This window comes from Micromonospora sp. WMMD1082, from assembly GCF_029626175.1.
Lineage (GTDB): Bacteria > Actinomycetota > Actinomycetes > Mycobacteriales > Micromonosporaceae > Micromonospora.
In genome coordinates this window covers 2,435,001-2,665,686 of sequence record NZ_JARUBM010000002.1, presented here as the reverse complement: position 1 = coordinate 2,665,686, position 230,686 = coordinate 2,435,001, and the positions used below count along the sequence as shown (strand labels likewise).

The following is a 230,686-nucleotide window of genomic DNA, read 5'->3' as shown; positions in this document are numbered from 1 at the left end:
ACCGCCCGGGGATCGGAGGGCATCGGGCGACGGTAGCGCGGTTCACCGCGGCCCGGGGATGCGGACACCCCGCCCGAGGGTGGGACCAGCGGGCCGGCGGGCGGCGGTGGCGGCCACTGGGTAAAGATGGATGGCATGACCGAACCGCACTCCGCTGGACAGAACGACGAGCCCGCCCGGGACGGCACCGGGCACTCCGGAACCGTGGTGGTGGTCGGGCCGGACGGCCGGCCCGTCGGCACGGTGCAGACCGACGACGGGCCCGACGACGATCCGTCGCGCCTGGTCGAGCAGCCGGCCAAGGTGATGCGGATCGGCAGCATGATCAAGCAGCTGTTGGAGGAGGTCAAGGCCGCCCCGCTGGACGACGCCAGCCGGCACCGGATGCGGGAGATCCACCAGCGGTCGATCGTCGAGCTGAAGGAGGGGCTCGCCCCCGAGCTGCGCGAGGAGTTGGAGCGGCTCTCGCTGCCGTTCAACGAGGATCAGGCGCCCAGCGAGGGCGAGCTGCGCATCGCCCACGCCCAGCTGGTCGGCTGGCTGGAGGGGCTCTTCCACGGCATCCAGGCGGCCCTGGTCGCCCAGCAGATGGCCGCGCGGGTGCAGTTGGAGCAGATGCGTTCCGGCCGGCAGGCGCTGCCCAGCGGGCCCGGCGGGGCGGTGCTGCCGGGCATGCCCGGGCTGGGCCAGCCCGGCGGCGGCGAGGGGCACAGCACCGGCCAGTACCTCTGACCCGCCGCAGGGCCGTCCCCCGGCGGCCGCGTCGCGGCTGAGCGTGCGGTGCCCGAGCTGGCACCGCACGCCGGCGGGCGCCGGCTCAGTCCGCCCCGAAAACCTTCTCCAGGTACGCGGCCACGCCGTCCGAGGAGTTCGCCGAGGCGACCTCGTCAGCGATCGCCAGGACGGCCGGGTGCGCGTTGGCCACCGCCACGGCCCGGCCCGCCCAGGTGAGCATCGGCACGTCGTTGGGCATGTCGCCGAAGGCCAGCACGTCCGGCGCGGTGACCCCGATCCGGCGGCAGTACCATGCCAGCCCGGCGGCCTTCGTCACGCCGGCCGCCGAGATCTCCACCAGGCCGGAGTGTGAGGAGTGGGTGGCCTCCGCCAGCCCGGCGAGGGCCGCGGCCACCAACTGGGTGAACCGGTCCGGGTCCTGCTCGCCGGCCCGCGCCAGCACCTTCACCGCCGGCGCCGACAGCAGCTCCTCGGCGGTCTCCACGGCCCGGATCGCCTTGTCGTCGGCGTCCCAGCGCAGCGGGTAGTGCGCCTCGTGCCGCATCTGCCGGCCGTCGACCACCTCGACCGCCAGGCTCACCCCGGGCACCTCGGCCCGCAGCCGGCGGACCACCTCGGCGAGCAGTTCCGGGGCCAGCGGGTCGGCCCGCAGCACCTCGTCGGTGACCGGGTCGTAGACCACCGCGCCGTTGGCGCAGACCGCGGGCAGCGGCTCGGCCAACTGGTCGTACACCAGCCGGAGCCAGCGGATCGGCCGGCCGGTGACCAGCACGACCGGCGTGCCCTGGGCGGAGATCCGGGCCAGCACCGCGGAGGTGCGGGCGCTGAGCGTACGGTCGTCGCGCAGCAGCGTGCCGTCGATGTCGCTGGCGATCAGGCGTGGCGTTCCATCCATCACCGGGAGAGTAGCCGGTCGAGATAGACCGCCACCCCGTCGTCGTCGTTGCGCAGGGTCACGTCGTCGGCGACCGCGCGCAGGCTCGGGTGGGCGTTGGCCACGGCCACCCGGCCCCAGCCGGCCCACTCGAACATCGGCAGGTCGTTGGGCATGTCGCCGAAGACCAGCACGTCGGCCGGGTCCACGCCGAGGCTCTGTGCGATCACGCTGAGCCCGGACGCCTTGTCCACCCCGGGCGGGCAGATCTCGATGAAGCCCAGCCCGGCCTGGGTGAGCGTGGCCAGGTGCGGCGGGACGATCTGTCGGGCGACGGCCAGCAGCTCGTCCACGTGGTGATCGGCGGTACGCGCGAACGCCTTGATCACGTCACCGGCGAGGCACTCGTCGCGGGTGCGTACCTCGAACGCGTCCTGGTAGGGCCAGGCGGGGTGATAGTCGCCCCAGAGCGGGGCGTCGTGCTCGTCCGACGCCTCGACCATGATCGTCAGCGGGCCGACCGCGGCCTCCAGATCGGCCAGCAGGACGGCTAGCACCTCGCTGGAGAGACGTTCGTCACGCAGCACCACCGGCCCGGTGGGGTCGCTCTGGTCGACCACCCGGCCACCGCCGGCCAGCACGAGGAAGTCCGCGGCGCGGATGTCGTTGCGGGTCAGCTCGGTCAGCCGGGGACCGCGACCGGTGGCGCCGACCACCGGGATGCCGGCGGCGCGCACCCGGTCGAGGACCTCGTGGGTGTAGGCCGAGACGGTGTCGTCGCTGCGGACGAGCGTCCCGTCGAGGTCGGTGGCGATCAGCTTGGGCAGGCCCGGGCGGTTCATCGTTCCTCCTTCGCCCGCCGCCGTCGCGACCAGCCGTTCGCCTCGTCGATCGGCGACCGGCGTGACGGCGGGCAGCAACCGTACCCCGCAGAACAGGTCGCAACCATGGCTTCCAGGCGAATCGGGTGCCAACGGGCGACGCCCCCGAGATGGCCTGCCCGATCACCCGGCCGTCGACGCGGGTCAGTCGGGTGGCGCCTCGCGGGCGAAGGGAACCGTCGGCGTGACGGTGATGTCGGCCGGCGGCCGTGCCCCGTCCGGCGGCTCGCCGTCGGGGCGCTTCCGGGACCGACGACGCCATCCGTCCGGGGCTGCCGGATCGTCGTCCGGCGCGCCGGCGAGGTCGGTGGCGGCGGGCGGACCGGCGGACCCGCGCGGGGCGCGGGCGAGCGCCGCGGCGAACAGCCCGACGGCGACAAAGGCGACGATCAGGCCGCGCCCGTACTCGATGTCGAAGGTCAGCTCCGTGTTGTAGATCATGTTCCGCCGCAGCGTGTCGTCGAGCGACGAGACGGTCGCCGCGAGCAGCGCGAGCACGCCGGCGGCGAGTGCCAGCCCGGCGACCCGGGCGTTGGCCCGAACGGCGGCCGTGCCGCGCAGCGCGAGGGCAACCGTGGCACCCAGCGCGAGGAGCCCGATCAGGTAGGCGGAGCCCAGCCCGATGTCGGACACGCCGTTGGTCACTTCGAGCGGGGTGGCGGGATCGGGACCGCCGTTGGGGATGATGAACGTCGACCATTCGCCCAGCAGTGAGGCCAGCGCCGCCACCACGCCGAGCCCGGCCAGCAGCATCGGCACCCGGTGGTCGCGGCCGAGACCGCCGAACGTCCGGCGGAGCCGACCGGTCGCGGGCGACTCGTCCTCCGTGCCCCACTCGACCACGCTGGTGCCGTCGGAGCGGTCGTCCTGACGGGGGATGGGGAGGTCGTGGGTCACATCGGTCACCCTCTCCTGCTGGCGCGCCCGTGGATCGTGTCGAATCATGGCACAGCAGGCCCGCCGTGCCGAGGACGCTGAGGGTGCGGCCGGGGCGGGTCGGTCGCCTCGCGACGCCCGGTGGACTAGCGTCAGGTGCATGCCTATCCGTACCGCTTCCGCACGCTGGCAGGGCAACCTCCCCGAGGGTTCCGGCACCATCCGCACCGGCAAGGGCGGGCTGCAGGGGAACTACTCCTTCAAGTCCCGGTTCGAGGAGGGTGAGGGCACCAACCCCGAGGAGCTGATCGGCGCCGCGCACGCCGGCTGCTTCTCGATGGCCTTCTCCAAGGCGCTCGCCGACGCCGGCGCGACGCCCACCTCGGTGGAGACCACCGCGAAGGTGCACCTCGACAAGACCGATGCCGGCTTCACCGTCACCCGGATCGAGCTGGACACGGTCGGCGACGTGCCCGGCATCGACGAGGCGCAGTTCGCCAAGCTGGCCGAGACCGCCAAGCAGAACTGCCCCATCTCCCGCCTGCTCTCGCCCGGCGCCGACATCACCCTCACCGCCCGCCTGACCTCCTAACCCACCCCGCGACCCCCGCGCCCCACCTCAACCCGCGTCGATCTTGCACTTTTGGTCGCCGTTATGTGGCGTTTACGCCGTTCTGGGCAGACCGGAAGTGCAAGATCGCGGGTGGGGTGGGGAAGAATGGCGGCGTGGCGGTGGAGATGGGGCGCGAGCGGTTCGAGGAGTTGGTGGGGGAGGCGCTGGACGAGGTTCCGGAGGAACTGCTGGCGCTGATGAGCAACGTGGTGATCCTGGTGGAGGATGATCCGCCGCCGGGAGAGGACCTGCTCGGTCTCTACGAGGGGCACGCGTTGACCGACCGGGGCTGGGACTACGCGGGCGTCCTTCCGGACCGGATCCTGATCTACCGCAATCCGATCCTGCGCATCTGCCACACCGACGACGATGTCGTCGACGAGGTGGCCGTGACCGTGGTGCACGAGATCGCCCACCACTTCGGCATCGACGACGCGCGGCTGCACGAACTGGGCTGGGGCTGACGGCACCGGGCGGCCAACCGCCGCTCAGCCCAACTCGCCGGCCCGCAGCCGGGCGAGCCAGGCGGCCGCGTCGGTGTAGTCGGCGTCGGAGAGACCGGCCGGGGTGGGCAGCGGGCGTTCCCCGGTCATCCCGCCCCAGCGGTGCCGGGGGTACGAGCCGAGGAAGCGCACCTCGGCGCAGACCCGCCGTAGCCCCCGCAACGCCTCGCCGAGCCGGACGTCGGCCACGTGGCCGGTGCAATCGAGGAAGAAGACGTACCGACCGAGGGCCTCGCCCGTGGGCCGGGACTCGATCCGGGTCAGGTTGACGCCCCGGACCGCGAGTTCCATCAGCACGGACAGCAGCGCGCCCACCCGGTCGTGCGCGATGTAGACGGCGAGCGACGTCACGTCGTCGCCGGTGGGCGGCGGAGGCGGGCCGGGCCGGGACAGCAGCGCGAAGCGGGTCACCGCGTCGGGATGATCGGCGATCTTGTCCGCCAGCACGGTGAGCCGGTGCCGGGTCGCGCCGATGGGTGCGCAGATCGCCGCGTCGTACTCGCCACTGGCCGCGCCGGCCGCCGCTGCGCCGTTGGAGAGCACGTCCACCACGACCGCGTCGGGCAGATGCGTCCGCAGCCATCCCCGGCACTGGGTGGACGCCTGGGGGTGGGCCGCGACGGTGCGTACGGCCGGCAGCGAGGTTGCCGGACGCGCCCCGAGCACGAACTCCACCGGCAGGATCACCTCCCGGGTGATCACCAGCGGCTCCCCCTCGGCCAACTCGTCGAGGGTCACCCCGACCGCGCCGCCGATCGAGTTCTCCAGGGGGACCAGGGCGGCATCCGCCTCGCCGGTGCGTACGGCCTCCAGCGCCTCTCCGACGCTGCGGGCCGGCGTGCGGCTGCCCCGCTCGGCGGCGGGCACCGTACGCAGCGCCTGCTCGGCGAAGGTGCCCTCGGGCCCGAGGTAGACGAAGCGCGTCGGTGGCGTTCCCGGCATGTGCCCAGCCTACGCACCCGGGCCGGGCGAGGAGCCCGACGGCGTGGGCGTCAACGGCGACGGCGTCGACGGCGTGGGTACCGACGGTGTCGGCGGGGGAACCGGCACCGGGAGGGCGCCCTCCTCACTGCCGCAGGCCAGCGTTTGAAGGCCGGGTGGCCCGGCCACCCGCACCTCGACCGTGCACACGTCGGTGCCGGCGGTGACCAGGCGCAGCGTGCCACCCTGGTCGCGGGTGACCACCTGTAGCGGCTCGTATCCGCGCACGTCGAGGATGGTGAACTGCCAACCGGCGGCGCACAACGGGCCGCTGCGGACGCTGACCTTCGCGTCGCGCGCGAGCAGGCCGCTGCGGCCGCGTACCAGATCGATGATCCGCTGTGCTGTCGGATCACCCGGACAGGCGGTCGCGACCAGCCCCGGATCGGCGGAGGGGCGGTGCGGCTCGCCGCCGGGCAGCCCGTCGACGGGCGGCGGCGTCGGGGTGGCCGACCCGCTCGGTGTCGCCGTGGGCGCCAGCGTGGGCAGACCGCGCGGCTCCTCCGGCGGCTCCCCGCACCCGGCCAGCAGGAGCCCGGCCAGCACGAGCCCGGCCAGCGTCACGACAGCGGCCGAGCGTCGAGGGTCGGCAGCGCCGGCCAGCCGGCCGGCGTCGGCGCGACGGGGCGGGACGGGCGAGCCGGGGGTGGTCCTCGGGGGCGGCGGAGCGGACAGCATCGGCCGCAGCTCAGACCTCGGAGAAGAAGGTGAGCGAGCCCGCCACGGCGCCGTCGGCGACCACGGGCGTGGAGATCGCGTCCACGGTCGCGTCCGGCGTGCCCTCGGCAGCCGTCTCGATCCGCAGCAGGCCACGGGCCAGGCGGCCGGAGGAGAGCGCCAGCAGCGGCGGAATCTTGTCGATCTCGGGCTCGGCCAACTCGCCCCGGTAGGCGGTGAAGTCCAGCAGGCGCAGCCCACCTTCGAGCAGCGGCAGCCCGATCACGTCCTCCGGTGCGCCCAGGCGGAGCAGCTCGCAACCGGCGGTGGAGACGGCCATCACCCGGGTCTCGGCGTCGATCAGCAGGCAGGGCTCGTCGGCGCTGGACACCGTGGCCGACCAGCGGCCGATGTTGTCGTACCCCGGCTCTGTCGATGTCCCCGCAGAGGGCGCGAACACTTCCGAGAGCGAGAGTTCGACGTGGGCCACCGAGCCTCCTATGCACACCGACGGTACGTCCACGCTAGCCGGTCGCGGCAGCGACCGCCGACCGCGCGGGGCGCCCGGGCCGTCGGTGCTGATCAGTGCCCGGTCGGCGACGCGCGGGCCGGCGGGAGCTGAGCCGTGCCCGGCCGCGTGGCGTCGCCGCTGACGTTACCGGCGGCCGGCCGGCTTGTCAGCGGCCGTTCGGCCGTCCTCGTACCACCGGTAGTCGGCAGCCGGTGCGTATCCGCCGGCCGACCAGGTGCCCGGGTGCTGTGCCACTCGGGACAGCTTCTCGGCGGTGGCCGGGCTGATCCGGTTGCCGCCGGCCACGAGCAGCCGGTCGAGCTCCCGGTGGGTCGCCATGAGGCAGTCCTTGGGGAGGCCGTAGACGCTGATCACCCCCGAGCCCACGAAGGTGAGCACCGGCGTCACCGGGATCGGGTGGCCGACCGCCGAGGTCAGCGCCTTGCTGGCCCGCCTGGCGTCCCGGCGCGCCTCGGCGACGTACGGCGGGCGCTTGCCGTTGATCTGCACCACGTCACCGGCGACCAGGACGCGGGCCCGGCCATGGTCGGCGATGGTGACGGCGAAGAGCCCGCTCGGACCGATGGCGAGGAACCCGGCGCGATTGTCGTCGCTCTCGTCGAGCAGGGCTTCGGCGTCGTTGCGGGGCCAGTCGATGACGTGCCACGCCGGCCCGAGATGGTCGAGCTGGCCGAGCGCACGGGCGCCGGCCGCCTCCAGCCGTCGGGCGCCCCGCTCGGCCCGGCGACGGCGGGCCCACTCCAACGGGGAAGGGCGAGGTGCCACCACCCCTGTCGCCTCGACCCGTGGGTGCGGCACCGCCACGGGCGGCAGCGCCCTGGCGGACGGTACGGCTCGACGAGCGGGGAAGACAGTCATCGCGACCTCCGGCAAAAGGTCCCTCGAAGTTACGTTCTCACTACCCTACGTTGCCACTCCCGGTGGTCGGCAAGCCGGAGCGCCGGAATGACTGTGGATGAATGCCATATTCACCCACGGTTGTTTTACCGGATGCCGCCAAACCCTGCCCTACGCTTCGGGAGTGACCCACTACGTGGACAGTGAGGTGGGCCGGCTCGGCACCGTGCTGTTGCACCGGCCGGGGCCGGAACTCGCCCGGCTCACCCCACGCAACAACGACTCCCTGCTGTTCGACGCCATCCCATGGGTGGGCCGGGCGCAGGAGGAGCACGACGCCTTCGCCAGTGCGCTGCGCGCGCGGGGCGTCGAGGTGCTCTATCTCACCGACCTGCTCACCGAGACGCTGGCCGTGGCGGAGGCCCGGGCCGAGCTGACCGAGCAGGTGCTCACCTCGCCCCGGCTCGGCGACACCCTGCGCGCCCGGGTCGCCGCGCACCTGACGTACCTCGATCCGGCCGCGCTCGCCGGCGTCCTCGTCGCCGGGCTGGCCCACGAGGAGCTGCGGCTCGGCCGGGACCGCCGCGGGGGCCTGGTCTACACCCTGATGGACCGCCACGACTTCATCATCGACCCGCTGCCGAACCTGTTGTTCACCCGCGACTCGTCACTGTGGATCGGGAACCGGGTCGGGGTGACGAGCCTGGCGATGCCCGCCCGGCGGCGGGAGACCACGCTGACCGACGCGATCTACCGGCACCACCCGCGCTTCGCCGGCACCGAGTTCGTCTACCGTCCCGGCCTGGAGCATCTGGAGGGCGGCGACGTGCTGCTCCTGGCGCCGGGGGTGCTCGCCGTCGGGGTGGGCGAGCGGACCACGCCCGCCGGTGCCGAACGGCTCGCCCGCCGGGTCTTCGCGGCCCGGCTCGCACACACCATCCTCGTCGTCCCGATCGCCCAGGAGCGGGCGACCATGCATCTGGACACCATCTGCACGATGGTCGACGTCGACACCGTGCTGATGTACCCGAACGTCGCCAGCACGCTGTCGGCGTACACCGTCATCGCCGGCACGGACGGCGAGGATCCACGGGTGGACGGCCCGGCACCGTTCCTGCGGGCGGCCGCCGACGCGATGGACCTGGACCGGCTAAAGGTGATCGACACCGGGCTCGACCCGGTGACCGCCGAGCGGGAGCAGTGGGACGACGGCAACAACACGCTGGCGCTGGCGCCCCGGCTCTGCGTCGGCTACGAGCGCAACGTCGAGACCAACGCGCAGTTGGAGCGGTCCGGGATCGAGCTCATCCCGATCGCCGGCTCCGAGCTGGGTTCGGGTCGGGGCGGCCCGCGCTGCATGTCCTGCCCGCTGCTGCGGGAGCAGGGCGGGACCTGGGTCAGCGGAGGGTGAGCTGGCGGCCGAGCAGGCCCTGCCGGGACCGCCGGGCGGCGGCGTCCAGCGGGCCGGTCTCCGCCAGGGCGTCGGCGTACCGCTTGGCGAAGTCGGCGACCGGCTGCTCCCAGTCTCCGGCCGGGGCCTCCTCGGGTAGGTCCCAGACCGGCGCGAGGCGCCCGTGGGCACGGAACATCCCGGCGAACTTCGTCCCCTCGCCAAGGGTCAGCGAGCCGGCCGCGCCGAGTCGGGCCAGCGCGTCCAGGGCGGCGTCCTCGCCCTCGGGCAGCACCCAGCGGACGTGGGCCTTTTCCGGCACCCGGCACCAGTACGCGGCCCGCGCCGCGGCCAGTCCCACCGTCGGATAGATCGCCGCGTTGGCCCGTTCCAGGGACGCCTGCACGGTCGGATCGTCGGCGGCCTCCGGGACCAGCCAGAACTCGAAGCCCTCGTGCAGGGTGACCTCCAGCGGGCCGTCGATCAGGATGTCCTGGAGCCGGGGACCGGGGCCGGGCAGCGGCGGCACCACGACCGGGGCGCCCGGCGCGGTCCGCAGCGCGCAGAGCAGCGACTCGGCCAGATCGCGGGAGACGTCACCGGACTGGAGGTGGCGCTGGAGGCCGATGAGGACGTGCCCGTCGGCCCGGCTCATCGCGGGAGCGGCCATCGGCAGCACGGTGGCCAGGGTGACCGGCCGGTCACCGTACTCGTCGGCCAGTGCCGGCGTGAGCCGCAGCGGCGCAGTGGCGGCGGGCACCAGCTCCCGCAGGGCGATCCACTCGGGCTCGTCGGTCAGCCCCTCGAAGGGCCGGGGGACGAAGACGTCGCGCACCCTCTCCCGCTTGCCGGACGGTGTGGCGGCCCGCTGGTTCTTTCGACGCTTGCTCACGGCGACACAGCCTAGAGCCCACCGCCGGGCGGCGCGGGCCGGACCCGCCCCTGCCGCGACGACCGGGTGTACGGCACTCAGCCGGCGGTCACCAGGGCCGGCCGATCGGGGACCGGGTCGAAGTCGGCCCAGACGCTCTGGCCGAGACCGTCACGTTCCACGCCCCAGCGGCTGGCCAGGCCGGCGACGATGTGCAGGCCACGACCGTCGGCCGCGTCCGTGTCCGCCGGGCGGATCCGCGGGGCGCAGGCGGCGCCGCCGTCGGTGACCCGCAGCCGGAGCTGCGACCCCTCGGGTGTGGCCCGCAGCTGCCAGGCCACCCGCACCACGCCGCCCGGCAGCGGGTCGGCGTGCCGGACGGCGTTGCCCACCAGCTCGGCCAGGACCGCGACCAGATCCGCCAGCACCGCCGGGGAGACGGCCTCGGCCAGCTCGGCGGCGAGCCGGTGCCGGGCGGTGCGTGCCCCGCTGGCGTGGTGCGGCACCACCACACACCACGCCCGTTCGACCGCTCCCGTCGCCACGTCCGCCCCTCTTCCGCCCCCGTGATTCCCACCGTCACCTGCGGGGCAGCCGCACCTCCGCGACCGTACCCCCACCGCTCCTCGGCCGAAGGAATACCCAGCCATCCTGCTGTTCAACGATCCGGCGGACGAGATAGAGGCCGAGACCGGTGCCGGGATAGCGGCGCCGGTCGCCGGAGTCGCCCTGCCAGAACCGGTCGAAGGCCCGTTCGACGTGCTCCGGGCGGACCCCGATGCCCCGGTCGCTGACCCGGAAACAGACCGTCTGGCCGTCGGCTCCGGTGGTGACGTCGATCAGGGAGCCGGGTGGGGAGTACTTGCCGGCGTTGGTGACCAGCTCGGTCAGCACGGTGGCCAGGCTCTGCCGGTGACCGACCGCCCTGGGCAGGTCGGCCGGCACCTGGAGGGTGACCCGGCGGAACAGGTCCGTGGGCAGGTCGGCGATTGCCACCCGCAGCGTCTCGCCGAGGTCGAAGGGGGCCGGCGGCCCGTCACCCGGCCAGGCCTCGGCCGAGGAGGAGAGCAGCCGGTCGAGCAGCCGGGCCAGCTCGTTGGCCCGCTGACCGATGACCCGGGCCGCCTGCCGCCGGTCGGGTTCGCTCAGCGACTCCCAGTGGTCGGTGAGGGTGTCGGCGTACCCCTTGATCACGGTCACCGGGGTACGCAGCTCATGGCTGGTGACCGCGACGAAGAGATCCCGTTCGTGGTCGTGCGCCTGCTGGTCGGTGATGTCCCGGAAGGTGACCACCCGCAGGGTGCCCGGGCCGGGCAGTTCACCGGAGGTGATCCGCAGCCAGCGACCGTCCGGCATCCGGTGGTCGAGAACCTGGCCGGAGGGCGGGAGCGGGAAGGGCAGCGGCTGGTTGATCGCCTCGGCGGCGGACCGGCCGGTCACCTGGGCGGCGGCCGGGTTCCAGAGCCGGACGTGGGCGTCCCGGTCGACGACGGCCAGCCCGTCGGCGAGCGCCGCCACCACCGGGCCGTCGCCGTGCACCGGCAGGCCGCTCTGGTCGCCGTACATGTGGGCGATGCAGGAACCGAGGTAGCCGACCACCCCGCGCTGTTCGGTGCTGGGCTCCTCGTCATCGGCCAGGTAGAGGGCGTGCAGGCTGCCGACGGTGTGGCCACCGATCTCCGCCCGCGAGGCGACCATCCGCCGCAGGCCGCGCTGGGCCAGTTCGGTGGCGAGCGCGGTGGTGAGCTGATCGATCCGGACGCTCTGCACGCGAGGGCCCCCGAGCAGGCAGATGGTGACCGGGTCGTTGGCCGGCAGCGGCCGACCCAACGTCCATTCGGCGGCACCGGTGGCGGCGATCACCCGGCCGCCGCTGGGCGCGAACTCCACGAACGCCATCCCGGCGGCGCCCAGCGCGGGCTGGGCCACCCGGAGGAGTTGGGTCAGGACCGGCAGACCCGCGTCACCAGAGTTGATCATCTCGATGACGGCGGTGTGCCCGGCGATGAGAGCCGAGTAGTCGGTGCGGTCCGGCATGACCCGAGTGTGCCCTGCCGGTCGCGTTTCCGCGCACCCCCGAGCGGCCCGCCTCGCCTCCACCGCCGGTGTTGCCGGTCGCGCTTACCGGCGCAGCCGGGCGAGAGTGTGCGCCGGACGATCGGTGATCACGCCGTCCACCCCGATGCCCGTCACGAGGTCGAGGTCGGCCGGCTCGTTCACCGTCCAGACGTAGACCTGGTTGCCAGCGGCCCGCAGCGCCGGCACCAGCGCGGGGCGGGCCCGGACCAGCGCGATCCCCGGGCCGGCGATGCCGGCACCGAACGGCAGCCGACCCAGGCTCATCCAGCGGGGCAGCACCTCCAGCAGCAGCACGGTCGGCAGCGCGGGAGCCAGCATCCGCATCCGGCGTACGGCCAGCGGGGAGAAGGACATCACGGTGACCGTCACCGGGGCGCCGGGACGCGGTTCGGCCAGCCCGTACCGGCGCAGCAGGGCGACCAGCCGGCGCTCCACGTTCCCGCCGTAGCGGGACGGGTGTTTCGTCTCCACCAGCAGCCGGACGGGGCGGCCGGCGCCGAGGACGGCCTCCAGCAGCCGTTCGAGGGTGAGCAGCCGGGTGTGCGAGTCGTCGAGCACCTCGTCGCCGTCGGCCGGTACGCCGCCCGGATGCCAGGAGCCGAAGTCGAGCTGCTCCAACTCGCCGAGGGTGCGGGCGCTGACCAGCCCGCGGCCGTTGCTGGTCCGGTCCAGCCGGCGATCGTGTACGCAGACGAGGTGCCCGTCGCGGGTCAGCCGGACGTCACACTCCAGCCCGTCGGCGCCCTCGTCGAGGGCGCGCAGGTAGGCGGCGAGGGTGTGCTCCGGCAGGTCGTACGACGCGCCACGGTGTGCGAAGACGAGTGGGCCGTCCATCGGCGGGAGCCCTACAGGACCCGGCCCGGCTGCCCGTCCGAGCCGGTCACCGGCCGCCCGGCGGCCGCCCAGTCGCCCATCCCGCCGGCAACGTTGCGCACCTGGTCCCAACCGTTGCGCATGAGGTACGCGACGACCTGGGCGGAGCGCCCGCCGGAGCGGCAGATGACGGCCACGTCCCGATCGGTGGGGACCTCGGCCAGGCGGGCCGGCAGCTCCATCATCGGCAGGTGGTGGGCGCCGGGTGCGTGGCCGGCGGCCCACTCGTCGTCCTCCCGGACGTCGAGCAGGTACGTCTCGTCGGTGATCTCGGGAACGGTCACGGTGGGTATCTGAGGTCCGAACACGGGTACCAAGCCTAGAACCCGTCCCGGTGACCGGTGCGGTCGGCGGGCCGGGCCGCCGGTTCCGGGCTCGGCCGGCGGTCCCCCGCCGGGCGGGCCGACGGCTCAGATCCGGGTCACCCAGCGCGGATGGGCCCCGGCCCATTCCGGCATCCGGGTGCCGCGTACCGCCTCGAACAACCCCTCGGCCCCGCTGTCCAGTCGGACGTAGGAGACCTGGTCGATCATCTGGGGGTAGGACGGTACCTGTACGCCGCGCAGCCCGTCGGTGGCGAGGCCGTGCAGCGCGAGCAGCAGATCCTCCACGGGTACGCCGTTCGTGTCCACGGTCAGCGAGTCGCCGACGGCCCGGATGAGCCGGTGCAACTGGACCGGGTCGGTGCGCAGCCGGGTCTCGCCGGCCCGGGCGAGCATGGCCCCCAGCAACTGCTGCTGGTGGGTCTGCCGGTCGTAGTCCCCGCCCGGCAGGCCGTAGCGTTGCCGCACGTAGTCCAGCGCCTGCGCACCGTCCATCCGCTGGCAGCCGGGGTGGAAGACGCGGTCGGTGTGGATCGAGCGCACCTCGTCCCGTACGCACAGGTCGATCCCGCCGAGCAGGTCGATCACGTTGCGGAGACCGGCGAAGTCGACCAGGGCGGCGCCGTCGAAGCGGATCCCGGTGAGCCGGGCCAGGGTGGCCGAGAGCAGCTGGGCACCGTCCCGGCCGCCCCCGCCGTACTCGTAGGCGGTGTTGATCTTGTCTTCGCCGCCCGGGTAGCCGCCGCCGGGCGGGATGGTGACCAGCAGGTCGCGTGGCACGGAGACCAGATAGCCCTCGCGCAGCCCGGCCGGCACGTGCACGATCAGGATGGTGTCGGTGCGCTGCTCCGGGCCGGTGTCACCGGGTCGGCGGTCCGATCCGACGAGCAGGTAGTTGAGCGGGCCGTCCAGGTCGGTGCGGCCGATGCGGGCGCTCGGGTCGAGCAGTTCCTCCCGGGTCATGGTGCGCTCGTACCGGTCGGCGAGCACCCGGATGCCGACCACGGCGAGCGTGGCCAGCAGCACCACCGCCAGCCCGGTCCCGAGCAGTACGCGGGCCCAGCGCGGGCTCCGGGAACGACCTCCCGATGCCCGCTTTCCGGCTGCCCGTCCCGTCCTGGCCGTGACGTCCCTCCCGGAGCGACATGAATCCACCTCATGTCAGGCTACGAAAGGTTCACGGAGGGTGACGGCGGTTTCCCGGTATCGCCACCGCCGGTCACTTCCGGGAAGAGATCACCTCGGGGTTGTAGAAGACGAACTCGGCGAGCTTGTCCTGCCGTACCGCGCGGAACATGTCCAGGGTCTGCTCGCTCAGCGCCTCGTTGCCGTTGCCCCTGGCGTTGTACGTGCCGCCGTTGGTCTTCAGCATGATCAGTTCGTTGCCGGTGATCCCGCGCATGGTGAAGACGAAGTCCTCCACCGAGACGCCCCCGGTGTCCAGGATGAACGCCTGGCCGGCCGCCTTGATCAGCTCGTTCAGCTTGACCGGGTTGGTCAGGCTGCCGTTCTGCGTCGCCTTCTTGGCCATCGCCTTGATCAACTGCTGCTGGTTCTGCTGGCGGTCGTAGTCGCTGTTCTTCAGGCCGTAACGCTGGCGGGAGAAGTCCAGGGCGGCCCAGCCCTCCATCTCCCGGCAGCCCTTCTCGTGCACCACCGGGGTTCGCGGCTTGCCGGTCTTTTTGGCGTCGGCGTTCCACATCGGCTTGCCGTCGACGTACGACATGTGGTGCGACTTGACCTCCTGCTTGACGCAGATGCGCACCGAACCGAGGGCGTCGATGACGTTCTTGAACCCGCCGAAGTTGATGATCGCGGCGCCGTCGAAGCTGACCCCGGTCATCCGCTTGATCGTCTGGGCCATCAGCTGCGCCCCGCCCTCCCAGCCGCCGTCGTTGCGCGCGCCGGCCTGGAAGGCCCCGTTGATCTTGCCGGCGCCGCCCGGGTACCCGGTCTTGGGGAACGGCGGGATCTGCACCTCGGTGTCCCGGGGGATCGAGATCAGGTAGGCCTGGTCGTGGGTGGCCGGGATGTGCAGCACGATGATGCTGTCCGCCCGGACGTCGTCGGCCGCCCACCGCTCCCGGGCGTCCACACCCAGCAGCAACAGGTCGATCGGGCCCTTGAGGTCGGCCCCGCCCTCCGCGCTCGTCTTGCCCGCGTCGCCGAGCAGGTTGCGCTGGGAGATGCTGCCGGTGGCCTGACTGATCACCGCCTTGCTGCCGACGATGGCCAGACCACTGGTCATCATCAGCACGGCGCCGAACACCACGGTGAGCCGGGCCCAGAGCGGGTCCCTGCGCCGGGGGCGCCCCTTCTTTCCGGACTTGCCCGGCACCGCGGTCTCGGCGGGGGTCGGCGGGGTGGTGGACGCACGCGGCGGATCGAGCAGGGAGGGGCTGTGAACCGGCATTCGTGCTCCAGCTCGTGTTCGCGTTTGGGGGGCGGGAACACTGTACGTACGCGTACGCGTGGTGGCGAGTTCGCCTGACGTTCAGCTGGCGTTCCTCGCCACGCCATCCTGCTGGTTTGGCCGAAAGTCCAGATCAAAGTGGACGTTCGGCCGATCGGTCACACCGGGCCCGGCCGGCCCGTCACCACGATCCGTGATCAGCCGTTGTCGGCGGCCGACTGCTTGTTGGCCCGCATCCAGTCGGCCATCGTGTCCGCCGACATCGCCCGGTACATGGCCAGGGCGTTCTCCCGGTCGGAGACGACCACCGACTCACCGTTGATGGTCTGGCTGCCCAGGTGCGGGCTGGTGACGAAGGTCAGGTTGTGGCCGCGCAGGTTGCGGAACTGCACGGCCATGTCGGTCAGCGAGAAGCCCTGGTCGACCGTGACCGCGTCGGTCACCGACCGGAGGAAGTCGTTGAGCTTCTTCGGGTTGGTCAGCGTGCCCGTGCTCGCCGCCTTGTCCATCAGGGCCCGCAGGAACTCCTGCTGGTGGCGCATCCGGGCGAAGTCGCCGTCCGGGAACTGCTTGCGCTGGCGGATCCAGTCCAGCGCCTCGGTGCCGTTCATGTGGTTGGTGCCCTTGGTGAACTTCCGGTACGGCTTGTGGATCGAGGTGATGGTCCGCTCCACCTCGAGATCCACCCCGCCGAGCGCGTCGGTGACCTGCTTGAAACCGCCGAAGTCGATCGCCATGACGTGGTCGATGTGCACGTCGGTGAAGCACTCGACGGTGCGTACCGCCAGCGGTAGCCCGCCGAACGCGAACGCTGCGTTGATCTTGCGTCGCTGGCCGGTCTCGCACCCGGCGCCGGCGCTCTCGGGGATCGGCACGTACAGATCCCGCGGGATGGAGACGAGGTACGCCTCTTTGTGGTCGGCGGGGATGTGCATGACGATGATCGTGTCGGCCCGCCACTCGCCGGGCCGGTCCATCGGCGCGTCCGGATCCCGCGAGTCGGTGCCCACCATCAGGATGTTCAGCGCGCCGTCTACGGCCTTGGCCGGTCGACCGCCGGTGATCTCCGAGAACGGGTCCGTCCGGGCCAGGTTGTTGTCGAGGTTGCGGGCGTAGAACCAGGCGCCGGTGCCGAAGATCAGGGCCAGCGCCAGCACGGCGACGCCGGCCACCAGCGCCATGCGGCGCCAGCGCGGCCGCCGACCCCGCGGCGGTGGGCCGCCACCGGGGCCACCCGGCCCCACCGGCCCGCGCGGCCCGCCCGGTCCGCCGGGAGCGACCGGCTCCTCGTCGTACGCGGGGTACCACCGGGTCTCGGCCGCCTGGCCGGCCCGTCCACCGCCCCGGCCCGGGCTCGGCACCGACGCGCGTCCGGCGCTGCCGCGGTGCAGGTGAGGGGCCGGCAGTGCGGCGGGGATGGTTGCTGACATGTAACTCAGGGTACGCAGCCCGGGCCAGTGCCGCCCTCAGCGCGGGCTCCGCGCCGTGTCATGGGCGGTTACCCTGCCCGGCCCCGGAAGTGCTCGATCGTGCGTCGCAGGCCCTCCTCCGCCGGGACGGCGGGCTCGTACCCGAGCAGTTCCCGGGCGAGGGTGAGGTCCGGCCGGCGCATCTCCGGGTCGTCCGAGCCGCGCGTGATGTACGTCACCGCCGACTTGCTGTCGCAGAGCGCCACGATCGTCTCGGCCAGCTCCCGCATGCTCACCTCGTGCTCGGTACCGCAGTTCACCGGCCCACTCTCGGTCGAGTCCAGCAGCAGGAGGATGCCCCGGACGAGATCGGAGACGTAGCAGATCGACCGGGTCTGGTCGCCGGTGCCGTGCACGGTGAGCGACTCGCCCCGCAGCGCCTGGGAGATGAAGGTCGGGATGGCACGACCGTCGTCCGGCCGCATCCGCGGCCCGAAGGTGTTGAAGATCCGCACGATGGCGGTGTCCACACCGCGACTGCGGCGGTACGCCATCGTCGCGGCCTCGGCGAAGCGCTTGGCCTCGTCGTAGACGCTCCGGACGCCGATCGGGTTGACGTTGCCCCAGTACGTCTCCCGCTGCGGGTGCTCCTTCGGGTCGCCGTACGCCTCGGAGGTGGAGGCCAGCAGGAACCGGGCGCCGTCGGTGGCGGCCCGCTCCAGCAGGTGCAGGGTGGCCACGGAGCCGACCCGGAGGATCTCCACCGGCAGCTTCTCGAAGTCGGTCGGGCTGGCCGGGGAGGCCATGTGCAGGATCGCGTCGAACCGCTCCGCCAGGGCCGGGTGGGCCGGCAGCCCGTTGGAGACGTCGGCCTCCACGAGGGCGAAGGTCGGCGTGTCGAGCAGGTGGGCGACGTTCTCCTTCGACCCGGTGACGAAGTTGTCCAGCGCGACCACGGTGCAGCCACGCTCGACCAGGGAGTCCACCAGATGCGACGGGACGAAGCCGGCCCCGCCGGTGACCAGGATGCGGTGACCGGGGCCGAAACGCTGCTCAACCTTCATACCGGCCAGCCTATAAGGAGGGGCCCCCGGTTACGCCTGGCGTATACCGGGGGCCCCTATCAACACTGTTACTCCGGGGCGGTCAGTGCGCGCCGGCTCCGGTGAGCGCGCGCACCTCCAACTCGGCGTACTTCTCCTCGTCGCTCTCCTTCGAGATGACGGTCCCGATCCAGCCGCAGAGGAAGCCGAACGGGATGGACAGGATGCCCGGGTTGGACAGCGGGAACCACTGCCAGTCGTGGTCCGGGAACATCGCCGTCGGCGCGCCGGAGACCACCGGCGAGAAGAACACCAGCAGCACCGCGGCCAGCAGGCCGCCGTAGATCGCCCACACCGCGCCGGAGGTGTTGAACCGCTTCCAGAACAGGCTGTAGAGGATCGCCGGCAGGTTGCCGGAGGCGGCCACCGCGAAGGCCAGTGCCACCAGGAACGCCACGTTCAGGTTCTGCGCGAAGATCGACAGCGTGATGGCGACCGCGCCGATCACCAGCGCGGAGATCCGGGCGACGGTCACCTCCTGCCGCTCCGACGCGTTGCCCCGCTTGACCACGTTGGCGTAGAAGTCGTGCGCCAGGCTGGACGACGAGGCCAGGGTCAACCCGGCGACCACCGCCAGGATGGTGGCGAAGGCGACCGCTGCGATGATCGCCAGCATCGCCGCGCCGCCTAGCTCGCCGCCGAAGAAGTCGATACCGAGCGCCTCGGCCAACTGTGGAGCGGCGGTGTTCCCCGCCGCGTCCTGCTCCCGGATGGCGTCGCCGCCGACCAGCGCCGCCGCGCCGAAGCCGAGCGCCAGCGTGAGCAGGTAGAAGGAGCCGATGATGCCGATCGCCCAGAGCACGCTCTTACGGGCCGCCTTCGCCGTCGGCACGGTGTAGAAGCGGATCAGGATGTGCGGCAGACCGGCGGTGCCGAGCACCAGTGCGATGCCGAGGGAGAGCAGGTCGACCTTGTTGTAGAAGGTCTGTGTCGCGTTCCCGGCGACTTCGACGCCGTACCGTAGCCCGGGTTCCAGGAAGGCGGTTCCCTGGCCGGAACTCGCCGCCGCGTCACCGAGCAGCGACGACAGGTTGAACTTGTACTTGGCCAGCACCAGCAGGGTCATCAGCAGCGCGCCGCCCATCAGCAGGAACGCCTTGACGATCTGCACGTACGTGGTGCCCTTCATGCCACCCACGGTCACGTAGATGATCATCAGGGCGCCGACCAGGATGATCGTCGCCACCTTGGCGGTGTCCGCGCCCATGCCCAGGAAGGTGGTGCCGGGACGGATGCCGAGCAGCAGTGCCACCAGGGCGCCCGCGCCGACCATCTGGGCCAGCAGGTAGAAGATCGACACCGTGATGGTGGAGACCGCCGCCGCCGTACGCACCGGACGCTGGCGCATCCGGAACGCCAGCACGTCGGCCATCGTGTACCGGCCCGAGTTCCGCAGCAGCTCCGCGACCAGCAGCAGCGCCACCAGCCAGGCGACCAGGAAGCCGATCGAGTACAGGAAGCCGTCGTAGCCGTAGAGCGCGATGATGCCGGCGATGCCGAGGAAGGACGCGGCCGACATGTAGTCGCCGCCGATCGCCATGCCGTTCTGGAAACCGGAGAACGACCGACCACCGGCGTAGAAGTCGGTGGCCGTCTTGGTCTGCCGGCTGGCCCAGATCGTGATGCCCAGGGTGGCGGCCACGAAGGCCAGGAAGAGCACGATGGTCAGGTTGCGGGCGGTGGTGTTGCCCGCCTCTGCCGCGAGGATCGTCGAGATCACGAGTCACCTCCGGTCAACTCGTCGCGGATCTTGTCGGCCACCGGGTCGATCTTCCGGTCGGCGTACCGGGAGTAGAACCAGGCGATGAGGAAGGTCGAGACGAACTGGAGCAGGCCGAAGACCAGCGCCACGTTGATGTTGCTGCCGAAGAGTTGCGTGCCCATGAAGCCTCGCGCGTACGCGGAGAGGATCACGTAGAGCGCGTACCACAGGAAGAACGCGATGGTCATCGGGAAGACGAAACCGCGCAGCGCGCGGCGTAGCCCGGCGAACTCGTCCGACCGTTGGACCGCGAGGTACCGCTCCGGCACCGAATCGGTCGGCGTGGGAGCGGGTGTGTCCGTGGACATCTTGTGGATCACCACCTTCACAGGCGTCAGGAGTTTCGCGCACGGTAGGAAGCGCGCTCCCCGCCGGAAAAGGTCGAGATCCGCCCCCGGTAGTCGGGGGCGCCGAACGGCGTCGTCGTTGCGCCCAGTGACCCAGTTCACTCCGTTGACCGGTGGGCGGGACGACGGTTGGCCGTGATCGGCGTGGGCCGAGATCGGGGTGGGTCGCCGCCGGGTCCGGCCGGCGCCGGCGGGGATCAGCTCAGCTCGTGGTAGCGGCCCCGGTGGTGCAGCAGTGGCTCGGTCTCCGCCGTCAGCTCCACCTGCTCGATGGTCGCCTCGACCAGCAGGCCCCAGCCGTACTCCCGGGCGGCGTCCAGCCGGCAGCCGGCCCAGCCGCCGGCATCGGCGGGCACCGGCCCGTAGGTGGTGTCGGTCCAGGTGCCGGTGGCAAAGAGGCCGCCGGGCGACGGGAAGAGCCCGGCGAACCGGTCGGCGAGCTGCCGGTGCGGCGGGCCGAGCGGCGTCACCGCGAAGACGCCGGCCTCCTCGACCGCCGCCCACAGCTCCGACTCCGCGTCGACCAGGCCGAGCAGCCGGCCCGGCTCGCCGTCGGCCACCAGCGTCGACGACACGGTCAGCCCGGCCGGCCCGGGCGCCGTCCAGAGCGTCACCGGGGCGGCCAACCGACCCCGGAACCGGCGTACGGGCGAGCGCTGGCCCGCCGGCACGGCGAACGGGTCGGTGTGGTGGATCTGGGCGCCCGGCTCATGATTCACGTGAAACATTGTGACCGGGGTCAGCGGCGTGGGGTGACCAGTGCCAGGAGTTCGGGCTGGCGGCGGTCCAGCACGTCGCCGGCCAGGTACGCGCCGAGCAGCGCCGCGCCGGTGCCGTAGGCGATGCCGAGCGGCAGCCCCAGCCAGAGCCAGGCGTCGCCGAGCAGCGCGGCGGCCACCACCATCGGCACGCCGATCGCGGCGGTGGCGACCATGGCCAGCAGGGTCAGCAGGCTCTTGACCACGCCGGCGCCGCTGTTCATCGCGAAGGGGTTGCTCGTCTCCGGCAGCGAGTACGCGCCGAGGACCGACACGAACGAGTTGACCGCCAGCCCCGCGCCGTAGGTCGCGAGCAGAGTGCCGATCATGAACGCCGTCCAGGCCGGCTCGCCGAGCAGCAGCGCGACCACCACGGCCACGAACGCCAGCATGGGCAGCACGTACAGCGAGAAGGCGGCCATCCGGGCGTGCAGCTCCAGCCGGCCGGGCACACCGGCCACCACGTTCGCGGCGTACGCGCTGCCGTCGAAGCCGAACTGGTTGGCCAGCGTCACCGCGGCGAGCAGCCCGACGAAGAGCATGGAGAGGCTGACCACCACCGGCGACGACTCGCCGAGAGCGGTGAAGCCCTGCTCGCTGTCGAACGCGAAGCCCTGCCCACCCAGGTTGACCATCACCGGCACGAAGAGTCCCACCACCGCGATGGTGATCAGGTTGGCCCGACGCCGGGCGTCGCGCCACCAGTAGCGGGCCTCCCGCGCGACCAGCGCGCCGAACCGGTCCCGGCGCAGCCAGCCGGTCGCCCGGGGGAACAGCTGGGCCACCACACCGCCGGTCAGCCCGGGTCTCGCCCGAGCCGGTCCGGCGCTCGCCGCGCCGACCATCGCCGACTCCAGCGAGCGCGACCACCAGGCCAGCAACGCGACGATGGTCACCGCGGTGATCAGGAGCTTCAGGGGAGCCGCCCAGACCCGACCCTGGGCCAGGTCGATGCCGGCCGTCCAGGGCGCGCCGAACGGCGTCCAGCCGACCACCGTCGCCACCCCGGCGAGCCGGTCCCAGTCGGCGTCCTGGATCGCGGCCAGGCCGGCGATCTGCAACGGCCCGAGCAGGGCGGCGAGGACCGCGAGCAGGACGGCGGCCAGGTCACGCACCCGGCGGGAGCGGAGCATGGAGGCGAAGGCGCTGGTCACCGCGCGGGCCGCGGCGACGCAGAGGAGCACCCCCAAGACCACCCCGACGGCGGCCACCACGGCGGCGGACCAGCCGCCGAAGACGCCCGCGGTGACCACCAGGCCGGTGACCGCCACCAGCACGGCAACCGTGGGTACGCTCACCAGCGCCGCCGCGAACAACCCCGTGACCAGGGTGCGGCGGGTCAGCGGCAGCAACGCGAAGCGGGCCGGGTCGAGTGTCTCGTCGACGCCGAAGAAGACCAGGGGCAGCAGCAGCCAGCCGAGCACCAGCAGGGCGCCGGCGAACGCGGCGACCAGCAGCGCGTACCGGTCGTCGCCGGCCAGCCCGGGAGCGGCCAGGCCGAAGAAGGCGCCGACCGCGAACCAGAGCCCGAACAGGGAGCCGATCAGGAACAACGCGACGCGCCAGCCCTGGCCCCGGAAGTTGTTGCCCATCACCCGCAGCTTGAGCCGGACGAAGTGCCGCGCCGAGACGGGCCGCACCGGGCGCGCCGGTGCGCTCACCGGGACAGCCACGCCAGCTCCTCACCGGTGGCGGTACGGCCGCCGACCACCTCGACGAAGACCTCCTCCAGCGAGCGCTCGCCGCGCACCTGCGCCAGCGTGCCGACCCGCTTGATGGTGCCCTCGGCGAGGATCGCGACGTGCGTGCAGAGCCGCTGCACGACCTCCATCACGTGGCTGGAGAAGACCACCGTCCCGCCGCCGGCGACGTACCGCTGGAGGATGTCGCGGATCAGCGCCGCCGAGACCGGGTCGACCGCCTCGAACGGCTCGTCCAGCACCAGCAGTCGCGGCCCGTGCAACAGGGCACAGGCCAGGCCGATCTTCTTCTTCATGCCGGCCGAGTAGTCGACCACCAGGGTGCGGCCGGCGTCGGCGAGGGCCAGCACGTCGAGCAGCTCCGCCGCCCGCTGGTCGACCACCGCCGGGTCCATGCCGCGCAGCAGACCGTGGTACGCGAGCAGCTCGCCGCCGCTCAGCCGGTCGAACAGGCGTACGCCGTCGGGCATGACGCCGAGCAGCTGCTTCGCGGCGACCGGGTCGCTCCACACGTCGCGCCCGAGCACCCAGGCGCCCCCGGCGTCCGGCCGCAGCAGGCCGACCGCCATGGACAGGGTGGTGGTCTTGCCCGCGCCGTTCGGACCGAGCAGCCCGTAGAACGAGCCGGCCGGTACGTCCAGGTCCACGCCGGCCACCGCGATCTTGCCATCGAAGCTCTTGGCCAGGCCGCGCAGCGTCAGCGCCGGGTGCTCACCAGTCATGTGCCCGACCGTATCCGGTCCCGGCCAGCCTCCCGCCAGCCCTGGGGACGATCTCCGGTCATCCCCGAGTCGTATCGGTCGCCCGAGGCACTGGCGACCGGCTCGGCCGACCACGGCTCACAGGCGCAGCGCCTCGGGGGCGTGCAGGCGGAGCATGGTGCGGCCGACGTCGGTCGGGGCGCGACGGCGGGTGGCCAGGGAGACCGCGACCATCACCGTGAAGGCCAGCGGCACGGTCCAGGCGGCCGGCTGGGCGGTGAGGGTGGCCGGCCAGCCGGTCAGCGGCGGGCCGAGCACGGTGACCAGCACCGAGGTCACGGCGGCCCCACCGCCGACCAGGATGCCGGCCGCGGCGCCGGCGTCGGTGAGCCCTCGCCACCAGATGCCGAGCACCAGCAGCGGGCAGAAGCTGGACGCGGCGACGGCGAAGGCCAGCCCGACCACCTGCGAGACGTCCAGCCCGGAGATGTTCAACGCGAGGACGGTGGGCACCACCCCGGCGATCACCGTGGCCAGCCGGAAGCCGCGTACCGAGCCGCGGCCGAGCACATCCGTGGAGATCACCCCGGCGACGCTGGTGAGCAGCCCGGACGAGGTGGACAGGAAGGCCGCGAACGCTCCGGCGGCGACCAGCGCGGCCAGTAACCGGCCGGTGGTCCCGGCGCCGAGCGCCGCCTCGGGCAGCAGCACCACCACCGCGTCCGTCTGGCCGCTGAGCAGCAGCTGCGGGGTGTAGATCCGGCCCAGCACGCCGTAGATCGTGGGTAGCAGGTAGAAGACCCCGACCAGGGCCAACACCACCAGCGTGGTGCGTCGGGCGGCCGCGCCGTCGGGGTTGGTGTAGAAGCGGACCAGCACGTGCGGCAGGCCCATGGTGCCGAGGAAGGTGGCCAGGATCAGCGAGTACGTGGCGAACAGGCCCCGGTCGTCGGAGCCGGCGGTGCTGGGCAGCAGCCAGTCGGTGGCGCCGATGGCCATGCCGGAAACCTCCGGCACCGGCTCACCCGCGGCAAAGCTCAGCTCGTCGCCGGGGCGTACCTCCCGGGTCTGCCCGTCGGGCAGGGTGAGCACCGCGCGATGCTCGACCACGACGGTGGTCGCGGTGCGGAACGTCGGCCCGTCGGGCGGCGTCACCGCCGGTCGCCCGTCGGCCTGCCACTGCAGGGCGAGGAAGATCGCCGGTACGGCGAGCGCGGTGAGCTTCAGCCAGTACTGGAACGCCTGGACGAAGGTGACCGCCCGCATCCCGCCGAGCGCCACGTTGGCGGTCACCACCGCCGCCACCACCAGGGCGCCCACCGGGTACGGCGAGCCGGCCAGGGTGGCCAGCGTCAGCCCGGCGCCCTGCAACTGCGGCACCAGGTAGAGCCAGCCGATGAAGATCACGAAGGCGGTGGCCAGGGTCCGCAACCGGCCGGAGCCGAGCCGCAGCTCGCAGAAGTCGGGCAGGGTGAACGCGCCGGAACGGCGCAGCGGCGCGGCCACGAAGAGCAGCAGGGCCAGGTAGCCGGCGGCGAAGCCGACCGGGTACCAGAGCACGTCCACGCCGTACTTGAGGATCAGCCCGGCGACACCGAGGAAGCTCGCCGCCGACAGATACTCGCCACCGATCGCGGCGGCGTTCCAGGTCGGGCTGACCACCCGGGAGGCGACCAGGAAGTCGGAGGTGGTGCGGGCCAGCCGCAGCCCGTAGAAGCCGATCGCGACGGTGACCAGGGTGACCGCCACGATCGCCGGGACGACGAGGTCGTTGCCCATGGTCATCGCTCCGGTCGCTGGACCAGGTCGGTGAAGTCCTGCTCGTTGCGCTCGGCCAACCGCACGTACGTCCAGCCCACCGCGACCAGGAACGGGAAGGAGAGCACCGCGAGCAGCAGCCAGGGCAGGTTGACCCCGAGCACGGTCATCCGGCCCACCGAGGGGGCGATGGCGAACAGCCAGGGCAGCCCACCCAGCCCGACCAGTACCACCGCCGACAGTTGCAGCGCCAGCGCCAACTGGGCGCGGACCAGGCCACGCACCAGTGCCTCACCGACCCGGGTCTGCTGGGTCAGCTCGGTGCGGGCGCCCGCGACCCGGTGCTGCCGGCGGGACGCCTCGGCCAGCACCACCCGGGTGCGCGCGGGCGGTCCGGACATGGGCCGGGCCCCGTCCGCCCGGTCGGGCTGGGGTCGGGATGCCGGCACAGGATCCTCGGCGGCCATCCCGGCAGTCTCGTCCGCCCGCTGGGAATGTCAAGAGGGCTGTGGACAACCTGTGGACAAGAATCCTGACCTGTGGATGACCCGGTGCAAGTGGCGCCTGATCAGCGGCTCCACTCCTGCTTCACGGCGCGGACCAGCTTGTCCTTCAGCTCCCGGATGTGCCGCCGGCTGACCGGCAACTCGCTGCTGTCGACCACCACCACGTAGCCGGAGTTGACCAGCCGCAGTTCGGCGATCAGCCGTAGCTGCACCAGGTACGACCGGTGGATCCGGACGAATCCGGCATCGGCCCACCGTTCGGCGAGCGTCGCCAGCGACACCCGGACCAGGTGCGCTCCGTCGGCGGTGTGCAGCCGCGCGTAGTCGCCCTGTGCCTCCACCCAGCGCACCGCGGAGCGGGGCAGCATCCGGGTGCTGCCGGCCAGCTCGATCGGGATCGTCGGATCCTCCTCGGCCCGGGCCAGCGCGGCCGGATGGGCCGGCACCACCCGCGAGCCGACCACCCGGCGCAACGCCTCGGCCAGCCGCTCCGCGCGCACCGGCTTGCGGACGTAGTCGGTGGCGCCCAGGTCGAACGCGTCCGCCGCGCCGTCGTCGTACGCGGTGACGAAGACGATCGCCGGTGGCCGGGCGAAGCGACGCAGCACCCGGGCCAGCTCCATCCCGTCCAGGCCGGGCATCCGGATGTCCAGGAAGACCACGTCCACGTCGCCGTCCCGGAGCACCCGCAGCGCCTCGGTGGCGTCGCCGGCCGTGTGCAACCGGGCCACCCGGGGATCGGTACGCAGGTGGTACGCCAGCTCGTCCAGTGCCGGCGGCTCGTCGTCCACCGCGAGCACGCGCAGGAAGCCGGGGGTGGCGGCGCCGTTGCCGGTCACGAGCCTGCCCGTACGCCGGGATGGAACTTCGGCACCCGGATGCTGACCTTCGTCCCGGAGCCCGGACCGGTCTCGACGACCAGGCCGAACCCGTCCCCGAAGACCGACCGGAGCCGCTCGTCGACGTTCGACAGGCCGACGTGCTGGCCCAGGTCGTCCCGTGGATCGCCGGCCGGCCCGGCCAGCTCGACGATCCCGGCGGTCAGCGTGGCCGGATCCATGCCCACTCCGTCGTCCTCCACCGTTATGTGACATTCCGCGCCCGCGTCCCGGGCCTCGATGCTCACCATGCCCGTGCCGGGCTTGCGCGACAACCCGTGCCGGACCGCGTTTTCCACGAGCGGCTGCAAACACAGGAACGGCAGGGTCACCGGCAGCACCTCGGGGGCGATCTGGAGGCGTACCTGGAGCCGGTCGCCGAACCTGGCCCGCTCGATCGTCAGGTAGCGGTCGATCGACCGCAGCTCCTCGGCCAACGTGGTGAACTCACCGTGCGCCCGGAACGAGTACCGGGTGAACTCGGCGAACTCCAGGATCAGCTCCCGCGCCCGCTCCGGGTCGGTACGGACGAACGAGCCGATCGCGGTCAGCGCGTTGTAGATGAAGTGGGGGCTGATCTGGGCCCGCAGCGCGCGCACCTCGGCCCGGGCCAGTCGCTCCCGGGACGAGTCCAACTCCGCCAGGGCGAGCTGGCTGCCGGCCCAGTGCGCGGTCTCCAGAGTGGCCTGCACCAGGCCCGGGGCCGGTGCGCCGTCGGTGATGGCGACCAGCGCGCCGACGATCCGACCCTCCGCGCCGCCCAGCGGGGCCACCACCGCGCCCCGGACCGGGCAGTCGACCCGGTCGCAGGTCAGCTCCGACTCGCCGAGGACGGTGGAGCGCTCCGAGGCCACCACCCGCCGTGCCGCCGCGCGCAGCTGCTCCCCGTGGTGCGTGCCGCGCCCGTCGAGGGCGAGCAGGTCGTCGGTGTCGGTCAACGCCAGCCCCTCCGCACCCACCAGCGTGCGCAGGTGGCGGGCGGCCTTGGCGGCGCCGGCCGGGTTCAGCCCGGCCCGCAGCGGCTCGGCGGCGAGCCCGGCGGTGTGCAGCACCTCGTAGGTGGCCCGCTGGCCGGCGGTGGCGATGCCCCGCCGCCCGCGCAGCCGGCCGACCGCGAACAGCGCTGCGGCCAGCACGGTGACCAGCGAGAAGACTCCGACCACGGCGGAGAGGTTGCCACCCACGTCGACGATCCTGCTGGTTGCGGCGGCGGTGGAAAAGAGCGGGGTCTCAGTACGCGCCCTTGCGCGCGACCACCACACCCACCGTGCGCCACAGGATGCTCAGGTCGTACGCCAGCGACCAGTTGTCGACGTAGTAGAGATCCAGCCGGACCGCCTCGTCCCAGGAGAGATCGGATCGGCCGGACACCTGCCACAACCCGGTCATGCCGGGACGGACCAGCAGCCGGCGCCGCACATCGCCGAGGAAGTCGCCGTCGTCGGCGGGCAACGGACGCGGCCCGACCAGCGACATCTCGCCCTTCAGCACGTTGATCAGCTGCGGCAGCTCGTCCAGCGACGACGCGCGCAGGAAGCGGCCCACCGGGAAGACCCGGGGATCCTGCTTCATCTTGAACAGCATGCCGTCGGTCTCGTTCTGGTCGACCAGGCTGGCCAGCCGGTCCTCCGCGTCCACGTACATGGTCCGGAACTTCCACACCCGGAAGGTGCGCCCCTCGTGCCCGACCCGCGGCTGACGGAAGAAGATCGGCCCCGAGTCGGAGATCCGGATCGCGACGGCGACGGCGAGGAAGACGGGGAGCAGCATCAGCAGGCCGAGCCCGGCGGCGATCCGGTCCATCATGTTCTTGGCCAGCAGCGCCGGCCCGGACAGGGTCGGCTCCTCGACGTGCAGCAGCGGCAGGCCCTCGATCGGGCGGATGTGCACCCGGGGACCGGCGATGTCGGTCAACTGCGGTGCCACCACCAGATCGACGCCGGAGCCCTCCAGCTGCCACGCCAGGCGGCGCAGCTCGCCGGGCTCCGCGCTGGCCGAGCCGCAGACCGCGATGGTGTCGGCGCCGACCTCCCGCACCAGGGCCAGCACGTCGCGGCCCGCGTACACCGGGACCGGGGTCTGCACGCCCTTGGCCGCCGCGTAGCCGTCGGTGATGTGGATGGCGACCGGCACCAGCCCGGCCGCCGGGTTCCGGGTGACCGCCGTGTGGACCTCCAGGCACTCCGGCAGCGTGCCGACCAGCACCATCCGGTGCGCCGCCTGCTGGATGTTGCGGCGGACCACGTGCAGCACGAAGCGGGCCAGGATCCGGCCCAGCAGGATCAGCAGCAGGGCCAGCAGCAGCGCGGTGCCGACCGTGAACCGGGACAGGTCGGTCTTGGTGGCGAAGGCGACGAACGACACGGTCGCGCAGACCGCCACCCCGGCCCGGATCACCCGCTTGAACTCGTCCGGCCCGAGCCCGAGGTACCGCCGGTCGTAGGCGCCGTTGAACCAGAGGATCACCACCCAGCCCAGCGGCAACAGCAGGAACGCCACCGTGAAGAACCAGGTCGGGTCGTTCTGGGCGTCGTAGAAGCCGGCGGTGGCCTGGTCGAAGGTGCGGATCGCGGTGAAGCTGGCGAAGGCCACCGCCGCGAAGTCGAGCAGCAACAGGATCGCCGTGTAGGGGCGATGCCAGCGGGAGACGCGTCGCCGGGCCCGGGCCCACGCCGACCGGGGTACCCCGTTCGGGGTCGGCGGGGTCGGCGGCTGGATCTCGAAGCTGTCGACGTGCCGCACGAGTCTGCTCCGGCCTTCGTTGGTCACCGGGCGCTGGAGGCTAGTCGTCACCTCACCCATGTCCTCCCGCATGACCCGTGCTGATCACTCGCCGTGACCGCCCGGGTCGCCCACCGTTCCAGTTTCCCACGCGGGTTCCGTACCCGTCGCCGACCCGGGGGACGTAGCGCGACGGGCCACGTTCCGCCTGGGATCTGGCCGGCCCCATGCCATTCGGAAGCCGGGGACCGGGGCCACTATACCGATGGATGGCGGCCCGGGTAGAGCGCCGGACCGGTGGTTGCGTCCGTCGCGTCCGATTCCTCTCCGTAGTCGACAGTGGCGTTACTCACCGTACGATTCGGGACAACCGTCGGTCAGCTAGGGGTTTGCCCCCGGTCTGACAGGTCGGGCAGTACTGGAGGCTGGAGTCGGCGAACGAGACCGCTCGGACGGTGTCCCCACAGACCGGGCAGGGCAGCCCGGTGCGGGCGTGCACCCGCAGCCCGGACCGCTTCTCGCCCTTCAGCTCCGCGGCCCGCTGCCCCAGCGAGCGGGTCACCGCGTCGCCGAGCACCCGGCGGGTCGCCGCGTGCAGGCCCGCCATCTGGTCGTCGGTCAGCCGGTCGGTCAGTGCGAACGGTGACAGCTTCGCCTCGTGCAGGATCTCGTCCGAGTACGCGTTGCCCACCCCGCCGAGCACCCCCTGGTCGGTGAGCACCCCCTTGACCTGGCCTCGCCGGCCGCGCAGCGCTCCGGCGAAGGTGGCGAGGTCGGCCGAGAGGGCGTCGGGCCCGAGCTTGGCCACCCCGGGCACCGCCTGCGGGTCGGTCACCAGGTAGGCGGCGAGCTTCTTCTGCGTACCGGCCTCGGTCAGGTCGAAGCCGGAACCGTCGTCGAGCCGGACCCGGACCGCGATCGGCCCCTTTCCGGGGCGCAGCGGGACGTTCGAGGCGAACGCCTCCCGGTAGTGCAGCCAGCCGGCCCGGGCCAGGTGGACCACCAGGTGCAGGCCGCCGTCGAAGGCGATGTCGAGGAACTTGCCGTGCCGCCGGGCGTCGGTCACCGCCCGGCCGGCGACGGCGGTCGGGGCCGGGTCGTACGTCTTGAGGGCGCTGATCGCCGCGACCTCCAGGCGGTCGACACAGCGGCCCACCGCGCGCTGCCGCAGGTAACCCGCGAGCGCCTCCACCTCGGGTAGTTCGGGCACGTTGCTAACGGTAGCGTCTGTGCCCGTGAGCGCGAGGAATGAGCTTGCGAGTCCCGCAGTCGCGAACGAAAGGCAAGCTCGGTGAGAATCGTGGTGGCGCACAACCGGTATCGGGAAGCCCAGCCCTCCGGTGAGAACACCATCGTCGACGCGGAGATCGCCCAGCTCACCGCCGCCGGGGTCCAGGTGCTGCCGTTCCTGCGCAGCTCCGACGAGATCGCGACGATGCCGAAGACGGCGAAGGCACTGCTGCCGATCTCCCCGATCTACGCGCCGCGGGCCCAGCAGGAACTGGGTCGGCTGCTCACCGAGCACCGCCCGGACGTGCTGCACCTGCACAACCCGTACCCACTGCTCTCGCCCTGGGTGGTGCGGACCGCGCACCGGCACGGCGTGCCGGTGGTGCAGACGGTGCACAACTACCGCCAGGTCTGTTCCTCCGGGCTGTACTTCCGCGACGGCATCATCTGCCAGGACTGCCGGGGGCGGGCCCTGGGCGTACCGGCGGTGGTGCATCGCTGCTACCGCGGGTCGCGGGCGCAGAGCGCGCTGATGGCCACCACCCTGGCCGTGCACCGGGGCACCTGGAAGTCGGTGGACCGGTTCATCGCCCTGACCAGCGCGGTCGCCGACCACCTGCGCGACTACGGTATCCCCGCCGAGCGGATCGTGGTCAAGCCGAACGGCATCCCCGACCCCGGCACACCCGCGCCGCTCGGTCACGGCTTCCTCTTCCTCGGCCGGCTCTCCCCGGAGAAGGGCCTCGACCTGCTGCTGGACGCCTGGCGCCGGCATCCGGACGGCGCGCTCGGGCCGCTGCGGATCGCCGGGGACGGCGAGCTGCGCCCGCTGGTCGAGGCGGCGGCGACCGAGCGGTCCGACGTCACCTACCTCGGCCCGCTGGACCGGGCGGGAGTCCGCGACGCGCTGGCGTCGAGCGCCGTGGTGCTGGCCACCTCCACCTGGCACGACGTCCTGCCCACCGTGATCATCGAGGCGCTGGCCAGCGGGCGGCCGGTGCTCGGCACCGCGCTCGGCGGCATCCCGTACCTGGTCGGCGCGGACACTCCCCGGGAACCCGCCGGCACCGGCCCGGCCGCCGTCGCCTCCGCCCCGGCCGGTGGGGAGCCGACCGTCGGAGTGAGCGCCCTGCCCACCGCGATCCTGGCCGGACAGGCCGGCTGGGTGGTGCCCCCGGAGCCGGCCGCGTTGGCCGCGGCACTGCCGGTGGCCCGGGCTGGAGCCGCGACGCTCTCCGGTGCCGCCCGGTTGAGGTACGAGCGCACCTTCCACCCCGATGTGGTCACCAAGCGGCTCATCGACGTCTACGCCGGGCTGGTGCGCACCAGCCGCTGACCCCACCGCGCCCGCGTAGCGTATCGAGGATCCCGGACACCGGTCATGATCCGCGCAGTTTCCCTGATACTGCTGCCTCGTTCCGGTCTGAGACAGCAACATCCCTGATGTTGTCCGGATCTTGGGCGTCGAGGTGCGGGGGAGTCGATCTCCTTGGGGGGTCAGCGGAGGCTGGCGCGGGCGGAGAAGGCGATGCTGGCCAGCAGGAAGCCGCCGTTGATCACCGTGAACGCCACGATCACCCAGAAGGCGAGGGCCGGGGCGAGCGCCAGCACCAGGGCGGCCACGAAGATCACCGCGCCGTAGTCGCGGACCAGCTTCACCAGGCGTACGGGCAGCGAGGTCGAGCTGACCATGCTGGCCGCGTTCGGGCCGGACTGCATCACCGAGGTGACCAGGTTGACCATCCAGGTGCCGGCGAAGGTCGCCACCAGCCAGGTCGGCGTCTCCGGGCGCTGCGCCACGGCGGTGGCGGAGAGCGCGGCGACCAGGGCGATCTGGGCGGCCACGTCGCAGAGCACGTCGACCCGGGCGCCGGCCGTGCTGCCCTGCCCGGTAACCCGGGCCAGCTGACCGTCGGCGCAGTCCAGCGCGTACGCGATCTGCCAGCCGATCAGGGCGACCAGCCCGACCACCCCGGCCGGTACGTCCCCGGCGGCGACCGGACCGGCGAGCGCGACCACGGTGACCGAGGTGGCCAGCCCGAGCAGCAGGTTGGTGACGGTCAGCACGGTCGGGCGCAGCCCGAGACGCTGGGCGACCAGCGCGAAGACCGCGCCGATCCACTGGCTCACCGACTCGCTGAACAGGCCACCACCGCGGTTCACCCGGTGGAAGTCGGCGACCGTGGGGTGGGACGGCTCAGCCAAGGTGCTCACGGAGGGCGTCAACGTAGTCTCCCAGCCGGGTACGAAGGTCGTCGTCGGACAGCGCGAGGTGTTCGAGGATCGTGTAGCGGTCCGGCCGGGTACGCGGGGCGAAGGCCACCGCCTCGACGAACTGCTCGTCGGTGAGGCCCAGGTCACCCGGCCGGGTCGACAGGCCGTGCCGGTGCAGGCAGCGGGCGAGATGGCCGAACCGCTCCAGATCGCCACGGAGGAAGGTGCAGAACAGCGCGCCGAGCCCGACCTGCTCGCCGTGCGAGCCGGTGCCCGGGTAGAGGTGGTCGATGGCGTGCGAGATCTCGTGGTCGCCGCCGCTGGCCGGGCGGCTGGAACCGCAGATCGACATCGAGATGCCGCCCAGGATCAGCGCCTCGGCCAGCGTGGTGAGGAACCCGTCCTCGGTGATCTTGCCGGGGTGGTTGACCAGCGCCTCCGCCCCGGTGCGGGCCAGCGTCACGGCGAGCCCGTCGATCGGCTCGTCGCGTACCTCGTGGGCCAGCTCCCAGTCGGCGCAGGCGCTCAGGTTGCTCACCGCGTCGCCGATGCCGGCCTGGGTCTGCCGGTCCGGCCCGTTCTCCACGAAGTCGAGGTCGACCAGGACGGCGATCGGGATGTGCACCCCGTACGAGCCCTTGCCGCCCTCGTGGGTCAGGGACGCCACCGGTGAGGCGATCCCGTCGTTGGCGAGGCTGGTCGCCACGGTGACCATCGGGATGCCGTAGCGGGTGGCGGCGTACTTGGCGGTGTCGATGGTCTTCCCGCCGCCGATGCCGACGACCGCGTCGTAGTTGCGCCGGCGCAACCGGTCACCCAGCTCGTTCGCGGAGTCGACGCTGCCGCCGGCGACGGTGAAGACGTCGGCCGACCCGAGTGAGGGCCGGCACAGGTCGACGATCTTCTCGCCCTGGCCGGGCCCGACCACCACCGCGACGTCACCGCCGCTGGAGATCCGCCGATCGGCCAGCAGCGCGCCGAGGTCGGCCACCGCGCCCCGGCGGACCTCGATCGACAGTGGCGTCGTGACGGTACGGGCTAGTAGCGGCACGCGATCTCCCGTGCCCGGGCCAGGTCGGCGTGGTTGTCGACCTCCACCCATGCCACGTCCCCGATCGGGGCGGGTCGCACCTCGCCACCACGGTCGGCGAACTCCTGGTACCCGTCCTCGTAGTAAAGGTTCGGGTCGCGCCGCCAGGTCGTCTCCAGCGCGTCGGCGAGGGGACCGGCCACCTGCGGCTCGATCAGGGTGGCCCCGATGTACTCGCCGTACGCCTCGCCCGGGTCCATCAGCTTGGTGATCCGGGTGAGCTGGCCGGCGGCGTCGAAGGTGGTCTTCATCTCCTCCTCGGCCAGCGGTTTGATGGTGTCGATCGCCAGCAGGAGGCCGGGACCGCGCTCGGCCAGCAGGGTCTTCTCCACGCTCACCGGGTGCACGGTGTCGCCGTTGACCAGCAACACCCCCCGGGAGAACCAGTCGCGGGCGAGCCAGAGGGAGTACGCGTTGTTCCACTCCTCGGCCCGGTCGTTGTGCACGAGGGTGATCGTGACGCCGTACCTGCGCTCCAGCTCGGCCTGGCGGTCGCGGACGGCGTCCGCGGCGTAGCCGACCACCACCACGACGTCGGTGAGCCCCACCTCGGCCAGGTTGCGCAGCGCGATGTCGAGGATGGTGATCTCGCCGTCCACCGGCACCAGCGCCTTCGGCAGGGTGTCGGTGTACGGGCGCAACCGGCGGCCGGCTCCAGCTGCCAGCACCATTCCGACCATGCCGGCATCAGTTCCTGTTCTCGCGGCGTTCACCGAAGGAGGATAGCGCCGCCAGCGAGGTACCTGTCACCGGTCGCCCGGCCAGGACGGTCCGGCCGGCCAGCACCGGCCGGGACGGTCATCCGGTGTGGCTCACGAACCGGTGGACCGCAGGAGGGTGAAGGCCCGCTCGGCGATCCGCCGGATCAGCCCGTCGTTGACGTCGCGGTGCTCGTCGAGCAGGTCGATGTCGTCGGGGCCGAGCCAGCGGTACTCGGTGTGCTTGCCCGCCTCCAGCACGGGCGCGGCCAGATCGCCGTCGACCCGGACCAGCCAGTCGCTCTCGATCCGGGCCAGGCCGTCGTCGCCGACGTAGTGGTACTCGCCGACCTTGGCGACCACCTCGGAGACCCGCCAGCCGGTCTCCTCGGTCACCTCCCGGCGCAGTGCGGCCTCGACGGTCTCGCCCGGTTCGAGATGGCCGCCGACGATGTCCCAGCAGTTGGGGAAGAGACGCCGGTGCGGCGAGCGGCGTTGGAAGAAGAGGCGTCCGTCGGGAGCGACGACCAGCGCTCCCGCGCAGCGCAGCGGCTCGGCGGACACGTCAAGAACACTAGCCGCCGTCGTCCGCCCGCGCCGATGTCCGGTCTTGTCCTGGAAACGTACGGCGCTCACCATTACGGGTAACCGGCAGCCGTCCCAAAGGAGTGATGTCATGCAGGTTCGGGAAGCGATGTCCAGTGAGATCCTCGTGGTCGGTCCGGAGCACACGCTCCGCCAGGCGGCGCGGATGATGTCGGAGCGTGGCATCGGTTCGGCCGTGGTGATCGACCCGGATTCCGAGGGCATCGGGATCATGACCGAACGCGACGTGCTCAACGCGATCGGAGCCGGCCTGGACTGCGACGTCGAGCGGACCGGCGCCCACCTGACCTGGGACGTGGTCTACGCCGGGCCGGAATGGACGATCGAGGAGGCGGCCGCGGCGATGGCCCGGGGCGGCTTCCGGCACCTGGTCGTCCTGGACGGCCGCGAGGTCGCCGGGGTGATCTCCGTACGCGACATCATGCGGGTGTGGGCCGCCCGCTGGATGGTCAACACCGGCTGATCCGGCGGTCCTCCTTCGACGGCGGTTCACCCGACCCGGTGGCTCAGGATGCGGACATCGCCGTGCCGTCCGCGTACGTCCCGCCGGCGCCCGTACGCTGAACAGCCATGACCGCCGAGCAGCTGATCTCCTTCGCCCGTGGCGCCCCCTCGCTGGACATCGTCGATGTCGAGGGGCTCAAGGCCGCCGCCGTCCGCGCGTTCGACGCCGACCCCGCCGGGGTCACGGCGTACGGCACCTCCGTCGGCTACGTTCCACTGCGGAAGTGGATCGCCGAGAAGCACGGGGTCGAGGCGGAGCAGGTGCTGGTCACCAACGGCTCGCTGCAGGCCGACGCCTTCCTCTTCGATCACCTGGTGCGCGCCGGCGACGCGGTGGTGGTGGAGCGTCCCACCTACGACCGCACCCTGCTCAACCTGAAGAACCTGGGCAGTGAACTGCACGCTGTCACCGTCGAGCCGGACGGCCTGGACACTGCCGAGTTCCGCAAGCTGCTGGAGACCGGGGTGCGCCCCCGGCTGGCACACGTCATCCCGAACTACCAGAACCCGGCGGGCGTGACGCTGTCCCTGGAGAAGCGCCGCGAACTGCTGGACCTGGCCGCCGAGTTCGGTTTCACGATCTTCGAGGACGACCCGTACGCCGACATCCGGTTCCGGGGCGAGGCGCTGCCGTCGATGTTGTCGATGGACACCCGCGGCGTCGTCGTGCACGCGTCCAGCTTCACCAAGACCGTCTGCCCCGGGGTGCGGGTGGGCTACCTGGTGGGCCCGGCGGACCTGATCAGGGACATCGCGAAGAACGCCACCAGTCTTTACATCTCCCCGGGAATGGTCGCGCAGGCCATCGTGCACCAGTTCTGCGTGTCGGGGGACATCGAGCGTTCGATCGAGACGGTCCGGGCGGCCCTCGGCGAGCGCGCGGGCGTGCTCGCCGAGTCGCTGCGTCGGCACATTCCCGAGGCCCGGTTCGTGGAGCCGGACGGCGGCTACTTCCTCTGGGTCGAGCTGCCCGAGGATGTCGACGTCGATCGGCTGGCCCCGGCGGCGGCCGAGCGTGGCGTCGCGGTGGTCAAGGGCAGCGATTTCGTGGTCGACGGTGGGCGGCACGCCCTCCGGCTGGCCTACTCCGCCGTCACCGCGGACCGGATCGACGAGGGTGTACGGCGTCTGGCCGAGGCGATGGCGGCGGTACGCGGCTGAATTTCTGTCGGGTTTCCGACAGAACGGCGATAGTGGCTGCCCCAGGGCTCCCGTAAGGGCGGCTCGGGGCCCACAATGCTGCGAGCGTCACTCACCACGTGTACTGGAGATCGGGCCGGCTGCGGCCGCTGCGGTCTGCGTACCGGTGCGGCCCGGCCGCCCGCGCGTTGGTGTGACGCCGCCAGCAACACCCCCCGCCCCCAACGGCGTCGGGCGGGCCGGATCGCCCCCTCACCCCCCGAAGCGGTCCGGCCCGTCCGGCGCCACCCCTGCCGCGCAGCGGCCATGATCGGTGCGGCGGCGTAACCTGCAAGCCGCAGCCGGGCGCGGGAGGGGGCGTGATGACGGAACGGACGCAGCGAGCGGGGACGACCTCGCCGGACAGCCCGTCCCGGAATGACGACCGGGCGGAATCCCCCAACGGCGGCCGGACCCTGCGGCCCCGCAACTGGTCACCGGTACGCGCGATGACGCGGCGACTCAACGCCGACGGATCCCCGCCCACCCAGACGCCGGCCGAACACCGCAGCGCGGTGGTCGACTGCGCGCTCTACCTCGACGGCCGGCGGCAGGCCGGTGACTGGGACTACGCCGGTGCGCTGGCGGCGGCCCGCGACGCCGAGACCGGCTTCGTCTGGCTCGGGCTGCACGAGCCGGAACTCGCCGAGATGACCGAGATCGCCACGACCTACGGACTGCACGAGCTGGCCGTGGAGGACGCGGTCAAGGCCCAGCAGCGTCCGAAGCTGGAGCGCTTCGGCGAGGTCAGCTTCCTGGTGCTGCGCACCGCCCGGTACTGCGAACACACCGAACTGACCGAGAACTCCGACGTCGTGGAGACCGGGCAGGTGATGCTCTTCATCGGTCCGCACTTCGTGATCAGCGTCCGGCACGGGGACGCCTGCCGTCTCGCGCCCGTACGCGAGGAGCTGGAGGCCCGGCAGGAGCTGCTGCTGAACGGCCCCTGGGCCGTCGCGTACGCGATCACCGACCGGGTCGTCGACCTCTACCTGGAGGTCGCCGACCAGCTCGAGGACGACATGGATGTGCTGGAGACGGAGGTCTTCGACCGCCAGGCCAGCGGCCGGATCCAGCGGATCTACCAGCTGAAGCGGGAGCTGGTCGAGTTCAAGCGGGCGGTGATGCCGTTGCAGCGTCCGCTGCTGGCGCTGACCACCCAGATGAACCGGGACGTGCCCAAGGAGGTACGCCGCTACTTCCGCGACGTGCAGGACCATCTCAGCCGCACCGTCGAGTTGGTCAACTCGTACGACGACCTGCTGAACTCGATCCTTCAGGCGCGGCTGGCCCAGGTGACGGTCGACCAGAACAACGACATGCGCAAGATCGCTGCCTGGGCCGCCATCGCCGCCGTGTGGACCGCGATCGCCGGCATCTACGGCATGAACTTCGACTTCATGCCCGAGCTGAAGATGACCTACGGCTACCCCGTCGTCCTGGCCCTCATGCTCGGCATCTCCCTCACCCTCTACCGCTGGTTCCGCCGCAACGACTGGCTCTAACTCCCACCCATCCCACCCCCTCCCCCTGCCTCAGGGTTGATCATGAAGTTGTTGCCACTCTCACCGGCGTGTCGCGGCAACAACTTCATGATCAACCCTGAGGCAGGGGGAGGTGGGGGAGGGTGGGTGCTAGGCGCGGGTGTTGGATTTGGTGTTGGTGGCCTTGTTGAGGTTGTCGGCGGGGCGACCGGTGCTGGTGCGGGCACCCTCGGCGACGGAGGGGACCTTGTCGGTGGGGGTGGGCTTGGGTGGTGCGGGTGGGGTGGTGGTGGAGGCGCTGTCGCCGCCGGCCACCGCCGAACTGCCCGCTCCGGTCGAGGCCTTGCCGGCGGCGACCGGGCCGGCCGTGCGTACCTCGATGGTCTCCACCTCGTCGTGCATCGGGTCGAGCGCGGCCTGCGCGTCGTACTCGGCCCACTCCTGCTGCTCGCGATGACGCCGCATGGCCATCGCGCCGGCCAGCCCGGCCACCACACCGGCGGCGAGCAACCCGGCCATCATGGGCCCGCTCCGGCGGGACTTCCTCTTCGCCTTCATCTTCTTCTTCGCCTTCCTGCTGACCTCGGCCTGCTTGGCGGCGGCGGCCTTCTTTCCCGCTACGGCCCGGCCGGCCGCCTCGGACTGCGCCTGACGCACGGCCAGGGCGAGGGGCGCGAGCGCCGCGGCCGTCGTCGCGAGGCCGCTGGACGCGCGGTCCCGGACGACGACTGCGGTCGGCGCCACGGCGCCGCGGGCCGCCTGTACGCGCGGGCCGACCGTGTCGCCGGCCCCCCTCGCCGCGTGCGTGGCGGCCTGCCGCAGGTGACCGATGCCGCGGCTCAGCTCGGCCCGGGCCAGTTGCCCCTGGGTCTTGCGCCGCCGGATTCCAAACACGGTCCCACCTCCTGGGAGTTGCTCTGTCTCATCCTCCACCTTCGGATGCCTCCGCATGTCCAGATCGGGCACATGGGAGGATCCGCATGGAACTGACCAACGAGTGAGGAGTACCCGTGGCCGAGGCTGTCTACGCCACCTTGCACACCAACGCCGGCCCGATCCGGCTGGAGCTCTTCGGCAACCACGCACCGAAGACCGTCCGCAACTTCGTCGAGCTGGCCGAGGGCACGCGCGAGTACACCGACCCGCGTACCGGGCAGCCCGGCAGTGGGCCGTACTACGACGGCACCATCTCGCACCGGGTGATCGGCGGGTTCATGATCCAGATGGGCGACCCCACCGGGACCGGTCGCGGCGGGCCGGGCTACACCTTCGCCGACGAGTTCCACCCCGAGCTGCGTTTCGACCGGCCGTACCTGCTGGCGATGGCGAACGCCGGGCCCGGCACCAACGGCTCGCAGTTCTTCATCACCGTGTCGCCGACGCCGCACCTGAACAACCGGCACACCATCTTCGGTCAGGTCGCCGACGAGCAGTCGGCGAAGGTCGTCGACACGATCGCCAACACCCCGACCGGTCCCAGCGACCGGCCGCTCCAGGACGTGGTGATCGAGCGCATCGAGATCGAGCGCTCGGCCTGACCCGTGTCGAGGTCCCGCCCGCCCCGGGGCCGGGCGCGGCGGGCGGGACAAGCCGGGGTACGCCTCGATCGGCCTGAGCGGCGGGTCGGGGTACCTTTGCTCGCATGACTGAGCGCTCGGGCATCTGGGGCCAGCGGTGAGCGAGTCCCCGCCGACCACGCCGGCCTGTTACCGCCACCCCGGCCGGGAGACGTACGTCCGGTGCACCCGATGCGACCGATCGATCTGTCCGGACTGCATGAACGAGGCGTCGGTCGGGTTCCAGTGCCCGGAGTGCGTGGCACAGGGGCGCCGGAGCGTGCGGCCGACGCGGACCGTCTTCGGTGGCGGTGACGCCGGCCGGCACGGCTACGTCACGAAGACCCTGATCGGCGTCAACCTGCTGGTGATGCTGCTCTCCATCGCCTCCGACCGGGGCGGGGACGCGGCGGCCGGCGGTGCCGGCTTCGGTGGGCTGATGGGCGGCAGCACGCCGCTGACCGAGTGGGGCGCGGTGCTGGGCCGGGCGATGTTCCTCGACGGCACCATCGGCGGGGTCGCCGAGGGCCAGTGGTACCGCCTGATCACCGCGATGTTCCTGCACTACGGCGTGGTGCACCTGCTGCTCAACATGTGGGCGCTCTGGGTGCTCGGCCGGGCGTTGGAGGGGGTGCTCGGGCCGCTGCGCTTCGGCGTGCTCTACTTCATCGCCGGCTTCGGGGGAAACGTCGCCGTCTACGTGTTCAGCGCGCCCAACCAGATGTCGGCCGGCGCATCGACCGCCGTCTTCGGTCTCTTCGCGGCCACCTTTGTGATCATGCGGCGGCTGGGCCGGGACACCTCGGCCATCGTGCCCATCCTGGTGATCAACCTGATCTTCACCTTCACCGTGCCGCAGATCTCGATCGCCGGTCACCTGGGTGGCCTGGTGTTCGGCGCGCTGATGGCCCTGGTGCTGGCCTACGCTCCCCGGTCCCGCCGGACACTGGTGCAGTTCGGCGGTGCCGGGATCATCCTGGTGGCGCTGCTCGGGCTGGCCCTGGTCCGTACCGCCACCCTGCTCGGCTGAGGCGGCGCCGGGCAACACCCCAGCCGCCCGGCACCGCCTTCAGCTGCGCCCGGCGCGGCCTTGAGCTGCCCGGCACCGCCTCAGTCGGCCGGTGGGCGGGCGGCGTGTAGCGCGTCGGCGACCTCGGCGGGATCGGCGCCGAGGTCAAGCCGGCCGAACTGGTGCAGCGAATCTCCCGTGTCGATCTCCAATGCCGGCCCGGCGAAGCCCCGCCCGCGCTGCACACGGATGGTCTGAACCGCCGACCAGGGCAGGTGCTGCCGCCGAGCCCACCCCGCCGACACGGTGATCCCGGCCACATCCACGGCGAGCCGGACCGGTGCGACCAGGTCGCGTACGCCCCAGGCGACGAGCGCCGCCGCGCCCAGCCCGCCGAGGACCGGCCGGAGCAGGTCACCGTCGGCGAGCAGCAGCCCGAGGGCGAGCAGGGCGGCCGCCGAGGCCAGCTTGACCACCGGCAGGGCCGGTGGCACCCGCCACTGTCGCGCGATCGTCTCCGCATGCACGGCACCAGCATGCCAGCGGGTCGGGAGGCCGGCATGCCGAGGAGCCGGTCCCCGCCTGCTCGGCGAGGGCGGAGGGCGGCGACCGGCCGGGCGACGAGGGTGGCCGAGGGCGAGGGCGAGGGACGGGTGGTCGGCCCGGGTGGGCGTAGGATCGGGAGTGACCCAAGTTACCGGGGAGTAGTCATGAGTGATGCGGTAATAGTCGGCGCGGTACGCACCCCGGTCGGGCGGCGCAAGGGCAGCCTGGCCACGGTCCACCCGGTGGACCTGTCGGCACACGTGCTGCGGGCCCTCGCCGAGCGCACCGGGATCGACCCGGCCCAGGTGGACGACGTGGTCTGGGGCTGCGTCTCGCAGGTGGGCGAGCAGTCGTGGAACGTCGCCCGCAACGCCGTGCTGGCCGCCGGCTGGCCCGAGTCGGTGCCCGGCACCACGCTGGACCGGCAGTGCGGCTCCAGCCAGCAGGCGCTGCACTTCGCCGCGGCCACCGTGCTCTCTGGTCAGGCGGACCTGGTCGTCGCGGGCGGTGTGGAGTCGATGACCCGGGTGCCGATGGGCTCCAGTGTGGCCGGTGGCATGCCGTTCAGCGAGCAGCTCCTGGCCCGCTACCGGGGAGTCGAGGGCGTGGCCGAGGGCTCTCCGCTGCCGTTCAACCAGGGCGTCGGCGCGGAGCTGATCGCCCAGCGCTGGCGCCTGTCCCGCAGTCAGCTCGACGAGTACGCCCTGGCCAGCCACGAGAAGGCCGCCGCCGCGCAGGACGCCGGCGCGTTCGAGGCCGAGCTTGCCCCGGTGGCGCTGGCCGACGGCGGCAAGTTCGCCGTGGACGAGGGCATCCGGCGCGACACCTCGCTGGAGAAGTTGGGCGAGCTGCCCACCCCGTTCCGCCCGGACGGCGTGGTCACCGCCGGTTCGGCCTCGCAGATCTCCGACGGTGCCGCCGCGCTCGCGGTCACCACGAGCGAGTGGGCGGGCCGGCACGGGCTGCGCCCGCTGGCCCGCATCCACACCGCCGTGGTCGCCGCCGACGACCCGGTCGTCATGCTCACCGCGCCGATCCCGGCGACGGCGAAGGCGCTGCGCCGCGCGGGGCTGGGCATCGAGGAGATCGGGGTGTACGAGGTGAACGAGGCGTTCGCCCCCGTACCGCTGGCCTGGTTGGCGGAGACCGAGGCGGACCCGGAGCGGCTCAACCCGCGCGGCGGCGCGATCGCCCTCGGGCACCCGCTCGGCGGATCCGGCGCCCGGATCATGACCACCATGCTCGCCCACATGCGGGACAACGGGATCCGCTACGGCCTCCAGACCATGTGCGAGGGCGGCGGGATGGCCAACGCGACCATCGTCGAACTCCTCTGACCGCCCGGCCCCGGACCGGGCCACCACCATCCGCCGTGGCCCGGCGCGCGTAACGTGGAATTTGCAAAAAGCATGTCCGCGAGCCACGTCACCCCACGATCGGGGTCGTTGGGCAGGTCATGGACGTCTTCTCCCGAACGTTCCTTCCGGCCGCCTCCGAGGCCGGTCTGGCGCTACAGACCGCCAGCCGGCACATGCCGGTGTTCCGTCGCTGTGTGGGTTCCGGCGACGCCACCATCCTGGTCACCCGTTGCAGCCGCCCCGACCGGCCGATCAACGGGGAGTACCTCCTCCTGCTCACCCACCGGCGGCTCGTGATCACCCGGCAGACCCGGGTGCTGCACCGGCTGCGGCTGCACCTCAACACCGAGCTGCGCGAGCTGAGCCACGTGACGTGGAGCCCCGACCCTCGACTGCACTGTGTCGAGCTGGCCGCCACCGCGATCGACGGCATCCGCGAGCGCTTCCTGATCCGCACCCAGCACGCAAAGCAGGTCTGGCAGCTGGACGCGTTGCTCAACCACGCCTTCCGCACCCGCGTCCGCAGCGCACAGCCCCGGATCGTGGCCACCGTCGGCGAGGCGCCCGCCGCCGCCCGGCCCGCCACCTTCCGGCCCGTCGTGGCCCGCTGACCGCCGGCTCGTACGACCGGGGGTGGCCCGCCGCCGCGTGATCCTGCGCGGGCGACGACGGGCCCACTACCTCCTACTAGTAAACCCGGGAACCGATGAAGTCGTCCCGCCCGTAGCCCACGGGCTGAGCGAACGACCGCGACTCGAACGACCACTGCTGCCGGGAGTTGCTGGAGCAGGTGGCCAGCCGCAGCCGGGGCGTGCCCAACAGCGGGTTGTCGAAGGCCAGGCAGAGGTTGGTGTTGCCGGCGGCCCGGAGCTGGTTGCCGGAGAGCGTGAACTTCTGGTTGGTGCCGCCGTGGCAGTCGTGGATGTTGACGGCCGTGCCCGAGGTCAGCGAGCCTCCGGAGACGTCCAGGCAGCGGTCGTGGGAGAGCTCGGAGTGCAGCGACTGCCGGGTCGGGTCGTACCAGAAGCCCTGGTTACGCCCGCCGTGGCAGCGGTACGACTGCTGCACGGTGCCGTTGCGTGAGTCGTACCCCTTGCCGTCGACGCAGGTGCCGGTGGCGGCGTTGCGTAGCTGCTTGAACTCCATCAGCCCGTTGTAGAGCACGCCGTTGCCGGTGCTGGCCGGGTCGACGCAGGTGGCCCGCTGCTGGCTGGAGGCGTAGAACTGGGTGATGCACTGGGCGAACATGCCGTGCCCCCGGTAGTTCGGGTGGAACGACTGGCGGGCCGCGTTCTCGTCCCAGATGCCGAGTTCGATGTAGAGCCCGCGGACCGAGGTGTTGTCGGTACACACCTCGTGGCCGTGGAAGAGGCGACTGGCGTCGAGGTAGCGGGTGCCGGTGTTCGCCGCCGCCGCGCGCAGCGCCGACTCGAACAGCGGTACCGCCTTGTTCCGCGCGAAGGCGGCGTCGGCGAGGTAGAGCAGGCAGCCGCCCGCGTACCAACCGGGGAAGTTGGGGTTGTCCTCCACGTCGGGGCTGCCCGGGCTGGCGTACGACATGAAGACCAGCTCGTAGTCGGAGTTCAGGTAGCCGGCGTTGGTCATGGTCAGGCGGATGTCGGTGAGCGCCTCCTCGACGGCGCGGCGGCTGCCGTCGGTGCGTACCGTCCACTGGTCGGTGTAGGTGGGCCAGCAGGGGCCCTGGAAGAGCACGCGGCGCAGCGCGCAGTCGGTGGCCACCGGGCCGAACTGGATGGTGCCGTCGCCGTTGGCACCGGCCACCACCCAGATCAGCTTGATGTGGGTGTTGCGCGCCTTGATGGCGAGATGGTCGCCCTGGTTCAGCTCGTTGTGCTGGGTCGGGCCGCCGGCGATGAGGTTCCACGGGGTCGCGCCCGAACAGGCGATGTTGTACCGCTCGTCGGCGGCGATGCCGGTACGGAACACCGCCTGGTCGTACGAGCGGTCGCACCAGTTGCCCGGCTGGTGGGTGCCGGGCACGTAGTTGCCGACCCCCTCACCGGAGATCTGGCTGTCGCCCATGGTGATCAGTGCGGTGCGGCGCTGTTCGATCGGGCGGATGCCGGGCGCACCGTAGAGGGCGGTGGCCTCGGTGGCGCGGATGGTTTCGAGGTGGGCGGGAAGCGGCTGGACGGCGGGACGGTCGGCCGCGGCGGCGGGTGGAGCCGTGGCCAGCATCGGCAGGACGAGAGCGGTGGCGAGGACGGCGACCTGGGCGAGGCGCCGTCGATGCGTCCGTTCGCGCCTGGTGTGGGTACCAGACATCGACGCACTCCTTTCCGTTCGATCGCGGGACGTCGATCGAGTTACCGGACGGTAACGCGTGCGATGGAGGTATGTGAATACCCTTCGGAATACTTGCGCGCAGCGCCGAACCGGGCCAATGGGGCAGGCCATGGCCGGTCGGACGGCCGGGAACGGGCGGGGTGGCCGGGCCGGTCAGCGCTCCCCGGGCAGGGCGTAGCCGACCTGGCTGCGGAACTCCAGCCGCCAGCCGGGTGGCACCAGGTCGGCGCAGAGCGGGCGGCTGCCCACGCAGACGATCGCGTCCAGCGACGCGGGATCGGCCGCCGGCCGATCGTCCAGGACCGACTGGAGCGCCAGCAGTTCGGTGGCCCTGCCGTCGGCGTCGCGCAGCAGCAGCCACCAGGGGTACTCCCAGTCGTCGTTGCGCTGCGAGAGCCCGATCCGGCGCGCGTCGACGGCCCGGACCGCGTCGGCCGCCCAGCGGTACTCCTCCGCCCACTGTGGACGCCGCAGGAAGCGGGTCTCCCACTCGGCCGTGGTGACGACCGATCCGGTGCCGACCAGCCGGCGCGGAAAGCCGTACGACACGGACAGCACCCCGGCCAGCGCGCAGGTCGCCAGCACCGTCACCCCGAGTGCCGCGGCGACCGACCGCCGCCCACTCGGGGTGGGCAGGCGGCGGGAGCGGCGGAAGAACGCGTCCAGCCAGAGCCCGGCCAGCGGCACCGACACGGCCAGGGCGTAGAGCACCAGGCGGTTCCCCCACGGCTGCCACTTGATCATCGCGGTGTGCAGCAGCACCGCGGTCACCACGACCAGGGCGTACCCGCGCAGCACCGCCGCCGAGTCCGGGCTGATCCGCGCCGGTCGGCGCAGCGCCGCCACGGCACCGATCAGCGCCAGCGCGCCGGCCAGCGGAAAGGCCGCCCGATCCTCGTCGGGGTACCAGGACGGCACCGGAAAGGTCTCCTGCCCGAAGGTGATCGCCCGGTCCTGCGGGTCCACCCCGACCAGCCGGGCCACCCCGACGATCGCCTCGGCGCCAACCTGACGGAGCGGGGCCAGCGGGGTGTCCAGCGCGGTGTGTCCGATGCGGAGCGCGTTCACCAGCACCGACGGCGGATCGTGCCGCTCCATCGGCACCGACTCGCGCAGCCGGTCCGGCCCGAGCGGGTGGCCGAACTCGGCGTACACCCGGCCCAGGAACGGGCCGACCACCGTGACGGCCACCAGCAGGATCAGCACCGACGCGCCGACGGTACGGGCGACCCCGGCGAGCGGGATCCGGCGGCGGGCGGCGGGCCGGTCGGCGTACGCCAGGCGGAGCTGGCCCAGCCCCCAGAGCACCAGCAGCGGGCCCACCGCGAGCAGGCCGCTGGTCTTGGTCAGGGCGGTGAGCCCGGTCGCCGCGCCGAGAGCGAGCAGGTCACCGACGCCGGCGCGTCGACGCAGGCCGTCCAGGGCGAGGGTTGCCGTGCAGGTCACCCAGGCGGCGCAGACCAGATCCGTCTGGGTGCTGGTCGCCTGGAGAGTGACCATCGGCGTGGTGGCCAGCACGAACACGGTGAGCAGTTGGGCCCGCCGGCCACCGCCGAGCTGGGCGGTCACCCGGGAGACCGCCAGCAGGCAGCCGACCCCGGCGGCCCACTGGACCAGGTTGTACAGCGCGTCCCCGCCGGTGAACAACCGCAGGTGCAGGAGGAGATACTCCGCACCCGGCGGGATGGTCACCTGCCGGTGGATCGCGGTGGCCCAGAACACCAGGTCGCCCTGGGCCACCCAGCGTTCCACCTTCGGCAGGTGGTACGTCTGCGAGTCGAAGTTGTTCGGCGCGGCCAGCAGCGCGATCAGCAGCTCGGCCAGGAGCAGCCCGCCGACCGTGCCGGCGAGCAGCCGCTCGCCCCGGCTCGCCGTACGCCAGAAACCGCGCCAGCCGCGGCCGGTCGGCCCCTCCGCCGCGGCGTCCGCACTGGACGACGGCGCCGTCCCGTCCCGGCGCTGGCGTGCGGCCTCGCGACGGCGGCGCCACCCGGCGGCCAGCGCCGCGACCGCGAGGAAGAGCAGCCAGGCCACGGCGAACGCGGGCGCGGTCAGCAGCCGTAGCGCCCCCAGCACCTCGACGGTCAGCACCGCGAACGCACCCACGGCGAGCGCCGCCCGGATCACGGCGAGCCGCCGTGGGGCCGTAACGTCCACGGCACGCGGCCGTAACGCCACGGTGAGCAGGGCGAGCGCGGCGACGGGAGCCAGGACGAGCGGGAAGCCGGCGGCCGACATGGCCGGAAGTAAACACCATCGGCCTGGGCGCCCGGACCTCGATCTCCGTCGGTGGTCGCCGCCCCGGGGCTGACCTGCCGGGCTAGGCTATGGCCGACATACTGCCGCCCTCGTGGAGAATCCCGTGAAGCTGTCGATCCTCATGCCGGTCTACAACGAGGAAGAACGCATCGCGGATGCCCTGAAGCAGGCGTTGGCGGTGGAGTATCCGTGCGAGATCGAGCTGGTGGTGGTCGACGACGGCAGCCGCGACGGCACCGGGGAGATCCTCGGTCGGGTCGACGACGCGCGGCTGCGTGTGATCACCCACCAGCGCAACGCGGGCAAGGGCGCGGCCATCCGGACGGCGGTGGCCAACGCCGAGGGCGAATACATGGTCATCCTCGACGCCGACCTGGAGTACGACCCGCAGGACATCCCCAAGCTGCTCGCACCGGTGCTGGACGGCCGGGCGACGGTGGTCTACGGCAACCGGACCTTCGGCAGCCACAGCGCCTACAGCTTCTGGTACGTGATGGGCAACAAGGGCGTCACCATGGTGGCGAACGTGCTGTTCAACTCGTACATCGGTGACCTGGAGACCTGCTTCAAGCTGATGCCGGTCGCGCTCTACCGCTCGCTGGACGTCCGCTCCCGGGGCTTCGGCATGGAGGCGGAGGTGACCGGCAAGCTGCTGCGCCGCCGGATCCGGCCGTACGAGGTGCCGATCAGCTACCGGGCCCGGGGGCGCGAGGAGGGCAAGAAGATCACCTGGCGGGACGGCGTCGAGGCGCTCTGGATCCTCGGCCGCGAGCGCACCCGACGCCACCGCGTCGCGCCGACGCGCTGACCGCCGCGCGGCGATCAGACCAGCGCCGGTGACAGGAAGTTGGTGACCGAGCGGCGCAGCCCCGTCGCGTCCAGCCCGTGCCACCGGGTGTGGTCCTCGGCCGAGCCGTAGCGCCGCAGCTCATCTCGCCCCACCCCGAGCGCCATCAGCCGGTGCGGCCGGTCGGCCAGCGCCGCCGTGACCACCCGGGCCGAGGTGCCCGCCAGGTAGGGCTCGACCAGGATCACCTCGCTGTCGGCGAGCGCCCGCAGGCCGGCGGTGTCGAACGGGCGCGGCCGATGGGTGTACGCCACGGTCACCGGTAGGCCCGAGGTCGCGTCGAGGGCCGCGTCCAGCACCGGGCCGACGGCGACCAGCAGCGCCGCGCCCGGCCCCGCGTCCCGTACCACCGCGAGCGCGCCGTCGCCGCCGTGCGGTCCGGCGTTGCTCAGCGTCGACAGCCGCAGGTACGCCGAACCGTCGGCGGCCACCGCCCCGCGCAGCAACGCCGGCACCTCGGCGGCGTGTCCGGGAACGTGCACCGTCCAGCCGGGCAGGGTGTCGATCAGCGCGATGTCGGCCGGGCCGAGATGGGTGCGGCCCGCCGCCGCCCGGTCGTACGAGGCACCCACGCTGACCAGCACCGCGCTCACCCCCTGGTGGTCGAGGTCGAGCTTGATCTGCTCGTACGCCCGCTCGACGAGGAACGGCGCGTAGCTGTGCACGATCGGCCGCAGCCCGGTCAGCGCCAGCCCGCCGGCCACCCCCAGCATCAGCTGCTCCCGGATGCCGACGTTGAGCACCCGGTCCGGGTGCCGCCGGGCGGCCGGGGCGAACGCGGCGGCGGAGATGTCGGCAAGCACCAGGGCGGTACGCGGGTCCTCGGCCAGCAGCGCGGTGGTGGTGTCGACGAAGCTCTCCCGCATGATCATCTCCCCTGCTCGATGACCGCGACGACGAGGTGCGGCCGGTGACCGTGGTGCCCGGTCAGGGCGGTGTGCAGGGCGGCGTGGTCCCGCCCGTCGACCGTGGCGGCGGTCCACCCGTTGACGGTGAACCGGGTGGCCAGTCCGCCCGGCCAACCGTGCGTGGCGGAGGAGTTGTCCACCACGATCGCGGTCAGGTTGGCCAGGCCGGCGGCACCGGCGTACGCGATCGCCTCGTGGTTCGAGCCCTCGTCCAGTTCGGCGTCGCCGAGCAGGACGTACACCCGGGGGTCGAGCAGGCCCTGCGCGCGGAGCCCGTGCGCGGTGCCGACGGCCAGGCCGAGGCCGTGCCCGAGCGAGCCGGAGCCGATCTCCACTCCGGGCACCAGCGTCCGGTCCGGGTGGTCGCCGAGCCGGCTGCCCGGCCCGCCCTGGTCGTCCAGCCAGTCGGGTGGGACGAAGCCCTTCGCGGCGAGCACCGCGTAGTAGCCGGCGACCGCGTGTCCCTTGGAGAGCAGGAACCGGTCCCGGTCGGGGTCGTCGACGGTGGCGGGGCTGATCCGCAGGATCCGGTCGTAGAGCACCCAGAGCACGTCGAGGGTCGAGTGGACGTTGGGGCCGAACTCCCGGCCGGCGCGGACCCGCTCCAGCAGCGGGGCGAGCGGCGGAGCGGCCGGAGGCCGGCCGTCGAGCGGTGCGGCGGCCTCGGCGATGCGGGTCGTGGTGGTGGCGAGTCTGGTCATGCGGATAGCCTGCAAGTTGAAGCGAGGTTCAACTCAAGGCGACGTGATGCAGGAAGCGCTCACCATCGGTCAACTCGCCGCCCGCAGCGGGGTGGCGCAGTCCGCCCTGCGCTACTACGAGCGGCTGGGGCTGATCCGGGCCGAGCGGACCAGCGGCAACCAGCGCCGCTACCACCGGGGTGAGCTGCGCCGGGTGGCGTTCGTCCGGATCGCGCAGCAGGTCGGCATCTCGCTGGAGGAGATCCGGGCCGCGCTGGACTCGCTGCCCGCCTCCCGTACGCCCACCGCCGACGACTGGGCGCGGCTCTCCACCGCCTGGCGGGCCCGGCTGGACGAGAAGATCCGGCTGATGAGCCGGCTCCGCGACGACCTCGACGGCTGCATCGGCTGCGGCTGTCTCTCGCTGCGCCGCTGCACCCTCTACAACCCCGGGGACACCCTGGCCGGCGAGGGCCCCGGCGCCCGGCTCACCCTGCCGCGAGAGGACTGACCCCGCCGGTACGCCTCACCCGACGGTCAGCAGCACCTTGCCGACGTGTTCGTTCGACTCGACCAGCCGGTGCGCGTCGGCCGCCTCGGTGATCGGCAGCCGCCGGTCGACGACCGGGCGCACCCGGCCCGCCTCGACCAGCGGCCAGACCTGCTCCCGAACGCCCCGCACGATCGCGGCCTTCTGCTCCAGCGGGCGGGAGCGCAGCGCGGTGGCCGCGACCGTGCCACGCTTGGCCAGCAGCGCGCCGAGATCCAGCTCACCCCTGCGCCCGCCCTGCATGCCGATCACCACCAACCGCCCGTCGGCGGCCAGCGCGGCGACGTTCCGGCCCAGGTACGACGCGCCCATGATGTCGAGGACGACGTCCGCGCCCCGCCCGTCGGTGACCCTGCGGACCTCCTCGACGAAGTCCTGCTCCCGATAATCGACCAGGTGGTCGGCCCCCAACTCGCGCAACCGGTGATGCTTGCCCGCCCGCGCGGTCGCCACCACGGTCGCGTCGAGCGCGGCACCGAGCTGGATCGCGAACGTGCCGATCCCGCTGCCGCCGCCGTGCACCAACAGCGTCTCGCCCGCCGCCAGCCGGGCCACCTGCACTACGTTCGACCAGACCGTGCACGCCACCTCCGGCAGGGCGGCGGCGTCGACCAGGTCGACCCCGGCCGGCACCGGCAGCAACTGCCCGGCGGGCACGACCACCCGCTCGGCGTACCCGCCGCCGGCCAGCAGCGCGCAGACCTGGTCGCCCACCCGGACGCCGGTCACGCCCGGACCGGTCGCGCTCACCACACCCGAACATTCCAACCCGAGGTACGCGGGCGCACCCGGCGGCGGCGGATAGTGCCCCTGCCGTTGCAGCAGATCGGCCCGGTTCACCGCAGTGGCCCGAACCTCCAACACCACCTCACCCTGACCCGCCTCCGGCTCCGGCACCTCGCTCCACGTCAGCACGTCGGGTCCGCCGGGCTCCAGCACGGTGATCGCACGCATAACCCCAGTCATACCCGATCCGCGTGCCCGGGCCGCCCCAACCCGTTGATCATCAAGTTGGCGGGCGGTTTGATCTCTAAAACTGCTGCTAACCTCGTGATCAACGTTGTGGGCGGATCGCGCCGGCCGGGGGCGGGTGGCTCGGGCCGTCGGCGATGCACGGGGCGTGGCAGACTATGCACGGCCGCGCGCCGCGCGGCCCGGGAGGGTTCGCCTAGTGGCCGATGGCGCTGGTCTTGAAAACCGGTAAGGCAGCGATGTCTTCGTGGGTTCGAATCCCACACCCTCCGCCCACCTGGACAGCACGACGCCCCTGACCAGCGCGAACGCTGATCAGGGGCGAGCCATGAGGGACACGGCCAACCTTGCCGTGGGCGGGGAGGACCTAGTGCCTCGTCTTTGCACGTTGACCGTGCAACTCGGGCACTGCGCGTATGCCTGACAGCTATCCGGCGCAGACACATGGTGGTGTCGGGCGGCTGGACATGCGCGGCTGCCCGTTGGACGACCAGCAGTTGGGCTCGCCCTGGCCAAGCCCTGCCCGACGCGGGCCCTGTTCTCGAAGGATGAGATGCGGATGTGAGATCTTGGACAGTTTCCGTTCTGCGCTAACGGGAACTGTCCAAGATCTGGACCGGATGCCGTAGCCGGCCCCGGATTGCCCGTTCAAGGTGGCATGACGGGGCACTAGCAAGCGCGAACGCTGTCGAGGGACCTTCGGGGATACAAACGGGTCCCAGCGAAAACCTGACGTTGTCGCTGGACAAGCGGCGGCGGGCGTCGTCCTGGGTCGGCACCGCGAGAGCACGTGCGAGGTCTGCATGCCGGGAGGCTGCCCGTAGCTGGAGTGGGCGGGGCCGGTGGTGGAGGCATGGGAGCGGGAGTGGGCGACGATAGCCGACGAGGCGGCGCGGTCGAGGTGACCCAGCTTCCGTCTCAGTCGTCTTCCGGTGGGTGTTTTCGTTGGTCCTCGCGGATCTTCTCGTCGGCGAGCTTCTCCAGCGCCCGTCGGCGTTCGTCGCGTAGCGCCCCTTCGTCACGCCGGCGCACGGCGTCGACGATGGCGGTGATGAAGTCGCGCCAGACCCCGGCCAAGGAACTCCTTCGGTAGATGATTGCAGGGTGACAACCCCCGTGAGCGGCTTTCGGTTACGGCGGACGCGGGGCCGGATTTCTCGAATGACAGCGCGTTACAGGGTATGAAGGGGGCGCAGAAGACCACTTCCCCCGGAAGGACCTGTGTCGATGACCCTGGAACGACCCATCGCTCCGGACCCGTACGAGCTGCTGCCGACCGTCGCCTCCTTCACGCTGACCAGCGAAGATGTGCGCAACGGTGAGCCGATGGACGCGGCGCACGCGCACGGCAGCACCGGTGGCGACAACGTGTCACCGCAGCTGGCCTGGTCGGGTTTCCCGGCGGAGACCAAGGGCTTCGTGGTGACGTGTTTCGACCCCGACGCGCCGACCGGCAGCGGGTTCTGGCACTGGGTGCTGGTCAACCTGCCGGCCGACGTGACGGAACTGCCGCGCGGCGCTTCCGGCGACGATCTGCGCGGCGCGTTCACCGTGCGCAACGACTACGGAGAGCACGGCTTCGGTGGCGCCGCGCCACCGCCCGGTGACCGTCCGCACCGGTACGTCTTCGCGGTGCATGCCCTCGACGTGGAGCGCCTCGACGTCACCCCGGACGCGACGCCCGCCTATGTGGGCTTCAACCTTGCCTTCCACACCCTGGCGAGGGCTACCACCCGCCCCACCTATCAGGTCACCCCCTGACAGAGAGGTTCGGGCCGGCATCCCACCGGATGCCGGCCCTGACCTCTGAAGGGTCACCCGGGGGTGCGGGCGACGGCGAAGACGGACTGGCCGAAGGGTGGGCGGACGACCTGCTCGGCGGCCTTGGTCGCGGGGAGGACCAGGGTGTCGTAGACCTTCACCATCGGGCCCTCCTTCGGCATCAGCCGGAAGACCTTGGTGGCCATGAAGTAGCCGATCAACCCGAGTGCGTTCGCGTAGTGGATCTTCTCTACCCGCAGGCCCGCCTCGGTCATCGCGGCGCTCAGGGTCTTCTTCGTGTAGCGGCGTACGTGGCCGGTGGCGATGTCCGCCGGGCTCATCGCGAACTGGAACGCCGGCACGATGATGACCACCGCGCCGCCGGGCCGGACCAGCTGGCCCATGCTGCGTAGCGCGCCGACGTGGTCCTCGATGTGCTCCAGCACGTTGTACGAGACCGCGGCGCTGTAGTCGTTCCGCTCCGAGTGGGGCAGCAGCATCTGGCGTACCTCGATGGACGGCCGGTCGGCGAGGCGCTCCTTGAGCGCCACCAGGCGGTCCGGGTCGGCCTCCGTGGCGGTGAACCGGGGAAAGTTCTCGCTCCACTCCAGGGCGTAGTCGCCGAGGCCGCTGCCGATCTCGATGGGGTTGTCGCCCAGGTAGGGCACGGCCAGCTCGACGAACCAGCGCCGGTGATTGACCGCCGTGGCGAGGCCCTCCAGGACCTCGGACTGCACGCGCTGATCCCCAGTGATTTCTGCCATGCGTCGATTCCTCACGATACGACTCGACCCGCGCCGGGACCGACTGAGTGAATCATCCGCCCGGACGGCGGGGATATCGGGGCCCGCGGTGGCCGAATAACGGTCGGGGGGTAGGTGCACGATCGGTGGTGGTCAGCGAACCCGGCCGATACTACGCCAGTGCCCCGAACCCTGCACGGTAGCGGCATAGGCCCACTACGCTATGAATTGCTATGACTACTCCCGATTCGGGTGGACCTGTCGACGAGGCCGGGGCGGGAGAGGCGGCGGCCGGGCCGGGGCGCCGTGATGATAAGGCCAGGTCGGGGCGGTGTAAGGACACGGCCGCCGTGCTGAGCTTCGCCGCCCTCGGCTTCTGGGTCACCGCGCGGATGTGGTGGAACCCGTCCCATGGCATTCGGGACAACCCGACAGATATGGCCCAGTTCGAGTGGATGATGGCGCACGGCGCCCGGGTGGTGACCGAATTCGCCTATCCGTTCTCGTCCGACCGGATGAATGTGCCGGAATCGGTCAATCTGGTCGCAAATACGTCGGTGCTATCCGTGTCATTGCCGATGACGCCGGTCACCCTGTTGTTCGGCACCCGCGCCGCGTTCCTGGTCTTCCTCACCCTCGGGATGATCGCGACGGCCGCCGCCTGGTACTTCGTGCTCTCCCGGGTGCTCATCGGCTCGCGCGGCCCGGCCTGGCTGGGCGCCACCTTCTGCGCGTACGCGCCGGCGATGATCTCCCACGCCAACGCGCACCCGAACATCGTGTCGCAGTTCGTCGTACCGCTGATCATCTGGCGTACCGTGCGGCTCGCCGAGGCCGGACGGTGGCTGCGCAACGGCCTCCTGCTCGCGTTGGTGATCGTCTGGCAGGCGTTCCTGAACCTGGAGATCCTGCTGATGACGGCCATCGGCCTGGCGGCCGTCGTGGTCGCGGTGGTGATCGGTCGGCCCGCGCTGCGGGCGCGGACCCGCCCGTTCCTGGCCGGTCTCGGCGTGGCCGCCGTCGTCTCCGCCGTGCTGCTGGCGTACCCGCTGTACGTGCAGTTCTTCGGCCCCGGCGCCTACCACGGGCTGTCCTGGCTGATCCGGGGCTACTCCACCGACCTGGCCTCATTCTTCGCGTACGCCCGGGAGTCGGTGGCCGGCGACGCGCGCAGCGCCGCCGGGCTGGCCAAGAACCCGACCGAGGAGAACGCCTTCTTCGGCTGGCCGCTGGTGATCCTGGTGCTGGCGCTGGTGTGGTGGCTGCGGCGCAACGCCGTGGTGATCGGCCTGGCCGGGCTGGGACTGCTCTTCGCGGTGCTCTCCCTCGGCCGGGAGATCCGCTTCAACCGTCGCGGTACCGGCATCCCCGGACCGTGGGCGCTGCTGGAGGACCTGCCGGTCCTGCACTCGGTGGTGCCGACCCGCTGGGCGCTGGCCATCACCCCGATCATCGGGCTGCTGCTGGCGTACGGCGCCGAGCGGGTCCGCGAGCTGGCCGCCCGACATCCGCAGCGGCGGTCGCAGATCCGCTTCGCCACGGTGACCGTGCTGGCGATGGCGCTGGTACCGGTGCTGCCCACCCCGTTGCCGACCAAGCGCCTCGAACCGACCCCCGAGTTCGTCACCTCCGGGGCCTGGCGCCCCTACCTGACCGGTGGACGCAGCGTGGTGACGCTGCCGCTGCCCGACACCGACTACGCCGCACCGCTGCGCTGGTCCGCCCGGACCCGGCTGGAGATGCCGATCGCCCGTGGGTACTTCCTCGGCCCGGACACCCGCCTGGGCAAGGACCGGGTCGCCCTGTTCACCGCGCCGCCGCGCGCCACCAGCAGCTTCTTCGGCACCATCCGCCGCACCGGCGAGGTGCCACCGATCACCGAGCGGACCCGCCGCGAGGCGGTGGCGGATCTGCGGTACTGGCGGGCCGGCGTGGTGATCCTCGGCCCGCACGAGCGCGCCGACGCCCTGCGTACGGGGATGACCGGGCTGACCGGCATCGAGCCCACGTACGCCGGGGGTGTCTGGGTGTGGGACGTGCGGCCGCTGACGGGCTGACCGGGGTCAGGCGCTGCGGATGCAGCAGCCCTGGCAGACCTTCGGCGTGGGCAGGGTGAAGGCCAGGCAGCAGGTGCGCCGCTGCACGGTCGGCTCGCCGTTCGGGCCGGGCACCAGCTCCACCAGGTCGGTCAGATCGAGCGCGTCGAGCAAGGTGTCGATCGCCTCGACCACGGAGCCGGGCCATCCGTCGGCGGCCCGCAGCAGGCCGTGCGCGATGCCGGAGGCCACCGAGCCGAGCAGGGTACGGGCGCCGATGCGGACCTTGCCCTGGATGGCGGCGATCATCGGGGCCAGGTGCGCGTCCAGCAGCGTGGCGCGTAGCGCCGTGAGCAGCTCCCGCTCGTCGGCCACCACCTGGACCTGGGGCAGCCCGGCGAGCGCCAGCGGGTCGCTGGGCAGCACCGCGACCGGGATCGACTCGCGTAGGCCCAGGGTCACCAGGGTGCCCCGGTCCGCGAAGTGGACCAGCGCGGCGGTGTGGTCGAGCAGCGGCACCCGCCGGGCGGCGGCCCAACCGAGCACCACCGGAAGCGCGGCCCAGTAGCTATACGCCTTCCAGGCGACGGCGGCGGAGGCGTGCGGGGTGCCACCCCAGAGGCGGACGGCCGAGTCGAGCAGCTCCGGCAGCCGGGTTCCGTCGGTCAACGTCGTCGCGGGAGCCCAGCCGGTTTCGTCGCTGACCAGCAGCCCCGGCGCCAGGCCGGGCAGGACGTCGGTACCGAACATGGCCCGCAGGGTGGCGGTGACCGGGGCCAGCGGAGCGGTCGCGGCGGCGCCGTTGACGGGCAGCACAACCGTCACCTGATCCACCCCCAACCGACGACCCCTGTGGTCACAGTAAGGCTAGCCTAACCACAGTTCTTGGCACGGGAAAACCCGGACCCATGGTGGGAGTGGGCGAAATGACCGCCCGATGGAAGAAAATTACTCAGGGTGTCGGGTGGGGGACTCCGGGCAGTATCGGTAGAAATCGCGTAACAGTCAAGGTTCCTGTCAACTAGGTGCCAGTTCCGTGTGTGGCCGGCGACTCAACGTGAAACTTGATGCAACCGGCCACGAGGAAGCTGATGACGACCTCACCGCTCGATCGGGCTGCCGACTCGTTCGCCGCCGAACTCGCACGGCACCGGACGGAGCGGGGGCTGTCCAAGAAGCAACTAGCCACCCTGATGGGCTTCGACCCGTCGTACGTCAGCCACGTGGAGGGGCGGCGGCACCGACCGACCGAGGACTTCGCCCGCCGCGCCGAGGCCGTCCTGGAGGCCAGCGGCGCGATCTGGCAACGCTTCCGGGAGTACGACGACCTGCGCCACGCGCGCAGCGAGCGCAACCACCGGGAGCCCGGCCTGCCCGGCCAGTGGATGCCACCCGGTACCGGCCTGATCGTGGAACGCGAGACCGCCACCCTCACCCACACCGAGGACGCCTACCGCTGCGTCATCCGGCGGGAGCTGTACAACGCGGGCATCGAACCGGTCACCCGCTACCTCGTCCGGGTCGCCGTCGACCGCTACCCCAACGACCCGGGACGATCCAACCGCCACCACCGGGAACACCCGCTCAGCTTCGCCGAGCTGCAACTGCGCGCGTGCCGGGAGGAATCCGGCGAGCGCGAGGCCATGCACTGGCGGGCCAAGCACGACCGGGACGCGTTCAAGGAGATCTGGTTGCTCTTCGAGAACGCCGACCGCCGGTTCCCGCTCTACCCGGGTCGCCGCGCCACCATCGAGTACGCGTACACGGTCGGGCAGGACAAGTGGGGTCCGTGGTTCCAGCGCGCGGTCCGCGTACCGACCCGGCACCTCGCCGTACGCCTGGACCTGCCGGCAGTGCTGGACCCGCAGGTCTGGGGCGCGGAGACCTCGCTCTCGGCGGAGGAGGGCCCGCTGCGCACGGCGGTGACCCGGCGCGACGAGGGCGACCGGGCGATCTTCGACTGGGCGACCGACGAGCCGCCGCTGAACGCGCGGTACCGGCTGCAGTGGCGGTTCCGGGCGCAGCCGGAGCCCGAGCCGGAGGGCGGTCGGGTCCGGCCGTCCGACCGGATGCGCGGGCTCGGCATCGTCCAGCGCGGTGCCGACCTGCTCCGGCAGCCGGCCCGCCCGTTCGACCTGCCGCGCGAGGAACGTGCCGCCCGGGAGACCGTCGACCGGCTCGTCACCGCCCTGGCCCGGCTGGACGAGCTGCATCCGTTCACCAAGGGGGTGGGAATCGCCGCCCCGCAGCTCGACATCGGCCGCGCCGCGGCGGTGGTCCGCCCGCCGGACCGCACGGCCGAACCCGTCGTGCTGCTCAACCCCCGGGTGGTCGACGCCGCACCGCACACCGACGAGCAGTACGAGGGCTGCCTCTCCTTCTTCGACCACCGGGGGCTGGTGCCCCGACCGCTGCGGCTGGACGTGGAGCACGCGCAGTTCGACGGCGGGCGGATCATCACGTCCTTCGAGTTCGGCATGGCCCGGCTGGTGGCGCACGAGATCGACCACCTGGACGGCCTGCTCTACGTCGACCGGATGGCACCCGGCGTGCCGCTGGTGCCGATCGAGGAGTACCGCGAGTCCGGCCATCCCTGGCGCTACTGACCAGGGCCGGTCGCCCGCTCGGGGACCGGGGCGCGTGCCCCAGGGGGCAGGGGCACGCGCCCCGGCTCGGGGGGAGCAAAGCTCTACAGGTTGCCGAACGTGTCGTACCGGGTCTGCTGCGGCGGGACGTCGTCCGCGGCGAGCACCCGCAGCGTCGAACGGACCATCGGCGCCGAACCGGAGACGAAGCAGTCGTGCGTCGTCCACGGCCCGTACCGGGCCACCACGTCGGAGATGTCGCCCCGCTCGCCGTCGAAGTCGGGGTCGTCGCTGCACGCGGGAGTCACCGACAGCCACGGGTGGGCCGCGACCAGCTCCCGCAACCGGTCGAGACCGTAGAGTTCCGCCTCCGTACGGGCGCCGTAGAAGACGTGCACCCAGCGGGCCCGGTTGTAGCCGGCCAGCTCCTCGACCAGCGCCTTGATCGGCGCCAGCCCGACGCCCCCGGCGACGCAGAGGATGTCCCGCTCGGAGGAGCGGTCCAGCGTCATCGAGCCCATCGGTGCGGCCACCCGCAGCAGGTCACCCGGCTTGATCCGGCGGACCAGCGCGCCGGACACCCAACCGGCCGCCTCCGGCGGCGTACGGACGTGGAACTCCAGCACGTTGTCGTCGTTCGGCGCGTTGGCCACCGAGTACGTCCGCCACACCCGGGGGTGGTAGCGGGGCACCTCGACGCTGACGTACTGCCCCGCCTTCCAGGACAGCGGGTACTGCAGGGCCTGGCAGGTGAAGACGGCGGTGTCCCGGCCGTACCGCTCGTGGGTCAACACCTCGGCGTGCCAGAACGGCGGATCGTCGTCGGCGGCCGCCCCGGCGAGCATCTTCTCGGCGATCGCCGCGTACGCATCCCGCCAGGCCTGGTCGTACTCCAGGTTCCAGCCGCCGCCGGCGGTGCTGCGCAACGCGTCCAGCAGCGCGACGCCCATCGTGTCGTAGTGGGCCGCCTCGACGTGGTACTTGCGGTGGTCCCGGCCGAGCGCGCGGAGGAACTCGTCGAAGCCCTCCGGGTCGTCCACCGTGTGGATCGCCGCGATGATCGCTTCGAGCAGCCGGTCGCCCTGGCCGGTCATCTGGACCGGGAAGAGCCTGCGTAGCTCGGGGTCGAGGAGGAAGAGCCGGGCGTAGAAGTGACCGCTCAGCCGAACCCGGTCCCCCTCGACCAGGGTCCAGCTCTCCTTCAGCAGCCGCGCGAAGTTGTCCACCGGGGGCGCTCCTTCTTCTGACGGCGGATCGGGCCCCCATAGAATGTCCACGGAGCGTGTATGAAGGTCGCACAGAATGTGCGATCGCATCGTGAGGCCGGCTCTTGTGGTGCCGGCATGCCAGCAGCGCCGCCGGTCGGGCAGAGTGGTCCGGTGACCGTTGAGCTCGCCCGCCCGGTGTCCCGTCGCACCCTCGGCACCGAGACGATGCTGGTGCTCGGCCTCTCCCTCGGCCAGTCCGCCGTCTACGCCACGGTGTCGATCATCGCGAAGCTGACCGCGGAGGGTGGACTGTCGCGGCAGACCGCCGCGCTGAACACCTCCGCGTCGACCCGCCCCTACCTCGACCTGACGTACCAGCTGCTCGGCATCGTGTTCGCGCTCCTGCCGGTGCTGCTCGCCGTACACCTGCTGGCGCGGGACCCCGGCGACCCGGTGCGGACCCTCGGCCTGGACGCCCGGCAGCCCGGGGCCGACCTCGCCCGGGGCGCCGGCCTGGCGGCACTGATCGGACTGCCCGGGCTGGCGCTGTTCTGGGCGGCGGCGCAGCTCGGCATCAACGCCACCCTGGTGCCGGCCGCCCTGCCCGACCTGTGGTGGACCGTGCCGGTGCTGATCCTCGCCGCGTTCCAGAACTCCATCCTGGAGGAGGTGATCGTGGTCGGCTACCTGATGACCCGACTGCGCCAACTCCAGTGGCGGGTCACCGCGATCATCGCGACGAGCGCGCTGCTGCGCGCCTCCTACCACCTCTACCAGGGCTTCGGCGCGTTCCTCGGCAACGCCGTGATGGGGGTGGTGTTCAGCCTCTTCTACCTGCGTACCCGCCGGGTGATGCCGCTGGTCGTGGCGCACGCCCTGCTCGACATCGTCGCCTTCGTCGGCTACAGCCTGCTGCCCCGGGAATGGTTCGACTGGCTCTGACCCGGGCGGTAGAGCGTGATGGCGCGGGCCGCCAGGCGTTGTGCCGCTGCCGCATCGCCGGCCGCCGCGGTCAGCGCCGCGGCACCCGGCAGCAGCCGGGCCGCCATGCGCAGCGCCCACCACCCACCCGCCTGCGCGGCCAGCGGGGCGGCCAGCCGCCAGGCCGCCTCGGCCGCCCGTGGCCCGGGCCGCTCCGCCGGACCGTCCGCCGCCCGGGCCGCCGCCAGCGCCGACCCGGCACTCGCCAGGTCCGGGTGCACCTGGGTCAGCACCAGCAGCTCCGCCGCCCGATCCGGATGCGCCGGATCACGGTCGTACGCCGCCGCGAGATGCAGCACCAGGTTCGCCTGCGACCAGAGCACCGCCGCCAGCTCGACCGCCGGCGCGAACACCCCGGCCAGCGCGGCGGTCGCCCCACCGATGCCGGCCTGGCGGACGAACCGCCGGCTGGCCAGCCGGGCCAGGCCGTCCCCGCTCGCCTCCGGGTACACCTCCCGCAGCCGCCGCGCCCACTGCGCCGCGCCCGGACCGAGCGCCTCGACCGCGGTCAGGGCCAGCAGCTCCGGAGCGAAGCCCGGGTGGTCGAGCACCCGCGCGACGAGCATCCGCAGCTCCGATTCGGGCGTACGCCCCACCGCGCCCTGCCCGGTATCGCCGCGCTCGACTGGTGGCGCGGGTTCGGCGGGCGCGCCGCTCGCGACCGCAGCTATGGCCGCCTTCTTCACCGCCTTCTTCACCGCTTTCTTGGCGGCCTTCTTGGCGGCCTTGACCGGCGCTGCCTTCGTCGGGGTCGTCGTTGCCGGGGTGGTCTCGTCGTCCCCCGGGATGGCGTCGGCTGCGGTTGCCGCGCCGGCCGTCGCCTGCCTCGGTGCGGCCCTCCTGGTCGCCTTCCGGGCCACCGGCGCCCTGGTCGCGGCGGTGGCCTCGGAAGCCTGCGCCTGCTCGTCGCCCGGCTGGACCCGCTCACGCGCCGCCGCCTTCTTCGCCGGCGCCTTCCGTGCCGCTGCCTTCCTGGCGTCCGCCGTGCCGGCATCGGCCCCGACATCGGTCTTCCGCCGCGCCGGCGGGAGGGCGGTCGGAGTCGCATCTGCCCCACCGGCGTCCGCGCTCGATGGCGCGCTGCTGCCGCGCGGCGCGGTCGCGTTCTCCTCGACGGCCGGCGGTGTGCTCACGAAGGGCGGCGGCGGGGTGGTCGGCGGCGCGGACGAGGCCGGCCGGGACTGGCGCGGCAGCGGCTGCTCCGCAACGGGCGGCGGCTGGAAGAGCACGCTCGGAGCGGCCTTAGCTCGCCGGGCGCGCGGCCCGGCGGAGTCGTCCTGCCCCTCCCGAGGGGGCGCCTGCTCCTCCTGAGGGGCTGGCGCGGGCGCCGGAGGCGGCGTGAAGGTCGCCTCCGGGGAGCGCCGACGGGCTCCCTCAGCAGGCTCACGGCGGGTCTGCTCGCTGGGCGGCTGCTCCTGCATGTCGATGGAGCGTAGTCCTGATCACGGCAACGCACAGCGGGGAACGACACCCGTCGGCTTGTGCCCGGTAGTCGCTTTGCCCCCGGACCAGCGGGACCTGTATCCTCGGGCGCGGTGGTCTGCGGGCCACCTGGGAGACTTCGCCTAGTCTGGTCTATGGCGCCGCACTGCTAATGCGGTTGGGGTCTTAAAGCCCCTCCCGGGTTCGAATCCCGGAGTCTCCGCGCGAAGGTCGGTGTGTAGACTGGCCGAGCACCAGCGCCCGTAGCTCAACGGATAGAGCATCTGACTACGGATCAGAAGGTTAGGGGTTCGAGTCCCTTCGGGCGCGCTTACAGAAACGGCCTTTCACCTGCGGTGGGAGGCCGTTTCGCTCTCCCCGGAAGGCCGGGCAGGGATCGTCAGACCCTCCGACTGCTCACAGATTGCTCACGAAGCCTTTCGCTTGGGCCTGTGACGGGTCAGAAGCTTCGACGCCTTCTCGACCTGTTTCGCCGTCTCCCTACGCAGCATGTGCTTGTAGATCCGACGGGTCACCTCGGGACCGGCGTGCCCAAGGATCATCTGCACGACCTCGATCGGGACGCCACCGGCCAGCATGAGCGAGCACGCCCCGTGCCGCGTGTCGTGCAACCGGATGACCGGCAGGCCGCACGCGCGAACATGCTGCTCGAACTCGACCGTGACCCGATCGGGCCGCAGCGGCGTGCCGTCCGGGCGGCAGAAGACGAGATCGTGGTCGTCGTAGTCCACGCCGAACAGGTCGCGCTCTGCCTGCTGAGCGACCCGGTGCCGAGCGAGCGCGGCCAGCGCGGGCGCGGCGAGCGGTACCCACCGGCGGCCCGCTCGCGACTTCGGCGGCTTCAGTAGCCGGCCGACGTGCTCTGCGCCGCAGATCGGGCATCGTGCCTGCTCGGGAGTAACCTCCTTGCGCGTCACGGCGATGTTGGTCAGCCGCACGGTCAGGCCGGGAGTGTCTTCGGAGTCGATGTCCGACCAGCGCAGGCCGCACAGCTCGGCGCGGCGAAGCCCGGCGTACGCGGCCAGCTCGTACAGGGCCGAGAGCCGGTCGGGTAGCACGTGCTCCAAGAACCGCGCGGTGTCCTCGGGCTCCCACATGACCGGCTCGTCGTCGGTGCTCGTCGCTGGCCGGGGGATCGCGTCGATCCGGCCGAGCGCGGGATTCACCGCGATCAGTTCGCGCCGCAGCGCTGCCGCCAGCGCGGCCCGGATGGTCTTGCGGTAGCTCTCGACGGTGGCAGGCGACCGGCGGGTGATCCGCCGCCCGATGTTGCCGCTCGGCCGATCAGCGTCGAGCGGGGCCGCCAGGGCGGCCAGCACACGCTCGATGTGGCCGCGCCGCACCTCCCGCAGAAGCATGTGCCCGAGCTGCGGCTTCCAGCAGTCCCGCACGTGCGTGCGGTAGTTGGTGACCGTCTTGACCGCCCGATCGGCGGCGACCAGCTCCGTCAGCCACTGATCGAGCCATGCGCCAACCGTGGTGCCCTTGTCGTCGGTCCACGTCCCGGCGTTGAGCTTCGCCAGCTCGGCCGTCAGGGCCTCTTCGGCGTCACCCTTGGTCTTGAAGCCGCCACGCGTGATCTGGCGACGCTTGCCGCTCGCGGGTGCGTGGCCGGCATCGACGGTGTACGACCATGAGCCGTGGGGCTTGCGGCAGCTCTTGACGCGCTTGCCGTTGGCGTCGCGGCACTGGCAGCGCTTGAAGACGGAGCCTCGCACTTGGGTGTCCTTTCGACGGTGCGGTTGTGCTGGTTGTGGGAGGGCCGGAAACGTCTCTGCGTCTCGGCATCTCGGCAGTTGGGGTTGTGAGCTGGGGGTTTGTGTGCCGAGATCGCGGCGGGTGGGTTGCCGCGATCTCGGCAATGGGGGTTCATCTCGGCAAGGGGTTACGCGCCGTCTTGGCGGCGCTGCTGGCGTTGCTCGCGGCGTTCGATGGCGGCTAGTTCGCGGTCGATGTCTTCGACGCTGGCGGTGGGTAGGTCGTCGAGCCAGCGATGGAGGCGGCCTCGGGGGATGACCCATCGGCCGCCGAGTTTGAGGGCGGGTATGTCGCCGGAGCGGAGTAGGGCGTAGGTGGTGCCGAGGGAGAGGCGCAGGATCTCGGCGGTTTCGGTGACGGTGTAGACGGCGGACACGACGGGGGCGGGTCGCCCTCGGGGAGTGGTGGTGTGGTCGGGTGCGGGTCGTTCGGGGAAGGGGATGACGGTGCTCACGGTGGTTCCTTCCGGTGGGTGGGTTGGGGAGTAGCGGTAGCGGGCCGGCGGGGTGCCGGGGGTGGTGTGGGGCGGGTTTTCGGGGGTGGGGCGGTGGTTGGCGCTACCTGCTACATCGGGGCGTTGGTGCTGGCCAGGTATGTAGCGGGTGGGTGTAGCGGTGGTGCTACCTGTAGCGGGAGGGTCGCTACATCGGGCCGCGATTACCGGTGGTTACGTTTCAGGGCGTTCTACGCGTATCGGTCAGCGGACATTTCGGGCGTGTTTGTGCTGGCAGCGGCTGTGCGGTGGGTCGCCGGGGATGCTGTGAGGCGGTTACGGGCTGTTGGGAAAGGTGGCGTGCTACCGCTACCGGTGGGTGTTGGTGCAGGTGGGGCCGGTAGCGGGGTGGGTAGCGTTCGCGCTACCTCGGTGCGGTCCGCTACCCGCCGCGCTACCGGCATCGAGCGGCGTTCGGTCGTGTGGTCGCGGTCGCGGGCAGCCCGCCAGGGGTGTGGCGGGTAAGGCGGCGCGAGCGGGCCGGCGGGGTGGTGGGCGCGACCCGCGACCGTGGGGTGTTGACGCTGGCCGGGCCGGTCGCGTGTCGGGTCGCGTCGGCGCGACCGGTCGCGCGTCGTCCGCGACCGGCGGCGGCCCCGCCGAGATGGTCACTGCCGGTCGTGCGGCGGCTGTTCGTCTGCGGTGGAGGGTCGACAGGGCGGGTCGCTGTGCGGGTCGTAGAGCCAAGATCTGCGTCGGGGTGGTGTGAAGGGATACGTCGATGTCGCTGAGGTCTTCTCAGCGGGCCGCCGGGTGGGGTTGGGTGGCCGGCTGCGCTGTTTGTGGGAGGGCCGGAATCATCTCGGCATCTCGGCATCTCGGCAAATGTGCCTCTGACCTGCGGTAACAGTTGCCGAGATGAAGCAAGTAGCTATCTCGGCATCTCGGCAAACGGGGTTCATCTCGGCATGATCGTGCCGAGATGCCGAGATGGAGGTTTGTCTATCGGCAAGATCTCGGCAGAGTGTTTTCCCTGGTCAAGAGGCGGTTTTGCCGAGATGCCGAGATGCCGAGATGGTTTGACGGGTTCCGGGTCCGTGCGGGTGTCGGCGGGTCGTGGTGCGCTGTTGCGGAGAGGGCTGAACCATCTCCGCAACTCCGCAACTCCGCACACAGGGCTGTGAGCTGGGCAAACAGTTGCGGAGATGGGTACTCGGTGGTCGGGGAGATCTCCGCAACTGGCGGTCATCTCCGCAACCGCCCTTGATCGTGCGGAGATGCGGAGATGGAGGTTCTTCTCTCGGCTTGATCTCCGCAGAGTGTTTCCGCTGGTCAGGGCCGGTCGGTGCGGAGTTGCGGAGTTGCGGAGATGGTTCAGCGAGTTCCGGGGGCGTTGGGCCGGCGGAATGGTTGGGCCGGTGAGGCGTCGTGGTCGGCCGGTAGCGACGCCACCTGGCCGCACGCACCATCGGCAAGAGTGGCTGGACCCACTCTCTCCGTAGCGACCGGACGACGTGGGTCCAGCACTGCTAGACGACCGCGACGGCTTCGGCTGCAAGGCGTCGCGTGGACAGCGACCGGTCGACGCGCGACGCCTCGCCCCGCTTGCTCCCACCCCTCCACCGGGTCCGCTCCCGGTTGCCTGCTGCCTGGTGGACCGGTTCACCATCTCGGCCGTGTGCAGCGCGGACACCGACCACGGCCGCCGGGTCCGAGCGGGTCTGCGGGTCGGCTGAACCCACAGTGCGTGTCGGTCGCTCAGTGACCAGCGCAACCGGGGTTCAGCAGGTCAGGGCGGCCGCAGACCCGGGCACCAAGGTCACGGTCGGCGGGTCTGCGGAGGAAGTGAGTCCGGCGTCAGCCGGGCCTATTTGCTCCGTCATGACCGCGCGGCCCGGTACTGCCGTGCCCACCAGGGCGGCCCGTGCCCGCCGTCGGTCGGGCCACCCGGGATGGTGCTCTCGCTGTGGAGTTGTCAACGAACCAGCGCCGCCAGGGCGCGACCGTGCAGGGTGACCGCTTGTCGGACCACCCGGTCGGCGGCCCGGCTCAGGCAGCCATCGGCAGGTGACCCGCCCGGGTGAAGGCGTCCAGCGCTCGACTCCAGGTGGAGGCGACCGTGTTGCGCGTGCAGCCGAGCTGCGCGGCGATACGCGGGTAGCTCAAGCCGTCTAGGCGCAGCAGCGCGACACGTCGCGCCGCCGGGGACAGCGACTGCGCCGCGACCCGCAGCCGGTCACGCTCCTTCTGCCACACCGCCACCCGGCCGCCCTTCGGCGCACGGGTGGCCTGCGGATCGTCTTGAAGCTTGCGCAGCAGGTCTTCGGCGTAGCGCCACGCGTTACGCGACTGCACCCGGGTCATGCCCAACCGCTCAGCGACCTGCGACTCACTCACCCCAGACAGCCGCAGCGCCGCGACCTCCCGCGAGCCCTCCGGCAGCTCCCGGACCAGCTCCAGCAGCTCCGCCAGCTCACCGGCGCTCAACGACTCCACATCGATGCGGCCGACCAGCCGCCGCCGAAGCCGCACCTGCGCCCGCTTCCACGCGTCATTGACCTGCTGCCGGGTCAACCCCGTCGCGGCCGTGATCTCCTCCAGCGGCGCCCCGTCCATCCGCAGCCGCACCACCGACCGGCACAGCGGCGACAACTGCTGCACCTCGGCACGCAGCCGCGCCAGCATCTCCGTCTTCGCCGGGCACTCATCCAGGTCATCGACCTCACCCGAGGCGTCCGCCAGCAACCAATCCATCTCGTCCAGCGCCGCGCCCGGCACCGCCGCCGGCATCTGCGCCCACCGCGCCGCCCGCACCTCACCAACCGTGCCCCGCACCATCCCGAGCACCCACCGCACGAAGTCGTCCTCACCGCCCTCGCCCTGCGGCACCCACGACCCGACCCGGGTCAACACCTTCACCCACACCTCCGCGGCCACGTCATCCGCCGCCGCCCGGTCCCCGTCGCAACGGCTCACCGCGTACAGGAACACCCGCCGCTCATACCGGCGGAACAACTCCCCCACCGCCTCTCGCTCACCCGAACGGGCCAGCTCCACCAGCCCGGCAGTGGACATACCCGACAGCTCAGACAGCGACCGACCGTTTCCGGGCAGCATCGAGCTACGCTTGACCAGCATCTTGGACTCCCTCGCACTGGGACGGACCAGGTGCACTGGCCTCGGCGGGTGGCAGCCCGCCGAGGCTTTTCTTACTGTCCAGTCCGTGTGTACTGACTAGACAATGACTACTCTCGCCCCCCATGCCGCCGCTGTCAAGACCCTCGCCTAGACTGTCTATACGATGTTGCGAGGGGAGCTGTCGTGAGCGTCAAGCGGGCAGGGCAGATGCCGGTGTGGCAGCAGATTGCAGGGGAGTTACGCCAAGCGATCAGCGATGGCACGATGCCGCCAGGTGCGCGACTGCCAACCGAATCGGAGCTGACCGAACGGTTCCAGGTCGCACGGAACACCGCACGCCAGGCGCTTACTGCACTAGTTGCTGAGGGTTTGATTATTGCGGCTAGACCTCGTGGCTATTTCGTCAGAGATCGAAGGCCAATCAACTACCGGCCGCAGCAAGAATTTATGCCGCAGCCTAGGTACCTCGAAACAGACCGTTTCATCGCACAGCATTCAGCCGAAGGGCGGGAGGCGCGACAAACGATCGAAGTGTCGATAGTCGACCCACCTGAAATGGTCAAGGATCGTCTGCGCCTCGAAGCCGGCGAGCTGACCGTAGTCCGCAAGAGGGTGCGCTACCTGGATGGTGAGCCATTCAATACTAACGACAGCTACTTTCCCCTGGATCTAGTGCAGGGCACGGAAATAATGCGCCCGGACGACATCGCGCGCGGCGCTAACGAGGTGCTCGCGGAAAACGATTACCGCCAAGTTCGCGCGCTGGACGAGTTCTACGTCCGGATGCCTACGCCAGAGGAAACGAGGCGGCTTGCGCTCGCACCTGGGACGCCGGTGGCGTATCACGTCGTCACTGGCTTCACGAGCGAAGGAAGGCCGGTTCGCACGGTACTTAACGTGCTGCCGGGCGACCGTCACGTCATCGCCTTTGAGCGGACCCGCCCAGCGCAGGCCGACTCGTGACCCCTCTCCGCATGCGGGTCGCGGAAGCCTCCGATTTTGCTGCTGTTGCCCGGTTGCAATCCGATGTTGTGCGGTGGCTTGCGACGCGTGGCCTTGACCAGTGGCAGTCAGTAGAGAGCAACGATAGGCAGACGCCGGAGCGAATGCAGAAGAGAATTGCAGATGCGATTGGTCGAGGCGAGTGCTTCGTTCTCACTGACGACTCTCGGATTGTTGCGACTGTTATTATCGATGAGTTGGCGGACCCGGAGTTCTGGCAGGATGAGGATGATCCGGGCGACGCCCTATACGTGCATCGGATGATTGTTTCCCGTAACTACGCCGGCCGGGGCATCGGCGAAAACCTAGTTGACTTTGCACTTCGACTCGCAAGGAAACGAGGAAAGAAGTGGCTTCGCTTGGACGCGTGGCGCACAAATCCGGCGCTCCACGAATATTATCGCCAGTTAGGATTCGATCACGTCCGCACCGTCTCGCTTCCGCATCGTGGCTCGGGCGCGCTCTTCCAGCGCCATGCCGGTGACAGCGGCTAGGGTCGCGGCGCACACGAGACTAGGGACAGGGGGAGTCGATGGCCTCGCCCAACGAGCGGGACGAGTTCGAGCGGATGAGACTGGTTGCACGGATCGAGCGGGCGCGAGAGCTGATCGCACAGTACGAGGCGCACCAGGAGTTCTACCGCCGCCAGGTCGAAGACAGCCGGTACGAACTCGGTAAGCTGGACGAACGGCTAGGAGGTTGAGGCGATGACGGACGATCCGCACGTTCAGGCACTCCACGACGCGCTGCGCAGCGAGCACGAAGGATGGATCGCGGAGGTGCAGCGCTGGGCGGACGAGGCTGGCGCGGCTGGCGATGCGGAGCGGCAGCGCCGCCACCTCGCCCACGTCGAGCGGCTCAGGGCGATGCCTTACCCGTGGGAGTCGGCGCAAGCAGCGTGAGCGGGGGACGCAGGTCAGACCGCCTACTTGCGCTGCTCACCGATTGCTCACGCGGCCGTTGGCAACAGATATACAAGGACGGCAGACGGCCGCAGTTGCGACACCTCCTGACCTGCATGTCAGAGATACGCACAACATCGAGCGACATCGCTTGACAAGAGCGCTAGCGCCCTACGGATCAGAAGGTTAGGGGTTCGAGTCCCTTCGGGCGCGCAAGACTGAAGCCCTGACCAGCGGCAATGCCGGTCAGGGCTTCAAGTTTATCTATGTTGATTTGAACTGTCCCCCGAAAACCCCCCGATAATGTCGGTGGGCGGTCAGGTTCGGCACGGCTGCCTGCCCGCTGGCCGTGCGTCGTCTACGCGGCTTGGCGTGGTCCCTGATCACGGCGCTGGTCGGGTGCCGTCCGGGCATGGCGCCGCGAGCTGCTGGATGAGGAAGATCTCGGTCGACCTGACAGCGCTACAGGTCGCTGATCCACCGGCCGGTCGTGCTGCGGCCGATCCGGGTGCTGCCCTGGAGGGGTCCGGACCGCGAGCCGCTGTCTGACGGAACGAGTGTCTGGGGTGTCAGGGTCGTCTTCCTTGGATGAGCCACCGCATGACGTGCCGGGCGTGCGGGGCGGGTTGCGGGATCGGGTGGAAGACGTGCTCGATACGCCCTTCGGCGACGATGAGGGTCAGCCGCTCGTACAGGGTCATGTCCGCGCTGGTGAGGGTGGGTAGCCCGAGCGCGGCGGCCAGGGTCAGCTGCGGATCCGGGATGAGTGGGTAGGGCAGCCGGAGCCGGTGGGCGAGTTCCCGTTGGTAGCCGGTCGACTGGGCGGACAGGCCGTAGACGCGGGCGGCGCCGGCGGTGAGCAGTTCCGCGTGGTGGTCGAGGAGCCAGGTGGCTTGCTCGGCGCCGGCGCGCGCGCCGTGGACCTCCAGCAGGCTGTGGGGCAGGTCTACGCCGGGTCGTCCGGTGAGCGGGTAGATGAAGATCACGGTACGGCCGCCACCGAGGTCGGCGAGGTCGACCGGCCGCCCGTCGGTGGCGTAAACGGTCAGCGGCGGCATCGGCGCGCCTACCAGGTCGGCCGGGTTGACCGCCCCGGCGGCGGGTTGCCCGGTCACGACTCGCTCGGCGGCGGCGTTGAGACGGGCGTCGAGGGCGTCCCGCTGGGCGGTCAGTTTGCCGATGCGATCCTGTAGCCCGCTGATGGTGCTGCGGTAGGTGGCGACGGCGGCGGCGCAGACGTCGCCGTCGTCGGTGCCAGCGGCGATCGACTCGACGAACGGACGGGTCTCCTCGACGCTGAGACCCAGCGCCATGAGTTCGCGGATCTGCGCGACGAGGCGCACCGAGATCGGGTCGTATTCGCGGTACCCGTTGCTCGACCGTCGCGGCACCACCAAGCCGGTCGACTCGTAGTAGCGCAATGCCCGCACGGTCGTCCCGGTTCGCCGCGCCAGCTCACCCACCCGCATCCCGCGACCCTAAACCCGCACCCCCGGGTACGGGTCAAGGTGTTCCTCATCGCGGTGGCAGCGGCAGCGTTTTCTGCCAGTGTGAGCCTCCCGAGCAGCCATTCTGAGCGCAGGAGGTGCAGCGATGACCGCAATCAGCCGGGTGATCGGCCGGCAGGTTCTCGACAGCCGCGGAAATCCGACGGTCGAGGTCGACGTGACCCTCGCGGACGGCTCGACCGGCCGCGCCGCCGTACCGTCGGGGGCATCGACCGGGGCGAACGAGGCGGTGGAGCGGCGCGACGGCGATCCGCACCACTTCCGCGGCAAGGGGGTAAGCGGGGCCGTCACCGCGGTCAACGGGGAGATCGCCGCAGCGGTGATCGGCCTGCACGCCGAGGACCAGGCGCTGGTGGACCAGACGATGATCACGTTGGACGGCACGGCTGACAAGAGCCGGTTGGGCGCCAACGCGATCCTCGGGGTTTCCCTGGCGACGGCGAAGGCCGCGGCGCACGCCCACCGTCAACCGCTGTACCGCTATGTCGGCGGCGTCGACGCCCGGCTGCTACCCGTGCCGATGATGAACATCATCAACGGCGGTGCGCACGCCGACAATCCTCTCGACTTCCAGGAATTCATGATCGCCCCGATCGGGGCGGCCACCTTCGCCGAGGCCGTCCGGATGGGCGCCGAGGTGTTCCACACGCTGCGCCGGTCCCTCGCCGCAGCGGGGCACAGCACCGCCGTCGGCGACGAGGGCGGCTTCGCGCCGAACATCACGACCGCCGACGAGGCGCTGGAGATGGTGGCCCGCGCCGTGGCGGACGCCGGCTACGAGCCGGGCACCGACGTCACCATCTGTCTCGACCCGGCCAGCTCGGAGTTCTTCCACGACGGCGGCTACGACTACCGCGGTGAACAACGCCGACGTACGCCGGCGGAGCACATCGACTACCTGCTCGACCTGACGTCCCGATTCCCGATCACCTCGATCGAGGACCCGATGGCCGAGGACGACCACTTCGGCTGGCAGCGGTTGACGGCCCTCGCGGGCCAGCGGATCCAGCTGGTCGGCGACGACGTCTTCTGCACCGATGCCGACCGGCTCCGCGCCGGCATCGACGGCGACTACGCCAACGCGATCCTCGTCAAGGTCAACCAGGTCGGCACGCTCACCGAAACCCTCAGCACGGTCGCCACCGCTCAGCGAGCCGGCTACCGGGTGGTCATGTCGCACCGCTCCGGCGAGACCGAGGACACCACCATCGCCGACCTCGCCGTCGCCGTCGGCTGTGGCCAGATCAAGACCGGCTCCCTGTCCCGCTCCGAGCGCACCGCGAAGTACAACCAACTCATCCGCATCGAGGAGGAACTCGGCGCCGCAGCCCGCTACCCCCGCCAGCGGTGAGCAGCTAGCGTGGCCGGGCGACCATTGCGCGTACAACCGCCGGTGAGTTCACCTCGGCCAGGGCCGCCCCGGCGATGGGCGCGACCCGTGGTGCCGCCAGGCGCCGCCAGTCCCGCGTGTCCAGGGCGATCGACAGGTCCAGCCGGGCGGCATTGAAGAAGATCTCCGGCTCCGCCAGCAGCGCCGGGTCCACGATCAGATCCAGGTCGTCGCGGAAGGAGAACGGGACGATGGTCCCGATCTCGCAGCCGGAGAGTCCCTCGGCGGTCTCCCGGGTCGCGAACGACGCGTACGTCCCGCCGTACATCTCCCGCACCGCCTCGAACGACACCAACCGGTCGCCGGGGACGACCGCCAGCAGAAAGCGGCTCACCTTCTTGCCGACCTTGACCCGCGTGACGATGCACTTGGCCGCCTGGGACAGCGGGTGACCCCGCAGGCGGCTGGCGGGCGAGGTGACGCCCTGTGGTTCGTGCGGGATGAGGCGATATGCCACGCCGTGCTCCGCCAGCAGCGCGGTCAGCCGCTCGTAGGTGCTGACAGCGCGTACTCCTGGAGGCCCTGGCTGATCCGGCGAATCCTGTCCCATCTTTGCTACCTCCGCACGGAGTTCACCAATTGTTGATCGCGGAATTCGGTGAGCAGGGCGGGATCGCCGCGTCCTGATAAGCGCTGTGCGGGAACGATAGGACGTTGTGCGAGCTGACTGCAACGGCTGCTGTTCGGCCTTCTGTCGAATGGAAAAGATGATTACCTGACAGTTCCCCGCCCCCTACAGATTCTTCGGGGTGCGCTAGGGGTACCCGCCAATGACCGCTGGTGGGAGGCTCGAGCCCGCTAGAAAACTACCTCCGGCGCGTCCTTCCACTTCGGAGGTGCCTGTCCCGACGAGCACCGGAACCAACCGTGAGGAAGAGGCCATGACAATCGAGGAAAAGGGAGCGAGCGTGTCGACCGCGACAGCGGTGCCGCCGCCCACCACACCAGCGCCGCTGTCCGCGACACGTCGTATCTACTACTCCATCCGGGTCCGTCGGGTCGAGTTTCTGCCGGTCATGCTGGCGATCTACGCGATCCCGTCGCTGCTGGCGGTCGACGACCCGAGCCGGCTCGTCTCGGTGCACTTCGCGCTGGTGATCGTGATGGCGCTGTCCATCATGCACTTCATCGACATGACCAACGCGTACGCCGACCGCGACGTCGACGCCGTCTACAAGACCTGGCTGTCCCAGGCGGTGTACGGGCTGGGCCTGCGGAACATGCGCATCCAGATCGCGATCACCGGCGCGGGGGTGCTGGCGCTGGCGACGTACCTCGCCTTCCGTACCGGGCACTGGGACCTCCTGCCGCTCGTCGCGTTCACCCTCTGGATCGGGGCGCAGTACTCCATCAAGCCGGTCCACCTGAAGAGTTCCGGTGTGTGGCAGATCCCCGGCCTCGCCGCAGTGCTGATCTGGCTACCACAGCTGATCGTCGTCCGGTCCATCCCCGGGGAGATGTCCTGGCTGCTGCTGGCCGTGATTGTTGGATTCGGCCTCAACCAGGTCGGCATCGTCATGGTCAACACTGCGGAGGACTGGCCGGAGGACGCCGCGTACGGCATCCGCACCTGCGTCCGTGCCCTCGGCCTGTCGCGCGCGATGGCGGTCGCGAGCGGGCTGATCGCGGTCGCCGGCACCACGGTCTGCGTATCGATCATCGCCATCGGCGGCTTCACCTGGGGCGCGATCCCGATGATCGCGGCCATCGCGTTCGCGCTGCTGCACGTCTCGGGCACCTGGCGCGGTGTGCGCGGCAAGGACCTACAGGAGGGGCTGGCGTTCCTGCGGCCCCGGGCGAAGCTCGTGCCGCTGCAGGTGGCGAGCACCGGCTGGGGCACCGTGATCGCGGCGGCCTTCGCGGCGGCGAACTGATCGTGCTGCGGCATCCGGCCCGCGGGGACCGGTGACCGCCGCTGCCATTCCCGACTGACGTGCGTCCGGTTGGCGGGGCCCTCGGCTCCGACAACCGGACTGCCGTCGTGCCGCTGTCCCGGGGTGAAGTCCGTCGATCGGACCGGTGATCGGCTGGCCGGCGGGCTGCACGAGTCCTCCGTGCGGGATGCACACGAGAAACGTGACAAGTGCGGGGTGGGCGATGAGCGAGGTCTTGCCGAGGATGGGGTCATGACAGATGCGGACAGCCACGCCGACGTACGGGCCGACGGCACCAGCGCCGCGGAGCCGGCGCCGGCCCCGTTGGCGACGCCGGTCACCCGGGCGGCGTCGATTCGGGCCTTCGCCTGGCACTACGTGCAGATGCTCATCGCGATGGGCGTCGGCATGATGGCGCTGACGCCGCTGCTGACCTTCGCCTTCGAGCGGCTCGGCGGGTCCGGCCTCGTCGACCGAGCCGACGTGTCCTCGCTGCTCATGGCGAGCAGCATGGCCCTGGGCATGGGCCTGTGGATGCGATTCCGTCGCCATTCCTGGATCAGCGTCAGCCAGATGTCGGCGGCGATGTATCTCGCCTTCATCCCCTTCTTTCCCCTCCACTGGGCCGGCGTGATGAGCGGCGAGACCCTGCTGATCGCCGGCCACGTCCTGATGCTGCCGCTCATGGCGCTGGCCATGTTGCTGCGTAGGGCCGAGTACCTGCCCGGCCACCGTCACTAGCGCCATCGGAGGAAGAGTCCATGTTCGAGCGTCTGGGCCGGTTCACGTACCGGCGGCGCCGCTGGGTGGTTGTCGGGACGCTGCTCTTCGTCGTCTTCGCCGTCGTGTGGGGCACGGGTGTCTTCGGCGCCATGGTCGACGAGGCCTTCGACGACCCCAACAGCGAGAGCGCGCGGGCGGCCGCGGTCGCGGGGGAGAAGCTCGGCCGCGACGAGGCCGACGTCATCGTGCTCTACCGCAGCGAGACGACCACCGTCGATGACCCCGCCTATCAGCAGGCGGTCACCGACACGATCGCCGCGCTGCCGGGTGACGTCGTGCAGAGTTCACTCACCTACTGGAGCAGCGGCGCGCCGCAGCTGGTCAGCAAGGACCGCCGGGCGACGTACGCCGTCCTGGTGCTGCGGGGTGACGAGGAGGAACGTCCGGAGGCCCTGGAGAAGATCGAGGGCAGCCTCGCGGCACCGGGGCTGAGCAGCCAGCTCGGCGGGCTGGAGGTGATCGGTCGGGACATCGGCGACCGGGTCGGCGAGGACATCGTCAAGGCCGAGATGCTGTCGCTGCCGATCCTGCTGGTGTTGTTGCTGATCATCTTCGGCAGCCTGGCGGCGGCAAGCCTGCCGTTGGCGGTCGGGATCGTCGCGATCCTCGGCGCGTTCACGGCGATGCGGGTCATCACCGAGTTCACCGACGTGTCGGTGTTCTCGATCAACCTGGTCACGATCCTCGGCCTGGGCCTGGCCATCGACTACGGCCTGTTCATGGTCAGCCGGTTCCGGGAGGAGTTGGGCCGGACCGCCACCGTGGAGGATGCCGTCGTACGCACCATGGCCACCGCCGGCCGTACGGTGGCCGTCTCCGGCCTCACCGTGGCGATCGCGCTGATCGGGCTTCTGATCTTCCCGCAGGTCTTCCTCCGCTCGATGGGCCTCGGTGGCACCTCGGCGGTCCTGGTGGCGATGGTGGCCGCGCTGACACTGCTACCGGCGTTGCTCGGCATCCTGGGCCACCGGGTGGACGCGCTGTCGATCCGGCCCCTGTTCCGCCGGCTCCGCCGGCGGCCCGCGGTGGCGCCGACCGGCCACGCCGAGCGGGGGGCGTGGTACCGGATCGCGTACGCGGTGATGCGCCGCCCGGTGCTCTACGCCGCCGGCATCGTCGTGGTTCTTGTCGCCCTCGGCCTGCCGTTCCTGCGGGTGGAGTTCGGCGGTGTCGACTACCGGGCACTCCCGGAGGGCACCGAGAGCCGGCTGGTGTCCGAGACGCTCGAACGCGACTTCACCCGCAACGCCACCGCACCGGCCGAGGCGATCGTCGCGGTGCCGGCTCCGGTCGACTCGGCTCCCGGCCGGGCGGCCATCGACGACTGGATGGCGGCCGTCCGCCAGGTTCCCGGCGTGATCGGCACCCAGATCACCGGCATGGCCGGCGACACCGCCCGGGTGGCGGTCACCTTCACCGGCGACCCGATGGGCGCCGAGGGACGGGAGGTGCTGGCCGACATCCGCGACGTTCCGGCGCCGCCCGGTGGTCAGGTGCTGGTGGGCGGCAAGACCGCCGAGCTGGCCGACCGCCTCGAGAGCATCGGTGACCGACTGCCGTGGATGGCGCTGTTCGTCTGCGGCATCACCTTCATCCTGTTGTTCCTCGCCTTCGGCTCGGTCGTGCTGCCGATCAAGGCCATCGTGATGAACGTGCTGTCGCTGGGCGCGTCCTTCGGCGCGTTGGTCTGGATCTTCCAGGACGGCAATCTGTCCGGCCTGCTCAACTTCACCCCGACCGGCACGTTGGAGGCGTCCCAACCGATTCTGGTGCTGGCTGTCGTGTTCGGCCTGTCCACCGACTACGAGGTGTTCCTCCTGTCGCGGGTCCGGGAGCAGTACGACCTCACCGGTGACAATGCCCAGGCGGTGGCGCTCGGGCTGCAACGCACCGGCCGCATCATCACCAGCGCGGCATTGCTGCTCATCGTGGTGATCGGCGCCTTCTCGATGTCCGGCATCACGTTCATCAAACTGATCGGTGTCGCCATGATCATCGCGATCGTGGTGGACGCCACGGTGGTCCGCGCACTGCTCGTGCCGGCGACGATGCAACTGCTCGGGCGCGCCAACTGGTGGGCACCCCGACCGCTGCGCGGGCTGTACGCGCGTTACGGCATTCGGGAAACCGACGAGGCGGTGCCCGCGCCACTGGAAAGGGTGGTCGAGCCCGCCCGACGCTGAAACACCGGTCTGTCCCATCCGGACTGCGCCCGGGGAGCCCCCGGGCGCAGTTTCCGCCGGGTGGGTCAGGCGATTACCCGGCCTGCATAGGCTCGATCACTCTATGAGCACGGTATGAGGAGGGACTCCCCCGATGAGGGTCGCCGTCGACAGCTCGAAGTGCCAGGACACCGGTCAGTGTTTCTACACCGCCCCAGAGGTCTTCATCGCCTCGCCGGACCATCGGCTCGGCTCGGTCGTCGCCGAGCCGGACGAATCGCTGCGCGACCTGGTCGAGGAGGCCGCCGACGGGTGCCCGCTGCACGCCATCAGCGTGGAGGGCTGACGCCGGACGCCCGTCCGACCGGATCGAGGGCCGGGGCCGTCCCTGTGCGGGCGGCCCCGGGTAGGGGTGATGAATGGCGCATCTCGGATGGGGTGGGCGCACCCCGTAGCCAACCCCTAGGCTGCCCGAGCGAGCCCGTAGACGCCTTGTACGCCGAGCGAACCGCCGACGATGCTGTCCCGACGGACGACAGAAGGGCACCGTCCATGAGCGACGATCAGCACCGGGGTCTATGGCTCCGGAACTACCACCCCTCACCGGCCAGCCGCGTACGCCTGATATGCCTGCCGCATGCGGGCGGCTCGGCCAGCTACTTCTTCCCGTTCTCCCGGCTTATCGCGCCTGCCGTGGACGTCTTCGCGGTGCAGTATCCGGGGCGGCAGGACCGGCGCACCGAGCCGTGCATCGACGACGTGCACGAGCTGGCCCGCCGCATCTTCGCGGTCCTGCCGGCGACGGACAACCGTCCGGTCGCGCTGTTCGGGCACAGCATGGGCGCGAGCATCGGCTTCGAGCTGGCGCGGCTGCTGGAGAACGCCGGGACGCGCCCGATGCGGCTGTTCGCGTCGGGCCGTGGCGCGCCGTCGCACACCCGCGACGAGCAGTTGTACCTCGCCGACGACGACCGGCTGCTCGCCGAGATCCGCCACCTCAGCGGCACGGACGCCGGCCTGCTGGACGATGAGGAGATGCTGCGGCTGGTGCTCCCGGTGATCCGCGCGGACTACCGGGCGGCCGAGACGTACCGGACCGCCGCCGGCACGATCGCGGCGCCGATCACCGCCCTGCTCGGCGTCGAGGATCCCCGCGTCGACCGGACCGAGGCGGAGGGATGGGCGGCGTACACCGAGGCACCCTTCGAGCTGCACACGTTCTCCGGCGACCACTTCTACCTCAACCACATGATGCCCGAGCTGGCCCGCGCCGTCGCCGACGCGCTCGAGACGGACCTGCACACACTGTCGGCGCCATGAGCACGCGGCGCATGACCGCGGGCCGGTTGGGCCAGGTGGGTGCCCGGGTGAGTGGCATCGGCGGGTACCGGCCGGCCCGGGTGGTCCACAACAAGGAGATCTGCGAGCGGATCAGGTCGAGCGACGAGTGGATCCAGCAGCGCTCGGGCATCGTCAGCCGGCGTTTCGCGGGCGACGACGAGACCGTCGTGAGCATGGGCGTGCAGGCGGCTCGGCGGGCGCTGGCGCACGCCGGGGTCGAGCCCCATGAGGTCGACACCGTGATCGTCGCGTCGATGTCCTACCTGCGCCAGTCGCCCGCGGCGGCGCCGGAGATCGCGAAGCTCATCGGCGCCGAGTCCGCCGCCGCGTTCGACGTCGCGGCGGCGTGCGCGGGCTTCTGCTACGCGCTGGCCGTGGGCGCCTCGCTGGTCCGGTCCGGCGTGTCCGAGCAGGTGTTGGTGATCGGCGCTGAGAAGATGACCGACATCATCGACCCGGCCGACCGGTCGACGGCATTCCTCTTCGCCGACGGCGCCGGTGCGGCGCTGGTCGGGCCCAGCGACGAGAACACGGTCGGCCCGGTGGTCTGGGGCTCCGACGGCGGCGGCAAGGACCTGATCGGGCACTCCGACTCCTGGCTGAGCCTTCGTGACCGGTCGGCGCCCTGGCCGTGGATGCGGATGGCGGGTCCGGAGGTGTTCCGTTGGGTCATCCAGAGCATGCTGCCGGTCGCCTCGTCCGCCGTACGCGAGGCGGGGCTCACGGTCGCCGATCTCACGGCGTTCGTCCCGCACCAGGCCAACCTGCGGATCATCGACCGGTTGGCCGCCGGGTTGCGCCTGCCGCCCTCGGTCGTGGTGGCCCGGGACGTGGAGACGTCCGGGAACACCTCGGCGGCGTCCATCCCGCTGGCCATCGAGGCCCTGCTGCTGTCGGAGCGGGCCGCGTCGGCGGCGGGCGGGTTGGCGTTGCTCGCCGGCTTCGGTGCCGGGCTCGCCCACGCGGCGATGGTCATCGCGCTGCCCCCACCGATCCCCGACGCGACGGCAGCGGCAGCCGTTCCGGTGGACGGGACGGAGCTGGGGGTGATCGCGCCGGCCGGACGGCGATAACGGCGCCGGGAGGGCCTGAATACGTCGGCGCTTCGCCGGGCGTTCATGTGCCTCGGTATTCAATCCTGGCCGTCGGAATATTGCCCGATTTGCCCGCGACGATCAATTTATCGGAACGATGGGTTATATCCGTTCCAGCTACTTGCTGAGTCAAGAATCAGGCGTTGGGTAAGGTTGGCGTCGGATGCACTTCCCATGCCATGCAAGGCTTGCGGGGTACGATTGTCATTTGGCAAAATCGTGGCTCGGAAAGAGACGATCATCATAGTTGTGCAGAGGGACATAAGGGCGGTGCGAGCTTCCGACTTTGTAGGCTGCGTCAACGGGAAGCGACTGGTGGGGATGCCCCGTTGTCGTCGGCAGGCGCCGGCTCCAACATCTAGTGTGGCGGGGAGACATCGGGGATGCTGGTCGAGCGTGACTTTGAGATTGCGCTACTGAAGGACTCGCTGGCGGGCTGCCTGGCGGGGTATGGCGGCACCTTCGTCGCCAGCGGGCCGGTCGGGTCCGGCAAGACCGAGTTGTTGCAACACGTGATCGAGGCGGCCCGCGAGGCGGAGTCGCACGTGCTGACCGCTGTCGCCTCTCGAGCCGAGCAGAGCCACCCCCTCGGGGTGGTCCGGCAACTGCTGGACAGCATCGCCCTGCCGTCGCCGGAGGCCGAGGCAGGCCACCGTCTCGTCCACGCCGTGACGCCCACCTACGACGAGCACGACCAGTTGGGCAGCCAGTCGATCGCCCCGGTGCTGGCCGGGCTGACCGGCATCCTGCTGGAAGCCGCGCGCAGCACACCGATCGTCATCTGCGTCGACGACGCCCACTTCGCCGACCCGGAGTCGTTGCAGTTGCTGGTCTACCTGGCCCGCCGGGTCGATCGGGCCCGGGTGCTCGTCGTGGTCGCGGAGACCCTGAGCGTCCGGCAGACCCGGCCGGCGCTGTGGCACGAGCTGCTCAGCCAGCCCCAGTGCCGCCAGGTGCTGCTGGGCCTGCTCTCGCCACAGGGCGTCGCGGCGATGATGGCGGCCGAGCCCGACCTGCCCGCGTCCTGCCGTCCCGAGCTGTGGCAGGAGGCGACCGCGGGCAATCCCACCCTGGTGCAGGCGCTGATCGACGAGCAGCGGGCCGCCCGGGAGACGGACACGGCCGTTGTCCCCGGGCCCACCTTTGCCCGCACGGCGCTGCGCTGCTTCTACCGCAGCGACGAGACCCTGCTGCCGGTGGCCCGTGCGATCGCCGTCCTCGACAGCGCCGGCCGGCCGAACCTGCTGGCGGAGCTGCTGCCGATGACCGCCGTCGCGGTCGCCTGGGCCGTCGAGGCCGCGACCGAGGCGGGCCTGCTGACGGCCGGCACCTTCCGGCACGAACGGGTGCGGGCCGCGATACTCGACGCGATGGACCCGCAGGAGCATGCCGACCTGCAGGCTCGGGTCGCGACCCTGCTCTACCGCAACGGTGCCCCCGCGCTGCGGGTGGCCCGGCACGCGCTGGCCGCGTCCAACGACGGCACCCGGTGGCCGGCGTCCCTCATGCACCAAGCCGCCGAGCAGGCGCTGGAGGAGAACGACACGGCCTTCGCCCTCGACTGTCTGCACCTGGCCGAGCAGGCCGTCCCGGACGGGTCGGAGCAGTCCGACATCCAGGCGACCCTGCTCCGCGCCCGTTGGCGGGTCGATCCGCTGGTGGCCGAGCGCAACGTGTCCCATCTGCTCGTCGAGGCGCGGGCCGAGCAACTCGACACGCACCAGGCCCTCGACCTGGTGCACCACCTGGCCTGGTACGGCCGGCCGGCCGAGGCGAGCGAGGTGATCGACCGGGTCAGCGCGAGTGCCGGCGCGGATGAGGAGATCGCCCACGCCCTCTACAGCACCCGCTCCCGGTTCGCGTTCATCTATCCGGGCCTGCTGGAGCCCGTCGCCGAGGGCGTCCGGACGCCGCAGGTCGGCACGTCCGTGATGAACGAGCGGAAGCTGCGCGTACGGGCTGCCCGGATGCTGGACAGCCTGCTCACCAAGGGAATCACCGAGGAGGCGGTCGCCGACGCCGAGTCGATCCTCCAGCAGTCCCGGCTCGACGAGCATTGCTGGGAGCCGATCGTCGCGGCGCTGGAGGCCATGGTCTTCGCCGACTGCCTGGAGAAGTCCGGCCACTGGTGCGACGTGATGCTGCGGCAGGCCAAGGAGCGCCAGGCGCCCACCTGGTGTGCGCTGCTGTCGTCGATCCGCGCGTCGATCAGCTACCGCCAGGGGAACCTGGCGGAAGCCGAACAGTACGCCCAGGCGTCACTGTCGCAGTTCCGACCCAAGGCGCTCGGCATCTACATCGGGGCGCCGCTGTCCGTCCTGATCCTGACCGCGACCCGGAGCGGCCGGTACGACGAGGCGTACCGGCATCTCAAGACGCCGGTGCCCGACGCGATGTTCCAGACCCCGTTCGGGCTGTTCTACCTGCGCGCCCGGGGACGCTTCCAGCTGGCGATGCGTAACCAGCGGGCGGCCATCGAGGACTTCGAGACGTGCCGTGACCTGATGCAGGGCTGGGGGATCGACCTACCCGGCCTCATTCCGTGGCGGACCGATCTCGCCCAGGCCCGGCTCGGCCTCGACCTGCCGGCGCACGAACTGGTTACCGAGCAGCTGCGGATGCTCGGCCCGCTCAACCGGCGGACCCGGGGGATCTCGCTACGGGTGCTCGCCACGACGAGTGAGCCGAGGCAGCGCCTGGCGATCCTGCGGGATGCCGTAGGGGTGCTCCAGACGGCCGGCGACCAGCTTGAACTGGCCGAGGCGCTGACCGATCTCAGCAACCTCCAGCACGCCCGGGGCGAGTACATGAAGGCCCGCATCACCGGCCGGCGCGCGCAGGAACTGTCCACCCAGTGCTGGCCGCAGGCCGCGATCGAGGGCGGCGGGGACAAGGACACCGAGGGCTCCCCGCCCACGCCGGACGAGTCGGTCATCTTCGACCTGAGCGACGCGGAACGCCGGGTGGCCGCCCTGGCGGCCCAGGGGTACACCAACCGGCAGATCGCCCGCGAGCTGTTCGTGACGGTCAGCACGGTCGAGCAGCACCTCACCCGGGTGTACCGCAAGTTACGCATCGACCGCCGGTCACACCTTCCCTTCAGCCTCCTCTCCGGCGTCACCGACCTGCGCAACACCGCATGACCCGGCCGCTGGTCGCGCGTGCCGTGACGCCACCCGTGATCGGCCCCTACTCTCGGTTCAGAACTTCCGCTGCCTGATAGGGGTCGCGGCAGCCGCTGGAGCGCGGACCCGCTCATATGCTCGGATGCGTGTCCGACCAACGGTCCACCGCGAAGCTCCTGGCAATCAGCGACCTGCACGTCTCCCACCCGGAGAACCGCCGGATCGTGGCGGGCCTGCGGCCCACCGGTGAGGGCGACTGGCTCCTGCTGGCCGGTGACGTCGGCGAGCTGATGGCCGACATCCGGTGGGCGCTGTCGACGCTGCGCAGCCGCTTCCACACCGTGGTCTGGGCGCCCGGCAACCACGAACTGTGGACCCACCCCAGCGACCCGGTGCAGCTGCGCGGCGTCGCCCGGTACGAGGCGCTGGTCGGCCTCTGCCGGGAGTTGGGCGTAGTGACCCCGGAGGACCCGTACCCGGTGTTCGAGGGCATCGGCGGGCCGGTCACGGTTGCGCCGCTGTTCCTGCTGTACGACTACAGTTTCCTGGCGGCCGGCCTGGCCTCGAAGGAGCGGGCGCTGGCCTACGCGTACGAGTCGGGGATCGTGTGCAACGACGAGTTCATGCTGCACCCGGATCCGTACCCGTCGCGGGAGGCGTGGTGCCGGCACCGGCTCGACCTCACTGAGCGGCGGCTCGCCGCCCGGGAGCGCCCGGAGCTGCCGACGATACTGGTCAACCACTTCCCGATGGTCCGGCAGGTGACCGACATCCTGCGCTGGCCGCACTTCGCGATGTGGTGCGGCACCGACCGGACGGCCGACTGGCACCTGCGGTTCAACGCCACCGCCGTGGTCTACGGGCACCTGCACATTCCCCGGGTGACCTGGCACGACGGGGTCCGGTTCGAGGAGGTCTCGCTCGGCTATCCACGCGAGTGGCGGCGGCCCGGCTGGCGGTCCACCGGCCTGCGGCACGTGCTCGCCGCCGGGATCGACAGCCGTGTTGGCTGACCTGCTACCACCCGACGTGGTCGTCGCCGAACGGTTCGACGACGTCCCGGAGACCGAGTTGTTCCCCGACGAACGGGCCGTGGTGGCGCGGGCCGTCGAGCGACGCCGCCGGGAGTTCGCCACCGTACGCGCCTGCGCCCGGGAGGCCCTGGGCCGGCTCGGCTTCGACCCGACACCGATCCTGCCCGGGCTGCGGGGCGCCCCCGTCTGGCCGGCCGGGGTGGTCGGGAGCATGACGCACTGCGACGGGTACCGCGCCTGCGCGGTGGGGTTGCGCGTCCGGGTCATCGCGACCGGTGTGGACGCGGAGCCACACGCGCCGCTGCCCGCCGGTGTGCTGGCGGCGGTGGCTCTGCCCGAGGAGCGGACCGCGCTGGCCGCACTCGCGGCCACCCGGCCGGACGTGCACTGGGACCGGCTGCTGTTCAGCGCCAAGGAGTCGGTCTACAAGACCTGGTACCCGCTGACCGGTCGCCCGCTCGACTTCGACCAGGCGCAGCTGCGTTTCCATCCCGGCACGGGCACCTTCGACGCCCGCCTCCTCGTCGGCGGACCAGGGCTCGCGCGCGCCGGGCTCGGTGGCTTCACCGGGCGGTGGTCCGTCCGCGACGGCCTGGTGCTGACCGCCATCGCGGTAGCCGCGACGGAAGGGCGGCCGGTAGGGGCGAGGGTGTAGGGCACGGCGGTTCGAGGTAGGGGTGGTGGCCCACCCGCCCGGCGGTGTTGTAGGGGTGTCCGCCGCCGGAGCGCCGTGCGACGCTCCGAAACGTCAAGCGAGAGGTGATCCGCATGAAGTTTCTCGTGCTCGGCTCTCTGGACGTTCACTGCGATGGCGGTCCCGCCGACCTCGGTGGGGTGAAGCAGCGGGCGGTTCTGGGCTACCTGGTCGTCAACGCCAACCACGTCGTGCCGACCAGCCGGATCCTCCGTGCGCTCTGGGACGGGCCGCCGCCCTCCACCGCCCGCAAGATGGTGCAGAACGCCGTATCGTCGATCCGTCGGATGCTGGCCGCGCAGCCGGGTCACGAGCCGCCCGCCAGCCTGGTGACCAGCGCCCCCGGCTACCAGTTGCGCGTCGATCCGGAAGCCGTCGATCTGTTCGAGTTCCGCCGCCGCGTGCAGCAGGGCCGCGCCGCGCTGGCGGCCGGTTCGACCGCGGCCGGCGCCCGCGCGTTGCGCGAGGCGCTCGCGCTGTGGCGAGGGCGTGCGCTCGCCGACCTGGTGGAGACCGGCACCGACTGGTCGGAGCTGGCCGCGATCGAGGACGAGCGCCTCACCGCGTACGAGGACTTCTTCGACGCCCAACTCAGCCGGGGCCGGCACCGGGAGATCACCCCGCAGCTCGAGGTCCTCATGGCCAGCGAGCCGATGCGGGAACGGCTCTGTCGGCAGTTCATGCTCGCGCTCTACCGATCCGGCCGGCAGGCCGAGGCGCTCGATGTCTACCGCCGCACCCGGACGGCCTTCGTGGAAGGGCTGGGCATCGAGCCCGGCCGGGGGCTGCAGGAGCTCCAGCACATGATCCTCAAGCACGACCTGGCGATCCAGGTTCCGGTGGGCGCCAGTTCCTGACCGACGGCAAGCGGGATCCGCGCCGGCCGTTCGTCGGGCCGGGTTCCGCACAGGTGACGATGAAGGTGGATCGCGTACGGCCTACGGGTGCGGCGTGCCGTCCACCCTGTCTGGAGGTGCGACGTGACAGAGCTGATGGAGAAATCCTCCGCGCTCCACTTCGGCGACGACCGGGAGCTGCTGCGGGAGGTGCTCAAGCCGTACCGCGACAACTGCAAGTACCTGCGCTCGGCGACCATGTCCGTCGTCGACGGGGTGGCCACCGCGTACGGCGAGTTCGCGATCCCGAATTCCTGCTACATCGACGACACCGGGCACTTCAACTCGGTGGAGTTCAACATCTGCTTCAACCAGCTCGGTTACTACCTGACGGCGAAGTGCATCAAGGAGCGGGCGCTGGCGGAGTTCTCCTCCTGGAACATGGACGACTACTACGAACGTCAGCTGCCCGACATCCTCATCACCGCCCTCGCGAGCCGCTTCCGGCGGGCCATCGACTCGGACGCGTTCCAGGGCGAGACGTCGTTCGGGCCGTTCACCGAGCGCAACGTCAGGCGACCGATGCTGCTGAACGAGATGCCGGTCCGGTTCTGGGACACGGCCGGCGGCAAGGCGACCGGCACCGTCAACGTGGTGCTGTTCAGCCCGGCCCTGTCGACCGTCAGCGCGTCGGCATGAGCACGCCGATGCGTACGCTCGTCGATGTCGTCCGGGCGCACGCCGCCCGGCGCGCCGACGTCACCGCCGTGCAGTGCGCGGGCCGGTCGGTCAGCTACGCCGACCTGCAGGCGGCGAGCAACCGGGCGGCGCACGCCATCCGCGCCGCGGGCCTGCGTCGCGGCGACCGGATCGCCTGGTACGGCAAGGACTCCGAGCACTACTACGAGCTGCTCCTCGGGATCGCCAAGGCCGGCGCCGTGCTGGTGCCGGTGAACTGGCGGCTCGCCGCCGACGAGGTGGAGCACGTGCTGAGTGACTCCGGCGCGACGCTGCTCTTCGTCGACGCCGACGCCGAGGCGACCGCCGACCGGATCGCCGCCGAGCGACCCGGCCTGCGGGTGGTCCGGCTGGACCGGCCGGACGCCCCGGGCGCCGGTTTCGTCGAGTGGATCGCGCCCCACCCGGACACCAACCCGCTGACCCGCGTCGACCCCGACGACGCGGTCGCGCAGATCTACACCAGCGGCACGACCGGCCTGCCCAAGGGGGTCGTACTCGCCCACCGCAGCTTCTTCGCGGTGCGCGAGGCGCTGGCCGGAGCCGGTCTGGACTGGCTGGACTGGCACGACGGCGACCGGAGCCTGGTCTGCGTGCCGGGCTTCCACATCGGTGGCCTCTGGTGGGTGGTGCAGGGGCTGGCCGCCGGGATCACCAACATCGTGATGCCCGTGTTCACGCCGGCGGAGACGGTCGCGCTGATCCGTGCCGAGGGTGTCACGGTCGCCGGCATGGTGCCGGCGATGCTGCGCCTGGTGCTGGCCGAGCCCGGCGTGGGCAGCGCGGACTTCACCGCCGTTCGCAAGGTCGTCTACGGTGGCTCGCCCATCTCCGAGCCGCTGCTCGCCGAGTGCATCAAGACGTTCGACTGCGACTTCGCGCAGATCTACGGACTCACCGAGACCGGCAACACCGCGATGTGCCTTCCCCCGGCCGACCACTACATCGGCAGCACCAGGTTGCAGGCGGCCGGCCGGCCGTACCCGGGCTTCGAGGTCGCGGTCGTCGGCGAGGGTGGCCGGCGGCTGCCCGCCGGGGAGATCGGCGAGGTGCTGCTGCGCACCCCGGCCGCGATGCTGGAGTACTGGAACAGGCCGGAGGCGACCGCGCAGACGCTCGTCGACGGCTGGGTGCACACCGGTGACGCCGGCTACCTGGACGAGGACGGCTACCTGTTCATCCGCGACCGGATCAAGGACATGATCATTGTGGGTGGGGAGAACGTCTACCCGGCCGAGGTGGAGGCGGCGCTCGCCAAGCACCCGGCGGTCGCCGAGGCGGCCGTGATCGGGGTGCCGGACGAGCGCTGGGGCGAGGCGGTGCATGCCTTCGTCGTACCCCGGCCCGGCGAACGCGCCGACGCCCGGGAACTGGCCGGGTTCCTGTCCGGCCGGCTCGCCCCGTTCAAGACCCCGCAGCAGTACGAGATGGTCGAGTCGGTGCCCCGCAACGCGAGCGGAAAGGTCCTACGTCGCGAACTCCGGGATCGGTTCTGGCGTGGGCATGAACGCCTCGTCAACTGACTCCCGGCGACCCATCCCGGTCACCACCGGTCGGTGGTGACCCGCTCGACTCGACGGCAGCGCTGACACTGCTGCTGCCGTCACCCCGTTGATCCCGCACCATGCTGAGGAGACGAAATGGTGCACGTCGGCCTGGCACAACCGGTGGAGGTCGCCGTCGAGAAGTTGCTGAGCCTGGTCTTCCGGTTCCGACGGCTCGCCTCGGACACGGACCCGTGCGCCCGGCAACCGTGCCCGGACTGCTTTGCTCCCCACCGCGCCCGAGCGGCCGCGTTCGTGGAACGGCGCGAGCCGGTCCACTTCGTGATCCCGGCGTTCCCCGCGAAGTCCCGTAACCCCCGCAAGGTGCTCGGCACCCTGCCCGACCTCGCCGAACGGCTCTCGATCGACTTCCTGGAGTCGTTCTGCGATCAGGTCCGGCACTTCTACCCGCCGGGCGCGCGCGTCACCATCTGCTCCGACGGCCACGTCTTCAGCGACGTGCTCGGCATTCCGGACGACGATGTCACGCAGTACCGCCGGCACCTCAAGCGCATGATCGGAGAGACCGGCGGCGGGTCGATCGACACGTACTCGCTGGACGACGCCTTCGGCGCCGCGGTCTCGTACGACGAGATGCGCAGGCGGCTGATCGCCCAGCACGCCCGGCCCGTCGAGGAGATCCGCGAGAGGGTACGCACGGACGAGGCGGCCTGCACCATGTTCAACGGCATGCACCGGTTCATGGTCGAGGACCAGACAGCCCTCAACTCCACGATGAGCCGGACCCGGCTGCGCACCGTCTGCAAGGACATGGCGTACCAGGTCATCCTGCGTAGCAACGCGTGGAGCGACCTGGTCGGTGAGGTCTTCCCGGAGGCGCTGCGACTGTCCATCCACCCGCAACCCAGCCACGCCGAGAAGATCGGGTTCCACCTGGTGCGTACCCGGGACAGCTGGCTGACCCCCTGGCACGGCGTGATCCTCGACGACGGCGCCACCGTCACCCTGGTGAAGCGCAGTCACGCCGAGGCGATGAACGCGTCCCTCATCTGGCGCAACAGCCGGCCGAGCCACTTCGTCCACCCGCAGGCCAAGCCCGAGGAGACCCCGTGACCGCGATCGAGAAGACCACCACCGTCACCCGTACCCCACTGTCTCCCTTCGGGGAAGTCGTGACCGCGCCCCACGGCGACGGCGACCTGCGCGCGATCCCGCCGGCGACGCTGGAGGAGTGGACGATCGCCGCGAAGGTGCTCGTGCTGCGGGGCTTCCCGCTGCTCTCCACCGAGGACCTGGTCAGCTACTGCGAGGGCTGGGGAGAGATCCTCACCTGGGACTTCGGCGCCGTGCTCGATCTGGTGATCATGGACGAGCCGAAGAACTACCTGTTCAGCCGCAGCGACGTGCCGTTCCACTGGGACGGGGCGTTCGCCAAGCAGGCGCCCCGGTACTTCCTCTTCCAGTGCGTGCAGGCGCCGCCCGTCGGTGGCGGCGGGGAGACGGTCTTCTCCGACACCACCGAGGTGATCCGGCGGGCCGGCGACGACCTGCGGCGCGACTGGGGGTCGGTCGACGTCACCTACCGCACCGACAAGCTGGCCTACTACGGCGGTCAGGTGACCGCGTCACTGCTGGCCACGCACAGCGAGACCGGCGAGACGATCATGCGGTACGGGGAGCCCCTCGACCCGGCCGTCTACCAGAACCCGGTCTTCCTGACCGTCGACGGTGTCGCGCCGCAGGACGCCGACGCGTTCATGACCGACCTGCGCGACCGGCTGCACGATGCCGAGGTCTGCTACCACCACGAGTGGCGGGACGGCGACATCGTGATCGTCGACAACCAGGCCCTGCTGCACGGGCGGAACGCCTTCCGGGGTGACTCGTCCCGGCACCTCCAGCGCATCCAGATCCTCTGATCGATGGAGCCGTCGTCATGCCGCTCAACCACGTGCCGACAACGCGGGAGGTCGCGATGGAGTCGGTGATCCTGTTGGACGACTCGGGCCGGGCGGTCGGCGCCGCCGACAAGGCGACCGTCCACCACCGTGACACGCCGCTGCACCTGGCCTTCTCCTGTTACCTGGTCGACTCGCGGGGTCGGTTGCTGCTGACCCGACGGGCGCTGTCCAAGAAGACCTGGCCCGGCGTGTGGACGAACAGCTGCTGCGGGCACCCGGGGCCGGACGAGCCGATGGCCGAGGCGGTCCTGCGCCGGCTCCGGCAGGAGCTGGGGCTCGACGTCCCCGCCGTCGACCTGGTGCTGCCCCGGTTCCGCTACCGGGCGGTGATGGACGACGGCGTGGTCGAGAACGAGTGGTGCCCGGTGTACCGGGCCGTCGTCGACGACGATCCGCGGCCCGACCCGTCCGAGGTCGAGGAGTGGACGTGGGTGGACTGGGCGCCCTTCGCCGCCGGGGTGCGCGGCGGCACCCGGGACGTGTCGCCGTGGTGCCGCCGCCAGGTCGAGCAGCTCGACGCGCTCGGCCGGTGGCCCGCCGGTTGGCCGATCGCCGACTCGGCGGAGCTGCCACCAGCGGCCCGGCCCGCCTCGGCGACGGTGCGGAGTACCTCGTGAATCCCTTCGACGATCCCGACGGCACGTTCCTGGTGCTCGCCAACGACGACGGGCAGCACTCGCTGTGGCCCGCGTTCGCGGACGTGCCGGCGGGGTGGCGCGTGGTGGTTGCGGCAAGCGACCGGAAGACCTGTCACGACTACGTGGAACGCGAGTGGGCGGACCTGCGTCCGCCGCCCCCTTACCAAGACGGGCCGGTAGCGGCCCACCGATCCTGAGCGAGGCGTCACATGGTGCAGACCTGTCCCGTCCATGCCCACCCCAAGCTCTTCGAGGGCGAGTTCTTCAACAACCCGTACCAGCTCTATGCCGACCTGCACGCCGACGGCCGGCCGATCGAGGTGTGCCTCGTCGACAACAGCCCGGTGTGGATGGTCACGCGGTACGAGGACGTGCACGCCGGTCTGCGGGACCGCCGGCTCGCCCGGCCCCGGAAGTACGCGGGCCCGCAGTTCATCACCGAACGGTTGCCCGAGGGTGTCCGGGTCGGCGGGCTCGTCTACACGGACCCGCCCGAGCACACCCGGCTGCGGCGCTTCGTGAGCCACGTGTTCCTGCCGAAGAACATCGAGCGGCTGCGGCCCCGGATCCAGGAGGTCATCGACGGCCTGCTGGACAAGATGGCGGAGAAGAGCGAGGCCGAACTGGTCCGCGAGTTCGCCGTCCCGCTTCCCGCCACCATGATCTCGGAGATCATCGGCATCCCGCACAAGTACGTCGCGGAGATGAAGGAGTGGTCCGACCTGCTGCTGGGCGGCACCGACGAGGAGAACGCCCACGTCCAGGTGCGGGTCCGCGAGATGATCATGGAGATGAAGGACGACAAGATCAGGGAGCCCAAGGACGACCTGATGTCGCACTGGATGTTCGGCAAGGACAAGGACGGCGTCGGCCTGCACCCGCAGGAGGTCTCCACGTTCGTCGGCGCGGTGCTGTTCGCCGGCTTCGACACCACCGCCGGGACGATCAGCAACGCCGTCCTGGCGCTGTTCGACCATCCGGAGCTGCTGCAGCGGATCAAGGAGGACCCCGACCAGATCCCGCAGGCGGCGGAGGAGCTGATCCGGGTGGGCACCGCCGTGCACAACGGGTTCCGCCGCTTCGCCACCGAGGACCTGGAGATCGGCGGTGTCACGATCAAGTCCGGCGACACCGTCTACCTCAACCTCGCCGCCGCGAACCGTGACCCGGACATCTTCACCGACCCGGACATCCTGGACGTCGACCGTGACGACGTCAGCAAGCACATCGCCTTCGGGGGCGGCCCGCACTTCTGCACCGGCGCGGACCTCGGCCGTCTGGAGATCCAGCTGTCCCTGCGCTCGCTGCTGGCGCGGTTCCCCGACATCAGCCTCGCCGTGCCGCGCGAAGAGCTGAAGTGGCGGACTTCGCCCAACATCATCACGCTCGCGGATCTGCCGGTGAAGTACTGAGCGGTGCGGCCACCCGCGCCCGGCCAGAGTAGGGAAGGCACATGTTCCGATCCGACCTGATCCGGCCGTTGCACGAGTCGCTCGCGCTGCACGCCCGCCGGTACGGCGACCGCGTGGCGTTCTCCGATTCCCGACGGCGCGTCGGGTACGCGCAGCTTGAGGCGCGTACCCGGCGGATCGCCGGCCACCTCGCCGCCGCCGGGGTGTACCCGACCGACCGGGTCGCGATCCACCTGGACGGCGGGGTCACCGCCGTCGAGGCCGCCATCGCGGTGGCCCGGGCCGGCGCCATCGCCGTCACGGTCGACCCCGCCGCGACGCGGGCGCAGCTGCGGGAGCTGCTCGACGACAGCGGCGCGGAGGTCGTCGTCACCGACACCGTCCGGCTCGCCCGGCTCGCCGGAGAGCCGGGTGGGACGCCGTCGCGCGTCGTGCTGGTGACCGAGCCCGGCACGCCGGCGCCGCCGGACCTGATGCGGTACGAGGAACTGGCCACCACCGAGCCGGCCGAGCCCGCACGCGACGACGCCGGGGTCGACGACCTCTCCTTCCTCACGTACACCTCCGGCGGCACCGGCCGCCCCAAGGGCGTGCTCTCCTCCGCGCGCAACGCGCTGTGGCCACTGGCCTCGGCGTACGCGCCCCTGATCGGCCTCGATGAGCAGGACCGGATCCTGTGGGCCCGGCCGGTCCACGACGGGGTGGCCCACCACCTCCTCGTGCTCGGCACGGTCACCGTCGGTGCGGCCGCCCACCTTGCCGGTCCGGCACCGGCCGGTCGGCTTCTCGACCTTCTGGACGAGCACTCCACGACGGTCCTCGTCGGGGCGTCCGGGACGTACCGGGAACTGCTGGACGGGGCGAGCGACCGCCCCGCAGCCGGGCCGGCGTTGCGCATCGCGCTGGTGAGCGGCGCGGCCGGGGCAGGTCCGCTGCGCGGAGCGTTCCGTGACGCCTTCGACGCCCCGCTGGTGGAGCTGTACACCACGACGGAGACCTGCGGGCCGATCGCCCTCGGCGGGCCGGAGGACGACATCCCGGACGCCGCGTGCGGCCTGCCCGTCCCCGGGCTCGGCGTCCGCCTGGTGGACCCCGGCACGGGCACCGACGTCCGTACCGGCCAGGAGGGCGAGGTGTGGGTCAGCGGGCCCAGCGTGATGGCCGGCGGGTACCACGAGCGGCCGGAGGCGACCACCGGTGCCCTGCACGACGGCTGGTTCCGCACCGGTGACGCCGCGCGCCGCGACGAGAACGGCTTCCTCTTCCTGACCGGGCGGCTGGCCGACCGGGTGACCGCCACGTCACCGCCCGCCGCCTCACCGCCCGCCACGCCACTGGCGGCGGCGGCGGACCCCGCACCGCCGTCGACCGACGGACTCGACATCGCCGCCGGGCCCGCCGCCGAGCGACGGGAACACCTGCTGCGACTGGTGCTCGCCGAGGTGGCCACGCTGACCGCCGTCGAGCCGGCCGACGTCGAGCCGGACGAGCCGTTCCGCCTGCTCGGTCTCGACTCCGTCTCCGCCGTGGCGATGCGCAACGCCCTGTCGGCCGCGACCGGGCTGGCACTGCCCGCCACCTTCGCGTTCGACCACCCGACGCCGGCCGCCGCCGCCGACCACCTGGCGCGCGAGCTGGGCCTGGCCGGGCCGGCGGAGGAGGCGGCGACCGGCCCGGCCGCGCTCGCGCCCGACGAGCCGGTGGCCATCATCGCGATGGCGTGCCGGTACCCCGGCGGGATCGCCTCGCCCGAGGAACTGTGGGAGGTGGTCGCCGCCGGGCGAAACGTCGTGTCGCCGTTCCCGGAAGACCGGGGCTGGGACCTCGACCAACTCTCCGACCCGGACCCCGAGGCCACCGGGCGCAGCAGCGTGCAGGTCGGCGGTTTCCTGCACGACGCCGGCGACTTCGACGCCGCCTTCTTCGGCATCAGCTCCCGCGAGGCGCTGGCGATGGACCCTCAGCAGCGTCTGCTGCTGGAGACAGCCTGGGAGGCGTTCGAGCGCGCCGGACTGCCGCCGTCGACCCTGCGCGGCAGCGCGACCGGCGTCTTCACCGGGGTACCGGCACAGACGTACGGTCGGGGCACGTACGCCGAGTCGGCCACCGTGGAGGGCTTCCTGGCCACCGGTCTGTCGGGCAGCGTCGCGTCCGGCCGCATCGCGTACACCTTCGGGCTGGAGGGCCCGGCCCTGACCCTCGACACCGCCTGCTCGTCCTCCCTCGTGGCGCTGCACCTGGCGGTGCAGTCGCTGCGGCGCGGGGAGTGCACGCTGGCGCTGGCCGGCGGCGCGACCGTGATGGCCGGACCGGAGACCTTCGTGGAGTTCTCCCGCCAGGGCAACCTCGCGCCGGACGGCCGGTGCCGGTCGTACGCGGCCGGCGCGAACGGCACCGGCTGGGCGGAGGGCGTGGGCCTGCTGCTGCTCGAACGGCTCGACGACGCCCGCCGCAAGGGCCACCCGGTGCTGGCCGTCGTGCGCGGCAGTGCCGTCAACTCCGACGGCGCCTCCAACGGCCTGACCGCCCCCAACGGCCCGGCCCAGCAACGGGTCATCCGGCAGGCGCTCGCGGATGCGGGGGTCGCGCCGGCCGACGTCGACGTGGTCGAGGGCCACGGCACCGCGACCGTCCTCGGCGACCCGATCGAGGCGCAGGCGCTGCTCGCCACGTACGGTCGGGAACGGGACCGGGGCCGGCCACTGCGGCTCGGCTCGCTCAAGTCCAACTTCGGCCACGCCCAGGGGGCGGCCGGCGTCGGTGGTGTCATCAAGATGGTGATGGCCATGCGGCACGCCACCATGCCGCAGACCCTCTACGCCGAGGAGCCCACGCCGGAGGTCGACTGGTCCACCGGTGCGGTCGAGTTGCTCGCCCGCGCGCTGCCGTGGCCCGCAGAGGACCGCCCACGCCGCGCCGCGGTCTCGTCGTTCGGCATGAGCGGCACCAACGCGCACGTCGTGCTGGAGCAGCCACCCGCGCCGGCCGCCGCCGTCGGGACGGGCGTCGACGGGGAGGTGCCACTCGTGCTGTCGGCGCGGACCGAGCCCGCACTCCGGGCCCAGGCCGCCCGCCTCGCCGGGCATCTGCGGGACCACGCGGAGACCCGCCTCGCCGATGTCGGCCACACGCTCGCCACCCGGCGCGACCGCTTCGACCACCTGGCGGTCGTCGTCGGCCGGGACCGCGAGGAGCTGATCCGCCAGCTGTCCGCCGTCGCCGAGGACGTGTCGTCGACCGACGCCGTCGTCGGCCGCGTCGACCGCGGTGGCGGCACGGCCTTCCTGTTCACCGGCCAGGGCTCGCAGCGCCCCGGCATGGGCCGGCAGCTGCATGCCGCGTACCCGGTCTTCGCGCGCGCCTTCGACGAGGTGTGCGACCGGATGCGGGCACACCTGCCGGAGCTGCGCGGTGTGGTCTGGGCCGCACCGGACTCGCCCGAGGCCGTACTGCTCGACCGTACCGACCACACGCAGGCCGGCCTGTTCGCGCTGGAGGTGGCGCTGTTCCGGCTCCTGGAGTCGGTCGGCGTACGGCCCGAGGTCGTGGCCGGGCACTCGATCGGGGAACTGGCCGCCGCGTACGTCGCCGGCCTGTGGGACCTCGACGACGCGTGCGCCCTCGTCGCCGCACGCGGCCGGCTCATGCAGGCGTTGCCCGGCGGTGGTGCGATGGTCGCCGTCGAGGCGACGGAGGACGAGGTGCGGCCGCACCTCGCCGGCCGGGAACACGCGCTGGACATCGCCGCCGTCAACGGCCCCAACTCCGTCGTGCTCTCCGGCGACGAGGCCGCCGTGGCCGAGGTCGCCGCCCGGTTCGAGGAGCAGGGCCGCAAGGTCAAGCGGCTCACGGTGAGTCACGCCTTCCACTCGCCGCGGATGGAACCGATGCTGGCGGAGTTCCGCGCGGTCGCGGCCGGGCTCACGTACCACCCGCCGCGCCTGCGGCTGGTGACCACGGCGACCGGCGGCTTCGCCGGGCCGGAGCTGCTGGCCGACCCCGACCACTGGGTGGGACAGGTCCGTCGCACGGTGCGGTTCGCCGACGCGGTGCGCACCCTCGCCGAGGCGGGTCACACCCGGTTCGTGGAGGTGGGTCCGGCCGGCGTGCTCTCCGCGATGGGACCGGCCTGCCTGCCCGACACCGTCACCGCCGACTTCATCCCGCTGCTGCGCGCGGACCGCGCCGAGCCGCGCGCGCTCGCGGGTGCCCTGGCCGAGCTGGCGGTACGCGGAGCAGCGGTCGACTGGCCCGTGGTGTTCGCCGACCGCGCGGCACGGCACGCCGACCTGCCGACGTACGCGTTCCAGCGGCACCGGTACTGGCTCACGCCGGTGGGCGTGGCGGACGTCTCGGCGGCCGGCCTGCGGCCGGTCGCGCACCCGCTCCTCGGTGCGGCGGTCGACCTCGCGGACCCGCCCCGCCTGGTGCTGACCGGGCTGCTCAGCACGCGTTCCCACCCGTGGCTCGCCGACCACGCGGTCCTGGACACCGTCGTGGTGCCGGGCACCGCGTTCGTCGAGCTGGCCCTCGCGGCCGCCGGTGAGGCCGGGTGCGACCTGGTGGAGGAGCTGACCGTGGCGGCGCCGCTGGTGGTGCCGGACACCGGCGGCGCATCGGTGCAGGTCGACGTGGCGGCGCCGGACGACGAGGGGCGACGGTCGTTCACCGTGCGGTCCCGGGCGCCGGACGCCGACGACTGGACCGAGCACGCCACCGGGACGATGGTGGCGGAGGCCCCCGAACCCGACCTCGCCCCGGCACCCTGGCCGCCGGTCGGCGCGAAGGAGATCGAGGTCGACGGCCGGTACGACGCGATCGCGGCGGTCGGTCTCCGGTACGGGCCGGCCTTCCAGGGGCTGCGTGCCGCCTGGGCCCGCGACGACGAGCTGTTCGCGGAGGTCGAGCTGCCCGGCCCGGCGCGGGCCGGCGCGGACGCGTACGCCATCCACCCGGCGCTGTCCGACGCCGCGCTGCACGTGCTGTTCGCCGGCCCCGACGGTGCGACCCGACCCGCCATGCCGTTCGCCTGGACCGGGGTGTCGGTCGCCGCCACCGGCGCCACGGCGCTGCGGGTCCGGCTCCGTCGCACCGGCGACGACACGATCGCCCTCCAGGCGAGTGACCCGAGCGGCCTGCCGGTGTTCTCGATCGAGTCGCTGACCACCCGCCCGGTGGCCGCCGAGCAGCTCGCCGCGGCGTCCCGGAGCGCGGCCGGTTCCCCGTACCGCGTCGACTGGGTCGCCGTGTCCGGCGGCGACGGTCCGGCGGCCGACCGCTGGGCGGTGCTCGGTCCCGACCCGTTCGAGATCGCCGGCCCGGACCGCGACGGCCGCGCCCCGACGGGGTACGCGGACGTGCCCGCGCTCGCCGCCGCGGTCGCGGGCGGCGCGTCGCCGCCCGCCGTCGCCGTGGCGACCTGCGCGGGTGGACCGGACGGGCCACACGCACCCGTGCACCGGGCACTGGAGGTGGTGCGGGACTGGCTGGCCTCGGACGGGTTGGCGGGCACACCCCTGGTCGTGCTGACCCGCAACGCCGTCGCGGCCGCCGACGACGAGGACGTCGACGACCTCGACGCGGCGGCGGTGTGGGGCCTGCTGCGCTCGGCCCAGGCCGAGCATCCGGACCGGTTCGTGCTGGTCGACCTGGACGGCACGCCGTCGGCCCTGGACGCCCTACCCGCCGCGGTGGCCTGCGGCGAGGCTCAGGTCGCCGTCCGCGCGGGCGCGCTGTCCACGCCGCGACTGCTCCGGGACAGCGCGGGCACCGGGACGGGGCCGGCGCTGGACCCGGAGGGAACGGTGCTGGTCACCGGTGGCACCGGCACCGTCGGCGCGGTGGTGGCGGCCCACCTCGTCCGCCAGCACGGCGTACGCCGGCTGCTGCTGGCCTCGCGGCGCGGCGCGGCGGCCCCCGGGGCGGCGGAGGTCGTCGCCGACCTGACCGCGCTCGGCGCCCACGTCGAGGTGGCGGCGTGTGATGTCGCCGACCGCGCGGCCCTGGCCGAGCTGCTGGGCGCCGTACCGGCCGGGCACCCGCTGGTCGGCGTGGTGCACGCCGCGGGCGTGCTCGACGACGGCGTGGTCGCGTCGCTGACCCCGGAGCGGCTCGATGCCGTGCTGCGCGCCAAGGCCGACGCGGCGGCGAACCTGCACGAACTGACCGCCGGCCTGGACCTCGGCCTGTTCGCGCTCTTCTCGTCGGCGTCGGGCATCCTCGGCGCCCCCGGCCAGGGCGCCTACGCCGCGGCCAACACCTACCTGGATGCCCTGGCGCACCACCGCCGCCAGCGTGGCCTCGCGGCGTCGTCGATGGCCTGGGGGCTGTGGGAGACCCGCAGCGAGCTGACCAGTCAGGTCGGCGAGCGGGACCTGGCCCGGATGGCGCGCAGCGGGGCGTTGCCGATGCCCACGGCGAAGGGGCTCGCGCTCTTCGACGCGGCCGTGGCGTCGGGCCGTCCGCTGACGGTGCCGATCCGGCTCGATGCTGCGGTGCTGCGGGGCGGCGCCGACGGCCTGCCGCCGGTGCTGCGGAGCCTGGCGACCGGTCCGGCCCGCCGCGACCGGAGTGCGTCCGGCGGGCCGGACCTCGCCCGCCGCCTGGCCGACCTGGCCGAGGCCGAGCAGGAGCAGATCCTGCTGGATCTGGTCCGGGTGCAGACCGCCACCGTGCTCGCGCATCCCTCGCCGGCCGCCATCTCGCCCTCGGCGGCCTTCAAGGAACTCGGGTTCGACTCGCTGACCGCGGTCGAGCTGCGCAACCGGATCAACGCCGTCACCGGGCTGCGGCTGCCGGCCACCATGACCTTCGACTTCCCCAGTCCGGAGGCGCTCGTCAAGCACCTCATGGAGCAGATCGGGGGCGGTCGCGGCCGGTCGCCGGCGGGCGAGGTCGCCACCCAGATCGCCCTGCTGGAGGCCGCGTTGCGGTCGATCGAGCCGGCGGAGCTGGACGTCGGGCAGGACGTCTCCGCCGACCTGCGCCGCCTCCAGACGCTGTGGCGGTCCAAGGCGGGTGCCGACGCCGACGACGACCTGGCCGGCGCGACCGCGGACGACGTCTTCCTGCTGCTCGACGCCGAGCTCGACAGGTGAGGTACGCCCGGATAGGGGAGCCCCAGATCCGGGCGTAGGGGTTGGCCGGCAGCGGCCGACCACAGAGGGTTCTCTGTAGCTGATCTGGCCGTGGTTAACGGTCCCGTCCTGGCCCTCGACCGGCATGGGGTGACATCGATGGCTAGCAACGAGGAAAAGCTTCTGGACTACCTCAAGCGGACCACCGCCGACCTGCGCGAGGCCCGCCGTCGCCTGGACGAGGTCAAGGAGCGCGACTCCGAGCCGATCGCCATTCTCGGGATGGCCTGCCGTTACCCCGGCGAGGTGCGGACGCCGGCAGACCTGTGGCAGCTCGTCCGCGACGGCAGGGACGCCGTCACCCGGTTCCCCGGCGACCGCGGTTGGGACGTCGACGGGCTGTACGACCCCGAACCCGGCCGGCCGGGCCGCACGTACACCCGTGAGGGCGGCTTCCTGCACGGCGCCGGTGACTTCGACGCCGACTTCTTCGGGATCTCGCCCCGGGAGGCGCTGACCATGGACCCGCAGCAGCGGCTGCTGCTGGAGGTCTCCTGGGAGTCGCTGGAGGACGCGGGCGTCGACCCCGCGTCGCTCAAGGGCAGCGCCACCGGCGTCTTCGCCGGGATGATGTACCACGACTACGAGGGCAACAACTGCACCGGCGCGATCGCCTCCGGCCGCGTGGCGTACGTGCTCGGCCTGGAAGGGCCGGCGGTGACGGTGGACACGGCCTGCTCGTCGTCGCTGGTCGCGCTGCACCTGGCGGCACAGGCACTACGGTCGGGCGAGTGCACGCTGGCGCTCGCCGGTGGCGTGTCGGTGATGGCCACTCCGGAGACGTTCGTCGAGTTCAGCCGGCAGCGGGGGCTGGCACCGGACGGGCGGTGCAAGTCGTTCGCCGAGGCGGCCGACGGCGTCGGCTGGGGCGAGGGCGTCGGCATGGTCGTGCTGGAGCGGTTGTCCGACGCCGTCCGGCACGGCCGGCGGGTGCTGGCCGTCCTGCGCGGCTCGGCGGTCAACCAGGACGGTGCGAGCAACGGCCTGACCGCGCCGAACGGGCCGGCGCAGCAGCGGGTCATCCGGGCGGCGTTGTCGCGCGCGGGCATCGGCGCCGACGGCGTCGACGTGGTGGAGGCGCACGGGACCGGTACGACGTTGGGTGATCCGATCGAGGCGCAGGCGTTGTTGGCGACGTATGGGCAGGGTCGGGAGCGTCCGTTGTTGTTGGGTTCGGTGAAGTCGAACCTGGGTCATACGCAGGCGGCGGCGGGTGTCGCGGGTGTGATCAAGATGGTGTTGGCGATGCGGCACGGTATGGTGCCGGCGACGTTGCATGTGGATGAGCCGTCGTCGCATGTGGACTGGTCGGCCGGTGCGGTGCGGCTGGCGACGGAGACGGTGCAGTGGCCGCGCGGCGAGCGGCCCCGCCGGGCCGGGGTGTCGTCGTTCGGGATCAGCGGCACCAACGCACACGTGATCGTGGAAGAGGCACCCCCGGCGGCGGCACCGGTGGCGGTGCCGGCCGATCCGGTGCGGCGGTCGGTGGCGGTGCCGTGGGTGCTGTCGGCACACGGCTCGGCCGCGCTGGCCGCCCAGGCGGGCCGGCTGGGGGAGTTCCTGGCCGGGGCGCCGGAGGCCACACCGGTGGACGTGAGCTGGTCGCTGGCCACGACGCGGACGGCGTTGGCGCACCGCGCGGTGCTCGTCGGCGCGGACCGGGCGGGGCTGGTCGAGGCGCTGGCGGAGCTGGCTGCCGGCCGTCCCGCCGCCGGCGTGGTGCAGGGCGTGACGCTACCCGGTGCGCGTACCGCCTTCGTCTTTCCCGGCCAGGGCTCGCAGTGGACCGGGATGGCCGTCGCGCTGCTCGACACCGCGCCCGCGTTCGCGAGCCGGATGGCGGAGTGCGATGCCGCGCTGGCCCCGTACACCGGCTGGTCGGTGATCGACGTGCTGCGCGGCGCGCCCGGCACGCCGCCGGTGGCGCGGGTGGACGTCGTGCAACCACTGCTGTTCGCCGTGATGGTGTCCCTGGCCGCGGTGTGGCGTGCCCACGGGGTCGAGCCCGCGGCAGTGATCGGCCACTCGCAGGGCGAGATCGCCGCCGCCTGCGTCGCCGGCGCGCTGTCCCTGGAGGACGCGGCGCGGGTGGTGACGCTGCGCAGCCAGATCATCGGCCGCCGGCTCGCCGGACTCGGCGGGATGGCCTCCGTCGCCGAGCCCCGGGCCGCGGCCGAGTCGCGCCTCGCGCCCTGGGCGGGCGCGCTGTCGGTCGCCGCCGTCAACGGCCCGTCGGCCACGGTGATCTCCGGCGAGCCGAGCGCCCTCGACGACCTGATCGCCGCCTGCGAGGCCGACGGCGTGCGGGTCCGGCGCATCCCGGTCGACTACGCCTCGCACTGCGTCCAGGTCGAGGCGATCCGCGACGAGCTGCTCGCGGCCCTCGCCGACATCCAGCCCCGGGCCACGTCCGTGACCTTCTACTCCACCCTCGACGGGCGGGCGATCGACACCACGCGGCTCGACGCCGGGTACTGGTTCCGCAACCTGCGCAACCCCGTCGAACTGGAGCGGGCGGTCCGCCAGCTGGTCGCCGACGGCCATGGCGTCCTCGTCGAGGTGAGCCCGCACCCGGTGCTCGCGGTCGGCATCGAGGAGACCGTCGACGAGATGGGCGCCAGCGCCGTCTACGTCGGTTCGCTGCGCCGCGACGACGGCGGACTCGACCGGCTCCTGCTCTCCCTGGGTGAAGCCTGGACGGCGGGAGCGCCGGTGGACTGGGCCGGGATCCTCGCCGGCAGCGGCGCGACTCGGATCGACCTGCCCACGTACGCCTTCCAGCACCGGCGCTACTGGGCCGGCGGCACGGCCGGCGTGGACGTCAGCGGCCTCGGGCTGGCCCCGGCCGCGCACCCGCTCCTGGGCGCCGTGGTGTCCGCGCCGGCCGCCGAGGGGGTGACGCTGACCGGCCGGTGGTCCCTCGCCGGGCAGCCGTGGCTCGCCGATCACACCGTGTCCGGGCTCGTCATGGTGCCCAGCGCCGTCCTCGTCGAGCTGGCGCTGCGCGCCGGCGAGGAGGTCGGCGCCCCGCTCCTCGACGAGCTGACCGTGCGGGCGCCGTTGGTCGTGCCGGATGGGGCGGGCGTGACCGTGCAGGTCCGCGTCGGCGCCGAGGATGGCGCCGGCCGTTGGCCGGTGCGGATCCACTCCCGGCCCGAGACGCCGGCCGAGCTGCCGTGGACGCTGCACGCCGAGGGCCTGCTGACCGCCGCCGCGTCCGCGTCCGCGCCCGCCGGCCCGCTCGGCGAGTGGCCGCCGGCCGGCGCGGAGGCCGTCGACGTGCCCGGGTGGTACGAGACCATGGCGGCGGCCGGCCTGTCGTACGGCCCGAACTTCCAGGGCCTGCGGGCCGCCTGGCGGCGCGGCCCGGACGTGTTCGCCGAGATCGTCGTCCCGGAGCAGCTCGCGGCCGACACGGACGGCTTCGGTCTGCACCCGGTCCTGCTCGACTCGGCGCTGCACGCCATCGGTCTCGGCACCTTCGTGCCGGCGGAGGCCGGCGCCTGGCTGCCGTTCGCCTGGACGGGGGTCGCACTGCACGCCTCGGGCGCGAGCCACCTGCGGGTGCGGCTGTCCCCGGCGGGACCGGGGTCGCTGGCGCTCAGCATGACCGACACCGACGGCCGGCCGGTCGCCAGCGTTGATTCACTGACACCTCGGCTGCTCCAGCCCGACCAACTCGCCGCGAGCGCGGGCTACGTCGAGTCGCTGTTCCGGGTCGAGTGGGCGGCGCTGCCGGAGACGACGGAGCGCACCGCACCGGACTGGATCGAGCACGCCGACCTGACCGACGCGGCGGCGATGCCGTGGGTGGTGCACCGGGTGGGCCCCGGCGGCGCCGACGCCGGTGCCGTGCACGCGGCCGTCCACGCGGTCCTGCCGGTGCTCCGGTCCTGGCTCGCCGACGAGCGGCACACCGGGGCGCGGCTGGCCGTGGTGACCTCCGGCGCGGTCGCCGTCGGTGACGAGGAGGTACCCGACCCGGCCGCAGCCGCGGTCTGGGGACTGGTCCGTTCCGCGCAGACCGAGCACCCGGACCGCCTGCTCCTGGTCGACGTCGACGACCAGCAGGCCGTGCCGGCCGCGCTGGCGGGCGCCACGGACGAGCCGCAGCTGGCCGTGCGGGGCGGCCGGGTGTACGCGCCCCGCCTCGCGCGGGTGCCCGCCGCCAGCCCGCCGCCCTCGTTCGACCCGGCCGGAACCGTGCTGGTCACCGGCGGCACCGGCCTGCTCGGCGGGCTCGTCGCCCGGCACCTGGTGACGGCGCACGGGGCGCGACACCTCCTGCTGGCCAGCCGTCGCGGCCAGGACGCGCCGGGTGCGACGGAACTCGCCGCCGAGCTGACCGCGGCCGGCGCGACGGTACGGATGGTTGCCGGTGACCTGGGCAGCCGGGACGCCGTCGCCGAGCTGCTGGCGGAGGTGCCCGCCGACACCCCGCTGCGTGCCGTGGTGCACCTGGCCGGGGTGCTGGACGACGGGGTGGTGGGCTCGCTGACCGCCGAGCGTGCGTCCGCCGTGCTCCGCCCGAAGGCCGACGCCGCGTGGCACCTGCACGAGCTGACCCGGGACCTGGACCTCGACGCGTTCCTGCTGTTCTCGTCCGCCTCTGGCGTCTTCGGAAGCCCCGGCCAGGGCGCGTACGCCGCGGCGAACGCCTACCTCGACGCCCTCGCGGCGTACCGGCGCGGTGCCGGCCTGCCCGGCCAGTCGCTGTCCTGGGGGCTCTGGGCCCAGCGCGGCGAGATGACCGACGGGGTGGACCGCGTCCAGACGGGTCGCCTGGCCCGCTGGGGGATGGCCGAGCTGGAGTCGGACGACGCGCTGCGGCTGCTCGACGCGGCCCGTTCCGCTGGCGACCACCACCTGGTGCCGGTGCCGCTCGACCTGCGCGGCGGGGACGGCGACGTCCTGCCGCTGCTCCGTGGCCTGGTCCGGCCCGTGGTCCGCCGCGCCGGTGAGCGCGGCTCGCTGCGGCAGCGCCTCGCCGAGCTGCCCGAGGCCGAGCGGGAGGGGTTCCTCGCCGAGCTGGTCCGCAGCCGTGTCGCGGCGGTGCTCGGTCACGCCTCGGGCGAGACGGTCGCGGTCGATCGGGCCTTCAAGGATCTCGGGTTCGAGTCGCTGACCGCGCTGGAGCTGCGCAACCAGCTCAACGTGGCCACGGGCCTGCGGCTGCCGGCCACCTTGGTCTTCGACCACCCGAACCCGGCCGCGCTGGCCGCGTACCTGCATGACCAGCTCGTCAGCTCGACGGCGCCGGACGGTCCGGCGGTCGCAGTCGACCGCGACCCCGCCGAACCGATCGCGATCGTCGGCATGTCGTGCCGGTTTCCCGGTGGCGTCACCGACCCGGAGACCCTGTGGCGGATGCTGGCCGGCGGCCACGACGGCATCACGTCGTTCCCGGCCGACCGGGGCTGGGACCTGGACGCCCTCTACGATCCCGAGCCCGCCCTGCCCGGCCGGTCGTACAGCCGGAACGGTGGATTCCTCGACGGCGCGGCCGACTTCGACCCGGAGTTCTTCGGGATCTCGCCGCGAGAGGCGCTGGCCATGGACCCGCAGCAGCGGTTGCTGCTGGAGACGTCCTGGGAGGCGCTGGAGAGCGCCGGCATCGCTCCCGCGTCGCTCAAGGGCAGCCCCACCGGGGTCTTCGCCGGGGTCATGTACAACGACTACGGCACCCGTCTCGCCGGTCTCGCCGAGGAGTTGGGCGGGGTGCTCGGCACCGGTAACACCGGCGGCGCGATCTCCGGCCGGGTCGCCTACACCTTCGGCTTCGAGGGGCCGACGATGACGGTGGACACGGCGTGCTCGTCGTCGCTGGTGGCGCTGCATCTGGCGGTGCAGGCGCTGCGCTCCGGCGAGTGCACGCTGGCGCTGGCCGGCGGGGTGTCGGTGATGTCGACGCCGGACACGTTCATCGAGTTCAGCCAGGCCCGCAACCTCGCCGCGGACGGCCGGTGCAAGGCGTTCGCGGCGGGCGCGGACGGCACCGGCCTCAGCGAGGGCGTCGGTCAACTCGTCCTGGAGCGGCTGTCCGACGCGCAGCGCAACGGACGGCGGATCCTCGCGGTGGTACGGGGCTCGGCGGTGAACCAGGACGGTGCGAGCAACGGCCTGACCGCGCCGAACGGGCCGGCGCAGCAGCGGGTGATCCGGGCGGCGTTGTCGCGGGCGGGCGTCGGCTCCGAGGGCGTGGACGTGGTGGAGGCGCACGGCACGGGGACCTCGCTGGGCGATCCGATCGAGGCGCAGGCAGTGCTGGCGACGTACGGCCGCGACCGGGACGGGTCGTCCGCGGTGTGGTTGGGGTCGGTGAAGTCGAACCTGGGGCATACGCAGGCGGCGGCGGGTGTCGCGGGTGTGATCAAGATGGTGTTGGCGATGCGGCACGGTACGGTGCCGGCGACTCTGCACGTGGACGAGCCGTCGTCGCATGTGGACTGGTCGGCCGGCGCGGTGCGGCTGGCGACCGAGGCGGTGGCGTGGCCGGTGGTGGACCGGCCCCGTCGGGCGGCGGTCTCCTCGTTCGGCATCTCGGGCACCAACGCGCACGTCATCCTGGAGCAGGGACCGCCCGCCGCGCCCCGGCCCGCCGAGGTGCCGGCGACCCCACCGGTCGTGTCGTGGCCGCTGTCCGGCCGCGACGAGGCCGGGCTGCGCGGCCAGGCCGCCCGGCTGGCGTCGTTCGTGGCCGACCCGCCGGCGCCGGACCCGGCGGACGTCGCGCTGTCGCTGGCGACCACCCGGGAGCCGCTCCCGCACCGCGCGGTCGTGCTGGGCGCCGACCACGCCGGGCTCAGGGCCGCTCTCGACGCGCTCGCCGCCGGGCGGGCCGACGCCGGGGTGGTGTCCGGCGTTCCGGCCGGCCCCGGGAAGACGGCCTTCCTGTTCACCGGTCAGGGTGCGCAGCGGCTCGGGATGGGTCGGGAGCTGTACGCCGCCCATCCGGTGTTCGCGGCGACCTTCGACGAGGTGTGCGCGGAGTTCGAGCCGTACCTGCCCGGGGTTCGTGAGGTCGTGTGGGAGCGGGCCGATCTGGTGGACCGCACGGACTACGCGCAGGCCGGGTTGTTTGCGGTGGAGGTGGCGCTGGTCCGGCTGCTGGAGTCGGTGGGCGTCCGGCCCGACCTGGTCGCCGGCCACTCGATCGGCGAGCTGACCGCCGCGTACGTCGCCGGGGTGTGGGTCCTCGCGGACGCCTGCCGGATGGTCGCCGCGCGCGGCCGGTCGATGGCCGGCCTGCCCACCGGCGGCGCGATGGCGGCGGTCGAGGCGACCGAGGAGGAGGCGCTCGCCGCGCTCGCCGGCCACGGCGGCGTGGACCTGGCGGCTGTCAACGGACCGTCCTCGGTGGTGCTCTCCGGTGACGAGGACGCGGTCGCCGAGGTGGCTGCCGGCTTCGCGGCCCAGGGTCGGCGGACCCGGCGGCTCACGGTCAGCCACGCCTTCCACTCGTCCCGGATGGAGCCGGCGCTGGCGGACTTCCGGGCCGCCGCAGTGCAGGCCACGTACGCACCGCCCCGGCTGCCCGTGGTCTCCAACGTGTCGGGTGCGCTCGCCGGGCCGGAGCTGACCGATCCGGACTACTGGGTGAGGCACGTCCGCGCGGCCGTGCGGTTCGCCGACGGGATGGCTGCCCTCGCCGCCGCCGGGGTGACCCGGTTCGTCGAGGTCGGCCCGGCGGCCGTGCTCGCCGCGCTGGTGCCGTCCTGCCTGCCGCCCGGCGGTACCCCACCCGTGGCGGTCGCGGCCCAGCGGACCGACCGCCCGGAGCCGACCGGCTTCGTCACGGCGCTGGCGGAGTTGTGGACCCGGGGCGGCGCCGTCGACTGGGCGGCCCTGGTGCCCGGCGCGACGCGGCTCGACCTGCCCACGTACGCCTTCCAGCGCCGCCGCTACTGGCCCGACGCGGCGCCCCGCGTGCTGGACGCCCCCGGCCTCGGGCTCGGCGCGACCGGCCATCCCCTGATCGGCGCGGCCGTGCGGCTGCCGGACTCCGACGGCGTGGTGCTGACCGGCCGGTGGTCCGTCGCCACCCACCCGTGGCTGGCCGACCACGCGCTCGGCGAGGTGGTCGTCGTTCCCGGCGCCACCCTGGTCGAGCTGGCGATGCGTGCCGGGGACGAGGTGGGCTGCCCGATCCTCGACGAGCTGACCGTGGGTGAACCGCTCACGCTCCCCGCCCAGGCGGGCGTTCAGGTGCGGATCGGGGTCGGCGCGGTCGGCGACGACGGCCGGCGGACGGTGACCGTCCACACCCGGCCGGAGGACGCCCCGGCGGAGGCGGCGTGGACCCGGCACGCTGAGGGGTTCGTGGCGGCCGGCCCGGCCGTCGGCGACGGCGCCCGGCTCACCGCCTGGCCGCCACCGGGAGCCGAGCCGCTCGACCTTGACGGCTTCTACGAGGACCTCGCCGACCGGGGCTACCGCTACGGCCCCACCTACCGGGCGGTGCGGGCGGCCTGGCGATGCGGCGACGAGCTGTACGCCGAGGTGGCGCTGCCCGACCGGGTGCACGGCGAGGCGACGCGCTTCGGCCTGCACCCGGCGCTGCTCGACGCGGCCGTGCACACCGGCCTGCTGCGGGCCGAGGGCGACGGGCTGCTGGTGCCCTTCGCCTGGTCCGGGGTGCGCCTGGAGGCGACCGGAGCGACCGCGCTGCGCGTGCGGCTCAGCCCGATCGGTCCGGACCGGGTGGCCCTGGCCCTCGCCGACGCGGGCGGTGAACCGGTCGCGTCGGTGGGGTCGCTGTCCGTCCGGGCGTTGCCGGCGGAACGGCTTGCGGCGGCCGGGGTACGGCACGAGGGACTGCTGCGCCTCGACTGGACCACCGTCCCGACCACCGTCGCGGCACCCGTGACGCGCCGGGTCGCGCTCGTCGGTGCGGCCGTGGAACTCGCCGGCACCCTGCTGCCGGGTGCACCGGGTGACCCGGTGTCCGACCTCGCCACGCTGGCCGAGGCGGTCATGGCCGGCGGCCCGGCGGCGGACCTCGCCGTCGTCGTCTGCCCCACCGGCCTCACGGCCGGCGCGGCGGCGGCCTGGGCGCTCGACACGGTCCGGCCGTGGGTGACCGACGAGCGGCTCGCCGCCACCCGGCTGCTCCTGGTCACCCGGGGCGCGGTCGGCGTGACCGGCGGCGAGGCGGTGGACCCCGCGCAGGGCGCGGTGTGGGGCCTGGTCGGCTCGGCGCAGTCCGAGCATCCGGGCCGGCTCGTGCTGCTGGACCACGACGGGCGGCCCGCTCCCGGTGGCGTCGACGCGGCGCTCGCGGCGGGCGAGACCCAACTGGCCGTGCGGGACGGGGTGGTGCTCGCGCCGCGCCTGGCCCGGCTGCCGGCCGTCCCGCGTTCGGCGAGTCCGTTCGACCCGGACGGGACGGTGCTGGTGACCGGAGGCACCGGTGCCCTCGGCGGACTCGTCGCACGGCACCTGGTGACCGCGCACGGCGTGCGCCACCTGGTCCTCGCGAGCCGGTCCGGCCCGGACGCGGCGGGTGCCTCCGCGCTGCGCGACGAACTCACCGCCGCCGGTGCCGAGGTGTCGGTGACGGCCTGCGACCTGGGCGACCGCGACGCGCTCGCCGCCCTGCTCGCGGCCGTGCCGGGCGCACACCCGCTGCGCGGCGTCGTGCACGCCGCCGGTGTCCTGGACGACGCCGCCGTGACCGCCCTGGACACGGAGCGGTTGGTGACCGTCCTGCGGCCCAAGGCGGATGCCGCGCGGCACCTGCACGAGCTGACCCGCGAGCTGCCGCTGACGGCGTTCGTGCTGTTCTCCTCCGCTGCCGGGGTGCTGGGCGCGCCGGGGCAGGGCAACTACGCCGCCGCCAACGCGTACCTCGACGCCCTCGCCGCGCACCGCCGGGCCGCAGGGCTGCCGGCCGTCTCGGTGGCCTGGGGGCGCTGGGATCTCGACACCGGTATGGCCGGCCGGCTCACCGAGACCGACCGGCGGCGGATGCGCCGTGGCGGGCTGGGCGCGCTGACCCCCACCGAAGGGCTGGCCCTGTTCGACGCGGCGCTGGGCGCGACCGAACCGCTCGTCGTGGCGGTGCACACCGACCCACGGGCACTGGCCGAGCGCGTCGCCGCGGGCACCGTCCCGCCGGTGCTCCGTGGCCTGCTCGGAGCCGCCGGGCGGCGGACGGTCGACCTGAACGCCGGTGTCCGGGACGACCTGACGCGGCGCCTCGCCGGGGCCACCGACGTCGAGGCGGAGGAGATCCTGCTCCGCGTCGTCCGGGAGCAGGTGGCCGCGGTCCTCGCGTACGGCGGGCCGGACGCGGTGGAGCCCGCCCGGCCCTTCGCCGAGCTGGGCTTCGACTCGCTCACCGCGGTCGAGCTGCGCAACCGGCTCGGCACCGCCACCGGGCTGCAACTGCCGCCGACGCTGGTCTTCGACTATCCGACGGCCGCGGCGCTCGGCGCCTACCTGGCCGCGCAGGTGCGGGGCACCACCCCGGCCACCACACCCGCGCTGGCCGCGCTGGCCGACCTCGACCGCCTGGAACTGACGCTGACCGGCGTCGGGGCCGACGCGGTCACCCGCGACCGGGTCGCCCGGCGGCTCAAGGGTGTGCTGGCGGAGCTGGAGCGGTTGCCCGGCGACGTGGTGGCCAAAGACCTCGCCTCGGCGACCGACGACGAGGTGTTCGCGCTCATCGACCGTGAGATCGGGATCCCGTGAGATGGCAGGAGGGCCGGCCGGCATGGCCAACGAGGACAAGCTCCGCGACTACCTCAAGCGGGTCACCACCGAGCTGCAGCAGACCCGCCAGCGCCTGAACGACCTGCGGGAACGCGACGAGGAGCCGATCGCGATCGTCGGCATGGCCTGCCGCTACCCCGGCGGCATCGTGAGCCCGGAGGACCTGTGGCGGGCGGTTTCCACCGGCGCCGACCTGATCTCGCCGTTTCCCACCGATCGCGGCTGGGACCTCGACGCCCTCTACGACCCCGACGGGGTCCGCCCGGACACGTCGTACACCCGGGAGGGCGGGTTCCTCCACGACGCCGCAAACTTCGACGCCGGGTTCTTCGGCATCAGCCCCAACGAGGCGGCCCGGATGGACGCCCAGCAGCGGCTGCTGCTGGAAGTCTCCTGGGAGGCGATCGAGCGGGCCGGCATCGACCCACGCTCGTTGCACGGCAGCCCGACCGGCGTCTTCGGCGGCCTCATGTACCACGACTACTGGGGGCAGGACAGCTCCGGCAGCCTGGTCTCCGGTCGGGTGGCGTACACACTCGGCCTGGAGGGGCCGGCGGTCACCGTGGACACCGCGTGCTCGTCGTCGCTGGTGGCGCTGCACCTGGCGATGCAGGCGCTGCGGTCGGGCGAGTGCACGCTGGCGCTCGCCGGTGGCGTCTCCGTGATGGCCAGCCCGCTGACCTTTGTCGGCTTCAGCCAGCAGCGCGGGCTCTCCCGCGACGGCCGATGCAAGTCGTTCGCCGCCGCCGCCGACGGCACCGGCTTCGCCGAGGGCGCGGGCGTCCTGCTGGTCGAGCGGTTGTCCGACGCGCGGCGGCTCGGCCACCCGGTGCTCGCGGTCGTCCAGGGCTCGGCGGTGAACCAGGACGGTGCCTCGAACGGGATCACCGCGCCGAACGGGCCGGCGCAGCAGCGGGTGATCCGGGCCGCCCTCCTGGACGCCGGGCTGTCCACCGGGCAGGTGGACGTGGTGGAGGCGCATGGGACCGGTACGACGTTGGGTGATCCGATCGAGGCGCAGGCGTTGTTGGCGACGTATGGGCAGGGTCGTGAGCGTCCGTTGTTGTTGGGTTCGGTGAAGTCGAACCTGGGTCATACGCAGGCGGCGGCGGGTGTCGCGGGTGTGATCAAGATGGTGTTGGCGATGCGGCATGGGGTGGTGCCGGCGACGTTGCATGTGGATGAGCCGTCGTCGCATGTGGACTGGTCGGCCGGTGCGGTGCGGCTGGTCACCGAGGCGGTGGCGTGGCCGGTGGTGGACCGGCCCCGCCGGGCGGCGGTCTCCTCGTTCGGCTTCTCGGGCACCAACGCGCACGTCATCATCGAGCAGCCGGAGGCCATCCCGGCGGACGGAACGCCGGAGTCGCACACCCCGCCGCCGGTGCTCGCCTGGACCGTCTCGGCACGGGACCGTACGGCCCTGCGGGCACAGGCGGCGCGGCTGCTGGCCGCCGTCGACGGGGCCCGGGCGGTGGACGTGGGCCACTCGCTGGCGACCGGGCGGTCCGTGTTCGACCACCGTGCCGCCGTGGTCGGTGCCGACATCGACGAGCTGACCGCGGGACTGCGCGCGCTCACCGCCGGCGACGCGGCCCCGGGCCTGCTGTCCGGGGCGGCCGACCACGCGGGCGGGATCGGCTTCCTGTTCGCCGGCCAGGGCTCGCAGCGGCTGGGGATGGGCCGGGAGCTGTACGCGGCCCACCCGGTCTTCGCGGAGGCGTTCGACGAGGTGTGCGCGGGCTTCGGCGGGTCACTGCCGGACCTGCGGGACGTGCTGTGGTCCCGCCCCGAGCTGGTGGACCGCACGGACTATGCCCAGGCCGCCCTGTTCGCGGTGGAGGTGGCGCTGGTCCGGCTCCTGGCGGCCCACGGGGTACGGCCCGATCTGATGGCCGGGCACTCGATCGGCGAGCTGACGGCCGCGTACCTGGCCGGGGTGTGGTCGCTCGCCGACGCCTGCGCGATCGTGGCCGCCCGGGGCCGCCTGATGGCCGCGCTGCCGCCGGGCGGCGCGATGATCGCCGTCGAGGCGACCGAGGACGAGACCCGCGCGGCGCTGGCCGGCCGGGAGTCCGTGGCGGGGATCGCCGCGGTGAACGGGCGCACCGCGGTGGTCCTCTCCGGCGACGAGGAGGCCGTCACCGAGGTGGCCGCCGCGCTCGCGGCGCAGGGTCGCCGGACCAAGCGACTGAGCGTCAGCCACGCGTTCCACTCGCCCCGGATGGAACCGATGCTGGCCGACTTCCGGGCCGTGCTGGCCGGCGTGGCGTTCGCCGCGCCCCGGATCCCGGTCGTGTCCACCGTCACCGGCGCGGTCGCCGGTCCGGAGTTCAGCACGCCGGACTACTGGGTGCGGCAGGTACGGGAGGCGGTGCGGTTCGCCGACGCGATCACCGCGCTGGCCACGGCCGGCGTCACCACCTGTCTGGAGATCGGGTCCGGCCCCGTGCTCGCCCCGCTCGCCGCGCAGCAGCTGGACGCGGAGGCCACAGTGCTGCCCGTGCTGCGCGCCGACCACGGTGAGAGCCGGTCGTACGTGGCGGCGCTGGCCGGACTCTGGACGCGCGGCGTCGACGTCGACTGGCCGGGCTTCTACGCCGGCACCGGCGCGGGCCGGGTCGACCTGCCCACGTACGCCTTCCAGCGCAGCCGCTACTGGCTGGACAGCACCGGCCCGCTGACCCCGGCCACCCGCACCGGCGGGGGCACCAACCCGGCGGTCGACGGCTTCTGGGACGCCGTCGAACGCGAGGACCTGGAGACCCTGGTCACCACCCTCGACATCGACGGCGAGCGCCCGCTGCGAGCCGTGCTGCCGGCGCTGGCCTCGTGGCGGCGGGCGACCCGGAACCGGTCGGCCGCCGACGGCTGGCGTTACCGCGAGGAGTGGCACCCGGTGCCGGACGCCGCACCGGCCCTGTCCGGCACCTGGCTGCTCGTCGCGCCGGTCGACGAGTCGGACACGCGCGCCTGCGTCGAGGCGCTGTCCCGCCACGGCGCCGAGGTCCGGGTGCTCGTCGTCGACGCGGGCGACCGGGACCGCGAGGCGCTCGGCGCCCGGCTGCGGACCGCCGTCGCGGACGTCACGCCGGCCGGCGTGCTCTCCCTCTGGGCCACCGACGAGCAGCCGGACGCGGTGCATCCGGCCGTACCGGTCGGGGTGGCGGGCACCCTGCTGCTGATCCAGGCCCTTGACGACGCCGGTGTGACCGCGCCGCTGTGGTGTGCCACCCGGGGCACGGTCGGGGTCTCGCCGACCGAGCGGGTGAGCGTCCCGCAGAGCGAGGTCTGGGGGCTCGGCCGGGTCGCCGCGCTGGAGCTGCCCCGCACCTGGGGTGGCCTGGTCGACCTGCCCGCGACGCTCGACGAGCGTACCCAGGACCGGCTGTGCGCCGTGCTCTCCGGTGCGGCCGGCGAGGACCAGGTGGCGCTGCGGCCCGCCGGTACCTTCGCCCGCCGGCTGGCCCGGGCCGCCGCCACCGGCCCGCTCCCGAGCCGGCGGCTCAGCTCTACCGTCATCGTCACCGGCGGCACCGGTTGGCTCGGCGGTCGCGCCGCACGCTGGTGCGTCGAGAACGGCGCCGCGCACGTCGTGCTGGTCAGCCGGCGCGGGCCGGCCGCCGACGGCGTCGACGCGCTGGAGACGGAGCTGCGCGGCCTCGGCGCGCAGGTCACCGTCGCCGCGTGCGACGTCGCCGACCGGGCCGCGGTCGCGGATCTGGTGGACGGGCTGCGCGCGGCCGGTGGCGAGATCCGGGGCGTCGTGCACGCGGCGGGCGTCCCGTTGGTCGAACCGCTCGCCGGGACCGACCTGGCGGCCTTCGCCTCCGTGGTGGCGGGCAAGGCGGCCGGGGCGGTGCACCTCGACGCGGTGCTGGGCGACGCCGACCTCGACGTGTTCGTGCTGTTCTCGTCCATCGCCGGGATCTGGGGCGCCGGAGGCCAGGCGGCCTACGCGGCCGGCAATGCCGCGCTGGACGCGCTCGCCCGGGACCGGGCCCGGCGCGGGCTCGTCGCCACCTCCGTGGCGTGGGGCCCCTGGGCGGACGGCGGCCTGGTCGCGGCCGGTGGCGTCGGGGAGGACCTGCGCCGCCGTGGACTGGTGGCGATGTCGCCGGCGGTGGCCATCACCGCGCTGGGCGCCGCGGTGGACCGGGGCGAGCCGACCACGGTCGTCGCCGACATCGACTGGTCAGCATTCGTGCCGTCGTACACGGTCTTCCGGGACAGCCGGCTGTTCACGCCCATCCCGGAGGCCGCCCGGCCCGCAGCGCCCGACGCGACGGCGCCGGACGCGTCGCGGCTCGGCGAACTCCTGGCCGGCCGCGCCCCGGCCGAGCGGGAGCAGGTGCTGCTGACGATCGTCCGCACCCAGGTGGCCACGGCGCTCGGCTACCCCGGCCCGGAGGCGGTCGAGCCCGGCCGCTCGTTCCGGGACCTCGGCTTCGACTCGGTGACCGCGGTCGACTTCCGCAACCTGCTGGGCGAGGTGACCGGCGTGCCGCTGCCGGCCGCCATCGCCTTCGACTACCCGACCCCGGCGGCGCTGGCCGCCCACCTGCTCGGCGAGGTCGTCGGGCACGGCCGGGAGACCGTCGGCGCCGACGACCCGCGGCAGCGCGACGAGCCGATCGCGATCGTCGGGATGGCCTGCCGGTTTCCGGGCGGGGTCCGCTCACCGGAGGACCTGTGGGGTCTGCTCGCCTCCGGTGGTGACGGGATCACCGACTTCCCGCGCGACCGGGGCTGGGACATCGACGCGATCTTCGATCCTGACCCGGAGCGCCCCGGCACCTCGTACGTGCGGCGCGGCGGGTTCCTCGACGACCTCGCGGGCTTCGACGCCGGGTTCTTCGGTGTCAGCCCCCGCGAGGCGGAGGCCATGGACCCGCAGCAGCGGTTGATGCTGGAGGCGTCGTGGGAGGCACTGGAGGACGCCGGCATCGACCCGGCCGCCCTGCGCGGCACCGACACCGGTGTCTTCGTGGGCTCCAACAACAACGACTACGTCTTCCTCGTCGGCGGTGCCGGCAGCGCGGAGGGCTTCACCGCGACCGGTAACGCGGCGAGCATCCTGTCCGGGCGGGTCGCGTACACGTTCGGACTGGAGGGGCCGGCGGTCACCGTCGACACCGCGTGCTCGTCGTCGCTGGTGGCGTTGCACCTCGCCGTCCGGGCGCTGCGCAACGGCGAGTGCTCCCGCGCGGTCGCCGGTGGCGTCACCGCGATGGCGACCCCGGGCGCGTTCGTCGAGTTCAGCCGGATGCGCGGGCTCGCCGTGGACGGCCGGTGCAAGGCGTTCGCCGCCGGTGCCGACGGCACCAACTGGGGCGAGGGCGTCGGCGTGCTGGTGGTGGAGCGGCTCTCCGACGCGGTGGCTGCCGGCCACCGCGTGCTGGCCGTCATCCGGGGCTCGGCCGTCAACCAGGACGGCGCGTCCAACGGCCTCACCGCGCCGAACGGGCCGTCCCAGCAGCGGGTGATCCGGGCGGCGCTGCGCGACGCCGGACTGACCGGCGCCGACGTCGACGCGGTCGAGGCGCACGGCACCGGCACCACGCTCGGCGACCCGATCGAGGCGCAGGCGCTGCTGTCGACGTACGGCCGCGCGCGCGACGGGGAGCGTCCGCTGTGGCTTGGCTCGGTGAAGTCGAACATCGGGCACACGCAGGCGGCGGCGGGTGTCGCGGGCGTGATCAAGGTCGTGCAGGCGATGCGGTACGGGATGCTGCCCCGCACGCTGCACGTGGACGAGCCGTCGCCGCACGTGGACTGGTCGTCCGGCGCGGTCCGGCTGCTGACCGAACCGGTCGCCTGGCCCGGGGGCGGCACGCCGCGCCGTGCCGCCGTGTCCTCGTTCGGCTTCAGTGGCACCAACGCCCACCTGGTCCTGGAGGAGCCGCCCGCGCCGCCGGCCCGCTCCGTCCCGGCCGGTGGGCCGGTGGCCGCGCCGGCGGTCGGTGCGACCGGCGAAGCCGTGCCCACGGTGGCCGGTGAGCCGGCGGTCGTGCCGTTCGCCCTCTCCGCCCGTACCGAGGAGGCACTCCGCGCCCGTGCCCGTGCCCTGCTGGCCCAGCTGGAGACTCGGGACGACCTCGGGCTGGCCGACGTCGGATGGTCGCTGACCGGCCGGTCGGCGTTTGACCGCCGCGCGGTGCTGGTCGCCGCGGACCGGGCCGGGACGCTGGCCGGGCTGGGCGCGATGGCCTGCGGTACCGGTGCCGCCGACGTGGTGGAGGGCGTCGCCGCCGGCTCCGGCCGGGTGGTGTTCGTGTTCCCGGGCCAGGGTTCGCAGTGGGCCGGCATGGCGGTGGAGCTGTGGGACTCCTCGCCGGTGTTCGCGGCCGCGATGGCGGAGTGCGGGCAGGCACTGGCCCCGTTCGTCGGCTGGTCGCTGGAGGCCGTGGTGCGGGGGGCCGAGGACGCGCCGTCGCTGGACCGGGTGGACGTGGTCCAGCCGGTGCTGTGGGCGGTGATGGTGTCGCTCGCGGCGGTGTGGCGGTCGCTGGGTGTCGAGCCGGCGGCGGTGGTGGGCCACTCGCAGGGCGAGATCGCGGCGGCCTGCGTGGCCGGCGGTCTGTCGGTCGAGGACGGGGCGCGGGTGGTGGCCCTGCGGTCCCAGGCGCTGCTCGACCTGGCGGGCGGCGGCGCGATGGTGTCGGTCGCCGAGCCGCTCGACGCGGTGTCCGCGCGGATCTCCGCGTGGTCGGGCCGGATCTCGGTGGCCGCGGTCAACGGCCCCACCACCGTGGTGGTCTCCGGGGAGGTCCCGGCGCTGGAGGAGTTGCTCGCCGGGTGCGAGGCGGAGGGTGTCCGGGCCCGGCGGATCGAGGTGGACTACGCGTCGCACTCGGCGCAGGTGGAGCCGCTGCGGGAGGAGCTGACGCGGACGTTCGCGTCGGTGACGCCGCGCCCCGGCCAGGTGCCGTTCCACTCGACGGTGACCGGTGACTGGCTGGACACCGCCGAGTTGGACGCGACGTACTGGTTCCGGAACCTGCGCGAGCCGGTCGGCTTCGAGCCGGCGATCCGGAAGCTGATGGCCGAGGGGTTCGACGCCTTCGTGGAGTGCAGCCCGCACCCGGTCCTGGCGACCGCCGTGCAGGACATCGCCGAGGCCGGCGGGTACTCCTCGGCGGTTGTGGTCGGGTCGTTGCGGCGCGGCGAGGGCGGTTGGCGGCGGCTGCTGCTCTCGGCGGGCCAGGCGTGGGCCGGCGGAGTGGCGGTGGACTGGCCGGCGGCGTTCGCCGGCCGCCGCGTCGAGCGGGTGGACCTGCCGACCTACCCGTTCCAGCACACGCGGTTCTGGCCGCGCCCGGGCACGCTCGGCGGGGGCGACGCGTCGGCCCTCGGGGTGGCCGCCGTCGGGCATCCGCTGCTCGGCGCGGTCACGTCGATGGCCGGGTCGGACGGGTGGCTGCTGACCGGCCGGCTGTCGCTGGCGGTGCAGCCGTGGCTGGCCGACCACGTGGTCGCCGGTCGGGTCCTGCTGCCCGGCACGGCGTTTCTGGAGCTGGTGGTCCGCGCCGCCGACGAGGCCGGCTGCGACCGGGTCGCCGAGCTGATGCTGATCGCGCCGCTGGTGCTGCCCGAGCGGGGCGCGATGCAGATCCAGGTGTCGGTGGGCCCACCCGACGAGGACGGCCGGCGGGAGGTCGACGTGCATGCCCGGCTGGACGGCGCCCCGGACTGGATCCGGCACGCCACGGCCACCGTCGAACCCGCCTCCGCCGTACCGGCGGTCGTACCGGCGGGACCGTGGCCGCCGGCCGGCGCCGAGCCGGTCCCGATCCCGGACCTCTACGCGCGGCTCGCCACCCTGGGGGTGCCCTACGGCCCGACGTTCCGGGGGCTGCGGGCGGCCTGGCGGCACGACGGCGACCTGTACGCCGAGATCGTCCTGCCCGCCCCCGTCGACGCGGACGCGGGCGCCTACCTGCTGCACCCGGCGTTGCTCGACGCGGCACTGCATCCCCTGGTCCTGGCGCTACCCGAATCCGGCGAGGGCCGGCCGTGGCTGCCGTTCCTGTGGAGCGGCATCACGGTGCACGCCGCCGGCTCCGCCACGCTTCGCGCCCACCTGCACGCCGCCGGCACCGACACCGTCACCGTCCGCCTCAGCGACCCGACCGGCGCCCCGGTCGCCACCGTCGAAGCGCTCACCGTCCGTCCGGCCGGCGACCAGGCCCCCACGACCACGACGGCGGACGCGCTCTTCGTACCGGAGTGGACGGTCGTCACGGAGGTCGCGGCGCGGCCGGCGCAGGCCGACCGCTGGGCCGCGCTGGGCGCGTCCGGGCTGGTCGACGGGGCGTACCCGGACCTGACGGCGCTGGTCGAGGCCCTGGACGCCGGCACGCCCGCGCCCGAGATGGTCCTGGGTCCGGTGGATGCCGGCACGCCGGGCGACCCGGCCGAGGGGGCGCGGACGGCGACCCGCGCCACCCTGGCCCTGCTCCACGGGTGGCTGGCCGAGCCCCGCCTCGGATCCAGCCGTCTGGTGGTCGTCACCCGGCAGGCGATCGCCGTGTCCCGGGACGACCTGGTCGACCCCGCCCACGCCGCCGTCTGGGGGCTGGTGCGCAGCGCACAGACCGAGAACCCGGACCGTATCGTCCTCGCCGACCTCGATCCCGACGACGCCGGCTGGGCCGCTGCCCTGCACACCGCCGTCACGGCCGGCGAACCCCAGGTCGCGGTGCGCGGCGGCGTCCCGCACGCCCTGCGGCTGGCCCGGGCCACCGCCGGCGCGCGGCTGGCCACACCGCCGGTCCCGTGGCGCCTGGAGAGCACCGGCGCGGGCACGCTGGAGAACCTGGCGCTCGTCCCGGCCGGCGGCGAGCCGGAGCCGCTCGCCGCCGGTCAGGTGCGGGTCGCCGTACGGGCGGCGGGTCTCAACTTCCGCGACGTGATGATCGCCCTCGACATGTACCCGGACGCGGGCGTGATGGGCGGCGAGGCGGCCGGCGTGGTGGTCGAGGTCGGTCCCGATGTCACCGACCTCGCGCCGGGCGACCGGGTGGCCGGCCTGTTCACCGGGGCCTTCGCCCCCGAGGCGGAGACGGATCGGCGGCTGCTCGTGCCGGTTCCGGACGGCTGGTCGTGGGAGCAGGCCGCCGCCGCGCCGATCGCGTTCAGCACCGCCTACTTCGCGCTGGTCGACGTCGGCGCCGTCCGGGCCGGCGAGTCGGTGCTGGTGCACGCCGCCGCCGGTGGCGTCGGCATGGCCGCCGTGCAACTCGCCCGTGCGTTCGGCGCCGAGGTGTTCGCCACGGCGAGCCCGGGTAAGTGGGCGGCCCTGCACGACGCGGGCATCCCCGAGGACCGGATCGCCTCGTCGCGGACCGTTGCGTTCGAGGAGCAGTTCCGCGCGGCCACCGCCGGGCGGGGCGTCGACGTCGTCGTCAACTCGCTCACCCGCGACGCGGTCGACGCCTCGCTGCGGCTGCTCGCCGACGGCGGCCGGTTCGCCGAGCTGGGCAAGACCGACATCCGGACGCCGGAGCAGGTCGCCGCCATCCGCGCCGGGATCGCGTACCGCGCCTTCGATCTGCTGCGGAGCGACCTGGACCGGCTCGGCGACATCCTGCGCGCGCTGACCGGGATGTTCGCGGACGGCACGCTCGCGCCGCTGCCCGTGCGGACCTGGGACATCCGGCGCGCGCCGGACGGGTTCCGGCACATGGCCCAGGCCCGCCACGTCGGAAAGGTCGTGCTGGCCATGCCCCCGCGGCTCGACCCCGCCGGGACGGTCCTGGTCACCGGCGGCACCGGGACGCTCGGCGCGCTCGTGGCCCGGCACCTGGTCGCGCGGCACGGAGTGCGCCGGCTGCTGCTGATCAGCCGGCGCGGACCGGCCGCGCCCGGTGCGGCGGAGCTGGTGACGGCGCTGGAGGCGGCCGGCGCGGACGTCACCGTGGCGGCCTGCGACGCCGCCGACCGTGCCGCGCTCGCGAAGGTCCTCGCCGACGTGCCGGCGGATCACCCGCTGACCGCGGTCGTGCACGCGGCCGGCGTCCTCGACGACGGTCTGGTGACCGACCTGACGCCGGAGCGGGTCGACGCCGTACTGCGGCCGAAGGTCGACGCGGCCGTGCACCTCGACGAACTCACCCGGGACGCGGGGCTCGCCGCCTTCGTGCTGTTCTCGGCGGCGACCGGCACGTTCGGCGGCCCGGGGCAGGCTGCGTACGCCGCCGCCAATGTCTTCCTCGACGGCCTGGCGGCCCGTCGCCGGGCCACGGGCCGGCCCGCGACCGCCCTCGCCTGGGGACTGTGGGACGAGGCGACCGGAATGACCGGCCACCTCGGCGACGCCGACCGGGCACGGCTGGCGCGTGGCGGCGTGCTGCCGCTGGCCACGGCCGAGGGACTGGACCTGTTCGACGCGGCGCTGGGGCGGGTCGAACCGCTGCTGGTTCCGGTCCGGCTCGACCTGCGGGCGCTGGCCGACCTCGGCCGGGCCGGTCTGGTCCCGCCGCTGCTGCGCGGTGTGGTCCGGGGCCCGTCCCGGCGCGTGCTGCAGCAGACCACGGCATCGGCGGCGTCGCTCCGCGACGACCTGCTCGCCCAGGCCGGCCCGGATCGGCTGCGGGTCCTCGTCGACCTGATCCGTGCCCAGGCGGCGGCCGTGCTCGGCCACGGTTCGCCGGCCGCCGTCGAGCCGGACCGGCCGTTCACCGAACTCGGATTCGACTCGCTGACCGCGGTCGAGTTCCGTAACCGGCTCAAGGCGGGGACCGGGCTGCCGCTGCCGGCGACTGTGGTCTTCGACTACCCGACGGCGACCGCGCTCGCCGATCACCTGCTCGCGGAGCTGGTACCGCAGGACGCGGCGCCGACGACGTCGATCCTGGACGTTGTCGACCGGCTTGAGGCCGAGCTCGCTGGGCTCGCGACGGTCGGGGCCGACGACGTCCGGGGCGCCGTCGAGGCGCGCCTGCGGACCCTGCTCGGCACCTTCGCGGCGGCCACCACGCCGTCCGCCGACGTGTCCACCGTGCTCGAGGCCGCCTCGGCCGACGAGCTGCTTGCGTTCATCGACAACGAGCTCGGCAACTAGGAGGGCAGCCCGATGGCCAACGAGGAGCAGCTCGTCGAGTATCTCAAGCGGGTCACCGCCGACCTCCATCAGACCCGGCAGCGGCTTCGTGACGTGGAGAACCGCAGCCACGAGCCGATGGCGATCGTGGGGATGGCGTGCCGCTTCCCGGGTGGCGTCCGGTCGCCGGAGGACCTGTGGGACCTGGTGGCGTCCGGCGGGGACGCGACGGGCGACTTCCCGACCGACCGGGGGTGGGACGTGGACGCCGTGTTCGACCCCGAACCGGGTCAGCCCGCGAAGACGTACGTGCGCCGGGGCGGCTTCCTGGCCGACGCGCTCGGGTTCGACGCCGGCTTCTTCGGCATCAGCCCGCGCGAGGCACTCGCCATGGACCCGCAGCAGCGGCTGGTGCTGGAGGCGTCGTGGGAGGCGCTGGAGGACGCGCGGGTGGACCCGGCCGCGCTGCGCCGGACGCGTACCGCCGTGTTCCTCGGCGCCACCAGCGCCGAGTACGCGACGGTCATGCAGAGCATGTACGCCGATGTCCTCGGCTACACGATGACGGGCGTCGCGGCGAGCGTGGTGTCCGGCCGCGTGGCGTACGCGCTCGGTCTGGAGGGGCCGGCGGTCACCGTGGACACCGCGTGCTCGTCGTCGCTGGTGGCGCTGCACCTGGCCGCCCAGGCCCTGCGCAACGGCGAGTGCTCCATGGCGCTGGTCGGCGGCGTCACGGTCATCCCGACGCCCGGCACCTTCATCGAGTTCAGCGAGCAGCGGGGACTCGCGCCCGACGGCCGCTGCAAGGCGTTCGCGTCCGCCGCCGACGGCACCGGCTTCAGCGAGGGCGTCGGCGTCGTGGTGGTCGAGCGGCTGTCCGACGCGCTCAAGGCGGGACGTCGGGTGCTGGCCGTCGTCCGGGGCTCGGCGGTCAACTCCGACGGCGCCAGCGCCGGCCTCACCGCGCCCAACGGGCCGTCGCAGCAGCGGGTCATCCGTCAGGCGCTCGCCTCGGCCGGGGTGGGAACCGACGGCATCGACGCGGTGGAGGCGCACGGCACGGGCACGACGCTGGGCGACCCGATCGAGGCGCAGGCCCTGCTCGCCACGTACGGCCAGGACCGCACCGCCGGCCGTCCGCTCTGGCTGGGGTCGGTGAAGTCGAACATCGGGCACACGCAGGCGGCGGCCGGGGTCGCCGGTGTGATCAAGATGGTGCAGGCGCTCCGCCACGGCGTGCTGCCGCAGACGCTGCACGTGGACGAACCGTCCCCGCACGTGGACTGGTCGTCCGGCGCGGTCCGGCTGCTGACCGGAGCGCGGGACTGGGAGCGGAACGGGCGGCCCCGGCGCGCCGCCGTCTCGTCGTTCGGCATCAGCGGCACGAACGCCCACCTGATCCTGGAGGAGGCACCGGCGCCGGTCGCGGAACCGGTGGCGCAGCCGGACGCCCGGCCGGTCATGGCGGTCGCGGAGGGCGCCGAACCCGTCGTACCCGTGCTGCTGTCCGCCCGGACCGAGACCGCGTTGCGCGACGGCGCCGCCCGCCTCGGCGGGGCGCTGGCCGGGCGTAGCGGGCTCCGCCCCGACGACGTGGGCTGGTCGTCGACCGGCCGGACGAGCTTCGAGCGGCGGGCGGTGGTGGTCGCCGCCGGCCGGGCGGACCTGACGGACGGGCTGGCGGCGGTGGCGACCGGGTCGGGTGGCCCGGCGACGGTGGAGGGGGTGGCGACGACCTCCGGCAAGGTGGTGTTCGTCTTCCCCGGCCAGGGCTCGCAGTGGGCGGGGATGGCCGCGGAACTGCTCGACTCGTCCCCGGTCTTCGCCGACTCGATGGCCCGGTGCGCCGCGGCGCTGGACCCGCACGTGACCTGGTCGCTGGAGGCCGTGGTCCGGGGCGCCGAGGACGCGCCGTCGCTGGAGCGGGTCGACGTGGTACAGCCCGCGTTGTGGGCGGTGATGGTCTCCCTCGCGGCGGTGTGGCGGTCGCTCGGCGTCGAGCCGGCGGCGGTCCTGGGCCACTCGCAGGGCGAGATCGCCGCCGCGTGCGTGGCCGGCGGCCTGTCGATCGACGACGCTGCCCGGGTCGTGGCGCTGCGCTCGCGGGCGTTGCTGAGCGTCGCGGGACGCGGCGGAATGGTGTCGGTCGCCGAGCCAGGCCCGGCCGCGTCGACCCGGGCGGCGCGCTGGGGCATATCCGTCGCGGCGGTCAACGGGCCCACGTCGGTCGTGCTCTCCGGGGACGTGGCGGCGCTCGCGGGACTGCTCGCCGAGTGCGAGGCGGAGGGTGTCCGGGCACGGCGGATCGAGGTGGACTACGCGTCGCACTCCGGCGAGATCGAGCCGCTGCGGGACGAGTTGCTCCGGCTCCTGGCCCCGATCCGTCCGGTCGGCGGGCAGGTGCCGTTCTTCTCGACGGTGACCGGCGAGTGGCTCGACACGGCCGCGCTCGACGCGGCGTACTGGTTCCGCAACGTGCGGGAGCCGGTCGGGTTCGAACCGGCCGTGCGGACGCTGCTGGGCCAGGGCTTCGACGGGTTCGTGGAGTGCAGCGCACATCCGGTGCTCGCCGTCGCCGTTCAGGAGATCGTCGACGATGCCGACGGGACCGCCGTCGTGGTGGGGTCGCTGCGCCGGGGCGAGGGCGGGTGGCAGCGGCTGCTGCTTTCGGTCGGTCAGGCGTGGACCGGTGGCGTCGCCGTCGACTGGCCGGCGGTGTTCGCCGGCCGCACCCCCGAGCGGGTCGACCTGCCCCCGTACCCGTTCCAGCACGAACGCTACTGGCCCCGGCCGTCGGCCCGGTCCACCGGCGACGCCGCCGGCCTCGGGCTGGGACCGGCCCGGCATCCGCTGCTGGGCGCGGTGTCGTCGGTGGCCGGTTCGGACGGCTGGGTGCTGACCGGGCGGCTGTCGCTGACGTCGCATCCGTGGCTCGCCGACCACACCGTCGCCGGCCGGGTGCTGCTGCCCGGCGCGGCATTCGTCGAGCTGGTGGTCCGCGCCGCCGACGAGGTCGGCTGCGGCCGGGTGGCGGAGCTGCTGGTGGCCGAGCCGCTGGTGCTACCGGAGCGGGGAGCCGTCCAACTCCAGGTCGTGATCGGTCCGGCTGATGGCACCGGCCGTCGCGAGGTCGGCGTCCACGCCCGGCCGGACGGCGGCGACGCGCCGTGGACCCGGCACGCCACCGCCACGGTCGAGCCGGCCGGGCCGGTCCCGCCGTCTGGGGCCGCCGGGTCGGCGGTCTGGCCGCCGGCCGGCGCCGAGCCGGTCGCGGTCGCCGACCTCTACGAGCGCTTCGCCGCCGTGGGTCTCGGGTACGGGCCGGCGTTCCGCGGTGTCCGGGCGGTGTGGCGCGGCGAGGACGAGGTGTACGCCGAGGTCGCCCTCCCGGCCCCCACCAACGCCGACGCGGGCGGCTTCGGTCTCCACCCGGCGCTGCTCGATGCTGCCCTGCACCCGCTCGCCCTGGCCCTGGACGCGGACGGCGACGGCGGCCGACCGTGGTTGCCGTTCGTCTGGAGCGGCGTCATCCTGCACGCCGCCGGTGCGACCACCCTGCGGGTCCGGCTGCGCCCCACCGGCGCCGACCGCGTCGCGATCACCGTGACCGGACCCGGCGACGAACCGGTGGCCACCGTCGAGGGCCTCACCGTCCGCCAGGCCACGGCGGACACCGGCGCCGCCACCGTCGAGCAGAAGCTCTTCACCGTCGGCTGGGTGCCGGTCGCCGCCGCCGTCGCCGACGGTCCGCGCGGGGCCGTCGCCCTGCTCGGCGACCACCCGGAGGTGGCGGACGCCGTCGACCTGGCCGGGGTACGGCCGGAGACCTGGCCGGACCTGGCCGCGCTCGTCGCCGCCCCCGACACGGCCCCGCCCGCCCTGGTGGTGGCGCCGGCGACACCCACCGCCGTGGGGGCCGACCTGGCGTCCGCGGCACGGGAGGCGACGCACACCGCGCTGCGGCTCGTGCAGGAGTGGCTCGCCGAGCCCCGCCTGGCGGCCGCCCGGCTGGTGATCCTCACCACCAGGGCGGTGGCGACCGCACCGGGACAGCCGGTCGACCCGGCGCAGGCCGCCGTCTGGGGGCTCATCCGGTCGGCACAGTCCGAGAACCCCGACCGGATCCTCCTCGTCGACCGTGACCTCGACGACGACGGCTGGGTGACGGCCGTGGCCACCGCGATCGCCGCGGACGAGTCACAGGTCGCCGTCCGGGCCGGCGTCCCGTACGCCCCGCGCCTCACCCGGGCCGCGCGCGCCGACGAGCCGGTGGCGGAGCGGCCGTGGAACCCGGCCGGCACGGTGCTGGTCACCGGCGCCTCCGGGACGCTGGGCACGCTGGTGAGCCGACACCTGGTCGCCGACCGGGGCGTACGGCGGCTGCTGCTGGTCAGCCGCCGGGGAGCGGACGCGCCGGGCGCCGCCGACCTGCGCGCCGAACTCGCCGCGCTCGGTGCCGAGGTGACGGTGACCGCGTGCGACGTGACCGACCGGGCCGCGGTGGCCGCGCTGCTGGCCGACGTGCCGGTGGAGCACCCGCTCACCGCCGTGGTGCACACGGCCGGCGCGCTGGACGACGGGATCGTCGGATCGCTGACCCCGGAGCGCGTCGACGCGGTGTTCCGGCCCAAGGTCGACGCCGCCGCCACCCTCGACGCGCTCACCCGCGACCTGGACCTGTCCGCGTTCGTGCTGTTCTCCTCGGCCGCCGGTGTCTTCGGCACTCCCGGGCAGGCCAACTACGCCGCCGCCAACGCGTTCCTCGACGCGCTGGCCCAGCACCGGCGGGCCGCCGGCCGACCGGCGGTCGCCCTGGCCTGGGGCATGTGGGCCGAGCGCACCGGGCTGACCCGGAATCTCGACGACGTGGACCTGGCCCGGATGCGCCGCACCGGGCTGCACCCGCTGTCCACCGAGGACGGGCTCGCCCTGTTCGACCACGCGCTGCACCGGCCCGAGTCGCAGCTGGTGCCGATGGATCTGCGGCCCACCGCGCCCCGGGGAGCCGTCGTGCCGGGGATCCTACGGGGCCTGGTCCGCACAGCGCTGCGCCCGACGGCCGGGGCGACCGTGGACACGTCCGGTCTCCGTGAGCGTCTCGCCGGGCTGCCCGAGGCGGAGGCACGTGCCGAGCTGCTCTCGCTGGTACGTACCCAGGTCGCTGCTGTCCTCGGCCACTCCGGCCCGGAGGCGGTGGATGCCGCGCGGGCCTTCAAGGAGCTGGGCTTCGACTCGCTGACCGCCGTCGAGCTGCGCAATCGGCTCGGCGCGGCGGTCGGCGCCCGGCTGCCCGCCACGTTGGTCTTCGACTACCCCACCCCGACCGACCTCGCCGGCTTCCTGCACACCGAACTGGTCGCCGGGGACGCCGGACCGGCCCGCCCGGCGCCCCCGGCGCCGGTACGCGCGGACGAGCCGCTCGCGATCGTCGGCATGGGCTGCCGCTTTCCCGGCGGCGTCGCCTCGCCGGAGCAGTTGTGGGACCTGGTCGCCGGTGGCGTGGACGCGGTGTCGAGCTTCCCGACCGACCGTGGCTGGCACCTCGACGACCTCTTCGACCCCGACCCCGACCGCCCCGGCACGAGCTACTGCGACCAGGGCGGTTTCCTCTACGACGCGGCGCAGTTCGATGCCGACTTCTTCGGCATCGCCCACCGGGAGGCGCTCGCGATGGACCCGCAGCAGCGGCTGTTCCTGGAGACCTCGTGGGAGGCGGTCGAGCGGGCCGGCATCGACCCGACGACGCTGCGGGGCAGCCGGGCCGGCGTCTTCACCGGCGTCATGTACCACGACTACGCCGCCCACCTGGTCGAAGCCGGCGACGAGCTGGACGGTTTCGTCGGCACCGGGATCGCGGGTGGGGTGGTCTCCGGCCGGGTCGCGTACGCGCTGGGGCTGGAGGGCCCGGCGCTGACCATCGACACCGCGTGCTCGTCCTCGCTGGTCGCGCTGCACCTCGCCGCGCAGGCCCTGCGGAACAACGAGTGCGACCTAGCGCTGGCCGGCGGCGTGACGGTGCTCAGCACGCCGAGCGCGTTCGTCGACTTCAGCCGGCAGCGCGGTCTCGCGCCCGACGGGCGGTGCAAGTCGTTCGCCGCGGCGGCCGACGGCACCGGCTGGGCCGAGGGGGTGGGCGTACTGGTCGTCGAGCGGCTGTCCGACGCCCGGCGCAACGGCCATCCGGTCCTCGCGGTGGTGCGGGGCACGGCGGTCAACTCCGACGGCGCCAGCAACGGGATGACCGCGCCCAACGGGCCGTCCCAGCAGCGGCTGATCCGGCAGGCGCTGGCCGACGCGCGCCTGACGGCCCGGGACGTCGACGCGCTGGAGGCGCATGGCACCGGCACGACGCTGGGCGACCCGATCGAGGCCCAGTCGATCCTGGCGACCTACGGCCGGGACCGTGGCGAGGAGCCACTGTGGCTCGGGTCGATCAAGTCGAACCTGGGGCACACCCAGGCGGCGGCCGGCGTGGCCGGCGTCATCAAGATGGTGCAGGCGATGCGGGCCGGCCTGCTGCCACGCACGCTGCACGTCGACGCGCCCTCGCCGCACGTCGACTGGTCGGCCGGGGCGGTGCGGCTGCTCAGCGAGTCGGTCGAGTGGCCGGCCACCGGACGACGGCGGCGCGCCGCCGTCTCGTCGTTCGGTATCAGCGGCACCAACGCGCACGTCATCCTCGAACAGGGACCGGACGAGAAGCCGGCGCCCGCGCCGGACGGCACCGGGCCGGCCGTACCGCTGCTGCTCTCCGGGCGCAACCGGGGCGCGTTGCGGGACCAGGCCATCCGGCTGGTCGCCCACCTGCGGGACCGGCCCGAGCTGCGTCCGGTCGACGTCGCCCACTCGCTGGCCACCACCCGGGCAGAGTTCCGGCACCGGGCGACCGTGGTCGGCGCCGACCGGGCGGAGCTGGTGGCCGGGCTCCAGGCGCTCGGCCGGGGCGAGCCCGCGCCGGCGCTGGCCACCGGGCAGGTCGCTGGCGGGCGTACGGCGGTGCTCTTCAGCGGCCAGGGCACCCAGCGGGCGGGCATGGGCCGCCGGCTGGCCGCGACCCTGCCCGTCTTCCGCGACGCGTTCGCGGCGGCCTGCGCCGAGTTGGACCGCCACCTGGAACGCCCGCTCGCGTCCGTGCTCGACGACGCCGAGCAGCTGGACCGCACCGCTTACACCCAACCGGCCCTGTTCGCGCTGGAGACCGCGCTCTACCGCACCTTCGAGCAGTGGGGCCTGACACCGGAGTTCGTGGCCGGTCACTCGATCGGCGAGCTGACCGCGGCCCACGTGGCCGGCGTGCTCTCGCTGGCCGACGCCGCCACGCTCGTCGCCGGTCGGGGCCGGCTCATGCAGGCGCTGCCGGCCGGCGGCGCGATGGTGTCGGTACGCGCCACCGAGGCCCGCGTGGCGTCCCTGCTGGCCGACCACCTCGACCGGGTCGGCATCGCCGCCGTCAACGGCCCCGAGGCCGTCGTCGTCTCCGGCGACGCGGGCGTCCTCGATGCCGTCGTCGCGCGGCTGGTCGACGACGGCGTCAAGACCCGCCGGCTGAGCGTCAGCCACGCGTTCCACTCGCCCCTGATGGACGACATGCTGGCGGAGTTCCGTGAGATTGCCTCCGCGCTGTCGTACGCGACGCCGCGCATCCCGATCGTCTCCAACGTGACCGGCGCGCTCGCCGATCCGGCGGAGCTGACCACGCCCGACTACTGGGTGCGGCACGTACGGGAGGCGGTCCGGTTCGCCGATGGCGTACGGGCGCTGGCGGCGGCGGGCGTGCGGACCTTCGTGGAGCTGGGCCCGGACGGCGTGCTCGCGGCGCTCGGCCGGGAGTGCCTGCCCGCCGACGCCGGAGCCGACTTTGTGCCGGCGCTGCGTCGGGACCGCGACGAGGAACGGTCGCTCACCGAGGCCGTCGGGCGGCTCTGGGTACGCGGCGTCGAGCTGGACCGGGCCGCCGTCACCGCCGACCGGGGCGCGATTAGGGTCGACCTGCCCACCTACGCGTTCCAGCGCCAGCGGTTCTGGCCGGAACCGGCCCGACCGGTGGGCGGCACGCCCGCCGCGGCGAACGCGCCGGCCGCCGCCGAGGCCCGGCTCTGGGCCGCCGTCGAGGCACAGGACCTCGACGCGTTGGCCGACGCCCTCGGTGTACCCGGCGAGCAGCCGCTCGACGCCCTGCTGCCGGTGCTCGCGTCGTTCCGGCGGCGGGTGCGGGGGGTGACCGAGATCGACCGCCACGCGTACCGCGAGGTCTGGCACCCGCTGGGCGGACTGCCCCCGGCGTCGCTGGCCGGGACCTGGCTGGTCGTGGCGTCCCGGGGCGGGCCAGCGGCGGAGCTGGCCGAGGCGATCGGCGCGGCGGTGGCCCGACGCGGCGGCCGACCCGTCACCGTGCCGGCGGACGGCCCGGACGGGGTGCCGGCGGCGCTCGCCGCGCTGCCCGGCCCGCCGCCGGCCGGTGTCGTGCACGTCGGTGCCGCTCTCCACCCGGAGACGGTCGCCGCCCTGGCCGACGTCGCCGGCGACCGCCCGGTGTGGCAGGTCACCAGCGGCGCGGTCGCCGCCACCCCCGCCGACCCGCCGGCCGACCCGGCGCGGGCCGCCGACCGGGCGCGGGCGGGCGGGCGGCTGGTCGACGTGCCGGCCGAACCGGGCGACCGGATTCTGGACCTGCTCTGCGAAGTGCTCGCCGCCGGCGCGGCGAGCGTGCTGGACGAGGACGACCTGGCCCTGCGCGCCGCCGGGGCGTTCGCCCGCCGGCTGGTCGGCGCGGGGGCGACCGGAAGCGGCCCGAGCTGGCAACCGGCCGGCACCGTCCTGGTGACCGACGGCGCCGGTCCGCTCGGGGCGCTCGTCGCCGTCCGGGGCGCGGGCGACGAGCCGGCAATCGTGATCCGGTGTGCGGCGAACAGCGCCGCGCTGTCCCGGATCCTCGCGTCGATCCCGCCGGAGCGGCCGCTCACCGCGATCGTCCATGGCGGAACGGCGCCGGAGGACCTGGTGCTGGCCGACGAACTCGACGCGCTCGCCACGGAGCTGGACCTGGCGGCGTTCGTCCTGCTGACGCCGGCGGTCGACCCGCGTACCGGCGAGCCGGCCGAGGCGGGGGTCGCCGCCGCCCACTACGACGCCGTCGCCCGGCGGCGGCGGGCACGGGGGTTGCCGGCGGCCTCGGTCGCGGTGGGGCCCTGGGCCGAGCCGGCCACCGAGGGTTCCCGCAACGGCGCCGGCCAACTGGCGGACCGAGCGCCGCTGACGCTGGACGAACTGGTGCCCGCCCTGCGCGCGGCGGCCGGTCAGGGCCGGACCGGGCTGACGCTCGCCCGGTTCGACTGGTCGGCGCCGGGCGGCGACCGCCCGCTGCTGCGTGCCCTGCCGGTCGCCGGGGCGGGCGGTGACGACCGCGCGGCGGAGGACGCTGCGGACGCCGGCCCGGAGCAGTTGCGCGGTCGCCTCGACCAGCTCGACGGCCCGGGCCGTCAGCAGGTCCTCGCGCAGGTGGTGCGGACGGAGGCGGCGGCGGTGCTCGGCCGCCCCGCCGAGGACATCGACGACGACGTGGACTTTCTCGACCTGGGTGTCTCGTCGCTCACCGCGGTCGAGCTGCGGACCCGGCTCGGGGCGACCACCGGCGTCGAACTCACCGTCGCCGCCCTCTACGACTGCCAGACCCCCGCCGAGCTGGTCGCGCACCTCGACGCGGTGCTCACCGGCGGCTCGGCGGCGGGCGCTGCCGAGGTCGCCGCCGGCGCGGAGAGCGGGTAGGCGTGGACGAGGGCGGTGGTCGGCCCCTTACCGACCTTAGGGGTGGGCTAGGGGTCGGAGCGGCTCGGCCCGCAGCCCGATGATGGGCGCTGACGGTCAAGGTTGCGCTTGGAGGTGTATCGGTGACTCGCATGAACGCGAACGGCCACTGCCACTCGTTCAACGGCGACGGCAAACCCGACATCATGGCCCGCCGGATCAGCACGGGCGAGCTGTTCGTGTTTCCGCACAGTGGGCGGTTGCAGGGCACCAGCACGTTCGGCGACCCGGTCAAGATCGCGGACGGGTTCGAGGTCGACCGGTACGTGCTGCTGCGCACGATCGACATCAGCGGCGAGGGCCGGGCGCACGTGCTGGCGGTCGCCGGGCAGGACAACCCGGAGCCGCGCGGGCTGTTCCTCTACTACAACAAGAAGGGGCTCGCCGGCACCGACACCCTGGCCCCACCGATCCGGATCTCCGGGCGGCGCTCCGACAAGAGCTGGGAGACCCTCGGCATCGCCGACCTCAACGGCGACGGGATCGAGGACATGTTCGGCCGGGGCACCGACCGGGGCGACGTGGACGCGTTCCTCAACCGCGCGGTGGGCATGGTCGAGCACGAGACCATGGACAAGAACAACATCCTGATGACCACGGTTCAGGTGGACGACTTCCCGATCGGCATGGCCGACTTCACCGGTACCGGCACCCTCGACCTGCTGGTGCTGCGGCCGGGCGGCAACCTGGAGATCTACGAGTTCCCGCCGGGGCAGCCCGCCGACCGGCCGCCGTCGGGCGACGACGGCACCTGGCACACCGTGGGTACCGGCTGGGACCGGATGGAGTTCATCACCATCACCGACATCGACCTGGACGGCAACCCGGACGTGCTGGGCCTGGAGGCGGACGGAACGCTGTCGGCGTACGTTCACAACGGCAAGTTCGACGCCGACCGTCCACTTGAGACGTTCCAACCTCCGCAGACGGTCCTGACCGGGCTGCGGGACTTCACCAGCATCGGCTGACGCCGCGTCGGGCGGCCGGGGCGGCGCCCCGGCGCACGGTTGCGGCATGCACTTCACCTGATCGATCTGTGCGCACCGGAGGGGTTCGTCGGAGGCCCCCGGCCGGCATGCTGTGAGCATGACGGAACTCGTGATCGACGTCGAAGATCTTCGACGCCGCTACGGCCGCTTCGAGGCGGTCCGCGGTGTGTCGTTCCAGATCTCCCGGGGCGAGCTGTTCGCCCTGCTCGGCACCAACGGCGCCGGCAAGACCACCACGTTGGAGGTGCTGGAAGGGCTGCAACGACCGACCGCCGGACAGGTGCGGGTGCTCGGGCTCGACCCGGTGCGCCAGCGCGCGGCGATCCGCCCTCGGACCGGGGTCATGCTCCAGGAGGGCGGTTTCACCGGCACCCTCACCGTGCAGGAGACCATCGAGATCTGGCGCTCCCTCAACGTGCGCCCCCGCCCGACCACGGAGGTCGCGGAACTGGTCGGGCTGGAACACCGGCTGGGCGTCGCGGTCGAGCAGCTCTCCGGCGGCGAGGAACGGCGGCTGGAGCTGGCCCTGGCCGTCCTGGGCCGTCCGGAGCTGCTCTTCCTCGACGAGCCGACCACGGGCATGGACCCGATGTCCCGGCGGCGCACGTGGGACGTCATCCGACAGCTACGGGCCGAGGGCGCGACCGTGCTGCTCACCACCCACTACCTGGAGGAGGCGGAGGTCCTCGCCGACCGGGTGGCGATCATGCACGCCGGCCGGATCGTCACCGCCGGTACGCCCGACGACGTGGCCCGCCACCTGCCGGCCCGCATCACGTTCCGGCTGTCCGCCGGGGCGCCGGCGGCCCCGGCGCTGCCCAACGCCGCCCCCGAGGTCGACGGCGACCGCATCACGTACCGCACCGACGCCCTGCAGACCGACCTCGGCCGCCTGCTGCGCTGGGCCGAGGACGCGAGCGTGGAGCTGATCGGCCTCGCGGCGCGTCCGGCCTCGCTGGAGGACGTCTTCCTGGACATCGCCGACGGCGAGGCGGCCGCCGCCGACGGCACCCTGTCCACCCATCGCACCACGACCCTGGAGGCGGCACCGTGACCGTGACGACCCCCGCCGCACCGGCGACGATCAGCACGCTGCGTCAGCTGTGGGCGCTGTTCCGGATGGAGTTGGCCATCCTGCGCCGCGACCGCGCGGCGCTGGGCATCTCGGTATTCGCGCCGCTGCTCGTCGCGATCCTGCTCACGACGGGCTACCAGGGCGACGCGGCCGCGTACCGGGTGGCGAGCCTGCTCTCCATCGTGGGCGTCGCGACGGTCCACCACCACCTGACCGCGACCTACGCCGTACGCCGGCAGGAACTCGTCCTCAAGCGGCTGCGCGCCGGCCTGCCGGCCGGCTGGGCGATCCTGGTCGGCACGGCCAGCGGCATCGTGGCGATCTTCCTCTGCCAGTCCGTGGTCCTCATCGCGTACGCGGTGGTGTTTCTCGACGTCCAGGTGCCCGCCAACCCGCTCGCGCTGATCGCCAGCCTGGTGCTCGGGTCCGCGTTGTTCGCTGCCGTCTCGGCGGCGGTCTCGGCGGTCACCCGTACGTCGGAGGCGGCGCTGCTGACCACCCTGCCCACGATGATCTTCTTCTGCGCCGCGCCCGGGGCGGTCGTGCCGATGGGGGCACTCCCGCCGGCCGTGGAGAACGTGTTGTGGTGGCTACCCATGGGCTCGTTCACCGAGCTGATCCGGAACGGTTGGCTGGGCCGCGACCTCTGGGGGCCGGAACTCACCCCGTTCGGCGGCGCGGTCGACCTCGTCCTGATGGTGGCGGTGCTGATGGTGTGGCTCGTCCACGGGCTCCTGGCGGCGAGGTACTGGTTCCGCTGGGAACCTCGGCACTGAGGCGTCGCCGTGCTGCGGCTCTCGGCCTGGTCCGCACGTGTCGGCCGGACCGTCCCGATGCTCCGGCCCGGTTCGGTCGACACCCGCGACACAGGATCTAGCATCGTCCACATGGCTGGAAGCGAATCGGGGGTGGAGCCCGATCGTCGGCTCCGGCTCGCTCGGCTGCTGACCCTGCTGTCGCTGTCCACCGTGGTCCTGGCGAGCCTCGTCCTGCCCGGCATCGGGTTGTTCTTCGCCGCCGGGCCGGGCCTGGTGGTGGTGGGCACGGTCGGCATTCTCGCCTTTACCGCGGGCCAGGCCGGCGCGCTCTACGGCGTGGTCACCCCCTGGCTCGCCCGGCCCATCCAGAACCGCCTGACCTGGTCATTCGTGGTCTGCGCCGTGGTGTCGGTGCCACTCGTCGGCCCGGTCGGCACCGACCGGTGGCCGACCTGGCTGTGGCTCGGCGCGTCGGTGCTCGGCACCCTCCCGCTGCTCGTCCGCCGGTGGGACGTCGGCGCGGGCGTGGTGGTCGCCACCCTCGTCGCGGCCGTCCTGGTGGCCGTGTGGACCGGCGCGGACCCGGTCCTGCACCTGTGGCTCACCGCCGCCATCGGGGCCGGCCTGGCCGCCGTCAACGTCCTGCCGGTGCTCCTCTGGGATCTGCTGATGCAGGCGCAGGCCGGCCGCGCCGCACAGGCCCGGCTGGCGGTGACGGAGGAGCGGCTGCGGTTCGCCCGCGACCTGCACGACCTGCTCGGGCACAGCCTGTCGGTGATCGCGCTGAAGGCGGAACTGGCGGAGCGGCTGGCCCCGATCGACGCGGAGCGGGCCGGCCTGGAGGCCGCGGAGGCCCGGCAGGTCGCGGCGACCGCCCTCACCGACATGCGCGAGGCGGTGCACGGCTACCGCGCGGTCGACCTGCGCGACCAGGTCACGGCGGTGGAGCAGGTGCTGCGCTCGTCCGGGGTACGCTGTACGGTCACCCAACCGACCGACCCGCTGCCCGCCGACGCCGCCGGCCAGCTCGTGCCGGTGCTGCGCGAGGCCAGCACCAACGTGCTCCGGCACAGCCGGGCGACCTGGTGCACCATCGAGATCCGGCAGGACGGCGAGGAGGTCCGGATGACGGTCGTCAACGACGGCGCGGCCGGCGCCGAGCCCGACCGGCACAGCTTCGGGTTGCGCGGGCTGGCCGACCGGCTCGCGTACGCGGGCGGTGCCCTGCGGACCTCGTCCCGGGACGGGGTGTTCACGCTGGAGGCGACGGTACGGAGGGCGACGTGATTCGGGTGCTGCTGGCCGATGACGAGGAGCTGATCCGGACCGCCCTGGCCGCGCTGCTGTCGCTCGAACCGGAAGTCGAGGTGGTGGCGCAGGCGCCGGACGGCCGGGCGGCCGTGACCGCGGCACTGGCGCACCGGCCGGACGTGGCCGTGGTGGATCTGGAGATGCCGGAGCTGGACGGGTTGGAGGTCACCGCCGAACTGGCGTCGGTCCTGCCGGACTGCAAGGTCGTCATCCTCACCGGGCACGGCCGGCCCCCGCATCTGCAACGGGCGCTCACCGCCGGCGCGAAGGGCTTCCTGCCCAAAGGGTCGCCGGGTGGCGCGCTCGCCGACGTGATCCGCCGGGTGCACGCCGGTGGCCGGTACGTCGACCCGGCGCTGGCCGCCGACGCGCTGACCGCGCCGCAGTGCCCGTTGACACCACGGGAGCTGGAGGTGCTCCGCCTCGCCGAGTACGACACCCCGGTGTCGGTGATCGCGCGCCGGACGCACCTGTCCAACGGCACCGTACGCAACCACCTCGCGGCCGTCGTCAGCAAGCTCGGGGTGAGTTCCCGGGCCGAGGCGCTACGGATCGCCCACCACAACGGGTGGCTCTGAGGCATCAGCGGGTCACGGCACGGGAATTGCCGGTAATCCGGCGCGCACCACCCGGCCATCGGCTACCGACGCCGCCGGTAATCCGTCTTCCCGCACCCATGCCGGGTACGCGGAAATCGTCGGAGCGGTCGGCATTCCGTCGTGTTTTCGATGGCGGGCCGACGGTTTCCCGGCCGAATCTCTCGCCCGCGCGCGAGGGGCCCTTTCATTGACCCCCTTCAGGGACGACGTGTATCCACGGAGTACCAGCGAGAACTCGTGCCCCGAAAGGACTGCCGTGGAAATCAGCCCACAGCCCGACCAGAAGTTCGGTGTCGTGGTGGAGGGGTTCGACGCGAACACGGCGTCGGACGACGACATCGCCACGCTGAAGAACACGGTCTACACAAACAAGATCGCCGTACTCAAGAACCAGGATCTCGACCCGCACGGCTTCCTCGCCCTCGGCCGCCGGATGGGCCGCGTCGAGCCCTACTACGAGCCGGTCTACCACCACCCCGAGGTCAAGGAGGTCTTCGTCTCCTCGAACGTGAGCAGCGAGGGCGGAGCCCAGATCGGCGTGCCGAAGACCGGCCGTTTCTGGCACTCGGACTATCAGTTCATGCCGCAGGCGTTCGACCTCACGCTGATCTACCCGCAGGTCGTGCCGACCCAGAACCGCGGCACGTACTTCATCAACATGGTCGAGGCGTACGACCGGCTCAGCGAGGACCTGAAGACCGCCGTGAAGGGCACCAGCGCGGTACAGAGCGTCCGCCGCTACTTCAAGATCCGGCCGAGCGACGTGTACCGGCCGATCAAGGAGATCCTGGAGGAGATCGAGGCGAAGACCCCGGCGGTGGTGCGGCCGACGCTGTACACCCACCGGTTCAGCGGCGAGACGGTGCTCTACATCAGCGAGGCCGGCACCGAGTCCATCCAGGACGAGAACGGCAGGGCCAACCCCGAGCTGCTGCGCGAGCTGCTGGAAGCCACCGGCCAGCTCGACATGACCTTCTCCAACGATCTGATCCAGCTCCAGACGTTCGAGAAGGGCGACATGTTGATCTGGGACAACATGAGCCTCATCCACCGGGCGCTGCACACCGCGACGCCCGAGCCCGCGGTGTCCTACCGGGTGACCGTCTGGGACGACTGACCACCACCGATGACAGCGGCCGCACCCATCGGGGTGCGGCCGCTCTTTCCGGTCGGGGGTCCGGGCTCGCGCCGGGCCCCCGACCGGAACGGGTCAGAAACGACTGGAGATCACATAGCCGTCGTCGGCCCGCAGGGACCGTGACCGGCGCATGTCCCGGTGCACGAAGACCCGCTGCAACCACCGGTCGCGGCCGTCGTAGCGGGGCTCGAACGCCGAACGGCCGTGCAGGGCGATCCGGTTGTCCAGGAACACCAGGTGCCCCGGCTCCAGGACGACCTTGCGGTAGACCGCCGCCAGCGCGTCACCGAGGGCCTCCATCGCCCGGGTCGCCTCCGGCCCCACCGGCCGGGTGCTCTCGAAGTCCACCTGCACGTCCGGGTCCTCGGGGTCGCCGCTGAGGATCGCGTGCGGTGCGGGGGGCCCATCCATCGCGCCGAAGGAGGCGGGCGGCGCGGTGACGAAGCACGGCCGGTGCAGGACCGCCCGGTCCTCGTCGGAGAGCCGGGGCAGCGCGTTGCGGATCGACGCGACCTCGGTGCCGGCGAACCCGTCGTGATCGGCGCGCAGGCAGTGCAGGCCGACGTAGTCGGGCCGGTTCACGTGGAAGGCGTTCTCCACGTGCAGGCTGAGGCGTACCGAACCGGCATTGCCCTGGAACTGCTCCATGCCCGGCACCGGCACCACGTCCTGCACCAGCGCGCCCGACTTCTCCTCCTGAAACGCGATCAGGTCGCCCAGCTGCAACGCCACCAGCACCTCGACGGCGGCCGGCAGGGTGCTGGCCCGCTGCACCGAGCCCGCCACGGTGGGCGTGCCCGGCAGCAGCTCGGGCCGGGTCGGCAGATTCTTGAGCAGGAGCAGCCCCTCCTGGCCGGGGTCTCGGGCGAAGCGGCGCATCGCCTGACGCAGCCGCACCGGCAGGCTGCTGGACAGATCCCGGGCGGCGGCGAGCCAGACCGGTTCGTCGACGAGCCGGGGCTCGACCTCCGCGAGATAGCTGGCAAGCACCTCCACCTCGGTGCGCTCCTGTTCGTCGAGCGCGAAGGTGGCGCCGGTCCCGACGAGCGGCTTGACCTCAATGGACACAGTTGACTCCGTTCTCGGTGGTCCGCCCGCACGGCGGGTCAGGCGGTGGGTCCGCCGTCGTCCTCGTCGTCGAGGAGGCGCAGGTGCCTGGCGAGGTCCTCCGGCGTGGGGTTGGCGAACAGGTCGGCCAGCCGGACCGGCAGTCCGGTCGTCTTCTTGATCCGCTGCACCAACTGGGCGCCCAGCAGCGAGTGGCCGCCGCTCATGAAGAAGTTCGCGTCGGCTTCCAGGGCCGGCTCGTCGAGCAGCTCGCGCCAGAGCGCGACGAGCGTCGCGGTGAGTTCGTCCGGCTCCGCCGACGCGTCTGCCGCACCATGGCCCTCGGCGGCCTGACGCTCCAGCCGGGCGAGGTCGATGGTGTCGGCGAGCGTCGTGGGCAGCGCGTCGCGGACGTCGATACGGACCGGGACGGCGGGGGACGGCAGGTTCCGCGCGGCGTACGCGCCCAGACGCTCGGCCAGGCCCGGCTTGCCGGCTGACTCGACGTACGCGATCAGGCCCGGTCTCGGCGTCGTCGTCGGTACGACGGCGACCAGCACCACTTCGGGGTGCCCGGCCAGCGTGGCCTCGACCTCGGGCAGGCGGATCCGTCGGCCGTCGAGGACGACCTCGCGCCGCACCGCGCCGAGCAGTTCCAGCCGGCCGTCGGGCCGCCAACGGGCCAGCTCGCCGGTGCGGAGGAAGCGCCCGTACGACGGGTGCTCGCCGATCCGCTCGGCGTCCAGGTTGGGCCGGCCCGGGTAGCCGGCCGGCACGCCGGGACCGGCCAGACACAGCTCGCCCCGGACGCCGACCGGCAGCTCCCGCCCGTCCGGCGCGGACACGAACGCGCGTACCCCGGTGACCGGGGCGGCGGGACCGGCCGGGGCGCCGTCGGCCGGGGCGCTCGCCACCAGGGCATCGCCGGCGTATCCGGCCGGGCCGTAACCGTGGTGGACCCGGCAGCCCGCGCGGGCCAGATCGGTGTCGAGGGTCGGTGGCAGCGGCTGCGGGCCGGCGAGCACGTGCCGGCCGGCGAGCCGGGTGCCGAGCGGTTCCACCAGGCGGCGCCAGCGGGTCGGAGTCGCCGGGACGAGGTCGACGTGGTGCCGTTCCAGCAGCGCGCCGAGCAGCGCGGGATCGTCGCGGGCCGGGTCCGCCGCGACGACCACCCGGCCGCCGGTCGCCAGCGGTGCGAGCAGCTCCAGCAGCGACTGGCCGGCCGCGACCGAGGTCAACCAGAGCACGGCGGTGGCCCGCTGCGCCTCCCGCCGGCCGGCGACGGCAGCGGCGAGGCCGGCATGGGTCAGCGCGGCGGGTGCGGGTTCGCCGTCGACCGGGTACGTCAGCAGGGCGACGGCCTCGGCGTCGACCGCCCGACCGGGAGCGGCGGCGGTCGACGCCGCCGGGTCGGCGGTGGGATTGCTCGGTGCGGCCCCGCCGGTCGCGTTCGGCAGCGGGAGCACCCGGCCGGCGAAGGCCGTCGCCAGCGGCCCGAGCGGATCGTCGGTGACCAGGCACGTCGCGTCCGCAGTGGAGAGCAGCCGGCCCGCCTCGGCCGGGTCCTGCGCCGGGTCGAGCGCCAGCACCGACCCGCCGGCCCGCCACACGCCGAGCACGGCGGCGGCCAGCCCGGCCGACCGGGGGGCCGAGACCGCCACGACGCCCGGGTCGGTGCCGACCGCCTCTCCGGTGGCCCCGGCCAGCGACCACAGCTCCCGGTAGCGGACGGTCCGGTCGCCGTCCTCGACCGCCACGGCGTCCGGGGTGGCCACCACGGCATCCCGGACGCCATCCGGCACGGTCGTGGCCGGCGGGCCGGTGGCGGGGCGGTGCGCCCCGTCGATCACCGCCCGATCGCGGGGGGCCCACACGGTCAGCTCCCGCAGCGGCCGTTCGATCACCGCGCCGAGCGATGCCAGCAGCGCGTCGTAGCGGTCCAGGAGCAGCCGTACGTCCTCCTGGTCGATCGCCTGCACGCAGTACGCCGCCCGGATGTGCGTGACGTCGGCGGCGGAGGTCACGAAGAACTCCAGGTCGAAGCGGCTGAAGCCGTTCTCTACCGGCAGCCGCCGCGCCGGGTGGCCACCGACCTCGACCGGGGTGTCCGGCGGCGCCGGCAGGTAGTTGAACAGGTAGCGGAAGAACGACGACCGCCAGGCCGACGGTGCGGTGTTGGGCAGGTCCGGGGTGATGGTCTCCAACGCCGCGTCCGCGTGGGCCATCGCGTCGAAGAACACGCCCCGGGTACGCCGGACCAGCGCCCGGAAGGTGTCCGACGGGTCGACGGCGACCCGCAGCGGCAGCAGGTTGGCGTGGTAGCCGATCGGCGGCGGGCCGGCCAGGTCCCGGACGTTGAACGGCGACCCGACGACGATGTCCCGACCGGCGCCGTGCGCGTGCAGCAACAGCTGGTAGCCGGCCAGCAGCACCACCGCCTCCGGTGCGCGCAACTCCCGCTGGAGCCGGCGGACGGCCTCCCGGGCGGCGGGGGAGAGCGGGTGTTCGACGATCCGCGCCGCCAGCGTCGGCTCGACCGGCTCCGGGTGCGCGCACCACAGTCCGGCCGGCGCCGGTTCGAGGCCGGCCAGGGCCTGCCGCCAGTACGCCAGGCTGGCCGGCCGGGACGGCGCCTCCGGGGTCGGCGGGACGCGTCCGGGGGCGTAGCCCGTGCCGGCGGCGATCGCCGAGTAGGCCTCGACGAACTCCTGTTGCAGCAGGGCGGTCGACATCGCGTCGGCGATCAGGTGGTGCGTGACCAGGCAGAACACGTCGCGGGTGCCATCGGACCAGTGGCCGGCGCGCACCAGCGGTCGGGCGTCGAACGAGAACGGCTCGGCGACGAACGCGGTCAGGTCGGCCTGCACGTCGCCGGAGTGGGCGACCGGCCGCACCGGCAGGGCGATCTCGCCCGGCTCCAGCACGTCGCGGGTCAGCGACTCGTCGTCGGCGCGGAAGACGGTACGCAGGACGTCGTGCCGGTCGACGATCGCCGCCACGGCCCGGCGCAGCACCTCGGGGTCGAGCCGCCCGTCGACCTCCAGGGCGAAGCTGAGATTGTTGACGCCGTTGCCCGGCACCATCTTCTCCAGCAGCCACAGCGCCGTCTCCCGGCGGGTGGCCGGCACCTGCTCCGGCATGTCGACCTCTCCTCAGTCAGGGGCGTCGGAAGGAGACCCGGCCGCCGCGCGGCGGCAGAAGTCACTCAGGCGCCGTGGCGTCCGGTTGTCCATGAGGTCGCGCAGCCCGACGTGCAGGCCGCGCCGGCGGGCCTCGTTGACGAGCTGGGCCGCGCCGACGCTGGTGCCGCCGCGGTGGAAGAAGTCGTCGTCGATCCCGATCGGTTCGACCTGCACGAACTCCTCGAACAGGTCGCAGAGCAGCCGTTGGACGTCGTCGGTGGGCGGGTGGTACCCGTCGGCCCCGGTCTGCGGCGCGGGCAGCGCGGCGACGTCGAGCTTGCCGTTGGGGGTCAGCGGCAACGCCGGCAGTGCCACCACGGCCACCGGCACCGAGTAGTCGGGCAGCGTCTGCGCGACGTGCTTGAGCAGCTGCTTCGCGTCGACGGCCGCCCCGTCCACCCACACCACGTACGCGACGAGCTGGCGGCGGTCGGCGCGGGTGCCCCGGACGACGGCCGCCGCGTGTGCCACGTCGGGGTGGCGGGTGAACGCGGCCTCGACCTCGCCCAGCTCGATCCGGTAGCCGTTGATCTTCGTCTGGGTGTCGATCCGGCCCATGAACTCGTAGCCGCCGTCGGCGGTCGGGCGGATCAGGTCGCCGGAGCGGTACATGCGGCTGCCGGGTGGCCCGAACGGGTTGGCCACGAACCGCGCCGCGGTGAGCGACGGCCGCCCCAGGTAGCCCCGGGCCAGTTGGTCACCGGCGATGTACAGCTCGCCGATCTCACCCACCGGGGTCGGCCGCAGCCGGTCGTCGAGCACGTGGAAGGCGGTGCCGGGCATCGGCTGGCCGATGGGCAGTGGCCCCGGCGGCACCTCGTCGCCCGGCTCGATGACCAGCGTGCTGCACCCGACCGTGGTCTCGGTCGGCCCGTACTCGTTGACCACCCGCGCGCCCGGATTGCGCCGTCGCCAGGCGTCGACCACCTCGCCGAGCAGCAGTTCGCCGCCGGCCATCAGCTCACCGGTGGGTGAGGCGGCCGGCGGCAGCGTCGACAGCAGCGGTACGTGCGACGGCGTGACCTTGACGAACGCGGGCCGGATCCCGTTCGGCGCGTCCTTCAGCGTGGTCACGTGCAGCAGACCGCCACTGATCAGCGGCGCGAACAGGGCGGTGATGGTGAGGTCGAAGGCGAGTGAGGAGTGCAGCAGGGCGCGCCCGCGCAGCCCCGGGTAGTGGTTTCGCGCGTAGGTCAGGTAGTGGGTGAGCTGCCGATGTTCGATCACGACGCCCTTGGGCTCGCCGGTCGAACCGGACGTGTAGATCACGTACGCCGGGTGGCGGGGCAGCAGCGGCTCGTGCCGGTCGGTGTCGGTCACCGGGCGGGTCGGCGCCATGGCCAACTCGGCGACGGTCTCCGGGTCGTCGAGCAGCACCCGGACCGGGCCGTCCGGCCCGAGATCGGGCAGCAGGGCGGCGTCGGCCGCGCTGGTCAGCACGACGGGGGGCCGCGCGTGCCGGAGCGTGAACTCGATCCGCTGCGCCGGGTACGACAGGTCGATCGGCAGGTAGCCCGCGCCGGTCTTCAGCACGCCGATGATCGCCTCCACGGCCCGGGACGACCGGAGGGCGATACCGACCAGTTGCTCGGGCCCGACCCCACGGGCGAGCAGCAGGTGCGCCACGGCATCGGCGGCGGTGTCGAGCTGGGCGTAGGACGCCGTGGCGCGGCCGTCGGTCAGCGCCGGCGCGTCCGGGGTACGCCGGACCTGCTCCGCGAAGAGCTCCGGAAACGTCGGCAAGGCGGGTCACCCGGCCAGTGTCGACACGTCGCAGGCCCGGGCGACGACCTCGCTGACGGCCCGCCCGACCTCGGGGTGGCGCAACAGCTCGTCGTGGTCGACGTCGACCCGGATCTCCTCGGCCACCTGCAGGTCGCTGGTGACGGAACGGTCCGAGACGACCGCGACGGCCTCCGCCCACCGGGCCCGGGGATCGATCGTCTGGGCGGCGGACAGGTAGTGGACGAACGACGCGAACGCCCCGGTCAGCTCATCCCGGATGTCGTCGTCCAGCCCCAGCCGCTCGGCGGCGGTGGTCGTCGCGCCCCGGAAGATGTCGGCCAGGGCCGGCCCGATGACGCTGATGTCGCCGTAGCCGTGGGTGTCGCGGACGGTGAAGCCGGCGTCGTGGAACTGGGCCAGCTCCTCCTCGGACAGGATCGTGGCCAGCGCGTCGGCCACCCGGTGGAAGTCGCGGTAGAGGCCGAGCGTGTTGGGTAGCTCCGGGTCGAGCAGCACCAGCCGGGGCGGCTGCGCCTGGCGGGCGGCGAGTCGCTGCGCCAGGGGAGCGGCGAAGACCGCGCCGACGCAGTAGCCGAGGACGACGGCGGCCTGCTGGCCGCTGCGCACGACCTCGTCCGCCCACCGGTCGACGTAGTCGTCGCCCGACATGTCGGCCGCCTCCCGGACGCCGGGGGCCACCGTCTCCCAGATGTCGCCGGGCACGTCCAGGTGGGGTACGAGGTCCCGGAAGCAGGCCTGGGTGCGGCCGGTGCTGGTGAAGTCGACCGTCAGCGTGAGCGCGCCGGGGTCGCCGGGTCGGAGCGTTTGCCAGGAGGACCTTCTCATCGCGACATCCCTTGCTCGAGCGGCCGGCGAGGTGTTCCGTGAGCGAAGCTAGCCAGGGTGAACGAGCGTCCGAAGCCCCCTAAGCACCCCTGGCACGCCCCTAGTGCTCACGCCCAGCCGTGCAGCGTGACGTGCGCGGGCCGGAGCTGGTCGACGCGCGTGACGCCGAGCAGCTGCATCGTGCGGACGACCTCGCCGGTGAGGATCTCCAGGGCCTTGTCCACGCCGGTCCGCCCGCCGGCCATCAGCCCGTACAGGTAGGCGCGGCCGACGGCCGCCACCGAGGCGCCGAGCGCCACCGCCGCGACGATGTCGGCCCCCGAGGTGATGCCGGAGTCGACGACCACGTCGGCCCGGCCCTGTAGCGCGTCGACGACCGGCGGGACCAGCTCCAACGGCACCGGTGCGCGGTCGAGCTTCCGGCCGCCGTGGGTCGACAGCCACACGCCGTCGGCGCCCGCGTCGACCGCCCGGCATGCGTCGGTGACGCTCTGCACGCCCTTGGCGACGAGCTTGCCGGACCACTCGGCCCGCAGCCACTCCAGGTCACCGAGGTCGAGGGTCGGGTTGAACACCGACTGGATCATCTCCGCGGCGTTGCCGCCGGTGGACTTGAGCACGGCACTCACCAGCGGGTCCTTGCGGGTCGCCCGGAACATCTCACCGCACCAGCCGAGATGCCGGAGGCCGTCCAGGATGGCCCGGACCGACATCGAGGGCGGGATGGTGAGCCCGTTGTGGACGTCCCGGGGACGGTTCACCGAGATCGGCGTGTCCACGGTCAGCAGCAGCGTGTCGAAGCCGCTGGCCGAGGCCCGGGCGAGCAGTTCCTTGGCGAGGGCCCGGTCGCGGGACAGGTAGAGCTGGAACCAGCGGCGGGCGCCCGGGGCGGCGATGGCGACGTCCTCCATCGTCGTCGTGCCGAGCGTCGACAGGGAGTACGGGACGCCGTACGCCTCGGCGACCGAGGCGACCGCGCCCTCGCCGGAGGGATGCATGATCCGGGTGAAGCCGGTCGGCGCGAGCGCGAACGGGAACGCCACCGGCCCGCCCAGGACCGTGCTGGACGTGTCCACCACGGACACGTCGGTCAGCGCGGTCGGGTGGAACTCCAGCCGGTCGTACGTCTGTCGGCACCGGCCCAGGTTCAGCTCCCGGCCGGCGCCCCCGTCGGCGTAGTCGAAGACGGCGCGCGGGGCGCGGCGGCGCGCCGCCTCGCGCAGGTCGTGGATGCTCTGCACCCGGGTCAGGCGACGCTGCACGGCGTCCCGGCCACGGCCGGCCGGACGGATCAGCGCGCCGAGGGTACGACTCGACGGAACACGGGTCGTGCTCATGGGCCCCCTCTCGGGGATCAGGGACGCGGTGGGTCAGAGTCGGGCGGTGTCCCGCCGGTAACGCGCGACGACGGCGAGGCCGAGGACGATCGTCCAGGCCGCCAGCACCAGCGCGGCCGTGACCAGCTGGCGATCCCGCAGCACCGGCTGGTGGCCGACGGCGGCGAGCCAGTGGCTCGGCATCGCCACCGACAGCCAGTGCAGCCAGTTCGGGAAGCCGAACGTGGGCACCAGGGCGCCGCCGACGAAGCCGAGCAGCATGTGGGTGAGGCTCACGAAGACCTGCACGTTGTCGGCGGTGGCGAGCTGGCCGATCAGCAGCCCGAGCAGGGCGAAGGGCAGGGTGCCCAGCCACACGCCGACGATCAGTTGCGCCCATCGGCCGGCCGTCAGGTCGACGTTCTCGACGAGCGCGCCGGTCAGCGACACGGTGAGGATCGCCGGTAGGGCGATCACCATCGCGACCATGACCTTGGCGAACAGGTAGGAGACCGGGGACAGCGGGGTGAGGCGGAGCTGCCGTTGCCAGCCGGTCGTCCGCTCCACCGCCACCCGGCTGCCGACGTTGAGCGAGACGAACAGCGCGCCGAAGGCGGCCAGGCTGCCCACCAGGTACGCGTTGTAGCCGACCGAGGTGCCCGGCACGGTGAAGTCCCGGAAGATGCTCGCCTGCACCAGGTAGAGCAGGCCGGGGAAGAGGAACGCGAGGATCCAGAACTTCCGCGACCGGATGATCCGGCGTACCTCGAACGTGACGAAACCCGTGCTCATGCTTCCTCCGTGCTGCCGGTGAGGACCAGGAAAGCCTGCTCCAGGCCCATCGAGCCGATCTCGACGTCGTGCGCCTTCGGGAAGGCGAGGAAGAGTGCCTGCACCACCGCGTCGGAGTCGGCGCAGGCGAGTTCCACCCGGTCGCCCTGGGCGGTGGCGCCCAGCACGCCGGGCAGTTGGCGCAACTCGTCCAGCGGAGCGCCGGGCACGGTGGCGGTGAGGGTGCGGCCGGAGGCGACCGTCCGGATGTCGGCCACCGAGCCGTCAGCGGCGATCCGGCCGTCGCGCATCAGCACCACCCGGTCGGAGAACTCCTCCGCCTCCTCCAGGTAGTGCGTGGCGAACAGCACGGTCCGCCCGTCGCTGACGAAGTCGCGCATCGCCGCCCAGAAGGCTCGCCGCGCCAGGACGTCCATCGCCACCGTCGGCTCGTCCAACACCAGCAGTCGGGAGTCGGGCACCAGGGCGGCCGCCAGCCGTACGCGCTGGCGCTGGCCGCCGGAGAGCTTGCCCCGCCGGTCGGCCACGTCGGTGATGCCGGCCCGGTCGAGGACCTCGTCGACGCTCAGCGGCCGCCGGTGGAGGGAACCGAGCATGGTCAGCAGCTCCCGGGGGGAGACGTCGTCGAGCAGCCCGCCCTCCTGGAGCATCGCGCCGATCTCGCCCCGGTTCACGGCCTCCCGGGGCGGGTGGCCGAAGACCCGCAGCGTCCCCTCCTGCGGAGTGGACAGGCCGACGATCATGTCGACCAGGGTGGACTTGCCGGCGCCGTTCGGGCCGAGCAGCGCGACGACCTCGCCGGGGGCGATCGCGAGGTCGACGCCGCGTACGGCGTGCACCTCGCCGTAGCGCTTGTGCACGCCGGAGACCTCGATGGCCGGCGTCGCGGGGACGGTGAGTGAATGATCGAGGTCCGGTGCGGCTGTCGAATTCTTCATCGCATCCTCAAACTGCCGCAATGGCACGTGCTCGCCATTCCTGGCATATCGGTCGGACGATCTCACCACAATGGATCGCGGCGAGAGGAAAGTAGCAGCAGCCTCGCGTGCGCGGACAAGTTTCGGGGGCCGGATAACGGCTGTGCGGGCCAGCTCGAATTGCTTCTGGGGCGGGCTAGGGGAGCCTAGGGGTTTCTCTGTTTCGCGGTGCCGACAAGGGTTGCTGCCAGCAGAAATTGCGCCCCTGTCGAGTCCCGGAGGGCGGTCGTGCCGAACACCACGAAGGAATCCACGAGCATCGCGTCCCGGGTGGCCGAGGCGACGCGCCGCAGCGACCGGCTCAATCCCCTGATCGGGTCGGTGCTGCGGCCCCTCGCCGACCGGGACGCCGAGGCGGCGCGGCTGGACCGTGCCTCGGCCGACGGCGAGCCACGGGGTCCGCTGCACGGCATGCTCCTCGGCGTCAAGGACGTCATCGCCACCGCCGACGGCCCGACGACCGGGCAGAGCCGGGTCCACGACCCGGACTGGTGGGCGGGCCGGGACGCCCCGGTGGTACGCCGGCTGCGCGCCGCCGGCGCGATCGTGGTCGGCAAGACCACGCTGGCCGAGCACGCGTTGTCCCGGCCCGAGCCCGACGACGGGTTCCCGGTGCCGCGTAACCCGTGGGACCTGGACCGGTGGACCGGGGGTTCCAGCTCGGGCAGCGCCAACGGGGTGGCGGCCGGCCTCTTCGACGCCGGCATCGGCACCGACTGCAACGGCAGCATCCGCATCCCCGCCGCGATGTGTGGGGTCACCGGCCTGAAACCCACGTACGGCCTGGTGTCCACGCGTGGCTGCCACCCGCTGAGCCGCTCGACCGACACCGTCGGCCCGCAGGCCCGGGACGTCCGCGACTGCGCCGCACTGCTGGCCGTCCTGGCCGGTCGTGACGCAGGGCCGCGCTGGCGGGACGACCTCACCGGCGTACGGATCGGGGTGCCGGCGGACCTGCTCGACCTGGCCGGCCTGAGCGACGGCTGCCGGGCAGCCTTCGACGCGTCCCTCGACCGGCTCCGCGCCTGCGGCGCCACCGTGGTCGGCGTGGCGGTCCCGGTGCCGGACGCCTTCGCCCTGTTCGCGGCGCAGATCCTCACCGTGGTGGTGGAGGCGTTCGAGGTGCACGGCAGCGCCCTGCGCGACCGCTGGGACTCGTACGGCCGGCCGTTCCGTCGGACCGCGGTCCTCGGCGGGCTGATCCGGGGTGAGACGTACGTGCGGGCGCAGCGCGTCCGGCAGCAGGGTGCGCACCGGCTGGCCGACCACCTGACCGAGGTCGACGCGATCGCCACCCCCACCTGGCCGACCGTCGCACCCCGCTTCGACGATCCCGAGGGCATGCAGCAGGTCTCTCCGCTGCCGACGATCTGGAGCGCCGTCGGCTTCCCCGCGGTCGCCCTACCGAACGGGGTCGACGCCGCCGGGCTGCCGTACTCGCTGCAACTGGCCGGCGCACCCGGCAACGACTTCGGGCTCGCCGCCATCGCCGACGTCTACCAGCGCAGCACGTCCTGGCACCTGCGCGGGCCGGCCGACCCCGTGCGGCCGGTCGACGGACCGGCCGCGCCCCGGCCGCCCGGCGGTGCCGACGCGATGATCGACGAGGGCCTGGGCCGCGCCCTCCGCGACCTCGGTGTCCCGGTCACCGACGACGAGTGCGGCCAACTGGCCGGCACCTGGGCCCGGATGGGCGCGCTCGTGCAACTGCTCCCCGAGGTGCCGGCCGACGTGGCACCGCTCGCGTCGGCACCGCGATGACCGCCGGCGGGCGGCTGCGGCTCCCGGACGGCGCGGAGCTGCACCACGAGTCCCGGGGGCCGCGGGACGCGCCGACCGTGGTGTTCGTCAACAGCCACTTCATGCGTGGATCGTCGTGGTGGGACTTCACCGGCGAGCTCACCCACCGGTTCCGGGTGGTCACGTACGACCTGCGCGACCAGGGCGCCTCCGCATCCGCCGAGGGAGAGCTGACCCTCGCCACCCACGTCGACGACCTGCGGCACCTCGTCGACGCGCTCGGGGGGCCGGTGCACCTGGTCGGCACGTCGGTGTCGACGCTGATCTGCCGGGACTTCGCCGTCGCCCACCCCGACGCGGTGGCCGGGATGGTGTTGGTCGGTCCGGTGTTCAACCCGTTCGGTGGCCGGCGCCGCGCCCAGCTCACGCGGTCCTGGCTGCGCTCGCTCGAACTGGGCGGCCCGCGCGCGTTGTTCGACCATCTCTACCCGCTGCTGTACGCGGAGCGGACGGTGGAGGTGGGCGGTGCGGCGACCTACCTGGCGCTACGGGAGCGCTTCCTGGCCCACAACACGGCCGCCGGCCTGGCCCGTTCGCTGCGCGCCTCGCTGGGCGGCGACGACGGATGGGCGGTGCTGACCCGGGTCGTCTGCCCGGTCTCCCTGGTCGTCGGCGGGTCTGACTTCTTCAGCAGCCCGGCCAGCGTGGCGGAACTGGCCCGGCTGATGCCGGACGCCCGGTCGGTGGTCCTGCCCACCGCCGGCCACCTCGCGTACGTCGAGGCACCCGCCGAGTTCGCGGACCTGGTCGCCCGCTTCGTGTCCGAGGTCGAGGCGGCCCGCGCGATCCCGATCGGTGCCCCGTGACGGCACCGGTACGCGACGTGCTGCGGGCCGCCGCGCAGGCCCGGCCGGACAAGGTCGCCGTCACCGACGGCGCCGGCAGCTCCTACACGTACGCCGAACTGGACCGCGCGGTGGCCGCCGGGGCGCGCTGGCTTCGACGTGCGGTGAGCCGGCCCCCGTTGCTGCTGGTCCCCGGCGGCGGGCCCGACGACGTGGTGGCGATCTACGCCGCGATCACCGCCGGCGTCGTGCCGCTGATCGCCGACAAGACCTGGACCAGCGCCGAGTGCCGGAAGGTCGCCTCGGTGGCCCGCGCCGGTCACGCTCTGGTCACCACCGGCTCCGCCCTCGCCGCCGACGCGGCGGCGGCCTCGCCATGGCCGACGCTGCGCTGGTGCGCGTTGGAATCGGCCGGTCCCCCCGCCGAGGTGGACGACGTGGCGTTCGGCCGCTTCACCAGCGGCACCACCGGCCTGCCGCGCAGCCTCGGCTTCACCCAGCGGGCCAGCGTGACGGCGGCCCGGTCCTGGGCGGCGGCCAGCGGCCTGACCGAGGACGACGTGGTGCTGTGCCTGGCCACCCTCAACAACGGGCTGGCCTTCAACACCTCGCTGCTGAGCGTTTTCGACGCCGGGGGCACCCTGGCCCTGCACCCGGGACGGCCGATGCCGTCGTCGGTGGCGCGGTCGGTGCAGCGCACCCGGCCGACCGTGCTGACCGCGTTCCCGTACGCGTTCGACACCCTGGTCCGCTCCCGGGCGCGCGCGATGGTGGGCCTGCGCCTCGCGGTCAGCTCCGCCGCGCCGCTGTCCGCGGAGACCGCGCAGGCGTGGCGGGCGCAGATCGGCGCGCCGATCTGCGACTACTACGGTCTCGCCGAGGTCGGCCCGGTCACCTTCAACGACGGCGCGGTCCCGGGCAGCGTCGGCGTTCCGCTGCCCGGGGTACGGGTGGCGATCGACGCGCCGGCCGGGGCGGCCGAGGGGCGGGTGCTGGTGCGTACCGGCTCGATGGCGTCGCGCTACCTCGACGGGCTGGCGCCGCCACTGGCGGAGAGCCTGGACCCGGAGGGCTTCCTGCGGACCCGGGACCTGGGCCGGTTCGACGGTGGTCGCCTGCACCTGGTGGGCCGGCTCACCGGCGTGGTCAACGTCGCCGGCCGAAAGATCGACCCGACCGAGGTGGCGGGCGTCCTGCGCCGGCTGCCCGGGGTCAGCGACGTGGTCGTCCGGGGTGAGAGCACCGCCGGCGGGCAGGTTCTCGCCGCGTACGTCGAGGCCGCGGGGCTGGACCGGCGGACCGTCGTCGCGCACTGCCGCGAGCAACTCGCCGCGTACAAGCTGCCCGAGCGGTTGGTCATCGCCGGATCCCTGCCGCGTACCTCGGCCGGCAAGGTGAACGCGGCGGCCCTGTCCGAGTTGCGCGAAGGGGAACGACGTGGATGACATCATCGACCAGCTCATGGCGCTGGTCGTCGAGATCAGCTTCGGCGAGGCGGTGCCCGACCCGGCCCGGACCGGTTCCGGTTCGATCCGCGAGCTGGGCCTCAACTCGCTGCGCACCCTGAACTTCCTGGTGGCCGTGGAGGACACGTTCGGCATCGAGTGGGACGACGACCTGCCCGAGGAGGTGCTGGACGGCTTCACGGCAATGGCCCGGTACATCGCCGACCAGCGCGGTGCCCATGTCTAGCCTCGGCGTGGTGGGTGCCCGGGGCCGCCTGGGCCGGCGGGTGGTGGCCGCCGCCGAGGCGGCCGGGGTGCCGGTCGTGATGACCGCCGGCCAGGACGGCTGGGTCGGCCGGCCGCCCGATGTGCTGGTCGACGCCACGCCCGCCGCCGCGCTGCCGGACGTGATCGCGTACTGCCGCAGGCACCGCACGCCGCTGCTCAGCGCCGGCTCCGGCCTCGGGCCGGCCGACCGGGCCGGGTTGGCCACACTCGCCGCCGAGGTGCCGGTGCTGCGCGCGGAGAACCTGAGCATCGGCCACCACCTGCACGTCGAGGCGGTACGGCTGCTCGCCCCACTCTGGTCGGCCCTGCGGGCCCCGGACACCGGGGAGGTGACGGTGCTGGACCGCCACCCGTCGTACAAGGTGGACCGCCCCAGCGCCACGGCGCTCGCGTTGCGCGACTGCGTGACCGGTGCCGCCACCGCGCCGGTCGAGGTGGCGGTGGACTCGGTGCGGGCCGGCCTACCGGTGAGCGAGCACGAGGTCCGGCTGACGTTGCCGGACGAGGAAGTGGTGGTCGGCCACCGGGTCCGCGATTGGGCGGCGTACGGGGCGGTGGCGGTGCGGGCGGCGCGCTGGCTGGCCGCCCGGCCCCTCCCCGGCCGGTGGACGATCCACGACTTCTACCGGTCGCTGGCCGGAGCACCGCCGGTCGACCACCCGCCGGTCGACCACCCGCTTGTCGTCAGGGGGACGAGATGAGCGAGCCGCCGCCCCTCTCCGTTGCCGAGCGCCGGCTCACCGTCGCCCTGGCGTACGCCTCCCGGATGCTCTCCGACACCGGCCACGACGACTTCAACCAGGGGCAGGTCTCCGCCCGGATGCCGGGCAGCCAGCGGTTCCTCATCAAGGGCGCGCTGTGCGGCTTCAACGAGGCGGAGCCGAAGGACATGGTGCTCGCCCAGGTCGACCCGGACGCGCCCGCGCACCGGATGGCCCCACCGGAGCTGCCGCTGCACCAGGCCATCTACGCGGCCCGGCCGGACGTCAACGCGATCGTGCACAGCCACGCCCCGCACACCCTCGTGTTCGGAGCGCTGGAGGCCGAACTCGCGCCGCTCTCCCACGAGGGGGCGCTGTACTTCGAACAGGTGCCCCGGTTCACGGTCACCAGCAACACCATCCTCACGTACGAGGTCGGCAGCCTCGTCGCCAAGGCGCTCGGCCCGCACCCGGCGGCGTTCCTGCGCAACCACGGCGGCGTCGCGGTGGGGCGGTCGATCCGGCACGCCGCGGTCGGCGCCCAGGTACTCGAACGCTGCTGCCAACTGCACCTCATGGCGCTCTCCACCGGCCTGCCGTTCTCCGTCTCCACCAGCGAGGACGTGGACGCCAAGCGCACCTACATCTACAGCGACCTGGCCGTCCGCAGCTACTGGGACCACGCGGTCCGCCGGGTCCGGGCGACCTGCCCGGAGAGCGCGGGCTGGGATGCCTGACGTGCCGTCGGAGGCGGTACCGGCCGGGCTACTGCACCGGGTGCAGCAGCTCCAGCGGTTGAGCCACCCGGCCTCCACGGTGACCCGGCCGTGCCGGCGGGTGGCCGGCAGCCTCACCCCGCGGGCGGTCGCGCCGCCGCCGGGCGACGATCTCGACCGCTTCGCCGACCTGGCGTACGGGTACCGGACGACGCCGCGCGGCGTGGCCCGGCACGCCGCCTCGGCGGGGGCGATGTATCCGGTCGAGACGGTCTGGCTGGCCGGCGGCCCCGAGGGCTGGCGGTGGCGGCTGCACGTACCGGAGCGCCGGGGCTGCGTCGACGTCGGCGACGCGACGGCTGCCGCGACCGCCCTCGGGCTGCGTACCGGTCAGTGGGCGGTCGCCGTCGTCGCGGTCGCCTGGCGGACCGTGCAGCGGTACGGCGTGCGGGGCTATCGCTACTGCCTGCTCGACGCCGGCAACGTGCTGGGCAACATCGCCGCCCTTGCCGTGCACGCCGGGACGGCCGCGCGCCTGCCCGACCGGATGCCGCACGACGTGGTGCACGCCGATCTGGGCCTGACCGCCGACGAACTGCTGCTGGCCGTCGTGGTGCTCGACGCGGAAGCCGCGGCCGCCGCCCCGACCGGCCCGAGCCCCACGGTGGACGGCCTCGGGACCGGGTGGGTCGTCGAGCACCCGCCGCTGCTGAATCCCGCGCTGCACCGGGTGCGCCGGCTGCACGGGTTCGCCGAGCCGGCTGTCCAGCCGGCCGTGGACCTGGCCGAGCTGGTGCGCGTGCCGGGCGCCGACGCGCCGGGCGAGATCCGGCGGCGCCACTCGGCGCGGGCGTTCACCGGCACGCCGATGCCGTCCGGAGTCGCCCCGGCGATCGAGGCGCTGCAGCTGCGGCTGGCAGCGGCGGTGCGTCCGCCACTGCGGGACTGGCTTGCGCTGCGTTACGTCGCGCCTGCCGGTGAGGGCTGGCGGAGCCGCTGGTGGGATCCGTCCACCGGCACGTGGCGGGCGGCGGAGGTGCCGGCGCCGTCCCCGACGTGCCGCATCAGGATGTTCGGGCAGCAGCCGATCGCTGGCGCCGCCTCGGCGTTCCTGCTTGTTGGGATGACGCCGGACCGGTCCGACACCGGGCTGTCGGTGTACCGGCGGCTGCTGCTGGTGGCCGGGCTGGTCTGCGCCGAGGCGTACCGGATGGCGGTCCGCCTCGGCTGCGCCACCACCGTGCTCGGCGGGTTCGACGACGAGGCGGTGGCGGCGCTGGGCGGCGGGGGTTTCACGCCCCTGGTGGCGCAGGCGATCGGCGTGCCGGAGCCCGCCGCCGACCTGAAGAACGACACGGTGGCCGCCGGCTGGCTCAGCACCTCCTGACCGGGCCGGCCGCCTCGACGACCGGCCGCGCCCGGAGCGTCAGGCGGTGGCCGGGACGGCGATCTCGCGGCGAGCCGGGGGAACGGTGGTCGACAGCCAGTACGTCACCACCGGGTCCAGATAGTCGAGGTAGGACGGCGCCGGTCGACTCACCCCGAACGGGGCGCGGGCATGGCCGTCGCGCAGGTAGGGCCGATAGCTGGCGATCAGCCGGTCGAGCAGCCGCAGGTCGGGCACGCCGCGCGCGCCGTCCCGCCAGACGGTGAGCGAGCGGCGCAAGAAGTCGAACTGCCGCAGCCCCAGCACCGAGGCGGGACCGAGGGCCGCCGTCCCGCGCAGTGCCCGGTTCCGGTTGAGCGCCGCCACGACGCCGCTGACCAGCTCCGTCAGCGTCGGCGCGGCGTCACCGGCGGCGGCCACGACGTCGCGTGGCGTGGCGCCGGCCCGGACGTCGACCATCAGTCCCAGCAACTCGTCGGCGACCCAGTCCACGGGCACGATGTCGATCCGGTTGGCGGCCTCGCCGGGTACCACCGGCAGGTCGAAGCGCTCGATCGCGGCGATCAGCGGGTAGATCCCGTGGAACCGGGTGATCGCCCCGGTGCCGCTGTCGCCGACGACGAGGCTGCAGGAGAACACCGACGTGGCCAGGTCGGGGTAGTCGACACGCAGCATCCGCTCGGCCAGCGCCTTCGACTCCTCGTAGCTGTTCCGGTAGATCCAGTCGGTGGTGTGGGTGAAGGCGGAGGACACGTAGATCAGCCGGGCCCGCCGGGCGGTGGCCCGGGCCAGCTCCGACACGTTGCGGGTGGCCACGACGTTGGCCCGGACCGCCTCCGGCAGGGCCAACGTCCAGGCGGTGTTGGCTGCCGCGTGCACCACCAGGGCGCGTTCGCAGCCGCCCAGTTCGTCGGCGAGCCGACGGGTCGCGGTCTCGTCGGTGAGGTCACAGACCACGGCCCGCAGGATGGCGGTGAGCGCCGGGTCGGCGGTGGCGAGGAATCGGTCGCGCGAGCGTTCCCCGGAGAACACCCCGACCAGTTCGGCCGACCCGCCGAGGGCCGGCAGCCGGGCGGCCAGGGCCGTGCCGACGGCCCCGCCCAGCCCGGTGACCAGGATCCGTTCGTCGACGCCCGCCCCGGCCATGCCGGTGTGAGCGGTCACGAGGCACGCTCCAGCGCACCGCAGAGCCGCTGGAGGCCGGCGAGCATCCGCCGCGAGTTGGACTCGATGGCATGCACCCCGAGCGGGTCGAGCACCGGCGCGAGGGAGGGGATGCCGAGGTCGAAGTGCACGGTCAGTTCGATCAGCACCCCGGCGGGCGTCTCGGTCAGCAGCCAGTGCCCGCGGAACTCCTGGAGGTCGCCCTCGGTCTGCTCGAAGACGATCCGCCGGTACGGCTCGAAGACGTCCCGCTCCTCCCAGGTCATCTCGATGCCGTCGAGCAGAGTGCGCCAGGTGCTGAAGGCCAGCGCGTGGTCCTGCCGCCGTACGGTGACCTCCAGCACGTCGGGCATCACGCTGGGATAGTTCGGAAAGTCGGTGACGACGTTCCAGACCTGCTTGACGTCGGCATCGAAGATCTCGAGAGCGGCGTGGGCGGACGGCATATCGGCTCCTCTGGTGCGGGCAATGGGTGCGAAGGGCGAAACTCCGGGACGGTCGAGCTGGGCGGTGGCGGGCGGAGGTGACGCTCAGACGAGTTCCGGCGCGGCCGTCACGGCGGCCACCGCGGCGACGAACGCGGCCACCCCGGCGTCGAGGTCGTCCGGCTCGATCACCACCGGTGGGTAGACGCGCAGCACCTCGGGTCGGCTCAGGCAGAAGCTGACCAGCAGGTCGCGGCGGGCGGCCTCGACGAGCACCTGACCGGCGACGGCCGGATCGCTGAGCTCCACGCCGATCATCAGTCCCTCGCCGCGGATGTCGCGGACGTGCGCGTTGCCGCCCAGCCGGGTGCGCAGCGTCGCCCGTACCGCGTCGCCCATCAGCCGGACCCGCTCCAGCAGCACCGGGTCGCTCACCAGCTCGACCACGGTCGCGCCCACCGTGCCGGCGAGCGCGCCACCGGCGAAGGAGGAGGCGAACACCAGCGGGTCGGTCGCCGCCGGGCCGATGACCGGGCTCGCGTACAGGACGGCCGAGACCGGTACCAGCCCGCCGCCGAGGGCCTTGCCGACCAGGAGCAGGTCGGGTGGGCAGTCGTCGGCCGATCGCCAGCGCCGCCCGCAGCGCCCCAGCCCGGTCTGGATCTCGTCGAGCACCAGCGGCGTGCGGGTCGCGTCGCACCGCTCGCGCAGGGCGGCGAGGAACTCCGGCGCGACCGGTCGTACGCCGCCCTCGCCCTGTACCGGCTCGGCGAAGACAGCGGCGATCGGGCGGGTCTCCAGCAGTCGGCGGGCGGTGGCGATGTCCCCGGGCTCGACGAAGTGGACACGGTCCCGCAGGCCCCACCGCCCGAGGGACGCGGTCGCGTCGGACAGGCTCAGCGCGGCGACCGTCCGGCCGTGGTACGAGCGGGTGAGCGCGAGCAGTTCGTCCCGGCCGGTGGCGAGCGTGACCATCTTGATGGCCATCTCCACCGCTTCGGCGCCGGTGTTCGCCAGGATTCCCCGGTCCAGTCGTGGCGGGGTCGCGGCCAGCAGCCGCTCCACGCAGCGGGTCGCCGCCTCGTTGCCGAGGACCTTGCCGGACAGCCCCATCCGGTCGAGCTGGCTGACGGCGGCGGCGGTCACCACGGGGTGACGGTGGCCGAGCAGGTGCAGCCCGAAGGAGCCGAAGTCCAGCCAGCGTCGCCCCTCGGTGTCGCTGATCCAGGCGCCGTCGGCGCGTACCTCGCCGCCGAGCAGGCCGGTGAGGCGGCGCAGCAACGCGTCGGACGGGCCGTACGCCGCCGCGTACCGATCGAGGAAGGCGGTCACCGGTCGGCCCCGGCGGCGGGTGTCAGGTGCTCGGTCAGGTAGCCGGCCATCGCCTCGTCGGTGACCAGGCCGGGTACGGCGTCCGGCTCGATCTCGATGCCGAACTCCTCCTCCAGGCCGAGGATGACACGGAGGTGCCGGAGCGACGTCCATCCCTCGACGGTGTCCGGGCCGGCCACCGGGGGCAACGAGTCCGGGGAACGGTCGAAGACCTGGGCGACCACGTCGCGGACGCGCTGTCGGATCATGTGCGTTCCTTCTCGAAGGAGGTCGTGACGGCGACGCGCGGCGTCGCCGGGGGGCCGTCGCACGAGTGCACGGCGAGAGCTGCGCCGGCCGGCAGGGCCGTCGGCACGAGCCGGTTGGTACGCAGGGCGTGGTCGGCGTCGCGGAACGCCGGGTTGGCGCCCGGCAGCATGCCCGCGAACAGCGCGAAGACCGGGTCGAGGAGCTTCGTCTCGCCGTCGGTGTCCACCACCTCGACCCAGGCGTGCTCCATCTCCAGGCCGATCACCCAGCCGACGCGCGTGGTCGCGTCCAGTCCCGCCGACTGCAGCAGGTGCGCGAGGTGCAGGCTCGCCGACGCGCAGCTGGCGATCCCGTGGCTGCGGGCCAGTCGGACGTCGGCCTGGAGCGGGCCGGGCAGCTTCACCCAGCGCAGGCCGACATCGAGGAAGTGCCGTACGGCGTCTCGGGCCGCGGCCGACCGCAGCGGGGCCAGTTGCCCGGTCAGCCGCAGGCGGGCGGTCATCCGCAGGCCCGGAGGCGGCGTCCCGGCCGGCTGTTCGCCGCCGGGCCGGTGGCACATGTGAAGCGACTCGACGCTGCCCCCGTACACCTCGGGCCGGGGCCGGGTGATGTGGCTGCGGGCACCGGCGCCGCATTCCTGCGGTCCGCCGCAGGAGAGGTTGACATCCAGCCGGGCCGGCCGGCCCGCCACCAGGCGGTCGGTGCCGGCTCGCATCCAGCGCAGGGCCAACGCGAAGGTCCGTGCCACCACGGTGTCGTGCCCGACGCTGTGCAGGCCGAGGTTGAAGAGGTCGCGCGAGTCGAACCGGTCCCCGTCGGGGTGCCCGCTGGTGGGTAGCCCGTGCCGGACCAGGGCGGACAGCGTGGGCTCGTCGCAGGACAGCAGCGCCCGGGCCTCTGCCCGGCCCACGTCGCCCCACCGATGCTCGGGCGGTACCACGAACAGCGCGTCGAGGGCCTCGCGCAGCCCGGTGGCGGTCATCGCGGTGCCCGGCGATCGCGCCACATGGTGGTGACCTGCTTGCCGGTTCGCAGCCGCACCCGGTCCCGGACCCGCCAGCCGAGCAACTCCTTCACCTCGGCCATCTCGGTCGAGGTGGCCTCCAGGTAGCCGTCCTTGTCCAGCGCGTCGGTGCGTGCCGCGGCGGCGCGCATCAGGGCGTAGCCCGCGCCGATCGCGCCGGGCCGGGATCCGAGCATCCAGAAGTGCGCGTGCGGTTCGGTGGGGTGCCGCCGGTTCAGCTCGCTCACCACGCGGATGCTGCGCGTCACCGCCACCGGGCCGGCGAGCAGACAGGCGGCCCCGCGCGGGAGCCAGGCCCACCAGGGGAAGCCGCGTTCGCCGTCCGGGTAGACCAGGATCACGGCGTCCAGCCGTCCGTCCTGGAACGCGCCGAGCCGGATCGCGGATCGCCAGCGCGCGATCCGCAGCTCCGCCCGGTAGAGCGCGGCGAGCACGAGCCGCCGGTGCCACCTCCACCGTGGGCCGGTGGACTCCCAGATCGGATCCTGCATGAACGCCTCGGTGAGCACGCGGGCCGCGGCGCGTTCGTCCGCGCGCGTGACACCCCGTACGGTTGCGCGGTTCGCCGACTGCACCGCCATCCGGCCTCGACCTCCCCCTGACGCCGACCCGCACCATCGTGCCAGCGGGTGGGGAACGGATCGGGAAGCGTGCGGTCACTGACCGGGGTGGGCGGGTGGCACGTTCAGCTCGCCCGTGAGCTGGCGGATCGGCGTGCCCGGACCGCCGCTCGCGGCCCGGCGCAGGACCGCTTCCACGCTGTGTAGCAGGTCGGGCAGCAGCGCGTCATCCAGGTACGCGGGGTCGACCCGCATGGCGATCCGCAGCGCCCGTTCACCGCCCGCGACCGCCACGGCCAGCCGGCCGCCCTGGTACGGCCAGCACGCCAGCTTCCGGACCTGCGGTGTGGCGGTGGCGGTGTCCGGGCGAGGTCCCGGATCGCGCCCGGCGCCCCGTACGTCGTTGACCGTGCAGATCCCGCCGAGGACGTCGTCCGCCGACCGGCCGTCGTCGCGCAGCCCGGCGTCGAGTTCCGTCGGGGACCAGAAGGCGTGCCGGTAGGCGGTGCCGGCCCGGCCGTGTACCTGCTCGACGAGCGCGCCGAAGGGCAGGTCGGGGTCGAGGTCGGCGACCAGCGGCCCGGGTTGCGCGAGGACGCCGACGTAGCGGTCCAACCCGGGCAGGTGGCGGTTGGACGTGATGACCTGCATCGGCAGCACCCGCCGGCCGTGGACCGCGCCCAGCCCGGCGGCGACCGCCGCGAGCACCACGGCGCTGGACGGCAGACCGAGCCGCCGGACCACGCGGTCCAGGGCGGTCGCGGCGGCGGCCGAGTCGAGCACCGCCTGCCGGCTGCCGGCCGCCGTCCGGTCGCGTCGGGCCAGCGGCAGGTCGAGGTCGCCGAACCGGGCCCGCCAGTACGCGACCGCCCGCGCACTGCGCCGCCGGTAGCCGTCCTGTGCCTCGTACACGGCCTGCTCGCGGGGCTGCCGGGCCGCCGGCCCGGGGTGCCCTGGCCGCGTCGGGTCGTCCCGGGGTCCGCCGGCGAGCGGGCGGCTGAGCAGCACGCCGACGCTGGTGGCATCCACCGCGAGGTGGGACAGCGCCCAGACCAACCGGCGGGGTACGCCGGCCGCGTCGACCACACCGACGGACAGCGGCCCGTCGGACCGGCGGCGGAGCCGTTCGGCCAGCTCGTGGGCGGCGGCGTCGACGTCCGCCGGTGATGCCACGGCGACCTGTTCCAGGGCGACCCGTCCGGCCGGCGCCACGTGCTGCCGAGGGCCGCCGGGAGCGTCCACAAGGGTCGTCCGTAGCCCCTCGTGCGCCGCGACCACCCGATCGACCGCCAGGTGTACGCCGGCCAGGTCGAGCCCGTCCGGTACCGGCTGTTCGGCGGTGACCCGGGTGTGCCAGGCGTGCCGGTCGAAGCGGTCGAGCGCGTCGCGGAACGCCTGCTGACCCCAGGTCGCCGGCTCGTCGTCGGCAGGGCAGGCGGTCATGACCTCCGACTATGCGGCGTACCGCGACGCTGGCCGGCCACCGGCGGGTAATCGACCGGGAAGTGGCCCGTCGCCGGGCCGATGCCGGGCGTAGCGTGTGGTCAGCCGTGTCACGGGAGCGGAGGACACATGGTGGATGTCACCGGCACACCTGATCGCTCACCGGCGGCCGGCCCCGATGCTGCGGCACCGCCCGCGCCCGACCGTCCGGCGGGGCTCGCCCACCGGGCCGCGCGCCGGTGGCCCACCCTCGTCGCGATCGCGATCCTGTCGCTCCTGCTGGTGGCGGGCGCGGTGGAGGACTTCGCCGACGGCCTGGCCTGGGCGGCCGTGCTCTACGTGATGATCGGCGCGATCCGCGGCCACCTGCGCCGGGTGCGGATGCTCGCGGTGCAGCTCGCCGGTGTCCTCGTGTTCGGTGGCCTGGCCCTGTTCGCCGCCGTGCTGGACCAGCCGTGGGCCGCCTACCTGCTGGCGATCGGCTGGCTGGGGCACGCCGTCTGGGACGCGTTCCACCTGCGGGCGAACGTGGTCGTTCCCCGCTGGTACGCCGAGGCGTGTGTGGTGCTCGACGTACTGCTGGTGGTGGCGATCCTCGCACTGGCGTAACCTCCCGTACTCCAAGTGGCTGTGTAGTTACCAAACGGTGACCGGGTGTCTTGTGTGGTCGGTGGTTGCTTTGGCTTACTGAGAAGGCCGTCGCACCAGATGCCGGATCTGTCCGTCTAGTGGTCGGCCAACTGGCTGCCCGCAGGCGGCATCCTGCTGGGCAGGGCGATGGCCGACGCCGGCGACGACCCACGCCCAGTGAAGGAGCAGTACATGGACGGCCGCCTGTACCAGCGAGGTGAACGAGGCTACGAGGAGGCGCGGTGCGCGGCGGTATGGAACGGCCGCAAGCCGCAGCGCTTTCCCGAGCTGATCGTGGTGGCCGGCAGCGAGGACGACGTGGTCATCACCGTCCGGATCGCTCGTGAGAAGGGCTTGAAGATCGCCGTCCGGTCGGGCGGGCACAGTTGGGTCGGCGCGTCCGTGCGCGACGGCGGCATCCTGCTCGACCTGTCCGCGTTGCGGGAGGTGACGGTCGATCCGGGGGCCCGCACCGCCAGCGTCCAGAGCGGTGTGGTGGGTGGGGCCCTGGACGCCGCGCTGGCCGAGCACGACCTCTTCTTTCCGGTCGGCCACTGTCCCGACGCCGGCGTCGCCGGTTTCCTGCTCGGCGGCGGGTACGGCTGGAACTCCAAGAGCCTCGGCCCGGCGTGCTTCAGCATCGAGGCGGTGGACGTCGTCACCGCCGGCGGCGAGCTGATCCGCGCCGACGACGACAGCCACCGCGACATCATGTGGGCGGTCCGGGGCGGTGGCCCCGGCATCTACGCGATCGTGACCCGCTTCCACCTGAAGGTGTACCCGCGCCCGAAGGCCATCACCCAGACCACCCAGGTCTACCCGGCGGAGGTCGCCGCCGACGTGCTGCGCTACGCCATGGAGGCGCCGCTGTCGCCGGAGGTGGAGGTCGCGGTCACGGCGACCATCCCGCCGATCGAGGGCTTCACGCTGCCAGTGGTGCTGTTGACCGCCACCTGTTTCGTGGACACCGCCGAGCAGGCGCGGGACCTGCTCGCCCCGCTGGAGTCCGCGCCGATCGCCGAGCGGGCGATGATCCAGGAGGCCCGGGTTCCGAAGTCGATGGACGACCTGTTCGAGGAGATGGCCCGGGGTAGGCCCAGGGGCCTGCGGTACGCGGCGGACAACATGTGGACGGCGGCCTCCCCGGACGAACTGGTGCCCGCGCTGGCGCCGCTGTTCGAGGCGATGCCCAACCCGCGCTCGCACGTGATCCTGTACTGCTGGGGTGAGGACCGGGTCGCCCCGGACGCCGCATGGTCCTCGCAGGCCCCGCTGTACCTCTCCCTCTTCGGGGTGTGGGAGGACGGGGCCGACGACGAGCGACTCCTGTCCTGGGTGCACGGCTCCGTCGAGGCGGTCGTCGGCCTCTCGGCCGGGGCCACGTTCTGTGACTCCGACCTGTCCCGCCGCTTCGACCGGCCGATATCGGAGACGAACCGAGCGCGGATGGAGCGGCTGCGCTCGGTCCACGACCCGGACGGCGTCCTGCACAGCTACCTGGTCGAGCCCGCGAACCGCTATGCCGGGCACACGCCAACCGGCTCGCCGCACTGAGCTGCGGCCGGTTCCCGCCACCACCCGCCCAGCGACTCCGGGCTGAGGGACCCGGGCGACCCGTCGGCATCTCCGTACGGTGCACCGCCGGCACGAAGCACGGTAGCCTCGGGTGGGTGCGGATCATCGGGTTCCTGGCTGTCTCGATCGTCGTGCTGGCCGCCGTCCTGCTGGTGTCCGTGGCGGTGACGGCCGGTGCCCGGCGCCGACGCCACGTTTCGCAGATGTCCGCCCGTTGGGTGGTGCGCCACTACGCGATACCGGGGCGTGGGCACACCGTCGTCGGGGTCAGCCTGACCGACGCGGACGGCCGGGTGCACGGCGAGCACGTCGTCGCGCGCATTCCGGACGACGCCCAGGACTGGCAGGGCGACTTCGTGACGGCCCGTCAGGAGGCCGAGGAGCGCGCGTTTCACCTGAACATCGACCGCCCGCCGCTCGAGGGCTGACGTCGGCCCTCGCGTGTCGGAGGGCCGTTCGCGCTGACGGAGCGCCTCCTGGGCCGCGTCCTCTGCCCGATCCCGGCTGGCGTGGCGAACGGGGGCGGTGCCGGTCGGCACCACCCCCGCTCGCGGGTGGCTGTTATCGGGCGGTGCAGGTGAGGGTGGGCGTGCCGTTGGTGCCGTTCCAGGAGCCGTTGAATCCGAAGCTGGTGCTGCCGTTGGCGCTCACGGAGCCGTTGTGGCCGACGTTCGAGGCGGTGACCGACGACCCACTCGAGGTGATCGACGCGTTCCACGAGTTGGTGATGCTCTGGCCGTTGGGCCAGGTCCAGTTCACCGTCCAGCCGGAGATGGCGGCGTTGCCAGCCCGGACGGTGACCTCGGCGCCGAAGCCACCGGTCCACTCATTGGTCTTGGTGTAGGTGGCGGTGCAGGCGCCATTGCCGGCCGGCGGCGGGTTGGTGGGCGGCGGAGTGGTCGGCGGCGGAGTGGTGGGCGGCGGGGTGGTGGGCGGCGGAGTCGTCGGCGGCGGGTTGCCGCCGCCACCGAAGGTCACGTCACTGCAGATGTAGTACGGCTGGTCGAGGTGCGACGCCTGCCAGATCGTGTAGATAACGTGCCGGCCGGTACGGTTGCCCGCGTTCACCTGAGCCTCGTAGAGCCCGGTGGTCGGGTAACTGCCGGTGCGGAGCACCAGTTCCAGGTTGCTCCAGGTCAGGGGCTGGGTGGTCGGATCAAACCCCTGCCGGGTGATGTAGATCAGCATGTAGTCGGCACCGTGCCGGGCGCCGTCGGTCAGCGTCAGGGTGAAGTTGTTGGGCATCGCCTTCGCGGTCCACGCGCCGACCGCGTCGAGCGAGGCGTACAGGCCGCCCTGGGTGCGGCCACCGCTGCACAGCTGTCCGTTCGGGATGGCAGCCTGGTGGTTGCCGCCGACGTTCTCGCGGTACAGGCCGTTCCAGTTCCACATGGTGTTCGGGTTGGCCTGCCAGGCCTGCCAGCACATCGGGTCGCTCTGGGCCATGCTGGGGTTGAGGTGGTCGGAACCCCAGCGTTCCCAGCATCCGTAGTTGCGGGATGGCGGGTTGGTGACGGAACCGTGTGCCGAGGCCGGGCCGGCCTGGTTGATGGCGACCATCGTGAACGAGGCGAGGAGGACGGTGACCGCGCCTAGTCCCAGACGGCGTGCTGTACGGGTGAGTTTCATCGATGCTCCAGTTGATCCGCCGACGTCGGTGTGGCTCGCCGGGATGCCCAGTCCCGAGGAGATGTGCGCGTCGATCGATTCGGACGATCTCGAGAGGGCAGGCGGCGTTTCTGCCTGCGACGGCTTGGCGGCTCCCGAGCGAGATAGTAGTAGAGACATCTGTCGATGTAAATCGTTATCGGTGGCGGGGTGGGGTGGCCGGTCGCGGGCGAGGATGGGCTGGCCGTAGGGCACTGTTCGCCTGATCGACGACTCGGCATGGTGGCATCGTCAAATATCTACCTGTTTATGTGTGTCCATGAGTGGACGCCACCCCCACCACTGTCACCACGACCACGGAGCCACCGACGAGGTGCCGTACGGTCAGGTCAACGTCACCACCACGGCGGTCGGCCGCCGGGCGTTGCTGACCGGTGCCGGCGGCATGTTGATGCTGGCCGCGCTGCCGGCTTCGGCCCGGGCCGCCACCACGACGATGGCCGGCGCGCCGGACGCGACCGCTTCGGCCGGAGCCGCCCGGACCTCCCTGATCACCCAGGGCACGACGCTGGTGCACGCCGACATGCACAACCACACCGTCATGTCGGATGGCGACGGCAGCGCCGGGGCCGCGTTCGCCTCGATGCGCGAGGCCGGTCTCGACGTCGCCGCGCTGACCGACCACGCCACGCTCCTCTCGATCGACGGGCTCAGCTCGTCGGAGTGGCGGACCACCGGTGAGCTGGCCAACGCGGCCAACGACCCGGGCCAGTTCACCGCGATCCGCGGGTTCGAGTGGTCGCATCCGTTGCAGGGGCACATCAACGTCTGGAACACCTCCGACTTCGCCGACCTGCTGCGGGCCAGCAGCCCGGGCAGCCTGTACGGCTGGCTCGCCGGTCGGCCCGAGGGCCTGGCCAGCTTCAACCACCCGGGCCGGGAACCGGGCCGGTTCAGCAACTTCTCCTTCAACGCCTCGGCCCGCAACCAGCTCGTGGGTCTGGAGATGTTCAACCGCACCGACGACTACCTCTTCGAGGGCTGGTCGTCGGGCTTGACGTCACCGCTGGTGGCCTGCCTCAACGCCGGATGGCGCCCGGGCCTGACCGGCGTCACCGACGAGCACGGCACGACCTGGGGCTTCCACGAGGGCAAGGGCCGCAGCGGCCTGTGGGTCACCGAGAACACCCGCACCGCGGTGTTGGCGGCGATGGCCGCCCGCCGATCCTTCGCCACCCGGGTCTCCGGCCTGCGGGTGGACGCCACCGCCAACGGCGTACGCATGGGTGGCGTGCTGAACCAGACCTCCGGCGACGTACGGTTCCTGCTCGACCTGGACCGCGGCCCGGTCTGGGATGGTAAGCCCCTGCGGATCCAGGTGCTCCGCCCGGGCACCTCGGCGCCGGCGGTCGTGGACGTCATCGACACCGTCAACGGCCGGCTCACCGACTTCACCGTGCCGCTCAACGCCGCCGACGGCGACTGGGTGGTTCTGCGGATCTCCGACCCGTCGCTGCCCAACGGCACGCCCGGCCCGGCCGGCCACCCCTGCAACGACCTCGGTGTCGCCTACACCAGCCCGTGGTGGCTACGGCCCTGACCCACCCCTCGGGAGCAGGACTGGTGAGGGGATTACCGCACCGGTTCGGGTTTGCGGGTGAGACCTCGGCCCTTGACGTGCTCGACCAGCGCGACGAGGACGTCCTTGGAGGATTGCCGCTGTCGTGCGTCGCACAACATCACCGGCACCTCCGGGTCGAGGTCCAGGGCCCGCCGCACCTCGTCGAGACTGTACTCGCGGGCATCATCGAAGCAGTTCACGGCCACGATGAAGGGCAGCTTCGCCCGCTCGAAGTAGTCGACGGACGAGAAGCAGTCGGCGAGCCGGCGGGTGTCGGCGAGGACGACAGCGCCGAGGGCGCCGAGGGTCAGCTCGTCCCAGACGAACCAGAAACGGTCCTGACCGGGGGTGCCGAACAGGTACAGGACGAGGTCTTCGCTGATGGTGATCCGGCCGAAGTCCATGGCCACGGTCGTCGTCGACTTGGCCTCGACACCGGAGATGTCATCGACCCCGACACCCTGCTCGGAGAGAACCTCCTCGGTACGTAGGGGCTTGGTCTCGCTGACGGCTCCGACGAGAGTGGTCTTGCCTACGCCGAAGCCGCCCGCGATGAGGATCTTGATGGCTGTGGGTAGGGTCGTCTGACCCGTCCGATCAGAGTTGACGTAGTCCATTGATGAGCGCCTCGAATACGCTGTCGTCGGGAAGGGTGGCGGCCTGGTGGGGTTCGTTGACCCGTACGAACCCCTCGGCGACCAGTCCGTCTAGCAACACTCGGACGGTGCCGAGGGGCAGGCTGAGATGAGCGGCGACCTCAGCCAGGGCGAGTGGGCGCTGGCAGAGGTCAATGATCCTTGCCTGCTCTGGTGCCATCCCCACCTCGAGCGGCGGTGCCGACCGGGTGGCGAGGACTATCGCGACCACGTTGAAGTTGTTGGCGGGTTTGGCCCTACCACCGGTCACGGCGTACGGACGGACCACCGGGCCGGCCGCGTCGTCTAACCAAACCGGATCTTCTTCGGGCATCGTCATGGCGGCCCCTAGTTGTCGGTGGACTGGCTCGACCGGGATGGTGCGGCGAGGAACTTGCCGGCCCTGGCCACGACCATCGCCATCTCGTAGGCGACGAGGCCGACGTCGGCGTCCTCGGCCGCCAGGACGGCCAGGCACGCGTTGCTCCCGGCCGCGGTGACGAACAGGAACGACGACTTCATCTCGATGATGGTCTGTTGCACCGGACCCCCGCCGAACCGCTTGCCCGCTCCCTTGGCGAGGCTCTGGATGCCCGAGGCCATCGCGGCCAGATGCTCCGCGTCGTCCTGGCTGAGCTGGGCGGAAGAGGCCATGAGTAGGCCGTCAGCCGAGAGCACGATGGCATGCTCGGCCTGCTTGACCCGCCCGACCAGGTCGTCGAGCAGCCAGGCCAGATCGCCCGCAGAGTTCTGCTGCACTTGCCCGTTCCTCTTTCTTACCGATCGGTTTCGGTCGCCGACGTGTCGTCGGCGGCAGTGCCCTGCTCTTCGTCGTCCATGTCGAGCAGACGCGCCGCGTCGTCCCGGCCGCGGAGGGTGCCGCTGCGGTAGGAGGACATCATCTTGCGTACCTCGTCGGGAGACCGTCCCTCCTCGTCGCCGTCGGCGGGTGGTGTCTGCGCCGGGGGCGCGTCCCGCAGCTGCCGTGCGATGCTGGCCTGACGGACCCGCATGGGAAGCCCGTGCTCGGTGTGCGCAACGGGCGGCGCCGGGCGCTGCGCCACCGCGGGCGGTTCGCTGGGGGGCGGTCCCTCCACGTAGGTGGCGGCAGCGTCGGCGGCGGCACGCAGCGGCGGGTCCACCGCCGGGAGTTCCATCGTGTCGTGGTGTACGGGCGGCGGCTCCGCGACGGCGACCGGGGCCTGCTGGATCGCGGCCACGCGCGGACCATCGCCGATGACACCCGTGCTGCCGGACGGGCCGCCGCCGGTCCGGTGCGCCGGGGTGGTCATCGGCTCGGCGGTGGTGACCAGGTCCTTGGGGATGAGCACCACGGCGGTCGTCCCGCCGTACGGCGAGGGCTTCAACCGCACCGTGACCTGATGTTTCGCGGCGAGGCGGCTGACGACGAAGTGGCCGAGCTTGTTGGCGTTGGCGAGGTTGAACTCGGTCGCGCTGGCGAGATGTTCGTTGGTGGCGGCGAGGTCATCCTCGTCCATGCCCAGGCCGCGGTCCTCGATCTCGATGGCGAAGCCGTTGGCGACGAGCTGCCCGCGAACCTCCACGGGGGTGCTCTTCGGCGAGAAGGTCAGGGAGTTCTCGATGAGCTCGGCGAGCAGGTGGATGATGTCGCCGGCGGCGCGGCCGGCAAGAGCGACCGACCCGAACGGCAGCACCTTCACGCGGGTGTAGTCCTCCACCTCCTGCACGGCGGCCCGGGCGACGTCGACCATCGGTACGTTGCGGCGCCAACCACGGCCCGGCGTCGCGCCGGACAGGACGATGAGGTTCTCGGCGTTGCGCCGCATGCGGGTGGCCAGGTGGTCGACGCGGAAGAGGTCTTCGAGCTCGTCGGCGTCCTCCTGGCGGCGCTCCATCTCGTCGAGGAGGGTCACCTGACGGTGGACGAGAGCCTGTGTACGCCGGGCCAGGCTGAGGAACACGTCGCGTACGTTGCGGCGCAGCTCGGCCTGCTCGACGGCGGTGCGGATGGCCGTCTCCTGCACGGCGTTGAAGGCCTGGCCGACCTGCCCGATCTCGTCGGAGCCGAAGTCGAGAGGTGGGGCCTCGGTGGCGACGTCGACCTTCTCGCCACGCTGGAGGCGTTCGACCACCGCGGGAAGCCGTTCGTCGGAGAGCTTGTGGGCCGCGTCGCGGAGTCGTTGCAGCTGCGCTACGAGGGCGCGGGCGGTGGTGATCGAGACAATGATCGACGTGATGACCGCGAGCAGGCCCAGGCCGGCGGCCAGCACGAGCCGGAGGATCACGCCGACCGCGACCGGGAGCGCCCGTTGCACCAGGTTGTCACCGCTGCCGAGCACCATCTCCTGGAGGTGGGTCAACGCGGCGTCGGAGGCTTCGCTCCACTCGGTGGCGGTCACGGCGGGTCGGGCCGATTCCCGGCTGCTGATCACCCGGTCTTCGAGCTGCCGCAGGCTGGTGAACGCCGCGCCGTTGGTGACCTGGTCGAAGTCGGCCTGGTCGGACTCGTTCAGCCGGGTCCGGCTGGCGAGGTACCGCTGCGAGATGACCAGCTCGGTGAACTGGGCCTGCTCGTCGAGGGTCATCCGCCCGGCCACGAGCACCCCGGAGAGCAGGGCGTCCTCCTGGGAGATGAGCTCCCGGAGGCGGTACAGCTCGATCAGGTTGCGGGTGTCCTGCTGGATCTCGGGATCGTCGAGGCTGCCGACGACGTCGTAGATCTCGAACAGCGACTCGATGACGGTGCTGTAGGTCCTGATCGTGCTCGCCCGGTCGACCGAGCGGCTGTCGATGGACTCCCGGACCGCCGCCAGCTCGTCCAGCTCGGCGAGGGCCTCGTCGATCCGCTCCTCGGCTTCCCGGTCGGCGGCGAGCCGACCGAGCCAGCTATGGGCGGTGGACCTGAAGGCGGCGGCGTTCTCGTCGACGGCCCGTCGCGCTGTGTCGAGCGCGTCCCTACGTTCCGCGTTCGGCCCGCCAAGATAGGCGACCGCGAGGCGTCGCTCGACCTGTAGGTCGAGCAGCAACGGCTCGCTGGGCGAGACGATCTGGCTGTCGATCGCCTGAACGCCGAGCAGGTTCACGCCGTCGCGTAGGGTCACCCACGCGGCGAACGCCCAGAGGGCAACGAGCGAGGCCAGGAGCGCGATAACCTTGGTGCGCAGATTTGCGCTGCGTGACCGCATCGGACCGTCCCATGCCGAGCAGAGAGAACTTGCCGGCAGAGGCATGCCGAACAAGCCGCCGGTGTAGGCAGACCGACGCACGCTAGCAGTTGTCCGACTATTGACTCAAGACCGTCACTAACGGTATGTCCATGATGGACGGACGGCTGCCGGGCGGGCCGTCACGCCCGTCCGGACGGGGCGGCCAGCAGGCTTCCGGCCTGGTGCTGGGCCGCGAGCACGGCGGCGCGGACGATCCGGGTGGGCTGGTAGAGATCCTTGTCGTGCCACAGTGCCGGCCCCTCCGGCCCGTCGTGTTGCCGCAGGTAGGCGTAGCCGCGACGGATCGCCTCCACCGCTGCGGGCCGGTGGGCGCCGCCGGCCAGCAGAATCTGCAGGGCATAGGCGGTTTCCTCGGCGGTGGCGGCCCAGGTGCCCCACGCCCCGTCCTCCCGTTGGGTGGCGAGGGTCCAGCCGACGGCCCGCGTGAGTGGCTCCGCCACCGCCGCCGGTGACCCGAACTCGGCCAGGGCCTGCGCGCAGCAGGCGGTCGCGTAGTAGCCCGAGGCGTGCCAGCGGTCGGACCAACTGCCCTGCGGATCCTGACGTTCCCGCAGCGCCGTCACCAGTCGCCGCACGGTGGCGTGATGTCGTGGCTGCACCCTGCCCGGTGCGGCGAGGTGCTGCCCGAAGGCGTCGAGGACGTGCGCATTCGTCGTGCTGCTGAAACCGTCCTCGCCCGGCCAGGTGCAGAAGCCCTCGGGCGTCTCGTACGACCACAGGCAGTCGGGCGGCACCGGGGCGCCCAGGTGGCCGAGCGCGACCAGCGTGACCGAGGTGGTGTCGGCGTCGGCCGGCAGACCCGGCCCGGTCGGGGTACCCGTCGCACCCAGATTCGCGGTCAGGCTGCTGATCAGGCCGGCGTGGTCGGTCAGGGCGATCCCCGCGCGGGCCAGGGTGGTGGTCACCCAGGCGCGCTCGAAGACGGTGATGGGAGCCGCGCACGGCACCGGACCGCCGTGGCGACCGACCGTACTTTCCAGGTACGCCAACGCCCCGCCGCCATCCGGGCGGTCCGGCTTGCCAAGCCACGCGGCGGTCGCGGCCGGTGACGCGCCCACCGAGCCGGACGCGGTCGGGGTGACACCCCGCGCGGCGGGGGCGACGTCGGCCACGACCTCCAGGGCGTGCAGCAGCTTGTCGGGAATGGGCCCGCCCGCGGCCACCAGGCGACGCACCGCGGTCAGCCGATCGCGGGTGATGCCGGGAGGCAGGGCCAGCGGAGCGGACGACTGCCACCGTCGCAGCCCGGCCGGTGGCCGCGCGGTCAGGCGGTGGAGCTGGTGGTTGATCCCGTCGACCAGCGCCGGCACGATCAGGTCGACGGCCGGCATGTCGGGCAGCGGCGCGGCGTCGCGTACGAGCCGGAACAACGCGGCCAGGCCACGGTCGACGGCGCGGGCAGGACCCGCGACGTCCACCGGTGGATCCGACCGCAGCACCGCCAGCAGCGCCTCCGTCGCGCTCAGGGTGGGCACGAGGGCGTAGCCGCCGGCCTGTCCCCAGGCGCCGTCGGGACGCTGGGTGTCGAGCAGGTACCGCACCCGGTCGTGGTGTCCGACCAGCCACGGGGCGAGGCTGACCAGCCGGGCGGTCTCGTACGGTGAGGGTGACGTACGGCCGGCCGGCTCGCGCATCATCTCGGCAACGAGGTCGCGGACCTGACTGCGCACGTCGGCGGTCGCTCCGGCCGGCGCCTGCCCGTCGACGGTGGTCACCGGGGCCCCCAGAAGTCGGTGCCGTGGTAGAAGCCCGTCGTGAAGCCGAGCACGCGTCGCAGGTATCCGACCTGCTGGGCGCAGGTGTCCGTCAGGCGGTCGAGCAGGGTGTCGCACCGCTCGATCAGCGCGGCCACCTGCTGGCGCACCTCGTCCTCGTCGATTCCCAGCATGAGGATGTTCAGGTCGCCGGCCTTGACGTCGCGGTCGTAGCTGGCCAGGTCGTTGACCAGCCGCAGGACCTTCTCCACCTCCTGGCTGGCGGTGACCAGTGCGACGAGCTGGTCCTCGGTGTCGACGGCGCTGGTGGCGATCCAGTGGGAGATGTTGACCCAGGTGGCGCCATAGCCGGCCGCGTTCGCCAGGTAGTCGCCGGGGGAGGGAAGATCCGCCGGATCGGCGTTCCGGGCGGCCTTCCACTGCCATTCCTGCAACTCGGCGTCGAGCATGCGGCGCAACTCGTCCTGCCAGAGGTGGCCGAGGCGGGCGAACAGCGGCGTGACCGCGAGGTCGTCGCGGATGTCCGCCAGGAACCGCGCAAGCTCGTCACCGTCGGCCGGTGTGGCCCCCGCGGCAACGGACAGGCAGGCGGTGGCGGTGGCGGTGGCCTCCGCCAGCGAGGCGGCCACCGAATCGATCCGCCAGTCCTCCGCCGTCACCCAGAGGGACGTGCGGTTAGCGGTACGCAGATCGGAGGCGCTGCACCAGGGTGCGATGAACGCGGTGGACAGCGCCAGGGCGCTGAGCATGGTGGCGTCGACGGGTGGGTCGGGGAACAGGTCGCGGTAGGCGGCGACGCGTTCCTGCAGGTCGCGCTGGCCTCTCGCGGCCACCGAACAGATGCGCCCGTGCTCGGCGGCTTGTTCGAACGCGATGGCCGGGGTGTCTGGGGGCATCATCGGCTCCTACCGGGCCACGGAACGTTCGAGACGCGTCAGGGTCAGCTCGACCCTCCGTCGTGGACGAAGCGACGCGGCCACCCTCGGTCCGGGCACCACTGGATCGGTAAGTGTGAAACGGAACTTACTGATCAAGGTCGCCACGATCAACAATGCCTCCACATTGAACAGCTGCTCGCCGAGACACCGGTGCATGCCGAGGCCGAACGGGTAGTAGGCATGGCGGTGCCGGCCCTCCGCCTCGGCGCGGCCCGGCGCGAATCGCTCGGGGTCGAAGGACTCGGCGGTCGGACCCCAGTAGGCCGTCATGCGCTGGGTGGCGTACGGGGACAGGATGACGGTTGCTCCCTTGTCGATCCGTACTCCGCCCAGGACATCCGGTCCTGCCGCGCGGCGGGGGACGATCCAGCCCGCGGGATAGAGGCGTAGCAGCTCGTTGAGCACCAGCTCGGTGTAGGTGAGCTGGGAGAGGTGTTCCGCCCGGACGGGCCCGGTGCCGACGACGTGGTCGATCTCGGCGTAGAGCCGCTCGGCGACATCGGGGTGATTGGCGAGGACGGGCCAGAGCCAGGTCAACGCGACATAGCTGGTCTCGGTGGTGACCGCGACCATGGAGACCAGGTCGTCGCGCATCTGCTGCTGGGACAGGGGCTGGCCGTCGCGGCGGGCGCGGGCCAGGGTCGACAGCACGTCATCGCCGTCGCCCGGCTGGCGCAGCGCCTCGTGCAGGACCGGCAGCAGGATGTCGTCGATGGTCTGCACGGCACGGCGGAAGCGGCGGTCGCCGGGCATGGGAACCCACCAGGGCGCGAAGGGCGCGAGGATGCGCGGCGCCATCGCGGTGACGATGGCCTCCTGCGCCGCCATGATGCGCAGCGCGTCGTCGACCGACAGGCGGGAGTCGAAGAACGCCCGCATGATGGCGGCGCAGACGAGACGGGACAGTTCGGTGCCGATGTCGACGACGGTGCCCGCCGCGGCCGCCTCGTCCAGCCGGCCGGTCGCCGCCTCGATCGCCTCGGCCATCGGGTTGACCAGCGCGTCGATGCGGCCCCGCCGGAACAGGGGCGCGAGAACCCTGCGGGACGCCAGCCACGTGTCGCCTTCGGCGAGGATTCCATCACCCACGAGCTTGCGTACCGAACGCCAGAGCGCGGTGTCGTCGCCCCGGGGATAGTTGGCCGCCCTGTCCTGCAGGACCTGCTGCACGTGTTCGGGATTGGTCACGAGGTACGGGCTCGACACCCCGAGCCCGATGCGGACGACCTCACCGCCAGCAGAGTTACCCACGTCGACTAGCGCCTGGTGTGCGTCTCGGACCGCCAGTGGCAGGGCCTTCCACATGGGAAGTGTGCTGGCTTTGGCCCCTGGTTTCGCCTCCGGTACTCCCACAGCCGTCCTCCCCTGTCCGGGGCCCCACGGCCGCGGGTCGCGCCACCGCCAGGGCCCAACGTGAGCCAAGTGTGCAATTTGTAGGGATGGGATTGCAATGGGTGATCGCCTTTGTCACTGAGGCTTGCCACCACGCCGTCGACCTCCCTCGCGCCACCAACCCGGCTGATCGGTCACTCAGCGTCCACACTCACCCGCCGGCGCTCGTGGCGGCCGGCGTGGCCGCGGGTCGATAGCCTTCGAGACAAGACGAGACGGCGACATGCCGGTGACCGGAGGCAGGGGCAGGAGAGGATGACGGGGATGTCGCACCCGGTGTTCGCCCGGGTCTACCAGAGGCTCAGCGTGGCGATGGACCGTGCCGGCGCGGCGGAGCACCGGCGCGCCCTCGTGGCCGGTCTGCGGGGCCGGGTGATCGAGGTCGGCGCCGGTAACGGGCGCATGTTCGCCCACTATCCGCCACAGGTCGCCGAGGTGCTCGCCGTCGAACCCGAACCGCGCCTGCGCGCCGCCGCCGAAGCCGCTGCCCGCGAGGCCCCGGTGCCGGTCCGCGTCGTCGACGGGCTCGCCGAGGCGCTGCCCGCCACCGACGGGGAGTTCGACGCCGCCGTCGCCGCGCTCGTCCTGTGCAGCGTCACCGACCAGGCCACCGCGCTGACCGAGATCCGCCGCGTACTGCGCCCCGGTGGGCAGCTGCGCTTCCTGGAACACGTCACCGCCGACACCCCCGGCCTCCTGCGCCGGATGCAGCGCCTCGCCGACGCCACGCTGTGGCCGCGGCTCTTCGCCGGCTGCCACACCAACCGCGACACCGTCGCCGCCATCACCGCCGCCGGCTTCACCATCGACCACGTCGACCGCTTCCACTTCCCGCCGACCGGCCCGACCGGCCCCGCCTCGCCCCACGTGCGAGGTCACGCCCACCGCCCCGCCGAGTAGCCGGGCCCGTCGCACCGGGAATCCCACCGCGCGGGCCCGCGTTTTTCCCTGCGTACGGCGGAAGAGGCACGACCCGAGCCGAGGAGAGTCGGACATGAAGGTACGTAGCTCACTGCGGTCGCTGAAGCAGAAGCCGGGTTCGGTGGTGGTGCGCCGGCGCGGCCGGGTGGCCGTGGTGAACCGGGCCAACCCCCAGTGGAAGAGCCGGCAGGGCTGAACCAGGCTGGACGTGGTGGTGGCGGGCCGGGTGGACCTGAGACGTACGGAACAGGTGATCAAGCCGTGCGCCGCACACTCCCGGACGTACGGTGGCATCGTGCCGACGAAGAACCTACTGACCAGCGCCGACCTCGACGATGTGCGTGGCTCGGCGCTCGGGGCGGCGAATCCGCTCGGCGTCGCCGCCGAACTGGCCGACGCGGTGGAACGGGGCCGACTCGCGGATCCGCAGGACGCCGGCCGGGCGCTGGCCCTGGCCGCCGAGATCGCCGAGGTCCGGTCCCGCCTCGACGCCGCGCTGCGGTACGCCGACCAGGCCGTGGCGGCGTACGCCGTCGGGGACGATGCGCGGGCCGGCTTCGCCCGGGCGCTGCGGGCCCGGATCCTGTTCCGCCTCGGCGGCCGGGAGGACGAGGCAATGGCGGAGCTGACCGAGCTGCGCCCGCTCCTGGTCGAGCAGCCCGACGCGCCCGCCTACCTGAGCGCGGCGCTGGACGCCGGGAGCCGCTCGTCGGTCGCCGACGAGTGGTTGACCGAGGCCGTCGACACGCTGCTCGGCCAGCGTACGACCGCCGGGGCGCCCGAGGAGGGCGGGTCCGTCGCCGAGCGGGCGGCGGAGGTGGGCCCGCCGGAGGCGCCCGGCGTGCTGTTCTTCCTCCTCCAGCAGCGCCACCGGGTGCGCCGTGACCTGAACCTGCCGCACGACCGCCACGACGACCTGGCCGACCGGCTGGAGGCGCAGCTGCTCCGCCGGGCCGAGCAACGCTCGACGGACGCGCCGGACCTGTTGTTCTTCCCCGAGGACGAGTTCGGTCGCCTGCGCGCCGAGCAGACCGCGCTCACCGAGGCGTACGGATCGGACTGGGACGGGCACCGGGCCCGGCTGGAGAAGGAGATGGTGCGGTTGGCGGGCACCGGCCGCAGCGGGCTGCACGTGCTCCGCGCGTCGGTGGACGGGCTGACCGGCTACGCCGGGCGGCAGGGCGGCGAGGTGACCGATCCGCAGCTGCGGGCCGGGTACGCGCGGGAAATCGAGGCCCGGCCCGGCGCGCTGGTTCCGTGGCCGCCGGAGCGCAACGACGCCTGCTGGTGCGGGTCGGGCCTCAAGTACAAGAAGTGCTGCCTGCCGCGTTCCCGTAGCTGACCGGCGGTTACGGCCGCGCCAACCGGTCCGCGTCTCCACCGGCACGGTGGCATCCGGCATGATGGGCGGGACCGGCCGGGAGGTGAGGGTGCGGATCGAGATGGCCACCCTGCTCGACGCCCGGGCCGTGCTGCTGGTGGAGGGTGCCAGCGACCGGGCCGCGGTGGAGACGCTCGCCGGGCGTCGAGGACGGGATCTGGCCGGCGAGGGCGTACGGGTGCTGCCGATGGGTGGCGTCACCAACATCGGGCACTACCTCGAACTGCTCGGACCCCGAGGTCGCGGGTTGCGCCTGACCGGCCTCTACGACGCGGCCGAGGAGGGCTTCGTGCGGCGCGGCCTCGATCGGGCCGGCCTCGGCGCCGCCACGTCCACCACCCGGATCGCGGAACTCGGGTTCCACGTCTGTGTCCGGGACCTGGAGGACGAGCTGATCCGGGCCGCCGGCACCACCGGCGTGCAGGAGGTCCTGGCCGCCGAGGGTGACCTGCGTTCCTTCCGGCTCTTCCAGCGGCAGCCGGCGCAGCAGGGCCGGGAACTGACCGCTCAACTGCACCGCTTCATCGGCACCCGGTCCGGCCGCAAGGAGGCGTACGCCCGGCTGCTGGTGCAGGCCCTCGACCTGGACCGGATGCCCCGCCCGCTGGACGCGGTCCTCGCCTCGGTGCCGTCGCCGCGCGACGGCGATTGACCGGTGATCCGCCATGCGACCCTGCCGGGTGTCCGGGATCGGGGTTCGCCGTTCGTCATGTCGGTGCACGCACTCGTCATGACGAGACAACAGGGAGGCCCTGACATGAAGTACATGATGCTGGTCTGCACCGATCCGGAGCCGGACCCGGAGCCGGGGAACCACCCCGACATCGAGGTGTGGGTGGCGGAGAACGACGCCGCCGGTCGGCGCCTGCAGGGTGCGCAGTTGGTGCCGGCGACGGCCGCCACCACGGTACGCGTCCGCGACGGCGAGCTTCTGATCACCGACGGACCGTTCGCCGAGGTCAAGGAGATGATTGTCGGCTTCGACCTGCTGGAGTGCGCCGACCTGGACGAGGCGATCGAGGTGGCCCGGACCCACCCGATGGCCTGGGCCGGACGCATCGAGCTTCGGCCGTTTGCCGACTTCGAGCAGTGACGGATCCGGCCGCCGTGACGGCCCCTCGCCGGGCGCCGGCGGGCAACGACGGCACGGTGGCGGGGCGGACGGCCGACAGCGGGGGTACGGCGGCAGATCGGGCCGCGGCGGCGCAGGCCGTCGCGGCCACGGCCGTGGAGGCGTACCCACGGATCGTGGCGGCGTTGATCCGGATCACCGGTGACTGGACCCTGGCCGAGGACTGTGCGCAGGAGGCGCTGGCCCGGGCAGTGGACCGTTGGCCGGTGGACGGCGTCCCGGCCAACCCGGGCGGCTGGCTGATGACGGTGGCCCGCAACCGGTTCCTCGACGTGCTGAGGAGGGCCTCGGTCGAGCGACGCAAGCTGCGCGAACTGGCGGTGCTGGCGCTCACCGCCGCGACCGCCGAACCGGTTCCGGATGAGGAGGTGGTGGACGACCGGCTACGGCTGATCTTCACCTGCTGCCATCCGGCACTCGCGCCGCAGGCCCGGGTCGCGTTGACCCTGCGGACCATCTGCGCGGTGCCCACCGCCGACATCGCCCGGGCGTTCCTGGTCAGCGAGTCGACGATGACCCGCCGGCTCACCCGCGCCAAGACGAAGATCGCCGACGCGGGCATCCCCTACCGGGTGCCACGCGGCCCGGCCCTGACCGAGCGACTGCCCGGGGTGCTGGGCGTGCTCTACCTGCTGTTCACCCAGGGGTATGACGCGGATGGGGAGCCGGCGTTCGCCGCCGAGGCGATCCGGCTGGCCCGGCTGCTGGTCCGGCTCATGCCGGAACAGCCGGAGGCGGCGGCGTTGCTCGCGCTCTTCCTGTTGCAGCACTCCCGGCACGCCGCCCGGCGGACCGCCGACGGCCTGATTCCGCTCGACCGGCAGGACCGGTCCCGCTGGGACCACGCGGCGATCGCCGAGGGCGTCGGTCTGATCGCCGAGCTGCCGCCCGGCCCGTACGCGTGGCAGGCCCGGATCGCGGCCTGCCACGCCACCGCGCCCAGCGCCGAGGAGACCGACTGGCGGCGGATCGCCGACTGCTACGACCACCTGGTCCAGCTGCAACCGACCCCGGTGGTCGCGCTGAACCGCGCCGTGGCGCACGGGTACGCGTACGGTCCGGCGGCCGGGCTGGCGCTGGTCGCCGAGGCGCGGGCCGGCGGCGGGCTCGACGCCTATCCACTGGCCCTCGCGGTGGAGGCGGATCTCGTCGCCCGACAGGGCGACCGGGAGCGCGCGGCGGCGCTGTTCCGCGCGGCGGCGCAGCGGGTGCACGGTGAGGCCGAGCGTCGGGCGTTACTGGACCGGGCCGGTGCGGCGTAGGCCCTCGTGGCCCCGACAAACGGCCGGCACCGGAGCGTCCCGGCCGGCCGGGGCTGCGCGGACGAGGAGGACCGGTCGATACTGCGGACATGGTGCGGATGGCCCGGGTGGCAGCGGTCGTGGTGCTCGCGTCGAGCGTGGCGGCCTGTGACGGCCCACCGCCGGACGCCGCCCCGACATCAGCCTTGACGGCAGCACCGCCGCCAGCGTCGGCACCGGCAACGTCGCCCGCCGACCTTGCGGCCCCGCCGCTCCGGCTGCCCACCGCGGGGCCCGGCGACCACTGCCCGGTCACCGAGCCGCGGCCCTGGTCCGATACTTCCCAGGCGAGCCGGGTGCTCGGTCCCGGCCCGCTGTACCCGGTCGCCGACTACTTCACCGACGGCGTCCTGCAACTGCGCGACCAGGACCGGGAGCGCGACGGCAGGTACACGAAGAAGGTCCGGTGGATCGCCTCCGGCTACACCGGCCCGGTGCTGGTGCGGGCGGCGCGGATCGACGCGCCGGGCGCCGCGGCGGCGGCCTTCGCCTACACCGGCGAGCCCCGCGACGGTGGGCACTACGCCGTGCTGACCGGCCCGGAGACCGACCTGCCGGCCACCACGACGGTCAGCGGTCCGGGCTGCTACGCGTATCAGGTGGACGGGACCACGTTCAGCGTGACGATCGTGTTCCGTGCCGCCCCGGCGACCACGGCCACCCCCTCCTGACCACACTCGATCGACGGCCGGTCACCGGTGGGGTGCCGGATCCGGTGCCGCGCTGAGGAAGCGGATCCCGGTCGCGGCCTCGGAGACCTGCCAGAGCCGGCCGGCGAGGATCCGGTCGTCGCCGGGCGCGGCGATCGGGCGGGCGTGCACCCGGCTGTCCCACTTGCGCAGCGAAGGGCCGAGGAAGACGCCGGTCTCGGCCGTCGGGCTGGTGGCGGCGTAGAGCAGCGGGATCGTGCCGCGTAGCGGGCTGCGGGCCAGCAGGAGACCGCCGATGCGGGTCACGACCCACTCGGCGGGACCGTCGGGCTGATCCTGCATGGGCGTGCGGGCCATCCCGGGGTGGGCCAGGTAGCTGCGTACCGGGCTGCCGGCGCGGCGTAGCCGGCGGTCCAGCTCGGCGCCGAAGAGCATGTTCGCCTGCTTGGACCGGATGTACCGGACACCCGACGAGGCGGCCGGGTCACCGGCGAGGTCGTCCAGATCCGGTCCGCCCCGGAGCAGCCGGTAGAAGCCGGAACCGACGGTGACCACCCGCGGATCGCGATCCGCGCGGAAGAGGTCCAGCAGCAGGCCGGTCAGGGCGAAGTGGCCCAGGTGGTTGGTGGCGAAGACCTGCTCGTACCCCTGCGGGGAGTGCTGGTGCCGGGCGGCGCTGATCCCGGCGTTGTTGAGCAACAGGTCGATCCGGCGTCCCTCGTCGCGCAGCTGACCGGCGAAGGCGCGGACCGAGTCCAGGTCGGCCAGGTCGAGCCGGCGCACCTCCAGGTGGCCGGCGATCCCGGCGCGGGCCCGCTCGCCCTTGGCCACGTCGCGGACCGCCATGATCACGGTTGCTCCCCTTGCGGCGAGTTGTCCGGCGGCGACCAGACCGAGGCCGCTGCTCGCGCCGGTGATCACGGCCGTCCGGTCGGTCTGGTCGGGCATCTCGTCGAGCGTCCAGGAAACGGGCATGGCGCACCTCCGATGGAGGAACGGATAATCTATCCGTTCGCTGTCGACGACGGTAGCACAGATCGGATAGATAATCCGCTTAGTTCGGATGGATTATCCTCGTACTGTGCCGACTGCCAGGCCGAGCGTGCCGACGCCGAACACCGAGCCCCTGCGGGCGGACTCCGCCCGGGTGCGGGCGCGCATGCTGCGGGCCGCCCGCGAGCGGGTCGCCGCCGGTGATCTGGACCTGCCCATGAACGCCGTCGCCAAGGCCGCCGGGGTCGGCGTCGGGACCGTCTACCGGCACTTCCCGACCCGCCAGGCGCTGCTGGAGGCGCTGGCCGGCGAGGGGTTCGCCCTGCTGGTGGAGGAGGCCGAGCGCGCCGCGGTCGAGCCCGACGTCGCCGCCGGGCTGGCCCGGCTGATCCGGTCCGGGCTGGACCAGCAGCGCAACGACCCGGCGCTGGCCGCCACCCTGGCCTCCGCCGACACCGTCTGCGTGGAGACCAGGGAACTGGGTCGGGCGCTGTCCGACGCCGTGGATCGACTGCTGGAGCGGGCCCGCGCGGCGGGAGCGATCCGTCCGGAGATCACCGCGGATGACGTCCGGGCGCTGTTCTGCGGGTTGCAGCAGGCGGTGCGGATCGGCGGCGGCACCGACCTGTACGTCGACATCCTGCTCCGCGGGTTGCGCACCGGAGACCCGCCCGGGGACAGGATCACCGCGAGGGGGGAAAGTTGATGAGTGATCGCCTGACGGGCCAGCCGTCGTCCGAGGCCGGAGTCGAGCCGTACGACCCACGGGCCCTGCTCGCGGCGAGTCGTCTCGGCGTCCTGGCCACGATCAAGTCGGACGGCCGGCCCCAACTCTCGCCGGTCATGCCCTTCTACGACCGGCCGGCCGGGGTGATCCACGTGTCGATGACCGACGGGCGGGCCAAGACGGCGAACCTGCGCCGGGATCCCCGCGCCACGCTGGAGGTGACCAGCCCCGACGGTCGGTCGTGGGCCACCGCCGAGGGCACGGCAACCCTGGTCGGGCCGGGCACCGACCCGTACGGCCCCGAGGTCGAGGCGCTGGTGGACTACTACCGCCGGGCCGCCGGGGAGCATCCGGACTGGGACGAGTACCGGTCGGTGATGGTCGCCGACCGCCGGGTGCTCATGACGATGAGCGTCGACCACGTGTACGGCGAGAGGCTGGGCTGAGCGGCGGACCGCGCGGTTCGCGGGCAACCGGGCGGGAACACGGGCGTGGTTTCATGGGCGCATGGCGAACCCGGTGATCCTCACCCTCGACGACGATCCGGCGGTCTCCCGCGCGGTCGCTCGGGACATCCGGCGCCGCTACGGCGATCGGTACCGGGTGGTTCGCGCCAGTTCCGGGCCGGAGGCACTGGAGGCGCTGCGCGAGGTCAAGCTGCGCGGCGAACAGGTGGCGCTGCTGCTGGCCGACTACCGGATGCCGGAGATGACCGGCATCGAGTTCCTGGAAGCCGCGATGGACCTGTTCCCCGCCGCACGGCGGGTGCTGCTGACCGCGTACGCGGACACCGGCGCGGCGATCGACGCGATCAACCTGGTCGACCTCGACCACTACCTGCTCAAGCCCTGGCATCCGCCGGAGGAGAAGCTCTACCCGGTCGTCGACTCGCTGCTGGAGGCGTGGTCGGCCAGCCCGGAGGCCGCAGCGACCGAGATCAGGGTGGTCGGCCACCGCTGGTCCGCCGAGTCCTTCGCGGTCCGCGACTTCCTCGCCCGCAACCTGGTCCCGTACCGGTGGCTGCTGACCGACGACCCCGAGGCCGGCCGGCTGCTCGCGGCGGCCGGGGCGACCACGGGCGATGTCCCGCTGGTGGTCACCGCCGACGGCAAGGCCCTGGTGGCACCCTCGGAGGCGGAACTGGCCGGGCTGGTGGGCCTGAACGTCACCCCCACCGCGGACTTCTACGACCTGGTGGTCGTCGGCGGTGGGCCGGCCGGGCTGGGAGCCGCCGTGTACGGGGCGTCGGAAGGGCTGCGTACCGTCCTGGTGGAGCGGCTGGCCACCGGCGGTCAGGCGGGGCAGAGCAGCCGGATCGAGAACTACCTCGGCTTTCCCGACGGAGTCTCCGGCGCGCAGCTCACCGACCGGGCCCGCCGGCAGGCGCTGAAGTTCGGCGCGGAGTTGCTCAGCACCAGGGAGGCCATCGGGCTGGAGGAGGCCGGCTCGGCGCGGCTGCTGCGGTTCAGCGACGGCCAGACGCTCGCCGCGCACTCGGTCGTGCTGGCGACCGGCGTGTCGTACCGGATGCTCGGCGCACCCGGCCTGGCCGACTTCACCGGCCGGGGCGTCTTCTACGGCTCGGCCGCCAGCGAGGCGCCGAGCTGCGTCGGCGAGGACGTCTACATCGTGGGCGGGGCGAACTCGGCGGGCCAGGCGGCGGTCTACTTCTCCCGCTATGCCGAGCGGGTGCATCTGCTGATCCGGGGCGCGGACCTGACCGCGTCGATGTCCCAGTACCTCATCGACCAGCTCGACCGCATCGAGCAGGTGACCGTCCACCCGTTCACGGAGGTGGCGCACGCCGCGGGCGACGGGCACCTGCAACGGCTGACGCTGCGGGACACCCGGACCGGCGAGCAGCGGGAGGTGGACACCTCCTGGCTGTTCGTCTTCATCGGGGCCGAGCCGCGGACCGGTTGGCTGGACGGCACCCTGCTCCGCGACGAGCAGGGCTTCGTGGTCACCGGACCGGACCTGGTCACCGGGGGGCGGCGACCGCCGGGCTGGTCGCTGCGGCGTGACCCGTACCACCTCGAGTCGAGCCTGCCGGGAGTCTTCGCCGCCGGTGACGTCCGCGCGGCGTCGGTGAAGCGGGTGGCCTCCGCCGTCGGCGAGGGCGCGATGGCCGTGTCGCTCGTGCACCGCTACCTGGAGGCGCAGTGACCACCGGGGACGGCGCTCCGCTGCGGCGGTTGACGCCCGAGGACATCCGGACCCTCTTCCTGTTCGAGTCGCTCGACGCCGGGCAGCTGGCTTGGCTGGCCGAACAGGGTCGGGTCGAGCGGCGGGAGGCCGGCGCCCTGGTCTACGCCGAGGGTGACCCGGCGGAATGCTTCTTCGTCCTGCTCGACGGCACGGTACGGCTGTGCCGCACGGTCCAGGGTGACCAGGTGGAGATCAACCGCACCGCGCAGCGCGGGGTGTACGGCGGTGCCACCCAGGCGTATCTGGGCGACGGCCGGCAGTACCGCAACAGCATGTGGGCGCTCACCGACGCCGAGTTCTTCGTGCTGCCGGCGGAGAAGTTCGCGCACGCGGTGCGTTCCTGGTTCCCGATGGCGATGCACCTGCTGGAGGGGATGTTCGTCGGCATGCGGGACACCCAGGCCCTGATCGGGGAGCGCGAGCGGCTGCTGGCCCTGGGCTCTCTGTCGGCGGGCCTGACCCACGAGCTGAACAATCCGGCGAGCGCGGCGGTACGGGCCACCTCCAGCCTGCGGGAGCGGATCGCCGGGATGCGCCACAAGCTCGCCATGATCGCCGATGGCCGGATCGACGGTCGGCGGCTGCACGCCCTGGTGGGCCTCCAGGAGGAGGCGGTGGAGCGGGTGGCGAAGGCGCCCACGCTGTCGCCGATGGCGACCAGCGACGCCGAGGACGAGCTGACCGACTGGCTGGACGACCGGGGCCTGACCGGCGGCTGGGAGCTGGCCCCGACGCTGGTCAACGGCGGGTTGGACGTCGACTGGCTGGAGCGGGTCCGGGCGGCGGTGGGCGCGGAGGAGCTGGAGCCGGCGGTGCGCTGGCTGACCTACACGGTGGAGACCGAGCTGCTGATGCGGGAGATCGCCGACGCGGCGATCCGGATCTCCACCCTGGTCGGTGCGGCCAAGCAGTACTCCCAACTCGACCGGGCGCCCTACCAGGTGGTGGACGTCCATGAGCTGCTCGACGCCACGCTGGTGATGTTCAAGGCGAAGATCGCCGGGGTCCGGCTGGTCCGGGAGTACGACCGGAGTCTGCCCTCGATCCCGGCGTACGCCGCCGAGCTGAACCAGGTGTGGAGCAACCTGATCGACAACGCGCTCGGCGCGATGGGCGGCGTGGGGGTGCTGACCGTGCGCACCCTCGGCGAGCACGACCAGTTGATCGTCGAGATCGCGGACACCGGCGCGGGCATTCCGGAGGAGATCCGCCCCCGCATCTTCGAACCGTTCTTCACCACCAAGCCGGTCGGCGAGGGCACCGGCCTGGGCCTGGACATCTCCTACCGGATCGTGGTCAACAAGCACCACGGCGACATCCGGGTGACGAGCGTGCCCGGAAGCACCGTGTTCCGGGTGCTGCTGCCGATCAGCCCCGAGGCACCGCCAGCCGGCTGACGTGGTTTGCGCCATGTCGGGGCTTCCGGATTCCCGAAAGCCCCGACATGCCGCCTGTGTGGACCGCTACCGGGTCAGAGGCGAGCGCACTGGCCCGCGGCCGGGCCCTTCACCGTGTTCGGCCGGCCCTCGTTCACCGGCGCAGGGGTGTTGCCCGAGCAGGCCAGCGGGCCACTGATGGTGTTGGCGGCGACGATCACCGGCTGGCTGCCGGAGTTGCCGGTCACGCTCACCGGGCCGCTGACGGTGACCGTGTCGACCCGTACCCCACCGAGGTTGGCCACGAGCGACAGCGGTCCGTTGATCTTGCCCTTGCTGATCTTCAGGTCACCGGTGGTGCCCGCCACCGTGACCGGGCCGGACACCGTGGCGCCCGACAGCTCGAACAGCGCCGGCCGGGTGGCCGACACCGGTCCGCTGATGGTGCCGCCGGTGACCCGCAGGGAGGCCCCCGCGCCGACCGAGACCGGTCCGGCGATCGTGGCGTTCTCCACGCAGGTCAGACCGGTGGTGACGATCAGCGGCTTGGTGTACTTGCCGGTGATCGTCGTGGTGCAGACCGGCCCGCCCGGCCCACCCTGGCCGACGGACGACCGCGGCTCGGTGTCCGCGGTGACCGGCGAGTTCGCCGCGAAGTAGCTGACCAGCATGGTGAGGTCGTTGTCACCGGTGGTCGCCGGGTTGGTGCCCCCGCCGAGGGTGGTGAAGTTGTCGCCACCGGCGGCGAGGAACGAGTTCACCGTCACCCGGTAGCTGCCCGCCGGGTCGATCGGCGTGCCGTTCAGCGTGATCGAGGTGATCCGCGAGCCCTGGGCGGCCTCCGGGTCGTACGTGTAGCTGAAGCCCTCCGAGACGCCCAGCCAGAGCACCGGGCGGGACGCGCCGGCCGGCTGCCACTGCTCCTCCAGCACCTGCTTGATCTCGGCGCCGGTGTAGGTCTTGGTGACCACGTCGTTGGCGAACGGCTGGACGGCGAAGGCGTCGGCGTAGGTCACCGTGCCGTCGGTCCCGTACAGCAGGTCGGCCCGCAGACCGCCCGGGTTCATGAACGCGATCTGCGCCCCGCCCCGGCCGGCGTCGGAGGTGCCGGCGAGCTGCACGTCGGCGATGAAGTTGCCCAGCGCCGACTCCTTGCCCCGGTCCTCGTTGCCGTCGGTGTAGGCCCGCCGGATGTCGGCGGTGATCTCACCGAGCTTCTGCTGGCCCAGTTCCTCGGCCCGGACCCTGGCCGCGGCCACGATCTCGGCCACCGCCGGGTCCTCCGGCGCGCCGACCACGTCGACCAGCGAGGCGTCGGCCGAGGTGACCGCACCCGACTCCGGGTCGAAGGTCAGCGTGACCTTGCCCAGGCGCTTGCCGTAGTCCTCGGCCTGGACGACCGGACGCAGCTTGTCGGTCCCGGGAACCGGGACCTCGAAGGCGTACGGCTGGTGGGTGTGACCGCTGAAGATCGCGTCGATGGTCGCGTCGGCCCGGGTGAACCGGCCGAAGACCGGGTCGTTCGCCAGCGCCTCGGCGGAGTTGATGTTCTCCGTCGCGGCGCCCTCGTGCGCGAGCAGCACCACCACGTCGGCCTCGCCGTTGTCGGGGTTGCCGTCCTTGAGCTGACCGGCGACGAGGTTGGCCTCGGCGACCGGGTCGCGGAAGGTCAGGCCGACGATGCCGTCCGGGCTGACCAGCGACGCGGTCTGCTCGGTGACCACGCCCACGAAGCCGACCCGGACCCCGCCGATGGTGTCCACCGAGTACGCGGGCAGCGCCCGGGTGTCGCCCCGGTACACGTTGGCGCCGAGCAGCGGGAAGTCGGCCCGCTCGGTCACCCGGCCGGTCAGGTCCGCCATGCCCTTGTCGAACTCGTGGTTGCCCACCGCCGAGACGAGCAGGCCGGCCTGGTTCAACACGTCGATCGTCGGGTTGTCGTCGTCGATCGCCGAGATGAAGGTGGAGGCGCCGATGTTGTCACCGGCCGACACGAACGCGGTGTTCGGGTTCTCCGCCCGCAGCTGGTTCACCAGCCCGGCGATCTGGGCGGCACCGCCGACCGGCTGCCCGTCCACGGTGGCCGGGGACTCCAGCCGGCCGTGGAAGTCGTTGATGCTCAGCAGTTGCAGGTCCACCGGGCCGGTGCCGGCGCCGGTGTCGATGCCGACGACCAGCGGGTTGTGGTCGCTGGCCCGGTACGGGTCCGGCGCGAAGAAGGCGGCCAGGCCGTCGTACTGGAAGGCGTACGACTCGACGGCGTTGATCTCCCACACGTCGACCCCGGTCACCCGGGCCGCCAGCGACGGCGACGCGAGGGCGTGGTCGAGCGAGCCGGACTCGCCGTTGAAGACGTAGCTCGTCCGGCCGGTGTCGTTCAGGTTGCGGTACTGCTCGTCGTAGAAGACCTGCATCGGGTCCTCGTGGGTGTACGCGTTGAAGTCACCCAGCAGCAGCACGTCCGACGTGTCACTGTCGGCCTTGACCTGGTCGACGAAGGCGGCCAGCGCCCGCGCCTGCCGGACCCGGTCGCCGTTCCAGCCGCCCTGGCCGTCCCCGGCGTCGGCGTTGTCGCCGGTGCCGGCGCCGCTCTTGGACTTGAAGTGGTTGGCGACCACGATGAAGTCGACCGGGCCGGCGCTGAACGCCTGGGCGATCGGCTCGCGGGCGTTGAACCAGACCGTCTCGTCGTTCACCGAGCGCGACGGGCCCTTCGGCTGCGCCTTCGCCGGCTTGAAGATGATCGCCGTGGTGATGAAGTCCTGCTCGGCCGCGCCGGGCAGCTCGGCCGGGGTGCGGACGTAGTCCCAGGTGCCCGCGCCGTCCTTGTCGTTCAGGGCGGCGACCAGGCGCTTGAGCGCCTGCTGCGGGTCCTCGGCGGTGAACCGTACCGAGTTCTCGATCTCCTCAAGCGCGACCACGTCGGCGCCCAGCGCGCTGATCGCCGAAACGATCTTCGCCTCCTGCTTCGCCAGCGCGGCCTCGTCGGCGGCGCCGCGGGCGTCGCCACCGAAGTGCACGAAGTAGTTCAGCACGTTGAAGCTGGCTACCCGCAGGTCGCCACCGACGTCGACCGGTGCGGCGGTACGCGGGTTGGTGATCTTGAAGGTGGTCCGGGCGGCCGGCGGGGTGTCCGCGTCGACCGGCAGGGTCGGCTGTAGGCGCCACTCGTTGAAGCCGTACGAGAGCACCGACGATCCGAACGCCTCCACCGAGTCGCCGACCCGCAGCGGGTTGGCGGGCGAGACGTACGGCGGCAGCAGCCCGGCGGTGGCCAGGTTGGTGGTCCTGCCGTCGTCGATCAGCAGCCGGCGCAGCTTGTTCTCGGCCGCCAGCGCCAGGGCGATGTCCGAGCCGGGACGGGCGACGTCGGTCGGGGTGCGGGCCGGCTCGTCACCGGCGGTGAGCACCACCTCGCCGTACCGGTTGGTGTTGTAGACCTCGGAGACGGTGTACGGGCCGACCGGCGCCACCAGCATCGACTCGACCGACTCGCGGGCGGCGTCGCCCAGCGGCAGTTCGACCGGGACCGGTGCGGGCAGCGGCGCGCCCTGCTCGCAGACCTGGACGTCGGCCCGGGCGGCGATGGTGAGCTGGGTGAGGCCGTTGAACTCGCTGGCCGTCCCGCTGACCCGGACCCGGTCGCCGATCGCGACCGACGGGTGGTTGGCGGTGTTGGTGGTGAGGTAGACGAAGATGCCGTCCGAGGCGGTACCGGCGGCGACGGGGCGCTCCCCACCGCTGCCCGCCGTCTGCACGTACACCCCGTTGTAGCCACCGGTGCGGTGGTCGGCGGTGACGATGCCCTCGACGGTGACCCGGGTGCCCGCCAGCGGCGTGTCGGCGCCGGTGCCCTGGACCTCGGCGATGCTGTGGTCGACGGTGACGGTGCAGCCGGTCGGGTCAGGATCCGGGTCAGGGTCCGGGTCCGGTGCGCCGTTGCGCACGCCGAAGGTGTGCGGGGCCGGCGCCCGCCAACTGCCGTCGATCTTCTGCAGCGAGTGGCCCGCCGGGGTCGAGGCGGTCTCCTGGACACCGATGTCGACGCCGGTCAGGCCGTTCGCCGGCCCACCGGTCGCGGTGAAGGTTCCCTCGTAGGTGAGGAACTCGGCGACCTCTCCGCCGGGCGCGACGAGCGCGACGCCGTCGGGCGACCCGTTCTGGATGCCGTCCGTCGGGTACGACTCGACGACCACGCCGGCGTCCGGAACCACACCGCCCAGCGTCCTGGTGCTGTACGCCGCACCGTTGGCGCCGTTGTAGAGGACGACCTGCCAGCCGGTCAGGTCGTACCCGGCCGGCGCCTCGACCTCGATCGCCTCGCCGGTGTCGGTGCCGACGTTGTCGTAGTGGATCTCACTGATGAACGGCGTCGTGGTCGCCGGCGCGGCGACGGCGGCGGTACCACCGGACAGGATGAGCGCGGTGGCGGTGACCAGTACGCCCGGGATTGTGAATGGTCGTGTGCTTCTTGTTCGCTGCATGTGCGCGGCCTCCGAGGGAGTAGACCGTCGGAGGATAAGCGGCATCGGTGTCCGGGCGGGAGCCACCGGGTGTACCAAAGCGCAAAGACCGTGGCGCGCGGCGGCTCAGCCGCCCCGGGAGACCGAGCCGATCAGCTGACGTTCGGTGCCGGTCATGCTGAGCATCACCCACTGCACCCTGCCCTTGGTGATCAGGCCGACCATCTCCGGGTGCAGTTGGGTGAACCAGCTCTGCACGCTGACCAGACCGAGGGCGCTCGCGGCCGTGGCGGCCTCGGTGTCGGTGAGCCGCTGGAGCACCACGATGTCGCTGCGTACCAGGATCTCGACGTCCCAGCCGGCCAGATCGTCGCGGACCACGAGGGTGGCTCGCCAGGGTGCGCTGAGATTGGTGTCCGGCCCGGTCACCGGGCCGGTGTCGATCACCACCAGCTGCGGTTCGGTGGGCGTGGCCGGCACCGGGGGAGGGACACCGGGCGGGAGGAACGAGGCGATCTCCCGGCCGATGACGCAGCGCCGCAGGAACGCGTCCCATTCCTGTTCCCGGGCGGTCTGGATGAACAGCCGGGCGCCGAGTGCCAGCGACCGGAAGGCGAGCAGCTCGGCCGCGCGTACCCCGCCGGTCAGCATCAGCCGGGTCGGCTCGGCCCGGAACACCCGCAGCCCCACCGGCTCCTGCTGCCGGTTGCGGCCGACCACCAGCCCGCCGCCACCGGCGACCAGGCGCAGACCGGCGACGGTGGCCCCGTCGGCGACGTGCAGCCCCATCCGGCTGCCGGGGAAGGCGACGCTGTTCACCGCAAGAAGCCTCCGAACGGGAGGGTGGCGGCCACGCCGTGAGCGTGCTCGCCGTCGAGTCGTTGCAGGCGACCGCCGTGACCGCGGATCGCCTCGTCGAGCGCCCGCTCGGCGGTGGCGAGCGCGGTGGCATCGGCTCCGATGAGCCGGAACGCCACCTCCACCACGGCGTCGTCCGCGCCCGGGTGCCCGTCCTCCCGGGCGACCGAGAGGGACACCACGGCGGCCGCGGCGGGCAGTGCACGCAGCAACGGGTCCAGCTCCCAGGCCCGGCCCGGCCAGTCGAGCAGCCGGTGGCAGCTCTGCGGGGTGCCCTGGACCGTCCAGTTTCGCCAGTTCTCCCGGGCGAGCGGCCGGTCCCCGCCGCCCACCGGCCCGCCGGTGAGGTGGGTCAGGTGGGCGACGGCGGCCAGCACCTCGTCCCGGTTGAGCAGGCGGGCGGTCGCCCGGTCCTGGCGTAGCTGGCGGCGGGTCCGCCGGATCGCCGCGGTGAGCGCCGGGCGCAGCTCGCGGTCGGCGTGGAAATCGGGGGTACGCGGCGCCTGGAGCACCACCCACGCCTGCCGACTGGCCGGCACGACCCCGCCGGTCAACTCGCGGTACGCCCGGTCCACCGCCGCCGCGCGGACCCGGGGCGCCGGGGTCACCTGGATCAGCACCTGCACCGTCACGGCCGGCGTCTTCGGATCGGCCGCCGGCAGCAGCGCGACCGGCGACGGCAGGGCCTGCGGCGCACCCATGAGCAGCGCACCCTCGGTCGGGTCGACCTCCAGCACGGCACTGAGCCCACCCCGGTGGGTCAGCAGCACGGCCGGTTGGTCGTCGATCTCGACCTGATCCAGCTCGACGCTGCTCTCCACGTGGGTGAGCAACTGCCACGCGCCGTCGGGCCCGGTGGCGGCCAGGTGCCGGCGCCGCCCCCGGTAGACCCACCAGACCGCGATCCACTGGTGGAGCCAGCGGCCCCGGTGCCGCAGCACCGTGGGGGCGAGCAGCAACACCACGGCGGCGGCCACGGCGACGGTCAGCGCCATGCCGTGCCGGGTGGCGGCCAGCACCGCCGCCACCCCGGCCTGCCAGGCCACCAGCTGACCGATGTGGATTCCGGCGATCCGGGGCTGCCGCCGGTGCGGGCGTACGACCGGGATCGTCTCGGCGGTCTCGGCCGCGACCTCGGCGGCCGGCCGCGGCGCCGGAACGGTTCCGGCCCGCGCCACGGAACGGGCCTGCACCACCGGCCGCGCGGCCTGTGCCGCGGCGGCGGTCTGGCTGGTGTACGCGGTACCGACGGCGGCCCGGCCCTGCCCGCGCTGGGCCGCCCAGCTGTGGCCCGGTCCGGTGCCGCCGAGCGTCGGTGCCGGCGCGGCAACCTGCTGCGGCGGTGCCGTCCGCTGCTGTGGCGGCGGGCTCGCCGCACCCGGGTGGTGCTGCCAACCCGGCTCGCCCGGCTGGGCCGCACCCGGATGAGTCACCGCACGTCCCTCCCTGACCGGCGCGGCATCGTCAACGCCCGATCGCCGCGCGCACGTCGGCGACGGCCACCGTGCGCAGGTCGTCGAGGCTGGGGCGCTGGCCGGACTGTCGCAACCGCTGCGCCTGCGCCTTGCGGACGCCCTCGAACAGCTTGCGGGCCTCGCGGGCGTTGCCGAAGTTCTGATCCCGCTCGATGGTGCCGAAGTGCTCCCGGAGCACCTCGGACACGCCGTCGGCGAGGAGGTACTCGTCGCCACCGGCCATCCGCTCCACGATGACGACCAACTGCTCCGGTGAGTAGTTGCCGAACTCCACGGTCTTGGCGAAGCGGGAGGCCAGACCGGGGTTGGCGTCGAGGAACTGCACCATCTCACCGGTGTAGCCGGCGGCGATCACCGCGATCTCGTCGCGGTGGTCCTCCATCAGCTTGACCAGCGTGTCGATGGCCTCCTGCCCGAAGTCGCCGCCGGTGCCGGACGAGCGGGACAGGGTGTACGCCTCGTCGATGAAGAGCACGCCACCGCGCGCGAGGTCGAAGGCCGCGGCGGTCTTCTCGGCGGTGTGGCCGATGTACTGGCCGACCAGGTCCCGCCGGGAGACCTCGCGGAACGGGCCGCCGGGCAGGGCGCCCAACGCCGCCAGCAGTTCGCCGTAGATGCGGGCCACGGTCGTCTTACCCGTACCGGGCGCACCCGCGAAGATCAGGTGGTGGCTGACCGCGCCGACGGGCAGCCCGGCGCTGCGCCGCCACTCGTTGACCTGGATCTCGTCGATGAGGGCGCGCACCTCCCCCTTCACCGACTCCAGCCCGACCATCGCGTCCAGGTCGGCCAGCAGCTTCTCCACCCGGGCGGTGTCCTGTGGGGTGGCGGCGCGGGCGGCATCGGCGCCGAAGGCGGCCTTCGTCCTGGTCGTGCCCTCGACGATGGTCGGGGTGGCTCCCTCGGCGACCTCGATGGCCGGCTGGGCGGTGTTCTCCGTGATGCACTCCTCGACGGTGCCGTGGCAGCCACGGGCGAAGGAGACCGCCGGGCCACGGGTGTCGCGGATCCGGCAGCGACGCAGGACCGGCGCGCTCTGGTGCACCACGGCGATCCCCGCGTGGCCGGTCTGCGAGATGTCGCAGGCCTCGATCGTGGGCCGACCGTACTGGTAGACGTAGATGCCACGGTTGCCGCAGCGGGTCACCGTGCTCGTGCGGATCGTCGGGGCGGCGCCGATCCGGATGATGATGCCGTCCTCGCTGAGGTCGGTGAACTCGCATCCCTCGACGCTGCCGTCGGAATCCTCCACCACCAGGCCGTAGCGCCCGCCGTTCACCCGGCAGCGGGCCAGCGTGAACTCGGAGCGGCGGGCAACCTGGATCGCCGCGCCGAAGCCGGCGCTCAGCTCGCACCCGGTCATCGTGAGCTTCGCCCCGTCGGCCACCACGACCGGTGCGTCGCCCGCCTTGAGGACCAGGTCGCGCAGCTCCAGCCGGCCGGAGTTGCAGGACACCGTCGGGTACGCCCCGGAGGAGGCGTCGATGGTCACCGTGCCCGGGCCCTGCGCGGCGACCACCGTGACGCCACGGTCGTTGACGAACAGTGCCTCGTGGTAGGTGCCGGGGCTGACCGAGACGATGGTGTCGTCGCTGGCCACCGCCAGTGCGTCCCCGATGGACGGGTAGGCACCGGGCTGGTCCGGGGAGACGAGAAGGGTGCGCGTCATGGCTCCGGCTCTGGATGGCGAAGAGAGGGCTGAACCGACGATATCCCAGCCGCACCACCGGATGTGAGCCCCGCACTGCGCTGACGTTACGGCTGCGGCTGCGGTTGTGGTGGCTGCGGGACGAGGACCTCGGTGCCCGACCAGTCGATGTACTCGTCCGCTAAGGCCCGGTCGGGTTCGCCCTCCTCGTCGAGGGTGCCGTACGAGGCGTAGAAGCGGCCGAAGCCGTATCCGCCGTTGGCGATGGTGGCCAGCGCCCACGGCCGCAGCGCGGCGGGCAGCCGCTCCGGATGCAGACGGTCCACGGTGACCCGGACGGCGCCGAGCAGGTCGTACGACTGGTCGGGGGTGCCGGCGTCGAGCACCCGGCACAGCGAGAACGCGTGCGGAACTTCGTCCTGTTGATACACCCACCGACCCGCGTACTCCATCGTTGCCTCCTCAGTGCCTGGACGTGTCGATTGATTCTTCGAGGATGCAGCCCATGAAGCTTGATATCAAGCGTGTCGCCACTAATACTTGTTGTTGCGGATTCTTTGAGTGAAGGAGAAGACATGGCCAATCGACCCGCCGGCCCGTCCTCGCCGGTCGTACAGGCGTGGGAGCTGGGATTGAGGCTGCGTCAGCGCCGAGAAGAGGTCGGTTTCACGGCAGCGGCGGCCGGTCGGGCGATCGGCATCATCCAGGCGTACGTATCCGGTGTGGAGGCGGGCCGGGTCAAGCTGCCCGCCCGCAGGCTGGCCCAGATTGTGGAGGCGTACGAGTTGGAGCCGGAGGAGGCGGCCGAGTTGGAGGAGCTACGGGCCGGTGCGGCCCGGCGCGGCTGGTGGCACGAATACGCGCAGCTCTTCCCGTCGGAGTTCCTCCGCTTCCTCGGCTACGAGGCCGGCGCCGAGCAGATTCGCAGCTTTCATCCGGAGGCGATCCATGGCCTGTTACAGACCGAGGAGTACGCCCGCGCGGTGATCCGGGGCGGCACCACCACGATCCGGCTCACCGAGGTGGACCGGCGGGTGGCGGTTCGGATGGCGCGGCAGTCCCGGCTTGACGGCGCGCATCCGCTGCGGATCAGCGCCGTGCTCAGCGAGGGCGCGTTGCGTCAGCAGGTCGGTGGCCCGAAGGTGATGCGAGCCCAACTCGATCACCTCGTTCGTCTGGCCACCGAACGGCCGGACCAGTTTGAGCTCCGTGTACTGCCGTTCACCGTCGGAGCGCATCCCGCCTTCGGCGGTCCGTTTCAGGTGCTGTCGTTCCCGTCGCCCCGGTTGCCGGATCTGGTCTGGCAGGAGATCCTGACCTCCATCGATATCATCGACCAGTCGATGCGGGTCACCGACTATGTGGTCACCTTCGCCGAGACCAGGGAACTGGCGTTAAGCTCGGATGGGTCGCTCGACCTGATCAGCCGGATCGCCAAGGAGATGTCGTGACTGCGCAGCCGCTCGTCATCGACCGTGACTGGTTCACGTCGTCCCGCAGCTCCGACAACGCCAACTGCGTCGAGGTGCGGTTCGTCGGTGGCGCGGTGGGCGTGCGCGACTCGAAGGACCGTAGCGGCCCCGCCCTGGCCTTCGCCGCCACCCCCTGGACCACCTTCCTCCACACTTTGAAGCAGCCCTGCACAGATCTTGGTACGGAACGGCCCTCATAGGGGCACTGACGTACCAAGATCTCCGAAGGGCCCCGGGACAGGGCGATCGCTGGCCCTGATCCGGCGGATCACCGAGGAGATGACGTGAACACCCCGCGCCGCATGTCCGATCGTGACTGGTTCACGTCGTCCCGCAGTTCCGACAACGCCGCGTGCGTCGAGGTGCGGTGCGCTGGCGGTGCGGTGGGCGTGCGCGACTCAAAGGATCGCAGCGGCCCCGCCCTGGCCTTCGCCGCCACCCCCTGGACCACCTTCCTCCACACTTTGAAAGCCAACCCGGCCACCCCACTCTGACCCCACCACCCCGTGCGCTCGTCGATCATGCAGTTGTGGTCGTTGTTTTGTGGCTTTGGCGACCTTTTGTGAACCGCCACAACTGCATGATCGGCGCGATGTAAAGCATCGGGTCAGCGGGTCGATTGGCTAGGCTCGGCGGGCGAGCGAGGGCGGGATCCTTTGTTGACGCGGGGGAGGGCGGATGGCGGAAATGCGGATGCTGCCGCTGGCGGCGGGTGCGCTGCTGGTGGAGGGGACCGTCCACACCCACACCTCGGTACGCGGCGACGTGGCGCCCGATCTGCACCCGGTGGTCCGGCGCTTCCTGCACGGGCTCCCCGTCGAGCAGCGCGAACGCTACGCCGGATGGTGCGCCGAGGCGGTGCTGATCTCCGACCGGTTGTACGCCGCCGAGGCCGGCGGTCCGCCGCTCGATCCCGCCCGGGCCCGCGCGCTGCTGTGGGGCGCCAAGGTCCGGGTGACCAGGGTGCGGGAGGAGGGCGACCCGCGCCACGGCGAGGTCCAGCCGCCCTGCCGCTCGTGTACCGCCCTGCTCGACTGGTTCGGCATGGAGGCGCTGGCATGACCGACCGCTTCCCACCCCTGGTGGCGCAGACGCTCGCCGCCGCCGGTTGGTCGTCCGGCCGTCGCGACGAGGGCCAGGCCCGCGAGTGGGGCCTGCGGATCGCTGCCACCGCCGCGCCGGACGGCCGGCAGCACGTCGTGACGGCCGCCGCGATCGAGGCGTACGCCGAGTTCGGCGGGCTGCGGGTCCGTCCGCAGGGGGAGGGCGAACAGGTCGCGCCGAGCGCATTCCATCTCGACCCGTTCCTGGTGCGTCACTCGGTGGAGACGCTCGCCGAGCTGGCCGAGGCGACCGGCGCGCCGTTGAGCCCGCTGGGCGAGGAGGAGGGCGGCACCGGGATCCTCGCCGTCGACGCGGAGGGTCGGGTGTTCGTGCTGGACCACACCGGGGACTGGTTCCTCGGGGCGACTCTCGACGAGGCCCTCACCACGCTGGTGCTCGGCCGGCAACCGCAGCGGGTGCGTGGGGACGGCACCTGGTGACCGGCTGGCAGCCGACCACCGCCACGGAACGCGCGCTGCTGGCCGCCGCCGAGGCCGACGACCGGGAGGGTTTCCTCACCGAACTCGTCACCGGGCAGCTGCTGCTGCCGGTGTCGGCCGGGGCGGCGGCCGGACGGGAGCCGGTGGCCTGGCCGACGGGCCACCACGATGGGGTCACCCACGTGGTGGCGTACACCTCGCCGGCGGCGATCGCGGCCGCTCTGCCCGGCCAGTCGGTCAGCTACCGGGTGTCGGGGCTGGTCGATCTCGCCGTCGACTGGCCGGACGACGGGTGGATGTTGGCGATCGACGCCGGGCTACCGATCGCCGTCCGGCTCACCGCCGACGAACTCCGTACGCTCGCCGCACCGACCCTGGAGGCCGAGCGGCCGCTGCGCGAGGCGATCCTGCGGCAGGACCCGAACGCCCTGATGTCCGTGCTGCTCCGGGCCGAGCTGGTGGTGCCGCTGCGCCCGGACGGTCCGGCAACACGCGACGTGTCCGATCCGGAGTTCCCGTGGTGGTCACTCCCCGACGAGCAGGGGCGGGTCAGCCTGCCGGTGTTCACCTCCGAGGCCCGGCTGCGCCAGGCGCTCGGCGATCACGATCTGGTGGTGGTCAGCAGCCTTCAGCTCACCGACCACTGGCCGGACATCTCCTGGCAGCTGCTGCTCAACCCGGAGACGCCGCTCGCGGCGGCGCTGCCCGGCGAGGCGCTGCTGACGCTGCGCGACTGGCTCGGTGAGCTGCGGCAGGTGGTCACCGAGGCGGCCGAGCAGGAGCAGCGTCGCCGCACGACGGCCGCGTACGCCGATCCGTCGACGGTGGGCGTGCCGGTGCCCCGGTCGGCACCGGAGCCCGTTGACGACGAGGGACGCGATCCCGACGTACCGCTGCGGCTGCAAATGGTCATCCCGCACCGCTACCTGCCGTCCTACCTGGACGACGGCTACGACCGGGCGGCCGGGCTGGTGCACGCCTGGCACGGCCCGGGTCGGGACACCCCGATCCGGCTCTACCGGCGTCTGGGCCTGCTCGGTGCGGGATCGCCGTTCGAGGAGTCGGACGAGTGGGTGGCCGTGCTGCGCTGGCCGCCCGGCGAGACCACGCCCGACGAGTGGGGCCAGGGTCAACCCCGGATGGAGTCGCTGGTCGTACCGGACGCAACCGAGCTGCACTGCCTGCACGCCGACGGCCGCGACGAGCTGCTGGCCCGCTTCGACGCGACCGCCCGCCGCTGGTCACCGCCCTGACTTGGGCGTCGTATCGGCCCCGCCCGGCTGCCGTGAGCGCTTACGGCCGGCGAACCAGGCGCGGGCCGGCGGAGTCTTGAGCAGGGCGAGCGACACGCCGGCCAGCGCGCCCACGACCAGCGGGGTGACCATCGTCGGGTGGTAGCTCAGCTTGCCCTGCACCAGCAGCGTGACGATGACGACGACGAAGAGCCCGAAGGTGAGGCCCGCCGGCGCGGTCAGTCCCTCGGCGGTGTCACCCAGCCAGGCCATGAGCATGCCCAGCGAGGCGAGCAGCACCACCAGCAGGGCGAGCGCCAGCACAGCCGCGCCTATACCCACCACCAGGATCCGGCCGAGCCCGTCCCCCTCGGTCCGCAGCATCGCCAGGAAAAAGGCGATGCCGCCGATCAGCCAGATGACGACCGACGGCAATATCAGGAGGATCGCGAGAGTGACCACGATCGGCCGGCGAGCCGGTGGGACCGGCGCAGCGGCCGGTGAGCCGGGGGGTGGGGACAGATTGGGCGACTGGTAGGGGGTCTGGGAGGGTCCGGGCGGCGGAGACGGAAACGCCCCGCCTGGCGTGGTCGACATGGCTGCCTTCCTCAGGTCGGACCGGCTCGGTCAGTCGGGCGGCCGGCGCCAGGCCGCGTCGTCGGTTGCGCCCGCCGGCTGCCCCGGGCTCGTGGCGGCGGCCGGGCCACCCTGCGGCGGTACGTCGGGTCCGGGAGCTGCCTCGACGGTGGCCGGCGGGTCGTCGTCGGCGAGCCGCGCCGCGCGGCGACGGGCACGCAGCAGCATGACGGTGGCCACGGTCCCTCCCACGAGAAGGACGAACACCGCGATGATCACGGCCCACACGAAGATCAGGATGCCGTCCTCGCGCTCGCGCGGGTTGGCCTGCCATGGTTCGAGTTCGGAGGTGCTCGGCCGGGCGCTGGGGCGGGTGCCGCGGCCGTCCGGCTCGCCGGTCAGCGCCTCCCGCAGGTCGAGCGCGCCCCACCCGTAGTAGAGGTCGTGGCCGGGTTCGCCCTCGTCCCGGGTGGTTTCCAGCAGGCGCTGGAACATCTCGTATCCGTTCAGATCCGGATACTTCGCCTTGATCAGAGCCAGCGCACCGGAGACGATCGCGGCGCTACCGCTGCTGCCCAGCGCGGTCACGTACCTGCCGCCGGGCGCCGCCCGGACGAGGTCCTCCCCCGGGGCGGCGATGTCGACCTCCTCGGCCGGCAAGGCGGCGTCCTTGCTGATGGCGCCCTTGCGGTCGGTGCCGTTGACCGCGACCGCGGCCTGGTGCCGGGCGGGATTGCTGATGATCATGTCGTCGCGGTTACCCACGGCGGCGACCACGATCACGTTTCGCTGATAGGCCCGATCCACCGCCCGGTTCAGCTCCTCGTTGAAGCTGCTGCCCAGCGACACGTTGACGATGTCCGCGCCGTTGTCGACCGCCCAGTTGATGCCGGCGGCGACCGCCGTCGGCTGGATCAGCGGGCTCCGTTCGCTCTTGACGGTCACCGGCAGGATCTTCGCCTTCGGCGCGATCCCGAGCGCTCCATTGCGATTGCCGGGCCCGTGCCCGTGCGCGGCGATCAGGGACGCCATGCCGGTGCCGTGCCCCTCCCGGTCGACCCGGCCCAAGGCGTCGTCGTCGTAGAGGTCGACGCCCGGCAGGACGTTGTTCTTGAGGTCCTGATGCGACGCGTCCACCCCGGTGTCGATCACCGCCACCACCACACCCTCCCCCTGGGTGATCTTGTGCATCTCGGCCAACTCCAGGGCCTTGATGTGCCACGAGTCGTCCCGGGTGGAGTCCGCCAGGGCGGGTGTGCTGGGAAGGGCCAGGGCGGCCAGGACACTGGCGGTGGTGAGCACCAGGGCGGCCGCCGGTCGGGTCAGGACACGCATGCCCGCTTACCTTCCTGTTGTAGGTCGTCGCGCGACGGCCGGGAATGGACGGTCACCGCATGGTACGGGCCAGCCACCCAAGGTTGGATGATCGGCCCGCGCCTGGTCAGCCTCGGCCGAGTGCCCGACCCTGCTCGCGGGGCCGGTGCTCGGCCGGTGCCTCGACCACACCGACGGCGGAGGACTCGGTCGCCCACAGCTCGTCGTCGCCGTCGCCGTACGCCCAGGTCTCCTGCTCCCCGTCCCGGGGGGCGCCCTTGCGCGGGCCCGGTGGGACCGGCCCACCGCGCCGGCCGCCGAGCGATGGTGCCGGGCCCGTGGTCGGTGCCGGCCGTCCGCCGCCGGTACGACCGCTCAGGTCGGGTCGCCCGCCGCTGGCGGGCGCCGCCGGGCCTGCGGCGCGGCCGGTAGCCGGCGTTCCCGGCCTGCCGATGGCCGTGGACGGCGGCTGGCTCGGACGACCGGTCGACGGTGTGCGCTTGCCGCCGAGGCTCGGCGGCGGGGTGCTGGGACGCCCGGGCGCGGTGCCGCGCTGCCCCGCCCCGGCCGTCGACCCCGGCAGGCGCGGGCTCGACGGAGGCGGGGTGGCCGAGGCCGGTGGCCGGACTCCGGTGCCCGGACGAGCCGGCCCGGCCCCGGGCGGCCGACCGGTGCCGGTGTTACCCGGCAGGGTCGGACGGTTCGGAGCGGGGCCGCGCTTACCGCCGCCCGGCGCGCCGGACCCGCCGCCGGGAGCGCCGGCACCGGGAAGCGTGGGGCGGTTCGGCGCCGGACCTCGGCTGCCCGGGGGAGGGGGTCCGCCGGCGCCCGGCAGGGTGGTTCGCGGGGTGGGCGGCCGGGCCCCGGAGTTCGGCGAGGTCAGACCGGGGTTGCCCGGGCGCGGCCCGGTCACCGGCGGCACGGTCGGGCCCGGCACCGCGGTCGGGTTCGGCGTGGTGGTGATCGGCGGCGGGGCCGGTGCGGGCGCGGGAGGCGCGGTGGGTGCGACGCCACCCGCGAGGCCGACGCCCTCCGGCACGCCCGGGGGCGGTGCGGTGGTGGGGTCGGTCGGCCGGTCACCCAGCTCCGGTCGGGTCGGCATGGCCGGACGGCCCGGCTGGGTGCCGTTCACCGTTGGGGCGCCCGGCGGGGCCCCCGGACCGCCCGGTCGGCCGCCCGCGGGAACCGGCCCGTCGGTGATCGCCGCGTCCGTCGGGCCCTTGAACTTGCCACCGCGGGAGATGTTCGAGATGTAGACGTCGATGTAGAGGTCGGCCAGCGGCTTGGTGATGTTCTTGGCGCGCTGGTGGAACTCCCGCTGGACCTCTTCGTACGTCTTGTGCCTGTCGCCGAAGATGTCGCCGAAGGTGACCTCTGCCTTGTCCTTCTCGTAGACCTCCTGCTGGTGCTCCTGCTCGGCCTTGTACTGCAGCCAGAGCTCCCGCATGTCGCGCTGGGCGTTCGAGATCTTGCTGGCGAGCTGCTCCAGACCGGTGGCGTTGTTGCTGGCCACCTCCTTCCACTCGTCCAGCGAGTGGAGCGTCGCGCCGACCCGGGACATGAAGACGCGGGCAGCGGGCGAGGTCCACTTCGCATCCAGCGAGTCGGCGTGCCGCTTGAGGTTCTCCCGGGTGACCTGGAGGAGGCTGGCCGCGCGCCGCCACGTCTCGGCGAGCGCCGTGGTCCGCTCGTCGCTCTCCTTGCGGACGTACTCCCACATCTGCTCGATGGTGACGTCGTCCCACTTCGTCGGCTCGTACGGCGTGGACCCGGCGGCCCGCTCGGCCGCGTAGTCGTCGGAGATGCCGGCATACATGTAGTAGCTCGGCGGCTTCCAGCCGTAGTAGGCGTCGGTCATCCCCGCTCCTCAGGTCCCGTGTCCCTGCCGCCCGTCACCGCAGATTCGACTGGTCCAGCTGGAGGTCCTCGCCGTGCATCCGTTCGCCGTCACCGGAGATCACGTAGGCGCCCGAACCCTCACCCACGACCTCGGTCCTGGCCCACTCGGGGGTCTCCTCTCGCTGGTCCCCGGTCGGGCAGGAGTCCATGCCCTCGTACGGCGACATGGGTGTGGGGTTGACGGCTTCCTCGGGCAGGTTGGCCGTCGGGTCTCCGTCACCCTGCTGCCACTGACCGCTGAGGGTGTCCTGGCCGTCGACCGCGTAGAACGCGTTGAAGACGTCCGTGTTGGTGGCCTCGGAGAGCGCGTCGCCGGTGAGGTACTCGGCGGAGATGGACACGGCGGCCACGCTCAGCGCGGTGAGACCCTTCATCACGTCGCCCATCAGGTGAGACACCGCCATCCGGCTGTCGTCGTGCCGGCCACGGAAGAAGGCGGCCTCCTTGAGCCCGCCGCCGCCGAACGGCGCCTGCACGGTGAGCATCGGGCGGACGCCGTTCTCGAAGCTGGGCTGGAAGTTGGTCTCCAGCTCCTTCTGGATGGCCTGCGCGAAGTCCTTCAGCTGGTTGATGTCGACGTCGATCTGTTCGTCGACGAGCCACTCGTCGGCCACAATCCCTCCCCCGTCCGCTCACACGGTGCTGGCGCGGACTGTGCCCAACTCCGACAATCTGAGGGCCGCAACCGCGCTCGGTAAGTCCACTCTGGCCGACGGTAGCCCGATCGGGCAACCCCGTACCGCACCTATGAGCGTGGCGGAAGGTGCACCAACTGCACCAGCCGGGTGCCGCCGCGCCGGGACACCAGCCAGCCCCGGCCCGGCGGCAGCGGCCCGGGCCGGACGGTACCGAGCAGTACCCCCTCGTCCCGGTTGCCGGACATCACGATGCCCGGCGTGCTGATCTCGCGCAGCCGCATGAGCACCGGTTCGTAGAGCGCCCGACTCGCGCCGCCGGTACGCCGGGCGATGACCAGGTGCAGGCCGATGTCCCGCGCCTGGGGCAGGAATTCCAGCAGTGGGGTCAGCGGGTTGCTGCCGGCCCCGGCGACCAGGTCGTAGTCGTCGACCAGCACGTAGAGGTCCGGGCCCTTCCACCAGTCGCGCGCCCGCAACCGCTCCGCGGTGATGTCGGGCGGGGGCAGTCGGTCCCGCATGACGCCGGCCACCTCGGTCACGATGCCCTCGGTGACCTGCGCCGTCGAGCCGTACCCGATCAGGTGCGGCGTGTCGATGTCACCGAGCAGGCTCCGCCGGTAGTCGACGAGGACCAGCCGGGCCTCGGTCAGCTCATGACGGTCGACGATGGTCTGGGCCAGCGCGCGCAGGAAGGTGCTCTTACCCGACTCGCCGTCGCCGAACAGGATGAAGTGCGGGTCGGCGGCGAAGTCCAGGTGCACCGGCTGGAGGTCCACCTCGGCGATGCCGATCGGTACGCCGGGGCGCCCGGTGCTCGGCAGGCTGCCGTACGGGACCACCGGCGGCAGCAGCCGGATCGGCGGGGCGCCGGGGCCCTGCCAGGCGGCGGCCAGGTCGGTGACCAGCTTCCGCGCCCCCTCGGGCAGGCTCTCCGCCTCCTGCGCGCCGTCGGCCCGGGGCAGCGCCGCCAGGAACTGCTGCCCGTCCGGCGTGATGCCACGACCCGGCGACTTCTCCGGCACGTTCATCGCCGCCCGTCGGTCCAGGTTGGAGTCACCGGCGTCGGCCAGTCGCAACTCCAGCCGGGTGCCGAAGACATCCCGGACGGCCGGACGCAGGTCCATCCAGCGGCTGGCGGTGACGACCAGGTGGATGCCGAAGGAGAGCCCCCGGTTGGCGATGTCGTTGATGGTGGGTTCGAGATCCTCGAACTCCGCCCGCAGTGTCGCCCACCCGTCGATGATCAGGAAGACGTCGCCGAACGGGTCGTCGTCGTGCTGGCCGTGCCGCCGGGCGCGACGGTACTCGGCCATCGAGTCGACGCCACGCTCGGCGAACCGCCGCTCCCGCTCGCCCATCAGCAGTTGCAGCTCGGCGACGGTACGCCGGACCAGGCCGGCGTCGAGGCGGGTGGCCACCGAGCCGACGTGCGGCAGGTCGCGCAGCGAGGAGAGCGCACTGCTGCCCAGGTCGAGGCAGTACACCTGGGCTTCCCGTGGCGTGTGGGTCAGCGCCAGCGAGGTGACCGCCGTCCGCAGCAGGGTGCTCTTGCCGCTCTGCGGACCGCCGACGATCACCGCGTGCCCGGCCGCGCCGCCCAGGTCGAACCAGAGCACGTCGCGGCGCTGTTCGAAGGGCTTGTCGACGATGCCGACCGCCACCTGCAACTCGCCGAGCAGGCCGGCGTGCGCCACGGTCACCCCCCGGGCGGGATCGGCGGTCATCGGGGGCAGCAACTGGTCCAGGGTCGGCGGCTCGGCCAGCGGCGGCAGCCACACCTGGTGCGCCGGCTTGCCGCGACCGGCGAGCCGACCGACCAGGATGTCCAGCACGCTCTCCCCGACCCCGTCGGCGGGCTCGGGCGCCTCCTCCTGCTTCGGCGCGCGGGTCACCGGCGGGGCGACGTAGGCGGTGGTGTACTCGCGTACCCGGTCCTCGCCGTCGCCGGCCGCGACCGCCGCCGCGGTCTTGCTCCGATAGGTGCCGGAGACGTACGCGGCCTTGAAGCGGACCAGCGGCTCGGTACCGAACCGCAGGTAACCGTGCCCCGGCGAGCGGGGCAGTTCGTACGCGTCCGTGGCACCGAGCACCACCCGGGACTCCATCGCGGAGAAGGTCCGCAGACCGACCCGGTACGACAGGTGGGTGTCGAGCCCGCGCAGCCGCCCCTCCTCCAGCCGCTGGCTCGCCAGCAGCAGGTGCACGCCGAGCGACCGGCCGACCCGCCCGATCTGCACGAACATGTCGATGAAGTCGGGCTTGGCGGTGAGCAGCTCGGAGAACTCGTCGCAGATGATGAGCAGGCTCGGCAGCGGCGACAGCGGGGCACCCGCCGCCCGGGCCTTCTCGTAGTCGCGCTGCGAGGCGTAGTTGCCCGCCGCGCGCAGCAGCTCCTGCCGGCGTACCAGCTCGCCGTTGATGGAGTCGGTCATCCGGTCCACCAGCGGCAGCTCGTCGGCCAGGTTGGTGATGACCGCGCTGGTGTGCGGCAAACCGTCCAGCCGGGTGAAGGTGGCCCCACCCTTGAAGTCGACCAGGACGAAGTTGAGGCTCTCCGACGAGTGCGTGGCCGCCAGCGCCAGCACCAGGGTGCGCAACAGCTCCGACTTGCCGGAACCGGTGGCGCCGATGAGCAGCCCGTGCGGGCCCATGCCGTCCTGCGCCGACTCCTTCAGATCCAGCTCCACCGGTCCGCCGTCAGCGCCCACCCCGATCGGCACCCGCAGCTTGTCGCGGTTGGGGCGCGGCTGCCACGCCCGGTCGACGTCGAACTCGTACGGGTCGCCGATGTCGAGCAACTCGGCCAGGCCCAGCTCGGTGCTGAGCGGGGTGTCGCCGCTGCCCCGGGAGGCGGCCGACAGGCGCAGCGGGGCCAGCTGCATGGCCAGCGTCTCGAGCTCCACCACCCGGCAGGCGTCGGCCCGGCCGATCTCCGCCGGCCCGTCCACGGTGACGCTGTGCAACTGGTGGTCCGCCGTCACCTCCAGCACCAGCCTCGCCCGGTCGAGTACGCGCGGCGCCGGGGTGGACAGGTCGAGCAGGGTGACGCCCTCCACGCCGCCCTCGGTCATCAGGTGATCCGAACCGGCGGTGTCGCCGCCGTCGATGACCACCAGCACGTGCGGCCCGCCGACCTGCGGCGCCCCACCGCTGGCGTTGAACCGGGGCCGGCTGGCCAGCACGTCGTCGAGCATCGCCTCCAGGCCGGTCACGGAGGGCGCCACCAGGCGCAGCTGACCGAGCGCGTCGGTCCGCGACGGGTGCAGGGCATGCGGCAGCCACTTCGTCCACTCCCACTCGGCCCGCCGGTCCGGCGCCACGCAGATCGCGACGAGCATGTCGTCGGGGGCGTGGAACGCGGTGGCCTGGGCGAGCACCGCCCGGACCATGCTCCGGGCGGCGCCGAGGTCGCCGCGCAGGTGCACCCGGGCGAACCCGTTCAGCGCCATGGTCACCGGCAGATCCGGCACCTCGCCGTAGGTGGTGAGGAACCGGCGCAGCGCCAGCGCGCACATCGGCTCCAGCTTCTCCAGCGAGGTCGCGGGCGGCGGCACCAGCGGGGTGGCCAGCTCCTGCGGCCCCAGACCGATGCGGACGGTGGCGAAGTCCACGTCGCCACGCCGACGCTCCCACAGCCGTGGCCCCAGCGGCAGCGACCAGAGGATGTCCGGATCCGGGTGCCGGTAGAAGGCGGCCTCCCGCTGCCTGCGGATCGTCTTGAGGACGCGGCGTCGCTGGCGCGACAGGTGGGTCATGTACTCGCGGCGCTTCTGCAGCATCTCCTGCTTGCCCGGACCACCGGAGTTGCTGGTCAGCTGGGCACCGAGCATGCCGATCGCGGAGAGCCCGAACAGGCCGCCGGTCACGTAGGCGAAGGTGCCACCACCCCGACCCGCGAACATCAGCGCCATCGCGAAGGAGCCGGCGAGCATCGGCAGCATCATCAGCATCTGCCCCCAGCTCTTGCCGCTGGGGGCGGGCACCTCGGGCGGCGCCTCCAGCAGCACCTCGCCGGAGGGATACTCCGGCTCCGGCTGCCGGGCGGGTCGCTTGACGACCACCGTGCTCACGTGGCGGACCTCCGTCGCCTCTGCTGGGTCTGGTGCGCCGCGGTGAACCGCCCCCGCGTCACGGGCACATGGTAGGTAGCCTTTGCCCGTCAGGACAGCCGCGGGCCTGCCGGCCCGCTCCTCGTACCGAGGGGTCGTCAGTGGTCACCCAGGCCGGAACCGGACTCGCGCGCATCGCCGTCGTCGCCCCCAACCGACGGCTCGATCTCGCCCTGCCCGAGCATCTGCCGCTCGTCGGGCTGCTCCCCGCCGTACTGCGCCAGGCCGACGAGGAACCGTCGGACGGCACGGGTCACGGCGGTTGGATGCTGCGGCGCAGCGACGGCAGCAGCGTCGACCTCGCCCGTACCCTCGCCGCCCAGAACGTCCGCGACGGCGAGACGCTGCACCTGGTGCCGCGGCGGACGGAATGGCCGGAGCTGGCGTACGACGACCTGATGGAGGCCGTCGCCGACGGCGCCCGGCGGCGCGGCGTGGCCTGGTCCCCGTTCGCGACCCGGCTGACCGGCCTGATCGTCGCCGGGGTGCTGCTGCTGCTCGGTCTCGTCGTGATCGTGACGTCCAGCGAGCCCGGTTGGCTCGGCGGAACGGTCGCCCTCGGCGCGGCCGGGCTGCTCCTAGTCTGCGGGATCGTGCTGTCCCGGGCGATGGCCGACTCCCTCGCCGGTGCGGTCGTGGCCGCCGCCGGCCTGCCCTACGCCTTCGTCGGCGGCGTACTGGTGATCGGCACGGGCGAGTCGGTCTGGGCGCTGGGCGCCCCGCACGTGCTGCTCGGCTCCGCCGTGCTGCTCCTCTCCGGCCTGCTCGGCCTGCTCGGGGTGGGCGACGCGACCCGGGTCTTCGTGGCCGCGGTCTTCGTCGGTTTCTGGGGCATGGTGGGTGGGCTGCTGGCCCTCGGTTCCATGGACGCCGCGCAGGGCAGCACGATCGTGGTCAGCGCGGTGACGCTGCTGCTGCCGGCCATGCCACTGCTCTCCGTCCGGCTCGGGAAGATGCCGATGCCGGCGTTGCCGCGTACCGCCGAGGACCTGCTGCGCGACGAGCCGCAACCCAAGCGGGAGGTGATCTACCAGGCGACCGCCCGCGCCGACGAGGTCTTCACCGGCATGGTCTTCGGAGCGTTCGTCATCGCCATCGCCTGCCTGGTGGTGCTCACCGCGACCGGCACGCTCTCCGCGCTACTGCTCGCCGGGATCATCTCGCTGGGATATCTGCTGCGGGCCCGGCTGGTGTCGACCGTCCGGCACCGGGTGCCGATGCTCGCCGTCGGGCTGCTCGGCCTCGGCCTGCTGCCGCTGGTCGGCGCGGCCGACGCGTCGACCGCGTCCCGGGTGCTGGCGGTGCTGCCGGCGGCGCTGGTCGCGGCCGCGCTCTCGGCCGCCGCCGGGCTCGCCTACAGCCGGCGCGCCCCGTCACCCCGGCTGGCCCGGCTCGGCGACACGTTCGACATCCTGCTCCAGCTCGCCGTGGTGCCGGTGGCGTGCAGTGTGCTGGGCCTGTACGCGTTCATGCGCGCCATCAACGGCTGACCGGCCAGGCTCTTACCAGGTGCGGTCGCTGGCCTCGGCCATCGGGCCGCCCCGGATCAGCTTGACGATGGCGGAGTCGATGTCGGGGCCGACGAAGAAGTCGTCGGCCCAGTGCAGCATGAAGACCCGCCCTTGAGCGTCGATGACCAGTTCGGACGGGCCGTCCTCGTTGTTGCCGAGCGGGTAGACGGGATTGTCAAAGTCTTCAGAGAAGGCGTGTGCCTTATCGGTTACCACACCGCCGAGCGTGGGATGGATGAAGCTGGTATACCCGCCGCCCAGCTCCCCGTGGCCACCGAACTGTGGCAACTGCAGCCCGCCGAACTCGACAAGCGCGGCCCGGGCGGCGGGCGAGCGCGCCAGCCCGGCCAGCTCGTCGGCGAAGCGGATCATCCAGTGGTTCACCGAGGATGTCACGTCTCGGCCCGGAAACCAGCCGGCCTTGTCCAGCACGTGCCGCACGTCGGGCGGAAATCGCCCCTCGGCGGCCCGGTGCTGCGCGTACTCCTCGGCGACCAGTGACGCGGGTAGCGATCGCCATTGAGACACTTCGCCGGTCTCCCGGTCGATGACCGCTCGGGGGTACCCGGTGGCAGAGGGTGGGGCGGGTGGCCCGTCAGTGGGGGCTGCTACGTCCGGAAGGACACGCCAGACGACGTAGCCGAGGTCGAACTCGTACAGGTCGACCTCGGGTGCGGGCCCGGGTTCGCCGGCACCGGCCCACTGGCGGGCGATGGCCAGGGCCTCATCGCGGCTGATCATGGAGGACTCCTCGGGCTGCCGTCGTCGACTGCACCGGCCCCGCCGGGTGCGGGCACCGGGCGGCTCGACGCCGTGCCTATGGTAGGCACCGCGGTCCGAGTTCGTGACCGTGCCGGCGGAGGCCAGGGGAGGGTGCCATGCCGTCGCGGCGGGACCAGGTCCAGTCGTACCAGTTCTTCGTGCAGCGGATGACCTCCGCGCTGGTGGCACGCGAACCCGATCCGGAGTCGGCGCCGTTCCGGCGGCTCGGCGGCGCCGGATTCGCCAGCGTCATGGTGGCCGTGCTCTGCCTCGCCGCGGTGGGTGTCTACGGCCTGTTGCGCCCCGGCGGGGCCACCAAGTGGAAGGAGGGCAGCGCGGTCATCCTGGAGAAGGAGACCGGCACCCGGTACCTGTACCGGGAGGGCCGCCTGCATCCGGTGCTCAACTACGCCTCCGCCCTGCTGGCCATGGGGACGGCCGCACCGACCGTGTCGGTCTCCCGCAACTCGCTGGTCGGCACCCCGCGCGGCCCGCGCATCGGCATCCCGTTCGCCCCGGACGCGCTGCCCCCGCCGGGCCGGATCCTGGATGGACCGTGGAGCCTGTGCACCCAGCCCGCCCGGGACGCGGCCGGCGGGATCGTCGCCACCACGGTGCTCACCGTCGGGCGCGCGCCGGGCGGCGGGCGGGAGCCGGGCGACGCCGGGCTGCTGGTCCGCGACCGCAAGACCAGCCGGCTGCACCTGGTCTGGCATGACCATCGGTACGAGATCCGCAACGAGAAGATCGTGCTGGAGGGCCTCACGATGAGCGCCGAGCCGGTGGTGGAAGTGGGCGGGGCGTGGCTGAACGCGCTGCCCGCCGGCGAGCCGATCGCCCCCCGTCGGGTGGCCGACCGGGGGGAGCCCTCGACGGCCTTGCCGGACGCCCGCGTCGGCCAGGTCTTCATGGTGGAGAGCCAGGGCGGCAGCCGACAGTACTATCTCGCCGAGCGCGCGCGGCTGGTCCCCATCACCCCGGTCCAGGCCGACGTGCTGATGGCCGACGGTGAGACGCAGGTGGCGTATCCGGGGCAGGCGAGGCCGTACCCGATCGAGCTCGCCGCTGGCACCGCCGCCGCCGCGCCGAAGGCGGCGGCGCCCGCCCAGGGGCGCCACCGCGCGCCGGAGCAGCGGCCCGAGATCGCCCGGTTGGCCGGCGACCAGCCCGCGATCTGCGCCGCCTACCAGCCGGGCGAGGACGAGCCGACGGTGCTGCTCGACGCACAGGTACAGCCGGTACGCGACCCGGTGCGCACCGGTGAGCAGACCGGCGACGGCATCCCGCTGGCCGACCGGGTCGTCATCGAGCCCGGCTACGGGGTCCTGGTCGACGCGATCTCCGCACCCGACCAGGAGACGGGCACTCTCCACCTGGTCACCGATCTGGGCTACCGCTATCCACTGGCCTCCGAGGGGGTGCCGGCCATCCTCGGCTACGCGGGTGTGCAACCGGTGCGGCTGCCCGCCAGCCTGGTGGTCCGGTTGCCGGCCGGCCCGGCTCTCGATCCGGAGACTGCGAAACTCGCCCTCGACCCGGAGTGACACAATCAGCCACAGTAGAGGCGACGGTCTAGCGCGGGCTGGACACAACCCGTTACCGTTCGTACGACGATGGCGCGTGAGCGCCGACTGACAGGCAGCCCCCGGCGAAGCGGGGCGTATCAGACGAGGACGGGGGTGACTTCCGCCATGTCGATGAATACCGACACCGGATTGATGCTGAAGACCGAGGGTGACGTCGATGCCGTCGCCGACCGGCTCACGGGCAATCTCAATTCGTTGATGGACCAGCTCGCGCCGCTGTACGACCAGTGGAAGGGCGCTGGTGCGGGTTCCTTCCAGCAGGTCCGCGAGCGGTTCGACCAGGACATGGCCCGACTCAACGTCGCGCTGCGTGCGATCGCCGAGGCCGTGGGCTCCGCCGGTAAGGACTACGACGTCAGCGACGAGGAGATCCGGGCCGACATGGACGGCGCGGGCGCCACCGCCGGTCAGATCACCGCGGCCCTGAAGCTCTGACGGGGGAGGACTCATGACGGAGATTCGGTACAACTTCGCCGGCCTGAACGCGGCGGCGGACAGCTGCGGCGGCGCGGTCCGGAACCTGTCCAGCGAGCTGGAAGGGCTCAAGTCAGGCATCGCTCCGCTGTTGGCCAGCTGGGACGGTGAGGCCCGGGAGGCCTACTTCCAGCGGCAGAACGAGTGGGAGTCGGCCGCCAACGACCTGCGCGACCTGCTCGGCCGGATCGAGCGGGCGTTGCGCGAGTCGGCCGGCAAGATGCAGGCCCGTGAGGCGGCGAACCGCGCGAAGTTCGGCGGCTGAACCGCCCCTGCGCACCCGATGGCCCGGCCCTGTTGCCGGGCCATCGTCGTGTCCACGCCGGGTGACCGGCACACCCGGGCACCCGGTTGACGACGGCCCGGTCGCCATCACCCACCGTAGTCAACCGCGCGGCGTCGAGGTCGGCACCCGGAAGAAGATCTCCTCGGGCTCGTCGATGTCGGGCCTGGCGGGAGGTGGTGCCGACGGGCGGGTGGGCCGCCAGCGAGTCCGTCGACCGCGCGGCAGCAGCATCGCCAGCACCGTCACCCCGACGGCGACCGTGGCCAGTGCCAGGCCGATCCAGAGCGCCAACCGGCCGAAGACCGCCCAGCGCTCCGCGCGGGCCTGCGCCGCCGCGTCGTGGCGTACCTCGGGTAGCGGCGGTTGGGCCACCGGTGCCCCGGTGGTCAGTCGTTCGGTGACGGCCCGGTACGGATTGAGCACCCCGCGGCCGTAGCCCTGCGTGGCTTCGCCCCGGGCCGGATCGGCGGTGGCCAGGAGCCGTCTGGTGACATCCTGCGCCGATAGGTTGGGTTCCGCCGCGCGGATCAGTGCGGCGGTCGCGCTCACCATGGGCGCGGCGAAGCTGGTGCCCTCCCAGACCTGATGGCCGGCCACCCGGGTGGCGGCCACCACCGCCCCACCGGGGGCGACGATGTCCACGTACGGCCCGATCTGGGACCGCTGGACGCGGGCACCCTCCTGGTCGATGGCGCCCACGCCGATCACCCCTTGGTAGGCGGCGGGGTAGGGCACCGGGTCGGGGCGGGCACCGTCCTGGTGCTGGTTGCCGGCGGCGGCAACCAGCACGACGTCCTTCTCCAGGGCGTACCTGACTGCCTGCTCCACGTCCGGGTCCGGGTAGTAGAGCGTCACCGACAGGTTGATCACGTCGGCGCCGTCGTCGACCGCGCGACGGATGGCCTGCGCGAAGACCGGGCCGGTGACGGTGTCGCCGCTGCCCGAACCGTCGTTGGCGTTGCGCTCGCTGACCCGGATCGGCACGATCGTGGCGTCGGGCGCCAGGCCGTGGAAGCCCACCCCGTCCTGCCGCCGGGCGGCGATGATGCTGGCGACGGCGGTGCCGTGCGAGACGCAGTCCACATCGCCCCCCGGCGCGCCACGCAACGCGTCGAAGCCGGCGGTGACCCGGCCGGCCAACTGCGGGTGGCTGCTGTCGGCGCCGGAGTCGACGACCGCGACCCGCACCCCGGCGCCGGTGCTGAACGGCCACACCCGCTGCGGGGCGAGCCATCGCTGGTGCCAGGGCGTCTCGGTGTTGACCTCTCCCGGATCGCTCGGATTCTCGCAAATCGCCGGTGCGGCGCGGGCAGGGCTCACCACGGGAGCCGCCAAGGTCGCGGCAAACACCGCTGCCAGCAGGGCGAACGTCACCATAGGACGGTCACGGACCATGCCTGCACGCCTCCCGTCAACCGGTGCCGGTGCATCCTATCGGCGAGCGGACCGCGAACCGGGCACGCCGATGTCGTGCCCATTAAGTATGGTCGAGTCGTCACGCCCGGGCGCGGGCGGCAGATGGACGTGCGCGGGGAAGGAACACGCCATGGACGTACAGGCGCTGCGCGCCCGTGCCGACGAGCTGATGGCCCAGTTCGAGCGGATGCGCTCCGGGGTCGGGGATCTCCAGCAGCAGCTCAAGGCGGTGGAGGCCACGGTCACTTCCGACGATGGCCTGGTGAGCGTCACCGTGGGGCCGCGCGGCCAGGTGACGAAGGTCGAGTTCGACCCGCGCATCTACCGCCGGCCAAACTCGAAGGAGCTCTCCGCCACCGTCACCGAGACGATCCGGCGGGCCACCGAGAAGGCCATGGCCGAGGTCGAGAAGCTGGTCCGGCCCTTCGTGCCGGACAGCCAGTTCCAGGCCTACATCGATCACGATCTCGACGGCATCTTCCGCCAGTTGGACAGCGACCTGCCCGGGGAGGAAAGACGATGAGTGAGCTGCGCGAGACCTTCGTCAAGCCCGATGCGGCGCTGGAGGGCGCCAACAGCCTCGGCGCCGCCGGATCCCGGCTGGCGATGAACTGGCAGAACCTCTCGGCGACCATCGAGACGCTGAACGGGGAGAAGCCCTGGGGCGACGACGAGCCGGGAAACGAGTTCAACAAGGACTATCTCGGCGGTGACGACCAGCCAGCAACGCTGGTCCTCGGGATGGCCGCGGATCTCGTGCCCCTTGTCGAGGTGCTGGGGCCGACCGTCAAGGGCGCGGTCGAGGGCAGTGTCGACGTCGACGACATGGTCAAGACGCTGTTCGGCGGCGACGACAAGTAGTCGTTCGCCGGCTGCGCGTCGGCAAGGATAAGGGGCACAAGGGGTGGCGGTACCCAATCCCAGAAACTCGTTCGGCGAGTACACCTGGGTCTGGGATGCCATCTGCTGGGTGAGCGCGGGAGAGGCGTGGCCCAGCGGCGACGAGGATCGGATGCGGGATCTCGCCGACGCGTGGCAGGCGTTGGCGGACACGATCAGCGAGACGCTGGGTCAGGCCGACCCGGCGGTGATGAAGATCCTCCAGAGCTGGGGCGGCGGCGCCGGCGAAGCGTTCGGCGGGCTGTGGAACCAGATCGGGGTCGACCCCAACACCGGCCTGCCGTTGATCCAGGAGATCGCCGCCGCGTACGCCGCCGGCTGTGACCAGGCGGCCCTGGAGATCGAGTACGCCAAGCTGACCGTGCTGATCGCGGTCATCATCACCGTCATCGCGGTCTTCGTCGCACTGCTGATGGCCTGGCTGGGCGGCGTCTCGGCCGGTGCCATCCCGGGCATCCTGGCCGGCGGTCGGCAGGCGGTGACGATCGCCTTCCGGCGGCTGATCGCCCAGATGGGGCGGCAACTGCTCACCCGGGCGGGGGCGCGGGCGGCACTGCGGGTGGCCGGGACGAGGCTCGGGCAGATGGTCACCAGCCAGGGGTTCCGGCGCGGTCTCACCCGCCTCGGTCTGGAGTTGCTCGAGGAGATCGGCGAAGAGCTGATCATCGACGTCGGCGCCCAGGCGTACCAGATGAACAGCGGTGAGCGGCGGTCGTGGGACACTCGCCGGACCGTCACCGCCGGCGTGGGCGGCGCCTACGGTGCGGTGCTCGGCACCGGCATGAGCTGGGCCGGCCGGCGGGCAGCGCCCCGCATGCCCTTCTCCTTCAGCCCGTCGCAGCTCTCGTTCCGGGGCAGCGGCATGGTCCGCTGGGGGAGCACCAGCCTCGCCTCCGGCATGCAGAACGCCATCATCTCTCCCGCTGCCAGCGTGCTTGCCAACGGCTCGGTCAACGGGCAGTGGGCCATGCCGGGCGCGGACGCCTTCCTCGGCGGGTTCGCCAGCGGTGCCGGCCGCACCGGGGCGACCCTGGTCGGCAGCGCAAGCGGCAACGTGGCGGCAAAGGTCACCAACATCGTCATCGACAGGATCGGGGGGATATCGGTAACGCCCGGCGCCGGTGTCGGCGCGGGTGGCGTCGACCCGTCCCTCGGCGTCGGAGGCGCGAACGGTCTCGGCGGCCTGGGCGACCTCGGCGGCACGAACGGCGCGGGTGCCGGCTCGACCGGCGGCAGTTCCACCTCGGGTGCCGGCTCGACGGGCGGCAGTACCTCGGGTGCCGGCTCGACCGGTGCCGGCAGCGGCACCGGCTCGACATCGGGGGGCAGCACCGGCGCGAGCGTCGGTGGCTCCGGCGCGGACGGCGCCGGCAGTTCCAGCGGTGCGGGCGGCACCTCCGGCGCCGGGAACGTCGACACCGGCGCGGCCACGACCCAGAACGGCGCCACCACGGTACCGGACAGCGGAGCGGGCTCGATCAGCCTCGCGTCGCCGGCCGCGGACGCGACGGTGGCGCCGACGACCGACGCAACCGCTGCGCCGGCGGTCGACGGTGCCCCGACCGGCGACACGGCCACGGCGGACGGCTCGTCGCGGGTCGACGGCTCGCCCGGGACCGTAGCCGGTGTCCCCGCCGACGTGGCGGCCACGGCTCCCGGCGGGGTGCCGACCGAGGGCACCACAGTGGAAGGCGGTGCCACCGACACCACCGGCCGGAACGCCACGCCGGACAGCCAGGGCACGCCAGTCGCTGCCTCGCCCGACACCGCCTCGCCCGACACCGCCTCGCCCGAAACCGGCTCGCCCGCTACCGGTTCGCCCGGCATCGGCTCGCCCGCTACCGGTTCGCCCGACACCGCGTCGCCTGGCGCCGACCGGACGACGACCGGCTCGACGGATCAGACCGGCGCCGGGCCGGTCGCCGGCCCGCAGCCGGATGCCACCACGACCACGCCCACGCCCGGCGACGGGTCGACAGGCCCCGGTCGCACGCTGACCGACACCCCCACGAGCGACTTCGCCGACCCGGGGCCCGTCGCCGACCAGGCCGGTTCCGTCACCGTGGACACGCCACCGGCGGTGCTGCCCGGCGTGCCACCCGTCACCCCGGTGGCCGCACCGCCCGCGGCTCCGGTGGTCACGCCGCCGGGCAACGTGACGCCCACCGGTACCCCCGTCCCGGCCTCCGCGACCGGGCCGTCCGCGACAACCGGCCCAGCGGTGGCGAGCACCCCCAACGCGGCAACGCCGACCACGACCGGCACACCGCCGGCGGGTACGAACACCCAGTCCACGACCGGCAACACCGCGACGCAACCGGCACCGGGCCGTACGACGCCGGCCGGGCCAGTGGTGGATCCCGCCGCGGCGAACTCGGCCGGTTCGATCTCGCTGGCCCCGACCACCGGCCCGACCTCGACCGACCCGACCCAGCCGGCGGGGCCGAGTCAGCAGGTCGAGCCCACACAGGACCAGCCGGCCACCCCCGCCCCGGCGGTGCCGGCACAGACGGCGGGCATCGAGCCGACCGCTGCCTCTCCCGACCGCACTCCCGCTGCCGACACCGATCCGAACCCGGACCGGACCGACCCGGGCCAGCGAACCACCGCCGACGGGCCGGTCGTCGTTCCGGTGCCGGCCAGTAGCGGAACCCTGCACGGTGGCCCCCCGGCGCCGAGCGTCGACACCGGCCCGGTCGACCCGCAGACCCTCAAACGGTCGGAGGGCCCGACCGGACGCGGTACGCACAGCTGGCACCTGGATCCGACGTCGGTCGACGGCGACCCCACCGGTCCCGACGCGGAGCGCGCCGTGATCGAGGCGTCGCGGACGCTGGCGGAGACCGTCCGGACGGAGGTCAAGGCTGGGACGATCTCCAAGGGCAAACAGCCCGGTATGGCCGGCGCGTTGCTGATGCCCAACGGCGACATCACCACGCACACCAGCATGACCGCCGACAAGAGCACCAACCCGGCTACCCAGCCGGCCGTGCATCCGCTCGCACAGGCGGCGCTTGATCGGGCAGCAGCGGCGTTGGGTACTAGTAAGGGCGGCGGACACGGCAAGTGTGCCGAGGTCGCCCTGGTTTCCGACCAGCTCTACCTACTCGAACAGCAGTGGCGGGACGCGGGTGAGCCCGGCAACTTCGAGCAGTACGCGCTGAACGCGTTCGATAGCGCCAAGATCGTGACGCATCAGGTTGCCACTGCTAGATCTGGCGGCGTCACGTACGAACTTGGGCATTATCGACCGCCGTGCCGGTCCTGCGCACATTTCCTGCCGCAGTTCAACATCGAGCCGATCACCGACCCGGCTCGTGACGTCGCTGCCTACCAGCCGTCCGTGCCCGGCGTGGTGGGCAACGGTCCGTCGCTCAGTGACAGCCGGCCGTACGGGCATCTGGACGGTCTGGTGCCGCCAGACCAAGCCGACCAGGATGCGCTCGACTCGGCCGTGCCTCGGGACCCAGGGACAGGCCGCCCCACCGTCCACCCGGATCCGCGCAGCGGGTCATGGGCAGGTCTGCTCAACGATGGTGGGCCGACGGTCCCCGGACGCAGCACGAACTGCGCCGACGTCGGGCTGTCCGTCTTGTCGACCTGGTACGGCCGTCCCGACGTGGCGGCGCCGACGGTTCCGTCATCCGAGGTGGAACGGGGCAGCACCGCCCGGCAGGAACAGGCATTGCGGTCCACGTTCGGACACCACGGCAGCGGCGCTCCCGCCTTGGACGCGGTCGCTGAGGCTCTCCGTGCGGCTGGTCCCGGGGCCGCTGCCCTGGTCATCGGCCAGTGGCCGGGCGATAGTGGCCGCGCCCACACCTGGAACGCCGTGAACCACAACGGCACGATCATCTGGGTCGATGGGCAGCGAGGTCTGGTCTCCGATGTCGACCCGCTCTACGCCGGTGAGGTGGACGGCGTCTGGTCGATCGTGCTCGACGCCGAGGGCGATCCGGTCCGACCGGTCAGCACGGGCGATACCACGACGGCGCCCGTTCCACCGGCCTCGACCGCGGACGTACCGACGGCGACCCAGCCGACCGGACGGGACCAGGACGCCGGGCCGGCCGGCCGGCCCGGCGCCGACGCGGATACGACCGGCTCGGACGTGACGCCCGGCGACTCGAACCGCGAACGCAACCCCGATCCGAACTCCGAGAGCGATCCCGTCGCGGACGCCGAAGCGAACCCCGATCCGGCGGCCTGGCCTGACATGCGGGGTTGGCCGATGCCGGACACCCGCCAATTCGGGCCGGACCAGCTGGCGCCGCTGGAAGACCCGCGCTACCAGGACGATGTCGCGGACAGCCTGCGGACACCCGACGGGTACGAGACGTTCGCCGACCCCTCGACCCACCCATACGGCCAGCTGATCAACGACGGCGGGCCGGATCAGCCCGGCCGGGCCGACAACTGTGTCGACAACGTCCTCGCGGCGCTGGCCAGCTTCAACGGTGATCCCCAGGTTTCGCATCCGCGCTGGCCGGACCGGCTCGACGACGGATCCCTCGACACCGAACTCGGCGAGCTGGACGGCTTCGGCCGGATCGAGAGTTGGATCGGTGGGGAGTGGACCGGTGACAACGACGCCCTGCCGGGTACGCCCGCTGAGCGGTCCGCGGCGCTGGCTGACCGGTACGAGCAGCTGTACCAACGTGTCCTTGCCGCGGGGCCGGGTTCGGCCGCGGTCGTCGCGGTCGACTGGCTGGGGTTCGACGAGAGCACCGGCGACCCGCTGGTCGACGCCGACGGCCACACGCAGGGCGCCGGCCAACACGTCTTCCTGCTCGTCTACCCGCAGGACGCGGACGGACCGGTGTGGTGGGATCCGCAGTTCGGCAGCACTACCACCGACTCGGTGCCCGGGGACTACGTTGGACTGACACACAACCTGTGGTCGATGGAGGTGCAGCCCGGTCATGCCGATGAGCAGGGAGGAAGCCCGGCAGTTGATGATCAGGCTGCTCGGGACGGACAACCCGGTAGCGGTCTTCCCGTTCGAGTTCGGCTGGGCAGCCCAGGAGACGCTCTCCCCGCAGCAGCGGACGCAGGGCCGGCAGCTGGGCCAGGGAGTGTTCATCATCGACCAGACGGGGGTGGTGACCGCGCATCCCAGCCTGCCGCCACCACTGATCATGAAGCGGTACGCGGCGGCCCGGCGGGAGGGCCGGATCACCGGCCGTCAGGTCTGGCCGACACCGGATCCGACGGACTGAGCGGCGCCTCACCGGACGGTGACCCGGCCGCGCGCCCCTACCTGGACGGGCTTCCGGAGACCGACCAGGCCACCCTGCTCGACGCGCTGACCGGAGCGCGGGTGGACGCCGATCAGATCCTGGCCGACCTGCACGGCGTCAACGCCGAGGTGAACGCGCGGCTCGGGCTGACCGGCGAGGACGCGCTGACCACCCTCGGCGAGCAGCACCGCGTCAAGGGCGCCGAGTCCCTGGCCCGCAAGTTCCGCACCGAGCTGGAACCGCTCGGGTACGACATCGGATCGGCGCTGGACACCGTCAACGACGTGGTGCGGTTCTCGGTGCGGGGTCCGGAGTCCGAGGCGTACGGGCCGGCGGTGGACACGATCCTCTCGTCGTTGGAGGCGCAGGGCTACCAGGTCACCGACCTGAAGAACTTCTGGCACGACGGGAACCGCTTCTTCGGTCTGAACTGCACGCTGACGTCACCGTCCGGGCGTACCTTCGAGTTGCAGTTCCCGACCGCGACCAGCTACGCCATCGGCAGCCAGACCCACGCACCGTACGAGGTGATGCGCGACCCGGCACAGTCACCGGCCGGCCGCGTGCACGCGTTCCTCGACATCCTCGCCATCAACAAGGCCAACGGCATCGCGGCGAGCATGCCGGGCGGCATGGATACTTCACGGTTCGACCCGCCGAAGGACACCAGCTTCGCCAAGTGGATGTCGTCGCCCCGGCAGGCGAGCATGCGCGAGTCGTACCTCGACTGGCTCGGGCAGCAGGGCCGCACGTTCGCCGACATGCTGGCCGCGCGAGGATTGGCGGTGTCCGACCTGCCCGGTCTGGACCTTGACCTGATGGGGGGCGTGCATGGCGCCGCTGACGTTCGGCTACTTCCTCCTCCGGAGACCGGACGATCCGGCCGGCCCACCGGTCAACCTGATCGCGGAGGCGGACAGCACCGGGCCGACCCAGGCGGTGATCTGGGACCGGTCGACGGGGGCCTGGGCGTTCCGCCCGGACGTGGCGGCGGCGATCCTGTGGGCGAACCCGGAACGCCACGAGATCCAGCAGGTGGACCGGGCGACGGCGGAACACCAGGTGGCGCACTTCGCGACGGTGCCGTTGCCGACGGAGGACGAACTGACGGAGATCTGCCGCTCGGCGGCCTGACCGCCGACATCGGGGAAACGGGGACCAGAGCCGGCGATCCGAGCGGCGCCGGCCCGGCGTCGCCCGATGCGAACCCGGCCGGTCCCTCGTCGGTGCCGCTCGGCACCGACCACGGGTTGCCGCAGACCCGGCGGCTCGGGCCGGGTGAGCTGGCGCCGTTGGAGGATCCGAGCTACCAGTGGGATGTCGAGCAGAGCCTGCGGACGCCCGAGGGGTACGCGGTGTTCGCCGATCCGTCGACGCATCCGTACGGCACACTGGTCAACGACGGTGGGCCGAGCCAGTCGGGTCGCAGCAACAACTGCCTGGACTGCTCGCTCTCGGCGTTGTCCAGCTTCTACGGCGACCCCCGGGTCTCCTTCCCCCGCTGGCCGGACGTCCGGCCGGACGGGTCGATCGAGACCGTGACGGGCGAGGCGAGTGGTCTCGACCGCGCCGAGGAGTGGCTCGGTGCCGACTGGTCCGGTGGCTCGGACGGGCTGCCCACGACGCCGGCCGAGCGCGCGGCGGCAGTGGCCGAGCAGTACGCGCAGCTGCACCAGCGTGTCGCGGAGGCCGGTCCGGGCTCGGCGGCCCTTGTCGTGGCGGAATGGGTCAAGCGGGATCGCCACACTGGCGAACTCCTCCTCGACGGTGGGAACGTACAGATTCAGGATTCCCACGCCCTCGTCCTGGTCTACCCGGAGGGTGCCGAGGGGCCGGTCTGGTGGGATCCGCAACGGGGGATGACGTGGCCGCAGCCCCCAGCCGCGTACCTGTCGCAGACGTACGCACTGTGGTCGATGGTGATCCCGGTGGAAGGGGTATCGGATGACGGAGGACGAGGCGCTGGCGCTGATCAGGCGCCTACTGGGCACGGCGAACGAGATCGAGCTGCATCCGTTCGAGTTCGGCTGGCTGGCGAAGGAGCAGCTGTCGCCACAGGAACGGGCGGAGGGCAGGCAGCTGGGCCACGGGAGCTACATCATCGACCGGACGGGAGTGATCACAGCACAGATGAGTCTGCCGGTACCGCTGCTGATCACGGAGTACACGCAGGCCCGCCGGGAGGGCCGGACGACGGGTCGGCAGGTCTGGCCGACGGCGGACCCGACGGCCTGACGTACGACGGCGCCGGACCGTCGCTTCCGGAAGGCCGACGGTTCGGGCCGGGCGAGCTGGCACCGCTGGAGGACTCCCGCTTCCAGGACGACCTCGCCGCCAGCCTGTACGCCCCCGAGGGGTACGCGGTCTTCGCCGACCCGTCGACGCATCCGTACGGGCAGCTGGTCAACGACGGCGGGCCGGACCAGCCCGGTCGGGGCAACAACTGTGTCGACTGCTCGCTGGCGGCACTGGCCAGCTTCCACGGCGACCCGCAGGTGTCCGTGCCGCGCTGGGCGGACCGGTTCGACGACGGCTCGATCGATCGCATCTCCGGTGAGCGGGGTGGTCTGGAGCGGGCCGAGGCGTGGATCGGCGGGGCGTGGATCGGCGGCCCGGGGAACCTGCCGGGCGACCTGTCCGCCCGCACCGACGCGGTGGCCGCCCAGTACGCCGAGCTCTACCAACGGGTCGCGGACGCCGGCCCGGGGGCCTCGGCGTTGGTGGTGGCCGACTGGCTGTTCCTCGACGACGCCGGGAACGTCCTCCTCGACGACGCCGGCCGGCCGGAGATCGACGGCTCACACGCCTTCGTGATCGTCTTCCCGGCGGACGCGGACGCGCCGGTGTGGTGGGATCCACAGACCGGGACGACGTCGACGGACATGCCGGCCGCCGACGTTCGTGAAACCCACGCCCTCTGGGCCATGATGATGCCTGATGGAGAGGGGCGAGTTGACCGAGGACGAGGCGCTGACGCTGATCAGCCGACTGCTGCGGACCGCGAATCCGATCGTGCTTCGGGAGTTCGAGTTTGGCTGGCTGGCCCGGGAGAGACTCTCGGAGCAGGACCGGGCCTCGGGGATACACGTGGGCCAGGGGAGCTACATCATCGACCGGTCGGGAGTGATCACGGCCCACTCCAGCCTGCCGCCCCGACGGGTGATGGAGGAGTACGCCCAGGCGCGACGCGAGGGCCGGATCAAGGGTCGACAGGTCTGGCCCGAGCCGGAACCGACGGTCTGACGGATCCCGGCGGCCCGCCGGCCCCGCCCGGTCCCGCCTCGGCCACCACCGCCGCCGACGGGCCCGACCTGCGGCAGGCCGCCGCGGGTACGACCTTTGGCGGCGCGCTGCTCGACGCCGACCCGGCTCGCACCGCGGCGGCCGTGCAGACGGCGCTGACCAGCGGGCCGCTGCCCGACGGGGCGAGCGTCGACCCGGCCACCGCGACCGTCACCCTGACCACCCCCGACGGCCCCTACCAGGTGCGGATCGAACTGAGCGACCCCCCGGCGGACACACCGGTCGCACCCGTGGCGACCATCCAGTACACCGCCGACGGCGCGGTGGTGCAGGTGTCCACCGGCGCGCACCCGGACCACGTCCGGCGGGCCGTCGCCGCCACGCTGGCCGAGGCGGACACGATCGCTCAGCAACGGGCCGACGGCATCCGCTTCGACGCGACCACGGCGCTGACCGAAGGCGCCCGGCCGGAGGGCGACGGCACCCGGGTCCTCACCGCGCGGGACATCGGACACCTGGCCGAGCTGCGGGTGGTGCTCGCCGACAGCGCCACCGTCGCCGATCCGGCCCAGGCCGCCCAGCTGCGCGCCGAGGCGTTGAGCCTGCTCGTCGCGTCCGGACTGCTGGAACAGGACCCGACGCATGCCGTACACGGGCTCGGCGGCAATGTGCCGATCGTCGGGCCGGTGGCGGCGCAGGCCCGGCTCGACCTGATCCGGGCCCACCTGGGCCCGGTCGCCGCGCAGGTGGAGACCCTGATCGGGCTCGCCCACACGGACGGGCAGCAACTCGTCGCGGATCTCCGGGCGGCGCAGTCGGCGATCCGCGCCGAGGCGCGCGCCTGGGCGCAGCAGGCCACCGCGCTGCGCAACGACGCCGATCTCGCGCTGACCGGCCGGGTGGACGCCGAACTGGATACCGCCCCCGACCACGTCTTCGGCCGGCTGGTGATCGGTGGCGGGTGGGCCGCCACCGCCGACTTCGTCACCATGGGGGCCGCCGCCGACACCGGGAGCGGCCTGCCGCCGGTGCTCTGTGTCTCGCAGGGCCACGACCCGTGGGCGGAGCGGCAGGCCCTGCTGATGGGGCAGATCCCCGCGGAGCTGGAACTCCCCGGTCTGCCCTTCCAGCCCGCCGACCTGGCCGAGGAGGGCACCCAGTTCACCCCCTCCGACGTCTTCGCCGACGCGGTGGGCGCGGCGCGGGCGCTGAGCGGCATGCCGACCTACCAGGGCACGGCGACGGCGATCACGCCCCGACCGGTCGACGCCGTGGGCTGGCCCGACGGCGCCAACTTCCGGGTGACCGTCGGCGGCCGGGACTTCTTCACCGCATCGGTCGACATCGCCAGCGGGCCCGGACCCTCCCGGGTGCCGAGCGTGCCGGCCACCACCACCGGCCACTACGTCGACCCGACGACCGGTTACCGCGTCGACCGCTCCGGTCCCACGCCGGTGTTCCACGCTCCCGACGGCTCCACGGTCGACCCGGACACCCTGCCACCGGCCGTCCGGGCCGTCCTCGGTGGCAGCGGCACGGGCCTGTCGGATCTGCCGCTGCTGGCAGACCTGGCCGGCCGACCGACCGATCCGCTGGTGGTCGATCCGATCTCCGGCTTCGCCGTCGACCCCTCGACCGGGCAGGTCTTCGACCCGGACGGCGGTCCGGTAGACCCCAGCGCGCTGCCCGACGAGGTGGCCGCCCGGCTCGGCCACTCCCCGGACGGTTCGTTCGGCGATCCCCGCCCGGCCGCACCATCGGTCGACTTCGGTGGGCAGAACCTGGCCGACGCCTACCGCCCCGGTGACCGGGTGCTGGTCTTCGGCGCGGGCGCCTCCGGCGCGTGGGACATCGAGCAGGCGGTGGCGTCCCCGGCGGCCAGCGTCGACTGGTCGGCGCGGGCAGTGGACCCGCCGCCCGACCAGCTGACCGGCGATCCCGCCCGTGACGCCGAGGCGCGAATCCGGCACAGTTTCGGCGGCGGCTACAACCGGCGCAACACCCTGCCCGAGATCGGCGCCTACTCGGCGACCGTGCAGGGCCAGGTCGACCAGTCACTGCGGGAGATCGTCAGCCTCCGCCACACGGTCGACGGCGGCTTCCTGGTGGAGTTCACCGATGGCAGCCGGCAGGCGTACGACCGTGTGGTTCTCTCGATCGGCCAGGCAGCGGATTTCCCCGGCGGTGTCGCCAACCTGCTCTCCGGGGTGGGACTGGAACCGCTGGAGGGCCCGCCGGCCGTCGAGAACTCCGAAACCGACGTGCTCGGTCTGCGGGACGGTTCGGGGCAACTCCGGGTCTTGGGCGCGGCCAGCGTCGCCCCCGGTGTCGTCGCGGCGACGGCCACGCCAGCGGCGGTGCGGGCGCTCCTGGTCGCCCAGGCTGCCGCCCTCCCCGATGACTCCCGCGGCATCCAGCCCAGCATCCGGTTCCACGCCCAGCGGATCACCGAAGCGAACCGGCCCGGAGTCGCGCCGACGGGCGGCAGGTCGACCGCGCCCGCCCCTCGACCAGACCCGGACGGCTCAGACGTCGATGTACCGGGGCGGACCCTTCCAGGCCCACTGGACGTCCAGCCAGGGCAGCGGCCCGTACCGGTCGATGAGTCGCTGCCCGAGCGGGGGCGTTTCGACCCGGATCGACCGGCCGTCGATGTCCTGGCCGAAGCCGTACGGCAGGATCTCGACCCGGTTGCGGTCGAACTCGACGTAACGCAGGCTGGGCAGGTTCCGGCTGGCGGCGAGGGCCTCCGCCCCCTCGGCGCCGATGTCGCAGCTGGACAGTCCAAGCCAGCGCAGCCGGCCCAGGCGCGTCGACCCGGCGAGGTGTCTGACACCGCCATCACCGATCGGGCTCCCGCTCAGGTCCAACCCGACCAGGCTCTCGAGCAGGGGCGACGCGGCGACCTCGGCGGTGTGCCCGACAGCGCCGGTCAGCACCAGGTGCCGGACGGGAACCGCCCGCCAGACCTCGATCCCGTGGTCGAGGAAGGCGGCGGCGCGCATCGTGACCGATTCGACGAATCCACGCCGCACCCGCCACTCGTCGACCAGGTCCTCGACCGGACGGGCGAGCCGGGGACCGAGCTTGCGCCAGAGCCGCAGGCGTCGCGGGGTACTGCCACCGTTGATGTCGAGGCGGATCAGCTCGGCGTGCTCGGGGTCGGTGGCCTCGATGGCGTCGGCGTATCGTCGGCGCAGGTCGAGGTCGTCGGGGTTGGCGAGGATGGCGGCGTAGATCTCGGCGGGCGTGGCCATGACGGCAGCGTATCGACGGCCGGCTCGATAACCGCCAGTGCCGTTCCGGGCTCCACGTTCCACGGCCTGGGTCGACCAGCCGCCGACCCGGCGGCGGTGCTGGATGTGGCCCGGTCCGCACTGCCGCAGGTGGCACCGTACGCCCAGGTGGACGCGGTGGTCCCGACCGGTGTCGACCGGTTCGAGATCCGCTCGGCCGGGCAGTACCCGCTGACCGTGCGGCTCACCACCGGTCCGCTGACCGATGCGGTGGTCGCCCAGTCGACCCGCAATCCCGACGGCACCTTCACGGTCACCGTGTCGGACCGGGCCGCCGACCAGGTGGTGGCGCGGGCGCTCGCGCACGAGGTCGCCGAGCTGGTGGCGCTGCACGAGTCCGGCCGTCCCCTGGTCGGCCCGCTGGACCCGGGCGTCGACCACGGCCCGATCGACCCGGCCGGGCTCACCGCCCACGACCGGGGCCGGCTGGCCGAGATCCGGCTGCTCGCCGCCGCGTACGCCGGCGCCGATCCGGCCACCCGCCTGGCCGTACGCGCCGAGATCGACGCCCTCGCCGACCACCTCGGCCTCCGGGTGGGCGACCCGGACATCCGGGCTCGGTGGGCCCTGCTCCCCCGCGATGTGCTGGCCCATCTGATGCAGCTCAGCGCGCCGACGATCACGCCCGAAGCGGTCTCCTCGGTGCTGGCGGGTGCGGCGACCCTCACCGAGGTCGAGCGCATCCGGATGATCGACTATCGGTCCCGGTTGGCACCGGACTTCCAGGTGCCGGCGCAGGCCGAGCTGGACGCCCGGCTGCGGGAACTCGCCGCCGGGGCCGAGCACGCGCAGTCCAGCATGCCGCGGATGCCCGCCTTCGCCGGGCAGATCGTCGCGCTGCCCACCAAGCAGCTGGACCGGATCCGGGTGGTGGACCCGCAACTCGCCGACCGGCTTGCCGCCGAGGGCATCTACGTCGACCTGACCGGCCGCTACGACCTGCGCCCGTACATGGCGACGGGCGTGCCGGCGATCGACCTCGGCGCGGCCCGCCCGGCGTTCCACCTCACCACCGAGGCCGGCCGACAATCCCAGCTGCACGAGGACCGGCAACGTTCCCGGGCCGCGCTGCGCGGGCTGCCCGGGGGGCAGGGCGTCACCCTGCTCACCGACCACGATTTCCACTACCAGGGAACGGCCCGCTGGATGGGCCTGGTGCCCGACGTGCTGACCGAGGCGTTGCGCGGCATCACCCCCGCACCGCCGCCCCCTGCCGGGCGGGTGGAGACCGCGTCGAGCCAGGGGCCATCCGGCGACACCAGGGTGGTGGCCGACCGGGTGACCCTGCCCCCGGACGCCCCGAACAAGCCCGGGCCGGCGTACGGCCCGGCGCTGGACGCCCGTACCGGGCAGCCGCCACCGCTGTTCGACGGCCCGCCGAAGCGGGAGGACGTGCAGCAGGGCGCGCTCGGCGACTGCGGCATGATCGCCGTGATCGGCTCGGTCGCCGGCCACCTGCCGGACACCGTCGCGCGGATGTTCCAGCCGAACCCGGACGGCTCGGTCGACGTGCTCCTGCACGAGGCGAGCGGACCGGGTCAGACGGTCACGCCGACCGGGCGCCACCTGCGGGTCACGGTCTGGCCCGACGTACCGCTGCACCCGCACTCGAACGGACGCAGCGCGTACGCCGACCAGTCGGTGGTCGGCACGGCCTGGGCCTCGCTGTTGGAGAAGGCGATCGCCGCGATCGACCGCACCTGGGCCCAGCAGCGCCACAACCAGTGGCAGCAGCAGTGGACGGCCCGGCCGGGCGTGGACGCCGCCCAGGCCGCCCCGCTCGGCTACGCCCGGCTGGGCAACGGCAGCAGGCGCCTGGTGCAGGCGGAGCTGCTCACCCAGCTCACCGGGCTGCCCACCGGGGTGAGTCAGCTCGACCCGACACCCGGGCGGGAGGCCGATGCCGAGGCGCGGCTCGCGGCCCTGCTCGCCGCCGGCAGCCCGCTGATCACCGGTACCCGGCCGGCCGACGCCTACTCGTCCTACCCGGGCGGCAAGCCGCCCCACGGGCTCTACGCAGGGCACGCGTACGAGATCGTGTCGGTGGCGAACGGTCAGGTGCAGCTGCGCAACCCGTGGAATTCGAGCCATCCGTCGCCGATGCCCGTGCGCGCGTTCCTCGACCTGATGAGCCCCTGGTACGCCCACGTCGAGCTGGCGCGCAGCACCGTGGCGGCGCTGCCGGGCTCGGAGTTCCACGGTCAGGGCCGGCCGGTGGCCGATGCCACGGCGGTGGCGGACCGGGCCCGCACGGTCCTGCCCGCGCTGGCCGAGCCGATCGGTGCGGACCAGGTCGTCACCGTCGCGCCGGACACCGTCGAGGTCCGCTCCGCCGGGCTGGAGCCGCTGCGTATCCGCGTCACCGCCGGTTCCCTCGCCGACGGCGTGGTGGCCCAGACCGTCCGCAACCTCGGCGGCACCTTCACCCTCACGATCTCGGACCGGGCTGCCGACGGCACAATCGACCGCGCGGTGGCGCACGAGGCGGCCGAACTGCTGGCCCGGCACGAGACCGGCGAGGCCACGGTCGGGCTCTTCGACCAGGGCGTCGCCGACGGGCCGATCGATCCGGCCGGCCTCACCGCGCGGGACCGTGGGCGGCTCGCGGAGCTGCGCCTGATGGCCGCCGGGTACGCGCAGGCCGATGCCCCCGCCCGGCTGGCCATGCGCGTCGAGATCGACGCGCTGGTCGACCGGCTGGGCTTGCGCTGGGGTACGCCGGAGGCAGCGGCCCGCCTCGCGGTCCTTCCCGGTGACGTGTGGAACCACGTGATGCGGTTGAGCCTGCCGATCATCACGCCGGACGCGGTGGCCGGCGTCCTCGCCCACAGCCCCACCCAGACGGCGGTCGAGCGGTTCCGGGCGATCGACTACCGCAGTCGGCTGGCCCCCGACTTCCAGCCACCGCCGGCCGCCGCGCTGGACGCGACACTGCGGGAGCTGGCCGTGCACGGGGAGCGGAGCCAGTCCTCGCTGCCCCGGATGCCGGCCCTGGCCGGGCAGGTCATCGGCGTGCCGCCCGCACTGCTGGACCCGATCCGCCAGGTCGATCCCCGGCTGGCCGACCGGATCGCCGCCGAGGGGATCTACGTCGACCTGACCGGCCGCTTCGACCTGCGCCCGTACACCCTCGACGGCGCCCCGGAGTTTCCGCTGACCGGATCGGCGCCGGCGTTCGACCTGAGCACAGAGGCCGGCCGGAAGGCACTGCTCAGCGAGGACCGAAGCCGGGTCGGCGCCACCTTCCGCGTCACGTACGGGTCGAATCCGGCGGCCATGGCGGTGCTCAGCACGCACACCTTCCACTACGTGACCGACGCGCGGCTGATGGCGCTGGTCCCGAACGCGCTGACCGACGCGCTGCGGGCGATGCTGCCACCCGAACCCGCCGTCGAGGTCGAGGTCGAGCCGACGGAGACCCTCGGCGAGATCGCGGTCGTCGCCGACCGGGTCACCCTGCCCGCCCCGAACCCGAAGCGCCCGGTGGAGTACGGATCACCACGGGACGCCCGGACCGGACAACCGGCGCCGCTCTTCGACGGTCCACCCCGCCGTGAGCAGGTGCGGCAGGGAATGCTCGGGGACTGCGGGATGCTCGCCAGCATGGCTGCCGTCGCCGGTCATCGGCCGGACGCGCTGGCCCGGCTCTTCCAACCGAACCCGGACGGCACGGTGGACGTGTTGCTGCACGAGAGCACCGTGCTCGGCGACGCGATGACGCCCACCGGCCGCCGACTCCGGATCACCGTGCACCCGGATGTGCCACTGCGATCGGTCGCCCATGGGCAGACGGCGTATGCCGACCAGCATCTGAACGGTACGGCGTGGGCCTCGCTGTTGGAGAAGGCTCTGGCGGCGGTCGACCGCACCTGGAGCGGCCAGCGGCACGAACAATGGCAGACGAACTGGCGGGCGTGGCACAGCGAGGACAACCCGCTGAGGTCGGCGCCCACCGGCTATGCCCGAATGCATGTCGGCAGTACACCCCAGATGCAGGCGGAACTGCTGACCCAACTGACCGGTTCGCCGAGCCGGATGTCCGTTTTCGACGGGCGGCCGGGGCAGGAGGCCGCCGTGCAGGCGCAACTGGCGGCCCTGCTCGCCAGCGGAAGCCCAGTGATCACTGGTACCAGGCCGGAGCGGACCTACCCGCAGGCGATCCGCAAGCAACTTCCGTTCGGGCTTGTTGCCGGTCACGCCTACGAGGTGATCGCGGTCGCCGACGGCCAGGTGTGGTTGCGCAACCCATGGAACCGGGATCATCCCGATCCCATGCCGGTGCGGGACTTCCTGGACCTGACGAGCGGTGCCTACGCGCACCTGGACAGCGCTGACCCGGCTGTCGCGGCACACGCTGTGGTGGTACCCGGCCGGTCGACGGCGCCCGATCCCTCTCCCGTGTTCCCGTCACCACTGATGCCGTCCGTGCCAGAGCCACGCAGGCCGGAGGCGTCAGTTGGCGCGACTGCCCGACCTCGCCGGCATTCGCTGGGCCGTACCTACCTTGATGACGAGCGAGCCACCATCGGCTACCACGCCCTGCTCGGCCCTGACGGTACGGTGAATGGCCTGCTCGTGGTGGTGTCGTCCGAGCAGGGGCAGCGCTCGGCGCACTGGACCAGCGGCGGTGCGCCGGGCGAGGGTGGGTCCGTGCCGATCATGCGGGTGGAGGCGGAGCGCATCGCCCGGGAGTTGCTCGGGTTCACATTGCCGCCCGAACCGGCGCTGTACGAGATGGTGGACGGCTGACGATGCCTTTGGCAGGACAGGGAGAAGAGCCCTTGCGCTCCTTTACCGAGGTCACATCGATTCCCAACAATATCCCCGTCGATATTGGGCATGCCCGGCTCGGAGTGCGGTGGGTCGACGTGGGGCCGCCCGTCCGCGCCGAGATCATCGTTATGCCGCACTGGAACGAGGAGTCCCCGCACCACGAGGTCACGCTCGGTGAGACCTTCCCGGTGGGTGAGGAGACGTGGCGCTTCGCCGATCTTGACATGTCCAGCGAGGACGAGTGGGAGGTCACCGTCCGGCGGGTGGACGAGAACGAGGTGATGGAGCCGCCCGCTGGTCATCTCTGGAAGCCGGCCCGGCTGCGCCCCTACGGGCAGCTGGACGAGGCGCAACTCCGGTCGGTGGAGGCCGCGCTGGGGCATCCGCTGCCGCCGGACTACCGGGACTGGCTGCGCCGGAACAACGGTGCGCTGCCGGAGGTGGAGCATCACGTACCAGGTGCGCCGTTCTCGCTGTTGCCGGAGCGTCCGCTGTTCGGCGTACATCCGGAGTATCCGCTCTTCGACCTGGTGCATGCGCAGGGCACACACCGGGATCGTTGGCTGTCGCCGGACTGGCTGGTGATCGCAAATCCGGTCGGTGGTCTGCTGGTGGTGTCGGCTCAGTCGATGAGTGGCAACGTCTATTTCGTGCACGAGTTGGACCTGGTGGGGATGCCCGGCCCGCCCGCCGCCGCCGCTCGCGAACGAAAGCTACGTGCGGTGGCGTGGTCGATGGACGAATTCATCGGCCGCTTGACTCCGAAGGAGTTGGATCACCTACCACCGGTGCCGATGCTGCCGCCGGGCACTTTCACCAACCCGGACAACTACGAGAATGGGCAGCCGTGAACAAGGCGCGGACGGGCCTGGTCGCGGCACTGAGCAGCCAGTGGCCTGGCTGACCGGACGGGAGAAGATCGGTTGCGCTCGTTCACTCACCTGACTGCCATCCCGAACAACGCGACGGTGAGTGTCGGGCCGGCCCGGCTCGGGGTCCGCTGGGTCGACGTCGGGCCGCCGGTCCGCGCCGAGATCATCGTCATGCCCTTCCAGAGCGAGGAGTCGCTCGCCCACGAGGTCGCGCTCGGTGAGACCTTCGCGGTGGGTGAGGAGACCTGGCGCTTCGCTGACCTCGACATGTCCAGCGCGGACGACTGGGAGGTCACCGTCCGGCGAGTGGACGAGAACGAGATGATGAGGCCGCCAACCGGCCACCTCTGGAAGCCGGCCCGGCTCCGACCGTACGGGCAGCTTGACGAGGCGCAGCTCCAGTCGGTGGAGGCGGCGCTCGGGGTCCGGCTGCCGCCGAGCTATCGCGAATGGCTGGGCCGGAACAACGGGGCGCGGCCCGAGACGGAACATCACATTCCGGGCGTACCGTTCACCCTGCTGCCGGAGCGTCCGCTGTTCGGCGTACATCCGGAGTATCCGTCCTTCGACCTGGTGCAGGCACAGCGCGTACACCGGGATCCCTGGCTGTCGCCGGCCTGGCTGGTCATCGCCAGGCCCTCCGGCGGCCTGCTGGTGGTTTCGGTCGGAGAAGCGGGCAACGAGACGGTCTTCTTCGTGCACGAGCTGGACCTGGTCGGCCCGCCCGGCCCCGTCGCCTCCGTCGCCCGGGAACGGAAGCTGCGCGCGGTGGCCTGGTCGACGTACGAACTCATCGGCCGGCTGACCCCGATGGATCTGGATCACCTTCCGCCGGCGCAACTCCTGCCGCCCGGCGCCGCCACCGGCCCTCGCAACTACGAGGACGGGCCGCGCTGACCAGGACTCGGGCCTGCTCAGCCGAGGTGTGACAGCATCCCCGCGTACGCGTCGCGGACCGCGGTCAACCGGTCCCGCCGGAACCGGCCCGGCTCGCGCTGATGCAACTGCCGCCCGCGGTCGCTGGTGAAGGCGCCCGGCGGGACGGCGCCGCCACCAGCCGGAATGAACTTGCCGACCTCGTCGAGCGCGGCGACGGCCCTGGTCAGCGCGGCGCGGGCCCGTTGCCCGGCCGCGCCGGCCGCCGGCTCCGCCGGCACCTGACCGGCGTACGCGTCGGCGACGAGAAGCCACTCGCCGGGATCGAGTAGCTGGGACGGTTCGTCGCCGCCGTAGTGGAATCCGTTGCCCGTTCCACCGATCGTCGCCGGCAACCGGAAGACGAACTCCCGGTCCTGGCCGCAACCCGCGCATGCGCCGGTGTAGCGGCTCGCCAGGTCACCGTCGGCCAGCGCGACGACCGCACTCTGCCGGGGAAACGCGGTCTCCCCGCATGAGCAGGGGTGCAGATCCATGTAGAGGTGCGCCTCCGCGTTGGTGCGCGCGAGCGGGGGATTCATGGGTTCCACCGTACCGATCGGACGCGCTTGCGACCGTCCCGGTCATGCCGCTGGCATACTCGCCGACCATGGTGTTGTCGCGTGGCTGGGCGGTCTTTCTCACCGGGGTCGGCGGGTGGACCTGGGTGATCTGGCCCCGGTTCGCGGTGGCCATCTGGAAGGACCCGAGGTCGTGGGCCAGCGGTACCGTCGGGGAGTGGCCGGCGACCAGCTTCCTCTGGATCCATGCCCTGCTGATCGTCGCATCGCTGGCCATCGGCACGACCGTCGGCCTGCTCGGCCTCCGCGCCTGGCGGGCATCCCATCGGCGTACGCGCTGAGCCGGGGATCCAGTTGCGGGCCGCCGCCGTCGGGTCCACGTCGGAGTCGCCCGTCGCCGGAGCGGCTGGTGTGACGGGGACCGCTCCCCCCGGATTTGACGATCAATCCGGTGGACGCGTAACTTTCTCTCTGCCAGCGCGGAACGGGGCAAACAGGGCGAAAGCCCGGTGGGCCTGATCCGGGATGGCACCGGGTTCAGGGAGGGTCAACTCCTCAATGGACGCGGCCGGGCGGGGCTCCACCAGGACGCCGAGGGGCGGATTTGGTGAGGCGGAGCCGACCGGGTAAGGTTGACGACCGGCAGGGCACCGGGCGAGCGTGCGGGAGACCGCAGCGGCCGGCCTGCCAAATCCGATGGTCCAGGCGAGGCGGGAT

General features: G+C 72.7%; 172 protein-coding genes, 3 tRNA genes and 1 pseudogene (1 of these 176 running past the window's edge). 91 read left to right on the top strand and 85 right to left on the bottom strand.

Annotated elements, in window-relative coordinates:
* On the bottom strand, window positions 1-23 hold the 5' portion of the coding sequence (locus tag O7615_RS12300; protein WP_278177598.1) for an alpha/beta hydrolase. Its footprint begins 775 nt before the window's first position; the window shows 23 of its 798 coding nt (coding positions 1-23); it begins with the start codon at window positions 21-23; its stop codon lies beyond the left edge, outside the window.
* A 103-nt stretch (window positions 24-126) separates the two neighbouring features.
* Between O7615_RS12300 and O7615_RS12295 the strand changes: the two genes are divergently transcribed.
* Complete coding sequence (locus tag O7615_RS12295; RefSeq protein ID WP_278177596.1) at window positions 127-732, top strand: bacterial proteasome activator family protein; 606 nt, start codon at window positions 127-129, stop codon at window positions 730-732.
* Window positions 733-817: 85 nt separating this feature from the next.
* On the opposite strand, the gene O7615_RS12290 is transcribed toward O7615_RS12295, so the two are convergent.
* From O7615_RS12290 to O7615_RS12280, 3 genes are all read right to left on the bottom strand, one after another.
* A complete protein-coding gene (locus O7615_RS12290; protein WP_278177595.1) occupies window positions 818-1,630 on the bottom strand; it encodes an HAD family hydrolase in 813 nt (270 codons plus the stop codon).
* Window positions 1,630-2,451, bottom strand: coding sequence for an HAD hydrolase family protein (locus O7615_RS12285; protein WP_278177594.1), 822 nt, complete (start codon window positions 2,449-2,451; stop codon window positions 1,630-1,632). Before O7615_RS12285 ends, O7615_RS12290 begins: the two co-directional genes overlap by 1 nt.
* Window positions 2,452-2,634: 183 nt before the next feature.
* A complete protein-coding gene (locus tag O7615_RS12280) occupies window positions 2,635-3,396 on the bottom strand; it encodes a hypothetical protein (RefSeq protein ID WP_347405083.1) in 762 nt (253 codons plus the stop codon).
* A 130-nt stretch (window positions 3,397-3,526) separates the two neighbouring features.
* On the opposite strand from O7615_RS12280, the gene O7615_RS12275 reads away from it, so the two are divergent.
* Both O7615_RS12275 and O7615_RS12270 read left to right on the top strand, forming a co-directional pair.
* Entirely contained in the window at window positions 3,527-3,958 is a 432-nt protein-coding gene (locus tag O7615_RS12275) for an OsmC family protein (protein ID WP_278177593.1), read from the top strand.
* 140 nt (window positions 3,959-4,098) lie between these two features.
* Entirely contained in the window at window positions 4,099-4,443 is a 345-nt protein-coding gene (locus O7615_RS12270; protein WP_278182076.1) for a metallopeptidase family protein, read from the top strand.
* Window positions 4,444-4,467: 24 nt separating this feature from the next.
* Here O7615_RS12270 and pheA read toward each other — a convergent pair whose 3' ends face one another.
* From pheA to O7615_RS12250, 4 genes are all read right to left on the bottom strand, one after another.
* The gene (pheA, locus tag O7615_RS12265; protein ID WP_278177592.1) at window positions 4,468-5,424 is read right to left on the bottom strand and encodes a prephenate dehydratase; all 957 of its coding nucleotides are present in this window, start codon (window positions 5,422-5,424) and stop codon (window positions 4,468-4,470) included.
* 9 nt (window positions 5,425-5,433) lie between these two features.
* Window positions 5,434-6,141, bottom strand: a complete 708-nt coding sequence (locus tag O7615_RS12260) for a hypothetical protein (protein WP_278177590.1) — start codon at window positions 6,139-6,141, stop codon at window positions 5,434-5,436.
* Between the two features lie 10 nt (window positions 6,142-6,151).
* Entirely contained in the window at window positions 6,152-6,610 is a 459-nt protein-coding gene (locus O7615_RS12255; RefSeq protein WP_278177588.1) for a PAS domain-containing protein, read from the bottom strand.
* Between the two features lie 165 nt (window positions 6,611-6,775).
* On the bottom strand, window positions 6,776-7,510 hold the full coding sequence (locus tag O7615_RS12250) for a hypothetical protein (protein WP_278177587.1): 735 nt from the start codon (window positions 7,508-7,510) through the stop codon (window positions 6,776-6,778).
* Window positions 7,511-7,673: 163 nt separating this feature from the next.
* On the opposite strand from O7615_RS12250, the gene O7615_RS12245 reads away from it, so the two are divergent.
* Window positions 7,674-8,900, top strand: coding sequence for an arginine deiminase (locus O7615_RS12245; RefSeq protein WP_278177586.1), 1,227 nt, complete (start codon window positions 7,674-7,676; stop codon window positions 8,898-8,900).
* On the opposite strand, the gene O7615_RS12240 is transcribed toward O7615_RS12245, so the two are convergent.
* The 20 genes and pseudogenes from O7615_RS12240 to O7615_RS12145 all read right to left on the bottom strand — a co-directional run bounded on the left by O7615_RS12240 (window position 8,887) and on the right by O7615_RS12145 (window position 30,291).
* The gene (locus tag O7615_RS12240; RefSeq protein WP_278177585.1) at window positions 8,887-9,771 is read right to left on the bottom strand and encodes a DUF5926 family protein; all 885 of its coding nucleotides are present in this window, start codon (window positions 9,769-9,771) and stop codon (window positions 8,887-8,889) included. The two genes, O7615_RS12245 and O7615_RS12240, sit on opposite strands and share 14 nt — an antisense overlap.
* Before the next feature lie 77 nt (window positions 9,772-9,848).
* Window positions 9,849-10,262 (bottom strand): ATP-binding protein, encoded by a 414-nt coding sequence (locus tag O7615_RS12235; RefSeq protein WP_278182075.1) that lies wholly within the window; start codon window positions 10,260-10,262, stop codon window positions 9,849-9,851.
* A gap of 67 nt (window positions 10,263-10,329) precedes the next feature.
* On the bottom strand, window positions 10,330-11,787 hold the full coding sequence (locus tag O7615_RS12230; RefSeq protein WP_278177584.1) for an ATP-binding protein: 1,458 nt from the start codon (window positions 11,785-11,787) through the stop codon (window positions 10,330-10,332).
* Between the two features lie 84 nt (window positions 11,788-11,871).
* Window positions 11,872-12,663, bottom strand: a complete 792-nt coding sequence (locus O7615_RS12225) for a glycerophosphodiester phosphodiesterase family protein (protein WP_278177583.1) — start codon at window positions 12,661-12,663, stop codon at window positions 11,872-11,874.
* An 11-nt stretch (window positions 12,664-12,674) separates the two neighbouring features.
* A complete protein-coding gene (locus O7615_RS12220; RefSeq protein WP_278177581.1) occupies window positions 12,675-13,010 on the bottom strand; it encodes a rhodanese-like domain-containing protein in 336 nt (111 codons plus the stop codon).
* A gap of 102 nt (window positions 13,011-13,112) precedes the next feature.
* Window positions 13,113-14,051, bottom strand: coding sequence for an LCP family protein (locus O7615_RS12215; RefSeq protein WP_278177580.1), 939 nt, complete (start codon window positions 14,049-14,051; stop codon window positions 13,113-13,115).
* A 193-nt stretch (window positions 14,052-14,244) separates the two neighbouring features.
* Window positions 14,245-15,438: an LCP family protein gene (locus O7615_RS12210; RefSeq protein ID WP_278177579.1), complete on the bottom strand. Its 1,194-nt coding sequence runs from the start codon at window positions 15,436-15,438 to the stop codon at window positions 14,245-14,247.
* A 197-nt stretch (window positions 15,439-15,635) separates the two neighbouring features.
* Entirely contained in the window at window positions 15,636-16,868 is a 1,233-nt protein-coding gene (locus O7615_RS12205; RefSeq protein ID WP_278177578.1) for an LCP family protein, read from the bottom strand.
* Between the two features lie 68 nt (window positions 16,869-16,936).
* On the bottom strand, window positions 16,937-17,911 hold the full coding sequence (locus O7615_RS12200) for an NAD-dependent epimerase/dehydratase family protein (protein WP_278177577.1): 975 nt from the start codon (window positions 17,909-17,911) through the stop codon (window positions 16,937-16,939).
* A gap of 82 nt (window positions 17,912-17,993) precedes the next feature.
* On the bottom strand, window positions 17,994-19,667 hold the full coding sequence (locus tag O7615_RS12195; protein ID WP_278182074.1) for a cation acetate symporter: 1,674 nt from the start codon (window positions 19,665-19,667) through the stop codon (window positions 17,994-17,996).
* Window positions 19,648-20,020, bottom strand: a pseudogene (locus O7615_RS12190) (DUF485 domain-containing protein); the annotation flags it as partial. The pseudogene O7615_RS12190 and the gene O7615_RS12195, both read right to left, overlap by 20 nt.
* Window positions 20,021-20,256: 236 nt before the next feature.
* Window positions 20,257-20,787 (bottom strand): flavin reductase family protein, encoded by a 531-nt coding sequence (locus tag O7615_RS12185; RefSeq protein ID WP_278177575.1) that lies wholly within the window; start codon window positions 20,785-20,787, stop codon window positions 20,257-20,259.
* Window positions 20,788-20,798: 11 nt separating this feature from the next.
* Complete coding sequence (locus O7615_RS12180) at window positions 20,799-22,490, bottom strand: ABC transporter permease (protein WP_278177574.1); 1,692 nt, start codon at window positions 22,488-22,490, stop codon at window positions 20,799-20,801.
* The gene (locus O7615_RS12175; RefSeq protein ID WP_278177573.1) at window positions 22,475-23,239 is read right to left on the bottom strand and encodes an ABC transporter ATP-binding protein; all 765 of its coding nucleotides are present in this window, start codon (window positions 23,237-23,239) and stop codon (window positions 22,475-22,477) included. Before O7615_RS12175 ends, O7615_RS12180 begins: the two co-directional genes overlap by 16 nt.
* Window positions 23,240-23,356: 117 nt before the next feature.
* Window positions 23,357-24,997, bottom strand: a complete 1,641-nt coding sequence (locus O7615_RS12170) for a cation acetate symporter (protein ID WP_278177572.1) — start codon at window positions 24,995-24,997, stop codon at window positions 23,357-23,359.
* A gap of 2 nt (window positions 24,998-24,999) precedes the next feature.
* On the bottom strand, window positions 25,000-25,377 hold the full coding sequence (locus O7615_RS12165) for a hypothetical protein (protein ID WP_278177570.1): 378 nt from the start codon (window positions 25,375-25,377) through the stop codon (window positions 25,000-25,002).
* Window positions 25,378-25,544: 167 nt separating this feature from the next.
* Window positions 25,545-26,321, bottom strand: a complete 777-nt coding sequence (locus O7615_RS12160; RefSeq protein ID WP_278177569.1) for a LytTR family DNA-binding domain-containing protein — start codon at window positions 26,319-26,321, stop codon at window positions 25,545-25,547.
* On the bottom strand, window positions 26,318-27,544 hold the full coding sequence (locus O7615_RS12155; protein WP_278177568.1) for a histidine kinase: 1,227 nt from the start codon (window positions 27,542-27,544) through the stop codon (window positions 26,318-26,320). The genes O7615_RS12160 and O7615_RS12155 overlap by 4 nt, the downstream gene beginning before the upstream one ends.
* Before the next feature lie 46 nt (window positions 27,545-27,590).
* Window positions 27,591-29,162: a sugar transferase gene (locus O7615_RS12150; RefSeq protein ID WP_278182073.1), complete on the bottom strand. Its 1,572-nt coding sequence runs from the start codon at window positions 29,160-29,162 to the stop codon at window positions 27,591-27,593.
* A gap of 268 nt (window positions 29,163-29,430) precedes the next feature.
* Window positions 29,431-30,291, bottom strand: coding sequence for a DNA-formamidopyrimidine glycosylase family protein (locus O7615_RS12145; protein WP_278177566.1), 861 nt, complete (start codon window positions 30,289-30,291; stop codon window positions 29,431-29,433).
* A gap of 81 nt (window positions 30,292-30,372) precedes the next feature.
* Between O7615_RS12145 and O7615_RS12140 the strand changes: the two genes are divergently transcribed.
* Window positions 30,373-31,647, top strand: coding sequence for a glycosyltransferase family 4 protein (locus O7615_RS12140; protein ID WP_278177565.1), 1,275 nt, complete (start codon window positions 30,373-30,375; stop codon window positions 31,645-31,647).
* A gap of 161 nt (window positions 31,648-31,808) precedes the next feature.
* Here the strand turns inward: O7615_RS12140 and O7615_RS12135 are convergent, their stop codons facing one another.
* The 4 genes from O7615_RS12135 to O7615_RS12120 form a co-directional block, all read right to left on the bottom strand.
* Complete coding sequence (locus O7615_RS12135; RefSeq protein WP_278177563.1) at window positions 31,809-32,525, bottom strand: CDP-alcohol phosphatidyltransferase family protein; 717 nt, start codon at window positions 32,523-32,525, stop codon at window positions 31,809-31,811.
* Window positions 32,509-33,576, bottom strand: coding sequence for an iron-containing alcohol dehydrogenase family protein (locus O7615_RS12130; protein WP_278177562.1), 1,068 nt, complete (start codon window positions 33,574-33,576; stop codon window positions 32,509-32,511). The genes O7615_RS12135 and O7615_RS12130 overlap by 17 nt, the downstream gene beginning before the upstream one ends.
* The gene (locus O7615_RS12125) at window positions 33,564-34,295 is read right to left on the bottom strand and encodes a phosphocholine cytidylyltransferase family protein (protein ID WP_278182072.1); all 732 of its coding nucleotides are present in this window, start codon (window positions 34,293-34,295) and stop codon (window positions 33,564-33,566) included. Before O7615_RS12125 ends, O7615_RS12130 begins: the two co-directional genes overlap by 13 nt.
* A gap of 132 nt (window positions 34,296-34,427) precedes the next feature.
* Window positions 34,428-34,877, bottom strand: coding sequence for an NUDIX domain-containing protein (locus O7615_RS12120; protein WP_278177561.1), 450 nt, complete (start codon window positions 34,875-34,877; stop codon window positions 34,428-34,430).
* A 112-nt stretch (window positions 34,878-34,989) separates the two neighbouring features.
* Here O7615_RS12120 and O7615_RS12115 point away from each other — a divergent pair, with 112 nt between their 5' ends.
* The 3 genes from O7615_RS12115 to corA all read left to right on the top strand — a co-directional run bounded on the left by O7615_RS12115 (window position 34,990) and on the right by corA (window position 38,107).
* Window positions 34,990-35,382, top strand: coding sequence for a CBS domain-containing protein (locus tag O7615_RS12115; RefSeq protein WP_278177560.1), 393 nt, complete (start codon window positions 34,990-34,992; stop codon window positions 35,380-35,382).
* A 107-nt stretch (window positions 35,383-35,489) separates the two neighbouring features.
* Window positions 35,490-36,584: a PLP-dependent aminotransferase family protein gene (locus tag O7615_RS12110; protein ID WP_278177559.1), complete on the top strand. Its 1,095-nt coding sequence runs from the start codon at window positions 35,490-35,492 to the stop codon at window positions 36,582-36,584.
* A gap of 467 nt (window positions 36,585-37,051) precedes the next feature.
* On the top strand, window positions 37,052-38,107 hold the full coding sequence (corA, locus tag O7615_RS12105) for a magnesium/cobalt transporter CorA (protein ID WP_278182071.1): 1,056 nt from the start codon (window positions 37,052-37,054) through the stop codon (window positions 38,105-38,107).
* Between the two features lie 129 nt (window positions 38,108-38,236).
* Here corA and O7615_RS12100 read toward each other — a convergent pair whose 3' ends face one another.
* Window positions 38,237-39,037, bottom strand: a complete 801-nt coding sequence (locus tag O7615_RS12100; protein ID WP_278177558.1) for a hypothetical protein — start codon at window positions 39,035-39,037, stop codon at window positions 38,237-38,239.
* 59 nt (window positions 39,038-39,096) lie between these two features.
* Between O7615_RS12100 and O7615_RS12095 the strand changes: the two genes are divergently transcribed.
* Together O7615_RS12095 and O7615_RS12090 are read left to right on the top strand one after the other, a co-directional pair.
* Complete coding sequence (locus tag O7615_RS12095) at window positions 39,097-39,624, top strand: peptidylprolyl isomerase (protein ID WP_278177557.1); 528 nt, start codon at window positions 39,097-39,099, stop codon at window positions 39,622-39,624.
* 136 nt (window positions 39,625-39,760) lie between these two features.
* Window positions 39,761-40,672 carry a rhomboid family intramembrane serine protease gene (locus O7615_RS12090; RefSeq protein ID WP_278177556.1) on the top strand — a complete coding sequence of 304 codons (912 nt, stop codon included), beginning with the start codon at window positions 39,761-39,763 and terminating at the stop codon, window positions 40,670-40,672.
* 80 nt (window positions 40,673-40,752) lie between these two features.
* Here the strand turns inward: O7615_RS12090 and O7615_RS12085 are convergent, their stop codons facing one another.
* Complete coding sequence (locus tag O7615_RS12085; RefSeq protein ID WP_278177555.1) at window positions 40,753-41,178, bottom strand: PH domain-containing protein; 426 nt, start codon at window positions 41,176-41,178, stop codon at window positions 40,753-40,755.
* A 183-nt stretch (window positions 41,179-41,361) separates the two neighbouring features.
* Here O7615_RS12085 and O7615_RS12080 point away from each other — a divergent pair, with 183 nt between their 5' ends.
* Window positions 41,362-42,534, top strand: coding sequence for an acetyl-CoA C-acyltransferase (locus O7615_RS12080; RefSeq protein WP_278177554.1), 1,173 nt, complete (start codon window positions 41,362-41,364; stop codon window positions 42,532-42,534).
* Between the two features lie 119 nt (window positions 42,535-42,653).
* Entirely contained in the window at window positions 42,654-43,166 is a 513-nt protein-coding gene (locus O7615_RS12075) for a hypothetical protein (protein ID WP_278177553.1), read from the top strand.
* A 76-nt stretch (window positions 43,167-43,242) separates the two neighbouring features.
* Here O7615_RS12075 and O7615_RS12070 read toward each other — a convergent pair whose 3' ends face one another.
* Together O7615_RS12070 and O7615_RS12065 are read right to left on the bottom strand one after the other, a co-directional pair.
* On the bottom strand, window positions 43,243-44,841 hold the full coding sequence (locus O7615_RS12070; RefSeq protein ID WP_278177552.1) for a ricin-type beta-trefoil lectin domain protein: 1,599 nt from the start codon (window positions 44,839-44,841) through the stop codon (window positions 43,243-43,245).
* A 174-nt stretch (window positions 44,842-45,015) separates the two neighbouring features.
* Window positions 45,016-47,100, bottom strand: a complete 2,085-nt coding sequence (locus O7615_RS12065; RefSeq protein ID WP_278177551.1) for a hypothetical protein — start codon at window positions 47,098-47,100, stop codon at window positions 45,016-45,018.
* Window positions 47,101-47,224: 124 nt separating this feature from the next.
* Here O7615_RS12065 and O7615_RS12060 point away from each other — a divergent pair, with 124 nt between their 5' ends.
* A complete protein-coding gene (locus tag O7615_RS12060; RefSeq protein WP_278177549.1) occupies window positions 47,225-47,929 on the top strand; it encodes a glycosyltransferase family 2 protein in 705 nt (234 codons plus the stop codon).
* 14 nt (window positions 47,930-47,943) lie between these two features.
* On the opposite strand, the gene O7615_RS12055 is transcribed toward O7615_RS12060, so the two are convergent.
* A complete protein-coding gene (locus O7615_RS12055) occupies window positions 47,944-48,834 on the bottom strand; it encodes a transketolase (RefSeq protein ID WP_278177547.1) in 891 nt (296 codons plus the stop codon).
* A gap of 2 nt (window positions 48,835-48,836) precedes the next feature.
* Window positions 48,837-49,577 carry a transketolase gene (locus tag O7615_RS12050; protein ID WP_278177545.1) on the bottom strand — a complete coding sequence of 247 codons (741 nt, stop codon included), beginning with the start codon at window positions 49,575-49,577 and terminating at the stop codon, window positions 48,837-48,839.
* Window positions 49,578-49,623: 46 nt separating this feature from the next.
* Between O7615_RS12050 and soxR the strand changes: the two genes are divergently transcribed.
* Window positions 49,624-50,067 (top strand): redox-sensitive transcriptional activator SoxR, encoded by a 444-nt coding sequence (soxR, locus tag O7615_RS12045; protein WP_278177543.1) that lies wholly within the window; start codon window positions 49,624-49,626, stop codon window positions 50,065-50,067.
* A gap of 15 nt (window positions 50,068-50,082) precedes the next feature.
* On the opposite strand, the gene O7615_RS12040 is transcribed toward soxR, so the two are convergent.
* A complete protein-coding gene (locus O7615_RS12040) occupies window positions 50,083-51,060 on the bottom strand; it encodes an NAD(P)H-quinone oxidoreductase (protein ID WP_278177541.1) in 978 nt (325 codons plus the stop codon).
* Window positions 51,061-51,263: 203 nt separating this feature from the next.
* Between O7615_RS12040 and O7615_RS12035 the strand changes: the two genes are divergently transcribed.
* Window positions 51,264-51,350 (top strand) — tRNA-Ser (locus O7615_RS12035).
* Window positions 51,351-51,996: 646 nt separating this feature from the next.
* On the opposite strand, the gene O7615_RS12030 is transcribed toward O7615_RS12035, so the two are convergent.
* Entirely contained in the window at window positions 51,997-52,155 is a 159-nt protein-coding gene (locus tag O7615_RS12030; RefSeq protein ID WP_278177539.1) for a hypothetical protein, read from the bottom strand.
* Window positions 52,156-52,305: 150 nt separating this feature from the next.
* Here O7615_RS12030 and O7615_RS12025 point away from each other — a divergent pair, with 150 nt between their 5' ends.
* A complete protein-coding gene (locus O7615_RS12025) occupies window positions 52,306-52,839 on the top strand; it encodes a YbhB/YbcL family Raf kinase inhibitor-like protein (RefSeq protein WP_278177538.1) in 534 nt (177 codons plus the stop codon).
* Between the two features lie 53 nt (window positions 52,840-52,892).
* On the opposite strand, the gene O7615_RS12020 is transcribed toward O7615_RS12025, so the two are convergent.
* Entirely contained in the window at window positions 52,893-53,603 is a 711-nt protein-coding gene (locus O7615_RS12020) for a class I SAM-dependent methyltransferase (protein ID WP_278177537.1), read from the bottom strand.
* Window positions 53,604-53,974: 371 nt separating this feature from the next.
* Between O7615_RS12020 and O7615_RS12015 the strand changes: the two genes are divergently transcribed.
* On the top strand, window positions 53,975-55,639 hold the full coding sequence (locus O7615_RS12015; protein ID WP_278182070.1) for a hypothetical protein: 1,665 nt from the start codon (window positions 53,975-53,977) through the stop codon (window positions 55,637-55,639).
* Between the two features lie 6 nt (window positions 55,640-55,645).
* Here O7615_RS12015 and O7615_RS12010 read toward each other — a convergent pair whose 3' ends face one another.
* Window positions 55,646-56,368 carry an IucA/IucC family C-terminal-domain containing protein gene (locus tag O7615_RS12010; protein ID WP_278182069.1) on the bottom strand — a complete coding sequence of 241 codons (723 nt, stop codon included), beginning with the start codon at window positions 56,366-56,368 and terminating at the stop codon, window positions 55,646-55,648.
* Window positions 56,369-56,709: 341 nt separating this feature from the next.
* Here O7615_RS12010 and O7615_RS12005 point away from each other — a divergent pair, with 341 nt between their 5' ends.
* Complete coding sequence (locus O7615_RS12005) at window positions 56,710-58,224, top strand: peptide deformylase (RefSeq protein ID WP_278177536.1); 1,515 nt, start codon at window positions 56,710-56,712, stop codon at window positions 58,222-58,224.
* An 83-nt stretch (window positions 58,225-58,307) separates the two neighbouring features.
* Here the strand turns inward: O7615_RS12005 and O7615_RS12000 are convergent, their stop codons facing one another.
* Entirely contained in the window at window positions 58,308-59,429 is a 1,122-nt protein-coding gene (locus O7615_RS12000; RefSeq protein ID WP_278177534.1) for a globin domain-containing protein, read from the bottom strand.
* Between the two features lie 153 nt (window positions 59,430-59,582).
* Between O7615_RS12000 and O7615_RS11995 the strand changes: the two genes are divergently transcribed.
* Complete coding sequence (locus O7615_RS11995) at window positions 59,583-60,353, top strand: CPBP family intramembrane glutamic endopeptidase (protein WP_278177533.1); 771 nt, start codon at window positions 59,583-59,585, stop codon at window positions 60,351-60,353.
* Here the strand turns inward: O7615_RS11995 and O7615_RS11990 are convergent.
* A complete protein-coding gene (locus O7615_RS11990) occupies window positions 60,314-61,813 on the bottom strand; it encodes a hypothetical protein (protein ID WP_278177532.1) in 1,500 nt (499 codons plus the stop codon). The genes O7615_RS11995 and O7615_RS11990 overlap by 40 nt on opposite strands.
* A gap of 133 nt (window positions 61,814-61,946) precedes the next feature.
* Here O7615_RS11990 and O7615_RS11985 point away from each other — a divergent pair.
* Window positions 61,947-62,037, top strand: a tRNA-Ser gene (locus O7615_RS11985).
* 34 nt (window positions 62,038-62,071) lie between these two features.
* Window positions 62,072-62,144, top strand: a tRNA-Arg gene (locus O7615_RS11980).
* 98 nt (window positions 62,145-62,242) lie between these two features.
* Here the strand turns inward: O7615_RS11980 and O7615_RS11975 are convergent.
* The 3 genes from O7615_RS11975 to O7615_RS11965 all read right to left on the bottom strand — a co-directional run bounded on the left by O7615_RS11975 (window position 62,243) and on the right by O7615_RS11965 (window position 67,164).
* On the bottom strand, window positions 62,243-63,553 hold the full coding sequence (locus O7615_RS11975; protein WP_278177531.1) for a site-specific integrase: 1,311 nt from the start codon (window positions 63,551-63,553) through the stop codon (window positions 62,243-62,245).
* 167 nt (window positions 63,554-63,720) lie between these two features.
* Complete coding sequence (locus O7615_RS11970) at window positions 63,721-64,047, bottom strand: helix-turn-helix domain-containing protein (protein WP_278177530.1); 327 nt, start codon at window positions 64,045-64,047, stop codon at window positions 63,721-63,723.
* A 2,028-nt stretch (window positions 64,048-66,075) separates the two neighbouring features.
* Window positions 66,076-67,164: a sigma factor-like helix-turn-helix DNA-binding protein gene (locus O7615_RS11965; RefSeq protein ID WP_278177529.1), complete on the bottom strand. Its 1,089-nt coding sequence runs from the start codon at window positions 67,162-67,164 to the stop codon at window positions 66,076-66,078.
* 183 nt (window positions 67,165-67,347) lie between these two features.
* Here O7615_RS11965 and O7615_RS11960 point away from each other — a divergent pair, with 183 nt between their 5' ends.
* From O7615_RS11960 to O7615_RS11945, 4 genes are read left to right on the top strand one after another with little or no spacing between them, the layout of a single operon-like run.
* Window positions 67,348-68,127, top strand: a complete 780-nt coding sequence (locus tag O7615_RS11960; protein WP_278177528.1) for a GntR family transcriptional regulator — start codon at window positions 67,348-67,350, stop codon at window positions 68,125-68,127.
* A gap of 11 nt (window positions 68,128-68,138) precedes the next feature.
* Window positions 68,139-68,660 (top strand): GNAT family N-acetyltransferase, encoded by a 522-nt coding sequence (locus tag O7615_RS11955; RefSeq protein ID WP_278177527.1) that lies wholly within the window; start codon window positions 68,139-68,141, stop codon window positions 68,658-68,660.
* A 38-nt stretch (window positions 68,661-68,698) separates the two neighbouring features.
* Window positions 68,699-68,869 (top strand): hypothetical protein, encoded by a 171-nt coding sequence (locus O7615_RS11950; protein WP_278177526.1) that lies wholly within the window; start codon window positions 68,699-68,701, stop codon window positions 68,867-68,869.
* Window positions 68,870-68,873: 4 nt separating this feature from the next.
* Window positions 68,874-69,068, top strand: a complete 195-nt coding sequence (locus O7615_RS11945; RefSeq protein WP_278177525.1) for a hypothetical protein — start codon at window positions 68,874-68,876, stop codon at window positions 69,066-69,068.
* A gap of 569 nt (window positions 69,069-69,637) precedes the next feature.
* Here the strand turns inward: O7615_RS11945 and O7615_RS11940 are convergent.
* Window positions 69,638-70,537, bottom strand: coding sequence for a MerR family transcriptional regulator (locus O7615_RS11940; protein WP_278177524.1), 900 nt, complete (start codon window positions 70,535-70,537; stop codon window positions 69,638-69,640).
* A 124-nt stretch (window positions 70,538-70,661) separates the two neighbouring features.
* Between O7615_RS11940 and eno the strand changes: the two genes are divergently transcribed.
* The gene (gene eno / locus O7615_RS11935) at window positions 70,662-71,927 is read left to right on the top strand and encodes a phosphopyruvate hydratase (RefSeq protein ID WP_278177523.1); all 1,266 of its coding nucleotides are present in this window, start codon (window positions 70,662-70,664) and stop codon (window positions 71,925-71,927) included.
* A gap of 4 nt (window positions 71,928-71,931) precedes the next feature.
* Here the strand turns inward: eno and O7615_RS11930 are convergent, their stop codons facing one another.
* Window positions 71,932-72,516: a YbaK/EbsC family protein gene (locus tag O7615_RS11930; RefSeq protein WP_278177522.1), complete on the bottom strand. Its 585-nt coding sequence runs from the start codon at window positions 72,514-72,516 to the stop codon at window positions 71,932-71,934.
* A gap of 331 nt (window positions 72,517-72,847) precedes the next feature.
* On the opposite strand from O7615_RS11930, the gene O7615_RS11925 reads away from it, so the two are divergent.
* The 27 genes from O7615_RS11925 (at window position 72,848) to O7615_RS11795 (ending at window position 135,709) form a co-directional block, all read left to right on the top strand.
* Window positions 72,848-73,840, top strand: coding sequence for a UbiA family prenyltransferase (locus tag O7615_RS11925; RefSeq protein WP_278177521.1), 993 nt, complete (start codon window positions 72,848-72,850; stop codon window positions 73,838-73,840).
* Between the two features lie 252 nt (window positions 73,841-74,092).
* Window positions 74,093-74,581 carry a hypothetical protein gene (locus O7615_RS11920; RefSeq protein WP_278177520.1) on the top strand — a complete coding sequence of 163 codons (489 nt, stop codon included), beginning with the start codon at window positions 74,093-74,095 and terminating at the stop codon, window positions 74,579-74,581.
* Between the two features lie 20 nt (window positions 74,582-74,601).
* A complete protein-coding gene (locus O7615_RS11915) occupies window positions 74,602-76,806 on the top strand; it encodes an MMPL family transporter (protein WP_278177519.1) in 2,205 nt (734 codons plus the stop codon).
* Window positions 76,807-76,939: 133 nt separating this feature from the next.
* On the top strand, window positions 76,940-77,131 hold the full coding sequence (locus O7615_RS11910; RefSeq protein WP_278177518.1) for a ferredoxin: 192 nt from the start codon (window positions 76,940-76,942) through the stop codon (window positions 77,129-77,131).
* A 206-nt stretch (window positions 77,132-77,337) separates the two neighbouring features.
* On the top strand, window positions 77,338-78,105 hold the full coding sequence (locus O7615_RS11905; RefSeq protein WP_278177517.1) for an alpha/beta fold hydrolase: 768 nt from the start codon (window positions 77,338-77,340) through the stop codon (window positions 78,103-78,105).
* On the top strand, window positions 78,102-79,199 hold the full coding sequence (locus O7615_RS11900; protein WP_278177516.1) for a beta-ketoacyl-ACP synthase 3: 1,098 nt from the start codon (window positions 78,102-78,104) through the stop codon (window positions 79,197-79,199). The genes O7615_RS11905 and O7615_RS11900 overlap by 4 nt, the downstream gene beginning before the upstream one ends.
* 404 nt (window positions 79,200-79,603) lie before the next feature.
* Window positions 79,604-82,363 carry an AAA family ATPase gene (locus tag O7615_RS11895; RefSeq protein ID WP_278177515.1) on the top strand — a complete coding sequence of 920 codons (2,760 nt, stop codon included), beginning with the start codon at window positions 79,604-79,606 and terminating at the stop codon, window positions 82,361-82,363.
* Window positions 82,364-82,491: 128 nt separating this feature from the next.
* Window positions 82,492-83,358, top strand: a complete 867-nt coding sequence (locus tag O7615_RS11890) for a metallophosphoesterase (protein ID WP_278177514.1) — start codon at window positions 82,492-82,494, stop codon at window positions 83,356-83,358.
* Window positions 83,348-84,034 carry a 4'-phosphopantetheinyl transferase superfamily protein gene (locus O7615_RS11885; RefSeq protein WP_278177513.1) on the top strand — a complete coding sequence of 229 codons (687 nt, stop codon included), beginning with the start codon at window positions 83,348-83,350 and terminating at the stop codon, window positions 84,032-84,034. The genes O7615_RS11890 and O7615_RS11885 overlap by 11 nt, the downstream gene beginning before the upstream one ends.
* Window positions 84,035-84,147: 113 nt before the next feature.
* Window positions 84,148-84,930 (top strand): AfsR/SARP family transcriptional regulator, encoded by a 783-nt coding sequence (locus O7615_RS11880; protein WP_278177512.1) that lies wholly within the window; start codon window positions 84,148-84,150, stop codon window positions 84,928-84,930.
* 123 nt (window positions 84,931-85,053) lie between these two features.
* Window positions 85,054-85,608, top strand: a complete 555-nt coding sequence (locus O7615_RS11875; protein ID WP_278177511.1) for an FcoT family thioesterase — start codon at window positions 85,054-85,056, stop codon at window positions 85,606-85,608.
* On the top strand, window positions 85,605-87,170 hold the full coding sequence (locus O7615_RS11870; protein WP_278177510.1) for a fatty acid--CoA ligase: 1,566 nt from the start codon (window positions 85,605-85,607) through the stop codon (window positions 87,168-87,170). The genes O7615_RS11875 and O7615_RS11870 overlap by 4 nt, the downstream gene beginning before the upstream one ends.
* A gap of 117 nt (window positions 87,171-87,287) precedes the next feature.
* A complete protein-coding gene (locus tag O7615_RS11865) occupies window positions 87,288-88,265 on the top strand; it encodes an isocyanide synthase family protein (protein WP_278177509.1) in 978 nt (325 codons plus the stop codon).
* Window positions 88,262-89,071 carry a TauD/TfdA family dioxygenase gene (locus tag O7615_RS11860; RefSeq protein ID WP_278177508.1) on the top strand — a complete coding sequence of 270 codons (810 nt, stop codon included), beginning with the start codon at window positions 88,262-88,264 and terminating at the stop codon, window positions 89,069-89,071. Before O7615_RS11865 ends, O7615_RS11860 begins: the two co-directional genes overlap by 4 nt.
* A 17-nt stretch (window positions 89,072-89,088) precedes the next feature.
* The gene (idi, locus tag O7615_RS11855) at window positions 89,089-89,730 is read left to right on the top strand and encodes an isopentenyl-diphosphate Delta-isomerase (RefSeq protein WP_278177507.1); all 642 of its coding nucleotides are present in this window, start codon (window positions 89,089-89,091) and stop codon (window positions 89,728-89,730) included.
* A complete protein-coding gene (locus O7615_RS11850; RefSeq protein WP_278177506.1) occupies window positions 89,727-89,948 on the top strand; it encodes an MbtH family protein in 222 nt (73 codons plus the stop codon). The genes idi and O7615_RS11850 overlap by 4 nt, the downstream gene beginning before the upstream one ends.
* Window positions 89,949-89,960: 12 nt before the next feature.
* Complete coding sequence (locus tag O7615_RS11845) at window positions 89,961-91,163, top strand: cytochrome P450 (RefSeq protein WP_278177505.1); 1,203 nt, start codon at window positions 89,961-89,963, stop codon at window positions 91,161-91,163.
* Between the two features lie 41 nt (window positions 91,164-91,204).
* Window positions 91,205-98,260, top strand: a complete 7,056-nt coding sequence (locus tag O7615_RS11840; RefSeq protein ID WP_278177504.1) for a type I polyketide synthase — start codon at window positions 91,205-91,207, stop codon at window positions 98,258-98,260.
* A 138-nt stretch (window positions 98,261-98,398) separates the two neighbouring features.
* Window positions 98,399-108,994, top strand: coding sequence for a type I polyketide synthase (locus O7615_RS11835; protein WP_278177503.1), 10,596 nt, complete (start codon window positions 98,399-98,401; stop codon window positions 108,992-108,994).
* 22 nt (window positions 108,995-109,016) lie between these two features.
* On the top strand, window positions 109,017-120,077 hold the full coding sequence (locus tag O7615_RS11830; RefSeq protein WP_278177502.1) for a type I polyketide synthase: 11,061 nt from the start codon (window positions 109,017-109,019) through the stop codon (window positions 120,075-120,077).
* A 12-nt stretch (window positions 120,078-120,089) separates the two neighbouring features.
* Window positions 120,090-129,821 (top strand): type I polyketide synthase, encoded by a 9,732-nt coding sequence (locus O7615_RS11825; protein ID WP_278177501.1) that lies wholly within the window; start codon window positions 120,090-120,092, stop codon window positions 129,819-129,821.
* Window positions 129,822-129,943: 122 nt separating this feature from the next.
* Window positions 129,944-130,828 carry a hypothetical protein gene (locus tag O7615_RS11820; protein WP_278177500.1) on the top strand — a complete coding sequence of 295 codons (885 nt, stop codon included), beginning with the start codon at window positions 129,944-129,946 and terminating at the stop codon, window positions 130,826-130,828.
* Window positions 130,829-130,946: 118 nt separating this feature from the next.
* Window positions 130,947-131,903, top strand: a complete 957-nt coding sequence (locus O7615_RS11815) for an ABC transporter ATP-binding protein (RefSeq protein WP_278177499.1) — start codon at window positions 130,947-130,949, stop codon at window positions 131,901-131,903.
* Window positions 131,900-132,700 (top strand): ABC transporter permease, encoded by an 801-nt coding sequence (locus O7615_RS11810; RefSeq protein ID WP_278177498.1) that lies wholly within the window; start codon window positions 131,900-131,902, stop codon window positions 132,698-132,700. The genes O7615_RS11815 and O7615_RS11810 overlap by 4 nt, the downstream gene beginning before the upstream one ends.
* Window positions 132,701-132,811: 111 nt before the next feature.
* Complete coding sequence (locus O7615_RS11805) at window positions 132,812-133,969, top strand: histidine kinase (RefSeq protein ID WP_278177497.1); 1,158 nt, start codon at window positions 132,812-132,814, stop codon at window positions 133,967-133,969.
* Window positions 133,966-134,571 (top strand): response regulator transcription factor, encoded by a 606-nt coding sequence (locus O7615_RS11800; RefSeq protein WP_278177496.1) that lies wholly within the window; start codon window positions 133,966-133,968, stop codon window positions 134,569-134,571. Before O7615_RS11805 ends, O7615_RS11800 begins: the two co-directional genes overlap by 4 nt.
* Before the next feature lie 277 nt (window positions 134,572-134,848).
* A complete protein-coding gene (locus O7615_RS11795; RefSeq protein WP_278177495.1) occupies window positions 134,849-135,709 on the top strand; it encodes a TauD/TfdA family dioxygenase in 861 nt (286 codons plus the stop codon).
* Between the two features lie 93 nt (window positions 135,710-135,802).
* Here O7615_RS11795 and O7615_RS11790 read toward each other — a convergent pair whose 3' ends face one another.
* The 7 genes from O7615_RS11790 to O7615_RS11760 form a co-directional block, all read right to left on the bottom strand.
* Window positions 135,803-136,798 (bottom strand): TauD/TfdA family dioxygenase, encoded by a 996-nt coding sequence (locus O7615_RS11790; protein ID WP_278177494.1) that lies wholly within the window; start codon window positions 136,796-136,798, stop codon window positions 135,803-135,805.
* Between the two features lie 38 nt (window positions 136,799-136,836).
* Window positions 136,837-139,917 (bottom strand): condensation domain-containing protein, encoded by a 3,081-nt coding sequence (locus O7615_RS11785; RefSeq protein ID WP_278177493.1) that lies wholly within the window; start codon window positions 139,915-139,917, stop codon window positions 136,837-136,839.
* 12 nt (window positions 139,918-139,929) lie between these two features.
* Window positions 139,930-141,702, bottom strand: a complete 1,773-nt coding sequence (locus tag O7615_RS11780) for an amino acid adenylation domain-containing protein (RefSeq protein WP_278177492.1) — start codon at window positions 141,700-141,702, stop codon at window positions 139,930-139,932.
* Between the two features lie 6 nt (window positions 141,703-141,708).
* The gene (locus tag O7615_RS11775; protein WP_278177491.1) at window positions 141,709-142,530 is read right to left on the bottom strand and encodes a thioesterase domain-containing protein; all 822 of its coding nucleotides are present in this window, start codon (window positions 142,528-142,530) and stop codon (window positions 141,709-141,711) included.
* Window positions 142,531-142,637: 107 nt separating this feature from the next.
* On the bottom strand, window positions 142,638-143,867 hold the full coding sequence (locus O7615_RS11770; RefSeq protein WP_278177490.1) for an alpha-hydroxy acid oxidase: 1,230 nt from the start codon (window positions 143,865-143,867) through the stop codon (window positions 142,638-142,640).
* A 33-nt stretch (window positions 143,868-143,900) separates the two neighbouring features.
* Window positions 143,901-144,638 (bottom strand): ABC transporter permease, encoded by a 738-nt coding sequence (locus O7615_RS11765; RefSeq protein ID WP_278177489.1) that lies wholly within the window; start codon window positions 144,636-144,638, stop codon window positions 143,901-143,903.
* Window positions 144,635-145,576, bottom strand: a complete 942-nt coding sequence (locus O7615_RS11760) for an ABC transporter ATP-binding protein (protein WP_278177488.1) — start codon at window positions 145,574-145,576, stop codon at window positions 144,635-144,637. Before O7615_RS11760 ends, O7615_RS11765 begins: the two co-directional genes overlap by 4 nt.
* Before the next feature lie 267 nt (window positions 145,577-145,843).
* Between O7615_RS11760 and O7615_RS11755 the strand changes: the two genes are divergently transcribed.
* Genes O7615_RS11755 through O7615_RS11725 form a run of 7 tightly spaced genes read left to right on the top strand, consistent with a single transcriptional unit; the run spans window position 145,844 to window position 152,737 of the window.
* Window positions 145,844-147,376: an amidase gene (locus tag O7615_RS11755; protein WP_278177487.1), complete on the top strand. Its 1,533-nt coding sequence runs from the start codon at window positions 145,844-145,846 to the stop codon at window positions 147,374-147,376.
* Window positions 147,373-148,221 carry an alpha/beta hydrolase gene (locus O7615_RS11750; protein ID WP_278177486.1) on the top strand — a complete coding sequence of 283 codons (849 nt, stop codon included), beginning with the start codon at window positions 147,373-147,375 and terminating at the stop codon, window positions 148,219-148,221. Before O7615_RS11755 ends, O7615_RS11750 begins: the two co-directional genes overlap by 4 nt.
* Complete coding sequence (locus tag O7615_RS11745; protein WP_278177485.1) at window positions 148,218-149,645, top strand: class I adenylate-forming enzyme family protein; 1,428 nt, start codon at window positions 148,218-148,220, stop codon at window positions 149,643-149,645. Before O7615_RS11750 ends, O7615_RS11745 begins: the two co-directional genes overlap by 4 nt.
* On the top strand, window positions 149,638-149,892 hold the full coding sequence (locus O7615_RS11740; RefSeq protein WP_278177484.1) for an acyl carrier protein: 255 nt from the start codon (window positions 149,638-149,640) through the stop codon (window positions 149,890-149,892). The genes O7615_RS11745 and O7615_RS11740 overlap by 8 nt, the downstream gene beginning before the upstream one ends.
* On the top strand, window positions 149,885-150,634 hold the full coding sequence (locus O7615_RS11735) for a dihydrodipicolinate reductase C-terminal domain-containing protein (RefSeq protein WP_278177483.1): 750 nt from the start codon (window positions 149,885-149,887) through the stop codon (window positions 150,632-150,634). The genes O7615_RS11740 and O7615_RS11735 overlap by 8 nt, the downstream gene beginning before the upstream one ends.
* Complete coding sequence (locus O7615_RS11730; protein WP_278177482.1) at window positions 150,631-151,371, top strand: class II aldolase/adducin family protein; 741 nt, start codon at window positions 150,631-150,633, stop codon at window positions 151,369-151,371. Before O7615_RS11735 ends, O7615_RS11730 begins: the two co-directional genes overlap by 4 nt.
* The gene (locus tag O7615_RS11725) at window positions 151,364-152,737 is read left to right on the top strand and encodes a hypothetical protein (RefSeq protein ID WP_278177480.1); all 1,374 of its coding nucleotides are present in this window, start codon (window positions 151,364-151,366) and stop codon (window positions 152,735-152,737) included. Before O7615_RS11730 ends, O7615_RS11725 begins: the two co-directional genes overlap by 8 nt.
* Window positions 152,738-152,776: 39 nt before the next feature.
* Here O7615_RS11725 and O7615_RS11720 read toward each other — a convergent pair whose 3' ends face one another.
* From O7615_RS11720 to O7615_RS11690, 7 genes are all read right to left on the bottom strand, one after another.
* Window positions 152,777-153,901: an SDR family oxidoreductase gene (locus tag O7615_RS11720; protein WP_278177479.1), complete on the bottom strand. Its 1,125-nt coding sequence runs from the start codon at window positions 153,899-153,901 to the stop codon at window positions 152,777-152,779.
* Complete coding sequence (locus O7615_RS11715; RefSeq protein ID WP_278177478.1) at window positions 153,898-154,347, bottom strand: SRPBCC family protein; 450 nt, start codon at window positions 154,345-154,347, stop codon at window positions 153,898-153,900. Before O7615_RS11715 ends, O7615_RS11720 begins: the two co-directional genes overlap by 4 nt.
* Before the next feature lie 84 nt (window positions 154,348-154,431).
* Entirely contained in the window at window positions 154,432-155,658 is a 1,227-nt protein-coding gene (locus tag O7615_RS11710) for an aspartate aminotransferase family protein (protein ID WP_278177477.1), read from the bottom strand.
* The gene (locus O7615_RS11705) at window positions 155,655-155,906 is read right to left on the bottom strand and encodes an acyl carrier protein (protein ID WP_278177476.1); all 252 of its coding nucleotides are present in this window, start codon (window positions 155,904-155,906) and stop codon (window positions 155,655-155,657) included. The genes O7615_RS11710 and O7615_RS11705 overlap by 4 nt, the downstream gene beginning before the upstream one ends.
* Window positions 155,903-156,913 carry a hypothetical protein gene (locus O7615_RS11700; RefSeq protein WP_278177475.1) on the bottom strand — a complete coding sequence of 337 codons (1,011 nt, stop codon included), beginning with the start codon at window positions 156,911-156,913 and terminating at the stop codon, window positions 155,903-155,905. Before O7615_RS11700 ends, O7615_RS11705 begins: the two co-directional genes overlap by 4 nt.
* Window positions 156,886-157,512 carry a hypothetical protein gene (locus tag O7615_RS11695; RefSeq protein WP_278177474.1) on the bottom strand — a complete coding sequence of 209 codons (627 nt, stop codon included), beginning with the start codon at window positions 157,510-157,512 and terminating at the stop codon, window positions 156,886-156,888. The genes O7615_RS11700 and O7615_RS11695 overlap by 28 nt, the downstream gene beginning before the upstream one ends.
* A gap of 75 nt (window positions 157,513-157,587) precedes the next feature.
* Window positions 157,588-158,934: a condensation domain-containing protein gene (locus tag O7615_RS11690; RefSeq protein WP_278177473.1), complete on the bottom strand. Its 1,347-nt coding sequence runs from the start codon at window positions 158,932-158,934 to the stop codon at window positions 157,588-157,590.
* A 129-nt stretch (window positions 158,935-159,063) separates the two neighbouring features.
* On the opposite strand from O7615_RS11690, the gene O7615_RS11685 reads away from it, so the two are divergent.
* The 3 genes from O7615_RS11685 (at window position 159,064) to O7615_RS11675 (ending at window position 161,567) form a co-directional block, all read left to right on the top strand.
* The gene (locus tag O7615_RS11685) at window positions 159,064-159,543 is read left to right on the top strand and encodes a hypothetical protein (RefSeq protein ID WP_278177472.1); all 480 of its coding nucleotides are present in this window, start codon (window positions 159,064-159,066) and stop codon (window positions 159,541-159,543) included.
* Window positions 159,544-159,756: 213 nt separating this feature from the next.
* Window positions 159,757-161,118, top strand: coding sequence for an FAD-binding oxidoreductase (locus O7615_RS11680; protein WP_278177471.1), 1,362 nt, complete (start codon window positions 159,757-159,759; stop codon window positions 161,116-161,118).
* Window positions 161,119-161,234: 116 nt separating this feature from the next.
* Window positions 161,235-161,567 carry a hypothetical protein gene (locus O7615_RS11675; protein ID WP_278177470.1) on the top strand — a complete coding sequence of 111 codons (333 nt, stop codon included), beginning with the start codon at window positions 161,235-161,237 and terminating at the stop codon, window positions 161,565-161,567.
* A gap of 133 nt (window positions 161,568-161,700) precedes the next feature.
* On the opposite strand, the gene O7615_RS11670 is transcribed toward O7615_RS11675, so the two are convergent.
* The gene (locus O7615_RS11670) at window positions 161,701-162,768 is read right to left on the bottom strand and encodes a lytic polysaccharide monooxygenase (RefSeq protein WP_278177469.1); all 1,068 of its coding nucleotides are present in this window, start codon (window positions 162,766-162,768) and stop codon (window positions 161,701-161,703) included.
* 298 nt (window positions 162,769-163,066) lie between these two features.
* Here O7615_RS11670 and O7615_RS11665 point away from each other — a divergent pair, with 298 nt between their 5' ends.
* The gene (locus O7615_RS11665) at window positions 163,067-164,347 is read left to right on the top strand and encodes a CehA/McbA family metallohydrolase (RefSeq protein WP_278177468.1); all 1,281 of its coding nucleotides are present in this window, start codon (window positions 163,067-163,069) and stop codon (window positions 164,345-164,347) included.
* Between the two features lie 32 nt (window positions 164,348-164,379).
* On the opposite strand, the gene O7615_RS11660 is transcribed toward O7615_RS11665, so the two are convergent.
* The 7 genes from O7615_RS11660 to O7615_RS11630 form a co-directional block, all read right to left on the bottom strand.
* On the bottom strand, window positions 164,380-164,985 hold the full coding sequence (locus tag O7615_RS11660) for an ATP/GTP-binding protein (RefSeq protein ID WP_278177467.1): 606 nt from the start codon (window positions 164,983-164,985) through the stop codon (window positions 164,380-164,382).
* On the bottom strand, window positions 164,966-165,343 hold the full coding sequence (locus O7615_RS11655; protein ID WP_278177466.1) for a DUF742 domain-containing protein: 378 nt from the start codon (window positions 165,341-165,343) through the stop codon (window positions 164,966-164,968). Before O7615_RS11655 ends, O7615_RS11660 begins: the two co-directional genes overlap by 20 nt.
* Before the next feature lie 8 nt (window positions 165,344-165,351).
* On the bottom strand, window positions 165,352-165,762 hold the full coding sequence (locus O7615_RS11650; protein ID WP_278177465.1) for a roadblock/LC7 domain-containing protein: 411 nt from the start codon (window positions 165,760-165,762) through the stop codon (window positions 165,352-165,354).
* Window positions 165,763-165,779: 17 nt separating this feature from the next.
* Window positions 165,780-168,170 carry a nitrate- and nitrite sensing domain-containing protein gene (locus O7615_RS11645; RefSeq protein WP_278177464.1) on the bottom strand — a complete coding sequence of 797 codons (2,391 nt, stop codon included), beginning with the start codon at window positions 168,168-168,170 and terminating at the stop codon, window positions 165,780-165,782.
* 161 nt (window positions 168,171-168,331) lie between these two features.
* Window positions 168,332-169,927 (bottom strand): prenyltransferase/squalene oxidase repeat-containing protein, encoded by a 1,596-nt coding sequence (locus O7615_RS11640; RefSeq protein WP_278177463.1) that lies wholly within the window; start codon window positions 169,925-169,927, stop codon window positions 168,332-168,334.
* Window positions 169,924-170,823 carry a terpene synthase family protein gene (locus O7615_RS11635; RefSeq protein ID WP_278177462.1) on the bottom strand — a complete coding sequence of 300 codons (900 nt, stop codon included), beginning with the start codon at window positions 170,821-170,823 and terminating at the stop codon, window positions 169,924-169,926. Before O7615_RS11635 ends, O7615_RS11640 begins: the two co-directional genes overlap by 4 nt.
* A 9-nt stretch (window positions 170,824-170,832) precedes the next feature.
* Window positions 170,833-172,170 (bottom strand): cytochrome P450, encoded by a 1,338-nt coding sequence (locus O7615_RS11630; RefSeq protein WP_278177461.1) that lies wholly within the window; start codon window positions 172,168-172,170, stop codon window positions 170,833-170,835.
* A gap of 351 nt (window positions 172,171-172,521) precedes the next feature.
* Here O7615_RS11630 and O7615_RS11625 point away from each other — a divergent pair, with 351 nt between their 5' ends.
* From O7615_RS11625 to O7615_RS11595, 7 genes are all read left to right on the top strand, one after another.
* Window positions 172,522-173,157: a class I SAM-dependent methyltransferase gene (locus O7615_RS11625; protein ID WP_278177460.1), complete on the top strand. Its 636-nt coding sequence runs from the start codon at window positions 172,522-172,524 to the stop codon at window positions 173,155-173,157.
* A gap of 94 nt (window positions 173,158-173,251) precedes the next feature.
* Complete coding sequence (locus tag O7615_RS11620) at window positions 173,252-173,374, top strand: 50S ribosomal protein L36 (RefSeq protein WP_278177459.1); 123 nt, start codon at window positions 173,252-173,254, stop codon at window positions 173,372-173,374.
* Between the two features lie 99 nt (window positions 173,375-173,473).
* A complete protein-coding gene (locus tag O7615_RS11615) occupies window positions 173,474-174,520 on the top strand; it encodes an SEC-C domain-containing protein (RefSeq protein ID WP_278177458.1) in 1,047 nt (348 codons plus the stop codon).
* 88 nt (window positions 174,521-174,608) lie between these two features.
* Entirely contained in the window at window positions 174,609-175,211 is a 603-nt protein-coding gene (locus O7615_RS11610; RefSeq protein WP_278177456.1) for an ATP-dependent endonuclease, read from the top strand.
* Window positions 175,212-175,316: 105 nt separating this feature from the next.
* Window positions 175,317-175,652 (top strand): YciI family protein, encoded by a 336-nt coding sequence (locus O7615_RS11605; RefSeq protein ID WP_278177455.1) that lies wholly within the window; start codon window positions 175,317-175,319, stop codon window positions 175,650-175,652.
* 14 nt (window positions 175,653-175,666) lie between these two features.
* The gene (locus O7615_RS11600) at window positions 175,667-176,953 is read left to right on the top strand and encodes a sigma-70 family RNA polymerase sigma factor (RefSeq protein WP_278177454.1); all 1,287 of its coding nucleotides are present in this window, start codon (window positions 175,667-175,669) and stop codon (window positions 176,951-176,953) included.
* An 89-nt stretch (window positions 176,954-177,042) separates the two neighbouring features.
* Window positions 177,043-177,663 carry a hypothetical protein gene (locus tag O7615_RS11595; RefSeq protein ID WP_278177453.1) on the top strand — a complete coding sequence of 207 codons (621 nt, stop codon included), beginning with the start codon at window positions 177,043-177,045 and terminating at the stop codon, window positions 177,661-177,663.
* A 21-nt stretch (window positions 177,664-177,684) separates the two neighbouring features.
* Here O7615_RS11595 and O7615_RS11590 read toward each other — a convergent pair whose 3' ends face one another.
* A complete protein-coding gene (locus O7615_RS11590) occupies window positions 177,685-178,617 on the bottom strand; it encodes an SDR family NAD(P)-dependent oxidoreductase (RefSeq protein ID WP_278177452.1) in 933 nt (310 codons plus the stop codon).
* A 106-nt stretch (window positions 178,618-178,723) separates the two neighbouring features.
* Here O7615_RS11590 and O7615_RS11585 point away from each other — a divergent pair, with 106 nt between their 5' ends.
* The 4 genes from O7615_RS11585 to O7615_RS11570 all read left to right on the top strand — a co-directional run bounded on the left by O7615_RS11585 (window position 178,724) and on the right by O7615_RS11570 (window position 182,967).
* Window positions 178,724-179,341 (top strand): TetR/AcrR family transcriptional regulator, encoded by a 618-nt coding sequence (locus O7615_RS11585; protein ID WP_278177451.1) that lies wholly within the window; start codon window positions 178,724-178,726, stop codon window positions 179,339-179,341.
* The gene (locus tag O7615_RS11580; RefSeq protein WP_278177450.1) at window positions 179,341-179,808 is read left to right on the top strand and encodes a PPOX class F420-dependent oxidoreductase; all 468 of its coding nucleotides are present in this window, start codon (window positions 179,341-179,343) and stop codon (window positions 179,806-179,808) included. The genes O7615_RS11585 and O7615_RS11580 overlap by 1 nt, the downstream gene beginning before the upstream one ends.
* Before the next feature lie 61 nt (window positions 179,809-179,869).
* Complete coding sequence (locus O7615_RS11575) at window positions 179,870-181,528, top strand: FAD-dependent oxidoreductase (RefSeq protein ID WP_278177449.1); 1,659 nt, start codon at window positions 179,870-179,872, stop codon at window positions 181,526-181,528.
* Entirely contained in the window at window positions 181,525-182,967 is a 1,443-nt protein-coding gene (locus tag O7615_RS11570) for an ATP-binding protein (protein WP_278177448.1), read from the top strand. The genes O7615_RS11575 and O7615_RS11570 overlap by 4 nt, the downstream gene beginning before the upstream one ends.
* Window positions 182,968-183,041: 74 nt before the next feature.
* Here O7615_RS11570 and O7615_RS11565 read toward each other — a convergent pair whose 3' ends face one another.
* From O7615_RS11565 to O7615_RS11545, 5 genes are all read right to left on the bottom strand, one after another.
* Window positions 183,042-187,430: an ExeM/NucH family extracellular endonuclease gene (locus O7615_RS11565; RefSeq protein WP_278177447.1), complete on the bottom strand. Its 4,389-nt coding sequence runs from the start codon at window positions 187,428-187,430 to the stop codon at window positions 183,042-183,044.
* A 105-nt stretch (window positions 187,431-187,535) separates the two neighbouring features.
* A complete protein-coding gene (locus O7615_RS11560) occupies window positions 187,536-188,228 on the bottom strand; it encodes a hypothetical protein (protein ID WP_278177446.1) in 693 nt (230 codons plus the stop codon).
* Window positions 188,225-189,700: a type VII secretion protein EccE gene (eccE, locus tag O7615_RS11555; RefSeq protein ID WP_278177445.1), complete on the bottom strand. Its 1,476-nt coding sequence runs from the start codon at window positions 189,698-189,700 to the stop codon at window positions 188,225-188,227. Before eccE ends, O7615_RS11560 begins: the two co-directional genes overlap by 4 nt.
* Before the next feature lie 31 nt (window positions 189,701-189,731).
* Window positions 189,732-191,411: a right-handed parallel beta-helix repeat-containing protein gene (locus O7615_RS11550; protein WP_278177444.1), complete on the bottom strand. Its 1,680-nt coding sequence runs from the start codon at window positions 191,409-191,411 to the stop codon at window positions 189,732-189,734.
* 86 nt (window positions 191,412-191,497) lie between these two features.
* The gene (locus O7615_RS11545) at window positions 191,498-191,842 is read right to left on the bottom strand and encodes a hypothetical protein (protein ID WP_278177443.1); all 345 of its coding nucleotides are present in this window, start codon (window positions 191,840-191,842) and stop codon (window positions 191,498-191,500) included.
* 123 nt (window positions 191,843-191,965) lie between these two features.
* Between O7615_RS11545 and O7615_RS11540 the strand changes: the two genes are divergently transcribed.
* The 6 genes from O7615_RS11540 (at window position 191,966) to O7615_RS11515 (ending at window position 195,659) form a co-directional block, all read left to right on the top strand.
* Window positions 191,966-192,841 (top strand): DUF5753 domain-containing protein, encoded by an 876-nt coding sequence (locus O7615_RS11540; RefSeq protein WP_278177442.1) that lies wholly within the window; start codon window positions 191,966-191,968, stop codon window positions 192,839-192,841.
* On the top strand, window positions 192,838-193,062 hold the full coding sequence (locus O7615_RS11535; RefSeq protein WP_278177441.1) for a DUF397 domain-containing protein: 225 nt from the start codon (window positions 192,838-192,840) through the stop codon (window positions 193,060-193,062). The genes O7615_RS11540 and O7615_RS11535 overlap by 4 nt, the downstream gene beginning before the upstream one ends.
* A gap of 102 nt (window positions 193,063-193,164) precedes the next feature.
* Window positions 193,165-193,356, top strand: coding sequence for a DUF397 domain-containing protein (locus O7615_RS11530; protein ID WP_278182068.1), 192 nt, complete (start codon window positions 193,165-193,167; stop codon window positions 193,354-193,356).
* Window positions 193,357-193,540: 184 nt separating this feature from the next.
* Complete coding sequence (locus O7615_RS11525) at window positions 193,541-193,924, top strand: YwqJ-related putative deaminase (protein WP_278177440.1); 384 nt, start codon at window positions 193,541-193,543, stop codon at window positions 193,922-193,924.
* On the top strand, window positions 193,921-194,406 hold the full coding sequence (locus tag O7615_RS11520) for an SUKH-3 domain-containing protein (RefSeq protein WP_278177439.1): 486 nt from the start codon (window positions 193,921-193,923) through the stop codon (window positions 194,404-194,406). The genes O7615_RS11525 and O7615_RS11520 overlap by 4 nt, the downstream gene beginning before the upstream one ends.
* The gene (locus O7615_RS11515; RefSeq protein ID WP_347405124.1) at window positions 194,400-195,659 is read left to right on the top strand and encodes an SseB family protein; all 1,260 of its coding nucleotides are present in this window, start codon (window positions 194,400-194,402) and stop codon (window positions 195,657-195,659) included. Before O7615_RS11520 ends, O7615_RS11515 begins: the two co-directional genes overlap by 7 nt.
* On the opposite strand, the gene O7615_RS11510 is transcribed toward O7615_RS11515, so the two are convergent.
* The 5 genes from O7615_RS11510 to eccCa all read right to left on the bottom strand — a co-directional run bounded on the left by O7615_RS11510 (window position 195,648) and on the right by eccCa (window position 204,135).
* A complete protein-coding gene (locus O7615_RS11510) occupies window positions 195,648-196,073 on the bottom strand; it encodes a hypothetical protein (RefSeq protein ID WP_278177437.1) in 426 nt (141 codons plus the stop codon). The genes O7615_RS11515 and O7615_RS11510 overlap by 12 nt on opposite strands.
* Window positions 196,074-196,265: 192 nt before the next feature.
* On the bottom strand, window positions 196,266-197,549 hold the full coding sequence (mycP, locus tag O7615_RS11505) for a type VII secretion-associated serine protease mycosin (protein ID WP_278177436.1): 1,284 nt from the start codon (window positions 197,547-197,549) through the stop codon (window positions 196,266-196,268).
* A 106-nt stretch (window positions 197,550-197,655) separates the two neighbouring features.
* Entirely contained in the window at window positions 197,656-199,386 is a 1,731-nt protein-coding gene (locus tag O7615_RS11500) for a hypothetical protein (RefSeq protein WP_278177435.1), read from the bottom strand.
* Window positions 199,387-199,420: 34 nt separating this feature from the next.
* Window positions 199,421-200,041, bottom strand: a complete 621-nt coding sequence (locus tag O7615_RS11495) for a hypothetical protein (RefSeq protein WP_278177434.1) — start codon at window positions 200,039-200,041, stop codon at window positions 199,421-199,423.
* Window positions 200,042-200,172: 131 nt separating this feature from the next.
* Entirely contained in the window at window positions 200,173-204,135 is a 3,963-nt protein-coding gene (eccCa, locus tag O7615_RS11490) for a type VII secretion protein EccCa (protein WP_278177433.1), read from the bottom strand.
* Between the two features lie 140 nt (window positions 204,136-204,275).
* Here eccCa and eccD point away from each other — a divergent pair, with 140 nt between their 5' ends.
* The gene (gene eccD / locus O7615_RS11485) at window positions 204,276-205,664 is read left to right on the top strand and encodes a type VII secretion integral membrane protein EccD (RefSeq protein WP_278177432.1); all 1,389 of its coding nucleotides are present in this window, start codon (window positions 204,276-204,278) and stop codon (window positions 205,662-205,664) included.
* A 12-nt stretch (window positions 205,665-205,676) separates the two neighbouring features.
* Here eccD and O7615_RS11480 read toward each other — a convergent pair whose 3' ends face one another.
* Complete coding sequence (locus O7615_RS11480) at window positions 205,677-206,426, bottom strand: SUKH-3 domain-containing protein (protein ID WP_278177431.1); 750 nt, start codon at window positions 206,424-206,426, stop codon at window positions 205,677-205,679.
* A 137-nt stretch (window positions 206,427-206,563) separates the two neighbouring features.
* Here O7615_RS11480 and eccB point away from each other — a divergent pair, with 137 nt between their 5' ends.
* The 3 genes from eccB to O7615_RS11465 all read left to right on the top strand — a co-directional run bounded on the left by eccB (window position 206,564) and on the right by O7615_RS11465 (window position 208,772).
* On the top strand, window positions 206,564-207,991 hold the full coding sequence (gene eccB / locus O7615_RS11475) for a type VII secretion protein EccB (RefSeq protein WP_278177429.1): 1,428 nt from the start codon (window positions 206,564-206,566) through the stop codon (window positions 207,989-207,991).
* A 147-nt stretch (window positions 207,992-208,138) separates the two neighbouring features.
* Window positions 208,139-208,468, top strand: a complete 330-nt coding sequence (locus O7615_RS11470) for a WXG100 family type VII secretion target (RefSeq protein WP_093411131.1) — start codon at window positions 208,139-208,141, stop codon at window positions 208,466-208,468.
* Between the two features lie 13 nt (window positions 208,469-208,481).
* The gene (locus O7615_RS11465; protein WP_278177428.1) at window positions 208,482-208,772 is read left to right on the top strand and encodes a WXG100 family type VII secretion target; all 291 of its coding nucleotides are present in this window, start codon (window positions 208,482-208,484) and stop codon (window positions 208,770-208,772) included.
* A 120-nt stretch (window positions 208,773-208,892) separates the two neighbouring features.
* Here O7615_RS11465 and mycP (O7615_RS11460) read toward each other — a convergent pair whose 3' ends face one another.
* Window positions 208,893-210,188 (bottom strand): type VII secretion-associated serine protease mycosin, encoded by a 1,296-nt coding sequence (gene mycP / locus O7615_RS11460; RefSeq protein WP_278177427.1) that lies wholly within the window; start codon window positions 210,186-210,188, stop codon window positions 208,893-208,895.
* Window positions 210,189-210,339: 151 nt separating this feature from the next.
* Between mycP (O7615_RS11460) and O7615_RS11455 the strand changes: the two genes are divergently transcribed.
* From O7615_RS11455 to O7615_RS11435, 5 genes are all read left to right on the top strand, one after another.
* The gene (locus O7615_RS11455; protein ID WP_278177426.1) at window positions 210,340-210,732 is read left to right on the top strand and encodes a YbaB/EbfC family nucleoid-associated protein; all 393 of its coding nucleotides are present in this window, start codon (window positions 210,340-210,342) and stop codon (window positions 210,730-210,732) included.
* Window positions 210,729-211,070 carry a hypothetical protein gene (locus tag O7615_RS11450; RefSeq protein WP_278177425.1) on the top strand — a complete coding sequence of 114 codons (342 nt, stop codon included), beginning with the start codon at window positions 210,729-210,731 and terminating at the stop codon, window positions 211,068-211,070. Before O7615_RS11455 ends, O7615_RS11450 begins: the two co-directional genes overlap by 4 nt.
* 43 nt (window positions 211,071-211,113) lie before the next feature.
* Window positions 211,114-227,637 carry a toxin glutamine deamidase domain-containing protein gene (locus tag O7615_RS11445; RefSeq protein WP_278177424.1) on the top strand — a complete coding sequence of 5,508 codons (16,524 nt, stop codon included), beginning with the start codon at window positions 211,114-211,116 and terminating at the stop codon, window positions 227,635-227,637.
* Window positions 227,638-227,639: 2 nt separating this feature from the next.
* Window positions 227,640-228,512, top strand: a complete 873-nt coding sequence (locus O7615_RS11440; protein ID WP_278177423.1) for a DUF6406 domain-containing protein — start codon at window positions 227,640-227,642, stop codon at window positions 228,510-228,512.
* 72 nt (window positions 228,513-228,584) lie between these two features.
* On the top strand, window positions 228,585-229,430 hold the full coding sequence (locus O7615_RS11435) for a DUF6406 domain-containing protein (RefSeq protein ID WP_278177422.1): 846 nt from the start codon (window positions 228,585-228,587) through the stop codon (window positions 229,428-229,430).
* A gap of 17 nt (window positions 229,431-229,447) precedes the next feature.
* On the opposite strand, the gene O7615_RS11430 is transcribed toward O7615_RS11435, so the two are convergent.
* The gene (locus tag O7615_RS11430) at window positions 229,448-229,990 is read right to left on the bottom strand and encodes a hypothetical protein (RefSeq protein ID WP_278177421.1); all 543 of its coding nucleotides are present in this window, start codon (window positions 229,988-229,990) and stop codon (window positions 229,448-229,450) included.
* A gap of 68 nt (window positions 229,991-230,058) precedes the next feature.
* Here O7615_RS11430 and O7615_RS11425 point away from each other — a divergent pair, with 68 nt between their 5' ends.
* The gene (locus O7615_RS11425) at window positions 230,059-230,310 is read left to right on the top strand and encodes a hypothetical protein (RefSeq protein WP_278182067.1); all 252 of its coding nucleotides are present in this window, start codon (window positions 230,059-230,061) and stop codon (window positions 230,308-230,310) included.
* Window positions 230,311-230,686 lie beyond the last annotated feature (376 nt).

Bases quoted from the DNA above. Each gene is read 5' to 3' on its own strand.
- O7615_RS12295 (WP_278177596.1), top strand. From the start codon at position 127: ATGGATGGCATGACCGAACCGCACTCCGCTGGACAGAACGACGAGCCC.
- O7615_RS12290 (WP_278177595.1), bottom strand. From the start codon at position 1,630: ATGGATGGAACGCCACGCCTGATCGCCAGCGACATCGACGGCACGCTG.
- O7615_RS12285 (WP_278177594.1), bottom strand. From the start codon at position 2,451: ATGAACCGCCCGGGCCTGCCCAAGCTGATCGCCACCGACCTCGACGGG.
- O7615_RS12275 (WP_278177593.1), top strand. From the start codon at position 3,527: ATGCCTATCCGTACCGCTTCCGCACGCTGGCAGGGCAACCTCCCCGAG.
- pheA (WP_278177592.1), bottom strand. From the start codon at position 5,424: ATGCCGGGAACGCCACCGACGCGCTTCGTCTACCTCGGGCCCGAGGGC.
- O7615_RS12260 (WP_278177590.1), bottom strand. From the start codon at position 6,141: ATGCTGTCCGCTCCGCCGCCCCCGAGGACCACCCCCGGCTCGCCCGTC.
- O7615_RS12250 (WP_278177587.1), bottom strand. From the start codon at position 7,510: ATGACTGTCTTCCCCGCTCGTCGAGCCGTACCGTCCGCCAGGGCGCTG.
- O7615_RS12230 (WP_278177584.1), bottom strand. From the start codon at position 11,787: ATGCCGGACCGCACCGACTACTCGGCTCTCATCGCCGGGCACACCGCC.
- O7615_RS12225 (WP_278177583.1), bottom strand. From the start codon at position 12,663: ATGGACGGCCCACTCGTCTTCGCACACCGTGGCGCGTCGTACGACCTG.
- O7615_RS12210 (WP_278177579.1), bottom strand. From the start codon at position 15,438: ATGCCGGTTCACAGCCCCTCCCTGCTCGATCCGCCGCGTGCGTCCACC.
- O7615_RS12205 (WP_278177578.1), bottom strand. From the start codon at position 16,868: ATGTCAGCAACCATCCCCGCCGCACTGCCGGCCCCTCACCTGCACCGC.
- O7615_RS12200 (WP_278177577.1), bottom strand. From the start codon at position 17,911: ATGAAGGTTGAGCAGCGTTTCGGCCCCGGTCACCGCATCCTGGTCACC.
- O7615_RS12185 (WP_278177575.1), bottom strand. From the start codon at position 20,787: ATGTTTCACGTGAATCATGAGCCGGGCGCCCAGATCCACCACACCGAC.
- O7615_RS12175 (WP_278177573.1), bottom strand. From the start codon at position 23,239: ATGACTGGTGAGCACCCGGCGCTGACGCTGCGCGGCCTGGCCAAGAGC.
- O7615_RS12170 (WP_278177572.1), bottom strand. From the start codon at position 24,997: ATGGGCAACGACCTCGTCGTCCCGGCGATCGTGGCGGTCACCCTGGTC.
- O7615_RS12165 (WP_278177570.1), bottom strand. From the start codon at position 25,377: ATGTCCGGACCGCCCGCGCGCACCCGGGTGGTGCTGGCCGAGGCGTCC.
- O7615_RS12150 (WP_278182073.1), bottom strand. From the start codon at position 29,162: ATGGGTGAGGTGACGACTAGCCTCCAGCGCCCGGTGACCAACGAAGGC.
- O7615_RS12125 (WP_278182072.1), bottom strand. From the start codon at position 34,295: ATGGTCGGAATGGTGCTGGCAGCTGGAGCCGGCCGCCGGTTGCGCCCG.
- O7615_RS12115 (WP_278177560.1), top strand. From the start codon at position 34,990: ATGCAGGTTCGGGAAGCGATGTCCAGTGAGATCCTCGTGGTCGGTCCG.
- O7615_RS12110 (WP_278177559.1), top strand. From the start codon at position 35,490: ATGACCGCCGAGCAGCTGATCTCCTTCGCCCGTGGCGCCCCCTCGCTG.
- corA (WP_278182071.1), top strand. From the start codon at position 37,052: ATGACGCGGCGACTCAACGCCGACGGATCCCCGCCCACCCAGACGCCG.
- O7615_RS12100 (WP_278177558.1), bottom strand. From the start codon at position 39,037: ATGCGGAGGCATCCGAAGGTGGAGGATGAGACAGAGCAACTCCCAGGA.
- O7615_RS12080 (WP_278177554.1), top strand. From the start codon at position 41,362: ATGAGTGATGCGGTAATAGTCGGCGCGGTACGCACCCCGGTCGGGCGG.
- O7615_RS12075 (WP_278177553.1), top strand. From the start codon at position 42,654: ATGGACGTCTTCTCCCGAACGTTCCTTCCGGCCGCCTCCGAGGCCGGT.
- O7615_RS12070 (WP_278177552.1), bottom strand. From the start codon at position 44,841: ATGTCTGGTACCCACACCAGGCGCGAACGGACGCATCGACGGCGCCTC.
- O7615_RS12065 (WP_278177551.1), bottom strand. From the start codon at position 47,100: ATGTCGGCCGCCGGCTTCCCGCTCGTCCTGGCTCCCGTCGCCGCGCTC.
- O7615_RS12055 (WP_278177547.1), bottom strand. From the start codon at position 48,834: ATGCGGGAGAGCTTCGTCGACACCACCACCGCGCTGCTGGCCGAGGAC.
- O7615_RS12050 (WP_278177545.1), bottom strand. From the start codon at position 49,577: ATGACCAGACTCGCCACCACCACGACCCGCATCGCCGAGGCCGCCGCA.
- soxR (WP_278177543.1), top strand. From the start codon at position 49,624: ATGCAGGAAGCGCTCACCATCGGTCAACTCGCCGCCCGCAGCGGGGTG.
- O7615_RS12040 (WP_278177541.1), bottom strand. From the start codon at position 51,060: ATGCGTGCGATCACCGTGCTGGAGCCCGGCGGACCCGACGTGCTGACG.
- O7615_RS12025 (WP_278177538.1), top strand. From the start codon at position 52,306: ATGACCCTGGAACGACCCATCGCTCCGGACCCGTACGAGCTGCTGCCG.
- O7615_RS12020 (WP_278177537.1), bottom strand. From the start codon at position 53,603: ATGGCAGAAATCACTGGGGATCAGCGCGTGCAGTCCGAGGTCCTGGAG.
- O7615_RS12015 (WP_278182070.1), top strand. From the start codon at position 53,975: ATGTGGTGGAACCCGTCCCATGGCATTCGGGACAACCCGACAGATATG.
- O7615_RS12010 (WP_278182069.1), bottom strand. From the start codon at position 56,368: ATGTTCGGTACCGACGTCCTGCCCGGCCTGGCGCCGGGGCTGCTGGTC.
- O7615_RS12005 (WP_278177536.1), top strand. From the start codon at position 56,710: ATGACGACCTCACCGCTCGATCGGGCTGCCGACTCGTTCGCCGCCGAA.
- O7615_RS11990 (WP_278177532.1), bottom strand. From the start codon at position 61,813: ATGCAGGAGCAGCCGCCCAGCGAGCAGACCCGCCGTGAGCCTGCTGAG.
- O7615_RS11965 (WP_278177529.1), bottom strand. From the start codon at position 67,164: ATGCTGGTCAAGCGTAGCTCGATGCTGCCCGGAAACGGTCGGTCGCTG.
- O7615_RS11955 (WP_278177527.1), top strand. From the start codon at position 68,139: ATGCGGGTCGCGGAAGCCTCCGATTTTGCTGCTGTTGCCCGGTTGCAA.
- O7615_RS11950 (WP_278177526.1), top strand. From the start codon at position 68,699: ATGGCCTCGCCCAACGAGCGGGACGAGTTCGAGCGGATGAGACTGGTT.
- O7615_RS11945 (WP_278177525.1), top strand. From the start codon at position 68,874: ATGACGGACGATCCGCACGTTCAGGCACTCCACGACGCGCTGCGCAGC.
- O7615_RS11940 (WP_278177524.1), bottom strand. From the start codon at position 70,537: ATGCGGGTGGGTGAGCTGGCGCGGCGAACCGGGACGACCGTGCGGGCA.
- eno (WP_278177523.1), top strand. From the start codon at position 70,662: ATGACCGCAATCAGCCGGGTGATCGGCCGGCAGGTTCTCGACAGCCGC.
- O7615_RS11930 (WP_278177522.1), bottom strand. From the start codon at position 72,516: ATGGGACAGGATTCGCCGGATCAGCCAGGGCCTCCAGGAGTACGCGCT.
- O7615_RS11925 (WP_278177521.1), top strand. From the start codon at position 72,848: ATGACAATCGAGGAAAAGGGAGCGAGCGTGTCGACCGCGACAGCGGTG.
- O7615_RS11920 (WP_278177520.1), top strand. From the start codon at position 74,093: ATGACAGATGCGGACAGCCACGCCGACGTACGGGCCGACGGCACCAGC.
- O7615_RS11915 (WP_278177519.1), top strand. From the start codon at position 74,602: ATGTTCGAGCGTCTGGGCCGGTTCACGTACCGGCGGCGCCGCTGGGTG.
- O7615_RS11910 (WP_278177518.1), top strand. From the start codon at position 76,940: ATGAGGGTCGCCGTCGACAGCTCGAAGTGCCAGGACACCGGTCAGTGT.
- O7615_RS11905 (WP_278177517.1), top strand. From the start codon at position 77,338: ATGAGCGACGATCAGCACCGGGGTCTATGGCTCCGGAACTACCACCCC.
- O7615_RS11900 (WP_278177516.1), top strand. From the start codon at position 78,102: ATGAGCACGCGGCGCATGACCGCGGGCCGGTTGGGCCAGGTGGGTGCC.
- O7615_RS11895 (WP_278177515.1), top strand. From the start codon at position 79,604: ATGCTGGTCGAGCGTGACTTTGAGATTGCGCTACTGAAGGACTCGCTG.
- O7615_RS11880 (WP_278177512.1), top strand. From the start codon at position 84,148: ATGAAGTTTCTCGTGCTCGGCTCTCTGGACGTTCACTGCGATGGCGGT.
- O7615_RS11870 (WP_278177510.1), top strand. From the start codon at position 85,605: ATGAGCACGCCGATGCGTACGCTCGTCGATGTCGTCCGGGCGCACGCC.
- O7615_RS11865 (WP_278177509.1), top strand. From the start codon at position 87,288: ATGGTGCACGTCGGCCTGGCACAACCGGTGGAGGTCGCCGTCGAGAAG.
- idi (WP_278177507.1), top strand. From the start codon at position 89,089: ATGCCGCTCAACCACGTGCCGACAACGCGGGAGGTCGCGATGGAGTCG.
- O7615_RS11845 (WP_278177505.1), top strand. From the start codon at position 89,961: ATGGTGCAGACCTGTCCCGTCCATGCCCACCCCAAGCTCTTCGAGGGC.
- O7615_RS11840 (WP_278177504.1), top strand. From the start codon at position 91,205: ATGTTCCGATCCGACCTGATCCGGCCGTTGCACGAGTCGCTCGCGCTG.
- O7615_RS11835 (WP_278177503.1), top strand. From the start codon at position 98,399: ATGGCTAGCAACGAGGAAAAGCTTCTGGACTACCTCAAGCGGACCACC.
- O7615_RS11830 (WP_278177502.1), top strand. From the start codon at position 109,017: ATGGCCAACGAGGACAAGCTCCGCGACTACCTCAAGCGGGTCACCACC.
- O7615_RS11825 (WP_278177501.1), top strand. From the start codon at position 120,090: ATGGCCAACGAGGAGCAGCTCGTCGAGTATCTCAAGCGGGTCACCGCC.
- O7615_RS11815 (WP_278177499.1), top strand. From the start codon at position 130,947: ATGACGGAACTCGTGATCGACGTCGAAGATCTTCGACGCCGCTACGGC.
- O7615_RS11805 (WP_278177497.1), top strand. From the start codon at position 132,812: ATGGCTGGAAGCGAATCGGGGGTGGAGCCCGATCGTCGGCTCCGGCTC.
- O7615_RS11785 (WP_278177493.1), bottom strand. From the start codon at position 139,917: ATGCCGGAGCAGGTGCCGGCCACCCGCCGGGAGACGGCGCTGTGGCTG.
- O7615_RS11775 (WP_278177491.1), bottom strand. From the start codon at position 142,530: ATGAGAAGGTCCTCCTGGCAAACGCTCCGACCCGGCGACCCCGGCGCG.
- O7615_RS11770 (WP_278177490.1), bottom strand. From the start codon at position 143,867: ATGAGCACGACCCGTGTTCCGTCGAGTCGTACCCTCGGCGCGCTGATC.
- O7615_RS11765 (WP_278177489.1), bottom strand. From the start codon at position 144,638: ATGAGCACGGGTTTCGTCACGTTCGAGGTACGCCGGATCATCCGGTCG.
- O7615_RS11760 (WP_278177488.1), bottom strand. From the start codon at position 145,576: ATGAAGAATTCGACAGCCGCACCGGACCTCGATCATTCACTCACCGTC.
- O7615_RS11750 (WP_278177486.1), top strand. From the start codon at position 147,373: ATGACCGCCGGCGGGCGGCTGCGGCTCCCGGACGGCGCGGAGCTGCAC.
- O7615_RS11735 (WP_278177483.1), top strand. From the start codon at position 149,885: ATGTCTAGCCTCGGCGTGGTGGGTGCCCGGGGCCGCCTGGGCCGGCGG.
- O7615_RS11730 (WP_278177482.1), top strand. From the start codon at position 150,631: ATGAGCGAGCCGCCGCCCCTCTCCGTTGCCGAGCGCCGGCTCACCGTC.
- O7615_RS11725 (WP_278177480.1), top strand. From the start codon at position 151,364: ATGCCTGACGTGCCGTCGGAGGCGGTACCGGCCGGGCTACTGCACCGG.
- O7615_RS11715 (WP_278177478.1), bottom strand. From the start codon at position 154,347: ATGCCGTCCGCCCACGCCGCTCTCGAGATCTTCGATGCCGACGTCAAG.
- O7615_RS11705 (WP_278177476.1), bottom strand. From the start codon at position 155,906: ATGATCCGACAGCGCGTCCGCGACGTGGTCGCCCAGGTCTTCGACCGT.
- O7615_RS11695 (WP_278177474.1), bottom strand. From the start codon at position 157,512: ATGGCGGTGCAGTCGGCGAACCGCGCAACCGTACGGGGTGTCACGCGC.
- O7615_RS11690 (WP_278177473.1), bottom strand. From the start codon at position 158,934: ATGACCGCCTGCCCTGCCGACGACGAGCCGGCGACCTGGGGTCAGCAG.
- O7615_RS11685 (WP_278177472.1), top strand. From the start codon at position 159,064: ATGGTGGATGTCACCGGCACACCTGATCGCTCACCGGCGGCCGGCCCC.
- O7615_RS11680 (WP_278177471.1), top strand. From the start codon at position 159,757: ATGGACGGCCGCCTGTACCAGCGAGGTGAACGAGGCTACGAGGAGGCG.
- O7615_RS11670 (WP_278177469.1), bottom strand. From the start codon at position 162,768: ATGAAACTCACCCGTACAGCACGCCGTCTGGGACTAGGCGCGGTCACC.
- O7615_RS11665 (WP_278177468.1), top strand. From the start codon at position 163,067: ATGAGTGGACGCCACCCCCACCACTGTCACCACGACCACGGAGCCACC.
- O7615_RS11660 (WP_278177467.1), bottom strand. From the start codon at position 164,985: ATGGACTACGTCAACTCTGATCGGACGGGTCAGACGACCCTACCCACA.
- O7615_RS11655 (WP_278177466.1), bottom strand. From the start codon at position 165,343: ATGACGATGCCCGAAGAAGATCCGGTTTGGTTAGACGACGCGGCCGGC.
- O7615_RS11645 (WP_278177464.1), bottom strand. From the start codon at position 168,170: ATGCGGTCACGCAGCGCAAATCTGCGCACCAAGGTTATCGCGCTCCTG.
- O7615_RS11635 (WP_278177462.1), bottom strand. From the start codon at position 170,823: ATGCCCCCAGACACCCCGGCCATCGCGTTCGAACAAGCCGCCGAGCAC.
- O7615_RS11630 (WP_278177461.1), bottom strand. From the start codon at position 172,170: ATGTGGAAGGCCCTGCCACTGGCGGTCCGAGACGCACACCAGGCGCTA.
- O7615_RS11625 (WP_278177460.1), top strand. From the start codon at position 172,522: ATGTCGCACCCGGTGTTCGCCCGGGTCTACCAGAGGCTCAGCGTGGCG.
- O7615_RS11620 (WP_278177459.1), top strand. From the start codon at position 173,252: ATGAAGGTACGTAGCTCACTGCGGTCGCTGAAGCAGAAGCCGGGTTCG.
- O7615_RS11605 (WP_278177455.1), top strand. From the start codon at position 175,317: ATGAAGTACATGATGCTGGTCTGCACCGATCCGGAGCCGGACCCGGAG.
- O7615_RS11595 (WP_278177453.1), top strand. From the start codon at position 177,043: ATGGTGCGGATGGCCCGGGTGGCAGCGGTCGTGGTGCTCGCGTCGAGC.
- O7615_RS11590 (WP_278177452.1), bottom strand. From the start codon at position 178,617: ATGCCCGTTTCCTGGACGCTCGACGAGATGCCCGACCAGACCGACCGG.
- O7615_RS11580 (WP_278177450.1), top strand. From the start codon at position 179,341: ATGAGTGATCGCCTGACGGGCCAGCCGTCGTCCGAGGCCGGAGTCGAG.
- O7615_RS11575 (WP_278177449.1), top strand. From the start codon at position 179,870: ATGGCGAACCCGGTGATCCTCACCCTCGACGACGATCCGGCGGTCTCC.
- O7615_RS11565 (WP_278177447.1), bottom strand. From the start codon at position 187,430: ATGCAGCGAACAAGAAGCACACGACCATTCACAATCCCGGGCGTACTG.
- O7615_RS11550 (WP_278177444.1), bottom strand. From the start codon at position 191,411: ATGACGCGCACCCTTCTCGTCTCCCCGGACCAGCCCGGTGCCTACCCG.
- O7615_RS11545 (WP_278177443.1), bottom strand. From the start codon at position 191,842: ATGGAGTACGCGGGTCGGTGGGTGTATCAACAGGACGAAGTTCCGCAC.
- O7615_RS11540 (WP_278177442.1), top strand. From the start codon at position 191,966: ATGGCCAATCGACCCGCCGGCCCGTCCTCGCCGGTCGTACAGGCGTGG.
- O7615_RS11530 (WP_278182068.1), top strand. From the start codon at position 193,165: ATGTCCGATCGTGACTGGTTCACGTCGTCCCGCAGTTCCGACAACGCC.
- O7615_RS11525 (WP_278177440.1), top strand. From the start codon at position 193,541: ATGGCGGAAATGCGGATGCTGCCGCTGGCGGCGGGTGCGCTGCTGGTG.
- O7615_RS11520 (WP_278177439.1), top strand. From the start codon at position 193,921: ATGACCGACCGCTTCCCACCCCTGGTGGCGCAGACGCTCGCCGCCGCC.
- mycP (WP_278177436.1), bottom strand. From the start codon at position 197,549: ATGCGTGTCCTGACCCGACCGGCGGCCGCCCTGGTGCTCACCACCGCC.
- O7615_RS11500 (WP_278177435.1), bottom strand. From the start codon at position 199,386: ATGACCGACGCCTACTACGGCTGGAAGCCGCCGAGCTACTACATGTAT.
- O7615_RS11480 (WP_278177431.1), bottom strand. From the start codon at position 206,426: ATGATCAGCCGCGATGAGGCCCTGGCCATCGCCCGCCAGTGGGCCGGT.
- eccB (WP_278177429.1), top strand. From the start codon at position 206,564: ATGCCGTCGCGGCGGGACCAGGTCCAGTCGTACCAGTTCTTCGTGCAG.
- O7615_RS11470 (WP_093411131.1), top strand. From the start codon at position 208,139: ATGTCGATGAATACCGACACCGGATTGATGCTGAAGACCGAGGGTGAC.
- O7615_RS11465 (WP_278177428.1), top strand. From the start codon at position 208,482: ATGACGGAGATTCGGTACAACTTCGCCGGCCTGAACGCGGCGGCGGAC.
- mycP (WP_278177427.1), bottom strand. From the start codon at position 210,188: ATGGTCCGTGACCGTCCTATGGTGACGTTCGCCCTGCTGGCAGCGGTG.
- O7615_RS11455 (WP_278177426.1), top strand. From the start codon at position 210,340: ATGGACGTACAGGCGCTGCGCGCCCGTGCCGACGAGCTGATGGCCCAG.
- O7615_RS11450 (WP_278177425.1), top strand. From the start codon at position 210,729: ATGAGTGAGCTGCGCGAGACCTTCGTCAAGCCCGATGCGGCGCTGGAG.
- O7615_RS11440 (WP_278177423.1), top strand. From the start codon at position 227,640: ATGCCTTTGGCAGGACAGGGAGAAGAGCCCTTGCGCTCCTTTACCGAG.
- O7615_RS11430 (WP_278177421.1), bottom strand. From the start codon at position 229,990: ATGAATCCCCCGCTCGCGCGCACCAACGCGGAGGCGCACCTCTACATG.
- O7615_RS11425 (WP_278182067.1), top strand. From the start codon at position 230,059: ATGGTGTTGTCGCGTGGCTGGGCGGTCTTTCTCACCGGGGTCGGCGGG.